The 195,180-nt window shown below is 61.0% G+C and carries 179 protein-coding genes, 1 tRNA gene, 1 rRNA gene and 2 pseudogenes (1 of these 183 only partly in view); 102 read left to right on the top strand and 81 right to left on the bottom strand.

Annotated elements, in window-relative coordinates:
* Positions 1-79: ribosomal RNA gene (gene rrf / locus AC19YS_RS21420) — 5S ribosomal RNA — on the top strand; the annotation flags it as partial.
* Between the two features lie 129 nt (positions 80-208).
* Here the strand turns inward: rrf and AC19YS_RS21415 are convergent.
* On the bottom strand, positions 209-1,099 hold the full coding sequence (locus AC19YS_RS21415; protein WP_119739321.1) for a LysR family transcriptional regulator: 891 nt from the start codon (positions 1,097-1,099) through the stop codon (positions 209-211).
* Positions 1,100-1,202: 103 nt separating this feature from the next.
* On the opposite strand from AC19YS_RS21415, the gene AC19YS_RS21410 reads away from it, so the two are divergent.
* Positions 1,203-2,618, top strand: a complete 1,416-nt coding sequence (locus AC19YS_RS21410; RefSeq protein ID WP_500602592.1) for an aldehyde dehydrogenase family protein — start codon at positions 1,203-1,205, stop codon at positions 2,616-2,618.
* 133 nt (positions 2,619-2,751) lie between these two features.
* Entirely contained in the window at positions 2,752-4,644 is a 1,893-nt protein-coding gene (mrdA, locus tag AC19YS_RS21405) for a penicillin-binding protein 2 (protein WP_106580023.1), read from the top strand.
* A 1-nt stretch (position 4,645) separates the two neighbouring features.
* Here the strand turns inward: mrdA and AC19YS_RS21400 are convergent, their stop codons facing one another.
* Positions 4,646-5,047, bottom strand: a complete 402-nt coding sequence (locus AC19YS_RS21400) for a GFA family protein (RefSeq protein ID WP_200624861.1) — start codon at positions 5,045-5,047, stop codon at positions 4,646-4,648.
* Between the two features lie 100 nt (positions 5,048-5,147).
* Here AC19YS_RS21400 and AC19YS_RS21395 point away from each other — a divergent pair, with 100 nt between their 5' ends.
* Positions 5,148-5,615 carry an SRPBCC family protein gene (locus AC19YS_RS21395; protein ID WP_119739328.1) on the top strand — a complete coding sequence of 156 codons (468 nt, stop codon included), beginning with the start codon at positions 5,148-5,150 and terminating at the stop codon, positions 5,613-5,615.
* A gap of 39 nt (positions 5,616-5,654) precedes the next feature.
* On the opposite strand, the gene AC19YS_RS21390 is transcribed toward AC19YS_RS21395, so the two are convergent.
* Positions 5,655-6,242, bottom strand: a complete 588-nt coding sequence (locus AC19YS_RS21390) for a hypothetical protein (protein WP_200624862.1) — start codon at positions 6,240-6,242, stop codon at positions 5,655-5,657.
* A gap of 85 nt (positions 6,243-6,327) precedes the next feature.
* The gene (locus AC19YS_RS21385) at positions 6,328-8,565 is read right to left on the bottom strand and encodes a TonB-dependent receptor (RefSeq protein WP_200624863.1); all 2,238 of its coding nucleotides are present in this window, start codon (positions 8,563-8,565) and stop codon (positions 6,328-6,330) included.
* Between the two features lie 217 nt (positions 8,566-8,782).
* On the opposite strand from AC19YS_RS21385, the gene AC19YS_RS21380 reads away from it, so the two are divergent.
* The 4 genes from AC19YS_RS21380 to AC19YS_RS21365 all read left to right on the top strand — a co-directional run bounded on the left by AC19YS_RS21380 (position 8,783) and on the right by AC19YS_RS21365 (position 13,181).
* Positions 8,783-11,140, top strand: coding sequence for a DNA polymerase II (locus AC19YS_RS21380; protein WP_500602590.1), 2,358 nt, complete (start codon positions 8,783-8,785; stop codon positions 11,138-11,140).
* Between the two features lie 73 nt (positions 11,141-11,213).
* Positions 11,214-11,792: a GNAT family N-acetyltransferase gene (locus tag AC19YS_RS21375; RefSeq protein WP_106580029.1), complete on the top strand. Its 579-nt coding sequence runs from the start codon at positions 11,214-11,216 to the stop codon at positions 11,790-11,792.
* Positions 11,793-11,805: 13 nt separating this feature from the next.
* A complete protein-coding gene (locus tag AC19YS_RS21370) occupies positions 11,806-12,438 on the top strand; it encodes a glutathione S-transferase N-terminal domain-containing protein (protein ID WP_500602589.1) in 633 nt (210 codons plus the stop codon).
* A gap of 164 nt (positions 12,439-12,602) precedes the next feature.
* Entirely contained in the window at positions 12,603-13,181 is a 579-nt protein-coding gene (locus AC19YS_RS21365) for a DUF4174 domain-containing protein (RefSeq protein ID WP_106580031.1), read from the top strand.
* Between the two features lie 108 nt (positions 13,182-13,289).
* On the opposite strand, the gene AC19YS_RS21360 is transcribed toward AC19YS_RS21365, so the two are convergent.
* The 15 genes from AC19YS_RS21360 to AC19YS_RS21290 form a co-directional block, all read right to left on the bottom strand.
* Positions 13,290-14,345 carry an acyltransferase family protein gene (locus tag AC19YS_RS21360; protein WP_500602588.1) on the bottom strand — a complete coding sequence of 352 codons (1,056 nt, stop codon included), beginning with the start codon at positions 14,343-14,345 and terminating at the stop codon, positions 13,290-13,292.
* Between the two features lie 22 nt (positions 14,346-14,367).
* The gene (murJ, locus tag AC19YS_RS21355) at positions 14,368-15,777 is read right to left on the bottom strand and encodes a murein biosynthesis integral membrane protein MurJ (RefSeq protein WP_500602587.1); all 1,410 of its coding nucleotides are present in this window, start codon (positions 15,775-15,777) and stop codon (positions 14,368-14,370) included.
* A gap of 2 nt (positions 15,778-15,779) precedes the next feature.
* Complete coding sequence (locus AC19YS_RS21350) at positions 15,780-17,213, bottom strand: O-antigen ligase family protein (protein WP_500602586.1); 1,434 nt, start codon at positions 17,211-17,213, stop codon at positions 15,780-15,782.
* Entirely contained in the window at positions 17,210-18,313 is a 1,104-nt protein-coding gene (locus AC19YS_RS21345) for a glycosyltransferase family 4 protein (RefSeq protein ID WP_200624867.1), read from the bottom strand. Before AC19YS_RS21345 ends, AC19YS_RS21350 begins: the two co-directional genes overlap by 4 nt.
* On the bottom strand, positions 18,304-19,521 hold the full coding sequence (locus AC19YS_RS21340; protein WP_106580036.1) for a glycosyltransferase family 4 protein: 1,218 nt from the start codon (positions 19,519-19,521) through the stop codon (positions 18,304-18,306). Before AC19YS_RS21340 ends, AC19YS_RS21345 begins: the two co-directional genes overlap by 10 nt.
* An 8-nt stretch (positions 19,522-19,529) precedes the next feature.
* Entirely contained in the window at positions 19,530-20,858 is a 1,329-nt protein-coding gene (locus AC19YS_RS21335; RefSeq protein ID WP_179607150.1) for a cellulase family glycosylhydrolase, read from the bottom strand.
* Positions 20,848-22,038, bottom strand: coding sequence for a glycosyltransferase (locus tag AC19YS_RS21330; RefSeq protein WP_200624868.1), 1,191 nt, complete (start codon positions 22,036-22,038; stop codon positions 20,848-20,850). Before AC19YS_RS21330 ends, AC19YS_RS21335 begins: the two co-directional genes overlap by 11 nt.
* On the bottom strand, positions 22,038-24,029 hold the full coding sequence (locus AC19YS_RS21325; protein ID WP_106580039.1) for a GumC family protein: 1,992 nt from the start codon (positions 24,027-24,029) through the stop codon (positions 22,038-22,040). The genes AC19YS_RS21330 and AC19YS_RS21325 overlap by 1 nt, the downstream gene beginning before the upstream one ends.
* 14 nt (positions 24,030-24,043) lie before the next feature.
* Complete coding sequence (locus AC19YS_RS21320) at positions 24,044-24,820, bottom strand: polysaccharide biosynthesis/export family protein (protein WP_500602585.1); 777 nt, start codon at positions 24,818-24,820, stop codon at positions 24,044-24,046.
* A 29-nt stretch (positions 24,821-24,849) separates the two neighbouring features.
* On the bottom strand, positions 24,850-25,761 hold the full coding sequence (locus tag AC19YS_RS21315; RefSeq protein WP_500602584.1) for a glycosyltransferase family 2 protein: 912 nt from the start codon (positions 25,759-25,761) through the stop codon (positions 24,850-24,852).
* A gap of 1 nt (position 25,762) precedes the next feature.
* Positions 25,763-27,223 carry a mannose-1-phosphate guanylyltransferase/mannose-6-phosphate isomerase gene (locus tag AC19YS_RS21310; RefSeq protein WP_500602583.1) on the bottom strand — a complete coding sequence of 487 codons (1,461 nt, stop codon included), beginning with the start codon at positions 27,221-27,223 and terminating at the stop codon, positions 25,763-25,765.
* The gene (locus tag AC19YS_RS21305) at positions 27,223-28,662 is read right to left on the bottom strand and encodes an undecaprenyl-phosphate glucose phosphotransferase (RefSeq protein ID WP_200624873.1); all 1,440 of its coding nucleotides are present in this window, start codon (positions 28,660-28,662) and stop codon (positions 27,223-27,225) included. The genes AC19YS_RS21310 and AC19YS_RS21305 overlap by 1 nt, the downstream gene beginning before the upstream one ends.
* Positions 28,663-29,097: 435 nt before the next feature.
* Positions 29,098-31,584 (bottom strand): TonB-dependent siderophore receptor, encoded by a 2,487-nt coding sequence (locus AC19YS_RS21300; protein WP_500602582.1) that lies wholly within the window; start codon positions 31,582-31,584, stop codon positions 29,098-29,100.
* A gap of 105 nt (positions 31,585-31,689) precedes the next feature.
* Entirely contained in the window at positions 31,690-32,640 is a 951-nt protein-coding gene (locus AC19YS_RS21295) for a FecR domain-containing protein (protein WP_200624875.1), read from the bottom strand.
* Entirely contained in the window at positions 32,627-33,142 is a 516-nt protein-coding gene (locus tag AC19YS_RS21290) for a sigma-70 family RNA polymerase sigma factor (RefSeq protein ID WP_124416936.1), read from the bottom strand. Before AC19YS_RS21290 ends, AC19YS_RS21295 begins: the two co-directional genes overlap by 14 nt.
* Before the next feature lie 171 nt (positions 33,143-33,313).
* Between AC19YS_RS21290 and AC19YS_RS21285 the strand changes: the two genes are divergently transcribed.
* On the top strand, positions 33,314-33,943 hold the full coding sequence (locus AC19YS_RS21285; RefSeq protein WP_200624876.1) for a LysE family translocator: 630 nt from the start codon (positions 33,314-33,316) through the stop codon (positions 33,941-33,943).
* A gap of 9 nt (positions 33,944-33,952) precedes the next feature.
* Here AC19YS_RS21285 and inhA read toward each other — a convergent pair whose 3' ends face one another.
* Positions 33,953-34,633 carry an isonitrile hydratase gene (inhA, locus tag AC19YS_RS21280; protein WP_500602581.1) on the bottom strand — a complete coding sequence of 227 codons (681 nt, stop codon included), beginning with the start codon at positions 34,631-34,633 and terminating at the stop codon, positions 33,953-33,955.
* A gap of 88 nt (positions 34,634-34,721) precedes the next feature.
* Between inhA and AC19YS_RS21275 the strand changes: the two genes are divergently transcribed.
* Entirely contained in the window at positions 34,722-35,690 is a 969-nt protein-coding gene (locus AC19YS_RS21275; RefSeq protein ID WP_500602580.1) for a GlxA family transcriptional regulator, read from the top strand.
* A gap of 110 nt (positions 35,691-35,800) precedes the next feature.
* Positions 35,801-38,011, top strand: a complete 2,211-nt coding sequence (locus tag AC19YS_RS21270; RefSeq protein WP_500602579.1) for an ATP-binding protein — start codon at positions 35,801-35,803, stop codon at positions 38,009-38,011.
* Between the two features lie 3 nt (positions 38,012-38,014).
* Here AC19YS_RS21270 and AC19YS_RS21265 read toward each other — a convergent pair whose 3' ends face one another.
* The 5 genes from AC19YS_RS21265 to AC19YS_RS21245 all read right to left on the bottom strand — a co-directional run bounded on the left by AC19YS_RS21265 (position 38,015) and on the right by AC19YS_RS21245 (position 43,130).
* On the bottom strand, positions 38,015-38,920 hold the full coding sequence (locus tag AC19YS_RS21265) for an alpha/beta fold hydrolase (RefSeq protein ID WP_169366277.1): 906 nt from the start codon (positions 38,918-38,920) through the stop codon (positions 38,015-38,017).
* Between the two features lie 308 nt (positions 38,921-39,228).
* The gene (locus tag AC19YS_RS21260; RefSeq protein ID WP_500602578.1) at positions 39,229-39,789 is read right to left on the bottom strand and encodes a GNAT family N-acetyltransferase; all 561 of its coding nucleotides are present in this window, start codon (positions 39,787-39,789) and stop codon (positions 39,229-39,231) included.
* Complete coding sequence (locus AC19YS_RS21255; protein WP_106580055.1) at positions 39,786-40,265, bottom strand: cysteine hydrolase family protein; 480 nt, start codon at positions 40,263-40,265, stop codon at positions 39,786-39,788. Before AC19YS_RS21255 ends, AC19YS_RS21260 begins: the two co-directional genes overlap by 4 nt.
* 245 nt (positions 40,266-40,510) lie before the next feature.
* Complete coding sequence (locus AC19YS_RS21250) at positions 40,511-42,337, bottom strand: glycoside hydrolase family 15 protein (RefSeq protein WP_500602577.1); 1,827 nt, start codon at positions 42,335-42,337, stop codon at positions 40,511-40,513.
* Positions 42,330-43,130: a glucose 1-dehydrogenase gene (locus AC19YS_RS21245; RefSeq protein ID WP_106580057.1), complete on the bottom strand. Its 801-nt coding sequence runs from the start codon at positions 43,128-43,130 to the stop codon at positions 42,330-42,332. Before AC19YS_RS21245 ends, AC19YS_RS21250 begins: the two co-directional genes overlap by 8 nt.
* A gap of 157 nt (positions 43,131-43,287) precedes the next feature.
* Here AC19YS_RS21245 and AC19YS_RS21240 point away from each other — a divergent pair, with 157 nt between their 5' ends.
* From AC19YS_RS21240 to AC19YS_RS21195, 10 genes are all read left to right on the top strand, one after another.
* Positions 43,288-44,037, top strand: a complete 750-nt coding sequence (locus tag AC19YS_RS21240; protein WP_500602576.1) for an AraC family transcriptional regulator — start codon at positions 43,288-43,290, stop codon at positions 44,035-44,037.
* Positions 44,038-44,145: 108 nt separating this feature from the next.
* Positions 44,146-45,597, top strand: coding sequence for an efflux transporter outer membrane subunit (locus AC19YS_RS21235; RefSeq protein WP_500602575.1), 1,452 nt, complete (start codon positions 44,146-44,148; stop codon positions 45,595-45,597).
* On the top strand, positions 45,594-46,721 hold the full coding sequence (locus tag AC19YS_RS21230; RefSeq protein ID WP_500602574.1) for an HlyD family secretion protein: 1,128 nt from the start codon (positions 45,594-45,596) through the stop codon (positions 46,719-46,721). Before AC19YS_RS21235 ends, AC19YS_RS21230 begins: the two co-directional genes overlap by 4 nt.
* On the top strand, positions 46,711-48,231 hold the full coding sequence (locus tag AC19YS_RS21225; protein ID WP_500602573.1) for a DHA2 family efflux MFS transporter permease subunit: 1,521 nt from the start codon (positions 46,711-46,713) through the stop codon (positions 48,229-48,231). The genes AC19YS_RS21230 and AC19YS_RS21225 overlap by 11 nt, the downstream gene beginning before the upstream one ends.
* A gap of 92 nt (positions 48,232-48,323) precedes the next feature.
* Positions 48,324-48,824, top strand: coding sequence for a sigma-70 family RNA polymerase sigma factor (locus AC19YS_RS21220; protein WP_119739385.1), 501 nt, complete (start codon positions 48,324-48,326; stop codon positions 48,822-48,824).
* 23 nt (positions 48,825-48,847) lie between these two features.
* Positions 48,848-49,801 (top strand): FecR family protein, encoded by a 954-nt coding sequence (locus AC19YS_RS21215; RefSeq protein ID WP_179607172.1) that lies wholly within the window; start codon positions 48,848-48,850, stop codon positions 49,799-49,801.
* Between the two features lie 97 nt (positions 49,802-49,898).
* The gene (locus AC19YS_RS21210) at positions 49,899-52,304 is read left to right on the top strand and encodes a TonB-dependent siderophore receptor (RefSeq protein ID WP_200624884.1); all 2,406 of its coding nucleotides are present in this window, start codon (positions 49,899-49,901) and stop codon (positions 52,302-52,304) included.
* Positions 52,305-52,498: 194 nt separating this feature from the next.
* Positions 52,499-53,407, top strand: a complete 909-nt coding sequence (locus AC19YS_RS21205) for a hypothetical protein (RefSeq protein WP_500602572.1) — start codon at positions 52,499-52,501, stop codon at positions 53,405-53,407.
* A 651-nt stretch (positions 53,408-54,058) separates the two neighbouring features.
* Positions 54,059-54,394, top strand: coding sequence for a hypothetical protein (locus tag AC19YS_RS21200; protein WP_106580067.1), 336 nt, complete (start codon positions 54,059-54,061; stop codon positions 54,392-54,394).
* A gap of 1 nt (position 54,395) precedes the next feature.
* Complete coding sequence (locus AC19YS_RS21195) at positions 54,396-54,941, top strand: type III secretion effector protein (protein WP_119739397.1); 546 nt, start codon at positions 54,396-54,398, stop codon at positions 54,939-54,941.
* Positions 54,942-54,967: 26 nt separating this feature from the next.
* On the opposite strand, the gene AC19YS_RS21190 is transcribed toward AC19YS_RS21195, so the two are convergent.
* Complete coding sequence (locus AC19YS_RS21190; RefSeq protein WP_500602571.1) at positions 54,968-56,119, bottom strand: MFS transporter; 1,152 nt, start codon at positions 56,117-56,119, stop codon at positions 54,968-54,970.
* A gap of 182 nt (positions 56,120-56,301) precedes the next feature.
* On the opposite strand from AC19YS_RS21190, the gene AC19YS_RS21185 reads away from it, so the two are divergent.
* The 5 genes from AC19YS_RS21185 to AC19YS_RS21165 all read left to right on the top strand — a co-directional run bounded on the left by AC19YS_RS21185 (position 56,302) and on the right by AC19YS_RS21165 (position 63,390).
* The gene (locus tag AC19YS_RS21185) at positions 56,302-57,288 is read left to right on the top strand and encodes a diaminopimelate epimerase (protein ID WP_500602570.1); all 987 of its coding nucleotides are present in this window, start codon (positions 56,302-56,304) and stop codon (positions 57,286-57,288) included.
* A 301-nt stretch (positions 57,289-57,589) separates the two neighbouring features.
* Positions 57,590-59,608, top strand: coding sequence for a type VI secretion system Vgr family protein (locus tag AC19YS_RS21180; RefSeq protein WP_500602569.1), 2,019 nt, complete (start codon positions 57,590-57,592; stop codon positions 59,606-59,608).
* Positions 59,608-60,444 carry a DUF4123 domain-containing protein gene (locus AC19YS_RS21175; protein WP_500602568.1) on the top strand — a complete coding sequence of 279 codons (837 nt, stop codon included), beginning with the start codon at positions 59,608-59,610 and terminating at the stop codon, positions 60,442-60,444. The genes AC19YS_RS21180 and AC19YS_RS21175 overlap by 1 nt, the downstream gene beginning before the upstream one ends.
* Positions 60,437-61,219, top strand: coding sequence for a hypothetical protein (locus tag AC19YS_RS21170; RefSeq protein ID WP_500602567.1), 783 nt, complete (start codon positions 60,437-60,439; stop codon positions 61,217-61,219). The genes AC19YS_RS21175 and AC19YS_RS21170 overlap by 8 nt, the downstream gene beginning before the upstream one ends.
* Before the next feature lie 14 nt (positions 61,220-61,233).
* Positions 61,234-63,390: a lipase family protein gene (locus AC19YS_RS21165; RefSeq protein WP_200624889.1), complete on the top strand. Its 2,157-nt coding sequence runs from the start codon at positions 61,234-61,236 to the stop codon at positions 63,388-63,390.
* 9 nt (positions 63,391-63,399) lie between these two features.
* Here AC19YS_RS21165 and codA read toward each other — a convergent pair whose 3' ends face one another.
* The 8 genes from codA to AC19YS_RS21125 all read right to left on the bottom strand — a co-directional run bounded on the left by codA (position 63,400) and on the right by AC19YS_RS21125 (position 70,021).
* Positions 63,400-64,635, bottom strand: a complete 1,236-nt coding sequence (gene codA / locus AC19YS_RS21160; protein ID WP_106580074.1) for a cytosine deaminase — start codon at positions 64,633-64,635, stop codon at positions 63,400-63,402.
* A 27-nt stretch (positions 64,636-64,662) separates the two neighbouring features.
* Positions 64,663-65,880: a PucR family transcriptional regulator gene (locus AC19YS_RS21155; protein ID WP_500602566.1), complete on the bottom strand. Its 1,218-nt coding sequence runs from the start codon at positions 65,878-65,880 to the stop codon at positions 64,663-64,665.
* Entirely contained in the window at positions 65,877-67,145 is a 1,269-nt protein-coding gene (gene codB, locus AC19YS_RS21150; protein ID WP_500602565.1) for a cytosine permease, read from the bottom strand. Before codB ends, AC19YS_RS21155 begins: the two co-directional genes overlap by 4 nt.
* A gap of 200 nt (positions 67,146-67,345) precedes the next feature.
* The gene (locus AC19YS_RS21145; protein WP_500602563.1) at positions 67,346-67,786 is read right to left on the bottom strand and encodes a GNAT family N-acetyltransferase; all 441 of its coding nucleotides are present in this window, start codon (positions 67,784-67,786) and stop codon (positions 67,346-67,348) included.
* A 26-nt stretch (positions 67,787-67,812) separates the two neighbouring features.
* On the bottom strand, positions 67,813-68,010 hold the full coding sequence (locus tag AC19YS_RS21140) for a helix-turn-helix transcriptional regulator (RefSeq protein ID WP_106580078.1): 198 nt from the start codon (positions 68,008-68,010) through the stop codon (positions 67,813-67,815).
* Complete coding sequence (locus tag AC19YS_RS21135; RefSeq protein ID WP_106580079.1) at positions 68,007-68,381, bottom strand: hypothetical protein; 375 nt, start codon at positions 68,379-68,381, stop codon at positions 68,007-68,009. The genes AC19YS_RS21140 and AC19YS_RS21135 overlap by 4 nt, the downstream gene beginning before the upstream one ends.
* Before the next feature lie 127 nt (positions 68,382-68,508).
* A complete protein-coding gene (gene queD, locus AC19YS_RS21130; protein WP_017736453.1) occupies positions 68,509-68,865 on the bottom strand; it encodes a 6-carboxytetrahydropterin synthase QueD in 357 nt (118 codons plus the stop codon).
* A gap of 76 nt (positions 68,866-68,941) precedes the next feature.
* On the bottom strand, positions 68,942-70,021 hold the full coding sequence (locus tag AC19YS_RS21125) for a patatin-like phospholipase domain-containing protein (RefSeq protein WP_124416960.1): 1,080 nt from the start codon (positions 70,019-70,021) through the stop codon (positions 68,942-68,944).
* 160 nt (positions 70,022-70,181) lie between these two features.
* On the opposite strand from AC19YS_RS21125, the gene AC19YS_RS21120 reads away from it, so the two are divergent.
* Genes AC19YS_RS21120 through AC19YS_RS21105 form a run of 4 tightly spaced genes read left to right on the top strand, consistent with a single transcriptional unit; the run spans position 70,182 to position 72,782 of the window.
* The gene (locus AC19YS_RS21120) at positions 70,182-70,484 is read left to right on the top strand and encodes a PepSY domain-containing protein (protein WP_124416961.1); all 303 of its coding nucleotides are present in this window, start codon (positions 70,182-70,184) and stop codon (positions 70,482-70,484) included.
* Positions 70,484-70,798, top strand: coding sequence for a PepSY domain-containing protein (locus tag AC19YS_RS21115; protein WP_106580082.1), 315 nt, complete (start codon positions 70,484-70,486; stop codon positions 70,796-70,798). Before AC19YS_RS21120 ends, AC19YS_RS21115 begins: the two co-directional genes overlap by 1 nt.
* Positions 70,798-71,466 (top strand): response regulator transcription factor, encoded by a 669-nt coding sequence (locus tag AC19YS_RS21110; RefSeq protein WP_106580083.1) that lies wholly within the window; start codon positions 70,798-70,800, stop codon positions 71,464-71,466. The genes AC19YS_RS21115 and AC19YS_RS21110 overlap by 1 nt, the downstream gene beginning before the upstream one ends.
* A complete protein-coding gene (locus AC19YS_RS21105) occupies positions 71,463-72,782 on the top strand; it encodes a sensor histidine kinase (RefSeq protein ID WP_500602562.1) in 1,320 nt (439 codons plus the stop codon). Before AC19YS_RS21110 ends, AC19YS_RS21105 begins: the two co-directional genes overlap by 4 nt.
* A gap of 147 nt (positions 72,783-72,929) precedes the next feature.
* Here AC19YS_RS21105 and AC19YS_RS21100 read toward each other — a convergent pair whose 3' ends face one another.
* On the bottom strand, positions 72,930-73,685 hold the full coding sequence (locus AC19YS_RS21100; RefSeq protein WP_370004744.1) for a methyl-accepting chemotaxis protein: 756 nt from the start codon (positions 73,683-73,685) through the stop codon (positions 72,930-72,932).
* 102 nt (positions 73,686-73,787) lie between these two features.
* Positions 73,788-73,934 (bottom strand): annotated as a pseudogene (locus AC19YS_RS21095) (HAMP domain-containing protein); the annotation flags it as partial.
* A 1,388-nt stretch (positions 73,935-75,322) separates the two neighbouring features.
* On the opposite strand from AC19YS_RS21095, the gene AC19YS_RS21090 reads away from it, so the two are divergent.
* The 5 genes from AC19YS_RS21090 to AC19YS_RS21070 all read left to right on the top strand — a co-directional run bounded on the left by AC19YS_RS21090 (position 75,323) and on the right by AC19YS_RS21070 (position 81,057).
* Entirely contained in the window at positions 75,323-76,642 is a 1,320-nt protein-coding gene (locus AC19YS_RS21090; RefSeq protein ID WP_500602599.1) for a Na+/H+ antiporter family protein, read from the top strand.
* A gap of 102 nt (positions 76,643-76,744) precedes the next feature.
* Positions 76,745-78,424, top strand: a complete 1,680-nt coding sequence (gene ctpM / locus AC19YS_RS21085) for a methyl-accepting chemotaxis protein CtpM (protein ID WP_106580087.1) — start codon at positions 76,745-76,747, stop codon at positions 78,422-78,424.
* A gap of 103 nt (positions 78,425-78,527) precedes the next feature.
* On the top strand, positions 78,528-79,196 hold the full coding sequence (locus AC19YS_RS21080; protein WP_500602560.1) for an RraA family protein: 669 nt from the start codon (positions 78,528-78,530) through the stop codon (positions 79,194-79,196).
* Complete coding sequence (locus tag AC19YS_RS21075; protein WP_500602559.1) at positions 79,193-79,852, top strand: RraA family protein; 660 nt, start codon at positions 79,193-79,195, stop codon at positions 79,850-79,852. Before AC19YS_RS21080 ends, AC19YS_RS21075 begins: the two co-directional genes overlap by 4 nt.
* On the top strand, positions 79,849-81,057 hold the full coding sequence (locus AC19YS_RS21070) for a pyridoxal phosphate-dependent aminotransferase (protein ID WP_500602558.1): 1,209 nt from the start codon (positions 79,849-79,851) through the stop codon (positions 81,055-81,057). Before AC19YS_RS21075 ends, AC19YS_RS21070 begins: the two co-directional genes overlap by 4 nt.
* On the opposite strand, the gene trhP is transcribed toward AC19YS_RS21070, so the two are convergent.
* Positions 81,054-82,367, bottom strand: a complete 1,314-nt coding sequence (gene trhP, locus AC19YS_RS21065; protein WP_500602557.1) for a prephenate-dependent tRNA uridine(34) hydroxylase TrhP — start codon at positions 82,365-82,367, stop codon at positions 81,054-81,056. The two genes, AC19YS_RS21070 and trhP, sit on opposite strands and share 4 nt — an antisense overlap.
* Positions 82,368-82,629: 262 nt before the next feature.
* Here trhP and AC19YS_RS21060 point away from each other — a divergent pair.
* Positions 82,630-83,088: pseudogene (locus AC19YS_RS21060) on the top strand (thioredoxin family protein); the annotation flags it as partial.
* A gap of 107 nt (positions 83,089-83,195) precedes the next feature.
* Entirely contained in the window at positions 83,196-84,263 is a 1,068-nt protein-coding gene (locus AC19YS_RS21055) for an AI-2E family transporter (RefSeq protein WP_106580092.1), read from the top strand.
* Positions 84,264-84,282: 19 nt separating this feature from the next.
* On the opposite strand, the gene AC19YS_RS21050 is transcribed toward AC19YS_RS21055, so the two are convergent.
* From AC19YS_RS21050 to AC19YS_RS21040, 3 genes are all read right to left on the bottom strand, one after another.
* On the bottom strand, positions 84,283-84,465 hold the full coding sequence (locus tag AC19YS_RS21050) for a hypothetical protein (RefSeq protein ID WP_106580093.1): 183 nt from the start codon (positions 84,463-84,465) through the stop codon (positions 84,283-84,285).
* A 91-nt stretch (positions 84,466-84,556) separates the two neighbouring features.
* Positions 84,557-84,751, bottom strand: a complete 195-nt coding sequence (locus AC19YS_RS21045; protein ID WP_106580094.1) for a hypothetical protein — start codon at positions 84,749-84,751, stop codon at positions 84,557-84,559.
* 234 nt (positions 84,752-84,985) lie between these two features.
* Positions 84,986-85,339, bottom strand: coding sequence for a hypothetical protein (locus AC19YS_RS21040; RefSeq protein WP_053255424.1), 354 nt, complete (start codon positions 85,337-85,339; stop codon positions 84,986-84,988).
* A gap of 156 nt (positions 85,340-85,495) precedes the next feature.
* On the opposite strand from AC19YS_RS21040, the gene AC19YS_RS21035 reads away from it, so the two are divergent.
* Positions 85,496-86,314 carry a shikimate 5-dehydrogenase gene (locus tag AC19YS_RS21035; protein ID WP_200624898.1) on the top strand — a complete coding sequence of 273 codons (819 nt, stop codon included), beginning with the start codon at positions 85,496-85,498 and terminating at the stop codon, positions 86,312-86,314.
* Positions 86,315-86,434: 120 nt separating this feature from the next.
* Here the strand turns inward: AC19YS_RS21035 and AC19YS_RS21030 are convergent, their stop codons facing one another.
* Positions 86,435-87,085, bottom strand: coding sequence for a YceH family protein (locus AC19YS_RS21030; protein WP_106580096.1), 651 nt, complete (start codon positions 87,083-87,085; stop codon positions 86,435-86,437).
* A gap of 125 nt (positions 87,086-87,210) precedes the next feature.
* Here AC19YS_RS21030 and AC19YS_RS21025 point away from each other — a divergent pair, with 125 nt between their 5' ends.
* Positions 87,211-87,720, top strand: coding sequence for a DUF1993 domain-containing protein (locus AC19YS_RS21025; RefSeq protein ID WP_053255427.1), 510 nt, complete (start codon positions 87,211-87,213; stop codon positions 87,718-87,720).
* 63 nt (positions 87,721-87,783) lie between these two features.
* Here the strand turns inward: AC19YS_RS21025 and sstT are convergent, their stop codons facing one another.
* Positions 87,784-89,004, bottom strand: a complete 1,221-nt coding sequence (sstT, locus tag AC19YS_RS21020) for a serine/threonine transporter SstT (RefSeq protein ID WP_200624900.1) — start codon at positions 89,002-89,004, stop codon at positions 87,784-87,786.
* Positions 89,005-89,243: 239 nt separating this feature from the next.
* Here sstT and AC19YS_RS21015 point away from each other — a divergent pair, with 239 nt between their 5' ends.
* A complete protein-coding gene (locus AC19YS_RS21015) occupies positions 89,244-90,401 on the top strand; it encodes an MFS transporter (RefSeq protein ID WP_124416970.1) in 1,158 nt (385 codons plus the stop codon).
* A gap of 4 nt (positions 90,402-90,405) precedes the next feature.
* On the opposite strand, the gene nhaR is transcribed toward AC19YS_RS21015, so the two are convergent.
* The gene (gene nhaR / locus AC19YS_RS21010) at positions 90,406-91,308 is read right to left on the bottom strand and encodes a transcriptional activator NhaR (protein WP_106580099.1); all 903 of its coding nucleotides are present in this window, start codon (positions 91,306-91,308) and stop codon (positions 90,406-90,408) included.
* A 134-nt stretch (positions 91,309-91,442) separates the two neighbouring features.
* Between nhaR and AC19YS_RS21005 the strand changes: the two genes are divergently transcribed.
* The 4 genes from AC19YS_RS21005 to mnmH all read left to right on the top strand — a co-directional run bounded on the left by AC19YS_RS21005 (position 91,443) and on the right by mnmH (position 94,705).
* Positions 91,443-91,694, top strand: a complete 252-nt coding sequence (locus AC19YS_RS21005; protein WP_124416972.1) for a hypothetical protein — start codon at positions 91,443-91,445, stop codon at positions 91,692-91,694.
* Between the two features lie 28 nt (positions 91,695-91,722).
* Positions 91,723-92,472: a TerC family protein gene (locus AC19YS_RS21000; RefSeq protein ID WP_106580101.1), complete on the top strand. Its 750-nt coding sequence runs from the start codon at positions 91,723-91,725 to the stop codon at positions 92,470-92,472.
* A gap of 95 nt (positions 92,473-92,567) precedes the next feature.
* Complete coding sequence (gene selD / locus AC19YS_RS20995) at positions 92,568-93,602, top strand: selenide, water dikinase SelD (RefSeq protein ID WP_169366304.1); 1,035 nt, start codon at positions 92,568-92,570, stop codon at positions 93,600-93,602.
* Positions 93,602-94,705 (top strand): tRNA 2-selenouridine(34) synthase MnmH, encoded by a 1,104-nt coding sequence (gene mnmH, locus AC19YS_RS20990; RefSeq protein ID WP_500602556.1) that lies wholly within the window; start codon positions 93,602-93,604, stop codon positions 94,703-94,705. The genes selD and mnmH overlap by 1 nt, the downstream gene beginning before the upstream one ends.
* A 129-nt stretch (positions 94,706-94,834) precedes the next feature.
* Here mnmH and AC19YS_RS20985 read toward each other — a convergent pair whose 3' ends face one another.
* Together AC19YS_RS20985 and AC19YS_RS20980 are read right to left on the bottom strand one after the other, a co-directional pair.
* A complete protein-coding gene (locus AC19YS_RS20985; protein ID WP_500602555.1) occupies positions 94,835-95,890 on the bottom strand; it encodes a permease in 1,056 nt (351 codons plus the stop codon).
* Positions 95,891-95,948: 58 nt separating this feature from the next.
* Positions 95,949-96,650 carry a histidine phosphatase family protein gene (locus tag AC19YS_RS20980; RefSeq protein ID WP_200624903.1) on the bottom strand — a complete coding sequence of 234 codons (702 nt, stop codon included), beginning with the start codon at positions 96,648-96,650 and terminating at the stop codon, positions 95,949-95,951.
* Positions 96,651-96,901: 251 nt separating this feature from the next.
* Between AC19YS_RS20980 and AC19YS_RS20975 the strand changes: the two genes are divergently transcribed.
* The 3 genes from AC19YS_RS20975 to hemB all read left to right on the top strand — a co-directional run bounded on the left by AC19YS_RS20975 (position 96,902) and on the right by hemB (position 99,551).
* The gene (locus tag AC19YS_RS20975; protein ID WP_119739452.1) at positions 96,902-97,600 is read left to right on the top strand and encodes a glutathione S-transferase N-terminal domain-containing protein; all 699 of its coding nucleotides are present in this window, start codon (positions 96,902-96,904) and stop codon (positions 97,598-97,600) included.
* 17 nt (positions 97,601-97,617) lie between these two features.
* A complete protein-coding gene (locus tag AC19YS_RS20970; protein WP_200624904.1) occupies positions 97,618-98,460 on the top strand; it encodes a PhzF family phenazine biosynthesis protein in 843 nt (280 codons plus the stop codon).
* A 116-nt stretch (positions 98,461-98,576) separates the two neighbouring features.
* Complete coding sequence (hemB, locus tag AC19YS_RS20965; protein ID WP_124416977.1) at positions 98,577-99,551, top strand: porphobilinogen synthase; 975 nt, start codon at positions 98,577-98,579, stop codon at positions 99,549-99,551.
* 127 nt (positions 99,552-99,678) lie between these two features.
* Here the strand turns inward: hemB and AC19YS_RS20960 are convergent, their stop codons facing one another.
* The 3 genes from AC19YS_RS20960 to AC19YS_RS20950 all read right to left on the bottom strand — a co-directional run bounded on the left by AC19YS_RS20960 (position 99,679) and on the right by AC19YS_RS20950 (position 105,644).
* The gene (locus tag AC19YS_RS20960) at positions 99,679-100,026 is read right to left on the bottom strand and encodes a hypothetical protein (RefSeq protein WP_179678463.1); all 348 of its coding nucleotides are present in this window, start codon (positions 100,024-100,026) and stop codon (positions 99,679-99,681) included.
* Positions 100,027-100,042: 16 nt separating this feature from the next.
* Positions 100,043-104,833 (bottom strand): RHS repeat-associated core domain-containing protein, encoded by a 4,791-nt coding sequence (locus tag AC19YS_RS20955; RefSeq protein ID WP_500602596.1) that lies wholly within the window; start codon positions 104,831-104,833, stop codon positions 100,043-100,045.
* 196 nt (positions 104,834-105,029) lie between these two features.
* The gene (locus tag AC19YS_RS20950) at positions 105,030-105,644 is read right to left on the bottom strand and encodes a LysE family translocator (RefSeq protein WP_200624905.1); all 615 of its coding nucleotides are present in this window, start codon (positions 105,642-105,644) and stop codon (positions 105,030-105,032) included.
* Positions 105,645-105,790: 146 nt separating this feature from the next.
* Here AC19YS_RS20950 and AC19YS_RS20945 point away from each other — a divergent pair, with 146 nt between their 5' ends.
* Positions 105,791-106,876 carry a DUF1615 domain-containing protein gene (locus tag AC19YS_RS20945; RefSeq protein ID WP_200624906.1) on the top strand — a complete coding sequence of 362 codons (1,086 nt, stop codon included), beginning with the start codon at positions 105,791-105,793 and terminating at the stop codon, positions 106,874-106,876.
* A gap of 102 nt (positions 106,877-106,978) precedes the next feature.
* On the opposite strand, the gene AC19YS_RS20940 is transcribed toward AC19YS_RS20945, so the two are convergent.
* On the bottom strand, positions 106,979-107,854 hold the full coding sequence (locus tag AC19YS_RS20940; protein WP_200624907.1) for a DUF4349 domain-containing protein: 876 nt from the start codon (positions 107,852-107,854) through the stop codon (positions 106,979-106,981).
* 156 nt (positions 107,855-108,010) lie between these two features.
* Between AC19YS_RS20940 and AC19YS_RS20935 the strand changes: the two genes are divergently transcribed.
* On the top strand, positions 108,011-108,427 hold the full coding sequence (locus tag AC19YS_RS20935; protein ID WP_200624908.1) for a PaaI family thioesterase: 417 nt from the start codon (positions 108,011-108,013) through the stop codon (positions 108,425-108,427).
* A gap of 192 nt (positions 108,428-108,619) precedes the next feature.
* Here AC19YS_RS20935 and AC19YS_RS20930 read toward each other — a convergent pair whose 3' ends face one another.
* The 3 genes from AC19YS_RS20930 to AC19YS_RS20920 are packed head-to-tail and all read right to left on the bottom strand — an operon-like array spanning position 108,620 to position 111,202.
* Positions 108,620-109,801, bottom strand: a complete 1,182-nt coding sequence (locus AC19YS_RS20930) for an acetyl-CoA C-acetyltransferase (RefSeq protein ID WP_200624909.1) — start codon at positions 109,799-109,801, stop codon at positions 108,620-108,622.
* Positions 109,802-109,812: 11 nt separating this feature from the next.
* Entirely contained in the window at positions 109,813-110,472 is a 660-nt protein-coding gene (locus tag AC19YS_RS20925; protein WP_017135011.1) for a CoA transferase subunit B, read from the bottom strand.
* A 31-nt stretch (positions 110,473-110,503) separates the two neighbouring features.
* Positions 110,504-111,202, bottom strand: coding sequence for a CoA transferase subunit A (locus AC19YS_RS20920; protein WP_010211319.1), 699 nt, complete (start codon positions 111,200-111,202; stop codon positions 110,504-110,506).
* A gap of 187 nt (positions 111,203-111,389) precedes the next feature.
* Between AC19YS_RS20920 and AC19YS_RS20915 the strand changes: the two genes are divergently transcribed.
* A complete protein-coding gene (locus AC19YS_RS20915) occupies positions 111,390-112,292 on the top strand; it encodes a LysR family transcriptional regulator (protein WP_106579930.1) in 903 nt (300 codons plus the stop codon).
* 123 nt (positions 112,293-112,415) lie between these two features.
* Here AC19YS_RS20915 and AC19YS_RS20910 read toward each other — a convergent pair whose 3' ends face one another.
* The 6 genes from AC19YS_RS20910 to AC19YS_RS20885 form a co-directional block, all read right to left on the bottom strand.
* Positions 112,416-112,745 carry a hypothetical protein gene (locus AC19YS_RS20910; RefSeq protein ID WP_106579931.1) on the bottom strand — a complete coding sequence of 110 codons (330 nt, stop codon included), beginning with the start codon at positions 112,743-112,745 and terminating at the stop codon, positions 112,416-112,418.
* 616 nt (positions 112,746-113,361) lie between these two features.
* Positions 113,362-114,210, bottom strand: a complete 849-nt coding sequence (locus AC19YS_RS20905; RefSeq protein ID WP_500602554.1) for an NAD-dependent protein deacetylase — start codon at positions 114,208-114,210, stop codon at positions 113,362-113,364.
* 8 nt (positions 114,211-114,218) lie between these two features.
* Positions 114,219-114,659: a CBS domain-containing protein gene (locus AC19YS_RS20900; RefSeq protein ID WP_106579933.1), complete on the bottom strand. Its 441-nt coding sequence runs from the start codon at positions 114,657-114,659 to the stop codon at positions 114,219-114,221.
* A 132-nt stretch (positions 114,660-114,791) separates the two neighbouring features.
* Entirely contained in the window at positions 114,792-116,741 is a 1,950-nt protein-coding gene (locus AC19YS_RS20895; RefSeq protein WP_500602552.1) for a DNA topoisomerase III, read from the bottom strand.
* Positions 116,742-116,965: 224 nt separating this feature from the next.
* Positions 116,966-118,588 (bottom strand): MFS transporter, encoded by a 1,623-nt coding sequence (locus tag AC19YS_RS20890; protein WP_500602551.1) that lies wholly within the window; start codon positions 118,586-118,588, stop codon positions 116,966-116,968.
* Between the two features lie 102 nt (positions 118,589-118,690).
* Positions 118,691-120,337, bottom strand: coding sequence for a GMC family oxidoreductase (locus AC19YS_RS20885; protein WP_500602550.1), 1,647 nt, complete (start codon positions 120,335-120,337; stop codon positions 118,691-118,693).
* A gap of 155 nt (positions 120,338-120,492) precedes the next feature.
* Here AC19YS_RS20885 and AC19YS_RS20880 point away from each other — a divergent pair, with 155 nt between their 5' ends.
* Positions 120,493-121,386 (top strand): LysR family transcriptional regulator, encoded by an 894-nt coding sequence (locus AC19YS_RS20880; RefSeq protein WP_106579936.1) that lies wholly within the window; start codon positions 120,493-120,495, stop codon positions 121,384-121,386.
* A 184-nt stretch (positions 121,387-121,570) separates the two neighbouring features.
* Here AC19YS_RS20880 and AC19YS_RS20875 read toward each other — a convergent pair whose 3' ends face one another.
* The 4 genes from AC19YS_RS20875 to AC19YS_RS20860 all read right to left on the bottom strand — a co-directional run bounded on the left by AC19YS_RS20875 (position 121,571) and on the right by AC19YS_RS20860 (position 126,619).
* Positions 121,571-123,430: a DUF3857 domain-containing transglutaminase family protein gene (locus AC19YS_RS20875; protein ID WP_500602595.1), complete on the bottom strand. Its 1,860-nt coding sequence runs from the start codon at positions 123,428-123,430 to the stop codon at positions 121,571-121,573.
* A gap of 156 nt (positions 123,431-123,586) precedes the next feature.
* Complete coding sequence (locus tag AC19YS_RS20870; protein ID WP_500602549.1) at positions 123,587-124,687, bottom strand: DNA alkylation repair protein; 1,101 nt, start codon at positions 124,685-124,687, stop codon at positions 123,587-123,589.
* A gap of 16 nt (positions 124,688-124,703) precedes the next feature.
* Positions 124,704-126,050 (bottom strand): glutamine synthetase family protein, encoded by a 1,347-nt coding sequence (locus AC19YS_RS20865; RefSeq protein WP_119735508.1) that lies wholly within the window; start codon positions 126,048-126,050, stop codon positions 124,704-124,706.
* Positions 126,051-126,061: 11 nt separating this feature from the next.
* Positions 126,062-126,619, bottom strand: a complete 558-nt coding sequence (locus AC19YS_RS20860) for a helix-turn-helix domain-containing protein (RefSeq protein WP_106580015.1) — start codon at positions 126,617-126,619, stop codon at positions 126,062-126,064.
* On the opposite strand from AC19YS_RS20860, the gene AC19YS_RS20855 reads away from it, so the two are divergent.
* From AC19YS_RS20855 to AC19YS_RS20845, 3 genes are all read left to right on the top strand, one after another.
* Positions 126,618-127,025 carry a nuclear transport factor 2 family protein gene (locus AC19YS_RS20855; protein ID WP_500602548.1) on the top strand — a complete coding sequence of 136 codons (408 nt, stop codon included), beginning with the start codon at positions 126,618-126,620 and terminating at the stop codon, positions 127,023-127,025. The two genes, AC19YS_RS20860 and AC19YS_RS20855, sit on opposite strands and share 2 nt — an antisense overlap.
* A 90-nt stretch (positions 127,026-127,115) precedes the next feature.
* Positions 127,116-127,424: an RcnB family protein gene (locus AC19YS_RS20850; protein WP_106579940.1), complete on the top strand. Its 309-nt coding sequence runs from the start codon at positions 127,116-127,118 to the stop codon at positions 127,422-127,424.
* Between the two features lie 77 nt (positions 127,425-127,501).
* Positions 127,502-128,695 (top strand): MFS transporter, encoded by a 1,194-nt coding sequence (locus AC19YS_RS20845; RefSeq protein WP_500602547.1) that lies wholly within the window; start codon positions 127,502-127,504, stop codon positions 128,693-128,695.
* Here the strand turns inward: AC19YS_RS20845 and AC19YS_RS20840 are convergent.
* The 3 genes from AC19YS_RS20840 to AC19YS_RS20830 form a co-directional block, all read right to left on the bottom strand.
* On the bottom strand, positions 128,658-128,930 hold the full coding sequence (locus AC19YS_RS20840; RefSeq protein WP_106579942.1) for a DUF1652 domain-containing protein: 273 nt from the start codon (positions 128,928-128,930) through the stop codon (positions 128,658-128,660). The two genes, AC19YS_RS20845 and AC19YS_RS20840, sit on opposite strands and share 38 nt — an antisense overlap.
* A 14-nt stretch (positions 128,931-128,944) precedes the next feature.
* Positions 128,945-129,196, bottom strand: coding sequence for a CsbD family protein (locus AC19YS_RS20835; RefSeq protein WP_106579943.1), 252 nt, complete (start codon positions 129,194-129,196; stop codon positions 128,945-128,947).
* Positions 129,197-129,327: 131 nt separating this feature from the next.
* Positions 129,328-130,824: a PAS domain S-box protein gene (locus AC19YS_RS20830; RefSeq protein WP_200624916.1), complete on the bottom strand. Its 1,497-nt coding sequence runs from the start codon at positions 130,822-130,824 to the stop codon at positions 129,328-129,330.
* Positions 130,825-130,996: 172 nt separating this feature from the next.
* Here AC19YS_RS20830 and AC19YS_RS20825 point away from each other — a divergent pair, with 172 nt between their 5' ends.
* The 12 genes from AC19YS_RS20825 (at position 130,997) to AC19YS_RS20770 (ending at position 148,277) form a co-directional block, all read left to right on the top strand.
* Positions 130,997-131,965, top strand: coding sequence for a hypothetical protein (locus AC19YS_RS20825; protein ID WP_500602546.1), 969 nt, complete (start codon positions 130,997-130,999; stop codon positions 131,963-131,965).
* Positions 131,966-132,047: 82 nt separating this feature from the next.
* Entirely contained in the window at positions 132,048-132,851 is an 804-nt protein-coding gene (locus AC19YS_RS20820; protein WP_200624918.1) for an AraC family transcriptional regulator, read from the top strand.
* Between the two features lie 221 nt (positions 132,852-133,072).
* Complete coding sequence (locus tag AC19YS_RS20815) at positions 133,073-133,957, top strand: PhzF family phenazine biosynthesis protein (protein ID WP_200624919.1); 885 nt, start codon at positions 133,073-133,075, stop codon at positions 133,955-133,957.
* A gap of 135 nt (positions 133,958-134,092) precedes the next feature.
* A complete protein-coding gene (locus tag AC19YS_RS20810; protein WP_119735503.1) occupies positions 134,093-134,713 on the top strand; it encodes a transglycosylase SLT domain-containing protein in 621 nt (206 codons plus the stop codon).
* 146 nt (positions 134,714-134,859) lie between these two features.
* A complete protein-coding gene (locus tag AC19YS_RS20805; RefSeq protein ID WP_500602545.1) occupies positions 134,860-140,559 on the top strand; it encodes a membrane-targeted effector domain-containing toxin in 5,700 nt (1,899 codons plus the stop codon).
* 119 nt (positions 140,560-140,678) lie between these two features.
* Positions 140,679-141,023 (top strand): FKBP-type peptidyl-prolyl cis-trans isomerase, encoded by a 345-nt coding sequence (locus AC19YS_RS20800; protein WP_119735500.1) that lies wholly within the window; start codon positions 140,679-140,681, stop codon positions 141,021-141,023.
* A gap of 12 nt (positions 141,024-141,035) precedes the next feature.
* Positions 141,036-141,638 (top strand): GNAT family N-acetyltransferase, encoded by a 603-nt coding sequence (locus AC19YS_RS20795; protein WP_214247613.1) that lies wholly within the window; start codon positions 141,036-141,038, stop codon positions 141,636-141,638.
* A 594-nt stretch (positions 141,639-142,232) separates the two neighbouring features.
* Positions 142,233-142,433 carry a hypothetical protein gene (locus tag AC19YS_RS20790; protein WP_500602544.1) on the top strand — a complete coding sequence of 67 codons (201 nt, stop codon included), beginning with the start codon at positions 142,233-142,235 and terminating at the stop codon, positions 142,431-142,433.
* 16 nt (positions 142,434-142,449) lie between these two features.
* A complete protein-coding gene (locus AC19YS_RS20785) occupies positions 142,450-143,166 on the top strand; it encodes an MgtC/SapB family protein (RefSeq protein ID WP_119735498.1) in 717 nt (238 codons plus the stop codon).
* Between the two features lie 301 nt (positions 143,167-143,467).
* A complete protein-coding gene (locus AC19YS_RS20780; RefSeq protein ID WP_106579958.1) occupies positions 143,468-144,094 on the top strand; it encodes a response regulator transcription factor in 627 nt (208 codons plus the stop codon).
* A 6-nt stretch (positions 144,095-144,100) separates the two neighbouring features.
* Positions 144,101-147,730 (top strand): transporter substrate-binding domain-containing protein, encoded by a 3,630-nt coding sequence (locus AC19YS_RS20775; RefSeq protein WP_500602542.1) that lies wholly within the window; start codon positions 144,101-144,103, stop codon positions 147,728-147,730.
* A 124-nt stretch (positions 147,731-147,854) separates the two neighbouring features.
* Positions 147,855-148,277 (top strand): ANTAR domain-containing protein, encoded by a 423-nt coding sequence (locus tag AC19YS_RS20770; RefSeq protein ID WP_106579960.1) that lies wholly within the window; start codon positions 147,855-147,857, stop codon positions 148,275-148,277.
* Here AC19YS_RS20770 and dkgB read toward each other — a convergent pair.
* The 3 genes from dkgB to AC19YS_RS20755 form a co-directional block, all read right to left on the bottom strand.
* The gene (dkgB, locus tag AC19YS_RS20765; RefSeq protein WP_119735496.1) at positions 148,274-149,092 is read right to left on the bottom strand and encodes a 2,5-didehydrogluconate reductase DkgB; all 819 of its coding nucleotides are present in this window, start codon (positions 149,090-149,092) and stop codon (positions 148,274-148,276) included. The two genes, AC19YS_RS20770 and dkgB, sit on opposite strands and share 4 nt — an antisense overlap.
* A gap of 205 nt (positions 149,093-149,297) precedes the next feature.
* Positions 149,298-149,876 (bottom strand): cupin domain-containing protein, encoded by a 579-nt coding sequence (locus AC19YS_RS20760; protein ID WP_200624924.1) that lies wholly within the window; start codon positions 149,874-149,876, stop codon positions 149,298-149,300.
* The gene (locus AC19YS_RS20755) at positions 149,864-151,819 is read right to left on the bottom strand and encodes an oxidoreductase (RefSeq protein ID WP_500602541.1); all 1,956 of its coding nucleotides are present in this window, start codon (positions 151,817-151,819) and stop codon (positions 149,864-149,866) included. The genes AC19YS_RS20760 and AC19YS_RS20755 overlap by 13 nt, the downstream gene beginning before the upstream one ends.
* A 131-nt stretch (positions 151,820-151,950) precedes the next feature.
* On the opposite strand from AC19YS_RS20755, the gene AC19YS_RS20750 reads away from it, so the two are divergent.
* From AC19YS_RS20750 to AC19YS_RS20700, 11 genes are all read left to right on the top strand, one after another.
* Positions 151,951-152,709, top strand: coding sequence for a class II aldolase/adducin family protein (locus tag AC19YS_RS20750; protein ID WP_500602540.1), 759 nt, complete (start codon positions 151,951-151,953; stop codon positions 152,707-152,709).
* 41 nt (positions 152,710-152,750) lie between these two features.
* Positions 152,751-153,389: a TetR family transcriptional regulator C-terminal domain-containing protein gene (locus AC19YS_RS20745; RefSeq protein WP_106579972.1), complete on the top strand. Its 639-nt coding sequence runs from the start codon at positions 152,751-152,753 to the stop codon at positions 153,387-153,389.
* A 148-nt stretch (positions 153,390-153,537) separates the two neighbouring features.
* Positions 153,538-154,329, top strand: coding sequence for an enoyl-CoA hydratase/isomerase family protein (locus tag AC19YS_RS20740; protein ID WP_500602539.1), 792 nt, complete (start codon positions 153,538-153,540; stop codon positions 154,327-154,329).
* A 26-nt stretch (positions 154,330-154,355) separates the two neighbouring features.
* Positions 154,356-155,516: an acyl-CoA dehydrogenase family protein gene (locus AC19YS_RS20735; protein ID WP_500602538.1), complete on the top strand. Its 1,161-nt coding sequence runs from the start codon at positions 154,356-154,358 to the stop codon at positions 155,514-155,516.
* Positions 155,517-155,534: 18 nt separating this feature from the next.
* A complete protein-coding gene (locus tag AC19YS_RS20730) occupies positions 155,535-157,643 on the top strand; it encodes an acetate--CoA ligase family protein (RefSeq protein WP_500602537.1) in 2,109 nt (702 codons plus the stop codon).
* Positions 157,633-159,240, top strand: a complete 1,608-nt coding sequence (locus AC19YS_RS20725) for a 5-guanidino-2-oxopentanoate decarboxylase (protein ID WP_500602536.1) — start codon at positions 157,633-157,635, stop codon at positions 159,238-159,240. Before AC19YS_RS20730 ends, AC19YS_RS20725 begins: the two co-directional genes overlap by 11 nt.
* A gap of 19 nt (positions 159,241-159,259) precedes the next feature.
* Positions 159,260-160,846, top strand: coding sequence for an ABC transporter substrate-binding protein (locus tag AC19YS_RS20720; RefSeq protein ID WP_500602535.1), 1,587 nt, complete (start codon positions 159,260-159,262; stop codon positions 160,844-160,846).
* Positions 160,847-160,995: 149 nt separating this feature from the next.
* Positions 160,996-161,955 carry an ABC transporter permease gene (locus AC19YS_RS20715; protein WP_500602534.1) on the top strand — a complete coding sequence of 320 codons (960 nt, stop codon included), beginning with the start codon at positions 160,996-160,998 and terminating at the stop codon, positions 161,953-161,955.
* 3 nt (positions 161,956-161,958) lie between these two features.
* On the top strand, positions 161,959-162,786 hold the full coding sequence (locus tag AC19YS_RS20710; protein ID WP_106579980.1) for an ABC transporter permease: 828 nt from the start codon (positions 161,959-161,961) through the stop codon (positions 162,784-162,786).
* A 2-nt stretch (positions 162,787-162,788) separates the two neighbouring features.
* On the top strand, positions 162,789-164,408 hold the full coding sequence (locus AC19YS_RS20705) for an ABC transporter ATP-binding protein (protein WP_169366337.1): 1,620 nt from the start codon (positions 162,789-162,791) through the stop codon (positions 164,406-164,408).
* A gap of 9 nt (positions 164,409-164,417) precedes the next feature.
* Positions 164,418-165,119, top strand: coding sequence for an NAD(P)H-dependent oxidoreductase (locus tag AC19YS_RS20700; protein ID WP_119735481.1), 702 nt, complete (start codon positions 164,418-164,420; stop codon positions 165,117-165,119).
* A gap of 123 nt (positions 165,120-165,242) precedes the next feature.
* Here the strand turns inward: AC19YS_RS20700 and AC19YS_RS20695 are convergent, their stop codons facing one another.
* On the bottom strand, positions 165,243-166,322 hold the full coding sequence (locus AC19YS_RS20695; protein ID WP_500602533.1) for a 3-deoxy-7-phosphoheptulonate synthase: 1,080 nt from the start codon (positions 166,320-166,322) through the stop codon (positions 165,243-165,245).
* 619 nt (positions 166,323-166,941) lie between these two features.
* On the opposite strand from AC19YS_RS20695, the gene AC19YS_RS20690 reads away from it, so the two are divergent.
* Positions 166,942-167,691 carry a carbon-nitrogen hydrolase family protein gene (locus AC19YS_RS20690; RefSeq protein WP_367242695.1) on the top strand — a complete coding sequence of 250 codons (750 nt, stop codon included), beginning with the start codon at positions 166,942-166,944 and terminating at the stop codon, positions 167,689-167,691.
* Positions 167,692-168,138: a GNAT family N-acetyltransferase gene (locus tag AC19YS_RS20685; protein ID WP_179607268.1), complete on the top strand. Its 447-nt coding sequence runs from the start codon at positions 167,692-167,694 to the stop codon at positions 168,136-168,138. It begins immediately after the preceding gene.
* A gap of 35 nt (positions 168,139-168,173) precedes the next feature.
* On the opposite strand, the gene AC19YS_RS20680 is transcribed toward AC19YS_RS20685, so the two are convergent.
* On the bottom strand, positions 168,174-168,413 hold the full coding sequence (locus AC19YS_RS20680) for a DNA-binding protein (protein ID WP_106579986.1): 240 nt from the start codon (positions 168,411-168,413) through the stop codon (positions 168,174-168,176).
* A gap of 81 nt (positions 168,414-168,494) precedes the next feature.
* Between AC19YS_RS20680 and AC19YS_RS20675 the strand changes: the two genes are divergently transcribed.
* The 8 genes from AC19YS_RS20675 (at position 168,495) to AC19YS_RS20640 (ending at position 174,431) form a co-directional block, all read left to right on the top strand.
* On the top strand, positions 168,495-168,860 hold the full coding sequence (locus AC19YS_RS20675; RefSeq protein ID WP_200624936.1) for a helix-turn-helix domain-containing protein: 366 nt from the start codon (positions 168,495-168,497) through the stop codon (positions 168,858-168,860).
* 151 nt (positions 168,861-169,011) lie between these two features.
* Positions 169,012-169,653, top strand: coding sequence for a response regulator transcription factor GacA (gene gacA, locus AC19YS_RS20670; RefSeq protein ID WP_003190387.1), 642 nt, complete (start codon positions 169,012-169,014; stop codon positions 169,651-169,653).
* Position 169,654: 1 nt separating this feature from the next.
* Positions 169,655-171,478: an excinuclease ABC subunit UvrC gene (uvrC, locus tag AC19YS_RS20665; RefSeq protein ID WP_119735477.1), complete on the top strand. Its 1,824-nt coding sequence runs from the start codon at positions 169,655-169,657 to the stop codon at positions 171,476-171,478.
* Positions 171,479-171,510: 32 nt separating this feature from the next.
* Positions 171,511-172,071, top strand: coding sequence for a CDP-diacylglycerol--glycerol-3-phosphate 3-phosphatidyltransferase (gene pgsA / locus AC19YS_RS20660; protein WP_003232771.1), 561 nt, complete (start codon positions 171,511-171,513; stop codon positions 172,069-172,071).
* 63 nt (positions 172,072-172,134) lie between these two features.
* Positions 172,135-172,210, top strand: a tRNA-Gly gene (locus AC19YS_RS20655).
* A 189-nt stretch (positions 172,211-172,399) separates the two neighbouring features.
* Positions 172,400-172,699 (top strand): hypothetical protein, encoded by a 300-nt coding sequence (locus AC19YS_RS20650; protein ID WP_106579989.1) that lies wholly within the window; start codon positions 172,400-172,402, stop codon positions 172,697-172,699.
* Positions 172,700-173,084: 385 nt separating this feature from the next.
* Complete coding sequence (locus AC19YS_RS20645) at positions 173,085-173,909, top strand: DUF4113 domain-containing protein (protein WP_500602531.1); 825 nt, start codon at positions 173,085-173,087, stop codon at positions 173,907-173,909.
* Between the two features lie 156 nt (positions 173,910-174,065).
* Entirely contained in the window at positions 174,066-174,431 is a 366-nt protein-coding gene (locus tag AC19YS_RS20640; RefSeq protein WP_106579992.1) for a histone-like nucleoid-structuring protein, MvaT/MvaU family, read from the top strand.
* Between the two features lie 41 nt (positions 174,432-174,472).
* On the opposite strand, the gene AC19YS_RS20635 is transcribed toward AC19YS_RS20640, so the two are convergent.
* A complete protein-coding gene (locus tag AC19YS_RS20635; protein WP_500602530.1) occupies positions 174,473-174,616 on the bottom strand; it encodes a DUF2256 domain-containing protein in 144 nt (47 codons plus the stop codon).
* A gap of 305 nt (positions 174,617-174,921) precedes the next feature.
* On the opposite strand from AC19YS_RS20635, the gene AC19YS_RS20630 reads away from it, so the two are divergent.
* Together AC19YS_RS20630 and AC19YS_RS20625 are read left to right on the top strand one after the other, a co-directional pair.
* Positions 174,922-175,332, top strand: coding sequence for a phosphate-starvation-inducible PsiE family protein (locus AC19YS_RS20630; RefSeq protein WP_106580017.1), 411 nt, complete (start codon positions 174,922-174,924; stop codon positions 175,330-175,332).
* Positions 175,333-175,577: 245 nt separating this feature from the next.
* On the top strand, positions 175,578-176,036 hold the full coding sequence (locus AC19YS_RS20625) for an Hsp20 family protein (protein ID WP_106579994.1): 459 nt from the start codon (positions 175,578-175,580) through the stop codon (positions 176,034-176,036).
* A gap of 60 nt (positions 176,037-176,096) precedes the next feature.
* On the opposite strand, the gene AC19YS_RS20620 is transcribed toward AC19YS_RS20625, so the two are convergent.
* Together AC19YS_RS20620 and AC19YS_RS20615 are read right to left on the bottom strand one after the other, a co-directional pair.
* Positions 176,097-176,861 carry an OBAP family protein gene (locus tag AC19YS_RS20620; RefSeq protein WP_500602529.1) on the bottom strand — a complete coding sequence of 255 codons (765 nt, stop codon included), beginning with the start codon at positions 176,859-176,861 and terminating at the stop codon, positions 176,097-176,099.
* A 231-nt stretch (positions 176,862-177,092) separates the two neighbouring features.
* Positions 177,093-177,767 carry an HAD family hydrolase gene (locus AC19YS_RS20615; RefSeq protein ID WP_179607270.1) on the bottom strand — a complete coding sequence of 225 codons (675 nt, stop codon included), beginning with the start codon at positions 177,765-177,767 and terminating at the stop codon, positions 177,093-177,095.
* Between the two features lie 391 nt (positions 177,768-178,158).
* Between AC19YS_RS20615 and AC19YS_RS20610 the strand changes: the two genes are divergently transcribed.
* The 4 genes from AC19YS_RS20610 to AC19YS_RS20595 all read left to right on the top strand — a co-directional run bounded on the left by AC19YS_RS20610 (position 178,159) and on the right by AC19YS_RS20595 (position 180,862).
* A complete protein-coding gene (locus AC19YS_RS20610; RefSeq protein WP_500602594.1) occupies positions 178,159-178,440 on the top strand; it encodes a hypothetical protein in 282 nt (93 codons plus the stop codon).
* A 189-nt stretch (positions 178,441-178,629) separates the two neighbouring features.
* Positions 178,630-178,815, top strand: a complete 186-nt coding sequence (locus tag AC19YS_RS20605; RefSeq protein WP_500602528.1) for a hypothetical protein — start codon at positions 178,630-178,632, stop codon at positions 178,813-178,815.
* A gap of 118 nt (positions 178,816-178,933) precedes the next feature.
* A complete protein-coding gene (locus tag AC19YS_RS20600) occupies positions 178,934-179,779 on the top strand; it encodes a DNA/RNA non-specific endonuclease (protein ID WP_124417022.1) in 846 nt (281 codons plus the stop codon).
* 156 nt (positions 179,780-179,935) lie between these two features.
* Positions 179,936-180,862 carry an NADP-dependent oxidoreductase gene (locus tag AC19YS_RS20595; RefSeq protein WP_500602527.1) on the top strand — a complete coding sequence of 309 codons (927 nt, stop codon included), beginning with the start codon at positions 179,936-179,938 and terminating at the stop codon, positions 180,860-180,862.
* A gap of 234 nt (positions 180,863-181,096) precedes the next feature.
* Here the strand turns inward: AC19YS_RS20595 and AC19YS_RS20590 are convergent, their stop codons facing one another.
* The 4 genes from AC19YS_RS20590 to AC19YS_RS20575 all read right to left on the bottom strand — a co-directional run bounded on the left by AC19YS_RS20590 (position 181,097) and on the right by AC19YS_RS20575 (position 182,574).
* Positions 181,097-181,336 carry a hypothetical protein gene (locus AC19YS_RS20590; protein WP_119735472.1) on the bottom strand — a complete coding sequence of 80 codons (240 nt, stop codon included), beginning with the start codon at positions 181,334-181,336 and terminating at the stop codon, positions 181,097-181,099.
* Positions 181,333-181,590, bottom strand: coding sequence for a DUF6555 family protein (locus tag AC19YS_RS20585; RefSeq protein WP_106580000.1), 258 nt, complete (start codon positions 181,588-181,590; stop codon positions 181,333-181,335). Before AC19YS_RS20585 ends, AC19YS_RS20590 begins: the two co-directional genes overlap by 4 nt.
* A gap of 100 nt (positions 181,591-181,690) precedes the next feature.
* Entirely contained in the window at positions 181,691-181,972 is a 282-nt protein-coding gene (locus AC19YS_RS20580; RefSeq protein WP_106580001.1) for a hypothetical protein, read from the bottom strand.
* 59 nt (positions 181,973-182,031) lie between these two features.
* Positions 182,032-182,574 (bottom strand): cupin, encoded by a 543-nt coding sequence (locus AC19YS_RS20575; RefSeq protein WP_500602526.1) that lies wholly within the window; start codon positions 182,572-182,574, stop codon positions 182,032-182,034.
* Positions 182,575-182,744: 170 nt separating this feature from the next.
* Between AC19YS_RS20575 and AC19YS_RS20570 the strand changes: the two genes are divergently transcribed.
* Both AC19YS_RS20570 and AC19YS_RS20565 read left to right on the top strand, forming a co-directional pair.
* Positions 182,745-183,455: a glycosyltransferase family 2 protein gene (locus AC19YS_RS20570; protein ID WP_500602525.1), complete on the top strand. Its 711-nt coding sequence runs from the start codon at positions 182,745-182,747 to the stop codon at positions 183,453-183,455.
* Between the two features lie 6 nt (positions 183,456-183,461).
* Positions 183,462-183,707 carry a hypothetical protein gene (locus AC19YS_RS20565; protein WP_500602523.1) on the top strand — a complete coding sequence of 82 codons (246 nt, stop codon included), beginning with the start codon at positions 183,462-183,464 and terminating at the stop codon, positions 183,705-183,707.
* A 6-nt stretch (positions 183,708-183,713) separates the two neighbouring features.
* On the opposite strand, the gene AC19YS_RS20560 is transcribed toward AC19YS_RS20565, so the two are convergent.
* Positions 183,714-183,950 (bottom strand): hypothetical protein, encoded by a 237-nt coding sequence (locus tag AC19YS_RS20560; RefSeq protein WP_106580003.1) that lies wholly within the window; start codon positions 183,948-183,950, stop codon positions 183,714-183,716.
* 213 nt (positions 183,951-184,163) lie between these two features.
* Here AC19YS_RS20560 and AC19YS_RS20555 point away from each other — a divergent pair, with 213 nt between their 5' ends.
* The 5 genes from AC19YS_RS20555 (at position 184,164) to AC19YS_RS20535 (ending at position 186,762) form a co-directional block, all read left to right on the top strand.
* Positions 184,164-185,003 carry an SDR family oxidoreductase gene (locus AC19YS_RS20555; RefSeq protein WP_234452670.1) on the top strand — a complete coding sequence of 280 codons (840 nt, stop codon included), beginning with the start codon at positions 184,164-184,166 and terminating at the stop codon, positions 185,001-185,003.
* Positions 185,004-185,054: 51 nt separating this feature from the next.
* Positions 185,055-185,204: a hypothetical protein gene (locus tag AC19YS_RS20550; RefSeq protein WP_177410134.1), complete on the top strand. Its 150-nt coding sequence runs from the start codon at positions 185,055-185,057 to the stop codon at positions 185,202-185,204.
* A gap of 72 nt (positions 185,205-185,276) precedes the next feature.
* Entirely contained in the window at positions 185,277-185,510 is a 234-nt protein-coding gene (locus AC19YS_RS20545; protein WP_119735468.1) for a hypothetical protein, read from the top strand.
* Between the two features lie 130 nt (positions 185,511-185,640).
* Positions 185,641-185,874 carry a hypothetical protein gene (locus tag AC19YS_RS20540; RefSeq protein WP_500602522.1) on the top strand — a complete coding sequence of 78 codons (234 nt, stop codon included), beginning with the start codon at positions 185,641-185,643 and terminating at the stop codon, positions 185,872-185,874.
* 111 nt (positions 185,875-185,985) lie between these two features.
* Positions 185,986-186,762, top strand: coding sequence for an ABC transporter substrate-binding protein (locus AC19YS_RS20535; RefSeq protein ID WP_106580007.1), 777 nt, complete (start codon positions 185,986-185,988; stop codon positions 186,760-186,762).
* A gap of 59 nt (positions 186,763-186,821) precedes the next feature.
* Here the strand turns inward: AC19YS_RS20535 and AC19YS_RS20530 are convergent, their stop codons facing one another.
* The 3 genes from AC19YS_RS20530 to AC19YS_RS20520 are packed head-to-tail and all read right to left on the bottom strand — an operon-like array spanning position 186,822 to position 189,550.
* A complete protein-coding gene (locus AC19YS_RS20530) occupies positions 186,822-187,448 on the bottom strand; it encodes a helix-turn-helix transcriptional regulator (protein WP_119735466.1) in 627 nt (208 codons plus the stop codon).
* Positions 187,448-188,581, bottom strand: coding sequence for an NAD(P)/FAD-dependent oxidoreductase (locus tag AC19YS_RS20525; protein WP_500602520.1), 1,134 nt, complete (start codon positions 188,579-188,581; stop codon positions 187,448-187,450). The genes AC19YS_RS20530 and AC19YS_RS20525 overlap by 1 nt, the downstream gene beginning before the upstream one ends.
* Before the next feature lie 21 nt (positions 188,582-188,602).
* Positions 188,603-189,550: an ornithine cyclodeaminase family protein gene (locus tag AC19YS_RS20520; protein ID WP_500602519.1), complete on the bottom strand. Its 948-nt coding sequence runs from the start codon at positions 189,548-189,550 to the stop codon at positions 188,603-188,605.
* Positions 189,551-189,774: 224 nt separating this feature from the next.
* Here AC19YS_RS20520 and AC19YS_RS20515 point away from each other — a divergent pair, with 224 nt between their 5' ends.
* Together AC19YS_RS20515 and AC19YS_RS20510 are read left to right on the top strand one after the other, a co-directional pair.
* The gene (locus AC19YS_RS20515) at positions 189,775-191,496 is read left to right on the top strand and encodes a ShlB/FhaC/HecB family hemolysin secretion/activation protein (protein ID WP_124417029.1); all 1,722 of its coding nucleotides are present in this window, start codon (positions 189,775-189,777) and stop codon (positions 191,494-191,496) included.
* A gap of 33 nt (positions 191,497-191,529) precedes the next feature.
* Positions 191,530-195,180: the start of a hemagglutinin repeat-containing protein gene (locus AC19YS_RS20510; protein WP_500602518.1), read on the top strand. It continues 13,779 nt past the right edge of the window; the window shows 3,651 of its 17,430 coding nt (coding positions 1-3,651); the start codon lies at positions 191,530-191,532; its stop codon lies beyond the right edge, outside the window.

Here is a 195,180-nt window from a genome sequence, read left to right as displayed (position 1 = left end):
TCCCGAACTCAGCAGTGAAACGATGCATCGCCGATGGTAGTGTGGGGTTTCCCCATGTGAGAGTAGGTCATCGTCAAGATTAAATTCCAGAGCCCCTGTTTGCTAACGCAAACAGGGGCTTTGTTTTGGGCGGTCGAAAAGAACAAGTGCAAGCGTGCTGCCAATGGGCGTGGATCATACGCGTGCTAGCTGATACAGAACTTGTGTATCAGAACCCTCGCTCCTTGATCAGCTCAATCAGCGCCCTCAACCCGGCCGGTACATGCCGCCTACCAGGGTAGTAGAGACGCAACGAGTCAAACGTTGGTGTCCACTCTTCAAGCACGCGTATCAGCGCCCCCGCAGCCAGGTCTGCAGCAGCATTCCACTCTGTCAAATAGGTCAATCCCATCCCCGCTCTGGCTGCTTGAAGCATTAATGTCGGATTGTCCAGCGTCAACGCACCGTTTACATCTACGGCAATGGACTCGCCGTGACGCTCAAACTCCCAGCGATAGATCGAGCCGCTCGGCATGCGGCTGCGAATGCATTCATGGGCGCTCAAGTCCAGCGGGCTTAAAGGGGTAGGGTGGCTGGCAAAATAGGCTGGGCTGCCCAGTACGGCAAATCGCTGAGGTGGGCTGATATCGACGGCGATCATGTCTTGTGGAACGCTGTCGCCAAGACGGATACCTGCATCGAACCCTTGAGCCACAATGTCGACCAGTCGACCTTCAGTGACGATATCCAGCTTCATCTGCGGATAGCGCCGCATGTACTCCAGTAATAACGGCATCACCTGCTTGGCGGCGCCTGCTGAGGTATTAAGCCGCAAGGTCCCACTCGGTGCCGACTGGCTATTTCCCGCTTGTTCAAGCGCCACGCGAATAGTCGAAAGGGCTGGCGTAATGGTGCTGACAAACTCCGCACCGATTTCCGACAGTGACACGCTGCGTGTCGTACGGTTGAACAAGCGAACGCCCATCCGTGCCTCAAGTGCAGCGATTGAATGGCTCAGCGCTGATGTCGAGACATTCAGCTCCGTCGCCGCTGCGCGAAAGCTGCGATGCCGGGCGACTGCCAGCACCGCCTCCAATTCGTTCAATCCTGAGGTGTTCATTGTCCTGAGTTGCTCATCAAGTCGTGCCGATTTATACGGATTATCAGGTCAATGATAGTGGCTTACCGTGAGGCATACCAATTCGGTGACTTCGGAGGTTCCCATGCATCAGATCCACCAGATCTATATCAATGGCCAATTTGTAACGCCTCACGGTGAAGAGCTTTTTGACCTGTTCAACCCCGCCAATGCCCAACGCATTGGTCAGGTTCGCCTGGCAGACGAACGCGACGCTATGAATGCCGTCAGCGCGGCAAAGCAGGCGTTCACCGAGTTTTCGCGCACCACAAAAGCCGTGCGTGTCGACTATCTCAAGCGCATGCACGCCGCCATTGTTTGCGTAGAAGCAGAGCTGACCGAGGCAATCATCGAAGAATATGGCGCCCCGGTATCCCGTGCATCGTGGATGGCCAAGCATGCCGCCAGCGTCTTGCTTGACGCCGCGACCGTGCTGGAGGACTACGATTTCACCCAGCATCTGGGTATCGCAGAGGTGACGATGCAGCCCCTCGGTGTGGCCGCACTGATAACGCCCTGGAACAGCAACGCCGGCTTCATCTGCGGCAAACTCGCTGCTGCATTGGCCGCTGGCTGCACTGCCGTGATCAAACCGAGTGAAATGAGCGCCACCCAGACCTCAATCGTTACACGCGCCCTTCATGAGGTGGGCCTGCCGCCTGGAGTGTTCAACATTGTTACCGGCCGTGGTGAAACCGTCGGTGCTGTATTGAGTACACATCCGGATATAGCCAAAGTCTCATTCACCGGCTCTACCGCTGTAGGCAAACAGATCCTGCGCGCAGGCGCTGAAACGCTCAAGCGCATCACGCTAGAATTAGGCGGGAAGTCGCCGGTATTGATCCTCGAAGATGCGGACCTGAAAACGGCTATACCGATGGCGCTTCAGGCCGCGTTCATGAACAGCGGCCAGGCGTGCATTGCCGGCACCCGCATGCTTGTGCCCGCCCAGCGCTTGGCTGAAGTAGAAGCGCTGGTAACCGAGCAGGTCGCCGGTATCCGGGCCGGCAACCCTAATGATCCTGCCACCCGCATCGGTCCTATGGTCAGCTTCAAGCAGTGGCAGCGGGTGCAGCGATACATTCAGATCGGCATCGAGGAGGGCGCTTACCTATTGGCGGGTGGCCCCGGCTTGCCTGATGGCATCGACGCCGGCTGGTTCATCAGGCCCACCGTCTTCAGTCGCGTTACCAACCAGATGACCATCGCTCGTGAGGAGATCTTCGGGCCTGTTCTGTCGATCATCCCCTACGATGATGAGGAGCAAGCGCTGATAATCGCCAACGATACGCCCTACGGCCTCCAGGCTTACATTCTGTCCTCAGACCTGCAAAGGGCGCACGCACTGGCCTCCCGTATCGACGCCGGTCGCGTGTTGATCAATACCCTGGCCCACGAGCCGCGTGCACCCTTTGGCGGCTTCAAACAATCAGGCATAGGTCGCGAGTACGGCACCTTCGGATTGGAGGCCTTTCTGGAGCCTAAATCCGTGCTCTCCTGACAAAACAGCATGCCGTTGGGGAAATCGATGCAAAGTGTTTCTGCATTTTTGGTATGGTGCAGCACATTTTACAAAGATTGATTTTTCATCCGCAGGACGCGGCGTAGACCTTCTTCAACGAGATGCTGTAGAAATGCCTGAACCGATACCGATCAAGGATCACGAAAAAGAAAACCGTCTGGTCAACAAGCGCCTGCTTGCCTGTGCGTTATTGGTCATCGGCATCACCTGCGCCCTGGTGGGCCGCATGTATTTCCTGCAAGTGGTGCAGTACGACTACCACTCCACGATTTCCGAAAACAACCGGGTCCATGTACTGCCGATTACGCCCACGCGCGGGTTGATCTATGACCGCAACGGCGTGGTTTTGGCCGACAACCGTCCCAGCTACAACCTGACGATTACCCGTGAACGCACAACCGACCTCAAGGGTGAGCTGGATGCCATCGTCAACCTGCTGCACCTGCCCGCCGAAGACCGCGCGGTGTTCGACAAGGCGCTGAAGCAGGCTCGTCATCCTTTTGTGCCCGTGACGCTGTTTTACGAATTGACTGAAGAACAGATCGCCGTACTGGCCGTTAACGAATTCCGTTTGCCTGGCGTGGACGTCGAGCCGCAATTTGTCCGTCATTACCCGCTGGGCGCGCATTTTGCCCACTCGATTGGTTACGTTGGCCGAATCAATGAAAAAGAATCCAAGGCCCTTGATTCGGTGGAGTACCGAGGTACGCAGTCCATCGGCAAGACCGGTATCGAGCGGTTCTACGAGTCCGAATTGCACGGCCATGTCGGCTATGAAGAGGTCGAAACCAATGCGCAGGGCCGCGTATTGCGCGTGCTCAAGCACACCGACCCGATCCCCGGCAAAAACATCGTTCTGAGCCTCGACGTCAAACTTCAGGAAGCGGCAGAAGAAGCCTTGGGCGATCGCCGTGGTTCGGTTGTCGCCCTCGATCCGCAAACGGGCGAAGTACTGGCGATGGTCAGCAAGCCGAGCTTTGACCCTAATCTGTTCGTGACCGGTATCAGCTTCAAGGAATACGCGGCGTTGCACGACTCCATTGATCGGCCGCTGTTCAACCGTGTGCTGCGCGGGCTTTATGCGCCCGGTTCGACCATCAAACCGGAAGTGGCCATCGCCGGTCTCGACAGTGGCGTGGTTACCGCACAAACCCGCGTGTTCGACCCCGGTTACTACCAGTTGCCCGACTTTGACCACAAATACCGCAACTGGAACCACAGCGGCGACGGCTGGGTGGACATGGACGCGGCGATCATGCGCTCTAACGACACCTACTTTTACGACCTTGCCCACAAGCTGGGCATCGACCGTCTGCACGATTATTTGGCCGAATTCGGGCTGGGACAGAAAGTCTCTCTCGACATGTTCGAAGAGTCAGCCGGCCTGATGCCTTCCCAGGCCTGGAAACGTGCGACACGACGCCAGCCGTGGTTCCCGGGAGAAACGGTGATTCTCGGCATCGGCCAGGGCTATATGCAAGTCACGCCATTGCAGCTGGCCCAGGCCACTGCCTTGATTGCCAACAAAGGCGTATGGAACCGGCCGCATCTGGCCAAGACCATCAATGGCGTGCCGCCGGTGGATGAGAACCCGATGCCCAACGTGGTCCTCAAGGACCCGCGTGATTGGGAACAGGTCAACCATGGCATGCAACTGGTGATGCACGACCCGCGCGGTATCGCCCGGGCTGCGGCAGTCGGCGCCCAGTATCGCATTGCCGGCAAGAGTGGTACCGCGCAAGTGGTCGCGATTAAACAGGGCGAGCGTTACAACCGCAACAAGACCCTGGAACGCCATCGCGATAACGCTTTGTTTGTCGGCTTCGCGCCGGCCGAACACCCGAAAATCGTGATCTCGGTAATGATCGAAAACGGTGAAGCCGGCGGTCGTGTGGCGGGCCCTGTGGTGCGTCAAATCATGGATGCCTGGCTGCTCGACCAGGAAGGCCACCTCAAGCCGCAATACGCGACGCCGGCCAAAGCCCCGGGTGACCCGCACGTCTGACTCAGACCTTCCACTCGTCCCAGTGCTCTACACCTTGATAGACGAGCCAAGGCACATCATGGGCCGTCCAGATGTGCGAGGTGGGCCGCACGCCCGGATCATCATCCAGCGTCGCCACTCGCACAATCACGTGGGGCTGATGCTTACGCTCCGCCATCAGATGTGAGCCACATCGCGAGCAGAAATGCCTGAATTTGCCCGGCGACGATTCAAGCGATGACAGCAGCGCTTCGCCCTGCGTCCAACGGAAATGTTCGCGCATCACCCCGGCCGTGGCCACGAACGCTGCTGCATGCACCTTGCGGCAGCTGTCGCAGTGGCAGTGGCTGATGGGCATGTCCAGGCTGTCCACTTGGTAGCACACGGCTTTGCAGAAGCAACTTCCATTCAACGGGTCAGTCATAACGTATTACCTGATCAAGGATGGGGTCATCGTCATCGCGCGCGCACGCCAAGGTTGCGCATTGGTCGATGTCGCCTACTGTCAATGGAGGAGGTGACTTATGCACGTATTAGATCGCATCGAACGAAAAGTCCTGCTCAACGCTCCACGTAAACAGGTGTGGGAAGCCCTCACAGATGCCGAGCAATTCGGCAATTGGTTCGGTATTGCCCTGAAGGGCAAAACCTTTGCTGCCGGGGAAACCCTCGAAGCCCCGATTACCTACCCAGGCTATGAGCATGTGGTATGGAAGGCCAAAATCGAAAGGGTCTTGCCACAAACCCTGTTTTCCTTCTGGTGGCATCCTTATGCGGTCGAGGAGGGTGTCGACTACGACAGTGAAACGCCCACCTTGGTGGAGTTCACCATCGAAGACCGTGCGCCAGGCATTTTACTGCGGGTGGTTGAGTCCGGGTTTGATGCGGTGCCCGAGGCCCGACGCCAGAAGGCCTTCAAGATGAATTCACGTGGCTGGGATGAGCAAATGAACAACATCGAAACCTATCTGGCTCAGGCGCGTCGCGCCTGACTTAACCGGGCATCTTGATGATGCCCGTGTTCATCGCTGTCAGCCTTCGTGAGTTGTGGTGATTTCCAGGGTGTCGGTGAAGGTCACCAGCACACTTTGCCCGACCTTGAGGTCCTTGAGGCCGGCGCGGATCTCCGGTTTTTCAACGTTTAGCACTTTCGTGGCACCGGTGGGGTTTTCCAGGGTCACTTGGTTTTTGTTCAGGTCGATATGGGTAATCTTCAGCTGTACCTGGATCTGACGGAAAGCCGCACCGCCAGGGTGCGGGTTACTGGCCGTGGCACGCACCACGCCGGTACTTTCGCTTGAGTCCGGGGCACTTTTATCTACGTCGGTGTCGAGTACCGCAGCCACCGAATGGGTGGTCAGCACTTTTACTTGATCGCCAACCTTGAGATTGGCCAAGTCTTTGGCGTCATCACTGAGTTGCACATGCACCGGGTTACCCTCGGCACCTTCCAACACCACCTGATGGGTGGCGGCATCGACCGACAGCACCTTGGTGGTCACTTCATCGGCTTCAAGGGATTTGGACAGCGGGATGTCGGCGGCGTAAGCGGCAAGGTTGCCGGCGCACACCAGGGTGACCAGAGCAAGGGCCCGGCGCACGGAGCGAGGTACATTCATTGAAGGGACTTCCATGTGTGAGAAGCCCTTGAGTCTAGTGACGAGTCAGCGATGCGCAAATTCGCTGACCCGCCACGTTGTAACTTTAGAAATCCACCGTCGCCGACAGCTTCGCCACCCGCGGATCGCCCTGGGTCAAATAGCCACCCAGCGCAGATTCCCAGTACTTGGTATTGGCCACGTTCTCCACGGTCGCGCCCAACGTCACTTCGCGCTGAGCCACTTTGAAGTTGTAGCGCGCACCCACATCGAAGCGATTCCAGGCCGGCAGGCTCAGGTTGTTTGCTGCATCGGCGTACTGGCCGCCGGTGCGCAGCATCCGGCCGTTGACGCTTACGCCTTGCAGGCCCGGCACATCCCACTCCACCCCGGCGTTGAGCTGGAACGACGGCACACCAATGGCGCGGTTGCCGTCGTTGGCGCCGTTTGCCGTGCCGTTGACCTCGGTGTGAATAATCGTTGCGCCGCCCAGCAGGCGCAGGCCGCTGACCGGTTCACCGAAGACGTTCAGCTCAACGCCCTTGTTGACTTGCTCGCCCTGGAAGACATAGGTGGCGGTGCCGTCCGCATTCAGCTGGGAGTAACCTTGAGTCGGCTGTTCAATGCGGTACACGCCCAGTGTCGCTCCGTAGGTGCCCATATCAACCTTGACGCCCGCTTCGGTCTGTTTCGAGCGGGCCGGTGCGAAGGTCTGGTTGGCGTTGGTCACGCTGGTGGCGCTGCCAAACGTGCTCGGAGCGGTCGGCCCCGAAGCCAGGCCTTCAATGTGGTTGGCATACAGCGACACATGGTCCCAAGGCTTGAACACCAAGCCATACACCGGTGTGGTGATGCCCTTGGCGTAATTGGCAGTGCGCGTGCCGGTGCCGTACGCATAGCCTTGAACCACCAGTTCCTGGCGGCGCAGACCTGCCGTGAACAGCAGGCGGTCATCCATAAAGCCGAAGGTGTCCGACACCGCTGCGCTGCGGGCGAAGGTCTTGGCGGTGATGCCTGGGTCGTTCAGGTCGCTGCCGGAAGTGAACCCGCCTTTGGCCGGTGCAGACACGTCGGCCGGATTGTAGATATTGGTTGGCTGGCTGCCGGCGGCAAAGTCGAAGGCGTTGCGGGTCTGGGTCCAGATGCCGGTCAGGCCCAGGTTCAACTTGTGGCTGACAGCGCCGGTCTGGAACCTGCCGTTCAGGCCGGCCATCAGGCTGGTGTTGTCTTCCTGGTGCGCGATGTTCGAGCCGCTGACCGTGGCATTCCCCAGCGCGTCGTTCAGGGTGACCGACGAGTAACGCCCCAGTTCGTTGGTGTGCTTGGCACCGCCGGCAATGTAGGCGGTCCAGTTGTCGTTGAGGTCGTACTCGCCCCGCAACATGCCGAACGTGTCTTCGAGGCTGGTGGTGCCCCAGTTCGGCGCGTAGTTGGTGTCGGCAGACGGGGCGTTGGGGATGTGGGTCAGGCCACTGCCGAGCAACACCGTATTGCGCCCGCCGTTCACTTGCTGCTTCTGATAAACAAAGTCACCCGACAGGCGCAACGCATCACCGCGGTAGTCCAGGCCGACCGAGAACAGCTTCGAGCGCTGGTTTTCGTCGTCAACGGCCGTATCGCCTTCACGCTGGGACAGGTTTACCCGCGCACCAAAGCGGTTGTCCTCGCCAAAGCGCTGGCCGATGTCGAGGTGTTCACCCACTCGGCCATCACTGCTGATGTCGGTGCTGAAACGGCGCAACGGCACATCGTCGGCGCGCTTGGGCTGCAGGTTCACGCCACCGCCAATGCCGGAGCCGCCGGGCGTTACACCGTTGATGAACGCGTTGGGCCCCTTGAACACTTCAACCCGTTCCAGGGCGTCGGTGGACATGATCTGGCGCGGCAGGATGCCGTACAAACCGTTGAAGGAAATGTCGTCGCCATTGAGCGGCAGGCCGCGAATCACAAAGGCCTGGGCCTGGTTCGCATAGCCCGATGCCTGACGCACCGACGAGTCGTTGAGCAGCACATCGCCGACGGTTTGCGCCTGCTGGTCGCGAATCAATTTCTCGGTGTAGGAGGACATGCTGAATGGCACGTCCATGATGTCCTGGTTGCCCAGCACACCCAGTTGCCCGCCGCGTGCAACCTGGCCACCGGCGTAAACCGGCGGTAACGCGTTTGGCGCGGGCGCGTCGGCGTTGATGTTGGTGGCACCCAGTTCCAGTGTGTTGCCGTCCTGATGGTTATTCGCATCCTGCGGGGTGACTGGGGTTGCAGCATGAGCAGCAAGGCTCGCGGAGCAGCAAAGGGCGAGCAGGGTAGGGCGAAACGGCACACGAAGTCGGGTACGGGAGGGCATGGTCGATCCTGACGGCGAACCGTCAATGTGAGGAAAAGGGCAACAACGTTGCGCGTCCTCGCTGCGCGGATACGACTCCGGTGCGAATGATAGTGATTGTTATTAATGTTCTGCAACAAATTTATGAGATTGCGGTCTGCGTGCGCGTTAACGTGCCGCGTTTACGCGGATGCCGAGTAGAATCACGCCCTGAAAGCGATTCCTGAGGTGTGGCACGGTGGATTTACAGCAGGGTTTTGTCCTGACCCGGCATTGGCGCGACACGTCGGCGGGTACGGAGGTCAGTTTCTGGCTGGCCACCGACCAAGGCCCTCGGTGCGTGCGGCTACCCGTGCAAACCTCGGTGATGTTTATCCCCGAGGCCTATCGCAAACAGCTCGACTGGTTGCTCAAGGGCGAGCGCGATATCGAACTGCGCCCGCTGCAGCTGTGTGATTTCCATCACCGCCCGGTGTTGGGCCTCTACACGCGCCAACACCGCCAGCTGATGGACCTGGAAAAACGCCTGCGCGCCGCCGGTGTCGATGTCTACGAAGGCGACGTTCGCCCGCCCGAGCGCTACATGATGGAGCGCTTCATCACCGCTCCCGTGTGGTTCGGCGGCGCACCAGACGCCAACGACGTGCTGATCGACGCGCAGATGAAACCCGACCCCGACTACCGCCCGCCGCTGAAACTGGTGTCCCTGGACATCGAGACCACTGCCCAGGGCGATCTTTATTCCATCGCCCTCCAAGGCTGCGGCGAGCGCCAGGTGTACATGCTCGGCCCGCCGAATAAAACCGACGCGGTGGACTTCAAGCTCGACTATTGCGACACCCGCGCGCAACTGCTCGAGCGCCTCAACCAATGGCTCGCCACCCACGACCCCGATGCGATCATCGGCTGGAACGTGGTGCAGTTCGACCTGCGCGTGCTCCACGAACATGCCCAGCGCCTCAATGTGCCGCTGCTGCTTGGCCGTGGCGGTGAAGCCATGGCCTGGCGCGAACACGGCAGCCGCAATCACTACTTCGCGGCGGCAGCGGGGCGGTTGATTATCGACGGCATTGAAGCCCTGCGTTCGGCCACCTGGAGCTTTGAATCCTTCAGCCTGGAAAACGTCGCGCAAACCCTGCTCGGCGAAGGCAAGGACATCTCCACGCCGTACCAGCGCATGGACGAAATCAACCGCATGTTCGCCGAGGACAAGCCTGCGCTTGCGCGCTACAACCTCAAGGACTGCGAGCTGGTCACGCGCATTTTCGAGAAGACCGAGTTGCTCAAGTTCCTGCTGGAGCGGGCCAGCGTCACCGGACTGCCGGCCGACCGCAACGGCGGTTCGGTCGCCGCGTTTACCCACCTGTACATGCCGCTGATGCACCGCCAGGGCTTCGTCGCGCCGAACCTGGGCGACAAGCCACCACAGGCCAGCCCCGGCGGTTTTGTCATGGACTCGCGTCCCGGCCTGTATGAATCGGTGTTGGTGCTCGACTACAAAAGCCTTTACCCGTCGATCATCCGCAGCTTTCTCATTGACCCGGTGGGCCTGATCGAAGGCCTCAAGCACCCCGAAGCGAGCGAGTCGGTGGAAGGCTTTCGCGGCGCGCGGTTCTCGCGAACCCGGCACTGCCTGCCCGCCATCGTCACGCGTGTCTCCGAAGGCCGTGAAGCGGCCAAACGCGAGCACAACGCGCCGCTGTCCCAGGCGCTGAAAATCATCATGAACGCCTTCTACGGTGTGCTCGGCTCCAGCGGTTGCCGCTTCTTCGACACGCGCCTGGCGTCCTCGATCACGATGCGCGGGCACCAGATCATGCGCCAGACCCGCGAATTGGTTGAGGCCAAGGGCTATGAAGTGATCTACGGCGACACCGACTCCACCTTTGTCTGGCTCGGCAGCGCGCATTCTGCGGACGACGCCAGCCGCATCGGTCGGCAATTGGTGCAGCACGTCAACGACTGGTGGCGTGCGCATTTGCACAGCGAATACGGCCTGCAAAGCGTCTTGGAACTGCAATACGAAACCCACTTCAGCCGCTTCCTCATGCCGACCATCCGCGGCGCAGAAGAGGGCAGTAAAAAGCGTTACGCCGGCCTGGTCGTGCACGCCGATGGCCGCGAAGACATGGTCTACAAAGGCCTCGAAACCGTGCGCAGCGACTGGTCACCGCTGGCCCGGCAATTTCAGCAGGAGCTTTACCAGCGCATCTTCCACCGCCAGCCCCATCAGGACTACGTGCGTGAGTACGTGCGCCGTACCCTGAGTGGCGAACTCGACGACCTGCTGATCTACCGCAAACGGCTGCGCCGCCAGTTGGACGACTACGAGCGCAACGTCCCCCCGCATGTGCGCGCCGCCCGCCTGGCAGATGAATACAACGACCGCCTGGGACGCCCGCGCCAGTACCAGCGCGGCGGTTGGATCAGCTACGTGATCAGCGTCAACGGCCCGGAACCGCTCGAAGTGCGGCAGGCGCCAATCGACTACGACCACTACGTCACGCGGCAATTGCAGCCGGTGGCCGACGCGATTCTGCCGTTCGTGAACGATGATTTTGGCACTCTGGTCGGCGGGCAGATGGGCCTGTTCTAAAACGCTTGCCTGGATGAGATCAGAGCCTGCACTCTTGGCCTCTGACGACCACCCGCAGACGGCGCAGCTTTTCATGACCCAGATCACCTTGACCGGCACTCACGTCGAACTCCAACCCTTGCAGCGAGAGCACGCGAGTGCCTTGCTCGACGCCGCCGCCGACGGCGAGCTGTGGAACCTGAAAGTCACTAACGTGCCCGGCCCGGACACCGTCGAGACGTACATCGACACCGCCTTGGCCGGGCGCAATGCGGGCAGTGTGATTCCTTTCACCATCGTGCGCAAAAGCACGGGTGAAGTGGTCGGCAGCACACGATTCTGGAAGGTCGACCGGGCCAATCGCAAACTGGAGATCGGCCACACCTGGTTGGCGCAATCGACGCAAAAATCTGCGATCAACACCGAAGCCAAACTGTTGCTGCTGACCTACGCCTTCGAAGTCCTCGACTGCGTGCGAGTGCAATTCACCACCGACGAACTCAACGAAAAATCCCGTGCCGCGATCCTGCGCCTCGGCGCCGTACAAGAAGGCATCGTGCGCCACGAACGCATCATGCCCGACGGGCGCAAGCGCAACTCGGTGCGCTTTAGCATCATCGATTCGGAATGGCCGCAGGTGAAGGCCAACTTGCAGGCCAAATTGCTGCGCTAAGGAGGAAACGCCCATGTACACGCTTTACGGCATTGATGAATCCGGCTCCTGCATGATCGAAATCGCCCTGCAACGTTGCGCGGTGCCGTGGCGTCGCATCGACGCCAGTTCCTGGGCAGATGGCGAGGGCAGTGAAGCCCTCGCGCGCATCAACCCGCTCAAACAAATCCCCACGCTGGTCACGCCCGATGGCCAGGTGCTGACCGAAAGCGCCGCCCTCCTGATCCACCTGGGCCTGGAATTTCCCGCCTCGGACCTGCTTGCCGGCAACCGCGCACAGATCCTGCGCGGCCTGGTGTACATCGCTGCCAATTGCTACTCGGCCATCGGCATCATTGACTACCCGCAACGCTGGCTGGGCAACGCGGATGAAGCGGCGCAGACGCAATTGACCACCGGCACGCGGCGCTATCTGCACCATGCGTGGGTGGTGTTCGCCCAGCAGTTCGCCGACCAGCTGTTCGCCCCCAATCAGGTGCCGAATGCACTGGGCATCATGGCCGCAGCCGTGTCGCGTTGGGACGCGGCGCGCGAGGTGTTGAGCAACCTGGCGCCCAGCTTTGCCCAGACGTTGGCGCAGGTGGATGCCGACCCTGTCGTGGCGCCCGTGTTTGCGCGGCATTGGCCGGAATGGGGCGTCTCTTGATGTTTCCGCAATCAGAAGAAACAATCACCGTGGCGCGCGCCCAACCCCTTGCGTAGCAGGCTTCCTGACCTACGCTTCTTAACGAGGTGTAGGAATCATCCTTGAAATTGACTGTCGCAGACATGAAACTCAAGAACCCTGCATGGAATTCAAAGGAGGTGCGCATGCTCATCCGGTCGCTGACCCTGGCTACCTTGATGGCTTTTACGGGGCCGCTGTTGGCCGCGGATGATATCAACCCGCTCAAGCAGGACTTGGGCAAGTCGCGTCCGCTGGTGGTGGTGGAACTTGACTCCGGTAACGAAGCATTGGCGAACCTGAAAAAACAGCTGGATGAGCCTGCCAACAAGCAGTCCTTTGAAGAGCGCAGCATGGTGTTCTACACCGTGAAGTTCGGCAGCATCGGTGCCGAAGGCGAGAAATTCGCCAAGGACGCCAAGGACAACAAAAAGCTCACGCCGCCTGAAACCAACGCGCTGATCCGTGCCCTCAAGCTAGGCGCCGGCAGTGGCACCAAAGTGATTTTGGTCGGCAAGGACGGCGAGAAGAAACTCGAAAAAACCGTGCCACCGGATACCCTCGACCTGAAGGAATTCTTCAGCGCCATCGACCAGATGCCCATGGCTGAAAAAGAACTCGCCGCGCCTGCCGAGCCAGAACCCGCCGCGCCCGCCAAAGGCGCAAAAGCGGCCAAGCCCGCAAAAGCCGGCAGCAAGGCCGCCGCACCACAGCTTGATGATTGAACCTACATAACCCCTGTGGGAGCGGGCTTGCCCGCGATGACGGAATGTCAGTCAAAACACCTTTGAATGACCCACCGCTATCGCGAGCAAACCCCCTCCCACAGGGGGTTAATGGTTTTCTGAAGGTTTGACGGCTTTGCGCACCGGAAACGGAAAGTAGAAAAACCGCAGGAACGCCACCCGCTTGATTACTTCCCCGATCATCAACGGCACCACCACCGCCACCACCAGGCCCACACACGCCGCCAGAAACGAATGCAGGCCCAGGCGTTCGAGCAGGTCGACAGTCTTGTGCTGGATTTCGCCATGGAAGATCAACAGGATCAGGGTCGACTGGCCGATGTAGGTCATCGCCCGGGTCAGCGGTGCCGACACCATCATTACCCGCGCCAGTGCCCAGCATGCGTACACGCCGATCACCGCCAGCACGCTGGTCCACAGCCAGCTGTCGTAGCGACGTTGCGCCAGGTCCATGGTGTCCCACGTAGCAATGAACACCGCGGCAAATAACAGGATCGAGACCAGGCATGTCAGCCACGATCCCGAATGTGTACGCAACCAATCGCGTGCCAGGTAGCCGGCGATGAAGTAGGTGCTGCTGATCAAGGTGATATCCAGGCTGAACGGCAGCCCCGGCAGCACCCAGTTGTGACCGCCGAGCGTCACCGGCATTTGCCAGAACACTGGCAACAGCCAAATTCCGAGAAGCAGCTGCGCCGTGATCAGCACGCAGGTCACCCACAACGACAGCTTCAGGCGCTGGATCAACCGCAGCATCACCCAACTGAACAGAATCGCCACCCAGAAGTGCGGCAGAAACCACATCGCCTGCCACGGAATGGTGTCCACCGAGGCATACAGCACGCCGCCAATATCCGGCAGCAGCGGTTTGCCGCGCAGCAGGGCGCGCACGATGACATACACCAGCATGGTGAAGAAAAACGGCTTGAGCAGCCCGTCAGCCTTGCGCACCGCCATCTCCACGAACGGTTGCTCGGGTTTGAAGAACACGCCGGACAGGAAAAAGAACAACGGCAGGATGAACGAAGCGAGGATCGGATACAGCAGGTCCGACGAGGTGGCGACGAACCAACTGTGGCCAAACACGATCACCAGGATGCCGATGCCCTTGGCGATATCCATCTGAATCCAACGATGCTTCATCTGACTATTCCCGATCGGTCATTCACGCCTTGCGCCACGGCTTCAGCCACAGCCCCATGCCCAGCAACATCACCATGCCCGCCAGGGTACTGAGCCCCAACTGCAGCCATACGCCTTGAATTGGAAACAACACCCACGCCGCCACGCCCATCGCCACCGCACAGAGCAGCCAATGCCGCGCCCACGCCAGGGCGTCGAGCAAACCCTGGCGCTGCATCAGCAGCAAGGCCGTGCAGATCACTCCGGCCAGCGCGGCCAGCGGTATACCCGCCAGGCCAAACACAAAGGGCAGGGCGCCCAGCAGCAGCACATTGACCAGGCTGCCGAGCAATTCACAACGCAGCGGCTGGCGCGTGTCGCCGGCCGCGTAGGCATAGCGTGCGAGCAGGGCGTTCCAGGCACCGAACACCAGCGGCACGGCAAACCACGCCAGCAGCAACGGCAGTGGCGAATCCGCCGATTGCTTGGGCAGCAGCAACGCCACCAGGCTGGGGGCCGCGGCCACCAGGCCGACGCCTGCCGGCAGTGTCAGCACGCTGGCGGTCTCCAGGCCGCGCTTGAGCAGCGCCAGGCGCTCATCGCCCTGGCGCCGGCTCATCATGCCCAGTAGCACCTGGTTGAGGCTCATCAGCGCAATCAACGGCAGGTTCATCAGCTTGCGGGCGAGGTTGACCCAGGTCACCGCCCCTTCGCCGAGCAGCGACGCCACCAGGCGCTCGATCAGCGCCAAGCCCTGGCTGGCGCCATTGCTCAACAGCAGTGGGCCGATGCGCTGGCCCAGTTCGCGCAGCGGCGTAAAGCTCAGTTGCCAGCGCCACGGTCGCCAGCCCTGTCGCCAGATCGAGGGCAGCAACGCCAACGGCATCAACAGGCTGCCGGCCAGGCAGGCGAGCGCCAGAGAATGGGGTTGGGTGGCCGTGCCCGCCACGGCGAGGTAGGTCACCGGCGGCAGGTTGAACAGCAGCGAACCCAGCCCCGCCAGCACAAAACGTTCGCTGGCCTGCAACGGAATACTGAACAGCGCATGCAACATCAAACCCGGCACGCACCAGGCAACGATCTGCAGGTTGCTGGCCGCCAGTGCCGTGGCGCTGGCCGCCAGCCCTGGGCCGAGCAACTGCACCAGCCACGGCGCCAGCAGCGTCAGCAGCAGGCTGGTGACCAACGCAATCAGCATCAGGGCCGGAAACAGCACCGCCAGCCAATCCAGGCGCTCGTCGTCCTTGCGTTGCAGGTACAGCGGCAGCGCGGCGGCGCTCAATACGCCACCGGCCAACGACATGCGCAACGCCTCCGGCAAAAACAGCGCGATCAGGAACGCATCACTGCGCTCGCCCGCGCCCCAGGCGGCCACCAGCAGCCACTCGCGGGCGAACCCCAGGCACAGGCCCAGCAGGGTCGCAAGCGTCAGCCAGACGGCGGAGCCGAGCATGATTAAAGCCGCGCGCCGTCAAGGGCCGGCTTGCGGAAAGCCACTGTCTTGACCTGCGGCAGACGCGCCGGGAACAGCCGGCGTGCCTCCAGTACATTGAGGCCGACCATCAGCCAGAACAGCGCCACCATCACCACGGCAAAGCTGAAGTAGTGGTCAAACAACCCGCTGACCAGTGCCGACAGAATCCCGGCAGTGCTGCCCAGCCACAGCGCGTTGTCTTTGGTCAGACGAATCGGGCCTTTCTGCGGGCGTGCTTCACGCCACCAGCGCACGGTCACGGCGACAAACAACAGCATGCCGACAATGCCGGTCTTGTAGATGAAGTTCAGCCACAGGTTGGAGATGCCCAGCAAATGCGTGCCTGGCACTGGCGGGTCGACCTTGAAGCCGATGCCGAACGGGTACGAAGCCACCGCCTGCGGGAACATGCGGTATTCGTCGAAACGTATTTCGGTACTGGCGTTGTCCGACGAAAAAATCGTCGCCAGGCGGTCCTGCAACGGCGGATAGGCCATCACCAGCGCGACCGTCAGCGCCGCACCGATCATCAACAGCCTGCCGGTGTAGGGCACACGCCGCGTCGCCATCCAGATCAGCACCAGCGCCAGGCTGACCATCGCGCCACGGCTACTGGCCAACAGCAATGCGGCGGCGCCCAGGCACGCCACGCCCAGGCCCAGTCCACGCTTCCAGCCTTGTTCGGTCATGCCGTAGCAGAACGCCAACGGCAGCAGCAACGCCATGATCCCGCCGATGGCATTCGGGTGCATCCACGGCGAGCCCATGCGCGATGACATCGCCTCCAGGCCGAATTTCAACATGTCGAAGTTGCCGTAGTTGAACAGCGCCAGGATCGGCGCAATTCCCGCCCCCGACCGGGTGCGCACAAACACCGAAATCGACAACACCAGCATCGCCAGCGTGCCCAGCAGCAGGGCGATCACCACTGATTCGCGGTGTTTGTAGTCGGTCAGCAACTTGGCGCAGAGGTACACCGCCGACAGGCTCAGCAACCAGCGCAGCCAGTTGGCCACGCCGCTGGTGTCGGCGTGGATCGTGACCTGGCCGACGATAAACGGAAACACACTGAACAGCATCAGCCACAGCAGCATCTGGTCGGTGGGGCGACGTGACAGGCTCGGCGTGTCGGCCACGCGCGACAGAAAGCTGTGCCACAGCACCGCGCCCCAGGTCAGCGCCAGGATCGCCTCGCTCACTGTGCTGCGAATGCCCAGGTTGACGGTCGAGTACGGCATGAAGGTCGCGACACCGGCGAACAGCAGCAAGCCCCAGAACGGGAAGCGCAGGATGGTCACCGCCGCGGCCAGGCCGATCACGGCGAGAAACGCCTTGGCCGGTGAGAGCATCAGGGCCAGCGCGCCGAACAACAGGCCGAACAGGATCGCGACGAGGCTTGCCAGGGAGAGTCTCATTTCAATTCCTCGATCAGTTCAGCCAGGCGCCGGCGATAGGCCTGATGGTTGAAGCGTTGCGCCCATTGCCGGCGTTGTTCAGACGATTCTTCAGCCGCGCGATCCGCCAGCGCCAGCATCAATTGCACCAGCGCCGGGCCGTCGGTGGGCGAGAAGCGAGGTGCAGACGGCGGGGTGATTTCATCCAGCGAGGTGCCGCTGGCCACGGCCACTGGGGTGCCGACGCTCAGGGCTTCGATGACGGGTAGACCAAAACCTTCCGCATACGACGGTTGCCACAGGCGCGAGGCCTGGCGGTACAGCGCGTGCAGCTCGGCATCCGAGACGCCGCTCAGGGCGCGAATGCCCGGCAGGTTGCGCTGGGTTTCGGGCAAATGCTCAAGGCTGCCCACCAGCACCAACGCCGGCACGGCGGGTGACAGGCTGCGGGCCTGCTGCCAGGCGTCGACCAGAAACGGCACGTTCTTGCGCAACTCACGCGTGCCCACCAGCAGCCAGTAATGCTCGGGCAGGTTACGCGCCGTCAGGTCTGCCGCCAGCTCGACAAAACTGTCGACTTGATTGGGCAGCACCCGAATCTTGCCCGCCGCCTTGGGAAACAGCCGCGCAGTTTCATCGGCGCTGTACTGTGACGGCGTCCACACGCGGTCGGCGCTGTGCACCGCGTACGCAATCGAAAGCCGATCGCTGGTCTTGTAGATCAGCGCTTTGAGGCGGTTGGCGTGATAGTTGTTCAACGTGATCTGGAACAGGTCATGCAGCAGCACGACGGTGCGCAAACCTTTGGGCTTGGGCGGCAACGGCAGGCCCATGTTGAACGTGCTGATGTACAGGTCGATCTGCTGCTCGCGCAAGGCTGCCGGCAAAAAGCCGGCCTCAAAGCGCAGACGATTGTGTGGCTGGTGCATCGCGGTTTTCGCGCAGCCCCAGGCCGGGCAGTGCGCCTGCAAGCGGGTTTCATCGCCCAGCGGTGCCACGGTAAACCGCGCCAGTTCCACACCCGGCAGCGTGCGCAGGGCATTTTCCAGGGCGTACACCTGGCGGCTGATCCCCGATTGCGGCGAGGTGCCGACGGTGCGGTAATCCAGGCCTATACGCATGCGGGCTCCTTTTGATTGAGCGGCGCGAGGGTCGCGTACACCTGTTCCAGCTGGCTGGCGGCCACGCTCCAGTCATGCGCGCGGCGTACATAGGCGCGGCCCGCTTCGCCCATGGGCGCGGCGGCGTCGGGAAACTGCAGCAGGCGTACCACGGCGTCCGCCAGGCTGTCGGCGGTTTGCCCACCGAGGTAATCCAGTCCTTCAATCAGGTCCAGGCCCGACACGCCTTGTTCGGTACTCGCCAAGGGCAACCCGGCAGCCAGGGCTTCGAGCACCTTGAGCTTGGAACCGCCGCCGTGGCGCAACGGCGCCAGAAACACCGAACAACTTGATTGCAGGTTCAACAGGTTCGGTACAAACCCTTGCCACTCGATACGCGGGTCCTTCCAACGCTCACGCCAACTGCCGGGCATGCCAAACCCGCACACGCTCATGCGCGCATCCGGGCAGCGCGCCCAGACCTTGGGCAGGATTTCATCCAGGGCCCACTCGATGGCGTCCACGTTGGGCGCGTATTCATAGTTGCCCAGAAACAGCACGCGGCGCGTCGAGGGGTCAGGCCGGGCGGCGGCGAAGTGATCGCAGTCCACACCGTTGACCACCACCGGCACCGGTTTGCCGGCGATCCTGGCCAGCACCTGCGCGTCGCTGTCGGTCACCGCCACCACCTGCGCGGCCTGGCGCATCACGCGGTGTTCCCACCGGCTGTAGCGCCATTGGTCGTAGCGAATAAATGGCAGCGCCCAGCGCGGCAGGCGGTCGTAGGTGGCCGCACCCAGCGCCGACTCAACGTTATGCTCGGTCAGCACGAACGGCTGCGATTGGCGCGCCAGGGCATCTTCATAAGGTTGGAACGTGTAGGTGTGCTCGATCTGCACCACATCCCAATGCTCTTTGAGCAACTGATTGAACGTGTCCTGCAGCGCGCCCGACAGGCCGTTGACGCTGGCCAGCAGCGGGTACGGTGCAAACAGGCCGGCCACCAGGGTTTTGACGCTGCGCAGTGGGCGGCGCGGCAGCACGATCACCTGCTCGAGGAAGGCCTCCAGCACTTGGCGATCGGTCAGCGACACCGGGTTTTTATCATGCAGCAGCAAGGTGATTCGGTGGCCACGCGCGGCCAGGCTGCGCAGCAGATGGAACTGGCGCGTCTTGCCGCCGCTGGTGGCGGGCCAGGGCGAGTAAGGCAGGATCCATAAAATGCGCATGGCGGGCTTCAATCCCATAGCAGAATTTGCAGGTTCGACTTGACCGGGACGGTCAGCCCATTGGTGCCGCTTACCGGGGTTTGCGTCCCGCGCAGCGGGTCGTACAGGGTGGCGCTGGTGAGGCCAGGCAAGTGTGCGTTGCCGCCTTCGGCCGACCAGAAGAACCACAGTTTGTGGCCGTCGGCGCGGGTCCAGCCAATGCTGAACAAGCCGTCGGGCAATTGGTCGGCGGCGGGCGGATCGCCGGGCGTGAGCTGCGGCCCGCTCACATCGAGGAAGTTTTTCAAGGCGGTATAGACCGGCTTGGGGTTGGCGTCGATGTCGAGCAGGCCGTAGAACTGGTCACGCACACTGGCACGCTGGTCGAGGTCGCTCAAGGTGAACAGAAAGATCCGGTCGTAATCCATCGCGCTCATCAGTGCTACCCGGCGTACCACATAGTCAGCCTGGCCCTGCAAGGTGATCAGGTCCTGGGCGTCTTTTGGCCCGGGGTAGGTTGACCAGCCCCACTCGGTGCTCCACAGCGTTTGCACGCCGCTATTGCGCAGCGCCTGGTTGAGCGCGGTGGTTTTGGCGATGAAGTCCAGGTTGGACGGATCGTTGCCCTCGGGCAATTGCGTATAGGGATGGTAGGAAATCACCGTGTTCAGGTTGGCCACCCCCAGGGCGCCGAGGGCGTCAAGCATGGTCTGGCCGTTGGGCATTTCGCTGAAAAACGCCATGCCGGCAGCCACCACCGGTTTGTTCGCGTCCACCGCGCGCAAAGCGGATGCGGTGGCTGTCAGCAAGGCGGCGTAGCCCGCGGGGTCGGCCACCGGGCGCCAGAAACCGAGCAAATTAGGCTCGTTCCACACCTGCCACGCGTTGACACTGGGGTAGCGTTGCGACAACAGCGCCATGCGGTTGGCAAACACGTTCGGATCTTTGGGCGGGTACTGGTCCTGATAGGGCGCACCGGCTGGCGCGGTGGTCGCGAAGGGCGCCGAACCGACGAGGTAGAACACCGACTTGAGCTGATTGGCCTGCAGGTTGCCGACCAGTTGATCCAGGGTTGCGACCTGATACTGGCCCTCGACCGGCTCCAACTGGTCCCAGTGCAAATCCAGGCGTACCCACTCCAGGCCCAGTGCCTTGAGGCGGTCGATCTGCTGTTGATACAGCGTGGGGCTGAACCACAGGAACTGCGCGTTCACGCCCAGAAAATCCTTCCACACCACCACCTTGTTGCCCTTGAGCACATGGTTTTCGGCGTCGGCCTGGCGGCCCCACAGGAAGGCCGTCAGACCCAGTGCGGCAATGACCGCAAGGGTCGCAAGGTAGGTCCGTTTACGCGGCATAAGGGGCTCCCGCAATCGCCTGCTCAAAAAGGTGCTTGAACTTCTGCGCGGTCAACGGCCACAGGCGTTCGCGGCCAATTTCACCGGCACGTTCGGCCCAGTCGCGGGCCAGCGACGGCGTGCGCGCCAGGCGCAGCAATTGTTGGCTCAACGCCGCCACATCGCCCTGGGGATAGATCGCGCCGTTGCCGCTGGCGACTTCTTCGGCAAACGCACGCGCATCCGAGGTGATCGCCCCGCGGCCGCACGCAGCGGCCCAGGACAGCGCGCCGCTGGTGCCGCGCTGGCGCCCCAGCAGGCCGAGTTTTTTTGATTCGCGATACGGCAGCACCATCACGTGGTGCGCCTGGATCGTCTGTGCAATCTCGCTGGCCGGCAAGTTCAGCCGCCAGTCGATGGCGCCCGCCAGGCCGAGTTCGGCGATCTGGCTGTTGAGCTGCTCAAGGTAGTTGCCGCCCGCGCCAAACGCCATTTCGGCGGCAGTGCCACCGGCCAGGGTCAGGCGCACACGGTCACGCAATTCGGGGGCTTGCTTGAAGACGTCCGCCAGCGCTTGCAGCAGGTCTTCAATGCCTTTGCCACGGTAGATAAAACCGAAGTACAGCAGGTGCAGGGTGTCCAGCGCCGGTAACGGCGCGGGAGCGATAGCCAGGTTGGCGTGGTTGATCACCGCCACTTTGCCGGCCGGCAGTTGCATGCGCTGGCTCAGGCAATCGGCGCCCAGGCGCGTGAGGGTAATCAGCCGCGTCAGGCCTTGGGCGACATGGCGCTCTTCGCGCAAGGTCAGTGGGTCGGCCAGCACCACCGCCGCTTGCGGCAATGGGCTGGGCAAACGTTCCAGCAGGTTCAGCGGGAAAGGCAGTTGCTCGCGTCGCCAGACGATACGTTCAGGGTCATGCACCGTCGCCGTCAGCGGCAATTCGGGGTAAGCCTTGCGCAGCTCGCGCAGGGCCAGGAACTCCCCCAGCCGGCCGCCGCCCAGTTCGGCGTGGACCAGGTCCACACTGCGCCAGTCGAAGGCGGCGATGGCCTGCCGGATGGCTTCGCTGTTGCCTTCCACGCCGCTCAACGGTGTCGCCACCGTCACGCCCAGCTGCTCCAGGGCCGTCTTGAAGTGGTTCGCGTAGTCGGCGATCCCGTTTTTCTCCGGCGGCAAAGGGGCGAGCAGGGCGATGCGCATCAGAACGCCCCCCGGTATTTGGCGATGGTTTTAAGCACCCTGGCCGGCACTTCGAATTTGCGCCGGTTGATGATGATGCCGTCCACCTTGCCAAACGCGGTGTTGAGGATCGACAGCGCGTGCTCCACCACCGGCACTGTGCTTTTCTGCGCTTCCACCACCAGGGCAATCAGGTCGGCGCGGCGCAGGTTGATAAAGGCATCGCGGTTGTCCAGCAGCGCAGACGCATCCAGCAGCACCACTTCGCCCGGAGCGGCCGGTTCGACGCCGCCAACCCGCACCGAAATGCCGTTCTCCTGCAGCAAGTGGCGCAGTTGCTCCACCACAAAGGTCACCCCTTCGCCGTGGCGCGCCGAGGTCAACCCCAATGTCAGGCCTTGCTCGGCCACGCGGTCCAATTGCAGCAAGCCGTACAGGCGGTAAATGCTCGCATTGAACGCGTTGGTGCTCTGCGCGGTGCTGGTGTCCAGTTCCGGCAAGGTCGTCCACAGGGGCAGGCCGAACTTGCGTTCCACCAGCCCGCCATCGTGAATGCGCTGGTCCAACAGGTAGCACAGGTAGATCACCAGCAAACCGACGACGATGGCAAACGGGATCGCCAACAGCAGCATCAGCAGGGTTTTCGGGAAGATGCGGCCGGGGTTGAGGGTGGCTTCTTCGATCACCGCAATGTTGCTGATCTGGCTGTTGTCCAGCTCACGGTCAATGCGCGATTTTTCCAGGTTGTCCACATACAGCGCGTAATTGCGCTCGGTGGCGCTCAGCTCGCGCGAAAGACGCGCCAGCTCCGGTTCAATCTCCAGGGCCTGCTTGCGCTGGGCTTCGAGGTTCACCAGCTGTTTCTGCTGTTGCACAAGCTGAGTGCGCAGGGCCAGGTTGTTGCTCGACTCGTCCAGCAGCACCCGCTGCAAGTGAATCTCCAAGGTGTTCGGCGCGCGGTTTTCCGAGGCCTGCACCGTGTTGCTTTCATTCGCAACCTGGGCCTGCATCGCCCGAATCGACGCGTCCAGGGCTTTGACGGGCGGCGCGTTGTCGGTGTAGGTGCGCATCATGTCGGCCTTTTCCAGCAACTTCTGGTTAAGCAGGCGACGCAAATCCTGCTGCTGCGGGTTCAGTGCGATCTGGCGCACCGTGGTGACTTCCTTGGGCTGCCCCTTGAGCTGGTCGCGGGTGCTCTGGATGGCGCTGTCGGAAGACGCAATCAGGCGCGTGGTATTGAAGGTCTCGCCGCGCAACACGTTGATGCGCTCAGACAAGTCTTCCAGGCGATCGGTGATGCTTGCCGCGCCGATTTCGTTCAAGTGCTTGAGGATTTGCTCCTTGTAGCTCTTGATCTCGGTGGCGCTGGTGTTCACCTGACCTTCATAGAAGGCGTAGAGGCTCTTGCGCCCCAGGGCCTGGGTACGTTCGGTGATGTACGTGTCGACCCAATCCTTGACCACTTGCTGGGCGATTTGCGGGTCGCCCCAGGTAAAGCTGATGTCCATCACCGTGGAGCCCACGGCGTGGCTGACCTCGAAGTTTTTCTCCAGGCTCGCTGCCAGGCGTTCCACCGGCGTGGTTTTTTCGAGGATGCCGACAGTTTCCAGCACCACGCGAATACCGTCGAACACCGCGCCCACGCCTTCCTTGACGTAATACTTGCTGCGCTTCCAGAAGCCTTCCGGCGGCGGCGCGTTGGCGATGACTTCCAGGTAGTGCTCGGCCACCGTGCGCACGATCGGGCGGCCGGTCAGCAAGCGCTCTTCATCGACAATCGGGTCACGCTGGGTGCTGGGCATGACCAGCGCCTGACGGTTGCTGATCTCGATGGGCAAGGTCGAATCGCGCCCCGGCTTGACCAAAAGGCGCGCGGTGGATTCGTACTTGGCCGGCAGCAAAAAGGCCCCCAGCAAGATGATCACCAGCGCCGCGATGGCTGCCAGTTTGAACTCATGCCGGAAGATGAAAAACAGGCGCAGAAGATCACGAAAAGAACGGATCTCGATCATGGGATGTCGCTCCTTCAGTTATTGCCGCCGATGGTTTTGGTGTAGTTGTAGCCAACCCCAATGGACTTGGTGAACGGGATCAGTTGGTTCAAGTAGGTATCCACCCCTTGGATGCGCTCGCCGACGTTGGATTTGGGCACGAACACCACATCCCCGCGTTGCAGGTGCACCGGTTTACGCCCGTTCGGGCCGGGCTTGAGGTATTGGCTGAAGTCCAGGAAGTAGGCGTGGTAGGCGCCCTGGGCATCTTCGCGCAGCAGCGCGACCATGCTGGCATTGCCCGAAGGGTTCACCCCGCCGGCGCCGACAATCGCTTGCTCCAGGGTGTTGGCCGTGCCGAGTTGCACCGCGGTCGGGTTATTCACCGCGCCGCCGACGATCACCGAATTGCCCGGCGCCTGGTTGATGTTCACCGTCACCCGCGGCTCGCGGTACACCGGTGCGAGCTTGTTGCTCAGCTCCGCAGCCAGTTCCGATGGCTGACGCCCGGCGACCTGAATCGGCCCCAGGAACGGGTAGTTGATCTTGCCGTCGGTCTGCACCGTGTACAGCGTCAGCTCATAGATGGTGCTGACGTTGAACGCCGACAGCGTCGGCATCTCGCCGGCATCGCGCACGATCCGCAACTGATCGCCGATGCGGATGCGTTCCACGGCCGGCGGCAGCTGCGCCAGCTGGTCGAGGGCGCGCTTGCCGTCCTCAACGGTCTTGTCATCCGGCGGGACAATGCGTGCCGGCGTATTGCAGGCGGCCAAGGCCATCATGGCCAGGAGGAGCACGGTTTTTTTCATAAGGGCGGACTTCCTGTTAGTCATGCTGCTCACCTCCAATAACCGGGGAACATGCTGATGCGCCGCTTGAGGGCGAGGGGGAGCCGGCGTTCCTGTTGGCCCAGCCGATAGCCGAGCAACTTGAACGCGCTGCGCACCAGTACTTCGGGTACGCGGTGCAATGCACCGGCTGCGCGCAATGCCGCGAGCTCAGCCAGTACATAGCGTTTACCTTCACCGCCGGCATCGCCAAACGCCTGGCGAATCCACGGCTCGCGACCGTAGAACACGCCAATGTCGAAGTAGCGGTGAAACTCATCCATGAGTCGGTAATCGTGGGAGTGGTACACCCGCGCCGTGGCGGCGTAGCGCACCGTGTAGCCTTCAAGCAGCATGCGCGCAGCGACGTAGGCGTCTTCGCTGCCGATCACATCGGCGGGAAAACCGCCGACCGCATGCAGGACGCTGCGCCGATAAACGCAAAACGAGTCGGAGCTGAAGCAGGTCTTGATCCCCAGCTGCGGCGCATCGGCCAGGCGCTTGCTGCGGCTGTGTTGCGGGTAGTTGAAGTGCCGCGACTGCGCGCCCAGCACGCCGGCGCCGGGGTGCGGCAATTGGCGGCCGTAGGCAACGCCGTTGAGCGGGTCTTGCTGCAGCTCATCGAGCAAATTGGCGAAGGTCTCCGGGTCTGCGGGAATCGCGTCCTGGGTCATCACGATCAGTGCCTCGCCGCTCACTTGTTCACTGGCCCAGCGCCGTGTGCCGCCGTGGTTGAAGTCGCGGGCGTCGATCACCTCGACCCGGGCGCCGAACTCGCGAAAGCGCGCCACGGTGTCATCGCTGGAGGCACTGTCGACCACCAGCATTTCGTCCGGTTGCAGCGTCTGCATTTTCAGCGCAGGCAGCAGCCGCGCCAGGTGACTGGACGCGTTGCGGGTCGGGATGATCAACGAGGTGCGCATGTCACTTTTTCACTTCTGCGGGGGCACGCCCGTAAATGTCGTCAAAGCGCACAATGTCGTCTTCGCCGAGGTACTCGCCGCTCTGCACCTCGATCATCACCAGGTCGATGATGCCGGGGTTGGTCAGGCGGTGTTTGTGCCCGGCCGGAATGTACGTGGACTCGTTGGCGTTGATCAGGAATTCGCGCTCGCCATTGGTGATCTGCGCCGCGCCGCTGACCACCACCCAGTGTTCGCTGCGGTGGTGGTGCATCTGCAACGACAGTGACGCCTGGGGTTTGACCACGATGCGCTTGATCTTGAAGCGGCTGCTTTCCTCCAGCACCGTGTAGGTGCCCCACGGCCGGGTGACGGTGCGGTGCAGGCTGTATGCCGGATGATTCTGGCGCTTGAGTTCGGCGACGATGTAACGCACATCCTGGCTGCGGTTGGCGTCAGCGATCAGCAGCGCGTCCGGGGTGTCGACGATGATCAGGTCGTGTACGCCAACGGCGCCGAGCACGCGCTTGGGCGAGTCGATGTAGCAGTTGTGCACGTCATGCAAAATCGCTTCGCCATTGACCTGGTTGCCGTGGGCGTCGCTGGGCGTGAGCTGGCGCAGCGCTTCCCAGGAACCGATGTCGCTCCAGCCGATGTCGCAGGGCACCACGGCGACCTTTTGGGACTTTTCCATCAGGGCCACGTCGATGGAAATGTCCGGGGCGCTGCCGAAGGCGTCCGAGTCCAGTTCGCGCTGGCGCGAGGTTTTGTTTTGCAGGCTCTGGCTGTGGTCCAGTGCGGCTTTGGCCGCCGTCAGCACGTCGGGGGCATGGGCGGCGAGTTCCTCCACCAGGGTGCTGGCCTTGAAGCAGAACATGCCGGCGTTCCACAGGTGTTTGCCGCCGTCGAGGTAGGCTTGGGCGGTGGCCAGGTCGGGTTTTTCGACAAAGCGTTTGACCCGGTTGCCGGTGCCCAGCGCGTCGCCTGTTTCGATGTAGCCAAAGCCGGTTTCCGGATGATCGGGCTGGATGCCGAAGGTCACCAGATAACCGGCCTCGGCCAGGTCGCGGGCCTGGGTGACGGCCTCGGCAAACGCGACTTCATTGAGGATCAAATGGTCGGCGGGCATCACCAACAGTTGCGCCTCATCACCGAAATGTTCCTGCACATGCAGCGCCGCCACCGCAATGGCCGCCGCTGTATTGCGCCCGAACGGCTCCAGCAGAAGGTCCAGAGGCAAATGGGCCTTGTTGACCACGCGGTAGTCATCCAGGGTGCGAAACAGCAGGTCGCGGTTGGTCACCGTCAGCACGCTTTCCACGCCGGGCAGTTTGGCGGCGCGCTGAAAGGTTTTTTGCAGCAGGCTCTGACCGTCACGCATGCGCATGAAAGGTTTGGGCATGTTCTGGCGCGACACCGGCCACAGCCGCGTGCCCGAACCACCGGAAATAATGCAGGGGATTAATCCGTTGAGGGTATTCATCAATAGACTTCCTTGGTGGAGAGGACGGCTGGGACCGTCATGAAGACGATGTACAAGTCAAACCACACCGACCACTTGGAGATGTACTCCAGGTCGTACTCGACACGTTTCTGGATCTTGTACAGGGTGTCGGTTTCACCCCGGTAGCCGTTGATCTGCGCCCACCCGGTGATGCCCGGCTTGACCCGATGCCGCGAACTGTACTCGCTCACCGCCACCTCGAACGGAATGCCGGCAGCCTTGGTCGCGGTGGCGTGTGGGCGCGGGCCCACCATCGACATGTTGCCCAGCAGCACGTTGAACAACTGCGGCAGTTCGTCGATGCTGGTCTTGCGAATGATGCGGCCCACGCGCGTGATGCGCGGGTCCTTGCGGGTGGTCTGTTGTTCGGCGGTGAAGTCGCTCTGGTCGGTGAACATCGAGCGGAACTTGAACACGCGAATCTCGTTGTCGTTGTAGCCATAACGGTTCTGGCGAAACAGCACCGGCCCTTTGGAGTCGAGCTTGATCGCAATCGCCGTCGCCAGCATCACCGGTGACAGCGCCACCAGGGCCATGCTCGCCAGCAGCAAATCTTCACAGCGCTTGATCACCGGCGACCAACCGCGCAATGGCAGCTGCGAGGTGTTGAACATCAGGATGCCGCCCACGTCCGTGATGCGGCTATGGCCGTAGCGCAGCGCGGCCATGTCCGGCACCAGCATGACGTTCACCGACATCTGGCGCAGGCGATTGACCAGTCCGTGGATACGCTGCTCGGCAGCCCAGGGCAGGCAGATCATCACTTGGTTGACCTGCTCGGCGCGGATCAGTTTTTCCAGGTCGCGGGTGTTGCCCAGCAAGGGCAGGCTGCTCAATTCCTTGGGGATGCGCTCGGTGCGGTCGTCGATAAAACCGATCAGGCCGGAACGGATATCGCCATTGCGTTGCAGGTGATCGGCGACGTGCACGGCGGTGTCGGTGAAGCCCAGGATCACTGTGCGCTGCAGGTATTTACCCTTGCGCATCAGGTTGCGGTAAAGGCGCAGCATCACCAGGCGTTCAATGCAGAACAGCCCCAGGCTGGCGAAGTACCACGCCACCAGGTTGCGTGGCGTCAATTGCGGGAAGAACTGCAGGAACTGGTACATGAACAGCAAGATGCAGAACGCCGCCGACCAGGCGACTATCTTGGCTCTCAGGCGCAGGCGATTGCTGAACAGCTCTTCGGAATAGATACCTAAAGCCTGGAACAGAATGATGGTCATGATCGCAAAAAACAGCAGCAGACCGAGGAAGTGGGAACGCAGCTCGGGAGCCAGTGGGTCGAGGAACAATACCAACACCAATGGCGGCAAGATTGCAGTCAGGCCATGGATCAACTTGACGAAAACAACAAAGAATTCAACAAAACCAGCGCGGGTCAGAAACAGGCTAACGACTGACGACTTTTCTCGCATAAAAACATCCCTCATTGCACTCCAGACTTACTGTTCGCCTGTTGGTCCGTCCGCAGCAGGCTGCGCGAAGGAGGCAAGTCGAACGACGGCTACTCTGGGTAAAACGCAACTATTTCTTCATCCAAGTGAAGCCATCCAAATGGAGGAAACTTGCGGGGTAGTGGCTTAAGGAGTGTTCCTTTTTAGTTGCTTAGTCAACTTGTTGACTGTGGTGCGGAGGTTGCGTGCTAGACGCTTTAAGCTGGAATTTTCGTGGCATTTTATTGACTTTCCTTGTTCGAGCACGCGGTGAAGGGGTGTGATTTTGAGTGTAGGAACAAATGTGAGAATTTTCCTGCCAGATGGGCAAACCTTTTTCGAATAGAGGTAGAAAAAGGGGACAAGGAGGCGGTGGCAGGGCGCACTAAATACCCTGCCACCGGGGACATCGCGGGATTAGAAGTTGCCTTTCACACTCACGGTAAAATTGCGCGGTTCGCCATAAAAGTTGCCCCAGGCGGCGGTGCCCACGGTTTGATAATAGTGTTTGTCGAAAACATTGTTGCCGTTTAGCGCCACGGTCCAGGTGTCGTCCAAGCGATACGCCAGTCGCGCATTCCACACCGCGTAACCGGCCTGTTCGAGCTTGATGCCCTGCACGCGGTAGTTGCTGCTCTGGGCGTTGACGCCGGTGCCCACGCTCCATTTCGACAGCGCGCCATCCAGTTGGTAGTCACCCCACATGCGCAGCATATGCCGCGGCACGTAGCTGTTGGACACGCCACCTTCCACGGCGCTGTCGATGTTCTTCAGGGTTTTGGTCTGGGTATAGGTGTAGCCGCCAAACACCTGCAAGCGCTCGAGCAATTCACCGCTGACTTCGGCTTCTACACCCTGGGCGCGGGTCTTGCCGGTGTCGCTGTAGCAATAGCCGTCGGAGGACGTCGGGCAGACGCTGAGGTAATCGGTTTCAGCCGTGTTTTTCTGCACCGCGCGAAACAGCGCAAGGGAGCTGTTGAGGCGCCCCTCGAACCATTCGCCCTTGATCCCCAGCTCGTAGTTGTCACCGATCTGCGGCTTGAGTGCGGCGCCGTCGACCGTGGCGTAGGAGCTTTGTGGCTGGAAGATATCGGCGTAGCTGGCGTACACCGAGAGGTTTTCGTCGAGGTCATAAATCAGTGCGGCAAACGGTGTGACTTCGCCGGTTTCCCGGGTGCGCGCATCCTGCACGGCCCATTCGCCCCAGGCCAGGTTGTTGGACTGGCGGCGGTTCTCATACCAGCTCACGCGGCTGCCGACGATAAACAGCAACGGTTCGGCCAGGCGCAGGCGCAACGTGGCGTAGGTGCCGTATTGGGTGGCGGTTTCCTTGACCGTGCCGCCACGGTACATGTTGGGCCAGAACGTATCGTTGGCGGGTTCCGGCAGGTGGTGATCAGGCTGGTAGATGTTCACGCGCGTCGGCAGGTTCTGGATTGCATACACATCATCCTGGGTGCCCCGGCTGCCGTTGGCGCCGATGATCAGTTCGTGTTCGAGGCCGAAGGCTTCGAACTTGCCGTCCAGGTAGGCGTCGACGCCGAAGTCCCGGTGGTCGTAATCCATCAAGGCCGCGTAGGAGTTGGCCGTCGGTGCCGGGTTGCCATAGGCGATGGTGCCTTCGCTGGCGGCGTATTTGATGTCTTGCAGGTTGCGGCTGTGCACGGCCGCCACGTTGAGTTTCCAGTCATCGCTGAAGTGGTGGGTGAGGTCGGCGAAGAACGTGGCGCGCTGGCTTTGCCAGTCGTTCCAGGATTGGCCCAGGCAGGTGGAGCGGCTGAGCTTGGCGCTTTTGCCGTCGCTGTAGCGCGGCAAGCCGCCCCAGCAGGGCGAGGCATCAACGTCTTCATAGCTGGCGCCGACGCCCAGGGTGGTGTCGGCGTCGAGGTCGAAATCCAGTGCCGCGTAGGCCGCCTGGTCCTGGCGCTTGGCGATATCCATATACGACCCGCGCGTTTGCTGGCTGACGGCCGCGCGGCCGCGCACGGTGCCGCTGTCATTCAGCGGGCCGCCGGTGTCGAGGTCGGCGCGGTAGTTGTCCCAGGTTCCGGCAGACAGCGACAGGCTGGTGGTGGGTTTGGCTTGGGGCCGCTTGCGTACAAAATTCACTGCGCCGCTGGCGGTGCCGGCGCCCTTGAGCATGCCGGCTGCACCCTTGAGCACTTCCACCCGATCGTAAATCGCCATGTTGGCGGTAAAACTGTCGGCCTGTACGTAGTCCTTGCCCATGTCCAGAGGCACGCCGTCGTACTGGTACTGGCCGAGCATCTTGAAACCCCGGGAGTAGAAATACTTGCCGCCCATGGGTGACTCATAGGTGGTGATGCCCGGTGTGCGCTCCATGACGTCATCGATGGTGGTGACGTTCTGATCGTCCATCAATTGTCGGGTCATCACGCTGACCGATTGCGGGGTTTCCCGCAGGCTGTGTTCACCTTTGCCGATCGTCACCGCGCCGGTGGTGTAGGCGCCGGTGCCGTCGGTGGTGGCCCCTGCACGGGCGCCGGTGACGGTGGTGGCGCTCAAATTGAGCGCGCCGGATTCGGCCATTTGCGGCAGCAACAGCCAGGTGCTTGCACCCTGACGCTGGGCTTGCAGGCGTTGCCCGCGCAGCAGCTGGTTCAACGCTTGCTCGCGGTCAAGGTTGCCGGTCAGGCCCTGGCTGGACTTGCCGGCGACACTGGTGGCGTCGTACGACAGGCTGATGCCGGCCTGGCGGGCGAACTGGTCCAACGCGTTGGCCAGGGCGCCTGGCGCGATGTGCCAATCGCGCACCTGATTATCGACGGCAGCTGTGTCGGCCAGCACGGCCGAGGGCAGGCCGCCCCCGCTGAGGCAGGCGCCGAGCGCGGCGGCCTGCACCACGCGCTTGAGGGAAGAACGTTGGGAAGGAAACGCTTGCATGACCGCGAAATGCTCCTGAAGGAAGTGGACAGAACCGGCCTGTTGATCGGCCTTTCCTTACAGGTCGAGCGGCAATGAGCATTCACCTCATTTATTTTTCAGCACTTACACGCGAGGGGTAACGGTGACCCAGTAGCGGCTGCGGTAATGAATGCTCACCGGCAACGATTGCGCCACCAGGCTCAACACCTGATCGGTGTCGTCCAGTTGGTACGTGCCCGACACGCGCAGGCTGGCCACCGCTTCGCTGCAACGCACCAGCCCGTTGCGGTAGCGGTTCAGTTCGGTGAGGAAGTCGTCCAGACGCATGTTGTGGGCGCTGATCACACCTTCGCTCCAGGCCCAGGGATCCAGGCCGTTGGCAATCGATGGGCGAATGCCGTGGCGGTCGAACAGTATGTGTTCACCTGCCTTGACGATGTGTCGGGCGTTGGATGAATGCTTGTCGGCATACACCGCCACGGCGCCTTGCTGCACATCGAGCAAAGTGCCTTGAGAGGCTTCGCGCAGCAGAAACCGCGTGTCGAGGGCGCGCAAAAAACCATCGCGAGTCTGCACCCACAACGGTCGGCTGTCGGCACTGCTATTGACCCGGATCTCGCCCTGAAGCAACTGCACCTGGCGCAGCTCGGTAGTGAAGGCGGTGTCAATCGCGCTGGCGCTGTTGAGCTGCACCTGGCTGCCGTCGCTCAACGTTACCCAGCGCCGTTCGCCAGTGGCCGTGCGGTAGTCGGCCAGCAAGGCGGGCAGGGGCGTGTAGTCGCGACCGAGCCAGGTCAGCCCGGCGGCGCCGGCCAGCAGCCCCAACACCTTCAAACCTTCACGCCGGCTGATGCGCCGGCGCGCGCCATCCAGGGCATGGTGGCCGATGCGAGCGGGAACCTGGGCAAACTCATCATGCATGCGCGCTACGCGTTGCCACACCCGCTGATGCTCGGCGCTGGTCTGCAACCACTGCTCGAACGCGGCGGTGCTGGCGTCATCGGCGACGTTGAAACGCAGCTTTATCATCCACTGGATAGCCTGGTCGAGCAGGCGCGGGTCAACGTTCGGCATACCGCAACCGGTAGCAGGCGTGCAGCGCCTTGGACAGGTCTCGCTCGACGGTGGCTTTGGACACGCCCAGGCGCAAGGCGATTTGCGCACACGTCAGGCCATCCAGTTGCGCGAGCAAAAAGGCTTCGCGTACGCGTGGTTTGAGCTGGTCGAGCAAGCGATCGATGCGCTCCAGGCTGTCGAGGATCAGCAGCCGGGTCTCCTCCGACGGCACTTGCAGTTGCGGGAAGTGCGCGAGGCTTTCAAGGTAGGCGCGTTCCAGTTCGCGGCGCCGATACTGGTCGATCATCAGACTGCGCGCGATGCTGCTCAGGTAAGCGCGCGGCTGCTGCAAGGTTTGCTGTTTGCGCGCGATGAGCAGGCGCATGAAGGTTTCCTGCGCCAGGTCGGCAGCGTGTTCACGGCAGCCGGTGCGCCGGCTTAACCAGCCGCGCAGCCACGAGTGATGAGCCTGGTAGAGCTGGCCGAGGGTGGCAGGGTCCAGAGGTGGGTCGCTCGACATGGGCATCCTGCGCAGCGGTCTTAATTGATAATGTTTCGCATTCTAGACGCTGGTTGTGGTCACGAGCAATCGCCCGGTGCCGTCATGCGCAAAGAATGTATCCAGCACAATTCTTTGTGCGCACACGGCCGGCCGATTAGCCTGCAGGCTTTTACGGCGCAGGGCTTGAGCATGATCGATCTTTCAACCTTGTTGGTTTTTTCAGGGGCGGTGGTGTTGCTGCTGCTATCGCCAGGGCCGAACATGGCCTTTGTTATCAGCCATGGCGTGAGTTATGGCTGGCGCGGTGGCGTGGCCTCCAGCCTGGGGATCTGCGTCGCGGACCTGCTGCTGACCGCGTTGACCGCCACCGGTGTCACGGCACTGGTCGCCAGTTGGCCGCCGTCGTTTGATGTGATTCGTTATGCCGGCGTCATTTACCTGCTGTGGCTGGTGTTCAAGACCTTGCAGAAAAGCCCGCGCCTGGAGGCTGCCCAGGTGAAGCGCGTGCGCCTGGGCCGTGTGTTTGCGCAGGCGATGCTCAATAGCCTGCTCAACCCTAAGGCACTGTTGTTTTTCATGGTGTTTTTGCCTCAGTTCGTCAATCCGCAGGCCGGCTCCATCACGCTGCAATTGCTGATGCTGGGCGGCGTTCTGACCCTGATTGCCGGTGTATTTCACGCGTTGCTGGGAATGTTTGGCGGCGCGCTCAGCCGTTTTTTTGCCGGCCGCGCACAAAGCGCCAAGCTCCAGAAATGGGGCCTGGCGACGGTGCTCATGCTGCTGGCCGCGCGGCTGGCGCTGATGTCTCGGCCAGCGTGACGGGGCAGCTCAACCCAACCGGGCTGCTGCCCGGGCCACGATCTCGCCGCGCACGCGACGCGATTCGGCCGTACGCGTTCTGGCTTCTTCCAGTACGTGCGCGGGCGCGGTCTGCGGGCTGCCCGAATCGAACGGCGGGGCGGGCGCGTATTCGATCTGCAACTGCACCAGTTGCGCCGCGGCCTCGCTGTAGAGCTCGGCGGCCAGGGTCAGGGCAAAGTCGATTCCTGCCGTAATTCCGCCGCCGGTCAGCAGGTTGCCATCACGCACCACGCGCGCTTGCACCGCAATGGCGCCGAGTGGGGCGAGCAGGTCGTGATAGGCCCAGTGCGTGGTGGCCCTGCGGCCGCGCAGTAAACCCGCCGCGCCGAGAACCAACGAACCGGTGCACACCGAGGTCACGTAGCGTGCGGTCTGTGCCTGGGCCTTGAGAAACTCCAGGGTGTGCGGGTCTTCCATCAAGGCACCCACGCCGGCACCGCCGGGCACGCAAATCACGTCCAGGCGCGGGCAGTCGGCGTACGTCATGGTCGGCGTAAACACCATGCCGGTGCTGGAGGTGACCGGTACCAGGTCTTTCCACACCAGATGCAGTTGCACATCCGGCAGTGAACCCAGCACGTCGTAGGGGCCGGTGAGGTCCAATTGCTGGATACCGGGGAACAACACAAAGCCAATCTGCAAGGTCATCGATGAAGCTCCGATAAAGGGTAGACGGCCTCACTCTAGAGGCCTAGGCTTTGGCGCATACGCCATTGAGCCCACACATTACGCCAACATGACCCGGACCATTCACGTACTCGCCTTCAATAACGCCCAAGTGCTCGACGTGACCGGGCCGTTACAGGTGTTCGCCACCACTAATGACCTGGCGCGCCAGCGCGGCCAGCCGTTGCCTTACGCGGTGTCGGTGGTTGCCGCCCAGGCGGAACCGGTGATGACCTCCGCAGGGTTGGCCTTGGTGGCCGAGCCGCTGCCTGCGGCCGACGCGCCGTGCGACACGCTGGTGATCGCTGGCGGCTGGGGCGTGTATGGCGCCGCCGAAGATGGCGCGCTGGTCGATTGGGTCACGCAAAAAGCCCGGCACACTCGACGCATGACCTCGGTGTGCACCGGCGCGTTTCTGCTCGCCGCCAGCGGTTTGCTCGATGGTTGCCGCGTGGCCACCCACTGGACACGCTGCGAGGAACTGGCGCGCAAATTTCCGTCGCTGACGGTTGAGGCCAATCCAATTTTCATCCAGCAAGGCTCGGTATGGACGTCCGCTGGCGTAACGGCGGGCATCGACCTGTGCCTGGCGCTGGTGGAAGAAGACCTGGGCCGCGCCGTGGCCCTGGAAGCGGCGCGGCACTTGGTAGTGTTTCTTAAACGCCCCGGTGGGCAAGCGCAATACAGCGTGGCGTTGTCCCTGCAAAAGGGCGACGGGCGCTTTGCCGATTTGCATGCCTGGATGGCCGAAAACCTCACCCTCGATCTGAATATTCCCACCTTGGCCGCCCAGGCCGGCATGAGCGAACGCAGCTTCGTGCGGCACTACCGCGCCGAAACCGGCCAGACCCCGGCGCGCGCAGTCGAGCTGATCCGCGTTGAAACCGCGCGTCGGCAGTTGGCCGACAGCACGGCGTCGATCAAACGTATCGCCGTGCAGTGCGGTTTTGGCTGCGAGGAAACCCTGCGGCGCAGTTTCCTGCGGGCGCTGGAGGTCACGCCCCAGGCTTACCGCGAGCGCTTCTGCGCACCGACTTGAACGAAAACGTACACATTTGTATCAAGGTGCTATGTTGACGCGATTACCTTCCGCAGTGGGCGCCTGCCTCTGCGCCGTTACTCCCTCCGCCCCCCGGCGTGACGTCTCTCATGAAACCAGTGTCTGCGATCAGCGCCAGTCCCTCGCCGGATGATTGCGCGAGCGAGCCGATTCATATTCCCGGGACAATCCAGCCCCACGGCGTGCTGTTGACCTTGAGCGAGCCGACGCTGGTGGTGCTGCAAGCCAGCGCCAACCTGAATGCCGAGCTGGGCCTGGGGCCGGGCCCGTTGTCCGGGCAGGCCTTGGGCAGCCTGATCGGCGATGACGCGCTGGCCCGGGTTCATCATGCGCTCGCCGACCTGGACGTCGATGAGGACGAGCTGCATCAGGTCACGCTCAATGGCAGCCTGTTTGACGCGTTGCTGCACCGCCACCAGGGCTTGTTGTTTCTGGAGCTGGAGCGCTCTGTAATGCCCGGGCATTGCGCCGCGCTGCACGTGGCTCGCACCCTGCGGCGCCTGCAGTCGGCAAAGACCCTCGAGGGGCTGTACCAAACCTGCGTCACCGAGATTCGTGCCTTGACCGGCTACGACCGCGTCACCCTGTACCGCTTCGAGCAGGAAGGCCACGGCAAAGTCATCGACGAATCCCTCAGCGACGGCATGCAACCTTATCTGGGGCTGTGCTTTCCGGCTTCGGATATCCCGCCGCAAGCCCGCGAACTCTACCGCCTGAACTGGATCCGGGTGATCCCCGACGCGACGTACACGCCGGTGCCGATCCTGCCGGCCCTGCGTCCCGACACGGGTCAAGCGCTGGACCTCAGTTTTGCGGTGTTGCGCAGCGTCTCGCCGGTGCACTGCCATTATCTGAAAAACATGGGCGTGCGCTCGTCGATGAGCATCTCTTTGCTCAAGGATGATCAGCTCTGGGGGCTGATCACCTGCGGCCATCGCGAACCCCTGCGCGTGCCCCATGAGTTGCGCACCGCGTGTACCAGCATCGGTCAGTTATTGTCGATGCAGATCAACGCATTGCAAGACCAGGACGCGCGCCGCCAACAACAGGAAAAAGCCAGCATGATCGACGCGCTGGTCACCGCCATGGCGGCGGACACGGGCGACGTCATGGAGAGCCTGTTGCCCTATGCGCAAACCCTGTTGAACCTGGCTGCCGCCGATGGCTTGGCGATTCTGGTGGAGAAGCGCCTGCATCGCTTTGGCGTTTGCCCCAATGAAACCCAGATACGCGCGTTGTACCCCTGGATCGAGCAGCAGGGCAAAGGCGTGGTGGCCACTCACCAGGTGTCTGCGCAGTTTGCGCCAGCGGCTGCCTATCAAACCTATGCCAGCGGCCTGTTGGCCTTTCGCCTGCCCAAGCCGGTGGACAACGCGGTGATATGGTTTCGTCCCGAGGTCCAGACGTCGGTGCACTGGAGCGGCGAACCGGTCAAACACCGCGACGCGCAAACGGCCGGGTTGAGCCCGAGGCTGTCATTCGAGCGCTGGAAACAGCAGGTCGACGGCAAGGCGCTGCAGTGGTCCGCCTCGGAGCTGCAAGCCGTAGAGGCCTTGCGCCGTCACGCTCTTGAGCATGACCTGGGCCGGCAGGTGCAGCGCGAGCATGCCGCCGTGCGTGCGCGGGACGAACTGGTCGCAGTGGTCTCCCACGACTTGCGCAGCCCGCTGACCATCCTGCTGATGCAATGCGGCATGATGCGTAAAATGGTGCCGGTTGACGACACTCGCGCAACCCTGCGGCTGAACACGGCCATTCAAACCATGCAAACCGCGACGGCGCGCATGAACACCTTGCTGGAAGACTTGATCGACATTTCACGCATAGAAGCCGGGCGTTACCGGGTAACCCTGCAACCGCTGGAGGTGAGTGCGAGCCTGGAACAGCTGGGGTTGATGTGGCATCCGCTGGCGGCGGCCAAAGGCGTCAACCTGACGTGGCATGCTCAGCCTGGGTTGTCGATCCAGGCCGACTCGGAGCGTTTGTTCCAGGTGTTTTCCAACCTGCTTGGCAATGCCTTGAAGTTCACCGACGTCGGCGGGACGATCGAGGTGATTGCCCAGGCGGCCGGCGATGAAGTGCTGTTTCGCGTGTGCGACAACGGCGCAGGGATCGGCGCGGCGCAATTGCCCTTCATCTTTGAGCGCTACTGGACGTCGCGCGAGGGTAACCCCACAGGCAGCGGGCTGGGCCTGTACATTTCCCACGGCATCATCGAAGCCCACGGCGGCACGATCTGGGCAGAAAGCGTGGAGGGGCAGGGCAGCGTGTTCAGTTTCAGGATCAAAGCTGCCCGGTAACGTTCAGGCCCGATCCAGCAATTCGCAGATCGCCCTGAGCGTGGACTGTGGTGCTTCCTGAGGAATGTTGTGACCCACACCGGGCAAGACTTCGCGTCGGTAAAAACCGCTGAAATGTTCCTCGTCGTCATCCACCGCCGGGGCCGGGCCTACGCCGTCATCAGCGCCGCACAGCGAAATGGTCGGCACCGGAATCGGCGGCTGCGCGGCCAGTGCCTGCTCGATCGCCTCCAGCGCCGGGTCGCCCGGCGCGTACATGAACCGGTGGCGATAGGAGTGAATCACCACGTCGACAAAGTCCGGGTTATCAAATGACGGCGCCGTGCGGCCATACAGCCCCGGTCCCTCAGCCCAGGTCGGCGACCATAGCCGCCACAACAACTGGCAGAACTCACGGCGATTGGCGCTCAGACCGTCGACGCCACGCTGGGTGTGAAAGTAAAACTGATACCACAACCGATGCTCCTTTTCCGGCGCGCGCGGTTCAAGCGACCTGGCAATGTCCTGGATGTTGTAGCCATCCCCGGTCACCAACCCGCGCACCCGTTGCGGCCATAGAGCGGCGACGATACACGCGGCGCGTCCGCCCCAGTCGTAACCGGCGAGCGTGGCCTGCGCGATGCCAAGGGCATCCATGAAATCCAGCAGGTCCTTGGCCAACGCCGCCTGTTGGCCGGAGCGCATCACTTGCGCGTTGATAAACCGTGTTGGGCCATAGCCACGCAGGTAGGGCACCAACACCCGGCAACCGCGATCGGCCAGGGCCGGCGCGATCTCATCGTAGCCACGCGGGTCGTAGGGGAAACCATGCAGCAGGATCACCGGTTCGCCGTCTTCGGGGCCGTGGGCTTCGTAGGCGATTTCCAGCATCGGCGTACGGACGTATAGCAGCGGGGCGAGCGTAGTCATGAGGGGCGCTTATCGACTGGCCAAAGTAGCTGCAACTCTAGCTCAAACCCGTGACGGCACGAGGCGTAAATCAAGTCAGTCGTTTGACTTGTCTAGCCCGACCTGACGCAACCCGATGCAATTGCCTCACGGATCGCGCACCTGAGCCATCCACTGCCCGCCCTCAATCGCCAAAGGCCCGCGATACAGTCTTGCGCCCGATGCCTCCAGCCGGCGCATGAGGCGCAGACGATGGGGTTCAAACGAGCCACGCCTTCTGCGCGAGGGTTTCACGGATGATTGCCATGAGGTTTGGGCTGTTTCGCAATTCAGCGGTTTTTCAGTGAATGCTCGGGCCAAGCCTGCGTCAATAACCCCAACACCATCAGATCATGCCGCTGGCCATTCCAGAACCCGGCTTCTCGCAACGTGCCTTCGGCGATGAAGCCCAGGCGTTCCAACAATGCCAGTGACGCGGTGTTTTGCGGATGCACCAAGGCTTCAACCCGATGCAAGTGCATGTGCGCGATGCCCCAATCGAGCATCGCCCGCAACGCTTCGCTCATCAAGCCTTGGCCACGGGCGGCGGGCGCCAGTTCACAGGACAGGGCGCAGCTGTGCCAGGCGCGATTCCATTTGAACAGGCCGCAGCTGCCGATCAGTTCGCCGTCCCGTTCAATCCCCCAGCGTGTGCCGGGGTTGGGCTGGGTGCGCCATTGGGCGAAGGTGTCGATCAGCGCGTGGGCCTGGGCGAGGTCGGTCATCGGGTCGGCGCCAAACCAGCGCATGTTGGCAGTGTCGCGGTGGATGGCGAACAGGGCCGGGGCGTCCGTCGCGCGCAATTCGCGCAGGCGCAGGCGCTGGGTGGCAAGCGTCGGGAATGGGTTCATGAGGCGGTCGTCGCCATCACCTGAGCCCGATCAATCACGCATCCAAAATGGTGCCGCCACAAATCCACGCCCAGTGTTCCCGACCGGTCCAGCGACGAGCCCACGGTCAAATCGCTGATCAGCGTCGGCTGCAAGCCGGCGTCAAATAACGCGAACCCGGCCGCCAGCACGCACGTATCGGTTTGAATGCCACACACCAGCACCCGATCCGGCGCCAGGCTTTTCAGGTAGTCCAGGGTTTCGGGTGTCGGCGCATAGCCGTGTTTGATGAAGACGCGCTCGGCTGCGATCAGGCTGTCGTCATCCGGCGCGGGTTGCCAGCCCAGTTGGCGGGTGAAGGGGGTGATGCTTTCGTCATGGCGCTCCACGGTGGCCACCGATGGCAGGCGCCCGAGCAGGGCGTTGATGCCATCGACCAGCCACGCAGGTGGGTTGAAAGAAGGTTGCACGTCGATGATCAACAATACCTGGCGCATGAGGTTCCTGATGGCAGCTCGGGGGCTGCCCATTGTGCACGCTGCGGGGGGCAGCGGGGCGCCTCAGGTCAAAATCAACAGCAGGAAGCTGAACCCGATCACCTGTGGGAGCGGGCTTGCTCGCGAATGCGATGTGTCAGCCTCTGCATGCAGTCACTGACACTGCCGCTTCGCGAGCAAACCTGCTCCCACAGGCGGCCCTCAGTATTTGAGGTGGAAATGCCGCGGCTGTGCGTCGGGCCTGCTCAAGGTTGCCAGGTGGTCTTTTCGCCGCTGAGCTTGCGGTCCAGAAAGGTCGCCGCGCTGATCAGCGCCAAATGGCTCAACGCCTGCGGCGTATTGCCCAAGTGATGTGCCTGGCTGTCGAACTCTTCGGCGTACAAGCCCAACGGGTTGGCGTAGCGCAGCAGTTGTTCGAATTCCAGGTGGGCCTTCTCCACTTGCCCGGCGCGCGCCAGGCATTCGACGTACCAGAACGAACACGCGGCGAATGCGCCTTCGGTGCCTTGCAGCCCGTCGATCTGGCTGTCGTCGTTGCGGTAGCGGTAGACCATGCCGTCACGCACCAGGCTTTTCTGGATTGCTTCGAGCGTCGACAGCCAGCGTGGGTCGGTCGCCGCGACAAAGCGCACCAGCGGCATCAGCAGCATCGAACCATCCAGCGCAGTACTGCCGATGTGCTGCACGAAGTGCCCGCGCTCTTCATTCCAGAAGTTGCTCCAGATATCCGCGTAGATCGCCTGGCGTGTCTGGTCCCAGCGCGCAAACGGGGCGGGCAGCGAGCGCTTGGAGGCCAACCGGATTGCGCGGTCCAGCGCCACCCAGCACATCAGGCGCGAATGCAGGAAGTGATGCTCCTCCCCGCGCATTTCCCAGATGCCCACGTCTTGCTGGTTCCAGATTTCGCACACCTGATCTGCCACTTCCACGGTGTGTTTCCAGCCTTCATGGGAAATTGCTTCGCCGTATTTGTTGACCAGATACACCGCGTCCATCAGCTCGCCGTAGATATCCAGCTGGACCTGGTCAAACGCTTCATTGCCGATGCGCACCGGTTTGGCGCCGCCGTGGCCGCTGAGGTGATCAAGCGTGGCTTCCGGCAGTTCCTGGCGCCCATCGATACCGTAAAGAATATTGATTTTGGTCGCCTGACCGCAGCAGTCGCTGACGCGGCCTTTAAGCCAGCGCATGTAAGCGTTGGCCTCTTCGATGAACCCCAGACGCATGAAGGCGTAGACGGTGAACGAGGCGTCGCGGATCCACGTGTAGCGGTAGTCCCAGTTGCGTTCGCCGCCGGGGGTTTCCGGCAGGCCAAATGTCGCGGCGGCGATGATTGCGCCGTGCTTGCGCGAGGTCAGCAGCTTCAAGGCGAGTGCCGAGCGGTTGACCATTTCGCGCCAGCGCCCGCGGTAATTCGACTGCGCGATCCAGCCGCGCCAGAATTTCAAGGTGTGCGCCAGCGCCAGGTCGGTGCAGCCGTTGTTGACGCGGGGGTCTTCCTGGCCGCCGAGCACGAACTCAGCGCCTTCTTCCTGGCCCAGGGTGAAGCTGGCCACGGCGGCATCGTCTTCGATCTGCATCGCGTGGCTGCCCGCCAGCCGCAGGCCAGGCAGGCCGTCGGCGGTGAACGACACGATACCGTCGGCGAGGCTGGCGTGGGTCGGTGTGCGCGCATAGTCGTGGCGCACGGCGCAGCGCAGCTGGATTTTTGCGCTGCCGCTGACCACGCGCACGCGGCGAATCAGCAGCGGCAGGTCGTCGATTTCTTCACTGATGACCAGCAGGTCGGTGATTTCCACCACGGCTTCATCGCTCAGCCAGCGGGTTTGCAGCACGTTGGTATCGGGCAGGTAGATTTGCTCACGCCGTGCGTTTGTCAGTTCGGGAGAGAGTTGAAAAACACCAGCCTCAGGCGTGTCGAGCAGCGAACAGAAGATCGACGGGCTGTCGAATTCCGGCCAGCAGAAAAAGTCGATGCTGCCGCGGTCATTCACCAAGGCCGCGCTGCGCATATCGCCAATAATGCCGTGGGCATCGATGGCGCTTTGGGGTTCGTTCTTGAAATCAACCATTGCCACGAAACTCCGGATAAAGGCTCATGCCACCGTCAATGAACAGGGTGCTGCCGACCACGTAGTCGGACGCGTCGCTGGCCAGCCACACCACCGCGTTGGCCACGTCTTCGACGTCGCCGACGCGGCCATAGGGAATCAACTTCAACAGCTCTTTTTCCGCCGCGCCTTCTGTGGCGGCGCGGTTGATCGCCGTACGAATGGCGCCCGGCGCAATGCCATTGATGCGGATGCGTTGTTCGCTGACTTCCTGGGCGAGGGTGCGCATCAGCATCTCCACACCGCCCTTGGAGGCGGCGTAATTCACATGCCCGGCCCAGGGAATGATCTGGTGCACCGAACTCATGTGGATGATTTTGCCGGCGGCACGCGACACGCCCTCGCGCACGCCCTGTCGATTGAAAATCCGCACGGCGGCGCGGGCACACAGGAACTGGCCGGTAAGGTTGACGCCGATCACGGTGTTCCAGTCCTCGAGGGTCATGTCGACCAGGTTGGCGTCTTTTTGCAGGCCGGAATTGGCCACCAGAATGTCCAGGTGGCCGAAGGCATCGAGGGTCTGGGCGAATAAACGTTCTACGTCGGCTTCTTTGGACACATCGCCACCGATGGCAATCGCCTGGCCGCCGTTGGCGTTGATCTGCGCGGCAAGGGCTTCGGCCGGCGCCGCCTGCGAGTTGTAATTGAGCACCACGGCCGCACCGGCCTCGGCCAATGCCTTGGCGGCGCCTGCACCAATGCCGGAACTGGCGCCGGTGACCAGGGCCACTTGTTGCTGCAACGAGATCTGCATAGCCCACCCACCGTTTTAAGAGAGTCTTTGCAGCTGACTGGCAGCGCGGGGCGGAAGTTCACCGGTTGTCTCAAATGCGACGATGGCTGTCTGTTTCGCTCGTTTTTGCCAGTGCGCTTTTCGCTAGACTCAAGGCCCGTTGATGCGAGCACCGCCTATGACTGCCCAATCGCCGCCCAGGCCGTGGCTTGAAGCCTATGCCGACAATTACCGTAACGATGAGGTGGTGCTCCCGCATTGCCATGCCCAGGCGCAACTGATTCATGGCGTGGCGGGGGTGATGGTGGTCAGTACCGCGCAGGGCAGTTGGCTGGTGCCGTCCGGGCATGCGCTGTGGGTGCCGGCCGGTACGTCCCATGAAATCCGCATGGCCGGTGACGTGCACATGCGCACGCTATTCCTGGCGCCGGATGCGGAGCCCGGATTGGGCCGGGTGTGCCAGGTGATTGAAGTGTCTGCGCTGCTGCGCGAATTGATCGTCGCGGCGGCCTTGATCGCAGGGCAGAACACCCCGCGCATGCTCGCGTTGATCGAGCTGATTCGCATGGAGTTGCTCAGCGCGCCCGTGGTGGCCATGCATGTGCCGGTGCCGGCGGAGGCGCGCCTGGCCAAGCTGTGCACGCATTTTATCCGCCACCCAGCCGATGACAGCAGCCTGGAGTCGTGGGCCGACCTGCTGAACATGAGCGCGCGTACGCTGAGTCGGATTTTCCAGCGTGAACTGGGCATGAGCTTTGGCGAGTGGCGCCAGCGTGCGCGGCTCACCCTGAGCCTCAAACTGTTGGCCCAGGGCGTGCCCATTCTGGAGGTGGCGCTGGAGCACGGTTACCAGAGCCCGAGCGCGTTCAGCGCGATGTTTCGCCGTGCCATGGGTTACCCGCCGAGCCATTTTCGGCCAGGGCCTTGAGCCACGCTGCGCAGTTGTCCGTTCAGCGACGATAGATGGCCTGGGCGCGCGCGAATCCCCAAGGTGAGACCTTTACGCTGCAAGGCCCTTTCCTGAACGAGCCTTGTGATGCCCAGCTCTGTTTTTGACCGCTTCCACCGCTTGGCCATTGTGGGTGTGATCAGCGCGCTGGCCGGGTGCAGCAACGCGCCTACGACGCGGGTTACGGCGCAGCCTGCAGCAATCTTATCCCTGGAAACCGCCGAACCGCTGCCGGCGCGTTGGTGGCAGTTGTACCGTGACCCGCAACTGGATGCCTTGGTGGAACGGGCACTGCGCGAGAACAAACACCTTGAGGCTGCTGGCGCGCATGTCGATGCGATGCTGGCGCTGTTGCAGCAGGTCGAAGGTCAGCGCCGCCCGTCCACTGAGTTGTCTTATGGCCTGGGGTATGGACGCAGTCGCGATGACCAGACCTTGGCCCAGGCGACGGGCCAGTCGGCGGGCGGGCAGTGGAGCCACACCCCTGAGTTTGCCTTGAGCTATACGCTGGACCTGTGGGGCGCCGTGCGCTACCGCATTGCTGCGGCCCATGCCGATGCGCAAGCCGCACGCGCCGTGGAGGATGAATTGCGGGTGACCGTGGCGGCGCAGACCGCACGGGCCTATGCGCAGGCCTGCGTCTACGCGCATCAGGCCCAGGTGCAGCGTGATTCGGTGCGCCTGTTGGCGCGCAGCCTCGACGTCACTCAGCGTTTGCAAAAGGCCGGCGCCGCCAATGAACTGGAGGTGGCACGCCTGCAAGGCCTGCTGGAGGAAACCCGCGCGCCGTTGGCACTGTTCGCTGCGCGGCGCCAGAGCGCGCTGTATGAACTGGCGGTGCTCAGTGGTCAGCCGCCGGAACAAGTCAGCGCTCACAGCTGTCAGCAAGGCCCGCGATTGCAGGCGCCATTGCCGGTCGGCGAAGGCTGGGCGCTGGTGCAACGCCGTCCCGATATCCGCCGCGCCCAGGCACAGGTGCGTGCGTCCACCGCGGCCATCGGCTTGGCCCGCGCGCAGGTGTATCCACAGATTACCTTCGGCGCGATGCTCGGCTCGTCGGCCGCCAGCCTGGGCAAACTGGGGGACGCCAACGCCGTGGTGTATGGCATCGGCCCCTTGCTGTCCTGGCAGTTTCCCAACCGGCAGATCGCCCTTGCGCAGGTCACCCAGCGGCGGGCCGAAGCGCATCAGGCGCTGGCGCAATTCGACGCCACCGTGCTCGACGCGCTCAAGCAGGTGGAGCAAGCGTTGGTGCTTTACCAAGGCGAACAGCAGCGCCGCCAAGCCCTGGTCGCCGCCCTGGCGCATAGCCGCCGAGCGTTCGACCTGGCCAACCGCAGCTTCCTGGCCGGTGGCCTGGATGCGCTGGCGCTGCTGGACAGCGAGCGCAACCGCGTCAGCCTCGAAACACGCCTGGCTCAGGCCGACCTGCACCTGATCAACCGCCAGATCGACCTGTTCCAGGCGCTGGGCGGCGGTTGGCAGCGCCCTGATCCATCACCTTCCTTACCCGTAGCCACCCTTGGAGCCCGCCGATGAATCAGGCCGTTGAAGTCATTGCACCCACGTTGATGCAACGTCACCGCCGCACGTTGGTGGTGACGGCGTCGGTGGCTGCGTTACTGGGCATCGCCATATTTGGCAGCTATTGGTGGACAACGGGGCAGTTCCTGGAAGAGACCGACGATGCCTATGTGCGTGCCGATTGGGTCGCCGTCAGCCCCCGGGTTGCCGGCTACATAAGCCAGGTGCTGGTGGACGACAACCAGTGGGTCAAGGCCGGAGACGTGTTGGTGCGTATCGATGAGCGCGATTTTATCGAGCGTCTCAACAGTGCCCAGGCGCAGCTGCAGCAAGCTGAAGCGGCGGTCACCGCGCAACAGGCCAACCTGCAGACCCTCGACGCGCAATCCGGCGAGCAACAACAACGTATTGTTCAGGCCCAGGCCGCGCTGGCCAGCGGTGAGGCTGAAGCACAACGCGCGCGCCTTGATTACCAGCGCTATCGCGACCTGGTGGCGCAGCAGGTCGCCAGTGCGCAACACCTGGAAACGGTGAGTGCCAGCCAGGCCCAGGCGCAGGCGACAGTGGCCCAGGCACGTGCGCAGGTGCTGCGTCAGCAGGCGCAGTTGCAGGTGCTGAAGGCGCGCCGCCAACAGGCCCAGGCCCAACTGCAAGAACGTCAGGCCCATGTCGGCGAAGTTCGGGCCGCCGTGGGCTTGGCGCGTAACGCGCTGGAGGACACGGCGATTCGTGCGCCGTTTGACGGCGTGGTGGGCCAGCGCAAAGCGCGCCGCCAGCAATACGCACTGCCTGGTCTGCCGCTGCTGGCCGTGGTGCCGGTCGCGCAGGCGTATGTGAGCGCCAACTTTAAGGAAACCCAGTTGCAGCGCATGGCGCCTGGGCAGTCGGTGGACATTGCGGTGGACAGCTTCGCCGGCCGGCACTGGCGGGGCGAGGTGGAAAGCATCGCCCCAGGCTCCGGCGCAGTGTTTGCGTTATTGCCGCCCGACAATGCCACGGGCAACTTCACCAAGATCGTCCAGCGTTTTCCCGTACGGATCCGCCTGCTGGCGCAGGAAGGTGACGGCCCACGCATCCTGCCGGGCATGTCGGTGATTGCCACGGTCGACACGCGTGGGGCGCCTGCTCATGGCGGTTGATGCGCGGTCACCCCAGGTGTCGTTGCGCGCGTGGGTGGCGGTGATCGGCGGGCTCTTCGGCTGCTTCATGGCCGGGATGAACGTGCACGTCACCAGCGCCGCGCTGCCGGAAATCGAAGGCGCTTTGGGCGCCACGTTCGAGGAGGGTTCCTGGATCTCCACCGCGTACCTGGTGGCGGAAATCATCATGATCCCGCTCACCGCGTGGCTGGTGCAGGTGTTTTCATTGCGCCGCGTGATGCTTTTAGGCTCGGGCGTGTTTTTGCTGGCCTCGGTGGCGTGCTCGCTGGCGCCGAACCTGCAAGCCATGATCATCATTCGGGTGATACAGGGCGCGGCCGGCGCGGTGCTGATCCCATTGTCTTTCCAACTGATCATTACCGAGCTGCCGCCCAGCAAAGTGCCACTGGGCATGGCCCTGTTCAGCCTGGCCAATAGCGTGGCCCAGGCTGCGGGCCCGTCGATGGGCGGTTGGCTGACGGACGCGTACTCGTGGCGCTGGATCTTCTACCTGCAATTGTTCCCCGGCATTGCGTTGCTCGCCGCGGTGGCCTGGTCGATTGATCGCCAGCCCATGCACCTCAAGCTGTTGCGCCAGGGCGACTGGTGGGGCATCGCCTGCATGGTGATGGGTCTGGGTGCGCTGCAAATCGTGCTGGAGGAGGGCGGGCGCAAGGACTGGTTCGGTTCTCCGTTTATTGTGTGGATGAGTGTATTGGCCGTGGTCGGGCTGCTCGGGTTTATCGCGCGCCAACTGTGGGGCGCCCATGCCTTTATCAACCTGCGCCTGTTGGGGCATTACAACTTTGGCGTGGCCAGTGTGGCGATGTGTGTGTTCGGCGCGAGCACATTCGGCCTGGTGTTTCTGGTGCCCAATTACCTGTCGCAATTGCAGGGCTACAACGCACGGGAGATTGGGCTGAGCCTGATCCTCTACGGGCTGGTGCAACTGGTGATGGCGCCGTTTTTGCCGCGATTGATGAGGGGGTTGAGCGCCAAGCTGCTGGTAGCGTCGGGCTTCGCGATCATGGCGCTGGGGTGCTGGATGGGCGCGCACTTGTCCGCCGACAGCGCGAGCAATGTGATCGTGCCGTCGATTGTGGTGCGCGGGGTCGGTCAGCCGCTGATCATGGTGGCTTTGTCGGTGCTGGCCGTGCAGGGGCTGGCGAAGGCCGAGGCGGGGTCGGCCTCGGCGGTGTTTTCGATGCTGCGCAACCTGGGCGGCGCCGTCGGCACGGCGTTGTTGGCGCAACTGGTGGTGGTGCGCGAGCGTGTGCATTCAGCGCGGATCAATGAGTCGGTGACGCTGTTCGACTCGGCCCTGCAACAACGCCTGCCGGACGCGGGCGTGTTGCAGGCGCAGTTGCCGGACCATCAAGCGACGTTGCAACTGCTCGACCAGAGCATCCATCACCAGGCGTTTCTGATGGCCTACAGCGATGCGTTTTATCTGGCCTGTGTGGCATTGGCGTTGTGTGCGCTTGCGGCGCTGATGCTGCGGCGCGGGTGACGTGCCGAGAACGGCGCGGGACGACGGGAAGCAATTGCTCCACTTAATAGGAAGCATTACTATTCACGCCCCGCCTCCCCAGTGCTCACTCGATGACTCCTCAGCCGCCCCGCAGAACAGGCTTTTTCGAGCACTACGAAGAGTTGATCGGAACCTGGACACGCCGTCTGAGAAACCGTCAGCAGGCCGAGGACCTGGCCCACGACACCTTCGTGCGGGTGCTTGAGTCGCGTGCCAGTGAGGTTGAGCAACCGCGCGCCTATTTGCATCAAACCGCGCGCAACATCGCCGTTGACGCCTATCGCCGCGAAGACCGGCGTGAGGCGCTGGCGCTGGAAGCATTTGACCAGCGCTCGCCCCACGGCGGCGACCCGGAGCATTTCATGCACGCCATCCAGTTGGCGGACTCCATCGAGCGGGCCCTGGCCGAGTTGCCGCTCAACTGCCGCAAGGTATTTATCTGGCAGAAAATCGAGGGCCTGACCCAGCAGGAAATCGCCGTGCGCCTGGGCCTGTCTAAAAACATGGTGGAAAAGTATATGATCCGCACCTTGCGGCATCTGCGTGACCGCCTGGATGCGATGGCCCCATGACCCGCTTTGAAACAGGACCTTCCATGATGGATAGCCGCGCTCGCGACGAAGCCGCGCAATGGTTTGTACGCCTGCAAGAGGCCGACTTGAGCAGCGCAGAACGCCAGCGCTTCGACGCCTGGCGCAATGAGCGTCCCGAGCACCAATACGAATTCGATGTGCTGCAAGGAATGTGGAGCGCCGCAGACCTGCTGCCCAAGGCGCGTTTGCAGGCGTTGTGTGAGCCGCCGGTCGAGCGCCTTCGACGCCGTGCCGTTGTGCGTTACGCCGTCGCCGCCAGTGTGGTGGCGATTGCCCTGGGCCTTGGGCTGTTCAGCGGGCTGGATCAGCCCAAGCCTTACAGTGCGCAATTCAGTACGCGCGTGGGTGAGCATCGCCAAGTGGCCTTGCCGGACGGCTCGGTCATGGACCTGAACAGCCGCAGCGTGGTCGCGGTGCACTACGAAAAGGGCCGGCGCGGAGTCGAGATCAAGCAAGGCGAAGCGATGTTCAGCGTCGAGCATGACACCAGCCGCCCGTTCATCGTGGTCGCTGGGGCAGGGCAGGTGACGGTCACCGGCACACGGTTCGATGTGCGCCGTGACGACGACCAGACCCGCGTGGTGGTCGAGGCCGGCACCGTCAAGGTACAGGGGCGCTCGACGGATCAGAGGGTCACGCTCACGGCAGGCCGCGGCACGCATGTCGATTCCCAGGGACAGGTCGCAGCGGCTTATGCGGTGAATGCCGATGAACTGACCGCCTGGCGCAGCGGGAAACTGGTGTTCAACAACGCCACCCTCGGCGAAGTGGCCCGTGAAGTATCGCGCTATCGTGAGCAGCCCTTGCGGGTCAGCACGGCGGCGGTGAGCAACCTGCGCTTGACCAGTGTGTTCAACGCCCGCGACACCGACGCCTTGCTCAAAGCCTTGCCGCACATACTGCCGGTCGCTCTGCGCAGCTTGCCCGATGGCAGCCAGGAAATTATTTCTCGCTGAAATTCAGGTTTTTTCCGAGTTCTTCGTCTTCTCCTGCAACTGCAACTGGTTTGCATTAACAGCCGCACACTCTTGCGATCACAGGACTAGGTTCGACGTGAAAAAACTTACCGTCTACAACAATAAAATTTCCCGCTGGGCGCCCTTGGCGCTGGCGCTCGCCGTCAGTGCCGCGCTGCCTGCGGCCTATGCTGGCGACGGCATCCACATCCGCGCTCAGCCTTTGGGCGCAGCGTTGAGCCAGTTGGGCCAGCAGACTTCCCTGCAAGTGTTTTTCAACCCGGTCATGGTCGCCGGCAAGCAAGCGCCTGCGGTGGACGGTAACCTCTCGCCCGAACAAGCCCTGCGCCAGCTGCTGCAAGGCAGTGGCCTGGATTACCAGATCGACGCCGGTTCTGTGACCCTGCGCCCGCAAAGCACCGGCACCGGTGAAGCCGGTTCGCCGCTGGAGCTGGGCGTCACCGACATCAAGGTGGTCGGCGACTGGTTGGGTGATGCGAACGCTGCCGTCGTGCAGAACCACCCTGGCGCGCGCACGGTGGTGCGCCGTGAAGCCATGGTGGAGCAGGGCGCAATGAACGTCGGTGACGTGCTGCGCCGTATCCCTGGCGTGCAGGTGCAGGAATCCAACGGCACCGGTGGCAGTGATATTTCCCTGAACGTCGGCGTTCGTGGCCTCACATCGCGCCTGTCGCCACGCTCCACCGTGCTGATCGACGGCGTGCCGGCGGCGTTCGCCCCGTATGGCCAGCCTCAACTGTCGATGGCGCCGATTTCAGCCGGCAACCTGGACAGCATCGACGTGGTGCGCGGCGCCGGTTCCGTGCGGTATGGGCCACAGAACGTCGGCGGTGTGATCAACTTCGTGACCCGCGCCATTCCCGAGACATTCTCCGGTGAAGTCGGCACCACCTTGCAGACGGCTGAACACGGTGGCTGGAAACACGTCGACAACGCCTTTGTGGGTGGCACCGCCGACAACGGTATTGGCGTTGCGTTGCTCTATACCGGCGTCAACGGCAATGGTTACCGCGACAGCAACAACTCCAATGACATCGACGACGTAATTCTCAAGACTCACTGGGCGCCGACCGATCAAGACGATTTCTCGCTTAATTTCCACTACTACGACGCCAGCGCCGACATGCCCGGTGGCTTGACCCAGAAGCAGTTTGACGCCAATCCGTACCAGTCGGTGCGCGACTACGACAACTTCAGCGGTCGCCGCAAGGACGTGTCGTTCAAGTACATCCGGCAGATCGATGACCGTACCCAGGCCGAAGTGCTGACCTACTACACCGACAGTTTCCGGGGCAGCAACATCGCCAACCGTGACCTGAAGACCATCGGTTCCTACCCGCGCACCTACTACACCTTTGGCATCGAGCCACGTGTGTCGCATGTGTTCGACGTGGGCCCCAGCACTCAGGAAGTCAGTCTCGGTTACCGCTACCTGAAAGAAGGCATGCATGAGCAAGCCAGCAGCCTGAACCTGGTCGACAATGTACCGACGCCGGGTGGCCAAAACGATGGACATGTTTACCAGGACCGCACCGGCGGCACCGTCGCCAATGCGTTCTATCTTGATAACAAAATCGATATCGGCAAATGGACCGTCACCCCGGGTATCCGCTTCGAAAACATCGAAACCCGCTGGCATGATCGCCCGGTGGTCGCCCTGAACGGCGTGCGCACCGTGGAGAAAAATCGCAAGATCGAGAGCAACGAGCCCTTGCCGGCGTTGAGCGTGATGTACCACATCTCTGATGCCTGGAAGCTGTTCGCCAACTACGAAACTTCGTTCGGCAGCCTGCAGTATGCGCAGATCGGGCAGGGTGGCCGGGTCAACCAGACGGCCGATGGCCTGAACCCGGAAAAGGCCAAGACCTACGAGGTCGGCACGCGCTACAACGACAGCGTGTGGGGCGGCGAAGTGACATTGTTCTACATCGACTTTTCGGACGAGTTGCAATACGTCAGCAACGACGTGGGCTGGACCAACCTGGGCGCCACCAAGCACCAGGGCGTCGAAGCCTCGGCCCACTACGACCTGTCGAACCTCGACCCGCGCCTGGACGGCCTGACCGCCAGCGCCGGTTTCACGTACACCAAGGCCACTTCAGAAGGCGATGTACCGTTCAAGGGCCGCGACTTGCCGCTGTATTCGCGTGAAGTGGCAACGGCGGGCCTGCGTTACGACATCAATCACTGGACCCATAACCTGGACGTCTATGCCCAGTCCGGGCAACGCGCGCCGGGCACTGGCACCACTTACATCACCCAGGGCACTGCCGATGGCCAGTACGGCGATATTCCTGGTTATGTCTCGGTCAACGTGCGCAGCGGCTATGACTTTGGTGCGCAACTGTCGAACCTGAAACTGGGCGTGGGCGTGAAAAACGTCTTCGACCAACAACATTACACGCGCTCGAGCGACAACAACGCGGGTTTGTACCTTGGCGAGCCACGTACCTTCTTCGTACAGGCAAGCGTCGGGTTCTGACCTGCCGCTGACACGAAAAATCGCAGCCCTGGGGCTGCGATTTTTTTTGCGCCTTTCCTACAGGTTTTTAAGCGACCTGCTGCCGGATCAGGAACCTATTCCGACAGATGCGCCACACAGGGGAAACCTGAACGACTTCGACGTCACGCTGGCGTGGCAGGTTGGTAATCGATCCCCTTGCACTGGAGGCACTTATGTCGGTATCGGCTCTCGATACGTCTGTTTCTGTTTCATCAACCGCTGACACGGCGCTGGCTGATTCAAAGCCCGAAGCCAAGGCCAGCCGTGCGTTTTCTGTCGCGCCGTCCTACGACAGCCACAGCGCCGGGAACGTGAGTTATAACCTGTCGGTCAACGTCTCCGGGCCGGTGTTTGGCGCTCATCAGCAAACAGCCCAGGGTCACAGTGATCATCATCATTGGGCGCCGGCGATGAATCACTCGGCCTCGCAACAGGGTTTCATGCAGCAGTTTCAACACGCAATGGGCCATTGGTTTGGTAGTCAGCGACCCCACGCGCATGCTCATCACAACGGTGTACCGCCAACGCCGGTGCCGGTTGGGTCGGGTAAACCAGACCTCGTCTACTCCCACAAAAGTAATGACCAACTGGCGCAGTTGCTGTTGAACAACTTCGCTGCGTTCACCGGATCAAGTCACTCCAAGACCCTGAGTGCTCGCACCCTTAGAGGCATGGCGGCAAAACAGCTGGGCAGTGATCCCTACGTGAATGAAAACATTCGCACCGCCCGAGAGGTATTGCGGCGTACCGGCATGATGGACGCCCTGGGCAGTCGAACCGACCTGCACGCCCTGGCTAAACTCATTCGTGACGACAACCCCTTCAAATACAAGGATGACAAACAAATAGCCCAGGAAATGCTCAACCATTTCAATCAATTGAAAGATTACGTTGGGCACGAAATCAACGTCAGAGACCTTCAGGCGCTGGGCAAAACACCCATGACGGGCATTCCGTCGATCGACCATTTAATCCAGCTGAGTAAAGCGTTTACCGGCCGCGGCGATTCGCTGAAGAAAATGGACGCAGACGCGGATGGCCGGATCAACGTGTTTGAAATCCTGGTCGCACTGACCCGCTGATTGAGTACGCGCGATGCAATCGGCGCGGCGAACGCTTCGTGGCGCTTGCTGCGCTGGATGGGGCCAACGGCTTAGCGCACTCGGTAGTCTTTTCAGAACGTGAATCAGGGCCTGGATATGACTTCAACTTCGTTTCAACCCTGCCCAAGGGGAGGCCTCGACACCTTCGCCCATGGCGTCGACGTTGAGCGCTCAACAGCGGTGACAGGGCAAGAGCTGCCGAATGACCTTCTGCCTGCGGCCCCGCCGAATGGGTACGCGGCAGAAGTGCAGCGCATGAAAGCGCTCGCGGGGCAGTGCAAGTTCCGGGCACCGGTCGCCGATGATTTCGCCCGCGGCATGCTTGCGCCTGGGGAGGCGAGCCGCAACGAAAGCAAAGGGTCGGGCGCCTGGGCTGTGTTGATCCATGGCCTGAAAACTGTCTGGCGTGGGGGAAAGTCGGATTGACCCAGGGCCTCATGGTTTTTACATGCTGTTATTGGTATTCAGCCACTGCCCGGAACTATCGTGCCCAACTCGCCACACATCGGTTGCTTGCTCCTACGCAATCAACCCACTGATCCGGAGCACCTCGGTGTTGAATTTCAGGCAAGCACAGATCAGCAAAATGTCGGGAGATGACGTATGACAATTGAGGGTGCATTACCGCGCATGTTGCCAACGGCCATGGGCGGCCCGCAGGTTCGCTGGCCTTCGCCGCCGCCTGTGGCACAGCCATTTTGCGAGGATCAATCTGTTGCGCAAGACCTGCCGCCGCCGCGGCGGCATGGCTTGCGCGCTACCGTGCCGTCGTTGCGGCACCAGGCGCTGCAGAACGCGCCAGCGGCTCGCGCAGACACCACGCTTCCGGGCCCGAGCTTCACCGATAGGCAACTGGCGCTCGAGTTGCGAAAGAACTTTGACGTGTTTGAAAACTACAGCGAGGGGGGCTGTGTGACGCCGTCCTCGCTGCGCCAATTTGCAGCCGAAAAGCGTGAGGGTGAATAACGTGCGCGACCGCATGATCCTGGTGGTCAGGGAAATTCTCAAGCGCCCGCTGCTGAGCGACGCAATCATCGATTGCGACGGCTATATCACCCGCGACAGCCTGGAAGCCGCTTGCGCATTGCGCGGCAACAGTTCACCCAACGCCTTCAGCCAGGACCCTTTCCATGGCCAGGGCAATGCCAGCGTCGTGCAGGCGTTGCAAGGTCACTTCAAACAGCTGAGGGATACGCTCAAGGACCGCACCGTGTTCTTTGAAACCTTTGAGTACGTGGATATTTCGCTGCTCAAAGTGGTGATGAATGACCCCGATGACAGCGACTCACTGGGCAGGCCGATTCTTGAACCCACCACCGGATTGCCCAGGAAGAAATACAGTGAGCACTGTGTGTACACGGCAAAAAACATCATCGAGCGCCCAGGATTATTGCGCTCGCTGGAGCGCGCCAATACCCAGCGCTTGTTTGGCCGCTCCAGGCACGAGGGCTGGCTGTGCAACAAAAGCCTGGAGCGCTGGCTGGAACAGCACCAGATGCACAAGGCCCGGTAGCGTCCAGGCCGTGTGCGGCAGGCAATTTACACCTTGAGGATTTTGCCGCTGATGGCCACCCCGGCCAGCAGCATCGCGACCAGCACGAAGGCGATGCTCAAGCTGCTGCCGTGGGCGATAAAGCCGATCATGGCCGGGCCGGCAAGAATTCCGGCATAGCCCAGGGTCGTAATGGCCGGTACCGCAATGTGCTCCGGCATGACTTTTTGCTTGCCGACGGCGGTGTACAGCACCGGCACGATGTTCGAGCAACCAGCGCCCACCAATGCATACCCCAGCAGCGCGGTTTCCCAGGCCGGGAACAGCGTGGCGAGCAGCATGCCGGCGGTGGCCAGCGAGCCGCCGATAACAATCACACGGGTGGCGCCCAGCCGTCGCACAATGGCATCGCCGGTCAGGCGTCCTGCAGTCATGGTCAAGGCAAATGCCGCATAGCCGAGGCCGGCGTAAGCCTCATCCAGGCCACGCTCGGCGCTGAGGAATACGGCACTCCAATCCAGCACCGCACCCTCAGCCAAAAATACGATGAAACACAGGCAGCCAATAAACAGCACCACACCGTGAGGCACTGCAAACGCAGGGCCCGAGCTTTCACTGCCGTAGGGCAACAGATGTGGCCCGGCCTTGAGCAGCGCGACCGCCACGATCACGATCACCACCAGGGTCGCCTGCAACGGCGACAGGCCCAGGCCGAGCAACCCGGAGACTCCCGCCGCACCGACAATGCCGCCGAGGCTGAACAAGCCGTGAAAGCCCGACATCATGGTTTTACCGCTGGCACGCTCAACGATGACGGCTTGCAGGTTGACCGTCGAATCCACGGTGCCCAGGCCTGCGCCGAACAGAAACAGCCCGGCCATCAGCAGTGGGATCGAGCTGACCGTCGCGAGCATCGGCAGGGCCAGGCAGATCAGGATCGTGCCGCCCGTCAGCACGCGTCGGCAGCCGAAACGTGAGGCCAGCGCACCGGCCACCGGCATGGCGATGATCGAACCCACTCCCAGGCACAACAGCAGCAGACCCAGCGTGCCCTCGTTGAGTTGCGCGCGTGCCTTGGCATACGGCACCAGCGGCGCCCAGGCGGCGATGCCGAAGCCGGCGATGAAAAAAGCGATACGGGTCGACATTTGTTCCAGTCGCCCGGGAACCACGGGCGCTGGAGTGGGAATGGCAGTCATGAAAAATCCTTGGTTTTGCGTTCAGCGAACGATGTCCGGCGCGACATCCTTGCATATCAGGCGTTCTCGAGCGAGCCGGGTTCCCTTCGGATGACCCGATCGACAGTTCTGTAATACGCTGCCGTCCCGTGTGCAGGCAATTGGACGGACACGCTGATGAAGATTTTCAAGCGGGTGGCAATATGACCCAGTTCTATGACGCGCGGGGCAATATCTACGCGGTGGTCAGCCCGGCCTATCTGCGCAGCCGCGGTGTCGATGTGCCCGAGCGCGCTGACTTGGCGGCGCGCACACGCAAGGACTGGGCAGCATCGGCAATCTCCTCCGAGTGCGGCTGGGGCGCGTTGCCTCGACCCGCCAATGCGAAGGCGCACCGTTGCGATGGTTTGCTGGTCGGGCCGTTTCAATCCGCGCCGCCGTTCGACCTGCTGATCGTCAATACGGATGGCTCTCTCGCCGAACGCAGCGGCAACGGTCTGACTATCTTTGCGCAGGCGTTGACCGATCAGGGCTTGATGGTTCAGACGTGTGAATTGCGCGTGCACCATGACCAGCCGGTCACGGCGTCGCCTGTTGCCACCCGCGTGGAGCCGGCGTTGTACGAACAGGTGGCAGGTTTCTGGCTGGCATTGGGGCTACCGATGTTCGGCCCCAGCGCAGTGGCCGCTGCGGGTGTCAATGCGGTTGCGGTCAGGGAGCGTGAGTTCAGTCACGTGGCCGCGTTGGCGGCAATCAACCCGCACTGGGCTTGCAGTGAGTTTGTACGCGTGGGCAACCCTCATTGCGTGACGCTCGTCGAGCACGCCAGCGCGTTACCCGACAATCGGTCGATGCAACAGCCTGAACTGTTCGGGTTGTTGCAGGCGATTGCCTTCGCACCGCCGCTCGGGCGTGGTCAACCTTGTAGTGCCGGAATCAATCTGCAATGGGCTACCCGATCTTCGGACAATCACCTGATCGCGCGGGTGTTTGAGCGGGGAGAGGGTCCCACCGCGTCCTCGGGGACCAGCGCCAGTGCAGTGGCGTGCGCGGCATGGCGAGCAGGTTGGGTCACGGACGGCGTGGTAACCGTGGTCATGCCAGGTGGCACGGCGCCCGTACGGTTGCAAAGCCAGGGTGAAACACTGCTGAACGTCAGCCTGTTCGGGACTGCCAGGGCTCAAGCCTGATCGTGACAGAGCAGCTGATGGCGTGGGTTAGTGTCAGCTGTTTCTTTATTGGTTAGTTAGGTTTGTGAAGTTAGTGTGGGAAATTTCTTGTTGTTCTTAGTTGCTTTATTAACGCGCTGTAATGTTTCGTAAAAGACACTTCCGACCCCAATGTACGAAACTTCTTTTTTGTTTTTGAAGAGCCGAATTTCGCCTGAAATCGCTAAGCTTCACTGCGTTAAGGCGCTTTTTCCCAGCTGTTCGATCAACATCCGACGGGAGAAAGCCTTTCAGTCAACTATGTGATGATGGGTAACTACGGATGGTGAGTGCGTTAATGTCAACACGTTTCAAATTGATACTTCCAGAAGTTGCCAGCGACTTTCAAGTGCTCGCTTTTGAAGGCAATGAAGTCATTGATCAGCCTTATTTCATTCAACTGCAGGTAGTCAGTGAAAACGCCTCGCTGGACCTTGAGGCACTGCTCCATCAGCCTGCCTATCTTGACTTCGGCGCGGCGGACGCAGGGCTGCATGGGCAAATCCACGCCATCGGCCGTGATGATCCGGGCGCGCGGCTGACCCGTTATCACCTCACCCTGGCCCCCCGGCTGGCGTGCCTGGCCCACCGGCGTGACCAGCGGATTTTCCAGCAGCGCAGTGTGCCGCAGATCATCGCTGCGGTGCTTGAGCATCACGGTATCCTTGCCGACGCCTATTGCTTCGAACTCGGCCCGGTGGTCTATCCGCCACGCACGTTCTGCGTGCAGTACGCTGAAACCGACCTGCACTTCATCCAGCGCCTGTGCGAAGAGGAGGGCATTCACTACCATTTCCGCCACAGCACGAACAATCACGTGCTGGTGTTTGGTGACGACCAGACGGTGTTTCGGCGCTTGCCTGCGCAGCGCTACTGTCCGGTGCATGACTATGTCGACGAATCGGGGGTGATCCAGGGTTTCGAGGTGCGCCTGGAAACCCGCACTCGGCATACGGCTCGCCGCGATCATGATTTCGAGCACCCGTTGTTGCGCTTGCACGACACGGCAGGCACTGCCTGGGCGCAACCTTTGGAGGATTATCGCTACCCTGGTGGCTTCTTTGACCCTGCACGGGGCAAACAATTGGCGCGCCGAAGCCTGGAGCGCCATCAGAGCGACCGTCATCACGCGCTGGGTAGCAGTGATCAAGCTGCGTTGAGCAGCGGCCATTTCCTCGAACTGCGCGATCACCCCGATCCGGCCTGCAACGACCTTTGGTTGATCACATCAGTGCGTCATGAGGGTTATCAACCGCAGGTACTTGAGGAAGCGGTGGTTGAGACGGACGCATTCCAGGGCTACCGCAACCGGTTCATCGCCACACCCTGGCGCGCGCCTTATCGGCCTCGTCTGAAGCACCCGAAGCCGACCATCAATGGCAGTCAAACCGCCACGGTGACAGGGCCTGCGGGCGAGGAGGTGTATTGCGATGCTTATGGCCGGGTGAAGGTACGGTTTCATTGGGATCGCCTGGAAAACGCCGATGACAAAAGCAGCTGCTGGGTACGGGTAGCGTCCGGTTGGGCGGGGGATGGCTTTGGCGCAATGATGATTCCGCGCGTGGGCATGGAGGTGCTGGTGACCTTCCTGGAGGGCGACCCCGACCGGCCATTGATCAACGGCTGCCTGCCCAATGCGCTGCACATGCCGACCTATCCTTTGCCGCAGCACGCTACCCGCAGTGTCTTGCGCAGCCGCAGTTCGCCGGGCGGCGGGGGAGCCAACGAACTGCACCTTGAAGATCGCCGTGGCGAGGAACTCATCTACTTGCGCGCTCAGCGTGATCTGGAGCAGAAAGTGGGGCACGACAGTCGCTTGGAGGTCGTCGGAGAGCGCCACGAAATCATCCGGGGACTGAGCACGGCTCACCTGCAAAGCGGCGAGCGTCGTCATATCGGGGGTGATCGCAATGTCGAACTCAAAGCGCATGATCACCTGGACGTGCAGGGCGACAGTCAGACACGGGTAGGGCGTTTGCTGGTCATAGAAGCCGGGCAACAAATCCATCTCAAGGCAGGTGCCAGCCTGGTCATCGATGCGGGCGCGCAACTGAGCCTCAGGGCTGGGGGTGAGTATGTGCTGGTTCAGGCCGGCGGTATTTTCACCAGCAAACCCATTACCGTCGGCGGCCTGCCACCCCCGAATTCATCAGCGAGCCCCTTTTCAGCAACAACAGGCCCGAAAATGGCGGTCGCACAAGGCCTCGTCATGGCGTTGGCCCGGCAATTGGGGGCTGATTTTTGTCCTGTGTGCGAGCAATGCCGCGAAGGCCAGTGCGATATCAAACGGAGGGCTGCTTGATGCAGAGCACGCCTGGCCGCTGGATGGCCCAACAGCAACAAGCGGGCCGCCGACTGTGTCTGATCCTTGACGGCAACCATGAGGCACGCCAGCCGCTGCTGGCAGCCCGTAATCTGTCGCAATATTGCAGTCTCTACGGTGAGAGCGCTGTGGCCGAACTGGCAGCGGTTGGTCCGGTGATCCTGCTATTGGAGCAGGCAAGTGAGCCTGCGCTGTTCGACCTGCTGCAGCACCCGCAGTCTGACTGGGGTTGGTTGGCAAGCCTGCCCGACGACGACCTGGCCGGTGCGGCCCGACATTGGCGCGAGCGCATGCTGGTAGGGCTCGAGGGCAGCCAGGCGTTGTATCGCTTTCATGACAATCGAACCCTGGCTCGCGTGTTGGCTCATCTGCCGAGTGAGCACTGGCCGGTGTTCCTCGGCCCGTTGATCAGCGTGTGCTACTGGCACGAGGGCCATTGGCACCACGGCGATAATCCGGCCCCCGGTGAGTATCCGGTGCCAGTTCCGGCACCCTGGCTCAACACCCCCAACCCCCATACGGCGGCCATCCTGCACGCCAATGTCCTGCGTTACCTGCTGACCGAGCACAGCGAAGACCTCGCCGCGCTGATTGAATTCCAGGACCCTCGAATCTGGTTATCTCAGGTATTGGAACAGGCTCGTGCGTGGCAATGGCGTGCGCCGCAACAGCTTGAGTTCCTGGTGGTGCGCAGGTTGGAAGAGGCAACGCGTACCTGCGTCATTCAGTGGCAGCCAATGCAAGGAGAAACGCCTGGGGACCACTTCGAACGAGTATCGGCGCAGTGGCGCAGGCTGGGAGGCAAGCATGGATAATCGGCTGCGTGGTGCATTGGTCGCGCTGGGTGCGGGATGGCTTTCGGGATGTGCGGTGGGGCCGGTCAATCACTTCACGCTGGAGGTGGATTTGCCTGCGGAGTTTCGGTTTACAGGGGCGGCTAACTACGGTCCTGCAAGGGACCAGTTGTGTACCTTGCCGCGACGTCGAGGCAAGAGGCCAGAGCGGAAGATCTTTATTGCTGATTACAAACCGGTGGCCGAACGAGTGAGCTATGACCTGCCGCTGACTGAAACCATCGAGGGATGCCCATCGGTGTTGAAGAGCGTGGAGTTCGACATTTATGCGAAATGGGGCGAGCGCGACGCAGATGTCGGTGGAGATTCAGCCGCTATCTATTTCGCAGATCCTGTCGAATCTGAGCGCGTAGCAGGGATGCCCGGCTCAGGTGTGCAGGAGCTGGCCGGTCAATGCAGGTGGTTTTTTCGCACGGTGGGGCCCTTGCATGCAATCAGAAAAATTCTGGAGTGCAGAGCGTTGGACGCAGGAGGGCAGCGGCAGAAAGTTCGAGCGGGCGGTGTCGTGCAGCGAGAGCTGTTACCTGGAAAAAAAGTCAGGCTGGAACTGGCGCTTTCAGATCAGGAAGAACCGGCTTTTGACCGGCGGTGGATAGCTGTACCGGGAGGTTGGAAACGCTGCAGGGGTAAAAGCTTTGAGGATCAGCAGGGAGCTTGCGAGCCCGATAACAAGGACTTCAAACCTATAAAGATGCCGGATGGACGCACTTGTGATGTCTATCCCACCTGTAATTGACAAGGAGTCGAGTCATGAATCAAGAAGCGCGCAAGCAAGCTTTTTTCAGCAGCAACATGCCTGCATGTGCATTGAAAGGGCATTGGGCAAGCTTTTGTCTGGTTGATGAAACGGGCAGTGGGAAGGCCTACGGCGGGCTTGGTTACACTGTCTATGACAGTACGGGCCACTCGTACAATGGCAGGCTGACTGGGGAGGGGTTTGCCAAGCTACAAGGATTTTACTGCGGTCCTGTCGTGCTTATTCTGGAGGGGCTATACGCTGGAAATGAGCAGCCGTATTTTGAATTGAGTACGCGCAAGACTTACAAATTGCCCATCACCGAACTCCAGGCCCGGGCCGAACAAACCCGCTTTTGCACTGCTGACGGCCAGCGTATCGAGGGAAATCCTGCACAGCGCAAAGCGGACCGGTTTTATCAGGTAGAAGTGCGCGACCTGGTCCGGCATGTTGCTCACTTACCGCCGTTGGCGCCCCGCACTTACCCACCTCAACGCCATGCGTTAAAAATGATGGCTGAGTTGGGCTTCGGTCCGCCTCAGCCGACTTTGTCAGGTGTGGTGTTGTTCCCCAACCTGCATACCGTGCTGGAGGTACGACCTTTGCGAGCCCTGCGCCCGATGCTATCCACAGAGGATCGTTTCTGCGCCTTGAACCTCTACCAATTGGCGCTGATGGCTACCTTGAGTTACTGCGATTTTGGCCAGCAGCCTCCAACGAATCCGGTGGATCAAGTCAGCTTTGCTCTGGATCCCGGCATAGGGAATCTGTTCGTCGAAAAGCTTTCGGCCTATCAAGAAGCCTGGAATGTTGATCGCGAGCAGGTGCAGCGCTTTTACCCGCTCTATGAGGAAGTCCCATACTCCCAGCGTTTTGAGATCGTGCCCTTCGACCCTGACGTGTACCCACAGAACCGCTCTGAGCTTGGCGCAAAACAGGAGCATCCTGCTCTGGTGCATTTTTTCAACGATGAGCAGTTCGGAACGGACACTCAGGCGTTCATCACTCATCACGCTGAAATCATCCTGATCGCTGTGCGAGGCACCGCCAGCGGCGCCGATGCACTGCGAGACGCCGACGCCCACCAAGTGCCGTTTTCTGACGGCGTGGGCAAAGCCCATAAGGGCTTCTATCAGGCGTACCTAGCGATGCGCGATTTTATTCTGCGATACCTCGAGCAGTTTCACAGCGGCCAGCGCATTGTAATCTGCGGCCACAGCCTCGGCGGCGCCATCGCCTTGCTCCTGGCAGAAGGATTGCGACGAATCCCCGACACTCAGTACAACATTCTCCTCTACACCTATGGCGCGCCTCGCGCCGCCGACGCCGAGTTTACCGAAGGCGCCTCAGCGCTGGTCCACCATCGCATCGTCAACCACAACGACCCGGTGCCCAGCGTTCCGGCCACGTGGATGAACACCACCGCAAAACTCTGGGTTCCGGGTGTAGTGGCGTTGTTCAGCGCACCCGGTCCGGGTGGGCTTCTGTTTGCCGCCGGCCTGGTGCGTGTGGGTGGCAGTCCCTACCAGCATCACGGCGAACAGCAGCACTTCATGCCGATCAAACTGGCCGATGGCACGCATTCCTCGGTGTTATGGACGCCCGGTTGTGAGTCTATTCTGCAGGCCGGTTGTAACCGTGCCTTGCAACTTCAAGGTGACATGCCCAACCGCGCCAACGTGCTGAAACAACTGTTTCAGGCCAGCCAGCACTTCATGACGGCCAGTTACATCCCGGCGGCCTGGGCCACGTTGCGTCGCTGGCAACAAACCGTTGATAGCCAAGGGCCTCTGGTCACGCAGAGAGAATTTGAGCTGCTGGACCGTGCCCTTGAGAGCATGACTGCGCAGTTGCGCGACAAGAACCGCGAGCTGGACCGTCGCCGCCCCTCAAACCAGCGTGGCTATGGGCACGAACATAGCCAGGCGTTGAACACAGAAATTGACCGGTTGCGCACCAGTCGCCAACGCTTGGAGTCCCTGCGCTGGCGGCGCCTGGACGCCCGCGACGTGTATGGCAGTCACGCCGATCGCGCGCACCTGCAACCCAGCTTGAAGCGTTGGTTCAGCCACCCTGAAAACCGTGAGTTGGCGCAAGTTGCCAGTATTCCTGCGCCGATTCATGACGGTTCAGGCAAGGTGCATCCGCTCGACCTCGACGCCATTGTGTAGTCAGGCCGGTTACAAAAACTCCACCTGCGCCGGTTGCCGTTTCATCAGCACTTTGCCATTGCGGATTGAGTACAGCGGCAGGCCCTGGCTGCGAATAACTTCGTAGTCGCTGTTTGCCGACAAGATCAGCAAGTTGGCCGGGCGCCCCGGCTCCAGGCCATAACGCTCGCCCAGGGCCATGGCCTTGGCGCTGTTGTCGGTGACCAGGTCCAGAGCACTTTGCAGATTGCGATAGCCGAGCATATGGCAAATGTGCAAACCGGCTTCCAGGACCCGCAGGATGTTACCGTTGCCCAGGGGGTACCAAGGGTCGACGATCGAATCCTGGCCAAAGCATACGTTCATGCCGGCTTCGAGCAGTTCGTTGACGCGGGTCACGCCGCGGCGTTTCGGGAAGCTGTCGAAGCGGCCTTGCAGGTGAATGCTTTCGGTGGGGCAGGAGACGAAGCTGATTCCTGAGTGCCCCAGCAGGCGAAACAGTTTGGCGCAATACGCATTGTCGTAGGAGCCCATGGCCGTGGTGTGGCTGGCGGTGACGCGTGCGCCCATGTCGCGGCTGCGGGCTTCTTCGGCCAGCACTTCGAGAAAGCGCGAGTGAGGGTCATCGGTTTCGTCGCAGTGCACGTCCACCAGGCAACCCGTGCGTTCGGCCAGGTCCATGAGGAACTTCACCGAGCTGACGCCTTGGTCACGGGTGTACTCAAAGTGGGGAATGCCGCCGACGACGTCGGCGCCCAGGCGAATGGCCTCGGCCATCAACTCGCGGCCATTGCGGTAGGACTCGATGCCTTCCTGGGGGAAGGCGACGATTTGCAAGTCGATCAGGTGCGAGCTGTCTTCGCGTACCTCAAGCATGGCTTTGAGTGCCGTGAGCTCGGGGTCAGTGACGTCGACGTGGGTGCGGACATGCTGAATGCCGTGGGCTGCCAGGGTTTGGATGGTTTTTTTGGCGCGAGTCTTGGTGTCTTCCTGGGTGATCGTGGCTTTACGCTCGCCCCAGCATTCGATGCCTTCGAACAACGTGCCGCTCATGTTCCAGCGCGGTTCGCCAGCCGTAAGGGTGGCGTCGAGGTGAATGTGGGGTTCAACAAAAGGCGGTATGACCAGGTTGCCAGCGGCGTCCAAATCACCGGCCCTTAAAGCAGGTACCTCGGTTTGCGAAGTGATGCTGGCGATCCGGCCGTGTTCCAGGTGCAGATCATGCAGGCCTTCACGGTTGCGCAGGCGGGCGTTGATGATATGCATGGGCAAGTTCCTCTTGGCTAAAGACAATCAGGCAGTCAGCCGCCAGATCATCAGGGCTATTCCGATGTCCAGGCGGTCATATGAATTGCCCAGCGTTAGCCCGCTCAGGGCTTCGATACGCTGGACGCGGTGCGTCACCGTGTTGCGGTGCAGGGCCAGGCGCTGCGCGGCGGCCACAAGGTTACCATTCTCGTGAAACCAGGCTTCCAGGGTCGGCATCAGGCAGGGGCCATGGTGGCGGTCGTGGCGCAACAACGGGCCCAGGCGCTCATTGAGAAACTGGTCGAGCAGGGCGCGATCACGCACGCCACTGAGCAGCTTCAATACGCCGAGTTCGTCATACACGCAAAGCCCGGCGCGGTCGCTGAAACGTCGCGCCGCCGCCAAGGCCTGGCGTGCCTCATCCTGCGCCTGAGCCAGGCTCGCGGGTGGGTGGGCAGCGGCGCTCAGGCCGATAAACAGTTTCAAAGGGGCCAGCCGCAGGTTCAAGGGGTTAAGCCAGGCAACCCATTGTTGGCGATTGGCCAACGCTTGCACGGCATCGGTGGCCGGCAGCAACAATGTCCAGTGCCCAGCCCTGCCCACAATCGGCAATGCTGCATGATGCCGCGCCGAAAACTGGCGCAATCGACGCGCGATACTGTCGTGCTGCCGGGCCAATTGCGCCTCCGTCTGCGCAGTATCACCCTGGGCAAATAATGCCTCGCCACCCTCCAGTTGCAACTGGACAACCTGCCAATGCCCGGCCAGCGACATGCCCAGCTGCGCTGCCCGATTCAGTAACACCTCAAGGGACTGATAATCACCGGCGAGCAAGCGTTCCAGCACGTCGTGTCGCGAACGGCCCAGTTGCTCGGAATGGATCAGCGCCGAACCAATCGCCTGTGTCACCAGCACCATTTTCAGCGAGTAAGGCTGCTCGATCAGCGGCATGCCGGCCGCTTCGGCGGCGCTCAACAGGCGCTGGGGGATTGTCTGGATATAGGCCGGCCCGGTGAGGATCACCAGACCGGCAACCTGACGCTGGCACGCTTCTTCAAGCAAACGCAGGAGGTTGGGTTCATCGCGTGGGTGATTGATGCCGGTGACGAACACCAACTCGCCGCCCAGTACCCACTCGGCAATCCCGCTGTTTTCCGCGACATACGGCCAGCGCACGGCGTTATCCAGGCCGCTGTCACCTGCGCGCAGGCGCATCGATTCAAGGCCGGGCAGGGCCAGTACATCGGCGACGGTGAGGCTCATGCCGGGGCATCAGCCAGCGGCGCACGCACACGCAGCACGGCGGTCAGCACGACGTAGGTCAGCGACGCGGCAACAATCCCCACCAGTGGCGCCACCCAGGGCGAGTGGAACGCCAGCACCGTGCCCACCGCGTACGCCACCAGCCCAGGCCAATTGAATGCCGGCAGGCGCGTCTCGGCCAGGCGCGGGTACTGGCCGCGATACCGGTAGAAGAAGTCTGCCATTATCACGCCGCCAATCGGTGGGATCACTGTGCCCAGCAAAATCAGGTAGGGCACCAGCATGTCGTACATTCCGAGCAGCGCGAGCAGGGTGCCGATAACCGCACCGGCCAGGGTCACGGTCTTGCGGCGGCGGGTCCGCAGCAAGTTGCAGCCGGCGACGGCAAAGTTATAAATGGTGTTGTCCTGGGTGCTCCAGATATTGAGCAACAACATGGCCATGGCCGCCATCGCGAAGCCTTGCAGCAACAACACTTCCACCACGTCTGGCTGCTGGTAGACGATGGCGCCATAGGCCCCGATCAGTACCATCAAACCATTGCCGATAAAAAATCCGATCAGGCTGGCCAGCACCGCGACCTTGGCCGAACGGGAAAACCGCGTCCAGTTGGTGGCCTGGGTGGCACCGCTGACAAAAGTGCCAAACACCAGTGTGATCGCGGTGGACAAATCCAGCTCGCCTGTCGGCACGACTGCCAGCAGGCCGTCCAGCCCGCCGACTTTTACCTTGGCGACCCACATCGACAGAAACAGCAGGATACCCATGGCCGGCACCGCGATGTAGGACAGCACCTCCAGCCCGCGATATCCCACATACGCCGTGGCGCAGAACACCATGCCGAACAGCACCATCAGGCCCAACACGCTGCCCTGGCTCAGCTCGAAATACTTGCCCAGCACCACGGCGGCGGTGGCCGTGCCCCAGGCGTACCAGCCGATCTGGGTAAAACCGAGGATCAAGTCGCTGAGCTTGCTGCCGACCTCGCCAAAGCAGAAGCGGCCCATCAACACTGAATTCAAGCCACTCTTGAACGCGATGTAACCCAGGCCCGCGGCGTAAATGCCCAGCAACAGGTTACCCAGGGCCACAACGCCGAGCATGTCGGTAAAACTGAACGCTACGCCCAGTTTGCCGCCGGCAAACATGGTCGCGGTGAAAAACGTGAACCCCAGCAGCACCATGGCGGTGGATGCCAGGCCCTTGCGCGCATGCATCGGCACTTCGCTGAGGGGGTAATCGTTGCCCGGTTCTTGCTGAGTCATGGCCCTGCTCCCTGAATGAGTGACGCAGGCCTGTTGCACCGCGCGTGCCAGATCGGCAGAAGTGACAGGCGCACGCAGGATGCTGTGCACCGTGCACAGTATTTATAGCCGCATTGGGGAGAGTCGCAGGGAACAGTGGTCTTTGTGCCCAGTCGGGCACGAAAGCAGTGCAGCGGTGATACAAATTGGATCAGCTGCTGCTAAAGGCGCTTGGTCATGTACACACGGCGCAGACCCTGTTCCACGGCGCGATGGGTTTGCACGTAGCCACGGCGTGTGTACAACGCGATGTTCTCGGTCATGGTTTCATGGGTGTACAGGTAAATCAATGCGTAGCCGGCGTCGATGGCGCGTCGTTCGGCAAAATCCATCAGCAGTCTTCCGAATCCCAAGCCCTGGGCGTCAGGCGCTACAGCGAGGTTGTCCAGCAGCAAAGCGCCTTCGCCCTTGAGCAGGACAATGAACCCCTGAACCTTCCGGGCGTTGTCCAGCACGTAAACGCCGCCAGCCTCGACCAACAGCTGATAGTCCTCAAGCATCGGCCCGGACTTGCGGCCGATCCGCTCGATGTAGGGCGAGTAGGCGGCTTCGACAATGGCCTCGATGGCAGCAACGTCATCAGGGGTGGCGGGGCGCATCATTGCAGTGTGCTCCTGTAACAAATGACTCAGTCTGCTGGTGCTTCGAAGATCGCCTCGATACTGCGCTCGAACACCTTGGCGATCTTGAATGCCAACGGCAAGCTCGGATCATAGCGGCCGGTTTCGATGGCATTGACGGTCTGGCGCGAAACCTCCAGGCGCTGTGCAAGGTCGGCCTGGGACCAACCCCGTTCGGCGCGCAACTGGCGCAGCTGATTATTCACTGGTAGCGCCTTGTGCCGACGATCGTGGCCACGCACCAGACGCCGCCCATGATCGGCCACACCATGAAGGCCGACAGGCGTGGAAAACCGGCGGTTTCCAGAAAGCCGTAGCTGAACGTCGTGAGTGCGGTGCAGACAAACGCCACAGCGAGAGCATCCAGTTGGATCTTGCGGCCCATTTCATCCATGGCGTTCACGCGGCGGACGATCGAAACCGCCATCGCGATCATGGGAATCACCGGCAGCAACGCCAGGGCGATTTTGGCGACCCCGTCAGGCATGGATCGAACGAGCGAGCTGGAAACCACGACGCACAAAATGTACACCACCATGACGACTGCGAATTCCATCAGAAAGCGTTTGGGCGACATGACTCTCTCCATAAGTAAAGTGTGCTTTACGTTAGGTATGATCAATTACCATGTCAAGGCTGCTTTACATCGAGGCTCTCCGGGCATAAAAAAACCACCCGCAGGTGGTTCTTCAACGTGCCATCGCTTACTCGCCGCGATAGATGCAGCCGCTGGTGCAGGTCTCGTGGATGCGAATCGCACTGAGTTCCGGCAGCAGCGGTTTGAGCTCAGTCCAGATCCATTTGGCCAGCACCTCGCTGGTCGGGTTTTCCAGGCCTGGGATGTCATTGAGGTAGTTGTGGTCGAGGCGCTCGTAGAGCGGCTTGAAAATCGCCTTGATCTCCGAGAAGTCGCGAATCCAGCCGGTATGCGGATCGAGGTCGCCGCTCAGGTGGATCGCCACCTTGAACGAATGCCCATGCAGGCGCCCGCATTTATGGCCGTCCGGCACGTGGGGCAGGCGGTGGGCGGACTCGAAGGTAAATTCTTTGAAGATTTCCACAGTATTTTCAGCTCGGTCAGGTATCTGGCAGGCGGCGAGTTTAACAGCTTGATCCTTCGCCGCGCATACCGCTGGGTCATAGCGCCAGCAAGTGCTCGCCCAATGTGCCGTTATCTGCCAGTTCCAGGAACTCATCGCCTAACCGTCGGCTCTCGCTCATTGCGGTTTGCCAGTACTTGTTGCGGCTCGGGTCATCGCCCATGAAGCGCTTGAAGTCGCTGCGGTCCGGCAGCTTGCCGTGGGGCAGGCGGGCCAAGTAGTCCTTGGATGGGGCCAGCAACAATACGTCCTGCAAGCCCTGTTGATTACTGCGCCGCCACGGCAGGCCCTTGTCGAACCAGCCGGGGATGACCCGGTCGGTGAAGTGCGGGTACAGCACGATGTCATCGCCGTGGTAGGGCAGGTCGAGGTGATAGTCGAGCAGGCCGCCGTCGCGGTAAGTGCCGGCGCCCGCGCCGGGCAGGTCGCGTACCCCTTGCATCACCATGGGGATCGAGCCGGACGCCAGCAGTGCCTGGCGCAAGTTGCGCAGGTCCAGGTCGAGGAAGCGCGAAGGGAAGTCCTTCAGCGGATGCACCGGCGGCGCCTGGCGCGGGTCGTGGATGATCAGCCGTTCGAAGTGCCGCGCCAGCCGCGCACGGCCGCGCAGGTTGTCGGCAATGACCGACGACAAGCCCAGACCGAGCCGACCGCGATGGTCATCGGCGAGCAGGCCGTGGCTTTTGACCACCATGATGTTCAGGCGATAGTCGGGGTTGTCCAGCACCCGCGCATCACGGCCTGCGAGCAAGTCGTCGAGCATGCGCTGGCAGCTGCGGCTGACCTCGGCCATGGTCACGCCCTTGGCAAAGCGTTGTTCGTTGTACAGGCGGCCGAGGTCGAGCAGGCCTTGCACCGGGTCGGGCAGGCAGGCGCTGGCAAACCGCCAGGAGCCGATGGAGGCGCCGATCAGCGCACGCTCGCGGGGGGCGCGCGGCAACCAGTCGCCGAACAAGGCCAGGTCCAGCCCCTGGATGCCCAATGCCTTGGGGCCGCCGGCCGCGCCGGGCAGGATACCGACATCCGCAGGTTTGAGGCCCTGTTCGCGAATGCGCGCAAAGGCGCGTTTACCGGCCTTGAGCGTCAACGCGGGAAATTTGATGTGGATGGCTGTCATACCAGTCTCTGTTCAAGCGAGCGGGGCAGTATAGGAAAACTCGCGAGTGATGGGTAAAAGAGGGCGATTGAAAAATGCCATGGTGGCAATTCAGTTTCAGTTAAGTTGCAGCGGGTACGTTGGCCTGCGTAGGAAAAACATCCTGAAACGGAGATTTGCCATGAAGCGCCTCACAGCGCTGGTCGCCGCCGGTATCATCGCCTGCACCTCGGCACAGGCCTGGGCAGTGGACCCTGACAAACCACTGACATTGCCTGGCACTGTTACAATCGTCGCCTTTGATCAGCTGGAAGCCACGGCCCTGGCACTTCACCCAGGTTCGACCCTGCTGGACACCGACCTCGACGAGGCCTACGGCAAGTACTTGTACCAAGTAGAACTGGAAGATGCCGACGGCATCGAGTGGGAAGTCGAATTGGACGCGCTCAGCGGGCACGTGCTCAAGAATCATCAGGAAACGTAATGAAGGTATATCGACGCGCCAGTGGTTTGATGGTGCTGGTGCTCCTGGCTTTTTGTTCCAGCCTGGCGGCCCGCGACCTCAACCAGGATGAAGCTTTGGCACTGCGCCAGCAGGGCGTGATCCTGCCGCTCGAGCAACTGTTGCAACAGGCCATGGCGCGCTACCCCGGCTCTCGGTTGCTGGAAGCCGAGCTTGAAAAAAAACACGGCCAATATGCTTATGAGGTGGAGCTGGTGACCACCGAAGGCGTGGTGCGCGAGATCAAGCTGGATGCGACCACCGGCGTGCTGCTCAAAGATAAGGAAGACGACTGATGCGCCTGCTTCTGGTGGAAGACAACGTTCCCTTGGCCGATGAACTGCTGGCCGGCCTGCAGCGCCAGGGCTATGCCGTCGACTGGCTGGCCGATGGGCGCGATGCCGCCTATCAGGGCCGCAGCGAACCCTATGACCTGATCATTCTCGACCTCGGTTTGCCCGGCCTGCCGGGGTTGGACGTGTTGGCGCAATGGCGCGCAGCCGCCCTGGCCACGCCAGTGCTGGTTCTCACCGCGCGCGACTCCTGGGCCGAGCGCATCGAAGGGCTCAAGGCAGGTGCCGACGATTACCTGAGCAAACCCTTTCACCCCGAAGAACTGCACTTGCGTGTTCAGGCGTTGTTGCGCCGCTCCCATGGCCACGCCAACCAGCCCACCTTGCAAGCTGCCGGGTTGCACCTGGATGAAGGCCGCCAGTGTGTACTGCGCGACGGCGAAGAGATCCAGCTGACCGCCGCCGAATTCCGCCTGTTGCGCTACTTCATGCTGCACCCGGAACAGATCCTGTCGAAAAGCCACTTGGCCGAGCATCTTTATGACGGCGAGACCGAGCGCGACTCCAACGTGCTGGAAGTTCACGTCAACCACCTGCGTCGCAAGCTGGGCCGCAGCGTGATTGAGACTCGGCGCGGCCAGGGTTACCGCTTTGGCGCCAGCCCTGCATGAGGTCGATTCAGCGGCGCCTGAGCCTGGGGCTGATCAGCGTGATGGTGATCGTCGGCGTGGTATTGGCGCAAACCAGCCTGTGGTTGTTCGAGGCCGGTTTGCAGCGCTACCTGGAAGCGGGCTTGCGCAACGACAGTGAAAACCTGCTGGTGGCGCTGGTGCGCGGCCCGAACGGTGTGCAACTGGATGAACAACGTTTGTCGCCGGCCTATCAGCGGCCGTTTTCCGGGCATTATTTCCGTATTGATTTTGCCGACATTCATTGGCGTTCCCGTTCGTTGTGGGACCAGGAATTGCCCCGGCTGCCGGAAGCCGGGCTCAAGGGCAACCTGCAACTGGGCCCGGAAGGCCAGCAACTGCTGGTGTTGCGCTCGGACTACAAGCGTTTTGGCCAGTCGATTTCCATCAGCGTGGCCCAGGACTACACGCCGGTGCGGGAAAGTTTCCGTCTGATGCGTCAGATCGGCCTGGTGATGGGCCTTGCGGCATTGCTGCTGGTGCTGATCCTGCAACGGGTCACGGTGCGCCGCGCCTTGCGCCCGCTGGAAACCGCCCGCGAACAGATCGCTCAACTGCAACAAGGCCAGCGCTCACAACTCGACACTCAAGTGCCGCTGGAACTGGAACCCCTGGTGGCGCAGATCAACCACCTGCTGGCTCACACCGAAGACAGCCTCAAGCGCTCGCGCAATGCGTTGGGCAACTTGGGGCATGCGCTGAAAACGCCGTTGGCCGTGCTTTTGAGCGTGGCCTCCAGTGAGCAGCTCAAGGCCCATCCCGAACTGGGCAAGCTTTTGCGCGACCAGCTGGAGCAAGTGCAGCAACGCCTGAATCGCGAACTCAACCGCGCGCGCCTTGCCGGCGAAACCCTGCCAGGTGCCTTGTTTGATTGCGAAAAAGAGCTGCCCGGCCTGCTGGCCACGCTGAACATGATCCACGGTGAACACCTGGATTTGAGTTACCACCTCACGCCCGGCCTGCAATTGCCCTGGGACCGTGAAGACTTGCTGGAGCTGTTGGGCAACCTGCTGGACAACGCCTGCAAATGGGCGGATGCGGAAATACGCTTGAGCATCAGCGAAACGCCGCACAGCTATTTGCTGGCCGTTGAAGATGACGGGCCGGGCATTCCGCAGAGTCAGCGCGACCAGGTGTTCAGCCGGGGTACGCGTCTGGATGAACAGATCGACGGCCATGGTTTGGGGCTGGGGATTGTGCGCGATATCGTCGAGGTGTGGGGCGGAGTGTTGCAGTTGCAGGAGAGTGTATTGGGTGGCCTGAAAGTGCTGATCGAATTACCCAAGCGCCAGGCCTGATACACCACAAAATATAAAAATGTGGGAGCGGGCTTGCTCGCGAAGACGGAGTGTCAGCCAGCAAATTCGGCAACTAACACACTGCATTCGCGAGCAAGCCCGCTCCCACATTGGACCTGCTCAAGGGTCAGAGTCTGTGCAACTCACTCACACGCGAAACTGATCCATCAACCCCTGCTGCTGATTCGCCAGGCTGTTCAGCGCTTGGCTCACCCGCGCCGATTCATTCGCCTGCTCCGACAGCGACTCGGTCACATCGCGGATCGTCGCCACGTTGCTGTTGATCTCTTCGGCCACTGCGCTTTGCTCTTCGGCGGCGCTGGCGATTTGCAGGTTCATGTCGCTGATCACCGTGACCGCCTCGCCAATCTGGCGCAGGGCGGTGACCGCCTGGCCGACCTGCTCGACACTGCCCTGGGCCTGGCGATAGCTGTTGCCCATGGAGCCGACCACATCGGTGGTGCCGTTTTGCAGCAGTTCGATCACCACGCGGGTTTCTTCCACCGATTCCTGGGTGCGCCGTGCCAAGTTGCGTACTTCGTCGGCGACCACGGCAAATCCACGGCCGGCCTCACCCGCGCGGGCGGCTTCGATGGCGGCGTTGAGTGCCAGCAGGTTGGTTTGCTCGGCAATGCCTCGAATTACTTCCAGCACCGAACCGATTTTCTCGCTATTGGCCGCCAGGCCTTCGACCTGAGCCATGGCGGTGCTCATGTCCGCCGCCAAGTGCCCGATGTTGGTGGTGGTGCGGTCGATCACGGTCAAGCCCTCGCGGGTGGCCTGGTCGGCGTCGCGCGCGGCTTGTGCGGCTTGGGCGGCGCTGCGGGCTACGTCCTGGGCGGTGGCGCTCATTTCGTGGGAGGCGGTGGCCACCTGATCCACCTGGCGGTACTGCTGCTCCATGCCGGCGCTGGTCTCAGTGGCAATTGCGGCGGATTGGTCGGCCGTGCCGCGGGCGTCCTGCACTGAGCGTTTGACCTGGGCAATGATCGGTTGCAGTTTGTCGAGGAAGCGGTTGAACCAACCGGCCAGTTGGCCCAGTTCGTCCTGCTTGTCGTAGGCCAGGCGACGGGTCAGGTCGCCTTCGCCGCTGGCGATGTCTTCCAGCATGCGAGCCACGCCAAGGATGGGCCGGGTCACGCTGCGAGCCATCAGCCACACCAGTACCAGGCCGACCACGGCCGCGAGCAGGCCCAGGCTCAGTTCCAGCAGGGTGCCGCGCGTGTTATCGGCATCCAGTTGCGCCTTGAGCGCCTCGGCGGGGCCCACCAGGACTTTTTCCGGCACATCCAGCAACACACCCCACGGCTTGCCGCCGGGAATCGGTGCGAACGGCGCCAGTACCTTGAGTTGATGGTCGGTGCGCACGCTGCGGATCTGCGTGCTGGCCGCCAGTGCGTTGATCAATTGCGCGCCGCTGGCCGTGTCGACTTTATCCAGGCGCTGGCTGAGTTTGCTCGCATCCGGGCTGTAGCCGGCGAGCAAACCGGTGGGGCTGAGGATGCTGACTTGCGTCTGGCCGTCGTACAGCTTCTTGCTGGCCTGCTGGCTCACGGCCTGCAAGCTGTTGAGGTTGATGTCCACCGACAGCGAGGCGATGACTTTGCCGTTGACCATCAGCGGAAACACGATGCTGGTCATCAGCACGTTTTGCCCGTCGATCACATAAAAGTACGGCTCGATCACGCAGGGTTTCAAGGTTATGCGCGGGCAGGTGAACCAGGCGTTGGCTTTCTCGCCGCTGGGCCCAATGCGGGTGTCGGACATGTCGCTTTCGGGCAGTGACATGGAGGTCAATTTGCCGGGCGTCGGTTGCGACCAGTACAGGGCAAAACGGCCTTTGTCGTTGCTGCCCAGTTCCGCCTGATTGGCGAACAGCTCATCCTTGCCGTCCAGCGCATTGGCTTCAAACACCAGCGACAACCCGAGCAGGTCCGGGTTGGCCTGGAGTGCGGCCTTGACCTGGCGGGTCAGGTCTTCGCGGGTGTCGAAGGCGTCGAGGAAGCGTTTTTCCGCCTGTTCGCGCAAAAACAGTACCTGACGGGCAAAACCATGGCCGTACTGGTAGGCGTCCATGAACTGCTGGCGAATGCCCAGCGCCTGCACTTCACCCTGGGCCTCGATGCGTGCCTGGGCGGACTCGTCGAGCATCTGCATGCTCGAGGCTTTGACCTGCTGCGAGCTGTGCTCCATGCGATACAGCGACAGACCCACCAGCAGGGTCACGATCCCCAGCAGGCACAGGCCGGCGAGCAGGGTGATTTTCCATTGAATGGAGAGCTGTCTGAGGAACATCGAGGAGCATCCTTAACCTGAAAACACAGAGAGTCAGGCTATCGGCCGCGTTTTGCCGTTCTTTATTATTTAAACGTTCAATTGAACGCTGAAAACGACGCCGTTTTTTGACATGCGCGCCCGCCTGCTGCAAAGTGCGCGCCCTCTAATAAGACCTCCTAAAGCCTGCACGCCGGCAGCCAACCCCATGGCCGCCCGGGCGCGGGCATGCCTGTTTTTTATGTTTCTGTCTTGAGGTAACCATGATTAACGCAGTCATCGCCGCGGTCGGCACCATGCTGGTGCTCAGCTTGTCCCGCGTGCATGTGGTCATCGCCATCATTGTCGGCGCCCTAGTGGGTGGCTTAACCGGTGGCCTGGGCATCGAGGCCACGCTCAAAGCCTTCAACGGCGGCTTGGGCGGCGGGGCGACCGTGGCGTTGTCCTACGCCTTACTCGGCGCTTTCGCGGTGGCGATTGCCAAGTCCGGTCTGGCCCATGCCCTGGCAGATAAGGCGCTGATGCTGGTCGATCGCCAGGAAGCCACGGGCGGCAGCCACGTCAAATGGTTGCTGATCGGTCTGCTGTGGGTCGTGGCAATTGCCTCGCAGAACATCCTGCCGATCCACATCGCGTTTATTCCGCTGCTGGTGCCGCCGCTTTTGTATGTGCTGACCAAGCTGCAATTGGACCGTCGCCTGATCGCCTGTGTGATGACCTTCGGCCTGATCACGCCGTACATGTTCCTGCCGGTGGGTTTCGGCAACATCTTCCTCAACCAGATTTTGCTGGCCAACGTGGCCAAGAGCGGCGTCGACGTCAGCCAGGTCAACGTCACCCACGCCATGGGCTTGCCGGCGCTGGGCATGGTGGTTGGCCTGCTGGTGGCAGTGTTTGTCAGTTATCGCAAAAAGCGCGTGTACGACCTGGAAAAAATCGAGCGCGTCGAGCAAGTGGCCGTGCAGTACAACCCGCTGACCCTGCTGGTGGCCGGGCTGGCGATTGCCTCGGCGTTCATCATTCAACTGTGGCTGGACTCGATGATCATTGGCGCCCTGGCCGGGTTCCTGATCTTTTCGGTGTCGGGCATCGTGCGCTGGCGCGAAACCGACGACCTGTTCACCGAAGGCATGAAGATGATGGCGATGATCGGCTTCATCATGATCGCTTCCTCGGGGTTTGCCGAAGTGCTCAAGGCCACGGGTGACGTGCGTTCGCTGGTAGAAACCTCGGCGGCATTCATCGGCCATAGCCGTGGCGTGGGCGCGCTGCTGATGTTGCTGGTGGGGCTGCTGGTGACCATGGGCATTGGCTCGTCGTTTTCCACGGTGCCGATCCTCGCCGCGATTTTTGTGCCGCTGTGTGTGCAACTGGGTTTCAGCCCGTTGGCGATTGTGTGCATCGTCGGCACCGCAGGCGCCCTGGGCGACGCCGGCTCACCGGCGTCGGACTCGACCCTCGGCCCGACCTCCGGTCTGAACATCGACGGCCAGCACCACCATATCTGGGACACCGTGGTGCCGACGTTCCTGCACTACAACATCCCGTTGCTGGCATTCGGCTGGCTCGCTGCGATGACCCTTTAATGATGTGAAACACCTTCCGCGCCACGGGTAACGAGTGGCCTACAGATCCGTTGCAGTTGGCCGATAGCCTCTCCAAGTCGCCACTAATAAGAGAGAAAAGCCATGCGTCTGAGTCTGAAGGCCAAAGTCCTGTCCCTCGCCGTAGTGCCGGTATTGCTGTTTGCCGTGGTCATCAGCCTGACCACCGTGTGGATCCTCCAGGGCCAGGCGCGCAACGAAGTGGATGAAACCCGCCAGCGCCTGCTCAACGACGCCAAGGCCACCCTGCAAAGTTACGTCGAGGTGGCCATGACCACCATCAAACCGCTCTACGACGCCGCCGCCCCTGGCGACACCGCCGCGCGGGCCGAGGTGGTCAAGTTGCTGTCGAACACCAACTACGGCAAGGACGGCTACTTCTTCGGCTACGACTCCGAGACCATCCGCCTGTTCAAGGGCAACAGCCCCGACGGCGTGGGCAAGAGCTTCAAGGACAACCGCGACCCCAACGGCGTCTACGTCAACCGCGACCTGGTCAAGGTCGGCAAGGACGGCACCCACTACCTGCAATACAGCTCGACCCAACCGGGGCAGACCGAGTTGGTGCCCAAGCTTGGCTACACCGAATACCTGCCCAAGTGGGACATGGTGATTGGCACCTCGGTCAACCTCGACGGCATCGAAGCCCAGGTGGCGGTGGTTGAGGCCAAGGTCGAGAAACGCATGGAAGGCGTGCTGCTGAGCATCCTCGGTGTGGCCGTGGTGGTGTTGCTGGTGATTGCCGCCGTGGGCATGGTGACCGCCAATACCATCCTGCGGCCGTTGAACTTGATGAAAGCCAACCTCGACGATATCGCGGCGGGCGAGGGCGACTTGACCCGCCGCCTGGCCATCACCAGCCAGGATGAACTGGGCGATCTGGCGGGTGCGTTCAACCGCTTTGTCGACAAGATCCACGGCCTGGTGCGGCAGATCACCGAGATGACCTCGCAACTCACCGGGTTGGTCGGGCAGGTGTCCGAGCAAGCCCAGCGCTCGGAAACCGCGATGGAGCGCCAACGTCACGAAACGGACCAAGTGGCCACCGCCATTAATCAGATGTCCTCCGCCGCCCATGAAGTCGCGCGCAGCGCCCAGGGCGCCGCCGTCGCCGCGCAACAGACCGACGCCGAGGGCCAGGCCGCCAAGCGCGTGGTGGACGGCAGCATTGCGCAGATTCATGCGCTGGTGAATGACATCCGCAGCAGTGGCGTGTCCCTCGACAGCCTGCAACAGGACGTGTCGTCGATTGTCAGCGTGCTGGGGGTGATCCGTTCGATCGCCGAACAGACCAACCTGCTGGCGCTCAACGCCGCCATCGAAGCCGCGCGAGCAGGCGAGGCCGGCCGTGGTTTTGCGGTGGTGGCCGATGAAGTGCGAGCGTTGGCCAGCCGCACTCAAACCAGCACCCAGGAAATCCAGGGCATGATCGACCGCCTGCAAAAAGGCACCGAAGCCGCCGTGGACGCGATGCGCCGTTCCAGTGATGCCGGCGACGGCACCTCGGCCCAGGCCAACCAGGCCGGCGCCTCACTGGACACCATGGCGCAACTGATCGGCACCATCAACTCGATGAACGCGCAGATTGCCAGCGCCGCCGAAGAGCAAACTGCCGTGGCCGAAGAGATCAACCGCAGCGTGCATCAGATCGCCGTGGCGGTGGACAGTGTGGCCGATGAAACCCAGCTGGGCGCCCAGACCTCTCGCAGCCTGGCGGATTTGGGCCAGCGCCTGGGGCAGTTGGTGGGTCAGTTCAGGATCTGATCTTTCATAGGTTTAACCTATGTTTAACTAACGTACATACGAATATACCGCTCACCGCCCCTCGGTAAGACTTGAGCCCCAACCACAACAGGGGCTCACCTCAATGCGGCATCCCGACCCGCTTCAACGCTTGGCTGAACTCGACACCAACACGGTTTCCGACGCACTGGATGTCCTGCAACTGCCCGGCGCCGTGGTGGGCATCCGGCCGTTGTGGGATTGCCCCACGGTGGTCGGCCGCGCCAGCACGGTCAAGCTGGCGCCCAAGACCGACGCCGCTCCCGGCGTGCACCTGATTTTCCCGGTGATCGACGCCATTACCGGCGATGACCGCGTGCTGGTCATCGCCGGAGGCATCGACGGCGTTTCGTGCTGGGGCGACATCATTGCCAATGCCGCCGTGGCCAAGAATATTCGCGGTGCGGCGATCGACGGGTTCAGCCGGGATATCGACGGCAGCGCGTCCGTTGGATTCCCGGTGTACGGCCGTGGCGTGACCATGGTCAGTGCGCGAAACCGCGTGGTGCAGGTGGGCGCTGGCGTGACGATCAGCGTCGGTGGCGTCGATGTGTCGGAAAACGACTTCGTCATCGCCGACCGCTGCGGCAGCGTTTTCGTCCCCGCCGCAGTGATTGAACAGGTACTGGATTTGGGCGAGCGCATCGCCGCCCGTGAAGCCGGCATGGTCGACGCAGTACGCAGCGGCCGTTCGGTGGCCGATGTGATGCACGACAGCCAATTCGACGCCATCCGTGTGGAGCCCGCCCAATGAATGACCAACAGCTGGTCGCGCTTTTTGAAGGGCTCGACACGCCCGGCGTCTCGGATGCCATGGATAAACTCGGCATTTGCGGCCAATGCCTGGGCATCGCACCGCTGGATAACTACCGTGGCACTATCGTCGGTCCAGCCTTTACCGTGCAGTACGTGCCAGCCGCCACACCGCCGGGTTCGGTAGGTGACTTCATCGAAGACGTGCGGCCAGGAGACGTGGTGGTGCTGGCCAACGCCGGTCGCACCGACTGCACCGTGTGGGGCGACATCATGACCCAATACGCCGGCAGTCGCGGGGTTGCCGCCACGGTGATCGATGGCGTGTGCAGGGACGTCAGCAAAGCGTTGGGCGATGGTTATCCGATGTTCACCAGAGGCCGCTACATGCGTACCGGCAAGGACCGAGTGCAAGTGGCGTCGGTAAACCAGCCGGTGGCCATCGGCGGTGCCCGTGTGTGTGCCCGGGACATCGTGGTGGCCGATGCGAATGGCGTGCTGGTGGTGCCCCGCGACCGTGCCGAAGCCGTGGCGCGCACCGCGCGGCAGATTGAACACGCGGAGTCGCAGATTCGGGCGCAGCTCGAGGCCGGCAAGACCCTCAAGCAAGCGCGCGAAGCCCTGGGGTATCACCAGTTGCAGAGGAAAGACTCGTGACCCTCGAACGTCTGAACACGCGCCTGGCTCACGCCCAGCCGTCTGCCACCTACCGCATCATCGACCGCGTCGCCGCCCGCCGCGCCGAAGGGGCGCAGATCATTTCGCTGTGCGCCGGCGAGCCGGATTTCGACACCCCGGAACACATCCGCCAGGCCGGTATCGACGCGATCCGCAATGGCCACACGCGCTACACCCAAGTGGCCGGTGTGCGTGCCTTGCGTGAAGCGGTCGCGCAAAAATTCCGCCGTGAAAATGGCCTGGCTGTCACCTGGCAGGACACGATCGTCAGCAGTGGCGGCAAGCACGTGATCTACAACGCGCTCGCCGCCACGTTGAACGACGGGGATGAAGTGATCGTGCCCGCGCCTTACTGGGTCAGCTACCCGGAAATGGTCGAGCTATGCGGCGGCACTGCCAGGATTGTGCCGTGCAGCGGCGAGGATGGGTTCAAGTTGACGCCAGCGACGCTGGACGCGGCGATCAACCCCGCGACGCGCTGGCTGATCCTCAACTCGCCCTCCAACCCCACCGGCGCGGTGTACAGCCAGCAGGAGCTGCGCGCCCTGGCCGACGTGCTGTTGGCGCATCCGCATGTGCTGGTGCTGGCGGACGATATCTACGAACACTTGCTGTTCGACGGGCAAACCTTCCACACCCTGGCTGAGGTTGAACCCGAGTTGGCGCCGCGGGTTTTGACCATGAACGGCGTGTCCAAGGCATACGCCATGACCGGTTGGCGCATTGGTTTCGCCACTGGGCCGCGTTGGTTGTTGGCGGCGATGGAAAAGCTTCAGGGCCAACAGACCTCAGGCGCCAGCGCGATTTCACAGCACGCGGCGATTGCTGCCTTGAACGGGCCGCAGGCGTTTATCCAGCAGTCGCGGGCCGTGTTTGAGCGTCGGCGGGACTTGGTTGTGTCCTTTCTAAACAACACGCCGGGCCTGGAATGCGCGCGCCCGTGCGGCGCGTTTTACGCGTTTGCCTCCTGCGCCGGTTTGCTGGGGCGCACCACGCCTGCCGGCAAGCGGCTGCAAAACGACGAAGACGTGGCGCATGCCTTGCTCGATGAGGCCAACGTGGCCGTCGTGCACGGTAGCGCATTCGGCCTGGCGCCGTACCTGCGCATTGCTTACGCCCTGGACGATGACGCGTTGCTGCAGGCGTGCGAGGCCATCCGCCGGTTCTGCGCGGCGACGCGTTAGAGGTCGCGCATCAGCAGGCCGAAGCGCAGGTCCATTGCGGCCGGGAGCGGCACATACACGGTGTGCCCGTCGCCCGGCGCGACCTCAATGGCGTCACCCTTGGCGTTGTGCAGCACGGCCAGGTCGAAGTGAAAATTCCCGGCGGGCGTCATCAATTCCAGATGATTGCCCACGGCAAAGCGGTTCTTCACCTTGACCTCGGCCAGCTCCCCACGGCGCTCGCCGGTCAACTCCCCGACAAACTGCTGACGTTGCGACACCGAGCTGCCGTGCTGGTAATTCTGGTACTCGTCATGCACGTGGCGGCGCAGGAAACCTTCGGTGTAGCCGCGCTGGGCGAGTGATTCCAAATCGCTCATCAGCCTGCGGTCGAAAGCGCGCCCGGTCACCGCATCGTCGATGGCCTGGCGATACACCTGGGTGGTGCGTGCGCAGTAGAAGTGCGATTTGGTGCGGCCTTCAATCTTCAGCGAATGCACGCCCATGTAGGTCAGGCGCTCGACGTGCTGCACCGCGCGCAGGTCTTTGGCGTTCATGATGTACGTGCCGTGTTCATCCTCGAACGCGGGCATTGGCTCATCCGGGCGATTGGCTTCCTGCAGCAGGAACACTTGATCGGTCGGCGCGCCGATGCCCAGGGTTGGCTGACACGTTTGGACGATGTCGCCGGCGGCGTTTTCCACCGCCGGCGTGGCCTGATACTTCCAGCGACACGCGTTGGTGCAGGTGCCTTGGTTGGCATCGCGCTTGTTCAGGTAGCCCGACAGCAGGCAGCGTCCGGAATAAGCCATGCACAGGGCGCCGTGCACGAACACTTCCAGTTCCATGGTCGGCACGTGTTGGCGGATTTCCTCGATCTCTTCCAGTGACAGCTCGCGCGACAGAATCACCCGGTTGATGCCTTGTTGCTGCCAGAACTCGACGCTGGCCCAGTTCACCGTGTTGGCCTGCACCGACAGATGGATGGGCATCTGCGGAAAATGGCGGCGCACCAGTATGATCAGCCCCGGATCGGACATGATCAGCGCATCCGGGCCCATGTCGATCACTGGCGCCAGGTCCTTTAGGAAGGTTTTCAGCTTGGCGTTGTGCGGCGCGATGTTCACCACCACGTAGAAACGTTTGCCCTGCGCGTGGGCTTCCTGGATACCGAGCGCCAGGTTGGCGTGGTCAAATTCATTGTTGCGTACACGCAGGCTGTAACGCGGCTGGCCGGCGTAGACTGCATCGGCGCCGTAGGCGAAGGCGTAGCGCATGTTTTTCAGGGTGCCGGCGGGGGCGAGCAGTTCGGGGGCGATGACAGATGGCATGGGTTTGCGTCGCAAAAGGTCGCGAGGGTAGTGGAGCTTGATCTCGGATTTATTGATCCAGATCGCCCTTTGTTGATTTTGTATCGTGGTGTATCGGCAGGCGGGTTTCGACATAGGCGCGATACGTCGGCGGTTTCCAATGGGGCATCCCCCTCGCCACAAGGTAATTGCCATGCGACTTATCTCGGTGCTGTTCGCCGGCCTGCTGTTAGCCTTTGCCCTGGTGTCCAACCAGGTGGCCAGCCGAGAGACCCAAACCACCCAGGGTGCGATGCCCTCACTGGCGGGCGCGGTCGAGTGGCTCAACTCGCCACCGCTGAGCACCGACGCGCTCAAAGGCAAAGTGGTGCTGGTTGATTTCTGGACCTACGATTGCGTCAATTGCCGCCGCGCACTTCCCTATGTGCAAGCCTGGGCCAGGCGGTACGAACAAGACGGGCTGGTGGTTATCGGCGTGCACACCCCGGAATACGTCTACGAGCACATCATCGGCAATGTCAGGGACCAGGTGCGCAAACTCGGTATCACTTACCCGGTGGCCGTCGACAACAACTACGCGATCTGGCGCAGTTTCGATAACCAGTACTGGCCCGCCCATTACCTGATCGACGCCAAGGGGCAGGTGCGTTACAGCCACTTCGGCGAAGGCCGCTATGACGCTCAGGAGCAGATGATTCAGACGCTGTTGAGCGAGGCAAAGGCGCAGGCTTCCGGGCAATAAGTGATGCGGTCTATGCTTGTGCGATAAACGATGGCACTCCCAGCATTCGCAGCGGACTAAGCATCAGGGCCTGCACAGGGCCTTGGCTTTTCTGACATGGACCGGACATGAATCAAACCAACCTGCAATTCAAAACCCTGTTGTTGCTGCTGGCCCTGGTGACCATCGCCTTTATCTGGATATTGCTGCCGTTTTACGGCGCGGTGTTCTGGGCGGTGATCCTCGGCATTATCTTTGCCCCGATGCAGCGGCGCCTGCAACAGCGGTTCGGCTGGAACCGCAACCTCACGTCCCTGGCGACGCTGACGGTGTGCCTGATCATTGCGATTTTGCCGGTGATCATTACCAGTGTGCTGCTGGTGCAAGAGGGCGCGACCCTGTACAAAAATATTGAAAGCGGCAAGTTGGACGTGGCGGGGTATATCGAGCAATTCAAGAATGTCCTGCCGCCATACTTCCAGCACCTGCTGGACCGCTTTGGCATGGGCAACCTGGAAGGCCTGCGGGAAAAGATCGTCAAGAGTGCAATGCAGGGCAGCCAATTCTTTGCGACCCAGGCGTTCAGCTTTGGCCAGGGCACGTTTGATTTCCTGGTGAGCTTTTTCATCATGCTGTATCTGCTGTTTTTTCTGCTGCGCGACGGTCCGGAACTGGTGCGCAAAGTGCGCACGGCGGTGCCGTTGGCCGAGCCGCAAAAGCGCCGTTTGCAGCTCAAGTTCAATCGCGTGGTGCGGGCCACGGTCAAAGGCAACGTGCTGGTGGCCGTCACTCAAGGCGCGCTGGGCGGTTTGATTTTCTGGTTTCTGGATATCCCCAGCGCGTTGCTCTGGGCGGTGTTGATGGCGTTTCTGTCGCTGCTGCCTGCCGTGGGCGCGGGGATTGTGTGGGGCCCGGTGGCCATCTATTTCCTGTTGAGCGGTTCGATCTGGCAGGGCGTGGTGCTGGCGGTGTTCGGCGTATTCGTGATCGGCTTGGTGGACAACGTACTGCGCCCGATCCTGGTGGGCAAGGACACCAAGATGCCGGATTACCTGATCCTGATCTCGACCCTGGGCGGGCTGTCGGTGTTTGGCCTGAACGGGTTTGTGATCGGGCCGCTGGTGGCGGCGTTGTTTATGTCGAGCTGGGCGCTGTTTGTCGAAAGCAAACCGCGGGTCAAGCTGCCGCTGCCTTAGCGGTTACAGAAGGCGAGCTTCAGGCGTGCAGTCTGAAGCTCGACGCTTGTTGAAGCTGCTTTTCGGCGGCCGATAACGACGTAAGTGGGCCGCTGATGGGCTCGCCATCGCGTACCAAATACCAGCAAGCCAGCAGCCCCAGCTTGCGAAGAGGGGCGGGAACGGCGCTGCCGATAACGGACATGATCTGAACAGTGGGCATAGAGGCCTCCAATTGCTATGGAGGCCACCTTACGGCGCTGCGGGCCGAAGGAAAAATCAACCGGCTCGATAGTCGTCATCAACACAAGACGTCAATCCACCACTTGATCAAGCATGATCACCACTTCCTGCTCACTGAGCAGCCCCTTGTGCACCAGGTTTTGCGCCAATAACGCCAGGAACTTCGCGCTGCGATGGCCTTCAAGGTGCTTGAGCTCTGTGAGTGCACTGTAGACCTTACTGGACGTGCACAGGCCGGCGGTGCGGTGCGGGTTTTGCGTGGGCATGGTCAGTCGTCCTTAATTGTTATTGGCTGGACAGAATCAATAGTGAGAGGGTTTCGTGACACAAACATGACAGCGCAAGCCTCGTTCGAGCAAGTAGACATTAGCCATAATCATGTGCGATTACGCCTCGAGCATTGTCCTCACAGCGACCTTTGCAGGGTAAATCCGGACCTTTGAGGCAAAAAAAAGGCCCCGCGGGTAAGCGGGGCCTGATCCTGTGATGTCAATTGCGTGTTACCAGCCGCGGCCGTAATAGCCATGGGGAGGGCCGTAGTAACCACGTGGTGGGCCGTAGTAAACCGGCGCCGGGCGATAATAAACCTGCTGTTGCACATACACCGGTGGTGGCGGCGCGTAGTAGACCGGAGGAGGCGCGGCATATACCGGTTGCGGCTGAACGTAGACCGGTTGCTGCACGTAAACCGGCTGGGATTGGCTGGCAACCACCGAGCCGACAACGGCTGCGCCGACTAAAGCACCCAACACGGCCGGGCCACCCCAACCACCACCGTGGGCGGAGGCTTGGCCTGCCATAGCGAGTGCGCCGATAAGCAAGGCGATTTTGGGGATTTTACGAATCATGGTCATTCCTCGGTTAGCCCCTGCGCTTGTGGTCTGCAATCAATAGACTCAAGGATTGTCGCGGGGATACTTTTAAGACAACGTATTTCTGAAAAACAGCACAGCCGATAGGTAAAGGTTGTGTAAGGTCTGTACCCAATTGCTTACTCAAAGGAGTTTTCCATGCAGATGCACCCCAACAAGGACACCCAGCTGTGTATGTCATTGTCGGCGCGCCCCGGGAATTTTGGCTTGCGTTTCCATAACCATCTGTATGAACAGTTGGGTCTGAACTTCTACTATAAAGCCTTCAGCAGCCAGGATTTACCCAGCGCGATCGGCGGTATACGCGCACTGGGCGTTCGCGGTTGCGGCGTTTCCATGCCATTCAAGGAAGCCAGCATTGCCTTGGTCGATGAGCTGGACGACTCGGTCAAGGCCATTGCCTCCCTCAACACCATCGTCAACACCAACGGCCATCTCAAGGCCTACAACACCGACTACATCGCCGTCGAGCAACTGCTGAAAAAGCACGCGGTACCGAAGCAATCCACCTTTGCCCTGCGCGGCAGCGGCGGAATGGCCAAGGCCGTGGCCAGTGCCTTGCGCGACGGTGGTTACGCCCATGGCGTGATTGTGGCGCGTAACGAAGCGGCCGGTCGGGCCTTGGCGCACAGCCTGGGCTACGAATGGCAGGCAGAGCTGGGGGACTTGCGCCCGCAGATGTTGGTCAACGTGACACCGATCGGCATGACCGGTGGGGCAGAGGCGGATCAACTGGCGTTTGAAGCAGAAGCTGTGGATGCCGCCGATACCGTCTTCGATGTCGTGGCGATTCCCGCCGAAACGCCGCTGATCGTGCGCGGGCGGGCCAAAGGCAAGCGAGTGATTACCGGGCTCGAAGTGATCGCGATCCAGGCGTTGGAGCAATTTGTGCTGTACACCGGCGTTCGGCCAACGGATGAACAGTTTCAGGCCGCAGTGGCCTTCGCCCGAAATTAACGCCTGCGCAGATCCAAATGTGGGAGCGGGCTTGCTCGCGAATACGGTGTGTCAGTCGACGAATGTGCCTACTGAACCACCGACTTCGCGAGCAAGCCCGCTCCCACATTGTTGATCGAGTTATGCCTGTTCCAGGTGTGCCAGGCGTTCTTCAAGCGCTGCGATTCGGGACTCAAGCTCTTCGATACGATCCAGAGAAACCGCCCCCGTCGACCGCTCCACCGGATTCCCCCGTGCCGCCAGAATCACCTCGATATCCGCCGGGTCCCCCAGCGCATGGGTATAACGGTCTTCGCGCTGCCCGGCCTGACGCGGCACCAGCACCGCCAGCCCGCGCGCGATCAAACGCTCCAGCTGGTGTACGACTTGCTCGGCGTCTTCAAAATCATGCATGCGCCCGCTGCGAGTCAGCAGTTCATTGACCGTCTGTGGCCCGCGCAGAAACAGCAGCCCGATCAGGATCACCTGGGCCGGCACCAGCTCCAGCGCCTTGTCCACGCGATGTTCCCAGCGGTCGGCGCGGCTCCCCATCACCAGGCGGGTAAAACCCTGGCCTTCCAGCGCGCGCAGGCTTTGGCCGACCTGGCCCTGGCTGAGGTTCGTCACCGGTTCGCGGCTGGTCTTCTGGTTGCACGCCAGCACCAGGGCGTTAAGGGTCAGCGGGTAGGTTTCCGGATTGGTCGCCTGTTTCTCGATCAGGCAGCCCAGGATGCGGATTTCCGTGCTGTTCAGGCGCGGCTCAGGGGTCTCGGTGTCGTGCTCGGCGGTCATCGCGCTTTCCCTATGCAGTGAATCCACTAGCCTAATCCTGAAAAAATAAAAGACAAGCGGCACGCGCGGCTGGCATGTCTATAATCGCCGCTGGTTCCAAACCCTGCCATTACCGTGAGACTCTCATGACTATTTCCCTGTACGCCGCCTCCATCCCGGTCTTCAAGCAAATGCTCAACGCCCTGAGCGATGTGCTGAACAAAGCCGAAGCCCACGCCACCGCCAAGAACATCGAGCCAAACGCCTTGCTGCAGGCGCGTCTGTTTCCGGACATGTTCCAGCTGGTGCGCCAGGTCCAGATCGCTGTCGACTTCGCCAAAGGCGTTTCCGCGCGCCTGGCCGAGATCGAAGTGCCGAAGTACGAAGACAGCGAAGTGACCTTCGCCGACCTGCAAGCACTGATCGCCAAGGTGCTGGCATTTGTCGACACCATCAAGCCTGAGCAAATCGACGGCAAGGAAGGCATCGAGATCATCACCCGCCCAGGCACGCCGAAAGAAAAGCGCTTCAGCGGCCAGTCCTACCTGCTGACCTACGGCCTGCCGCAGTTCTTCTTCCACGTCACTACCGCTTACGCTCTGCTGCGTCACAACGGTGTGGAAGTGGGCAAGCGTGATTACATGGGCGCTTTCTAAGCCCATAAAAAAAGCCCGGGGTTGTTCTTGATCGAACGCCCCGGGCTTTTTCATGCCTGACGGTTAAGCCAATTGCTCATCCTTGCCCAGGCACGCCGCAGCAGTAAACAGCACATCGGTGGACGAGTTGAGCGCGGTTTCCGCCGAATCCTGCAGCACGCCGATGATGAAACCGACGGCCACCACCTGCATGGCGACTTCGCTGGGAATACCAAACAGGCTGCACGCCAGTGGAATCAACAGCAGCGAGCCACCGGCCACACCCGACGCCCCACACGCACAGATCGCCGCGACTACGCTGAGCAGCACGGCGGTCGGCAGGTCGACGGCAATGCCGAGGGTATGAACCGCTGCGAGTGTCAGCACGGTGATGGTGATGGCCGCACCGGCCATATTGATGGTGGCGCCCAGCGGAATTGACACCGAGTAGGTGTCTTCATGCAGGCCCAGGCGTTTGCTCAGCGCCAGGTTCACCGGAATATTCGCCGCCGAACTGCGGGTGAAGAAAGCGGTGATGCCGCTCTCACGCAGGCACATCAGCACCAGCGGGTACGGGTTGCGGCGCAGTTTCCAGAACACGATGGCCGGGTTGACCACCAGCGCCACGAACAGCATGCAGCCGACCAGCACCATCAGCAGGTGAACGTAGCCGAGCAGGGCGCCGAAGCCGGAAGTGGCCAGGGTTGAGGCCACCAGGCCAAAGATGCCAAGCGGTGCGAAGCGAATCACCATGCGCACGATCAGTGTCACGCCGTTGGACAAATCCTCCAGCACGGTGCGGGTGGTTTCACCCGCGTGACGAATCGCGATGCCCATGCCGATGGCCCAGGCCAAAATGCCGATGAAGTTGGCGTTCATCAGTGCGCTGACCGGGTTATCCACCACACTGAGCAACAGGCTTTGCAGCACCTCGCCGATGCCGCCGGGCGCACTGACGCTGGCATCGTGGGTGGCGAGCACCAGCATCGAGGGGAACAACGTGCTGGCAATCACTGCGACCACGGCGGCAGCGAACGTGCCCAGCAGGTACAGAAACAGGATCGGCTTGATATGGGTTTCCTGGCCGTGTTTATGACTGGCAATCGATGCCATCACCAACACGAAGACCAGAATCGGCGCCACGGCCTTGAGCGCGGCGACAAACACCTTGCCGATAAAACCGGTGGCCTTGGCCGCCTCTGGCGCGAACAACGCGAGAAGGATGCCGGCGACCAGGCCGAGGATGATTTGCGTGACCAGGCTGACGCGAGCCAGTCGTTGCAGGAGGGAAGGGGCAGCAGTCATAAACACATGTCTCTATTTTTTTGAAGGCACAGCGGCGCACGCATAACGGGCTGTAGGGCGCGGGGCGCGGAGTCTAGCACGCTGTACAAAGTGTTCCGTGCGATGCGGCATTCGGTCACCCGCGCCTGCGGGCCTTGGCCAAATCCCGACATACTCTGTTAACATTCTCGCCTCTCACCTTTCCTATCCGTCAGCGAGCCCCTCGGGCTGTCGTTGATGTCGTCGTTTCTGGAGTTTTCATGCTGTTTCCCATCCTGCTGCTGTCGGCCGCCGGCTTCACCGTGCTGACCACAGAATTCATTATCGTCGGCCTGTTGCCGTCCATTGCCCGGGACTTGGATGTCACCGTGTCCCAGGCCGGGCTGCTGGTGACCTTGTTTGCCTTTACCGTGGCGGCGTTTGGCCCATTTCTCACGGCGTACTTCGCGCGCTTTGGGCGCAAGCGTTTGTTCATCAGCATTCTGATTATGTTTGGCGTGGCCAATACGGTGGCCGCGCTGGCGCCGAATATTTGGGTGATGGCAGTGGCACGGTTGATCCCCGCGTTGGGGCTGCCGGTGTTCTGGGCCTTGGCCAGTGAAACCGCAGTGGATATCGTTGGCCCTGAATACGCCGGGCGCGCCATCGAAAAGATTGGCTTTGGCATCGTCTGCGCCACCGTGTTCGGCATTCCAGTGGGCACATTGATTTCGGACATGTTCGGCTGGCGCACCGCGTTCGCGATCCTCGCCGTGGTGGCGTTGGCCAAGGCGTTGCTGCTGTTTATCTACCTGCCGGTGACTAAGCCGAAGAACGATCAAGTCACCCTGCGCTCGCAGTTCAAGATCCTGCGCAACCCGGTGATGCAAGGCCATATTCTGCTGTCGATCCTGGTGTTCAGCGGCATGTTCACCGCTTACACCTACCTGGCCGACATCCTCGAGCGCCTGGCCGGGTTCGACGGCACCCTGGTGGGCTGGTGCCTGATGGGCTTTGGCGCGGTCGGCCTACTCGGCAACTCCCTGGGCGGGCGCGCAGTGGATCGCCACCCCTTGATCGCCTCCATGGTGTTCTGCGGGTTCATGATCGCAGGCATGGTGGCCTTGGTTCCGGCAATTCACTCAACGATTGGCCTGGCGGCGGCGATGGCCGTGTGGGGCGTGACCCAGGCGGCGATGTTCCTGGTCAGCCATGTGCGGTTGATGAAGGCCGCGCCCCATGCCCCGGCGTTTGCCGCGTCGTTGAATATTGCTGGCGCCAACCTTGGGATCGGCTTGGGCGCAATGGTCGGCGGGCATGTGATCGACACCCTCGGCCTTGGCAGCCTGGGTTTTGCGGCGTCCGGTTTTATCCTGGTGTCGATCTTGCTGGCGCTGTGGCTGATGACCGCCAGGCAACCGGTCGCATCCCACGCCTGAACCCTCAGGGCAGGGCGGTAAACAGCTCGCGCCTTGCCCCTTCGGTAATCGCCACAATGCCGGGGTGCTTGATTTTGCGTTCCACCGAGATCGCGTAAAACGACTCGGTGACCGCATCGGTCTGGCCCATCAGTGCCACGCCATACTGGCGCACCACCTCATCGGCAATCACGCTGGGGGCAATAAAAATGCCGCTGCCGGATTGCCCGAATGCCTGCATCAAGGCGCTGTCGTCGAACTCGCCGATGATCTTCGGTTGGATCTTCTGCTCGGCAAACCAGCGCTGCAAGCGGCTGCGCACCACCGTCTCGGCTCCCGGAATCAACAGCGGTGCGCCCTGCAAGCATTGTGGGAAATCGCCGCCATACCTGTCAGCCAATGCCTGGGTGGCGAAAAAACTGATACCGCATTCACCCAGCTTCTGGCTGTAGCCCTTGATGTCCAGGTGTGTGGGCATGGGGCTGTCGGAAATCACCAAGTCCAGGCGCTGGATCGCCAGGTCGGCCAGCAGGCGGTCGAGTTTATCTTCGCGGCAGGTGATGCGGATCGGTTCGCTCAGCTCCATGGTCGGCGCGATCAGCCGGTACACGATGGATTTAGGCACCACGTCCGCGACGCCGACCCGGAACAGGATCTGCTGTTCGTTTGGCTCTGCGCGCAGCAACGCCTCCAGCTCATTACCGGTCTGGAACATCTGCTCGGCGTAGGGCAGGGCGCGGCGCCCGGCCTCAGTCAGTTCCAACTGGCGCCCGACGCGTTGAAACAGCGCGATACCAAAGGTTTGCTCAAGCAGACTGATCTGACCGCTGATGGTCTGCGGCGTGAGGTTCAATTGCTCACAGGCGCGCACGATGCTGCCGGTCTTGGCCACTACCCAGAAGTAATGCAGTTGTCGGTAATTGAGCATCACGGTCTACACTTCGTAAAAAACGAAGTATACGTCAGAAAAATACGAATTTTCCTGAACTGTTCGCCTGCATAGAATGCCTCGCTATCGAGGGGCCACTATTTGGACCCGCTGGTTCTAACGAGGAATACATCATGAAACTCAATTCCCTGGGCGCCGCGTCTTTGCTTGCGCTTTCATTGATAGTGGTCAGCGGCTGTGATCAGGTGGAAAAAAGCGCCCAGCAAGTGCTCGGCAAGGCCACTGATTCCGCCAAGCAAGCCATCGATGACACCCATAAGGCCGCCGAGCAGGCATTGAGTGAAGCGACACAAGGCTTGATCAGCCCGCAAAAAAAGGATGATCAGGAAGAAAAAGAACCCGAATCGAACAGCAAAGAAGCCTAACTTCCCAGCACAACGTCAGGACTGACCTATGGATTACCTTTTACAACTGGCCGCCAGCCCCACCGCCTGGATCGCACTGGCCACCTTGATCGTGATGGAAATCGTGCTGGGCATCGACAACCTGATCTTTATCTCGATTCTCACCAACAAATTACCCGAGAAGCATCGGGCCAAGGCACGCCGCATTGGTATCAGCATGGCGTTGGTATTGCGCCTGGGCCTGTTGAGCACTATCGCGTTTATCGTGCAGTTGACGGCGCCGGTGTTCGAAATCTTCGGCCAGGCGTTTTCGTGGAAGGACATGATCCTGATCGCCGGCGGCCTGTTCCTGGTGTGGAAGGCGACCACCGAAATCCATCACAGCATGGACCCCGAGCCAGAGGCGAAAGAAACCGTCAGCAATGCCGTGACCATTGGCTTCGCCGCGGCCATCGGCCAGATCCTGCTGCTCGACCTGGTGTTCTCCATCGACAGCATCATCACCGCCGTGGGCATGACCGAGCACTTGCCGATCATGATCATTGCTGTGGTGGTTTCGGTGATCGTGATGCTGGTGGCGGCTGAACCGCTGGCCAAGTTCATCAACGACAACCCGACCGTGGTCATGCTGGCCCTGGGCTTTTTGATCATGATCGGCATGACGCTGATCGCCGAAGGCTTCGGCGCCCATGTGCCAAAAGGCTACGTGTATGCGGCCATGGCGTTCTCGGCAGCGATTGAGTGCTTGAACATCGCACGACGTAATCGCCACCAGCGTTTGCTCGCCGCGAGGCAGTAACGCCAGAAACACAAAAAGCCGGCTGAGCTCACAAGCGCCCAGCCGGCTTTTTGCTGTCTGATAGAATCTGCGCACTTGTTACCTTGAGGTCCACCATGAACGAGCCGATTCGCCTCACCCAGTACAGCCACGGCGCGGGTTGCGGCTGCAAGATTTCACCGCAAGTGCTGGAAGTGATTCTTGCCGGCAGCGGCGCACAGAACCTCGACCCCAACCTGTGGGTCGGCAACGCCTCACGCGACGACGCGGCGGTGTACGCCATCGATGACGAGCGCGGCGTGGTCTCCACCACCGATTTTTTCATGCCGATTGTCGATGATCCCTTCGACTTCGGCCGTATTGCCGCCACCAACGCAATCAGCGACATCTACGCCATGGGCGGCGACCCGTTGATGGCCATCGCCATTCTGGGCTGGCCAGTGAATGTACTGGCGCCGGAAGTTGCCCGCGAAGTCATCCGTGGCGGCCGTTCGGTGTGCGACGCCGCCGGCATTCCGTTGGCCGGTGGGCACTCCATTGATGCGCCAGAGCCGATCTTTGGTCTGGCCGTCACCGGCATCGTGCAAAAACGCCACATGAAGCGTAACGACACCGCCACTGCCGGCTGCAAACTGTACCTGACCAAGCCTCTGGGCATCGGTATCCTCACCACTGCCGAGAAGAAGGGCAAACTGCGCGAAGCGGATATCGGCCTGGCCCGAGACTGGATGTGCACGCTCAACAAACCTGGTAGTCGTTTCGGCAAGTTGGCCGGCGTAACCGCCATGACCGATGTCACTGGTTTCGGTCTGTTGGGTCACCTGGTGGAAATGGCTGACGGCAGTGGTCTCACGGCGCGCATCGAATACCAAAAGGTCCCACGCCTGGCCGGGATCGAGGACTACCTCGATCAGGGCTGCATGCCCGGTGGCACCTTGCGCAACTTCGACAGTTATTCGAGCAAGCTCGGGCGCCTGCAAGAACTGCACAAGCGCGTGCTTTGTGACCCGCAAACCAGCGGCGGCCTGCTGATCGCCGTTACCCCCGAAGGCGACGCCGAATTCCACACCGTGGCCGCCGAACTGGGCCTGAGCCTTGAGCCCATCGGCGAACTGGTTGAGCGACAGACCCACGCGGTAGAGGTGTTTTGATGGCAACTGACATCACCGACTACCGCGACATCTTCCTCAATGACCGGCCGATGATGGATACCCGCGCGCCGATCGAGTTCACCAAAGGCGCATTCCCCGGTGTGGTCAACCTGCCGCTGATGACCGACGACGAGCGCCAGCGGGTCGGTACCTGTTACAAACAGCAAGGCCAGCAAGCCGCTATCGTGCTGGGGCATGAACTGGTGTCCGGCGCGATCAAGGCCGAACGTATTGAACAGTGGGCGCAGTTTGCCGAGGCCAACCCTGAGGGCTACTTGTACTGCTTCCGCGGTGGGCTGCGTTCGCAGATCGTGCAGCAATGGTTGAAGACCGAAGCCGGTATCGAGTACCCGCGAGTCGGCGGTGGCTACAAAGCCATGCGTACTTTCCTGCTGGAAACGCTGGAGCAGGCCACTGCGCATTGTGATTTTGTGCTGCTTGGCGGCATGACCGGCACCGGCAAGACCGAAGTGCTCGGCCAATTGCGCAACGCATTGGACCTGGAAGGCCACGCCAACCATCGCGGCTCCAGCTTTGGCAAGCGCGCCACCGCGCAGCCGTCCAACATCGACTTCGAAAACCGTTTGGCTGTGGACCTGCTGAAAAAACGCGCGGGTGGTATCGAGCAATTCGTGGTCGAGGACGAAAGCCGCATGATCGGCAGCTGTGCGCTGCCGTTACCCTTGCACCAGAGCATGCAGACGTTTTCGATGGTGTGGTTGGAAGACAGCGTTGAAGGCCGCGTAGAACGAATCCTGCGGGATTATGTGGTCGACCTCTGCGCCGAGTTCATTCAGGTGTTTGGCGAAAACGGTCAGGCACTGTTCGCCGAGCGCTTGACGCAGAGCCTGGCCAATATCCATAAACGCCTGGGTGGCGAGCGCTTCCAGCGGCTGCAGGCGATCTTGCAAGATGCCCTGGCGGAACAGGCCCGCAGTGGTGCCGTGGACCTGCACCGGGTGTGGATCGAAGGTTTGCTGCGTGAGTATTACGACCCGATGTATGCCTTTCAGCGAGAACGCAAAGGTGCGCGGATCGAGTTTGCGGGCGAGCAGGGCGCCGTGGTGGAGTACTTGCGCGAGCGCAGTGGTAAGTCAGAATAATCAGCGGTGGTTACGAGCCTCTTTGCGAGCAAGCCCGTCCCGGCATTTCGACCACGTTCCTACAGGGTAAACGCGGTCAAATGTGGGAGCGGGCTTGCTCGCGAAAGCGCCTTGAACCTCACCCGAAATCTACAGGATGACCGCCCCGATCAACCCGCACGCCACGCCCACCACCATGGTCAGCACGGCCACCGTCACCAGCACTCGCGCATCGAAATCCTTGCGCAGCATCAACAGTGACGGCAGGCTCACGCTCGGTAGGGTCATCAGTAAGGCCACGGCCGGGCCGGTGCCCATGCCCAGGGTCATCATGGTTTGTACGATAGGGATTTCGGCGGCTGTAGGAATCACAAACAGCGTGCCGACGATTGCCAGTGGCACCAGCCACATCAGGCTGTTGGTCATGGCCCCATCGACATGGGGAAACAGCCAGACCCGCGCGGCGCCCAGTACCAGCACGGCAATGATGTAGATCGGGATCGTGCTCCAGAACAGCTGCCACAAGGTGCGCAACCAGCGGCTCAGGAACGGTTGCGATTCGCTCAGGCTGGCGTCGGCGACCGCGTTCAATGCGGCTTCGGGCACCTGATCGGGCCGGGCAATGCGCTGTGCCACCAATGACACCCCGACCACCAGCACAATCCCCGCCACCAGCCGCAATGCGGTAAAGCCCCAGCCCAATACAAAGCCCATGAACACCAGCGTCGCCGGATTCAACACCGGGTTAGCGATCCAGAACGCCAACGCCGCACCCACCGACACGTTTTGACGGCGCATGCCCGCCGCCACAGGTGCCGCGCAGCAACTGCACATCATCCCCGGCAGGGCGAACAGCCCACCGCGCAGGGTCGAACCCAGCCCGGCACGGCCAAACAGGCGCAGCAGCCAGTCGCGGGGAATCAACACTTGCAGCAGCGAACCCAGAATCACCGCCAGCACGGCAGCTTTCCAGATCGCCAGGAAATACACCTGGGCGTAGGCCAGCGCGGCGGTCAGGGGCGCGGTTTGCTGGTCATTGAGAATCGAGGCACCGATGCTGTGGTTATCCGCCGCGACGAATGCCTTCAGATAGTAGGGCGACCATTTCACGTAGTAGAGGCCGATGCAGGCCACCAGCAGGAACAGCGCTGGTTTCCACCAGAACGACCAGCCCCGGTTGGGCTGGGTGGAGAGGAGGTTGGGCATGGTGCTGATCCGCAGATGATTCAATAGCGACGCATCATACGCTTGTGCCGCGCCGGCTTCAGATTTCTGCGCTGACCTGAGTTGCATCCGGGCATGTCTGCTGGCCGTTATCCAGGCCTTGCTTGTAGTTGCGGCTCAGCAGCGACGCCTTGCCGTTGTGCCAGGTCAGCGTCAGCACATACAGCGTGTCGAAGTCACTGCCCGACCAATCGTCGGTGATGGTGTGTTTTTCACCCGAAGCCTCACTGGCGACTTTGTTGATCAATTCCGGCAGGTAGCCGTGGGACCAGGCGGTGTAGATGATCGCGTTGTGATACTTGTCTTCCACCAGTTCGTCGGCGAGGGCGCTGGTGTCGTTGGCCGAGAATTTGATGTTCACCGGCAGGCCCAGCTTGATCGCGCTGGGGCTGATGGTCATCAGTGGTCGAATGTAGCTGTAGGAATTATCGTGCTCGCCTTCCTCGACATTCCGCGTCGGGTTGGGCGCAAACACGAAATTGGCTTTGCCGAATTTCTCCGGCAGCACGGTGGCCAGGTTCATTGCGCGGTTCAGACCCTGGCAATTGAGCTGGCCGAGGCCGCCGACGGGTTTTTCGCCGTGGCGCAGAAATACCAGGGTTTGCACGCCATCCACCGGGCCAGCGCTGCTGATGCGCGACTCCAGGCTCAGGCCGATGGCGCCGCCTGCCAAAAGCAGCGGCAACATGATGTATGAATAACGTTTGAGGCGTTGCGCAAGGCACAGAGGCTTGATTGTCATTAGGTTCGAGTCTTCAGTGCATCGGATTAAGGCGGACAAGCCGGGACCCAGCGACGCATCCGGCGTCCTGCGGTTTTTCCGTGTCGATGTAACAGGGTGTCTCCTTTCACCGTAATGGCGCACTTAAGAGTGCATATCGGCATTTTGGTTCGCCTGCGCGCACGATAGCGTGGTTATGTTGCGCAATGATGACCCATGCAGGACGGCGGTGGGGTGGCTATCATGGGGACTTTCCGCCTGGGGATTTCCCGATGAATGCACTCGCCGCTTTCCCGATCAACAGCAAATGGCCCGCCCAGCATCCGGAGCGTTTGCAGCTCTATTCGCTGCCCACGCCCAACGGCGTCAAAGTGTCGATCATGCTTGAAGAACTGGGCCTGCCCTACGAAGCGCACAAGGTCAGTTTCGAGACCCAGGACCAGTTGTCCCCGGAATTTCTGTCGCTGAACCCCAATAACAAGATTCCCGCGATCATCGACCCCAACGGCCCGAGCGGTCAGCCGCTGGCGTTGTTCGAATCCGGTGCGATCCTGATTTACCTGGCGGAAAAAACCAGCCAGCTGCTTTCCGAAGACCCGGCCACCCGCTATGAAACCCTTCAATGGCTGATGTTCCAGATGGCCGGTATCGGCCCGATGTTCGGCCAGGTCGGGTTCTTCAACAAATTTGCCGGCAAGGCGTACGAAGATAAACGACCGCGTGATCGCTATGTCGCCGAGTCCCGGCGATTACTGGAAGTGCTGGAAAAACGCTTGCTGGGCCGCACCTGGATCATGGGTGACGAGTACAGCATCGCCGACATCGCCACCTTTCCGTGGATTCGCAACCTGATCGGCTTTTATGAGTCCGGCGATCTGGTTGGCATCGCCGACTTTCCCAATGTGCTGCGCGCGCTGGACGGCTTTGTCGCACGTCCGGCGGTAATTCGTGGCTTGAACATACCTGCGTGACCCTAGAGCGTTGAAGCATGCCGACTTTTGATTTCAAGCAACTGGATGTATTCAGCAGCGTTTCGCTCAAGGGCAACCCACTGGCAGTGGTGCTGGGCGCTGACAGCCTCACTGACCAGCAGATGGCCGATTTTGCTAACTGGACCAACCTGAGCGAGACCACGTTTTTGCTGACGCCGCGTGATCCTCGGGCTGACTATCGGGTAAGAATTTTTACCACGCTCACAGAGCTGCCGTTCGCCGGGCACCCGACGCTGGGCAGTTGCCATGCCTGGTTGCAGGCGGGCGGCGTGCCGAAGGGCGATGAGATTATCCAGGAGTGCGAAATCGGCCTGGTGCGTGTCCGTCGTGAAGGCGGCGAGTTGGCGTTCATTGCGCCGCCGTTGTTGCGCACCGGCCCGCTGGATGCACCGCTGCTTGAGCGCGTGCGCCTGGGTTTGGGCCTGGCGCCCGAAGCCATCGTGAGCAGTCGATGGGTCGACAATGGCGCGGGCTGGCTGGCGGTGATGTTGGCCGATCGTGACCAAGTGCTTGCTTTGCGCCCGGACTACTCGCAACTGCACGGTCTGGCGATTGGCGTCATTGCAGCTTGTGACCCGGCGCGCGACGCCGTGGACACGCACTTCGAAGTCCGCGGCTTTATCGCCGGCGACGGCGCTCAGGAAGACCCCGCCACTGGCAGCCTGAATGCCGGTATCGCCCAATGGCTGTTGAGCGAGGGGCTGGCGCCCGACTATTACGTGGTCAGCCAAGGCACGGCCATGGGGCGCGCCGGGCGTATACGCGTGGAGCGCCATGGCGATGAAATCTGGGTCGGTGGTGCGGTTGCGGTGTGCATCGAAGGGCGAGTACAGCTCTAGATCAATGAATTGTTACGAGCTGCGCAATACACTGTTGGCCCCTTGGCGTTTGTGCTGCCGGGGCCAAGGGGCATAAGCTTTCGCCCCAACTATTTCTGCCGCTATTCAGGACAGCCATGACCAGCCAGTTCCCCCAAGCCCGTCCACGCCGCCTGCGCCGCTCTCCGGAGCTGCGTGGCTTGTTCCAGGAAACCGAATTCACCCTCAACGATTTGGTACTGCCGATTTTCGTCGAAGAAGAAATCGACGACTTTGTGCCGATCACCAGCATGCCGGGTGTGCAGCGTATTCCTGAAAAGAAATTGGCCGCTGAGATCGAGCGCTATGCCCGCGCCGGGATCAAGTCAGTAATGACGTTCGGCGTGTCCCACCACCTGGACGCCAACGGCAGCGACACCTGGAAAGAACGCGGCCTGGTCTCGCGCATGTCCTCGATCATCAAGGACGCCGTGCCGGAAATGATCGTGATGTCCGACACCTGCTTCTGCGAATACACCGACCACGGCCATTGCGGCGTGATGCACGGCGCCCACGTCGACAACGACGCGACCCTGGTCAACCTCGGCAAGCAAGCCGTGGCCGCCGCCCGCGCCGGTGCTGATGTGATCGCACCGTCCGCCGCCATGGACGGTCAAGTCCAAGCGATCCGCCGCGCCCTGGACGATGCCGGCTTCACGCATATTCCGATCATGGCCTACTCCACCAAATTCGCTTCGGCCCTCTACGGCCCGTTCCGCGAAGCCGGCGGCAGCGCGCTCAAAGGCGACCGCAAAAGCTACCAGATGAACCCCATGAACCGCCGCGAAGCCGTGCGCGAATCGCTGCTCGATGAGCAGGAAGGCGCAGACGCGCTGATGGTCAAGCCAGCCGGTGCCTACCTCGACATCATCCGCGACATCCGTGAAGCCTCGCGTTTGCCGGTGGCGGCGTATCAGGTGAGTGGTGAGTACGCGATGATCAAGTTTGGTGCCCAGGCAGGGGCGATTGATGAGGCGCGGGTGGTGCGCGAAACGTTGGGGTCGATCAAGCGTGCGGGTGCGGATTTGATTTTTACTTACTTTGCGATGGATTTGGCGTTGGCGGGGATTTAATTCCGATCGGTGACCCTGTGGCGAGCGGGCTTGTTCGTCACGGGGCTGGGATCGCTGTAAAGCACTGCGCTGGCAAACAATGAACGTTGCGAGATGACGTTGAGGTTATAAAAAACAATCGAGGCTTTCAATGTGTGCTTCTGTAGTCCGTAAGACGGTTCAAGAGTATCTGCATGAACGCTCTTTGATCGTATACAGGTGTGCTGAAGTAAGTTGCCATCGTTTTAAATACAGAATCGAAGCTGTCGTTGATAGATAAATAGTGGTCGATCGAATCGATAAACCACTCCTGTTCAATATTTGTATATGACAAAAACTCAGGTTTGGTCAACTCATCAAAAAGCTCTGAAAGCTCCTTTTCATTATTTATATCTTTTGATGCAATCAGCTTTTCTCTTTCTAGATCGTCAGTATTTTCAATATCATAGGTGAATAATAAACCGCGAATTATTGACATGCTGGGTTCTTTTTTCATACTTTTCATGGTTTTCTCACTCCGTATATGCTGTTTTAGGGTTGCCTTGGCTGTTGAGTATTACTCGGGCGTTGCGCTTTTGGCCGTACTGCATGCCATCGGCGGAATATCCATCGCCAATTACCCTCTCCATGTTCATGGGTCTCAATGATGCGGCATGACCGTTTCTTCTGAAAATGAGCTGTGCTCTAAATATAGCGTTCAATTGATCCTTATGACTGAGGTATCTAGTCGCGGCAGGTGGGTATTTAGGCTGACCGCTATTCGGACCTGATGTATAGACTTCGATAATTCCTGTTGTCGGGTTCCTTGCTGTTTGGAGTCTTTCCAGTTGAGATTCGAGTGTTGTCTGGGCGCCGTGTTTTTCCAAGAAATGCGCGCCTGGTGTCAATTTTTCTAGCTCATCCAATCGCCTGTACGCGTTTGCCTCTGTAAGTTCATCAATCCTCGCCTGTCGCTCTGCACGCGACATTTGTGGTGTAGCTGGCTCTGCGTGGTTAACGCCTACCGGCGGCTCTTTGTCGATGATACTTGGCGCGCAGCCATTACCGCCGGGGCATGTGTTCAATCCCAGCGGATCGACCCACCCCGTAGGATTGGGCGCGTACCGGTACGCGTTGATCCCACCGGCCAGCTTCACCGGGTCGGGTGTCAGGTAACGACCAATATCTGGATTGTAGTAGCGATGGCGGTTGTAGTGCAGGCCGCTTTCTTCGTCGAAGTATTGGCCTTGGAAGCGCAGCGGGTTGTCGACTTTGTTTATGTCGAGGCGGCTGATCTGGCCATAGGCACGGGAGTGCGCGGACCAGACGATTTCGCCGTCGGGGGCGGTGAGTTCTTGCGGGGTGCCGAGGTGGTCGAGTTGGTAGTGGAACGGCTGGGTATTTTTTGGACCAAAGCCCTCCAGCAGGACCAGCGGGCGGAAACTGTCCGGCTCGTAGATATAACTGCGATGCCGATCCGCGTGATGTTCCGCAACCAGCTTGTCGCCTTGCCAGAAAAACTCAGTGGTTATCCCATCGACGGTTTTACTGATCCGCCGACCAAACGGGTCATAGCGATAACTAGCGATTTGCCCGTTGGGCTGGGTGATGCCGATCAACCGATGCTGGCAGTCGTAGCGATACTCGGTGACGAGTTGATGGCCCTTGCCGCGTCTTTGGCGGATCAGGTTACCGAAGGCGTCATAGTCATAATGATGATCGCCCTGAATCACCAACCGATTCCCCGCCACGATGTCCGGACCGGGTCGGTCTTGCATCAGCAGGTTGCCGGCCGGGTCGTGGCCAAAGCGCTCTTGCACGTCTTGCGAGTGATCCGCTCGAGTCAGGCGGGCGAGGGGGTCGTAGTGGTAGTGATGCTCGCCTTTACGGGTGTCGAGCAGGCGGGTGAGGTTGCCGGATTTGTCGTAGTCGTAGTGACGGCGGTAGAGCTTGTGTTCCTCTTGCGTCACCGCGTGGGCGTGCAGGCGGTTTTGGTCGTCGTAGTCGTAATGGCTGAGCAGTTGGCCTTGTTGGCGTTGGCGTTCTTTTCCGGTTTTGAACAGGTGAGAGGTGAGGGTTTTGCCATTCAGTTCGACGGTGGCGAGGTGGCCGCCTTTGTCGTGGTTGAAGGTGAGGCGGTTGTTGTCCGGCAGGCGCAGGTTTTTCAGTTGGCCACAGGCGTCGTAGCCGTAGCGTAAGGTGCCCCAGCCTTGGTGGTCGGTGGTGAGGCGGTTTTGGGCATCGTATTCGTAGGCTAACGCCCAATGGCCGTCGTCGACGCTGAGGAGGTTGCCCTGGCGGTCGTAGGCGTAATCGACCACTCCACCGTCTGGAAGAGTTTTTCGTACGAGGCGGCCGGAAAAGTCTCGCTCGTAGCGGGTGACTAGCTGACTGCCGTCATCGCCGTGTTCGGTTTTCTCCAGTAAGTTGCCGTTGAGGTCGTAGACGTAGGCCGTACGCTGGCCGTCAAAACCGGTTTCCTGCTGGATCAGGCCGTTGGGATGGTAATCCAGCCGGTAGGTTTCGCCGACTTCGTTTTCGATCTCGGTCAGCAGTAACCGCACGTTGTCGTAGCGGTAGTTGACCTGGGTACCATCAGCATTTATGCGACGGCTGATCAGGTGCAGGCCGTCGGCGTATTCGTAGCGGGTGACGTGGCCCAGTTCATTACGTTCAGAGGTGATTTTTCCGTACGGGTTGTAGCTGAATTCCCGCGTGGCACCGCCTGGAAGTACGACACGAACCAACCGACCCACACCGTCCCATTGATACTGCGTCAGCGCGCCATGCTCATCCTCACGCGCAACTTGTCGTCCAACATCGTCATAGCGATAACGCTTAACCCCACCATTCGGCAGTTGTTCCTCAACGAGCTGTCCACGCTCATTCCAGACCAGCCGATGAGACCCGTTATCCGGATACCAAACCCCAATCAGCTGCCCGTATTTGTCGTAGATGTAGTCCGTAATGTGGCCGTCAGGATCTGTCTGACGCATAACGTCGCCTTGTTCGTTACGCTCATATTTCCAAACCGCTTCACCCCGCCTTACGACCCGTACGAACCCGTTGTCATGCTCGTAGGAAGTCGGCTCATCCTCCCCCGGAAACAACGCCACCAAACGTCCGGCGTCGTCATACTGATACGCCGTCACCGCCCCCAGCGGATCTTGCTCGACCGTCAGCCGACCCTTGTCGTCGTAGGAGTTGAAATGCTCCGCACCGTCCGGATCAATCCGCTGTACCAGCCGCGCCCGCTGATCGTGGACATACACTTCCTGGCTACCATCAGCGTTGTGAACCGTGACCCTGCCGCCGTCTTCCCACGCATACCGCGTGTCCATCTGCGAAAAACTGGCCCAGTGCCGAACACAGCGCGCCGCCTTGCCAGCCCGTTCCCACGCCCAAAAGAAACTCGCCCCACCGGCCAACTGCCGCTCAAGAATGACGTGCTGTTCGTCGTACCGATAAACCTCGCTTTCACCTACAGCATTGGTCGCCGAAACCAATCGGCCAGCGTCGTCATAGGCGTAGGAAACGACGTTCTGCTCCGTTACCCAGACGTAGGGCTCACGGCTTTTGGCGCGATGAACCTGATAGTCAACCGCCACAATGCGACCGAGTTCATAGCGCAAAAACAGCGACCGACCCGCGCCGTTATCCAGCCGCTCAATCCGCCCCAAACGATCACGAATAACCCGCAGCCGGTTGTCATACGCATCACTGATCGCCGTCAGTACACCATCGCGAAAGTGGTAAAACCGTGATGCCTGGGCCAGCACCAACTCATCGGGCAGGGCACCCAAATAGATCGCCGCTTCGGCCAGGCTATTGGTAATCGCCGGTCGCGCCACAGTCGGCAGGGGCAGGGCAGTCGATCGATTCTCATGATCCGTCCAAACCACCGAATCACCCGAAACCACCAACCGCTGTGCCAGCGCATGACTCCAGCCAAACCCCAACCCGCAATCCACTTCCACCGCACTGGTGCGGTACAGCCGCGTCCACTCAAACGGCAATATCCCGTCCAGCGCGCCATCAGTGAGGGTGAGCAATTCTTCGCCGGTGACCATCGACACCGGGCAGCCATGGGTGGCTGTTTTATCCGCAGGCGCCGCCGCATCTCCCTGCGGATTTTTCGCAGCAACAGGCACATCATCGACATACTCTTGCCGCACGAGCACCGTCTTCTGCGTCTTGCTGCGAACCATCGACACCGCGTTCGTAATCAGGTTGTCTCCAGCTTTTAACGGCGCAACTGGCACCGTCTGAATCTGGATTGCCGGGCTACCGAGCAATATCGGCTTGGCCGCCTCAACATGCTCACCCAACTGAGATTTTCCGAACTGCTTGGCCATGTGCTCCAGCCACCGGCGCGCACGATGAGACTTGATGCTGCCCAGCACCTTGCTGCCAAGGCGTATCACCAGGCCCATCCCGGCAGTGGCAAGGCACAGCAACACGTTGATCAGCACTTCAAGGCTGATCGAGCCCAGCAACTCATTCATGAGTGGCGGCGGCATCATCCGCATCCAACTGACCATTGCCGCCAGGTAGATGAACAGCAGAGGCTCATCACTGAGTACCAGCAAACCTTTCGCAAGCATTTCGGCGCTGACATTCAGCAGCTTTCCGAACTCGGCCTGGGTCAGGTAGTGCAGCAGCTGTTCGGCATATGTCAGTGGGTGGGTAAGCCACTCAAACAGCAGTTTGAGCGTGTCCCAGAGTGAGCCAAGTGCATCGCCAAACCCTTTGGCGTAGGCCTGGTGCAGTAAGAGGTAGCGTTTGAGGAAGTTTGCTTCGGAGTATTTATTCCACAGTGGCCCGAACGTGGCGCGCCACTCCGTGCGCAGCCAGTGCTCCAGCGAGGTGATGACCGACTGATAGGAGGCATATAAGGCCTTGAAGTGTTCTTTAGAAACGTTGGGGTAAAAATTGACTCGGTACTTCTGGTTCCGATCGCACTCGGTGATTTTCAGAATGCCACTGGGGCCGATAAATTTTTTGATGGGGTCGCCCAGGGGGCCACCGTTGGGGTCGATGGTTTGCAACACCACTGGCGTGTTGCCGATGGGTACAAATTGAGAACTCTGGAACATGTGCACCAGGGTCAGGGTGCCGTCCTGCTTGCAGGCCGCAACGGCCGAGCTGGGCAGGATGGAGCGGTTGATCGGCGCGACGAGTGCCACCTCATCCCCGACCTTGAATACCTGATCGACATCCAGTGCCGAAAAGCTGATGTAGCTTTCGGCCCAGAGCTCGTAGGTATTGAGGCAGCGTTTGAAATCGCTGAGAACGGATTCGACGTCTCGCGTCTCTGAATCCATCACGGCCAGTACCAGAAGGCCAATGTGTTGGTTGGTGGCGATGATCAAAAGACAGCCCCCATAACTGGGGCTTTAACGAAAAAAACCATCTGCAATCCCTCGCACTGTGTGATCAGGCGAAGGACTTTGCCGAGGTTTTCAGGTGGTATCTGTAGAGGTTATCCGGGTGTTGCGTGGGACGTTTCGGTAGTCCTTGTCAGCGCTGCGCAAATGCCAGGTTCAAACCCAACCCTGCAAAGACTGCCGCAAAACTGCGGCGCAACCAGTTCTGCACGCGCGGCGATTCGATCACGGCGCGGCGAAAGCCATTGGCCAACAAGCCATAGATGACGAAAACCGCAAACGTCATCGCCATGAATACTGCGCTCAGTACCAGCATTTGCACGGCGGGCGAGATGCTGCCTGGGGTAACAAACTGGGGCAGAAAGGCCAGGAAGAAAATCGTCAGCTTGGGGTTGAGGATGTTCAACAGGAAACCACGGATCATCAGGCCGCGCGCTGTGGTTGCAGTCGGTGAGTCATTCATCGCGAAGGCCGAGCGATCACGCCAGGTGGCATAGGCCAGGTAGAGCAAGTAAGCAACGCCCGCGTACCTGAGCACTTCAAACGCCAACGCGCTGGTGTGCAGCAGGGCAGAGAGGCCGAGCACCGATGCCAGCAAGTGGGGCAGGATGCCTGCGGTACAACCCAGCGCAGCAAATACGCTGGCGCGCTTGCCGGCGGTGAGGCCGGTGGAGACGGTAAAGATCACACCGGTGCCGGGGATCAGCACGACGATCAGGCAGGTGACGAGGAAGTTCACACTGAGCATGGCATTCAAACTCCTTGTAGGAATGGTCGATGACAGATCCTGTCACGTTAGTTTGGGATTGGCGAGTGCGGCAGGTCGGCGAACCCCGGTTAGACTTACCTGTCGATATCCGCAATGTCCGGCCCGTCGTTACCCAAGGAAGCCCCATGTATTCAAGCCGCCTGATCCTGTGCCTCACCACGTTGCTGGTGCTGGCCGGTTGCTCCACTTCACGCAGTCCGCAACAGCCGGAGCGTAGCGAGGCCGAGGTGAAAGCGCAGATCGTGCGCCTGCTGCCGGCGACGGTGCCGGACCGCGGTGGCTGGGCACAAGACATCTACACCGCCTTCGACACTCAGAAAATCTACCCCAGCACCGAAAATATCTGTGCTGTGCTGGCAGTCACCGAGCAAGAGTCCACCTACCAGGTCGACCCGCCGGTGCCAAACATGGGCAAGATCGCCCAGGATGAAATCCTGCGCCGTGCCGGCAAGGTCCATGTGCCGGCCTTTGTGGTGCGCAGCGCACTGCAATTGCGCTCGCCTACCGGTAAGTCCTACGCCGAGCGTTTGAGTGCTGCACGCACGGAGAAGGACCTGAGCGCAATCTTTGACGATTTCATCAGCGTGGTGCCTCTGGGTAATACCTTATTTGGCGGTTTCAACCCGGTGCATACCGCAGGCCCGATGCAAGTCAGCATCGACTTTGCACAGAAACAGGCGCGGGGTTATCCCTACACGGTGGACGGCACGATTCGCCGTGAAGTCTTCACGCGGCGCGGCGGCATGTATTTCGGCATCGCCCACTTGCTGGGCTACCCGGTCAGTTATGACCAGCCGCTGTACCGCTTTGCTGACTTCAACGCCGGTTGGTACGCCAGCCGCAACGCTGCGTTCCAGGCTGCCGTCAGCCGCATTGCTGGCACCGAGCTGGCGTTGGATGGCGACTTGATTCGCTATGGCTCATTGTTGCCGGGCACCACTGAGTTGGCGGTGCGCTCCCTGGGGGCCAAGTTGGACATGCGCAATCCGACCATCCGGAGCCAGTTGGAGAAGGGTGAGCAATTGGACTTTGAGGAGACCACCCTCTACAAACGCGTGTACGCGCTGGCTGATAAAGCGGCCGGCAAGCCAATACCACGGGCGATACTGCCGGGCATCGTGTTGAAGAGCCCGAAGATCACTCGCAACCTGACCACCGCGTGGTTCGCCAAGCGCGTGGATGATCGGTATCAGCGCTGCATGAAGCGCTGATTATCGCTGGCGGGCGTGTCGTGGCGAGCGGCTTGCTGTGGCGAGCGGGCTTGCCCCGCGTTGGGCTGCGAAGCAGCCCCCTGTCAAGTAGAACGCAGTGTGTCAGTCATCACTCGGTGCCTGGTTCTGGGGCTGCTTGGCAGCCGAATGCGGGGCAAGCCCGCTCGCCACAGAAAGCTCGTTTGCAGCAGTACGCCTGCCAGCCACCACAAACCGGCGCCATAACCAGACCCACAACCACATCACCGGAAATGCCAGGATCACGAACGGCAGTACATAGCTGGCGCGTTCCAGTGCATCTGCCGTGCCGTCCACCAGGTTGTCGCCCAGGTTGCGGAAGATCCGGCTGAAGCGTGACTGCTGGTTCGCGCCATCGGAGGAACGGAAATTCAGGGTCACGCGGTTAGTATCAAGGCGGCGTTGTTGGCCGGCGGCGACCTGGGCGAGTGCCTGCAGTTCGTTTTCAACGCCCGCCTGCTCCTTGGTTAAAGCGATCAGGTCGCTGACGCTGATGTCCTTGCGCTTGGCCAGCTCATCGAGGCGCTGTTGCTGGGCTTGCAGGCGATCCTGGCGACGGCGCACATCGGCGACCGCGTCAGCAAGGTCTTCGGCGGTGGTGATGCGCTGGCCGAGTGTTCCACCTTCTGCGGCCAGCGCGACCATCGGCTCCACGCCGGTGGGTGCAATGCGCAGGATGATCTCGCCACCGTTGCCATCTTCGGTGATGCCCAGAATATTGCAGGCGCCAAAGCGTGCCGACTCACAGGCCTCGCGGGTGGCCTGCATGCGCGGTGCAAGCAGGGCGCCGGGCAGCGCCAGGGTCAGCTTGTGCTCATAAGCCAATTGCGCGCCGGCTCGGCCTTGTTCGCCGTTGATGACAGTGGCACGGGAGTGCTCCTTGGGCGAACAGCCGGCCAAGGCCAGTGCGGCCAGCAAGATCAAAAGAAGCGGTTGTGTTGTGCCGTCCAGGTGGCGCATTGCTGTTCCTTGGATATGCAGGGGAAATTGCCCGCGATTAAAGCGGGTCTGGCGGATTTACGCAAAGCATCGCGCAGGATTTGCGTGACTGATGATGATGGCCTCCGCAGAGGGCGGGGCGTACACCTCAGACCTTACGCCAAGGATGAATTTGCCATGACTGCCTACGCCGTGCCCGAAGGGTTTGTTTCGCTGCCGCGCAGTAGCCCGCTGCTCGACTTGCTGGGCCCAGCTTATTGCCGGGGCGAAGGCCTGGATCTGGAAATAGGCCTGCGCTCCGATAACCGCCACGCGAATGGGCGCGGCACGGTGCATGGCGGGGTGTTGGCGACCCTGGCGGATGTCGGCATGGGTTATGCGATGGCGTTTTCCAGTGAGCCGCCGTTGCCGTTGATTACCGCGAGCATGACGTTGGATTACCTGGGGCCGGTGCAGGTGGGCGACTGGATTGTGGTGCGGTTGGAACATCACAAACGCGGGCGGCAGATGGCGTTTGCCACGGTGAGCTTGCAGGTGGGGGAGAATGTCGTGGCGCGAGCGACTGCCGTGTTTGCGGTGCCACGCACGGACTAATAATAGAGATCATTGTGGGCGCTGGCTTGCCTGCGAAAGCGCAGGGTCAGCCAGCACATTTGCCAACGGTCGACCCGCTATCGCAGGCAAGCCAGGTCCCACAGTTGGACGGTGGTTTTTCATGGGGACGGCTTAAAAAAGAAAAGGCCCGGTTTTCGTGGAACCGAGCCTTTGCTTCTGTTGCTCTTTGGATCAGCTGCGTTCGAGGGCGAGGGCTACACCTTGACCGCCACCGATGCACAGCGTCGCCAGGCCTTTCTTGGCGTCGCGCTTGATCATTTCATGCAGCAATGTCACCAGCACGCGGCAACCCGAGGCACCGATCGGGTGGCCGATGGCGATGGCACCGCCATTGACATTGACCTTCTCAGCGTCCCACTCCAGCTCTTTGCCCACCGCCAAAGATTGCGCGGCAAAGGCTTCGTTGGCTTCGATCAGGTCCAGGTCGCCCAGGCTCCAGCCGGCCTTGTCCAGGCAGCGGCGAGTGGCCGACACCGGGCCGATGCCCATGATCGCCGGGTCGACGCCGGCGTTGGCGTAGCTGGCGATACGCGCCAGTACAGGCAGGCCGAGGGCTTTGGCCTTATCGGCGCTCATCAATAACACTGCAGCGGCGCCGTCGTTGAGGCTGGAAGCGTTGCCGGCGGTGACACTGCCGTCTTTCTTGAATGCGGGTTTGAGCTTGGCCAGGGATTCGGCGGTGGTGCCGGCGCGTGGTTGTTCATCGACCGCGAAGGCCACTGGGTCGCCTTTGCGCTGGGGGATCAGGACCGGGGTGATCTCATCAACAAACCGACCTGCTTCAATAGCCGCAGCGGCTTTTTGCTGGGAGGCAGCGGCGAAAGCATCCTGGGCTTCACGGCTGATGCCGTACTTGTCTACCAGGTTCTCGGCAGTGATGCCCATGTGGTAGTCGTTAAACGCATCCCACAGGCCGTCGGTGATCATGCTGTCGAGCATTTTGGCATGGCCCATGCGCAGTCCGGTGCGTGCAGCGGGCAATACGTACGGCGCCAGGCTCATGTTCTCCATGCCGCCGGCGATGATCACCTCGGCGTCGCCGCAACGGATGGCCTGGGCGCCCAAGTGCAGGGCTTTGAGGCCCGAGCCGCAGACTTTATTCAGGGTCAGGGCCGGCACGGCGTGGGGCAGACCGGCGAGTATCGAGGCCTGGCGCGCAGGGTTCTGGCCGCTGCCTGCGGTGAGTACCTGGCCGAGGATGACTTCATCCACTTGAGCCGGGTCCAGGCCGGTCTGCTCCAGCAGGCGACGGATCACGGCCGCGCCCAGTTCCGGTGCCGGGATACTGGCCAGCGAACCTTGAAAGCTGCCCACGGCGGTGCGGGTGGCAGCAACAATCACGACGTCTTGCATGGAATCTGTCCTCACTGGAAGTGCATTTCTGGAACGTGGTCCGGGACGATCAGTTTACCGGCGGTCTTGCTCACAATCTCTTCAACGCTGACGCCAGGTGCGCGTTCCTTGAGGACAAAAGCGCCATTTTCGATCTCGAGGTAAGCCAGGTCCGTCAATACACGCTTGATGCACTTGGCGCCGGTCAGCGGCAGGCTGCACTGGCTGAGCAACTTGGACTCACCGTCCTTGGACGCATGGGTCATGATCACGATGATGTTTTCTGCACCGGCCACCAGGTCCATGGCGCCGCCCATGCCCTTGACCAGTTTGCCGGGAATCATCCACGAGGCGATGTTGCCTTGTACGTCCACTTCAAACGCGCCGAGCACGGTGAGGTCGACGTGGCCCCCGCGAATCATCGCGAAGGACTCGGCGGAGGAGAAGATCGAGGCGCCAATGCGCGCAGTCACGGTCTGCTTGCCGGCGTTGATCATGTCGGCATCGATGGTTTCTTCGGTAGGAAACGGGCCCATGCCGAGCAGGCCGTTTTCCGACTGCAGCATCACTTCCATGCCTTCGGGAATGTAGTTGGCCACCAGGGTCGGAATGCCGATGCCGAGGTTGACGTAGAAACCGTCCTGCATTTCACGTGCGACGCGTTGAGCCATTTGTTCGCGGGTAAGGGCCATTGTTTGTCTCCTTATTATTTGGGCTGGCGGATTATTTGCGGACAGTGCGCTGTTCGATGCGCTTCTCGAAGGTGCCGCAGATGATCCGGTCGACGTAGATGCCTGGAGTGTGGATCTGCGCCGGGTCCAGCTCGCCCGGTTCGACAATTTCTTCAACTTCGACCACGGTGATCTTGCCGGCGGTGGCAGCCAGCGGGTTGAAGTTCTGGGCGGTGTGGCGATAGATGACGTTGCCGAAATGGTCGGCTTTCCAGCCTTTGACGATGGCGAAGTCGCCGGTGATGGACTCTTCCATCAGGTAGGGGCGGCCATTGAATTCGCGGGTTTCCTTGCCTTCGGCGACAGGGGTGCCGACGCCGGTGGCCGTGAAGAAGGCCGGGATGCCAGCACCGCCTGCGCGCATTTTTTCTGCCAGGGTGCCTTGGGGCGTCAATACCACTTCGATTTCGCCGCTGAGCAGTTGCTTCTCGAACAGGGCGTTTTCACCGACGTAGGACGCGATCACTTTGCTGATCTGTTTTTCTTCCAGCAGCACGCCGAGGCCAAACCCATCGACGCCGCAGTTGTTGGAAACCACCGTCAAGTCGCGGGTGCCTTTGCGCTTGATCTCGGCAATGAGGTTTTCCGGAATGCCGCACAGGCCAAAACCACCGGAGAGCACGGTCATCCCGTCTTCCAGGCCTGCCAGTGCTTCTTCATAGGACGCCACGCGTTTATCGAAACCTGCCATATGCACCTCTTTTATTGTGTGTGGGCCAGCCATGACACGAGTGTTGCGCCGACGGATTGATTTGTTAAGTTGTTTTTTAAGGTTGATTGGTTTGAAAAACAGCATAATCGGTTTTAGGCCGCAAGCTTCAAGCATAGACATGCGGCAACCTTACTTGCAGCATCCGACTGGCAGCGTGGAGCTTCCTATGACCGTTAAACAGATGCGGGCCTTTCTCGCCGTGGCCCAGAGCCTGAGTTTCGCCGCTGCTTGCGAACGCCTGCACCTCTCTCAATCGGCGCTGAGCCTGACCATCAAAGGGCTGGAGGAGGGGTTAGGCGGGCGCTTGTTCAGCCGCAATACGCGCAATGTCGCGCTGACGCCTGAAGGTGAGTCGTTGTTGCCTCTGGCGCGTCGCTTGATCGCCGATTGGGACAACGCCGAGGACGAGCTGCGCCAGCGTTTCACCCTCCAGCGTGGCCGGGTCACCGTGGCGGCGATGCCGTCGTTTGCAGGCAACTTGCTGCCACCGATCCTGAAGATATTCCGCGCCCGTTACCCGCAAGTGAACGTGACGGTGCATGACCTGATCAACGAGCAGGTGCTGGAGATGGTGCGTGACCGTCAGGTGGAACTGGGCGTGGCGTTCGAGCCGTCCGAGGGTTCGTCTCTGGCGTTCACCCCGTTGTATCTGGACCGGTTTATTGCGGTAGTGCCGGGAGATTCACCGTTGGCCCAGCGAAGCGAAATCGACTGGCAAACCTTGCTGGAGCAGCCGTTCATTACCCTGCAGCGGCCTTCCACGGTACGGGTGATGCTTGAGGAGCACCTGGGCGCGTTGCAGATGAAATTGCCGGTGGCGCTGGAGAGCCATCAATTGGCGACGGTGGGCAAGATGGTTGCCAATGGCCTTGGCGTCAGCGCCGTACCCGCGTTGTGCGCGAAACAGATGGAAGAGGCGGGCGCCTATTGCATCACGTTGAGCGATCCGGTGATCGAGCGACCGATTGGTGTGTTGACCAAGCCGGGCCATGAATTGTCGGCAGCTGCGCAGGTCTTGTTCGATATTTTTCGCGATGAGGCCGCCAAAGGCCGATTCCCATCGTTTTGATCACGACGCAAAACAAATGTGGGCGCTGGCTCGTCGGCGATGGCTATTTAAAACTCAACATCAGTGTTGAATATTAAACCGCCATCGCCGACGAGCCAGCGCCCATTAGTTGTCGAATATCACTTAGTAATAGCGGTCGATTACCTTAACGTTCGAGCTGTCTTTGAAAGATGCCCAGGCATTGTTAAGTGTGTCGAATACCTGCTCGATAAAGTTTTGATCGGCAGCCGCTTTCTTGCCAACATAACCCTGGCCGCGGCGATACATTTTCAGGCGCGCCGCCAGGTTGCGGTTGTTTTTATCGAACTCTTCCTCAAGGGTATGGGGCGCCACGCAGTCGATATGGACTTGACCCGATTTTTCGACCCACAGGATATGGTCGTCGAGTGTGTCTTTCTGCGCTGCGAACATCTCAGCCAATTCATCGATAGTTGGTTGGTTGTTCAGATTCATAATGTAAGCCCCTTGACCAGTTGGCGATCTATCAGTTGATTCCGTTAAAACTGCTTAGTTGTCTCCGGCTTGAAAGCCGGGCGTCGGTGACTGTCTGCCGAATACGGGCAGGGTCTTGAACCTGATGCATGTAGTCTTGCTGATGAACGGCTACGCAATGGTTTCATCGCGAAGACAAGCAGCGTTTTAGCTTCTTGTACCGATCCTTGCGGGCCGGTCAGTTTCATCAATCTGCCTTGTGGGCAGTGCACATCCGGAAAAACAGCTCGGCGGTCAGACGAGCTTGTTCAAAACACGTGTTACCAACGCTCCCGATCCGGGAGACGTCTCGATAATGCAAGGGTAAAAAGGTTACGTCAACGATTATGTAGTGATTTTTTTTGAGTACTACATAAATTGTTGTGGGGGCGGGGGAATGCGGAAAAACGTGACTTGGGCGTCATTTTTTGTGCGGTTGGTCGAAGGGGCGATGTCATCAATTCAGTATGGAAACCTGTGGGAGCGGGCTTGCTCGCGAAGGCAGTGGGTCAGCCGGAGCGCTTTTGACTGACGCACCGCCTTCGCGAGCAAGCCCGCTCCCACATACAGCCCTGTTCATTGTTGGTTTGTGGCGGTGTTACTGGCTCAATCGCTTGACCAGCAACGGCAACAACCGCTCACAGGACGCCTCGATCTTGACCTGCAACAGCTCATCCCCGCGTGTCTTGCCCAGGTTGATGGCAATCACCGGCTTGCCTTGCTCCACCGTCGCCTTGCACAGGCGAAATGCCGAATAGGCCATCAGCGATGAGCCCACCACCAGCAGCCCTTCAGCCTGCTGCACCGCCGCCATTGCTTTGGCCGCTGTGGCCTGGGCGACGTTCTCACCGAAAAACACTACATCGGGCTTCAACCGTTGGCCATTGCAGTGCGGGCAGTGGGGGACTTGGAAGCGTTCTTCAAAGGCAGGGTCGAGCAGCGTATCGCCATCGGGCGCTTGCACGGCATCGACGCCGGCCAGGTAGGGGTTCTGATCTTCCATCACCCGCTGGATCACATCGCGCTCGCTGCGCTGTTGGCAATCCAGGCACAGCACTCGATGCAGACTTCCATGCAGCTCGATCACATCCTGGCTACCGGCCTGGTCATGCAAGGTATCGACGTTCTGCGTGATCAGCCCGCTAATGCGCTCGCGTTGTTGCAGCGTGGCCAGCGCCAGGTGAGCCTTGTTCGGCTGCGCCACGCGCACCCGTGGCCAACCCAGCATTGCCCGCGCCCAGTAGCGGCGCCGCGCTTGCGGCGTGGCCAGGAATTCCTGGTACATCATCGGCGCCTTGCCCCGACGCACACCTTCGCTGTCGCGATAATCAGGAATGCCCGACGACGTGCTGATGCCCGCACCGGTCAGCACCACAAAGCGCCGCTCAGCCATCGCCCGGTGCAGGGTATCGAGGTGGTCTTCTTGATGTTCCAGCGTGTCGAGCATGGGGTCCCCTATTCGCCGCGGATGTACTGCTCCAGTTGTTTGATCAAGTCAGCCTGCTCGGCAATGGCTTCCTTGACCAGGTCACCGATGGACAACAAGCCGATCAGCTTGCCATCTTCGACCACGGGCAGGTGGCGCAGGTGACCGTCCGTCATGATGTTCATGCACTTTTCGACGCTCTGGTGAGTATCGACGGTAATCACTGGCGAACTCATGATTTCACTCACAGCAGTGGTCGCGGAAGAACGCCCCTTGAGGATCAACTTGCGCGCGTAATCGCGCTCACTGATCACTCCCACGACTTTGCCTTCGTCCACAACCGGCAAGGCCCCGACGTTTTTGGCAGCCATCTGGATCAATGCCTCCATCACCGTCTGGTGCGACTTGATGGTGTGGACCTCCTGATTCTTCTGGTCCTTGGCTTTGAGCACTTGTGCGACGGTTTTCATGGCGGCCACTCCGGTGTTGTTGTTAGGAAGTCAGCAGGTCCCTTACAGAATCCTAGACGGGCTACGGGGCTGCAAGGTCCAAAGCGGCGTTAAACCCGTCGAAAAACGTCATTCACTGGATTTTTTCGTCTTTCAGCCGGCATTTGTCGGCTTTTTCCCCCGCTTGGTACCGGCCGTTGTCTTGCGTGGCGCCGTCTTGCGTTTCTTTTTCCATGGCGTGGCGCCTCGACCTGCCGGGCTGGCTGGGCCGGTGATGGTCATGCGCATACCATTGCAGCGCGCCACTTGCTTGCTCATCCACGCCGCCTGCTTGGCGACGAATTCTTCCAGGCTCATTTCACCGCTTTGCACCATGTCCAGCGCCTGTTCCCAGATCGCAGTGGTGCCTGGGTCGGCAATGGCTCGAGGTACGGCGTCGATCAGGCTGAATGCGGCCGCAGTGGCCGAGAGTGACTTACCGTTTTTGATCAGGTAACCACGGTCCAACAGCCCCTGGATAATTCCGGCGCGGGTGGCCTCGGTGCCGATGCCGGTGGTGTCCTTGAGTTTTTGCTTGAGCAGCGGGTCTTCCACCAGCTTGGCGACGTTTTTCATCGCCTTGATCAGGTCGCCTTCGGTGAATGGTTTGGGCGGTTGGGTCCACAGGTCTTTGAGATTGACCTTGGCCACCGCGTAGTCCTGGCCCTGCGCCAACGCCGGCAAGGCTTGCGGCGCGGGTGCCTCGCGCCCCTTTGCCGGGGCCAGCGCTTCGGGCAGCGCGCGCTTCCAGCCCGGCTCGATGACCACCTTGCCGACCGCGCGCAGCGCTTGGCCTGCGCAGTCGAAATCCGCCTGGGTGCGATCGTATTCATGATTAGGCAGAAACTGGGCCAGGTAACGTGCGCGGATCAGGGTGTAGACCGCACGGTATTTACCGGTGAGCTGCCCCACATCCTTACCGGCCCCGGTGGGAATGATGCCATGGTGCGCGCTGACCTTGGCGTCGTTCCAGGCCCGTGAACGACGTTGGGGATCGATATGCGGCGTCAGTTCATTCACTGCCGGGTCCGCGCGCCCCAGCGCAGCTAAAATTTTCGGCGCGTCGCTGTGCTGGCTCAACGGCAGGTAGCCGCAATCACTGCGCGGGTAGGTGATGAGCTTGTGGGTTTCGTAGAGTGACTGGGCGATATCCAGGGTTTCCTGGGCACCGAGCCCCAATTTTTTGGAGCAGATTTCCTGCAGGGTGCCAAGATCGAAGGGCAGGGGCGCCACCTCGCGCATGCGCTCGGTGCGCAACTTCACCAGCCGCGCAGTGGCGGCGTTGCGCATGGCATCGGCAGCGTCGCGGGCCACCTGCGGGTTGAGGCAGCGGCCCTGGTCGTCACACGCATCATCCGTGGCGCGCCATTGGGCGGTGAAGGTCATGCGCTCATGGCGCAGATCGACATCGATGGCCCAATAAGCCACCGGCACAAAGTCGGCGATGCTGCGGTCGCGGTCCACCACCAGGCGCAAGGTTGGCGTTTGCACCCGGCCCACCGGCAACACGCCTTGATAGCCGGATTGGCGTCCAAGCAAAGTAAACAGACGGCTCATGTTCATGCCGATCAGCCAGTCGGCGCGCGAGCGACCCAGCGCCGAGTGGTACAGGCTGAAGGTTTCGGTGCCCGGCTTGAGCGCGGCCAGGGCTTTGCGAATGGAGGCGTCATCCAGCGCCGACAGCCATAGCCGCTGGATCGGGCCGCGATAACGGCAATGCTCGACCAACTCCCGGGCGATCATCTCGCCCTCACGGTCGGCGTCGGTGGCGATCACCAGGTCCTGGGCTTCTCCCAGCAAACGCTTGACCGCCTTGTACTGGCTGGCAGTCTTGGGCTTGACCTGCATCTTCCATTTTTCCGGGACGATCGGCAGATCGGCCAGCACCCAGCGCTTGTATTTGGCGTCGTAGGCGTCGGGCGGGGCGGTTTCCAGCAGGTGGCCGATGCACCAGGTGACTGTGACCCCATTGCCCAGCCAGCAACCGTCGCCGCGCCGGCTGGCGCCGAGCACGGCCGCGATATCCTTGGCCTGGGAGGGTTTTTCACAGAGGTACAGCCGCATGGTTATCACATCAGATCGGGTTGATGCCTTGCAGGATGCTGAGTCAGAGGGATTTGAGCAACCATTATCTGTATGGATGTACAGCAAAGTGTGTGAGTGCCACAAAACAAAAGTGGGAGCGGGCTTGCTCGCAAAAGCGGTGGATCAGTCAACGAATGTGTCGACTGGCACACCGCCTTTGCGGGCAAGCCCGCTCCCACAAGGGGTCTCAGGCGTCTTGAAGATCAGTTGTTATTGATGTCCACATGTCGGGTTTCCTTAAGGCAGAACAACCCCACAATCAGACTTACGCCGGTGACCACCACCGGGTACCACAGGCCATAGAAAATGTCGCCGGTGTACACCACCAGGGCAAATGACACAGTCGGCAGGAAACCGCCAAACCAGCCGTTACCGATGTGATAGGGCAGCGACATCGAGGTGTAGCGGATACGCGTCGGGAACAGTTCCACCATCAACGCTGCCAGTGGGCCGTAGCACATGGCGGCGATCAGGATCAGCACCACGATCAGCACCACCACCATGACCTTGTTGACCTGTGCCACATCCGCCGAAGTCGGGTAGCCGGCGAGTGTCACCGCACCGCGCAGGGCCGCTTCGTCGTAACCGTCGATGCGCACGTCACCCACGCTTACCTGCACCGGGCTGCCGGCCGGCGCCGCAGAACTGCTGTACGGCAGGCCTTGCTTGACCAGGAAGGTCTTGACCTTGTCGCACGGGCTGTCAAAACGCGCCTTGCCCACCGGGTCGAACTGGAAGGTGCACGTGGCCGGGTCGGCCAGCACGGTAATCGGCGCCTGATGGCTGGCCTGGTCCATCGCCGGGTTGGTGTAATGCGCCAGGCCCTTGAAGATCGGGAAGTACAGGGCGGTCGCCAGCAGCAGACCGAGCATCAGCACCGGTTTGCGCCCGATTTTGTCCGACAGCCAGCCAAACAGGATAAAAAACGGCGCGCCGATCACTACGCTGATAATCAGCAGCATATTGGCCAGCGCCGGGTCCATTTTCAGGAATTGGGTGAGGAAGAACAGCACATAGAACTGCGCCGCGTAGAACGTCACCGCTTGCCCACCGTTGATGCTGAACAGCGCGATCAGCACCACCTTGAGGTTTTCCCATTTGCCGAACGACTCGCGGATCGGCGACTTGCTGGCCTTGCCTTCCTCTTTCATTTTCAGGAACGCCGGCGACTCGTGCAGGCTCATGCGGATCCAGGTGGAAATGCCCAGCAGCACGATGGAAAACAGGAACGGAATCCGCCAGCCCCAGACTTCAAACTGGTCGCCGGTGAAGTAACGGCAAGCCAGCACCACCAGCAGCGACAGCAGCAGGCCGAGGGTGGCGGTGGATTGAATCCAGCTGGTGTGCAGGCCGCGTTTGCCGGCCGGCGCGTGCTCGGCCACATACGTGGCTGCGCCGCCGTACTCACCGCCCAACGCCAGGCCTTGCAACATGCGCAGCACGATCAGGATGACCGGCGCGGCAATGCCAATGCTGGCGTAGGTCGGCAGCAGCCCGACACAAAACGTCGCCACGCCCATCAGGATGATGGTGACGAGAAAGGTGTACTTGCGCCCGATCATGTCACCCAGGCGACCAAACACCAGCGCGCCGAACGGCCGCACCACAAAGCCTGCCGCGAAGGCCATCAAGGCAAAGATAAACGCCGTGGTGTCGTTGACCCCGGCAAAGAACTGTTTGCTGATCACGGCCGCCAGAGCGCCGTAGAGGAAAAAGTCATACCACTCGAACACCGTCCCCAGAGACGAGGCGAAGATGACTTTTCTTGATTCGCTGCCGGTGCTCGCACGAGCGGCCGAGCCCAGGGGTTGAGCATGTTCTGACATCGGGTAACCCTCACAGTGATTATTTATTGTTGTTCCACTGTCGGCGCCAACCTCGGCGCCGGTTGTCTCTCTGTAGGCGCCGGCCAGCCGGACACCTGCAGGTCACGCGGGTGTGGTTATTTCTCTTTCCGGGGCAAGATTCCTTGTGTTCGGCGAAAGGATCAACTGCGCAGCTTTCTCCGCAATCATCAGTGTAGGTGAGCAGGTGTTACCCGACGTGATGCGTGGCATCACCGAAGCATCGGCGATGCGCAAACCCGGCACGCCATGTACGCGCAGTTGGGCATCGACCACAGCGTCTTTGTCGCTGCCCATGCGGCAGGTGCCCACCGGATGGAAAATCGTCGTGCCGATGCGCGCGGCGGCTTCGTGCAGTTGCGCTTCGGTCTGCAATGAATCGCCCGGCAGGTATTCCACCGGCTTGAACTGGCTCAAGGCGGGTGCGGCGACGATGCGGCGCGTCAGGCGAATCGCGTCGGCGGCCACGCGCAAATCTTGCGGATGGCTGAGGTAGTTGGGCCGAATCAACGGCGCATCTGCCGGGTTGGCCGAGCGAATGTCGATACGGCCGCGACTTTGCGGGCGCAGGTCGCAGACCGAGGCGGTAAACGCCGGGAACGCATGCAACGGCTCGCCAAAACGCTCCAGTGACAGCGGCTGCACATGGTATTCAAGGTTGGCCGAGGTCTGTTCGGGGCCGGAGCGGGCAAACGCGCCGAGCTGGCTGGGCGCCATCGACAGCGGGCCGCTGCGGTCATACAGGTAGCGCAGGCCCATGCCCATTTTGCCCCACAGGGTGCCCGCGATCTGGTTCAGGGTGCGCGCGTTTTCCAGTTTGTAGATCAGGCGCAGTTGCAGATGGTCCTGCAGGTTGCCGCCCACGCCGGGCAGCTCATGCACCACGTCGATGCCCAATGGTTTGAGCACATTGGCAGGGCCGATCCCCGAGCGTTGCAGGATGCCCGGCGAGCCCACGGAACCGGCGCACAGCACGATTTCCTTGCGCGCTTTCCAGCTCATCTGCTGGCCGTTCTGACGCCCGAGCACCTGGGAGGCTCGGCCGTTTTCCAGCACCACGCGGTCCACTTCGACCTCGGTCAGCACGTTGAGGTTGGGCCGCTGGCGGATCGGCTTGAGAAACGCCTTGGCCGCATTCCAGCGCACGCCGGCCTTCTGATTGACCTGGAAATAGCCGCAGCCCTCGTTATCGCCGGTGTTGAAGTCGCTGATCGGCGCGATGCCGCTTTGCGCCGCTGCATCGCGAAAGGCATCCAGGATCGGCCAGTGCAGGCGCTGTTGCTCCACGCGCCACTCGCCGCCGTCGCTGTGAAATTGCGAACCGCCGGCGAAGTGGTTTTCGCTTTGTTTGAACAGTGGCAGCACGTCTTTCCAGGCCCAGCCCGGGTTGCCCTCGGCCGCCCAGCCGTCGTAATCCTGGGCCTGGCCGCGCATGTAGATCATGCCGTTGATCGATGAGCAGCCACCCAGCACCTTGCCGCGTGGGTAACTCAACGCACGGCCTTGCAGGCCTTCCTGGGCTTCGGTCTTGAAGCACCAGTCGGTGCGTGGGTTACCGATGCAGAACAGGTAGCCGACGGGAATATGGATCCAGGGGTAATTGTCGCGGCCGCCAGCTTCAAGCAGCAGCACGCGGTGGGCGGGGTTGGCGGACAGTCGATTGGCCAGCAGACAGCCTGCGGGGCCGGCGCCTACTACCACGTAATCGTATTCAGCAGCTGCAATGGGCATCTGAGGCCTCGCTTGTTTTTCTTATTGGCTCCATCCTAGTTGTTAGTTTTCGTCTTAAAAATGTTAGTTTTTACCCAGCTGCTGTGCGTTTTTAAACAGTGCCTGTAACCACTGACATGAGCGCAACTACTGACTGTCCACGCAAGGGAGGCGATATGTTCGACTGGAACGACCTGCGGTTCTTTCTCGAATTGCAACGCAGCGGCCGCTTGCTCACCGCTGCCCAGCGCCTGAAAACCACGCACGCCACCGTCGCCCGGCATATCGAGGCCATCGAAAAGAGCCTGGGGACTGCGCTGTTTGTGCAGCACGCACAGGGTTACGAGCTGACACCGTCCGGCGAAGCCCTGCTCAAACACGCTGAGGCCATGGAAAACGTCGCGTTGCTGGCCGAAGACGAACTCACCCATTGCGCCGCGCCCCTGGGCAAGATCCGCCTCGGCGTGGCCGAAGGGTTGGGCGTGATGTTTCTTGCCAGCCGCATGGGCGGGCTGTTTGAGCGTTACCCAGGCTTGGAAGTCGAACTGGTGGCCGTGCCGCGCTTTGTCAGCATTCTGAACCGGGAAGCGGAAATCAGCATTCACCTCGAACGGCCCAGCGTCGACCAGCTTGTCACGCGCAAACTCACCGACTACCGCCTCGCGCTGTATGCCAGCCGCGCGTATCTGGACCGCAACCCGCCGATTGAAAAGCGCGAAGACCTGGCCGTGCATGCGTGGATCGACTACGTGGATGACCTGCTGTTCAGCCAGGAACTCAAATTCCTCAGCAGCTTCTGCCGCAACCCCAAAGTGGTGTTCCACAGCACCAGCGTGATCGCCCAGCACCAGGCGGCGCGCTCGGGGTTGGGCATCGCTGTGTTGCCGTGCTTTATGGCGGCGGGTGATCCGGACCTGGTGGCGTTGCTGCCGACGGAGGGCATTCAGCGCAGCTACTGGATCAGCTCACGCCGGGAGCTGCACAAATCGGTACGGCTGCGGGTGTTGTGGGATTACGTGGTGGAGTTGTGCGCAAGGGAGCAGGGGTTGCTGCTCGGCGAATCCAGCTGAAGAAACCGGATCACACCTGTGGGGAGCGGCGCTTGCCTGCAACACGGCATCCCTCTGATGGCATGAGATCCACGTGTGAGAGCTGGCTTGCCTGCGATGCAAACACCTCGGTCGATCAGGCATGACCAGTGGATGCCATCACAGGCAAGCCAGCGCCCATATTGGATTTGCGTTTACGCTGCCGTCAGAGCTTTACCACCTGATGCACCTGTTCGGCACACGTGCGCGCCTCGTCAATCATTTTGCCAAACGCTTCGCTGGCGACCTCGGCGTGAGTCAGCCAACGCGTTTTCTGGCTCAGGCGATAGTGATAACGCAGCCCGTTGTCCGTGCGCGTGCCGTCCAGGTCCAGGTCGTACCAGGGCGAGCGCACCTGGCAGCCGGGGATGGCTTTTTCCATCTTCGCGCCAGTCAGCGTGAAGCTGTAGTCGTAGGTCTGCGGGTTGCCCAGGTACAGGTCGGCCTGTTGATTGTGACGGCGGTAGTTGATGAAACCATCCCAGCGCCCGTTGAGTGACTCATCGGTATAGACGTAGTCGTTCGCGAGTTTTTCCAGGGCACGCTGGTCGTTCAGGGTGGCGTGAACAGCGTAGCCGTCGTGCACCACAAAGGCTGTGGGTTGGCGGGTGATCTGGCAGTCGCTGATCTCGTTGCCAAAGTGCGCGCAGAGGTTCTGGTCGGTGGCAGTGGTGCCTTGTTGGCGGTCATCCACGCTCATTTGCATCAGCGGCAGGCGGCTGAAGGTGATGGTCGCCTGGGTGGCACCATTGCCCTGTTTGTCGAAGTGCACCTGTTTGTCCAGACGCAGGGCGGTTTCGGGGCGTTCCAGCGGGATCTGTTCTTCGCGCACTTGGCCCTGAGCATTGTTGACCAGCACCCAGCGGTCCTGGATGTCGGGCAAGGTCTGGCCTGGGGCGAACACCGGGTTGGTCGGGTCGAGCCACCAGACCTGGCCGTCCACTTCGGCGCGCACGATCGCATGGTTCGGTGCATTGGTGCCGGGGATCAACAAGGCATATGCCACGTCGCCGCGGCTGACCCAGGCGGTTTCAGCCTTGATGCCGCTGGCCTTGAGCATCGCCGTCAGCAGGATCGCGAGGTCCTTGCAATCGCCATAACCGTGCTGCTCGATTTCCGCCAGGTTGAACGGCACGTAGCCGCGCTCTGTAGCGCGCCAGTCGCCCAGGTAGCGGTAGTGATCGTTGATGTGCTGCATCAGCGCGGCCACCTGTTCTGCCGGCGCCAGGCCGCCGACTGCAGCCACTGCCGCGGCGGCTTGCGCAGGCAGCCTGGCGGCAAGTATCTGGTTGTAACGCTGGGCAAAATCACCGAAATACGCCTGGCGATCCACGGTGCTGCCCACTTCCAGGCGCGGAATGCGCTGTAGCGCAGCGCTGGACGATTCGTTGATGTAGTTGAGGTAGGTCGGGGCTTTTTGCTCCACGTCCAGCGTCTTGCCGTTGGCCGACGGGGTTACGGTGAAACCGTCGAACAGCTCACTGCGCCACTGGATCGGCCGTTCGGCGGTAAAGCGCGCCTTGACGTGGTCGCGACGGAACGCGCTGGGGCCGAAGGTGAGGGCATAGTGAAACTGACTCACCAGCGGTTTGGCCGCGCGATGTTCGCGCACGGTGAAGCGAATCTGTGTGCCCACGCGCAGGTTCGGGAAGGCCAGGGAGGTCTGCTTGTCACGGCTGAAACCCTGGTCCGGGTTGGGCGCGGTGCGGGTGTCGATTTGCGTGGCGTCCAGCGCCACCGGCTTGGCACCTGGCTGGGTGGAGTGCGCGCTGATCACCTCAAAGGTGTCGCCTTCGGAGTAATCGAAGTCAATGCGCGAGAGCATTTCGCGGCCGTTGGGTTTGAGGATCGTGTAGTGCTGGGTGGTGGTGCAGTCGGTGCTGGCGTCGCGGTTGAAGTGGCAATGCAGCTCGGTGTCACTGGCCAGCGGCGCTTCGGCCATGGGTTGGAGTGCGGCGTTAACAGGATGGGTAACCAGCCCCAGGCTGATGACAATCAAACAGCGGTGAAACGAAAAACGGTGCAAACGGTACATTGGCGCCTCGGGTGAAACATTGAAACAACTACCCAACGGGCAGTGAGAAGGCGCCGGATGATAATGGATCGCAACAACAAAGGCCAGGATTGTTCGACAATTTATCTGGCTGAAAGGCCCGTGCTAGAGCCTTTTGCTTGATTTGGGTCAGGGTTTTAGCAGTTCAAACTCCGCGCTGCCGAGCTGCTCGCCGTTGACCAGCACATGCACCCGATGCGTGCCCGCGTAGTGCTTGCGCGTGGTCAGCTCACGAATAGGGTGTTCGCGCCGAATGCTGTGGTTTTCGCCCGCGCCCAAGGTGAATGCCTTGAGCTTGAACACCTTGGCCGCACTGTGGCCGGCGCTTTTCACATAGTCGATGGCGTAATCCACCACCAGTTTTTGGGGCGCGGCAGCGGTGGATTCGAGGCTCAATGACAGCGTGATCCGTTCGCCCAGGTTGATCACGGCTGGCGTGACGGCCAGGTGATGAATCTTCACCTCGGCCTTGGCCCCGGCGCCGATGATCGTCAGTGCGCGGGTGTTGCCTTGCTTGATCAGGTTGCGTAAGGCGTGGCGGGCGATCCAGGCGGTGTGCGGGTTGTCCAGGTTCCAGCCTTCGATCAGGCCGAGTACCCATTCCGGATGATCCTTGGTGATGTCGTTGAGGTGGTTGGCCACCGACTTGCGCACGTACAGGCTGCTGTCGGCGTTGAGGTTGTCGAGAATCGACGCGCACAGCGCGGGGTTGGTCTGTACCTCGGCCAGGCGAAAAGACCACGGCAGGCGAGGGCGCGAGCCTTCGCTGGCCAGGCGGCGCACGTGTTCGTTGGCATCCAGCGACCATTGCTGCATGACCGCCAGGGTGCGCTGGAAGTCGTTCAGCAAGAAAGGGCGGATGGCAAATTCGGCAGAGCCAAAAGTGGTGAAGTACTTGAGCGCGGCCATGGACCGCCTGAAGTCACCCTGGCCGTAAGTTGCCACGTAGTGCGGCAGGCACAGGCACACAAACGCGCTGTTCAGGCGCGGCGCAAGGGCGTAAAGCAGCTTGAGTGTTTGCGCGTAATCCAGCGCTATCACGGCGTGCAGGGTGTCGCTGACCCGCGCCACGCGCTGCATCACCGACAACTCGGCAAGCCCGGCCTTGGCGTGCTTGAGAAAACCCTTGGCGTCGAACGCCGGGTACACCGCCGACATCTCTTGGGCGATGTGCTGCAGGCGTTCGGCGTTGAAGATTTCCTTGAGGGCTGGCGCGCTTTGCTCGGGCATCGGTGCTTCCTGAGTGTTAGAGAAACCAGCGGTATTCCCGCGCGTTGATCTCTTGTTGAAAAGCCAGATGGTCCTGGCGTTTGTTCTCGCAATACACGTCGACAAATTCTGCGCCCAGCTTATCGCGCACAACCGGCTGATGTTGCATGGCGCGCACGGCGTCGAGCATCTCAAGAGGAAAGTCGGTGCCGCTGAGGCGGTCTTCGTTCAAGGGCGCGATGGGTTCTTGCCTGGCTTCAAGGCCATGCTCAAGCCCTGCCAGGATCGCCGCCAGAACCAGATACGGGTTGGCATCCGCACTGGCCAGGCGGTGCTCGATACGCAGGTTGCGCGGGTCTGATTCGGGAATGCGCACGCACGCATCGCGGTCTTCAAAGCCCCAGCTGGCGCGGGTCGCCGCGTTGACCGTGCCACCCAGGCGGCGGAAGGCGTTGTGGTTGGGCGAGAAAATCGGCATGCAGTGCGGCAGCAATTCCAGGCACCCGGCCACGGCATGGCGCAGCGGTTGCTGCTGGTGCGCGGCGAGCAGGTTATTGCCCGCCGCGTCATAGAGGCTGACATGCACATGCATGCCGCTGCCGGGAAATTGCAGGTAAGGCTTGGCCATGAAGCTGGCACGGTAACCGTGCTTGAGCGCCACGCCACGCGTGCTGCGGCAGAACAGGGCGGCCCAGTCGGCGGCGCGCAGGCCGTCATCGAGGTGGCCGAAATTGATTTCGAACTGGCCCGGGCCGATTTCGGCGGTGATCACCGTGATATCGATGCCTTGGTCCTTGGCGGTTTGCGCCATGTCGTCGAGCACCTCGCTGAAGCGCGACAGCCGTTCGATATGCAAGTTGGGCTGGTCATCGGCGTCCTCGCTCAGCGGGTCGCGGGCGAATTGCGGCAGGCCGTTGTCGAGTTTTTTGTCGAACAGGTAGAACTCCAATTCGAAGGCCACCACCGGATGAATGCCCTTGTGCTGCAGGCGTTCGAGCACCTTGGCCAGCACTTCGCGCGGTTCGAACTCGATGGGCGCCTCGGTGCCGTCCGAGGTGATCAGCATCTGCCCCAGCGGCTGCGACTCCCAACTCACCGGCTTGAGCGTGCCTGGTACCAGACGGCGGTTGGCGTCCGGATCGCCGTCGTGGAAGCAATAATCACCAATCTTGAACAGCCCGCCCTGTGCGCCGAGCAGCACGGCGTTTTGGGGCAGCTTCAGCGGGCTGCCTGCGGCGACCTTTTCCAGCATGTCCACCGGGTAGCGCTTGCCGTAGAAATGCCCCGGAATGTCCAGGGCGATCAGGTCGACGTAACGCACCTCGGGGTGGTTCTGGCGAAAGGTCCGTACTTCGGCCAGCAATGTGGAAGACTGGTTTTTCACGGGTGTTGCTCCTAGTTGTAAACCCACAGCACGCGGGCGGGCAGGTCAGTCAGGTTGGCGTAACGGCAATGGGCGAAACTGGCCAGGTGGAAGCTGTCGCCAGGGCCAAGGGTGACCGAGTCCGGCTGGCCTTCCACCCACAGCGTCAACTCGCCCTCCAGCACAAACCCGGCCTGCTCGGCGCGGTCGCTCATGGTTTGTTCACCGCTGTTGGCGCCAGGTGCGAGCAGGCTGTCGAGCATCGAAAAGGCGCCGTTCATGCTGGGCGAGACCAGGATGTCGGTGATGCCGTTGGCGTAGTACACCGTGCGTCGCTCGTTGGGGCGCGTGACCCAGTCCACCGCCTTGGGTTTGGGCAGGCTGTAGAAGTACGTGGTGGGCACGTCGAGGGCATGGCTGATGGCGGTCAAGTCGGCCACGGTCGGGCGCGACAGGCCACGTTCGACCTGAGACAGGAAACCCACCGAGCGCTCGATTTTTTGCGCAAGTTGCGCCAGGGTGAGTTTCTTGTGTTTGCGCAGGTCGTGGATCAGCGCGGCCAGGGTGGCGAGTTCTTGTTGTTGGTTCATGAAATTTATGTCGAGAAATTTCATGAAAAATTACAGGATTAATTTCATGGGGGCAAGGCTGATGGATCTTGAAGCGCATCTGTTTTCGTTAGAGCAGGCGCTGCAGCAGAGCACTACACGCAGCGATGCCGCGCAGCTTGAACGTTTGCTGGCGGATGACTTTGTCGAATTTGGCGCCAGTGGCAATGTCTGGAGCAGTAAGGCCCAAGTGATTGCCGGGTTGCAGGATGAGGCTTTCAGTGCGCGCCGCATGACGGAGTTTGCGGTGAAAGCACTCAGTGACGGGGTGGCGCTGGTGACTTATCGCGGTTACCGCGAAGGCGTCGGGGAATCGTTGCGCAGTTCAGTGTGGCGGCAGGAAGAAGGGCAGTGGCGGATGGTGTTCCATCAAGGCACGCCGGTGTAACCCCTCGCCACAAGGATTGAAGGCGGGCTGAATGATTCCGTGCGCTCGCGGTCCGAACCTGGGTACGCATCATTCATTAAAGGAGCACCCATGAAGTCCAAAACCCTAGCTGCTTGCCTGTTGCTTACTGCGGGCCTGTCCACCGCCAGCTTTGTCGTGCAGGCCGGTGATACCCCGCAGGAAACGGTGAAGCCTTCGAGCATCAACGCGCGCGATTTGAAAGAAGGCGACCGCGCCCCGGACATGCTGATGCGCAAGGAGTCGGCCGTCAGCGACTGGAAGAAACGCGGCCTCAAGCAACCCGAAGAAGACAGCCAATGGGCCCGCGTGGGTGACAAGTTCGTGCTGCTCAAAACCACCAATGGCACGATTCTCGAGATCACGCCCGTCAAGAAATGACCGGTCTTTTTTGCCTGGTCTTGCGTTAAGGTAACCGACCCCCACAGGTCGCGTTACCTCAAACGGATGAGAGCAGGATGCTTGCCACCATCAGAAACTACCCGCGCACCGTTAACCTGTTGCTGTCCGCCACGTTACTGCTGACGTTGGCCAAGGCCATTACCTTTCCCTACCTGGTGATTTACCTCACCCGTCACTTCGGCCTCGACATTACTCAGGTCGGCTTGGTGATCGGCAGTTCGCTGATTGTCGGCTCATTGCTCAGCGTGTATGGCGGTTTTCTGGTGGACCGCGTGAACAGCTACAGGCTGTTGTTGGGCTTGAGCGCGCTGTTTGTGCTGGGGTTTATCGGCACCGTCGTGGCCCAGGGCATCTGGCTGTTCTACGGCTGCCTGATCCTGATCAACCTGGCCTATGCGGTCATCGACATCGCCATCAAGGCCGGCTTCGCCAGCTTGCTGCCCGAAGACGCGCGCAGCGAAGTGTTTTCCATCAAATACACCCTGACCAATATCGGCTATGCCGTCGGCCCGTTCTTTGGCGCAATGGTGGCCAAGGCGGATATCAGCTTACCTTTCGTCCTCTCGGCGCTCCTGGGCCTGGGGTTTTTCCTGCTGTACTGGCGCTGGGGTGATCGCAGCCTGGCCAGCGTCGATGCCACGCACAAACCGCTGGCGTTCCTCGCCGTCGGTCGTGTGCTGCTGAGCGACCATCGCCTGGTGTGTTTCACCTTCGGTGGCGTGCTCAGTGCAGTGGTGTTCGGTCAGTTCACGGCGTATCTGTCGCAGTACCTGGTGACAACCACCACCGCGCAATATACCTACACCGTGATCAGCGCCGTGCTCACCACCAATGCTGCACTGGTGATTGCCTTGCAGTATGTGATTGGCCGGCGCATCTCGCACCGCCACCTGAGCCAGTGGCTGATCGCTGGCCTGGGCATGTTTATGCTGGGGGTGATCGGCTTTGCCCTGGCCACCAGCGTGCTGTGGTGGGTGCTGGCAATGGCGGTATTTACCGTGGGGGAGATTATCGTGTTTCCGGCCGAGTACATGTTTATCGACCGAATCGCCCCTGACCACCTGCGCGGCATGTATTACGGGGCACAGAACCTGTCCAACCTGGGCGCCGCGCTGGGGCCGGTGTTGTGCGGGCTGGTGTTGGCCAGCCTGCCGGCCCACTACATGTTTTACATGCTGGGGGCGTTTACCGTCGGTGGTGGGGTGTTCTATTTCATGGGTGCGTCGTTGAAGGCAAATCATCCAACGTGAGCTTGCCGACGTTGTTGCTTTGCAATTCGTAGCGCAGCTCTTCCACCATTTTTTCCACTTCCTGCGGGGTCTGCAGCCGGTTGGTGCTGATCCCGGTCACCACCAGGTCGACCCGACCGGTCTGGGCGTCGAACACCTTGAGGGTCAGTGAAGCGTCCCGGCACAAGGTGAACTCGCAGGTCAGCGGCGACAGGCCTTCTTCGATGCAATTGCGCAGTTGAGAAAGGGTGAACATCTTGCTCAGCCTCCTCAACGACGGCGCAGCAACAGGCCCACCAGCAGGCCTACACCGGCGACGACAGCGACGGTAGCCAGCGGTTTGTTGCGGGTGAAATCACTGACGGTATCCAGCGCGTCGCCATAGGTCTGCTGCAGTTGCCCGGCGGCCTGGCGCGCAACGCCTTCGGCTTGCAAATGCTCATCACCGGTCAGGTCGCCAAGAAAACCCTGGGCCTTGCCTGCAACTTTCTCGACGGCGCCTTTGACTTGTTCGCTTTTCATAGTGCATTCCTTCAAGAGATCAAACCAATACGGCACGGGACTCAAAGCCCTGTGCCCACCCTTCAAGGTTAAGCACCTCGATCTACGCAAATAAGGCGAATTTGCACCGGTCCTACTAGTGCATTTGCACTTTATTTCTTGCTTTTTACGCGTAGTTCCCCGGCGAACAGCCCGCGTTCACGGGCCCAGACAATCGCCGCACTGCGGCTGTGCACCCCCAGTTTGGAGTACACCGTGGCCACGTGGTTACGCACGGTGTTGGGCGCCAGTTTCAGGCGCGAGGCGATCTCCTTGTCGGCCAGGCCTTCGCAGATCAAACCCAGCACATCGCGCTCACGGGCCGTCAGGTCGGTGAAGGCCACGTTCGGCAAATTGGGGCTGTTGACACTCTTGGCGTTGGCCAGTTTTTCGATCAGCGTCTGGCTGAACCAGGAGGCGTCCTGCATCACTTCTTCGATGGCCGCCACCAGCTCTAGCTCCGAGCGTTTGCGTTCGGTGATGTTCATCATTACCAGCAAATAGCACGGCACATCCTGGATCAGCACCGTGTCGGCGGAGACCACGCAATCGATCACCTCGCTGCCTTTTTTGCGCACCTTGAGGTCGAGGCCGTCGAGGTTGCCGGCTTTTTCCAGCGTCGCAAACAGCTGCGCGCCTGCCTGGGGATTGTCGATGAAGTGAATGTCTTCGATGGTCTTGCCGATCAGCTCTTCACTGGTGTAGCCCGTGATGTTCATGAACGCTTCGTTGATATCCACCACCTGCCGGTTGGCGGCGCTGCACACCAGGGTCGGCACCGGCGTCAGGCGGAACGATTTGGCAAAGCGTTCCTCGCTCTGGCGCAGGGCAATTTCCGCCTTGCGCCTTGGCTCCAGGTCGGTGAAGGAAAACAGCATGCAGTCTTCCTCGTTCATGTCCAGCGGCTGGCCCGCGACGATCACCAGTTTGCTGCCGCCTTCGGGCAGGCGCAGCTCGGCCTGCATCTGCGGGATGGTTGCACCTTCACCCAGGCGCTGGATGGCCAGGTCCTTGCGCTCGGCCTGTTCCAGCACGTCCAGTTCATACACCGAGCGCCCGATGACCTGATCGCGGCTGTAGCCGGTCATTTCCAGAAAACCCTGGTTAACCTTGATATAGCGCAGGTCGCTCAAGCGGCAGATCACGGCGGGCGCCGGGTTGGCGTTGAAGGTTTTCTCGAAGCGCTGCTCGGCGCTGGCCCACTCGGTGGCATCGCTGAGGATCAGCACCAGCAGCTCCGGCTCACCCTGAGTGTCGGTCAGCACCAGGCTGCGCAAGCGGTGCACCCAGCTACGGTTTTCGTCGGCGGCGGGGGTGACTTCCACCACCACATCGCTGAAATCTTCACCGGCTGCCACGCGGCTGAGCGGGTAGCTGTCCAGCGGCAACGGATGGTTGTTGCGATAGCGCAGCGCGAACCGCTTGGCATATTGCGCAGTATTGACCCCCAGCGCCTCGATCTCGCTGACCCCGTGCATGGTCAACGCCGCTTCGTTGGCCCAGAGGATGGTCTGGTCAACCTCGGCCAGGATCACGCCGTCGGACAATCCGGAGATGATCTGCTGCAATTGGCGGCGGTTGGTTTCTTTGGCAAGAACGTCCTGGGTCATGGTCTCTCCGGAGTATGGGCGCATGGCAGTTACGACACTCGGGCTTGAGGATAGTGCAGAGAAGTTGCCCGGCGCGGGGTGCGAATGCACCAGACGCCCTGGTGCATTTGCGCGAGGACGGCCGTCCCTGCGCTCGCCAGACTAAAACGGTCAATCACTCAAAGGATTAATCATGACCACTGTCTATGAAACCAATCGTTCACCGTTTCGCGTGTCCTGGAGCTCTGTGCTGGCCGGTAGTGCAATTGCCCTGGTGACCTACCTGGTGCTCAGCGTGCTGGGCACGGCCATCGGCGCGAGCGCGGTCGACCCGATGCAAGCCGGTAACCCGTTGCGTGGCTTCGGCACGGGCGCCGGGATCTGGCTGTTTGTGTCGACGCTGGTCGCCATTGCAGTCGGTGCATTTGTAGCGGGGCGTACCGCGCCGGATCGCGGCGGCCTGCATGGTGTGCTGACCTGGACACTGACCACGCTCTTCACCACCTGGCTGCTCGCGGCGCTAGCGTCAAGCGTGGTGGGCACGGCGGGCAATGTCGTCGGCAAAGGCCTGTCGGCTGCCGGCAGCGGCATCGCCGCCGCAGCGCCAGGCATCAGCGACAGCGTCAAGCAGCAGCTGGACGAGCAGGGCATCCACCTGGATTGGAACAGCCTGCAAGGCCAACTCGACACCTTGCTCAAGCAAAGTGGCAAGCCTGAACTGGACCCGGCCAACGTCGAGCAGAAAACCGACCAGGCTGCCGCCGACGGCAAGCAGACGGCCACGGATGCCGCGACCAACCCGGCCCAGGCCGGTGATCAGCTCAAGCAGTGGTTCGAGCGCGTGAAAGCCTCCGGTGAACCTGCGTTGAATGCGGCGGATAAAGACGCGCTGATCAACATCGTTGCGGCCCGTACCGGCAAGAGCAAAGAGCAAGCCACGCAAATCGTCGACAACTATGCGCAGGCTTATCAGCAAGCCATGCAAAAGGTCGATGAGCTCAAGCAACAGGCCGAGCAGAAGGCCCGTGAAGCAGGCGAAGTCGCCGCCAAACAGCTCTCGCGTGCAGCCTGGAGCACCCTGGCCATGCTGCTGTTGGGTGCGGCCCTGAGCTTCTTCGTCGGCCGCACGGCGTTGACCACACGCCGCGTACCGTTGGCTTAACCGTGTCAGCGGCAGGGACGCCGCTTTCCACTGATCCCAAACATGCTAGTGTCAGCGCTCCATTCCCGTGCAGTGCCTGGCGATGCGTGATATCTACAGCGTCTTCAACGCCAACGACACCTATGAAACGTCGGCCCACGCCCATGACGCGTTCATGCTGATGGTGCCCGAGCGTGGCGTGTTGCGCTTCAAGGATGAAGACAGCGGGCGCAGCGCGTCGGTGCTCAACCGCCAGTTCGTGTGCGTGCCGCCGCAGCGCAGCCATTCCTCCTCGTCACTCACTGCCCGCCAGGGCCACCTGGCGTTGTACGTCGACCCTGACTACATGCATTACGCGCTGCGCGATCTGGCCGGGGACGCCAACCGCCTGCCGCGTGCGCCCACCCTGGGCATCTGGCAAACCTCTGCGCCGCTGCACGCTCTGTTGCTGGCGAAGAAAGCCTTGAGCCAACCCGACCCCTTCGTTGATCGCCGCCGCCAACTGGCCCAGGTCGATCACTTGTTACTGCTCGAATGCCTGACGATTAGCCTCAGCCAGCCAAGCCTGCAACGCTCCTGCACAGAGCGCCATGGCGCCATGCTGGTACGTGACGTGAAAGCGTACGTCGAGGGCAATCTTGAGCAGGCGCCGGGGCTGGACGAATTGGCTGCGGTGTTTCATCTGTCGCGTCGGCACCTGACCCGCTTGTTTGCCTTGCACACTGGCGAGACGGTGCTGGCGTTCGTGCAGCGCTTGCGTGTGGAGCGCGCACAAACCCTGCTGCGGCATACGCGCATGTCGGTGCTGGAGATCGCCCACAGCGTCGGCTACGAATCACCGTCGCACCTGGCCCACGTGTTTCGGCGGGTGCTGGGCAGGTCGCCGGATGAGTGGCGGCGCGGCTGACATGCCTGGGTCACACTCGCCCCCTGTGGGAGCTGGCTTGCCTGCGATAGCATCACCGCGGTCTGACTGAACAACCGAGCTGCCACAGTTGGTTCGGTTCCTTCAAATCGATTGCCAATTTTTCATGGCCCGATCCCGCGCATGATTCGGCCCGATCCCGTGCGCTACACGGCAGTCATCGGTTCATCCTGTGTTCTTCACCCACTCAAGGGAGAGGCGAAATGACGCCCGAGGTTCACCTGGTCAATGTATTTTGCGCCGCCCCGCGCGGCGGCAACCCGGCGCCCACGGTGGTGCTGGCAGATGGCATGAGCGATGCGGACATGCAGCAGGTCGCCCGCGCCTATGGGCATGAATGTGGTTTTGTATTCGCCGCCCCCGTGGGCAGCGACTTCGATTTTGCACTGCAGTTCTGGGTGCCCAACCACGAAATGCAGATGTGCGGCCACGCCACGGTTGGCGCCATCTGGTTGCTGGACCGGCTCGGCCTGTTGCACAAGCAGCAACTGGCGCTCTGGACCTTGAGTGGGCGGGTCGATGCGCGCGTGATTGACGCAGGTACGCCACAGGTTCAGGTCGAAATCAGTCAGCCCAAGGGCCAGGTCGCCACCCTGGGCGATGCCGATGTCGAAGCCGACATTCTCTCGGTGCTGGGCATCACCGCCAACGAACTGGCGCCGTTGCCGATTCAGAACGCCTGCACCAGCCGTGTGAAAACCCTGATCGCGCTCAAAAGCGTGGCGGTGCTGGACAGCCTCAAGCCCGACTATCGCCGTATTGAGCAACTGTGCGAGCGCATCGGCTCCACCGGCCTGTACCCCTACGCGGCGTCCGACCTTGAAGGCCGACAGTTCGATGCACGGCAATTTCCCAAGTCTTCTGGCTACCCCGAAGACGCTGCTACCGGCATCGCCGCCGCCGCGCTGGCGTTTGGCCTGCTGGAAAATCAGCTGGTCAGCGCCGATGAGCGCCCGGTGCACATTCGCCAGGGCAGGGCGATGGGGCGGCCGTCGCAGATTTCCCTGCGGTTTCGCCGGGATGCGGCGGGGCAGGTTCAAGGGTGCTGGCTGGGAGGGCCGGTGGAATTTGCCGAGGCGCATTCATGAGCCTTCGGGGCTGCATCACTGCCTTGGGCCAGGTGCTGCCCGCTCCCACAGGTTATAGCGCCAAGCCGATAACCTATGTGCCTGAATGAATGCGTAAAATAGCGGCCTTTTACGCGAATCACGCAAAGGTGCCCCTTGAGCGCAGGCAAAGCCGTCGGACTGTTACTCCTCACCTCAATGCTGGCGGCGTGCGGCACCTCGCCGCCACGCACGCCGAATGATCTGTGCGGCATCTTCCGTGAAAAGGACGATTGGTACGACGCCGCCAAAGTCACGCAAAAGCGCTGGGGTGTGCCGATCCAGGTGCCATTCGCGATCATGTACCAGGAGTCCGGTTTCCATCAGGACGCCCTGGCTCCGCGCAAATATTTGCTGTGGATCATCCCCTGGGGCCGCGTCTCTACCGCCGCCGGCTATGCCCAGGCCAAGGATGAAGTGTGGAACGACTACCGCAAAAGCACGGGCCGCAGCGGTGCCAGTCGCCAGGACTTCGACGACGCCATCGACTTTATCGGCTGGTACATGGACAAGACCTACACCATCAACGGCGTGTACAAATACGACGCCTACGGCCAGTACCTGAACTACCACGAAGGCTGGGGCGGTTACCGCCAGCGCACTTACGCCGCCAAAGCCTGGCTGCCGCCGGTGGCCAGCAAAGTGCAGGCGCGCTCGCAGATGTACGCGGCGCAATATGCAGGCTGCAAGAATGATTTGGGGCGAGGGTTCTGGAGCCGGTTCTGGCATTGGTTGTAAACAACGGCGCGACCCGGCCACTCGTTGAAGGCTCAACGATGTAGCCGTGGCGCGGGAACAAGCACGCTCGCCACTATCTATCTAACACCGCGCGTACCGGCCGCTCTCCATGCTGATGCCTCTTTCATCGCATGGAGCCACGACCAATGAGCACCGCCGTTTCTGCCACATCCGTTCCTTCTTTCAGCGAGATCAAGGGTTACCTCAACCAGATCGGCCATCACGTGTTTGAGCACCCGGCGCCGCTGTTGCCCGAGCACCCTGTCGGCGCCGAGCAGGCGTATTTGCAGCGTTTGCACCGCACGCTAAGAAGCCACTGCGCGGCGCTCGCCACCACGCTGCGTGCGTTGTATCAGCCCCTGGCAACCGCCGACCTGCAGCATGCCGACGGCAAGGCATTGCTGGCGCGTCTGCGGCGCGAGTTGAACGCTCAAGTGCACGCGGCGCAAGCGCGCAGCGTGATCAGTGGCAAAGGGCTGCGCAGTTTCCTCAGCAACGAAGCGGGCATTACCGCGTTGGAGCAGGAGGCACAGCGTGACCTCAACGACCGGCTGCTGCACCCGCAGTTGGCGCGCCAGATCACGCAGATTTCACTGGGCCCGGCGTTTCGTCCCGGGCTGTATGCGCTGACTTTTACCTACCAGGCGCGGCGCATTGAGTTCGCCGGGGCGTTTGTGCTGACCACGCTCAATCATCCAGGCGTGAATTCGCTGACCGGCGGCGAATCGGTCGGCAACGTGCTGATGTTCAACCCGCTGCGCGGGATCGAATCCTTCAACTCGCTGGAAGAACTCGACCGTTACCTGCTGAACGCCATGGACAACGCGGCGTGGCGCAGCGAATTCATGGCGTTGCTGCCCAGACGCTACCAGTCCCTGGGCCCGGCCGGCATCTGGCCGCTGGCGCTGGAACCGATCGACGCGGAGCCGCTGTTCGAGCACACGGTTGACGCGTTGACGGCCAAGCGTGAGCAGGATATCGACTGGGCGCTCGACCTGGTGGAGAACCCGGGGCGCACGGCACGCGAGGTGGTCGCTGACCTCGATCAGGCCATCCAGGCGACGCTGCCCGACCTCGGCCCGCGCCTGGCGTTGCACGCCCAGCGCCTGCTTGACCGCTGCTTGCGCTACAGCGCCCCGGATTGGTACCGCAGCGCCAATACTGCGCAACGAACCCTTCTGGCCCAGTTGTTGGCTCGCTATAACCAGGCGCGCGCGACGATGCTCGACCTGCTGGGCCCGGCCGCCACGCCGCCGGCCCTGGCGCGTTATCAAGTGGTCGAGCACTTGGCCGACGAACTGGATATCCACGACCTGGACCCGGATCTGCTGCAGGTCAGCACAGGGCGTAGCGTGGCGGGTGTGGGCGACTATGAGCAGCAGCTAAGCCTGACCCTGTTGGCCTTGCGCGGGTTGCACGAGGGCGATGATGCGCCGGGGTCGGACTTCCTCACCAGAACCACGTTGACCTATGACCAGACGCCGCTGGGCGCTGAGTATCAGGACCTGACGCCGGCTTACCTGGCGAGTTTGCTGGGCCGCCTGCAACCGCGCCTGGCGTTTGCCGCCGTGCAGAAAGAAAGTCACACCAGCCCGGTGGTCAAGCAGGCGATCGAATCGATGTTCGACCACCGGCTCAACGCCCTGGCGTACACGGCATTGTTGCAAAACCATGTGAGCGAGGCCGACTACGCATTGATCCAGGCGCTGCGCGAGGGCTCCGGCGAAAACCTCAGTGCCGCTACCGTGTCGCTGCATGAGGCACAGCTCAATGGGGTGTGGCTGCTGCGCCAGACGGACGCGAAGGGTGCGGTCAAACGCTTGTTGCTGTGCACGCCCGAAGCCCCCAGCGCGACGCAGTTCCAGGCATTTGACTGCGAGGCCAGCTGCAAGGCGCACCTGCTTGGCTGGTGCACCCAGCCCGCCATGAAGGGGTATGTCATCCGTACACTGGCGTTGCGTTTTCGCCCGTCCATGCAACGGATTCTCACGGGCCTGAGCCTCAAGCCGCATGCGCAGGAGTACCACGAGGTCAGGTTCACCTTTGTTGCCGATTACGCCAGCGGTCTCAACGCCATGGCGCAACACATGCTGGCTACGCTGGACGACGACCGCACATTCGCCACGCCGCTGTGGTTCAGTTCCGCCAGCCAGGCGCAGCGCCAGACCCTCACCGGCCTGGCGCACGACGCCGAGGGCGCCTTGCGCACTTACACTGCCGATCCGCACGGCCAGGCGTTGTTCCCGACCTTTGCGACCTTTGTGCATGAGCAGGCCAAACTTCGCTTGAACGCGCTGCTCGGGCGTGCCGCGCAAGACGTCGACCCCAATACGGTCCACGTCCATTACCCGCAGGCGTTTCCCGGGCTTACGACGCCGGACTCCGTCACGTACACCCGATTGTTGCGCGACGGTTATCACGACAGCGTGGGGTTTCTGGACCCCAAGTTTGAAACCTCGGCGACCTTTACCGGCCCAGCCGGCGTCGACCTCAGGCGCTTGACGCCTGAAGCGGTGTCGCGCTCGGTGCGGGGCGTGTGGATCGGCCAGCGCTATGTCGACCTGGTGCGCAACACCCTGCAAAGTCCCAGCAGCCCCGGCTATGTATTCCGACGTAACGCAACGCTGGCCATCAGCCAATTGCAGATGCGCAACGCTGCGCTCGAATCACGCCTGCAAGGCCACCTCTCCCAGGCTGACCTGGACTGGCTCAACACCTGCCTGCAGAGCCTGGGCAATACCTCGGCCCAGGTGCGCGAAAGTTACCAGGTGCACCGGCTGTTCGTGGACGGCGAATGGGTGATCGACACCTTCCTGTTCAAGCTCGGGCATGACCCGGTGCTGCTGTACACCCCGAATGCGCCGGATGGCGTTACCTTTCGCCATGCACGCCTGTTCAACCATGTGTTGAAACACGTGGATGGCATGGTCGGTTACCTCGCCGAGCGGGTGGGCACACAGGCACAGGCCCGCGTGCGTGGGTTTCTGGAGAACGCCAAAAAACAACTGCCGCAAACCCTGGATCGCAGCCATCCCAGCCCTGGCCGGTATGATCCGATCAGTCGTGAGACGGTGGTGATCAACCTGCGTCAGGCGCTGTACGACGCCAAGTTGCAGCGCAAGATAGACGACGTCGAGGCAACCTCCGTCAACCGTGCGCACATGATCATGGACCTGGTGTGGAGCGTTATCGAACCCCTCGTTGCCGTTGCCACCGCGCCTTACCCGGTGCTGAGCCTGAGCCTGGGCATGCTGCTGGCTTTCAAGGATGGGATGCTCGCCCTGCACGCGTATAACCAAGGGCAGATGGGTGAAGCCTTCGGGCACTACCTTGGCTACCTGCTCAACAGCGCCGGCGCGGTATTCACCGATTTGCGCCCGGCGCTGATCAGCCCGCTGGGCAAGCCGATACGTCCGCTGCGGCATACCGCGCCGCAGGAACAGGCGTTGTCGTTGATCAAGCAATTGGAGGCACCAACGCCGGCCCTCGATGATCTGCAAGCGGTGATGTTCCAAGGCCAGGCGTTATGGACCCGCAAAACGCCCGACGCTCTGGGGCGTTTCCTGCTGCTCAGGCAGGATGCTGCAACCGGGCATTTGCAGTCCACTGGCAGGCTGGTCCAGCGTAATACTCAAGGCCAGTGGAGGCGTGCCGGTGTTGCGGGCGGCGCGCCCAAATATGAAAAACTGCCCGTCGCCGCCAGCCCGCTGGAGCGTTACGAAACCCCGCAGGCGCTGTTGAAAGACCTTGAGCATGTGGTGACCCCTGGCGCCGTGGAGGCGGCCTTCGCGCGCATCGCCGACCCGTATGGCGAACAGGTCGCCAGGGATATCATGGGCAAGCAGCTGTTCCACCTGCGCGCGCCGTATGGCACGGCAGTGGACAACCTGACCCGTGACGCCAACGCTTACTTTGATGCCTTGGCCCCGATTGTGCCCCGGGCCGATGTACTGAGTGTTGAGCCTGATGCCCTGCATGAAGTCATCCTGCAAAAGCTGCTCAGTGAAAGCAAAGGGCTGGTAATTGGCGCGAGTGTGGATTCGATTGCCAGCAAGCAGTTCCTGATCGACACCCTGCAAACCTTGCATGAGCGTGGCGTGCGGCGTCTGTACATCGAGTACCTGCCCGCCGATGTGTTTCGGGTCAAGCTGCAAACACGCCACAGCGCCAAGGCGTCGAAGAGCATCGACACGCACCTCAAGGGCGTCGATAAAGCGTTGGGCATGCCCAAGGACAGCGCCTATTCCTATCAGACGCTGGTGCAGGCGGCGTCTGACAACGGCATCGAGGTAAGGGCGCTGGATGCGTCCACTTCCTACTATCTGGACGATGCGTTGGCGGGAGGCACCACCTCGGTGCTCACGCCTCGGGAGAACCGGCTGCGCAACTTCTATTCACACAAGGTGATCGCCGCCGACGTGGCGGCCCACCCTGACGACGGTTGGGTGGCGCTGGTGGATCACCGGCGCATGAGTACCCACGGGCAAGTCCCTGGCCTGGCCGATCTGCACAGCGCCGTGAGCCTGCGTGTCGAGGATGTCAGCGTTGGCACGCCGGTCGGGGTGTGGAAGGACACACCCGGCTCGATTCCCGACGATGCGTTGGCCAAGGCTGATTTCAGGATCACCCTGCAGACCGCTTACACCCAACCCCAGGCGCAGGCGTTGGCGCCCCCGGCGCAGCACGGTTACAGCGTGTTCGAAATGCCCTGCGCGCTGCGTGAAGCGTTGCGCACGCTGAAAGACTCGCCAAAGGGTCTGGATTCGCGGTACTTCCCCGGCAACCCAGCGCTTCGACCGGCCTACGCGGCCTTCCAGCGGACTCGCGAACGTCTCGACGCGGCGGCCGGCGCGCACTTCAAAACCTATGTGCCGCCCGCCAGCGCGCCGCAGCCACAGCTGTCGCCGGGCCTCACCGTGCGGGAGTTCTTCGAGCGCGCCTATGCCCATTCAAACGGGGTAGTGATCGGCGAGGCGCACAGCCTGCAATCGAGCAAGGCGCTGTTGATCAAGGAATTGAAGACCATGAAGGTCAAGACGCTCTATGTTGAGCACCTGCTGACGGACCTGCATCAGGCGGACCTTGATGCCTTGTACCAAGGCAGTCCGATGTCCAAGGCGCTCAAGGACTATCTGCGGATACAGGACCGGGGGCACATGCTGGGCTATAAAGGGCCGCACACTTACACCGCGGTGATCGAAACGGCCGCCAAGTACAAGATTCGCGTGCGTGCGCTGGATTGCTTCGCCAGTTACTGCGTCGACGGCATGCCGGATAAAGCGACGTCGCGCACGGCGATGTTCAGCTATTTTGCCAATGAGGTTATTACTCAGGATCAAGTTGCCCATGGCCCGCATCGCTGGGTGGCGTTGATGGGCAACACCCACACCGACACGTTCCTGGGCGTGCCTGGCCTGGCAAGGTTGCAGGGCGCCATCAGCCTGCATGTCAACGAAGTGGCGCCCAGCCAGCCTGTCGGCTTGCGGGTGGGAAAATGGGAGGCGGCCAACAAGCCCCTGCGCCCCGATGAATGGGTAGCCATGCGCAGTGACTTTGCCCTTGATGTCGCGGTGGCCGGCCGCACGCCCCCGGAGGCGTTCAAGCCCGCCGACCGCTCACGTCTCAGGCACACCGGGCATTTTTTGATCGAGCGTCCGACGCCCGACCAGACGCTGCTGGTGCATCGGTCGCGCAGCGGCGACATCGTCACCACGCCGATTCAGGTGGATGAGCGCGGGCACTTCTTTATTGATCGGTGGGCGCCGCTCCAACACGAGCGCTATCTTTATCAATTCCATTTGATCGAGGCGCTGCAACTCCACATGGGCTTGCGCCCGGCGCCTTGAGTGGCTGCGAGCGGGCAGGGGGCATTGCTGCCCGCACTTCGTTGGGCCGTGCGCAGGTGCTTGCCAAACGCCGGTGATTCTGGGAAAACGCCCACCTTCTGGTATTTAACGAGCACCCCATGAGCAACCAAGACCTTCAGATCACTGACATCCGCCTGGGCGACGGTAAAACCGTGGTCAAGGGCGCACTGATTACCACCCAATACACCGGCACCCTGGAAGACGGCACGGTGTTCGATTCGTCCTGGGAACGCGGCAAGCCATTTCAGTGTGTGATCGGCACCGGACGCGTGATCAAAGGCTGGGACCAAGGCTTGATGGGCATGCGCGTTGGCGGTGTACGCACATTGTATGTACCGGCGCACCTGGCGTATGGCGAGCGTTCGATGGGCGCGCACATCAAACCCAACAGCAATCTGCGTTTTGAAATCGAGTTGCTGGAAGTGCTGACGCGCGATGACTGAGGGAAAATGAACATGGACGTTGATGTTGAGGCGCTGCCGGGCTGCTGCGTCGCGGGCATCCGGGTGGTCGAATTGCTGGGCAGCGATGCGGCTGAGCTGCAGCATTTTTTCGAACAGGCGCCGGCCTATTTCATCGCGGTCAATGGCGAGCCGGCCACGCCGACTGAAGCGCGCGAAGAACTGCAGGGTTATTTGCCGGCAGGGTGGCGCTGCAGCCGGATGTACTGGCTGGGTTACCGCGATGCGCAGGATCAGTTGGTCGCCGTGGTGAACATTGCGGCGGACTTGCTCGCTGCCGGGGTCTGGCATATCGGATTGCTGCTGGTGCATACGCGTTTGCACGGCACCGGGCTTGCGCGACAGTTGCATGCCGATCTCGAATCCTGGGCGGCGAGCAAAGGCGCCCAATGGCTGCGGCTGACGGTGGTGGTCGGCAACACCAGGGCCGAGCGGTTCTGGCCCAAGCTTGGGTATGTGCCGGTGCGCACCCGCGAAGGCATTACGATGGGGCGACAGGTGAATACGGTGTCGATTCAGGTCAAGGCAGTGGCGGGTGGCCGGATGGATGAATACCTGGAGAAGGTCGAGCGCGATCGGCCGGGTACGCCGTCATAACCGGTGTACATAAACCCGGTGCACAGGGGCCATTTCACTCTCATCTTTGATCGGGGTGACGTCCGGAGAAGGGTTCCTGAACTCACCCTGAAGAAGCGGCCTGTTCGTCATCGGTAAACTTTCCTACGGTTTACTCACGCGAAAACGCGGCGTAAACTCCGCGCGTTTTCATCAATAGCGGAGACCCTCAGTGGGTACTTGTTCGAGTGACAGTTGTCGGCCGGTTTCAGTAACCGGCACATCCTTGGCAAGATAACGCGCATTCTTCCTGTGCCGTTGTCTCGCCTGAAAAAAGCGAGAAGCGGCATTCCGGCAGCGGCCAGTCCTGGCACCTGCCTGCATCCCTCTCATCGACGCTGACCAGCACCTGAAAGCATTCAGGCTGCTACGGACGCGCCTGCCTTTTACGGTGGGCGGGCCAAGCTGACTGTGCCGGTCAAACCGGCGCGGCGCAGACGGTCGTACCTGCACGAAGGTTTCCTCGCGCAGGAGTTACACCATGCATCTCATACGGCTCAGGGCGTTCTTCGCCGGCTTGCTGCGGACCGGGCCTGTCGCTCGTGCGAGGGTGTCAGCACCCGTAATGCCACTGCCTTGCGCGTGCAGTACGGTCTCAATGAGGTCGAGCACGAGCAGGCCGCTGGTGTGGCGAGTGCCCGCGTGGCACCCATTCAACCGGCTGCCGACCCGGACGCTGATCGTGCGCATGATCCGCACCTCGAACATCCCGTTTCTGCACCGTCGCTGACCCAGGCGGGGAAGGGTTTCTATATCTGTAAGTTTGGCTGGCAATAAACAGGGAGGATTTCCTATGCAAGCAATCAACAACATCAACCTCAATTCCTTGGTCGATACGGTCGTCAGCCTCAGCGCGGCGTTTATCCTCGGTGGCTTGATCGGCTTCGAGCGTCAGTACCGCCAACGCACGGCGGGTTTGCGCACCAATGTGCTGGTGGCCGTGGGCGCGGCGATTTTTGTCGACATGGCCAACCGGCTGGGCGGCGCGGAAGGCGCGGTTCGGGTGGTCGCGTATGTGGTCTCGGGCATCGGCTTTCTGGGCGCTGGCGTGATCATGCGCGAAGAAGGCAACGTGCGCGGTCTCAACACTGCCGCCACCCTCTGGGCCTCGGCAGCCGTGGGTGCTTGTGCGGGCGCCGACCTGATCCTCGAAGCGCTGCTGGGCACGCTGTTTGTGCTGGCGGCCAACACGCTGCTGCGCCCGATCGTCAACAACATCAACCGTCAGCCTTTGGACGTGGTGTCGGCAGAGGTGACCAACATCCTCTATGTCATCGCGCGGCGCAGCCAGCAACAGGCGGTGATGGTGTTGCTCGAAGCCGAGCTGGCGCGCTGCAACTACCCGGCGAGCGACGTTGACGTTCGGCCATTTGGCAGTGAGGAAGTGGAGATCGAGGCCACCCTGGTCGCGACCTCGGTAGACGGCGACGAACTGGATGCGCTGGTAGCGCGTATTTCCACATCGACCCTGGTGGTGCAGGCCTTCTGGAGCCCGAGTACCACTGATTGACCGGCGCGCCTCACGCATGACCAGGCGCTGGCTTGGTCATGTTTCGTGAGGAAAAGTCCTACATACGCTTGGGACTATCCCTTCCGATGAAACGTCATTTCGTTGCTAAGGTTGCGCGCTTGCAGCTAGCCGGCGGCATCGGTTTGGCTGTACGTGTTCGGCCAGTTTCAATCGAAGGGACCAGGAACAGCCTGGTTATTGTCCTGAGTAGGTGCAGCACCGCTGGTCGGCACTGTCATTTCTCACAGGTACCTGTGTCCCGTGTCATGTGTAAGGGTACTTATCCTCTCAGGGGAGTTTTATGACTAAAGCGCTAATAGTTGATGATCATCCGTTTATCCGTAAAACCGTCCGGCACCTGCTGACACTGGAAGGTTTCACCGAAATCGATGAAGCGGGCAACGGTGCTGATGCTGTGCAGAAGGCCAGAGAGGGGCGTCCGGCATTGATCATTCTTGATTTGGCCATCCCGAAGCTGGGGGGGCTTGAGGTGATCAGCCGGGTCAAGGCGTTGGGGCTGCCGTGCAAGATTCTGGTACTGACTTCGTACCTTCCGGAGTTTTTTTCGGCGCGTTGCATGCGTGCCGGGGCCATGGGGTTCGTGGCCAAGACCGGTGAGCTCGATGAGCTGCAAAAGGCTATCAAAGCGGTGATGTCCAACTACAGTTGCTTCCCCAGCTTGCCGAGCAGTTCGGTGCGCCGTGACGATCTGCAGTCCACGGAACAGGAACTGGTGCAAGCCCTGTCCGATCGCGAGTTGGCGGTGTTGCAGATGCTGGCCCTGGGCTTGGGCAATAACGAAATTGCCAATCAGATGTTACTCAGCCACAAGACCATCAGCACCTATAAAACGCGACTCAAGGAGAAGCTGCGCATGTCGTCTGTGGTCCACATGGCCAAGTTTGCACAGCGTAATCATCTGATCTGATTCGACATGATCCTTGCGCCGATGCGACGGTTCATCATTGCGCTGTTGATGGGCGTGCTGCCGATGATGGCCAGTGCTCTTGATCAGCCGCAAAACCTGCGCCTGCTGGGGCACTCCAGCCTCAATGGCCACTCCGTAACGCTGGGCGAAGCCGACTGGCAGTGGTTGCGGGGGCGGCGTGTGTTGCTGATGGGCGTTTCCGCGCCCGACTACGGGCCCTTCGAACTGACCAACAACAACGACGAAATCGAAGGCATCACGGCGGACTATGCCGGGTTGCTCGCCCAGGCGCTGAATATCAGCGTTGAAGTGCGGCGCTACGACACTCGCGATGAGGTGCTCGAAGCCCTCAAGCAAGGCGCCATTGACCTGCTTGGGACGTCCAATGGTTTTGAGGCGGGCGACCCGCAACTGGTGCTTTCGCGTTCTTACGCCAATGACCAGCCGGTGCTGGTTACCCGCACCGGCGACAGCCAATCCCTGAGTGTCGGCCTCGCAGGCAAGCGCATCGCCATGCTCTATCACTACATGCCGCCCGACGTGGTTGAGGCTTTTTACCCCAAGGCCCACGTGGAGCTGTTTCCGTCTATTTTCGAAGCCATTGGCGCCGTCGCGTTCGGTCGCGCCGATGTCTACCTGGGCGACGCCATCTCTGCCAATTACCAGATCAACCGCAACCACTTGAACAATGTGCAAATGGCGGATTTTTCCACGCTGGAATCCAACTCCTTCGCCTTTGCCGTGCTCCGGGACAACACCCGCTTGCTGCGCATCGTCAACACTGCGCTGAGGGCCATCCCGGCGAACGAACAGATGGAAATATTGCGTCGCTGGAACGGTGACAACCTGGGCCTGCTCGGTGCCGAGCGGTTGCACTTGAGCACCAGTGAGCAGCGTTGGCTGGAGAAACACCCGCGGGTCAGGGTAGTGGCGTCCGAACAGATGCTGCCGTTGGCGTCCTTTACCGCACAAGGGCGACTGGAGGGTTTGAGTGCCGATGTACTGTCGCGGATCAGCCTGCGTACCGGCTTGAAGTTCGATGTCGTGTCCGGCGGCTCGATGCCTCAGCAGATTGACGCGGTCAGCACAGGCCGCGCCGACATGATGGCGGTGGTAACGCCCAGTATCGAAGGCTCTGATCAGGTGCGCTTTACCCGACCCTACCTGACCAACCCGGTGGTGCTGGTCACCCGCAATGACGACCCTGGCACGATGACCCTGGAGGACATGGTCGGCAAGCGTCTCGCGATCAGCAGTGGCAATGCCGTGCGCGACGTCATCAACCGCGATTACCCGGGGATTAACTTTGTGGCGGCGCGAAACCCCACCGAAGCCATGGCGCTGGTGGCCAGCGGCGCTGCCGAAGGGGCAGTCAACTCATTGATCAATGCGCGTTACCTGATTGCCCAGCAGTACCGCGACCGCTTGCGCGTGACCAGTACCGTCGGCGCCGAGCCGGCACGCATGACGTTCGGCGTCAATCGCGGCCAGCTGGAGCTGTACTCGATACTCGACAAAGCGTTGCTGAGTATCCCTCCGCAGGAGATGGATGAGCTGGTCAGCCAATGGCGCACGGATGTGATCATTGAAGACCATTGGTTGCGTCACCGCAGCGCGATCATTCAAGGCTTTGGCCTGGCGGCGTTGTTGCTGCTGATCACCTCCGGCTGGGCCATTTACCTGCGCAGCCTGATCCGCAAGCGCGCGCAGGCGGAACGGGCGTTGAGCGACCAGATGCGTTTTATGGGCGTATTGATCGACGGCACGCCCTATCCCATTTATGTGCGCGACCGCCAGGGCCGGCTGATGGCGTGCAACAGCGCTTACCTGGACGTGTTCGGCTTCAAGGCCGAGGCAGTGATCGGCAAGACCGTGATAGAAGCCGACAGCGGCAACCCTGCGCAGTCGCGGTCCTTCCATGAGGATTACCTGCGGTTGATGGCGCGCGGCGAGCCGCAGATCAATGACCGGCTACTCACGTTGCCGAGTGGCAAGGTGCTGACCATTTACCACTGGATGCTGCCGTACCGTGATGGGGACGAAAACGTGGTGGGCATGATTGCCGGCTGGGTGGATGTGAGCGAACGCCAACGGCTATTGGGCCAGTTGCAGGAGGCCAAGGAAGACGCCGATGCCGCCAACCGCGCCAAGACCACGTTTCTGGCAACCATGAGCCATGAGATTCGCACGCCGATGAACGCGGTGATCGGCATGATTGAACTGGCGCTCGCCAACGCCGAACAGGGGCGCGTCGACCGCGATGCCCTGGAGGTCGCCTCGGTTGCGTCGCGCGGCATGCTGGAGCTGATTGGCGATATTCTGGACATTTCCCGGATCGAATCCGGTCACTTGTCCCTGACCCTGGCGCCGGCCAATCTGCATGAATTGCTCACCTCGGTGGCTCGGGTGTTCGAGGGGCTGGCGCGAACCAAAGGCCTGGCGTTGCAGGTGGAACTCGACCCGCTGATTGATTATCCGGTGCTGATCGACTCCTTGCGGTTCAAGCAGGTGGTGTCCAACCTGCTGAGCAATGCGATCAAGTTCACGGCCCAGGGCCAGGTACGTCTGGGCGGGCGCAGTGCATCGGGGTCTGACACTGGCCATCTGGACCTCGTGTTATGGGTGGAAGACACCGGCATTGGCATCAGCAGTGAAGACCAGCAGCGTCTGTTCAACCCGTTTTTCCAGGGCAGCAACACCGAACAATCAGCGCGCAGCGGCTCGGGGCTTGGGCTGGTGATCAGCCGCAGCCTGTGTGAAATGCTGGGCGGCACGCTGCAGTTGAGCAGTGTGCCCGGGCAGGGCACGCGCGTGGACATGACGTTGACGTTGACCAGGGCCACCGCAGCGCCGGTCGAGCGTGCCGGGCCGGCGCCAGTGGCCCGACCGGGCCGTGTACTGAGCATTTTGGTGGTCGACGACTACCCGGCCAATCGCTTGCTGCTGGCGCGCCAATTGCGCTTTCTGGGGCATCGCATCACCCTGGCCGAAGACGGTGTGCAAGGGCTTGAATGCTGGCAAGCCGAGCACCCGGATGTGGTGATCACCGATTGCAACATGCCCCTCAAGAATGGCTACACCTTGGCGCGTGATATCCGCGCGCAGGAGCGTGCGCAAGGCTTGGTGCCGTGCTTGCTGCTGGGCTTTACCGCTAACGCGCAACCGGAGGAAACCGAGCGCTGCCGACAGGCAGGCATGGATACGTGCTTGTTCAAACCCGCAGGTCTTGAGGACTTGCGCTCGGCACTGGCTGCGCTTGCGACCAGCCCAGGGGTATCAGACGTTGAGCAGGCATTTGATTTGAGCGCCCTGATCACGCTGACGGGGGACGATGACGCGGCGCTCCATGAACTGTTGATACCCTTGCTCTCAAGCCTTGAGGCAGACCGCACGCTACTGCCGGTGCTGCACCGCCAATTGAATTTTCACGAACTGCATGACCTCGCCCACCGCGCCAAGGGCGGCGCACGGCTGGTCAGGGCGCACACGCTGATAACCCGTTGCGAAACGCTCGAGGAGGTATGTCAACGCCAGGAGGGCGACGCGTTGGGCATGGCGGTTGAAGCGGTAGGCGAAGCCCTCGACGATCTGCATCGGCGGCTGAGCAGTTTTACGCTCGGCGCTGAGCGCGGTTGATGGCCGTTCAGTGGATTTGGGAGAACTCCTACATCAAGGGGGAACATACCTGATTTTGTCTTCGGGATATGTCTGGAAAATGGGCCACGCTCACTGACGAGCACAGCCTGCCCAGGGGTTTGCCATGCCGAACAAAGCACTGACCATCCTGATTGCCGATGAACAGCACCTGCAACGGCTGTACATCGAAAAAATGCTCAACCAACTGGGGTACCACCGGATTGTTCCGGTGCAAACCCTTGAAGAAGTTGAGGTTCTTACCGCCATCCCGGCCGAGCCATTCGACGTACTGATCATTAATGCGGGGTTGGCGGCCCAGGCCGGCGAGCCGCAGCCCCAGGTGCGCCATGTACTGGTCTATGACCATCAGGACCTGGATATTCCAGGCGGGGTACCGCCGACGCTGCTGGTCCGGCTGCCCGGCATGCCGGACACCGTCAACCTCGAGCACTTCATGGACATCATCGACCCGCCCGAGGCCCACCGGGGCCTGCGGGTATTGCCGTGGCTGCGGGAGCTATCCCGCACGCCGGCGGCCGGGGTTTAGTCCCACTTCGGGGCGATGCCTTTAGGGCTGGTCAGGCGATGGCCGCGCTCCAGGCCGGCGATCTGCGCCATGTCGGCGGCGCTCAAGGTCAATTGCAGGGCCTTGAGGTTGCTGTCCAGATTGGCGCGCTTGGTTGACGACGGAATCACCGCATAGCCCAATTGCATGGCCCACGCGAGGGTCACTTGCGCCGCAGTGGCTTGGTGGCGTTCGGCGATCTGCTGGATTACCGGGTCTTTGAGCACTTCGCCGTAGGCCAGGGTCATGTACGACGTAATCTGGATACCGTGGGCGGTGGCGAAATCCACCACCTTCTGGTTTTGCAGGTAGGGGTGCAGTTCGACTTGGTTGGTGGCGATGTTTTCGGCGCCCACCGCAGCAATCGCCTGCTTCATCAGGTCGATGGTGAAGTTGGAAATACCGATCTGGCGCGTCAGGCCCAGGCGCTTGGCTTCCAGCAACTGGCCCATGAATTGGGCGACAGGCACCTGGTCTTCCGGCGACGGCCAGTGGATCAGGGTCAGGTCCAGGTAGTCGGTCTTCAGTTTGCGCAGGCTTTCACGCAGGCTGGGAATCAACTGGCCTTCGGCGAAATTGGCGATCCAGATCTTGCTGGTGATGAACAGTTCATCACGTGGCACGCCGCTGGCTGCAATGGCTTGGCCGACATCCGCTTCGTTCTCGTAGATCTGCGCGGTATCGATGACCCGGTAGCCCAGTTCCAGGCCCGTGCTCACAGAGTCGATTACCACTTGGCCTTGCAGGCGGAAGGTGCCAAGGCCGAAGGCGGGAACGTTTTGCGTAGGGATAGACATCTGTAACTCCTGAAGGGGGGTGAACAATGGAGTCGAGTATCCACCCGACGTTCCTTTGGAAAAACCGCCGATCCCGAAAAGGACTCTTTACCAGAAGTCACGAGTGTCGCCGCGATAAAAAATGCGGCTTCACTTGCCACAGGTGGGCGCCGCACGGTATTCCAGAACACCCATTCACACCGCGCCGTTTATCAACGCAAGCGGCTCAAAACGTTGGCGGCGTAATCACCCAGATGACTCGCGTCTCTACCTTGCCCGGGTTGCCATAGCGATGCGGTTCGCTGCTGGCAAAGCTGAAGCTGTCACCGGCATCCAGCACAAAATGCCGATCGCCCACCCACAGCTCAAACTGCCCGCTCAACACATAGCCCGCTTCCTCGCCTTCATGGCTGTAGCTCTGCTGGCTGTAGGCGCCGGGCGGAAAGCTCGATTGCAGCATTTCCAGTTGATGGTTGGGCAACGGTGTCAGCAATTGGTCGACGATGCCATCTTCATAGCGAATGCTCTGGCGATTGTTCTGGCGCACCACATAGCCTTCATCCGCCTCGGCGGGCATGCTCTGACTGGCGAAAAACCATTGGGTCGTCACCCCGAGGCTGCGGGCGATGTTGAACAGCGCCGGGATCGACGGGTACGCAAGATTTCGCTCCAACTGGCTGAGATAGCCGGCGGTCAACGCGCTGCTGCGAGCCAGTTCGGTCAGTGTCATGCCACGCGCCTTGCGCAAACCACGGATGCGCGTGCCGAGAAACAGTTGCTGCGGTTCGTCGTTCAAAGGTTCCATGCGATCTTGAGTCCTTCGTAAATCGCCTCTTCGGCGGTGCGCGGTGCGAGGCAGTCGCCGATGCGCTCAAAGGGCACCCGCCCCGCCAGTTCTGCGCCCAGAGTGTCCACTGGCTGATGCCCCTGGCACAACACCAGGCTGTCGATATTTTCCAGCAGCATCGGCTCGCCACTGGCGGTGTGTTGCAGGTAGACGGTGTTGTCGTCGCAGCCGTACAGACGCGCATAGGGGATGATCGGGATGCCCAGTCGATGCAGCTCTCCCGCGAGTTGATCGCGGACGTACAGCGGCAGGTTTTCCCCGCAGTGGGTGCCGTTCACCGCCAATTGCACGTGATGGCCAGCGCGTACCAGGCGCTCGGCAATACCGGGCCCGATCCAGTCGCAACGCCAGTCGACTACCACCACCGAACGCCCCAGCGTGACTTGATCGCGCAACACCTGCCAGGCGTCCACCACCTGCAACGCTCCATCTTGCTCGAAGGCCGGCCAATAGGGCTCGGCGCCGGTGGCGATGATGACGTAATCGGGCTGCGCCTGTTCCACCAGCGCACGGTCGACGCGGGTATTGCGCACCACGCGAACACCCGCCAGCGCCATCTCGCGTTGCAGGTTGGTGCTGGCGCCACCGAATTCACTGCGTCGTGGCAGCAACTGCGCCAACAGGACCTGCCCGCCCAATTGCGCACTGGCCTCATACAACGTTACGTCATGGCCGCGTTGCGCGGCCACGGCCGCCGCTTTCATACCGGCCGGGCCACCGCCGACCACCATGACGCGTTTGCGCGTCAACGCCGGCTGCAGGCGACTGAAGCTCAGCTCGCGCCCGGTTTCAGGATGCTGGATACAGGAAATCGGCAAACCCTTGTGAAAGTGCCCGATGCACGCCTGGTTGCAGGCGATGCATGCGCGCACATCTTCGACGCGGCCTTCGAGGGTTTTGGCGGGCATCAGCGGGTCGCAAATCAAGGCGCGGGTCATGCCGCACACATCGGCCTGGCCGCGCGCCAGGATCAACTCGGCCTCCTGAGGCTGATTGATCCGCCCGGTGACAAACAACGCAATCGACAGGCTGGCCTTGAACCTGGCGGCTTCGTCCGCGAGGTACGCGGCAGCAATGGCCATGGGCGGCACGATATGGATCGCACCGCCCGTTGACGCCGACGTGCCGGCGACGATGTGCACATAGTCCAGTTGAGTTTGCAGGCATAGCACGGCTTCCAGGGATTCGCTTTCGGTGAGCCCTTCGGCATCGCGCTCGTCCGCGCAAATACGCAGGCCGATGATGAAATGCTCATCGGTCGCTGCTCGTACCGCCGCAAGCACTTCCCTCAAAAACCTCAGACGTTGCTCAAGCGCGCCGTTGTATTGATCGGTACGCCGGTTAACCCGTGGGTTGAGAAACTGCGCCGGCAGGTAGCCATGGCTGGCAACCACTTCCACCCCGTCAATCCCCGCCTGATGCAAGCGCCTGGCTGCTGCTGCGTAGCCGGTGACGATCTCATCGATCATCGCGTGATCCAGCGCCCGAGGCATCACCCGAAACCGCTCGTTGGGCACCCCCGACGCGGAGTACGCCACTGCCAGCAAACCGTCTGCCGACTCCATGATTTCGCGGCCAGGATGAAAGATCTGCGACAGCACCACAGTGCCGTGGGCATGGCAGGTCTGGGCCAATTCGCGGTAGCCCTCGATGCAGGCGTCGTCGGTGGCCATCAGCACATGCGAGGTGTACCGCGCGCTGTCATGCACCCCGGCCACCTGCAGCACAATCAGCCCCACGCCGCCTTCGGCTCGCGCACGGTGATAGGCGATCAACTGCGCGTTGACTCGGTTGTCGGTGGGCATCGAGGTGTCATGCCCGCTGGACATGATGCGGTTTTTCAGGCGTTTTCCGCGCAGCTGCAACGGCGCGAACAGGTGAGCAAAGGCGGGGTGCGACATGGTGCGGGTACTCCAGGCGCTGTTATTGTTATTTTTCTATAGGAGGCGAGCGCCAGTAAAAAATCAACTTGTTTTTTTACTGGCGCCTGGCTTAGCGTCGCCTTCACCAACCGCGTGCCTGGAGAATAAAAATGACTGACTCCGTCGAGAAGCAACTGCGCGAAGAACTCGCCGCCTGCTATCGCCTGATCGCGCACTACCGCATGAGCGACTTGATCTTCACCCACATCTCGGTGCGCATTCCCGGGCCTGAGCATCACTTCCTGATCAACCCATACGGGTTGATGTTCGATGAAATCACTGCCTCCAGTCTGGTCAAGATCGGCCTGGATGGCCGCGCGGTGGAGCCGTCGGCCTATGCGGTGAACCCGGCTGGTTTTGTCATCCACAGCGCCATCCACGGTGCGCGCGAAGACGCCCAGTGCGTGCTGCACACCCACACCCGTGCGGGCTGCGCCGTGGCGGCGCTGGCGTGCGGGTTATTGCCGGTCAACCAGATCTCGATGGAGTTCTACGGCAAGGTCGCCTACCACGATTATGAAGGCGTCGCCCTGGACATGGCCGAGCAGCGCCGGCTGGTGCACGACCTGGGCGACAAGCCGGTGCTGATGCTGCGCAACCATGGTTTGCTGACGGTGGGCGAGACGGTCAGCCAAGCGTTCCTGCGCATGTACTACCTGGAAAAGGCCTGCGATATCCAGATTGCTGCCCAGGCTTGCGGCGCATTGATCCTGCCGCCCGCCGAGGTCTGCGCCCACACCGAACAGCAATTCAACAACCCCGGTCGCGCGCTGCAGGAAGGCGAATTGACCGATCCGGACGCCACGCAGTTGGCATGGGCGGCGTTGCTGCGGAGGCTCGATCGCGTGTCGCCCGGTTACAGGGACTGATGTAGAGTCGTGCAGCCGACTCAACCGAAGGACATCGCCCCATGACCCAGGAATCCCGTTTTTCCAGGATGGAACCGCAATTGCGCAAGGCCAATCTGGTCCAGGCAACGCTGACGTGCCTCAAGCGCGACGGTTTCCAGGGGGCATCGATCCGTAAGATCAGCGCCGAGGCCGGGGTGTCGGTCGGGCTGATCAGCCACCACTATTCGGGCAAGGATGAGCTGGTGGCCGAGGCTTACCGCACGATCACCGGCCAAGTCATGAGCCTGCTGCGCGAGACCATGGCCAAGGCGCCGCCCGAGCCTCGCGAGCGCCTGTCGGCGTTGTTCCGGGGGTCGTTTTCGCCTGAATTGCTCGACCCGCAACTGCTCGATGCGTGGCTGGTGTTCTGGGGCGCAGTGAAAACGGCGCCCGCGATCAACCAGGCCCACGAACACTCCTACGGCGAGTACCGCACCATCATGCGCTGCGCCCTGACCGACATGGCCAGGGAAGAGGGCTGGCAGCAGTTCGACGCCGACCTTGCCGCCATCGCCCTCAGCGCCTTGCTCGACGGTTTGTGGCTGGAGTCGGGGCTCAACCCCGGCACCTTCACACCGGAGCAGGGCATCCAGATTTGCGAGGCGTGGGTCGATGGCCTGCAAAGCGGCGGTCGCCAGCGTTACCTGCTCAAACCCTGAGCCTCTCTCGCCGCCTGAACGCAAGGTTCAGGCGGCTATTTCCCGTCTGAAAATATTTGCAGTTTGCCGATTGCCTCCTTGCTGAACACTCGTTTAGTATCTCGCCATGTCGCACCCCTCACGCCAATTAAAATAATTCGAGGAAGCCATGACTACCGATTCGCCCGTGCTCACCGATGTGCAAGCAGGCGTTGCCTGGATCACCCTCAACCGTGGTCCCCAGCGCAATGCTCTGGATATCCCAACCCTCAAGCACCTGCATGCCTTGCTCGACACCTTCAACCGCGACCCCGGCGTGCGCGTGGTGGTGTTGACCGGCAGCGGCCGCAGCTTCTGCGCCGGCGCCGACCTGGCGGAGTGGGCCGAAGCCGAATCGCGTGGCGCCCTGGAAACCTACGGCTGGACCGAAACCGCCCACGCCCTGATGACCCGCCTGCACACCCTCGACAAACCCACGATTGCTGCGATCAACGGCACGGCGGTCGGCGCCGGCATGGACCTGACCTTGTGCTGCGACTTGCGCATCGCCGCCCAATCGGCGCGCTTCAAGGCCGGCTACACCAGCATGGCTTACTCGCCGGATGCCGGTGCCAGCTGGCACCTGCCGCGCTTGATCGGCAGCGAACAAGCCAAGCGCCTGCTGTTTCTCGATGAGCTGTGGAGTGCCGACCGCGCACTGGCAGCCGGCCTGGTCGGTGAGGTGGTCGCCGACGAGCAACTGCACGCCCACGCTATGGCGCTGGCCTGCCGCCTGGCCAATGGCCCGACCTTCGCGTTCGCCCAAACCAAGACGCTGATCCGCGAAGGCGCCGCCCGCAGCCTGCCCGAGCAATTGCACGCCGAACTGGCGGCTGGCCTGTTGTGCGGGCGCAGTGTCGATGGCGCCGAAGCCCTGCGCGCGTCCATGCAAAAGCGTTCACCGAATTTCTGCGGCCAATAACAACAACACCCCGAGCAGGTAGCGCCATGAATTTCCAATTCAGCCAAGAACAAGACATGTTGGTGGACGCCGTACGCAGCTTTGTCGCCAAGGAGTTGCTGCCGCACGAAGAGGCGGTGGACCGTGCCGATGAGGTGTCGCCCGAGCTTGCCGCGCAGATCCGTGACAAGGCGATTGCCGCCGGTTTCTATGCCTTCAACATGCCCGAAGAGGTGGGCGGTGGCGGCCTGGACTACCTGTCTCAGGCACTGATCGAGCGGGAGCTGTCCAAGGTCTCGTGGGCACTGCATGTGTTCGTTGCGCGGCCTTCGAAAATTCTCATGGCGTGCACCGGCGCGCAGATTGAGGACTACCTGTTGCCGTGCGTGCAGGGCAAGAAAATCGACTGCTTCGCGCTGACCGAGCCGGGTGCCGGTTCTGACGCCAACGCCATCAAGACCCGCGCCGTGCGCAGCGGCGATGACTTCGTCATCAACGGCAGCAAGCACTTCATCAGTCATGCCGGCCACGCCGATTTCGCCATCGTCTTTGCGGTGACCGACACCTATGAACACAACGGCCGTCAGCGCAATGCGGTGACCTCGTTTCTGGTCGATCGCGGCACGCCCGGCATGACCATCCGCCGTGGCCCCAAGTGCGTGAGCAACCGTGGTTATCACACCTATGAAATGTTCTTCGACGACTGCCGCGTGCCCGCGTCCAAGGTGCTTGGCGAGGTCGGCAAAGGCTGGGACGTGGCCAATGCCTGGCTCACCGCCGGGCGCGTGATGGTCGCCGCCAACTGCGTCGGCCAGGCTCAGCGCGCGCTGGATGTGTCGCTGCAATGGGCCGCCGACCGCAAGCAGTTCGGCCAGCCCATCGGCACCTACCAGGGCGTGAGTTTCAAACTCGCTGACATGGCCACGCAGATTCGCGCCGCCGAGCTGCTGACCCTGCACACCGCCTGGAAGATGGACCAGGGCAGCATGACCGACGGCGAGGCCGGCATGGCCAAGCTGTTTGCCAGCGAAACCCTGGGCAACGTCGCTGATGAAGCCGTGCAGATTTTCGGTGGCATGGGCTTGATGGACGAAGGGCCGGTGGAGCGCATCTGGCGCAACGCACGCATCGAACGGATCTGGGAAGGTACCTCGGAAATCCAGCGCCATATCATCGCCCGTGAACTGCTGCGGCCGCTGTTGCGCTGATCGGCGCGGAGAACGCTTATGTCCCAGGCTATTCGCGACAACCTCAAGCGCCTACTGGCGCCCCGGCACCTGGCCTTCGTCGGTGGGCGCAGCATGGCGCGCGCGCTCAAGCGCTGCGCCGACGGCGGTTTTACCGGGCCCATGTGGCTGGTCAACCCGCAGCACGACAGCCTCGACGGTATCCCGTGTGTGCGCCGCATCGCCGATTTACCCTGCGGCCCGGATGCGGTGTTTATCGCCACCAACCGTGAACTGACGCTGACCTGCGTGGCGGAACTCGCCGCCATCGGCACCGGCGGCGCGATTTGCTACGCCTCGGGTTTTGCCGAAACCGGGGCCACCGGCCTAGCCCTGCAACAGCAGTTGCTGAAGGCCGCGGGCGACATGGCATTGCTCGGTCCCAACTGCTACGGCCTGCTCGATTACCTGCACAGCTCGGCCCTGTGGCCGGTGGCCCATGGCGGCAAAGCGGTGCACAAGGGCGTGGCGGTGCTGACCCAGAGCGGCAACTTCGCCTACAACCTGTCGATGAGCGACCGCTCGCTGCCGGTGGCCTACATGGCGTCGGTGGGTAACCAGGCGCAACTGGGGGTGGCCGAACTGATGGACGTGTTGCTCGATGAGCCGCGCGTCACCGCCATCGGCCTGCACCTGGAAGGCTTGAAGAATGTGCCGGCGTTTGCTCGCGCGGCGCACAAGGCCCTGGAAAAAGGCATCCCGATCATCGCGCTGAAAACCGGCGTGTCGCAGATTGGCGCCGAGCTGGCGTTGAGTCATACCAGCTCGCTATCCGGTTCGGACGCGCTGTACGACAGCCTGTTTGCACGGCTGGGCGTGATTCGCGTCAGCGGCCCGGTGAGTTTTGTCGAAACCCTGAAAGCCGCCGCGTGCGGCCATCTGCCGGCGGGCAATCGCCTCATCGCGCTGGCTTGTTCCGGCGGCGATGCAGGGCTGATTGCCGACTATGCCGAGCGCAACCACCTGGCCCTGCCAGAACTGGACGAAGGCCAGCGCGGCGAGCTGGCGCAGGTGTTGCCCAGCTACGCCAACCTGGTCAACCCGCTGGATTTCACCACCGCCATCTGGGGCGACCGCGACGCACTCGGCAGCATGCTCGACACGGCCCTGCGTACCGACGCGGATGCGGCCATGCTGGTGCTGGATTACCCGGCTGAATTCACCGGCGAGCGCAAGGAATGTGACGTGCTGTTGGCGCTGTTCTGCGACGCGCTCGCGCGGCATGGCAAGACCGGCTTCGTCACCTCGGCCTTTCCCGAATTGCTGCCGGCCCATGCACGCGAGCGTCTGCATGCCCAAGGCATCGCCGCGCTGCAAGGCGTGGAGGACGCGTTCGCCGCGTGGGGCCGCATCGCCGACTACCAAAATAATCGTCGCGTGTTGCTCGAGCGCGGCGAATCGATCCTTGCGCCGCTGTGCCCGCAACCCCTTGAAAGCCAGGGTTTGGCGCTGGATGAGTGGGCGTCCAAACAAGCCTTGCGCGCCTTCGGCCTGAATACGCCGGCTGCTGTATTGAGCACGCCGGGGCGGGCGATCGTGGACGCCAAGCTGTTGGGCTACCCGTTGGTGCTCAAGGCCGTCAGCGCTGATTTGCCGCATAAAACCGAAGCGGGTGCCGTGGCACTCAACCTCGAAGACGACGTGGCGCTGGCGACCGCACTCGAGCGCATGCGCGGGCAAATCGCCGCGTACGCACCGGGTGTCGCCTTCGATCAATTACTGCTGGAGTCGATGGCAACCCAGCCGTTGGCGGAGCTGATCGTGGGCATCAAGCGTGAAAACGACTTCGGCCTGGCCTTGGTGATTGGCGCTGGCGGCATCCTCGTGGAGTTGCTCAAGGACAGCCGCAGCCTGTTGTTGCCGACCACCGACGGCGCGATTCGCAACGCGTTGCTCAGCCTGCGCAGCGCGGCGTTGCTGCAAGGCTTTCGTGGCCGTGAGGTGGCGGATATGGACGCGCTGGTCGCGGCCATCCGCGCGGTGGCCGACTACGCCTGCGCGAATGCCGGGCGGTTACTGGAACTGGATGTGAACCCATTGCTGGTCAATGCCCACGGCGCCACGGCGGTCGATGCATTGATTCGCCTAGGAGATGGTCATGCACGCTAAAACAATCACCGGCGGCCAAGCGCTGGTGCGGTTGCTCGCCAACTATGGCGTCGACACGGTATTCGGCATTCCCGGCGTGCACACGCTGGAGCTGTATCGCGGCTTGCCCGGCAGCGGCATTCGGCATGTGCTCACGCGCCATGAACAAGGCGCAGGTTTCATGGCCGACGGCTATGCGCGGGTCAGCGGCAAGCCGGGCGTGTGCTTTGTGATCACCGGCCCTGGGGTCACCAATGCGGCAACCGCAATCGGCCAGGCTTACGCCGACTCGATCCCGATGCTGGTGATTTCCAGCGTCAACCACACCGCCAGCCTTGGCAAGGGGTGGGGCAGCCTGCATGAAACCCAGGACCAGCGCGCAATCACCGCGCCAATCACGGCGTTTTCGGCGGTGGCGTCAAGCGCCGAGGATTTGCCCGAGCTGGTCGCGCGTGCCTACGCGGTGTTCGACAGCGAGCGGCCACGGCCGGTGCATATCTCGGTGCCGCTGGATGTGTTGGCGGCGCCGATTCAAAGGGACTGGAGCAATGAGGTAGTACGCGGTTCAGGGCGTGGCGTGCCAATGGCCGAGGTGCTGGATCAGGCGGTGGCCAAGCTCGCTTCGGCCAAACGGCCAATGATCATTGCCGGCGGCGGCGCGCTGGCGGCGGGGGAGGCTTTGCAGCGCTTGAGCACGCAACTGGCGGCGCCGTTTTTTACCAGTGTCGCGGGCAAGGGTTTGGTGCCGGTCAATGACCCGCTGAATGCCGGTTCAACCCTGTGCGTCGAACCCGGCTGGCAACTGATCAGCGAGGCCGATGTGGTGCTGGCGGTCGGCACGGAAATGGCCGACACCGATTACTGGCGTGAGCGCTTGCCCATCACTGGTGAGCTGTTGCGCGTGGACATCGACCCACGCAAATTCAATGATTTTTACCCGTGCACGCTGGCGCTGCACGGCGATGCCAACAGCACTGTGCTGGCGTTGCTGGAGCGCTTGCCGACGGCGCCGCGAGACGCTGAAGCGGCAATCAAAAAAGTCGCCACATTGCTCCAGGCCGTTGAGCTGGGACACGGGCCCTTGCAGTCGATCCACCAAGCCATCCTCGACCGCGTCGAGGCCGAACTGCCCGCCAATGCTTTTATCAGCACTGACATGACTCAACTCGCCTACACCGGCAACTATGCCTACCGCAGCCGCACCCCGCGCAGCTGGCTGCACCCCACCGGCTACGGCACCTTGGGCTATGGCTTGCCGGCGGGCATCGGCGCCACGTTCGGCGCGCCTCTGCGGCCAGGGCTGGTGCTGGTGGGCGACGGCGGCTTCCTCTACACCGCCCAGGAATTGGCCACTGCCGTTGAAGAGCTGGACAGCCCGCTGGTGGTGCTGCTGTGGAACAACGATGCCCTCGGGCAAATTCGCGATGACATGCTCAGCCTCGACATCGAGCCCATCGGCGTACTGCCGCGCAACCCGGATTTCGCGCTGTTCGCCCAGGCGTTCGGGTGCACCGTGAACCAGCCAAAGAACCTGGATGAATTGCAAACGGACTTGCGCAACGGCTTCAAACGCAATGGCGTGACCTTGATCGAGTTGAAACATGCCTATGCCTGTTGACCTTTAGAGGAGCAAGACCATGAGCGAAAACAACAACAAAATGACTCAAGCGATGCACCGACGGGACTTCCTCAAACACAGCGCCGTGGCCGGCGCGGTGGCGGCGGCGTTTTCCATGGGCCTGCCCTTGCACGCCTTCGGCGAAGACGCAGCGCCCAAGCCGGGCGGCGTGCTGCGCCTGGGCCTGGCCGGCGGCAGCACCACCGATTCGCGCGACCCCGGCTCCTGGGTCGACACGTTTACCTTCGTCGGCTTCTCGGCGGTGTACAACACCCTGACTGAAATCGCCGTGGACGGCAGCGCAATCCCCGAACTGGCCGAGCGCTTTGAGTCCACCGCGGACGCGCGCGTGTGGACCTTTCACTTGCGCCAGGGCGTGACCTTCCACAATGGCAAAACCCTGACCGCCGAAGACGTGGTGGTGTCGATCAATCATCACTTGAGCAAGGACTCCACGTCGGCGGCCAAGACGGTGCTCGGTGATGTCGCCAGCGTCAGCGCCAACGGCAACGACGCGGTGGTGTTCGAGCTGCATTCGGGCAACGCGGATTTTGCCTATGTGGTGGCCGATTACCATTTGGTGATCATGCCCGCCAAGGACGGCGCCGCCGATTGGCAGGCCGGTGTAGGCACCAGTGGCTATCGCCTGAAAAGCTTCGAACCCGGCGTGCGCATGGACCTGGAGCGCAACCCCGATTACTGGAAACCCGGTCGCGCACACTTCGCCAGTGCCGAGTTGCTCGCCATCGCCGACGGCGCCGCGCGGGTCAATGCGCTGGTCACCGGGCAAGTCGATGTGATCAACAAAGTCGACCTGAAAACCGTGGCATTGCTCAAGCGCAACCCAGGCTTGGTGATTGAAGAAACCAAAGGCGCCCAGCACTACACCTTCCCGATGCTGTGCGACAGCAACGAGTTCAAGAACAACGACATTCGCATGGCCATGAAGCACGCGATCAACCGCGAAACCCTGCTGGCGTCGGTGCTGCATGGTTATGGCCTGGTGGGCAACGACCACCCGATCCAGCCGGGCAGCCGCTTTATCAACGCCGCGCTGGAGCAGCGCGCCTACGACCCGGACAAGTCGCGCTTCTACTTGCGCAAGGCCGGGGTGGAGTCGCTCAAGGTGCGCCTGCAAGCTTCCGACGCGGCTTACACCGGCGCGGTGGACGCCTCGGTGCTGTTCAAGGAACAGGCGCGCCAGGCCGGTATCGACATTGACGTGGTGCGCGAGCCGGCCGACGGCTACTTCTCCAATGTGTGGATGAAGCAGCCGTTCACCACCTCGTTCTGGTACAGCAGCCTGACCGCCGACCGCATGTTCAGCATCGGCTACGCCAAAGGCGCGGCGTGGAACGAAACCCACTGGGACAACGCGCGCTTCAACCAACTGCTCACGGCCGCGCGTGGCGAGATGAACGCGCCACTGCGCCAGGATATGTACAACGAAATGCAGGCCCTGTGCCGGGACGATGGCGGCGCGATTGTGCCGCTGTTCGCCAGCTCTGTGGCGGCGCGTTCGAACCGCGTCAGCCATGGGCCGCTGACCGCGCCTTATGGTGAGTTGGATGGGCTGCGGCTGATTGAGCGCTGGTGGCAAGCCTAGAGCCCTACTAACAATGAAGATCAAATTGTGGGAGCGGGCTTGCTCGCGAAAGCGCTCTGTCAGTTGACACATGTAGTGGCTGGCACACCGCTTTCGCGAGCAAGCCCGCTCCCACATAGGGTTTGTGGTGTTTCAGGAGCAATGCACCCATGAATAGTTTGTTGAAGCTCATCCTCCAACGTCTCGCCCTCGGCGTGCTGTCGTTGTTCGCGGTCTCGGTGATCATCTTTCTCGCCGTGGGCATGCTGCCGGGCGATATTGCCCAGGCCATGCTCGGCCAGTCGGCCACGCCGGAAACCGTGGCGGCGTTTCGCGCGCAGTTGGGCCTGGATTTGCCGCCGTTCACGCGCTTTGCGCAATGGCTGTTGCGCCTGCTGCACGGCGATCTGGGCGCTTCACTGGCCAACCAGCGGCCTATCGCCGAGCTGATCGGCGCGCGGTTGGGCAACACGCTGAGCCTGGCCGCCCTGGCGGCGTTGGTCTCGGTGCCCACCGCGCTGGTGCTGGGCATGTTGGCGGCGCTGTACCGCAACAGCTGGTTTGATCGCCTGCTCAACACCACGGCGTTGAGTGCCGTGTCGTTCCCGGAGTTCTTTGTCGCCTACCTGCTGATCCTGGTGTTTTCGGTGAAGCTCGGCTGGTTTCCCAGCCTGTCCAACCTGGCACCGGATGCGTCGTTCGCCACGATCCTTGAGCGCTCGGTGTTGCCGGTTGCAACACTGAGCCTGGTGGTGATCGCGCAGATGATGCGCATGACCCGTGCCTCTTTGATCAACCTGCTGGCCAGCCCCTACATCGAAATGGCCCGGCTCAAGGGCATTCGCCCGTCGCGGATTATCTGGCGGCACGCGTTGCCCAATGCACTGGCACCCATCGTCAACGTGGTGGCGCTCAACCTGGCGTACCTGGTGGTGGGCGTGGTGGTGGTCGAAGTGGTGTTTGTCTATCCGGGGCTGGGGCAATTGCTGGTGGACTCGGTGTCCAAGCGCGACATCCCGGTGGTGCAGGCGTGCAGCCTGATCTTTGCCGCCACCTACATCCTGTTCAATACCTCGGCGGATGTGCTGTCCATCGCCAGCAACCCACGTCTGATGCACCCAAAGGGGTAGACCATGAGCCTGTTGAGCCACGTGGCCAGGGCGCCGTTGAGCGCCAAGTTCGGCCTGCTGATCATTGTGTTGTACATCGCGGTGGCGCTGTTTGCGCCGCTGCTGGCGCCGTATGGCGAAACCCAGGTGGTGGGCGAGGGGTTCGCGCCCTGGAGCGGTCAGTTTTTGCTGGGCACCGATAACCTCGGGCGCGATATGTTCAGCCGCCTTGTCTACGGCGCGCGCAATACCCTGGGCATCGCCTTCCTGACTACCACGCTGGCGTTCCTGCTGGGCGGTTTGAGCGGCTTGGTCGCCGCCATCAAGGGCGGCTGGATTGACCAGGGGCTGTCGCGGGTGGTGGATATTCTGATGGCAATCCCGCAGCTGATTTTTGCCTTGCTGATCCTCAGCGTGGTGGGCACCAACGCGACGTCGCTGGTGGTGGTGATTGCGCTGCTGGATTCGACGCGGGTGTTCCGCTTGTCGCGCGCGGTGGCGATGACCGTGGTGGTGCAGGATTTTGTCGAAGCCGCACGCCTGCGTGGCGAAGGCTTGTGGTGGCTGGTCAGCCGCGAAGTACTGCCCAACGCTGCCGCGCCGTTGATTGCCGAATTCGGCCTGCGCTTTTGCTTTGTGTTCCTGTTTATCAGCGCGTTGTCGTTCCTGGGCCTGGGCATTCAACCGCCCACCGCCGACTGGGGCAGTATGGTGCGCGATAACGCGGTGTTGATCACCTTCGGCGACATCAGCCCGTTGCTGCCGGCGCTGGCGGTGGCCTTGATTACGGTCAGCGTGAATTTTGTCGTCGACTGGATGCTGCATACATCCAGCGGCCTGAAGGAGTGTTGAGGATGGACAGGCCATTGCTGGAAATCCGCAACCTGCAGGTTGAAGGGCATTACGAAGACGCCTGGCACCCGCTGATCCAGGGCATCGACCTGACCTTGCAACGCGGCGAAGTGCTGGGGCTGATCGGCGAGTCGGGCGCGGGTAAATCCACCCTTGGCCTGGCGGCGATGGGGTATGCGCGCGACGGTTGCCGCATTGTCGGCGGCTCGGTGTGTTTTGACGGCATCGCGTTGCTGCAGGCCAAGCCTGAGGCCTTGCGCAAGCTGCGTGGTTTGCGCATCGCGTATGTGGCGCAAAGCGCGGCGGCGTCCTTCAACCCGGCGCACCGCCTGATCGATCAGCACGTGGAAACCGCGGTGATCAACGGCGGTATCAGCCGCGCCCAGGCCGAGCGCGAAGCGGTGGAGTTGTACCGCGTGCTGCGCTTGCCCAACCCCGAAACCATTGGCCAACGCTATCCGCATCAAGTGTCAGGTGGGCAGTTGCAGCGGGTGATGACGGCGATGGCGATGGCCTGCCACCCGGACTTGATCATCTTCGACGAACCCACCACCGCCCTCGACGTCACCACCCAGATCGAAGTGCTGGCAGCCATTCGCGACGCGGTGAAAACCTTCGGCAGCGCCGCGCTGTATATCAGCCACGATTTGGCGGTGGTGGCGCAGATGGCCGATCGCATCATGGTGCTGCGCCACGGCAAGCTGGTCGAGGAAGCCGACACTCGCAGCATGCTCAGCCAGCCGCAGCAGGCGTACACCCAATCGCTGTGGGCGGTGCGCAGCTTTCGCACCGAGCCCAAGGCGCGCCCGGCCCAGGACGTGCCGCTGCTGGAGGTGCGCCAGGTGTGTGCCAGCTACGGGCATCAACCGGTGCTGCATGAGGTGTCGCTGCAGCTGCATCGCGGCCAGACCCTGGCGGTGATCGGCGAATCCGGCAGTGGCAAAAGCTCTACCGCGCGGCTGATCACCGGCCTGCTGCCCGCCACGGCGGGGCAGGTGTTGTACGACGGCGAGGCGCTGCCGGTGGATTTTCGGCGGCGCAGCAAGGAGCAGTTGCGGCGTATCCAGATGATCTACCAGATCCCCGACACGGCGCTGAACCCGCGCCAGCGCATCGTCGACATCATCGGCCGGCCACTGACGTTTTACCTGGGCCTCAAGGGCAAGGCGATGCGCGCGCGGGTGGCCGAGCTGCTGGAGATGATCGAACTGGACCCGGAGGTGTTCATGGAGCGCCAACCGCGCGAGCTGTCCGGCGGGCAGAAGCAGCGCATCTGCATCGCCCGTGCACTGGCGGCCGACCCGCAATTGATCATCTGCGACGAAGTCACCTCAGCCCTCGATCAACTGGTGGCCGAAGGCGTGCTGAAGTTGCTCAACCGCCTCCAGCAGCAACTGGGTGTGGCTTACCTGTTTATCACCCACGACGTCGCCACCGTGCGCGCGATTGCCGATGAGGTGGTGGTGATGCAGCGGGGCAGGGTGGTTGACCAGGGCAGCCGCAGCGCGATTTTTACCCCGCCTTACCAGGACTACACCGGCCTGCTGTTTTCGTCGGAACCGGAAATGGACCCGGACTGGCTCGATCATTTGCTGGCCCAACGGGCGGCGCCCACCGTTTGAGGAATTCACATGAAGGTTTTGATTGTTCACGCCCATCCTGAACCGCAGTCCTTTACCGCCGCCTTGCGCGACCAGGCGGTCAGCACGCTGCAAGAGCAGGGGCATGCGGTGCAGGTCAGCGACTTGTACGCCATGCAGTGGAACCCCGTAGCGTCGGCGGCGGATTTTTCGACACGGGAGAATCCTGACTATTTGGTGTACGCCCTGGAGCAACGGCTGGGGGTGAAGAAGCAGTCGATCGCGGCGGATATCCAGGGCGAGTTGGACAAGCTGCTGTGGGCTGACCTGCTGATTCTCAACTTCCCGATCTTCTGGTTCTCGGCGCCGGCGATGCTCAAGGGCTGGATCGACCGGGTGCTGGTGTCGGGCGTGTGTTACGGCGGCAAGCGTTTTTACGATCAGGGCGGGCTGGCGGGCAAGCGGGCGCTGGTCACGGTGACCCTGGGCGGGCGTGAGCATATGTTTGGCGAAGGCGCTATTCACGGGCCGCTGGAGGAGATGTTGAAGCCGATTCTGCGCGGCACGCTGGCGTATGTGGGGTATGAAGTGCTGGCGCCGTTTGTGGCGTGGCATGTGCCGTATATCAGCGACGAGGCGCGGCGGGAGTTTCTGTTGGGGTACGCGCGGCGGTTGCAAGGTCTGGCGCAAGAGCAGCCTTTGATATTCCCGAAATTGGAACAATTCGATGAGGCGCTATACCCACTTTCCTGAGTCCAGCGCTGTTCAAGTGTGGGAGCTGGCTTGCCGGCGATTACGGTACATCAGCTAAAGATCTGTAGCCTGATACACCGCTATCGCAGGCAAGCCAGCTCCCACATTTAGGAGCCGCTTCTGTCAGTTGGCGTTGTGTTGTTCCCGCAACCGCTCTGCCGCTGTGCGCAACAACTGTTCGGTGCCGTCCCAGCCCAGGCAACCATCGGTCACCGACACGCCGTATTTCATCGATGCGCTCAACGGCTGGCAACCTTCGAACAGATGGCTTTCGAGCATCATGCCGATCAGCGAGGTGTCGCCTTGCAGGCGTTGTTCCAGCACGTCGTTGAACACGGCCGGCTGACGCAGCGGGTCTTTGCCGCTGTTGGCGTGGCTGCAATCGACCATGATCCGCGCCGCGACCTTGGACTTGGCCAAATCGTGTTTTACCTGCGCCACACTTTGCGCATCGTAGTTTGGCCCACCGTGCCCGCCGCGCAGCACCAGGTGCGTGTCGGGGTTGCCCGGGGTCTGGATGATTGCCGGATGGCCCTGGCTGTCGACGCCGAAGTGGCGGTGCGGGTGTGACGCCGAGCGCATCGCGTCACAGGCAATCGCGACGCCGCCGTCGGTGCCGTTCTTGAAGCCGACCGGCATGCCCAGGCCGCTGGCCATTTCGCGGTGGATCTGCGACTCGGTGGTGCGTGCGCCAATGGCGACCCAACTGAGCAGGTCATCGAAGTAGCCGGCGGCCATGGGTTGCAGCAGCTCGGTGGCGACCGGCAGGCCCAGGCGCAGCATTTCACGCATCAGTTGGCGCGACAGGGTCAGGCCTGCGGCCATGTCATCGCTGCCGTCCAGGTGCGGGTCGTAGGCCAGGCCTTTCCAGCCGATGGTGGTGCGCGGTTTTTCCACGTAGGCGCGGATCACCAGCAGCATCTGGTCGCTGACTTCAAGCGCCAGTTTCTTCAGATTGCGCGCGTATTCCATGGCCGATTCGGGGTCGTGGATCGAACACGGGCCGACAATCACCAGCAAACGGGCATCTTCACCGTTAAGGATGGCGCGCACGGCTTGGCGATGGGCGTGGATCTGTTCGTTGAGGAAGGGGCTCAGGGGCAACTGGTGCTTGAGTTCAAGCGAGCTGGGCAGGCGCTGGGTCAGGGCTTCATTGGCGCTGGACAGGTTGGCAACAGGCAAGGCGGCGGTGGCAGAGTTCATATTCAAGGCTTCCTGGGCAAGCGGCGGGCGATTCCCGCGCGCTCTGCCCTACTGGGGTGTTCGACAATTGGCCGTATTGGCTACGTGTGTTGGCTTGCCACCAATAGGTGACCGATCGGAGGCGGCAGGCTGTCCCGAACGGAGCTTGCTAAATCGCCATGCAGTGCAGGTGTCGTAGCGGTAATAGGTGGCGTAGTTCATGTCGTGAGTCCTTTTAGTGTTCGGTGTGAAGCAAAATAAGTAGGGGCTGAAAAAACAAAACCCCCGGTCGGGGAGCCGACCGGGGGTTAGATTTCTCTGGTAGGCGACCCCTTGAGTAGTGGGCGCCGATTTCAGGTATCAGGCGCGCCAGTGGCTAAACCAATACCCAAAATAAAAGCTGACCAGTGCGCTCGAACCGTTCACGCGGGTAGCCGATACCGAGCGCGGGGCGCTGGCAGCAGGGCAAACCTGAGTGTGGGTGAGTTGCAACATGGTGTGTCTCCAGATGATGGGGGGAGCTTACTAGAGGCACGCGGGTGGATTCAATCAGTAATTTCTATCGCCTGAGGTACTTACGGCTATGGGGTGAGTGTCGATATGCTGCTGACACTTAGATATTGATGGCTTGGACGCGACCATGACTGCCTTGACCCTTGCTGCTGCTCAGACCACTTCAATCGCAGGCGATGTGCCGGCCAATATCCAGCGGCACTTGGCGTTTATGCAGGTGGCGGCGGAGCACGGTGTGCAGTTACTGGTGTTTCCAGAGCTGTCGTTGACCGGCTACGAGCCGGCGCTGGCCGCTGAACTGGCGATGGCGCCAGAGGATGCACGGCTTGCGCCATTGCGTGAGAAGGCGCAGGCGCTGCAATTGACGGCGGTGGTGGGGATGCCGATCCGTTTGGCGCCCGGGGCGGGCGTGTTGATCGGCGCGCTGGTGTTGGCGGCGGACGGGGCGCTGGCGGTCTACACCAAGCAGCATTTGCATGCGGGTGAAGACGTGGCGTTCGTCGCAGGGCAGGGCGGTGCCGCCCTCGAATGGGCGGATGATCGTATTGCGCTGGCGGTTTGCGCAGACTTTTCCCACGCCAGCCACCCACGTGAGGCCGCGCAGGCCGGCGCCAATGTGTACGCCGCCGGCGTGTTGATCAGCGAGGGTGGCTACGCCGCAGACAGCGCGCTGCTCCAGGAGTATGCCGCCGAACATCGCATGCTGGTGTTGATGGCCAACCATGGCGGACCTTCAGGCGGCTGGGCCTGCGCAGGGCGCAGCGCCATCTGGGCCGCGGACGGCAGCGTGCTGGCCGCCGCACCGGGCACTGGCGACGCGTTGGTGCTTGCCCGCCGCGATGGCGGCCACTGGTCTGGCCACGTGGTTGCCCTGTAAATGACGTTTCACCTGCGCGCCGCGACTGGCGATGACTTGCCATTCGCACGGAGGCTGACCTACCAAGCCATGGGCGGCTACTACCTGCAATACGGTCTTGTGTGGTCTGACTATGGCTTTGATGTGGGCTGGGGAAGCCGCGAGAACTGGATGATCTGCAAGGACGACGCAGTGCTGGGGTTTATCAGCCTGAGCCGTGACAACAATGCTCTGTACATTCGCGAATTGCACTTGTCCGAAAACCACCGCAAGCAGGGCGCAGGCAGCTGGGTACTCGAGCAGATGGCGCTCAAGGCGCGTGAACAGGGACTGGGTCTTTTACGCTTGACGGTGTTCAAAACCAATCCGGCGCGCAGGTTGTATCAGCGCCTGGGGTTGAGCATCGTAGGGGAAGAGGGTTGCTTCTGGCGCATGGAGCGCGAGTGTCAGGCAGGTCCATCGGACTAAAACAGGCACGTCTTGCCAATAGGCGCATACTGCGGTTAGGAAACGATTTCCGGGTCGCGGTTCAGGGCCACGGGCTCATCCACGATAATCCCTTCTTTCATGCCCAACAGGACCGCCACCTTGTGGGCTTCCCCACGCCGTCCTTTTTTACGCCCAGCGAGCACTTGATAGGTCGTGGCCGGATCAACGCCGTGCTCACGGGCAAACGCTTGAACTGACTTTCCTTGATGTTCCAGCCAGGCCTTGGCTTGTGCAGCAGTGCGAATACCGGGCATAGTTCAAAACCGTTCAAGTTTGTTTAAAACGAGATGAGTGTGTCACCTCTTGGGGTGTGCCAGACAGGATCATACATCCAAATGAGTGGAATCGGTTCGCGTTTAAGACAGGAAAGAGAACGTCTTGGCCTGTCACAGAAAGTTTTTGGTGAAATCGGCGGCGTTGAAGCAAATGCCCAGGGCAAATACGAGAGCGGTGGCCGCGCACCCAAGGCGGACTACCTGTCACGCGTGGCTCAGCGTGGTGTAGATGTTTTATATGTGCTGACGGGAAGCCCGACGCCTATCCAGCTGAAAAACCTCAGTCAGCTGGAAGAAAAAATCCTGGAAAACTACCGGGTGATGCTCAAGGAAGATCAGGACGCTATCCGCCGACTGACCTCCACACTGGCGGAACACTCCGTGTCGCAGAACGGAAAACACAAGTCGGCTCTCACGCAAAGCTGACCTTTTGCTCAGTAAAATCGGCTGTCTGGCGCAAGTCGGGCACCGATGGCGTGCGTAAACTCTATATATATGACGCTTGCAGCTAGGTCTGCGCCCTGGTTTTTTGCTAAGGTGTTCAGCAACCTATAAGACCATATCGCGAGGTGTCTGCTTGATTAGGGTGCTAGTAGTCGATGACCATGATCTCGTTCGTACAGGCATTACACGAATGCTGGCTGACATCGATGGCCTGCAAGTAGTCGGTCAGGCCGAGTCAGGGGAGGAGTCCCTGATCAAGGCCCGGGAGTTGAAACCCGATGTGGTTTTGATGGACGTCAAGATGCCTGGGATCGGCGGTCTTGGCGCCACTACCAAATTGTTGCGCAGCCATCCGGACATTAAAGTCGTGGTGGTGACCGTGTGTGAGGAAGACCCTTTTCCTACACGTCTGCTGCAGGCAGGCGCGGCCGGTTACCTGACCAAAGGTGCGGGCCTGGCGGAGATGGTGCAAGCCATTCGCCTGGTATTTGCCGGCCAGCGTTATATCAGCCCGCAGATTGCCCAACAGTTGGCTATCAAATCTTTCCAGCCCACCAGCGACTCGCCGTTTGATGCGCTGTCGGAGCGGGAAATCCAGATTGCCTTGATGATCGTCGGCTGCCAGAAAGTGCAGACGATTTCCGACAAGCTTTGCCTGTCGCCCAAAACCGTTAACACCTACCGCTATCGCATTTTCGAGAAGCTCGCCATCAGCAGTGATGTTGAATTGACCCTGCTCGCGGTGCGCCACGGCATGGTGGACGCCAGCGCCTGACATGACCACACCGTTTGATCCAAGTGCCTTTCTCTCAACCTGCAGTGGCCGCCCCGGCGTGTACCGCATGTTCGACAGCGAGGCACGCCTGCTTTACGTGGGCAAAGCCAAGAACCTGAAAAACCGTCTGGCGAGCTACTTTCGCAAGACCGGCCTGGCGACGAAAACCGCTGCCTTGGTGGCGCGTATCGCCCAGGTTGAAACCACCATCACCGCCAATGAAACCGAAGCGCTGTTGCTTGAGCAGACGCTGATCAAGGAATGGCGGCCGCCCTACAACATTCTGCTGCGTGACGATAAATCCTACCCCTACGTGTTTTTATCCGACGGCAATTTCCCGCGGCTGAGCATTCACCGCGGCGCGAAGAAGCAGAAGGGCAAGTATTTCGGGCCGTACCCCAGCGCGGGTGCAATCCGCGAAAGCCTGAGCCTGCTGCAAAAGACCTTTTTTGTGCGCCAGTGCGAAGACAGTTTCTACAAGAACCGCACGCGGCCTTGCCTGCAGTACCAGATCAAGCGCTGCAAGGCGCCTTGTGTCGGCCTGGTTGATCCGGCGGAGTACGCCGAGGATGTGCGCCATTCGGTGATGTTCCTTGAAGGGCGCAGCAATGCGCTCACCGATGAACTCTCCGGCGCCATGGAACAAGCTGCCAGTACGCTGGATTTCGAGCGGGCCGCCGAGTTGCGCGACCAGATCTCTCTGTTGCGCCGTGTCCAGGACCAGCAAAGCATGGAGGGCGGCAACGGCGACGTCGATGTCATCGCCGCCTTCGTCAACCCGGGCGGCGCCTGTGTGCATTTGATCAGCGTGCGTGGCGGGCGAGTGCTGGGCAGCAAGAACTTCTTCCCGCAAACCGGGATCGACGAGGAAGTGGCTGAAGTCATGGCCGCCTTCCTCGGTCAGTACTACGTCAGCAGCCCCGAGCGCGATCTGCCCTCGGAGTTGATCGTCAACGTGGTGCATGAAGACTTCCCCACACTGATCGAGGCCATCCATGAGTTGCGCGGCCGTGAGCTGGACATCAGCCATCGCGTGCGCGGTACCCGCGCCCGTTGGCAGCAACTGGCGGTCACAAACGCCGAGCAGGCCCTGAGTGCGCGTCTGGCCAATCGGCAGCATGTGGCCGCACGCTTTGACGCCTTGGCTGAAGTCCTTAACCTGGACGAGCCGCCGCAACGGCTGGAGTGTTACGACATCAGCCACTCCAGCGGCGAAGCCACCGTGGCGTCCTGTGTGGTGTTCGGGCCGGAAGGGCCGATCAAATCCGATTACCGGCGCTACAACATCGAAGGCGTTACCGCCGGCGATGACTACGCCGCGATGCACCAGGCCCTGACGCGACGCTTCAGCAAGTTGAAGGACGGAGAGGGCAAACTGCCGGATATCCTCCTGGTGGACGGCGGCAAGGGCCAGCTGTCCATGGCCCGTGACGTGCTCAACGAACTGGCCGTGCCCGACCTGATCCTGCTCGGCGTGGCCAAGGGCGCCACGCGCAAGGCCGGTTTCGAGACGTTGTACTTGAATGATGCCGCCCATGAGTTCACCTTGAAGGGCGACTCACCCGCGCTGCACCTGATTCAACAGATCCGTGACGAGGCCCACCGTTTTGCCATTACTGGCCACCGTGCCCGTCGCGGCAAAACCCGTCGAACCTCAACCCTGGAAGGGGTGGCGGGCGTTGGCCCGACACGCCGCCGCGACCTGCTAAAACATTTTGGTGGCTTGCAGGAGCTGTCCCGTGCCAGCATTGACGAAATAGCCAAAGCACCCGGTATCAGTAAAAAGCTCGCTGAGTTGATTTATGCAAACCTGCACAGCGAATAGAATGCCTTCTCACCTCGTAGCCAGTTGTGCCGATGAATATCCCTAATCTGATTACCGTTCTACGCGTCCTGCTCATTCCGATTTTCATTTTGTTGTTCTATTTGCCGTACGAATGGAGCTATGCCGCCTCCAGTTCAGTGTTTGCCTTTGCAGCCGCAACCGACTGGCTTGACGGCTACCTAGCACGTCGCCTGGAACAGAGCACGCCCTTTGGCGCGTTCCTTGATCCGGTGGCCGACAAGCTGATGGTGGCTGTCGCCCTGGTCCTGTTGGTGCAGGAGCACGGCAACCTGTGGCTGACGCTGCCGGCCGCGGTGATCATCGGCCGCGAAATCGTCGTCTCGGCCCTGCGCGAATGGATGGCCGAAATCGGCGCGCGCGCCCACGTGGCGGTCTCCAACATGGGCAAATGGAAAACCGCTGCGCAAATGCTCGCATTGGTGATCCTGCTGGCCAATCCATCGGACTTCTCCTTCTGGGTGCTCACGGGCTACGCCTTGCTGCTGATCGCCGCGGGCCTGACGTTGTGGTCCATGCTTCAGTATTTGCGTGCCGCCTGGCCACATCTGCGCACCACCGTTGAAAAGAAATAAAACTTTTTTGAATCAAGGGGTTGACGGGCGTTCTGGATTCTATAGAATGCACACCACCAAGACGCGGGAATAGCTCAGTTGGTAGAGCACGACCTTGCCAAGGTCGGGGTCGCGAGTTCGAGTCTCGTTTCCCGCTCCAAATACAAAGAAAAAGCCACTCAATAGAGTGGCTTTTTTTTGCCTGGGATTTACGCAATAGACGCTTCGGCGTCTTTTTTCGTTTGGCGCGTGGTCTGCCACCCTGGGTGCGGTTGAACTGCTGACGCCGGGAACGACCCACTGCGCCTGCAAGTCTATCTGTATCTACTCATCGGTAAGGTACAGCGCAATGGACAACACAATCACCGTGGATCAACTGGCGACCGCCGATCTTGGATCAATCAACGAGATATGGCTGGGCGAGACGCATACCCAGCTGTGCCTATGGCGTGGCGAACAAGTCTTCTCTCACGAAATGATGAGCGAGGGCACGCACGACCAGAATGTCCGACGCCTATGCGTGCAGTTGGTCAATCCTGACGATCAGGCTGCAGTGGCCAGCGTTGAGTCAATTGTGCGCGAACGGTTGAAAAAGATGGGGAAGGAGGGCGAGTTTTATCCGGCTGAAGAGGCGGACACTCACCAGTAGTCAGTTTGAAGCCCAGAAGTGTCGGCCAGTCATGATGGGCCTCAGACGTTAGATGAGCACCCATGGCTGGATAGGCTTGGCGATGTCCGTTAATTGGCCGCTGACGGCTGCGAAAATTGCGAAAGCAGTCACTTCACCCATGAGCAACATGCTGAACTTGTCATCCGGTGGCACAAGCAGTACACGAGCGCCAGGGCGCAGTATTAGGGTAATTAACCCTTACGCCGAAATCATGCATCTGCGAACGTCAACTTCGCATCGATAACGATTAATCGTGAGTCAAACCAGATCCTGTCGTGGCGTGGAAATGGATCTTCCTCTGACAATCCTGAAAGTTTAGGGTTGCTCACTCAATCGAGTAACACCCTGGAGCAGGCCAAGGACTATGGATATCGAATTTCGCGGTAATGGCATGCGTGAGAACCCGTCTGTAGGTACGTGCGATGAGTGCGGTGTGAGTGGGCTGACCAGCGTTGAGGACCTGACCGAAGCGCGTCGCTGGATTGCTGAGCTACACCCAGGCTTTAAACCTCTGTTCTCGCTCGATGATCTGCACCAAGCCCGCTACACCTCGGGCCATGTGCGCAATAACCTGGGGATGGATGATGCAACGGAGCGGGACATCGCTGGCCTGCCTCCTGAGTGCTTCGAGCAGGGTCTATACCTAGGCTATCCGACGACGAAAGCGGAGTTCGCAATCTGCCTGCGCAATTTCACACGCCTGGTTGCGGGCACGTCTTTCGAAGATGCGTGCGCTCATGGTTTGACGCTGGATGAGCAGGCCCTGCAGGCGTGGATCGGTTACCAGAACAACCCGGTTGCTCTTCTAGAGCAACCCCTATCAGCGCTGCTGGTGCCCGTTGAGCAGTCTTGCCAGGCACTCGCGGCTTTTCCGAATGGCTATTTCACTTGCGATCTGGACCCTGCGAAAAACTGTGCAGTTGCGCGCCATTTCTCTGAAGCGCATGGCTATGAGTTGATGGGCGTGGGGGCGTCATACCTGGGCTTCATTTGTGCGGCGCCGCTTGATATGTCGCGCGCTGACGCCGTTGCCAAAGACTTCTGTGCGCTCTACAACGGCCGGTGGGGCAGGGGGACGATGCGCTTGGCCGGCGTGCCTATCGATCCAGATTGGGGCATGCGAAGAGAGATGATGAGCCAAAGCTTCACGACCCGTGTCGATCAGCTTTGGACTGTTTACTGTCGGTAAGTACGGTTTAGGCACGGGAGTCTATTCTCTCAGTAGCTGAACTCACTCTTTCTATGGGATTGAGTTCATGACCCCGGACGTGTGTCGACAGGTTTACCCGTTCATGCAGGTGTCTTTTTTGGTGTAACGTAACAACACATCTAGAAGAGGTTTCCAATGTCTAAACTCGCAGAATTTCGTCAACTCGAAAAACACCTTGCTGAGCAACTCCAGGCGCTCGAAGCGCTGAAAGGCGACGCCGGCCTCAAGAAAGAAATTGAATTCGAAACCAAACTTCGCGATTTGCTCGCAAAGTATGGCTATAGCCTCAAAGACGTGATCAACCTGCTTGATCCACAATCCAAGGGCCGCGCTACTGCACCGGCGCCAAAAACGGGCACTCGCAAAGCTCGTCAGGTGAAGGTTTATAAAAACCCGCACACTGGAGAAACCATTGAAACCAAAGGTGGTAATCACAAAGGCTTGAAAGAGTGGAAGAGCAAGCACGGCGCTGACACAGTTGAGTCTTGGCTGACCAAGTAAACTCCGCGTGAACACAAAAAGGGCTTAAAGAGCCCTTTTTTTTATTCAGTTTTTGGTGATTTGCTGCGTCTGCAGCGCTCCGAGCAATAGCGAACTTCGTCCCAGCAACGGGCCCATTTCTTTCGCCATGTGAAAGGAAACCCACAGGTAGCGCAGGTTTTGACGGGAAGCTCTGACTTTTTCAAGAGGCGTCCTTGATATTAAGTTTGTGTGCCCCTACTTGGTCAAACCGTGCAACGGTGGGCATCTTAACCCGCCGGTGTTTGTCTACCCAGCAGGTAAATTGGATTCGGCTCATTGCACCCAGAGGCATATCAAGTGCAGACCAACAGGCTTGAAACTCAAGGCAATCGCTATCTTTTCACAAACTGACTTCGAGCGTCTTACATAAGTCCTCCAAGACAAGAGGAGAGAGGTCGTGTCTAAGCTTCATCCAGAAAATCGTGAGAATAATTCGACATTCAAAAACTTTAAAATCCAGTGGGCTTTGATGAGCGCCTATGAACGCTTCGAGCAACTGGTGGTGCTGGCGCTGAGTCTGATCATTGCGCTGGTAATCGTTATCGCCGTGTTGCAGCTTTGCAGGAATGTAGTACCCCTTCTGATAGGGGGAGCCATTGATCCGCTGGATCACAACGCATTCCAAGCACTATTCGGCTCCATTTTCACGGTACTGATCGCCTTGGAGTTCAAGCATTCGATAGTACGGCCCGCCCTCAGGCGAAACAGCGTCGTGCAGGTGAGAACGGTGCTGATGATTGCATTGCTGGCCCTGAGCCGAAAATTTGTCATCCTGGATTCGGCCGTCACTCCGGCTTCGACCATCGCGGCGCTAGGTTTCGCGACGTTGGTACTGGGCCTGCTTTGCTGGCTTTTGCGGCACCGCGACCTGTCTGAGTAGCAAGCTACTGTCCCTGAGCCGCTGACGAATTCGCTCGCTGCAGGCGCGTTCTGCCGAGAGGAAATCGGTTCAGACCTGCGCCTGCCTGGGGCGGTGTGCACAGGGCTTAACCCGAGAATTTGAGTTGGAAAATTTTTTCCGGGATGCCCTTGAAAATGTTTTGGACGTACCTATTTTCGGTTTTACGCGATGCCGCAAACGGGTCGCGTCTTAAATCACTTGGAGAAAACTCAGGAGATTTTACTATGGCTACTACTCTTTCTTTGGCCCCTCTGTTTCGTCAGTCTGTGGGTTTTGATCGCTTCAACGACCTGTTTGAATCGGCGCTTCGTAGCGAGGCTGGTAATACCTATCCACCTCATAACGTCGAGAAACACGGTGATGATCAATACCGCATCGTGATTGCAGTGGCGGGTCTTACTGAGGAGGACATAGACATTCAGGTTGAAAACGGCGTACTGAACGTTTCTGGTGGAAAACGTGAAAGCGACGAGAAGGTGACTTACCTTCACCAGGGCATCGCGCAACGGGCCTTCCGCTTGTCCTTCCGGCTGGCTGACCATATCGAAGTGCAAGGCGCATCGCTCACCCATGGTCTGCTGGCAATCGAGCTGCTTCGCGTGATTCCCGAAGAAGCCAAGCCAAAACGCATCCAGATCGGTACGGCCAGCAAGCCAGAACAGCGTCAAGTAAGCCTGCAATAATTCCATTTGAGGCGCTCTTCGGAGCGCCTTTTTCTTATCAGCATTTAATGGGCGATGACGTCAGTGCTGATGCGGCGTGTTTGTCGGATCCGCTATCTGGAACACCTTGCCCTGACGCCACGCATCTGCGCCTGGCGCAACGGCGGGGGCCGGTATGTCCGCTCGCGCTGTGTGCTTTTGCGCGCTATCGACGCCGAATCGACGATCCCGATCTGCAACCATCTGAGGATCTGCCTGCCCATCTGCGGTGAAACCCATCATGAGCTGAGGCACGCCCAGAGGCAGGTCTTTATTGAGGTCGGTATGCCAGGTATGCCACGTCTTGCCGTAGGTATGGACGAGCTTTTCCATCAATGCATGCTCAGCTACTTCAGGAATCCCGGGCGCTATCAGCTGACCTGATTTCACCTCGTGAACATGACTGTGCCAAAGCGCTTGCTCGGCTTTGGGCAAACCGGCAAATAAGTGTTCGCTGATGATGTACTCGACACCCATCAGCTTGGCGTCCTTGCGATTGCCATCGTAGATCACACACTGGATGACTTCCTCGTTGAGGATGGCGCAGTAATGGTGGGCCTCCATCTGTGCATTCATGTGGCCGTTATAAAAATGAAAGCCATCCAGGTACGCGTTCAATGCGTCTATCGGCGGGCGTGATTGAAGCAGTGCCGCGCCGGCGTCCAGGGACTGGGTAGTGGGCGATTTGGTCTCCCCCGGCGCGACGACGTTAGAGGGCGAGTTATTGCTCGCACAGGCGGCGAGCAATGGCGCCAACACCGCCGCGCACAGCGTGTTGATCCTATAGGGTTTGCAGATTGCGCTCATTGGAGAGTCCCTTCAGTCGATTTGATTAAGTGCCTGCCGTGCGGCTTGAACAGCTGTTCGGCACACCATTCGATTACAGCGATTTGGATATCCACCGAGCAGCGAAAACTCTATTTGCGCAGACAGTGCCGAGGTAGGCGGTGGCCGGTGACGGTGCATCAGCGACGCATCAGCGCTCAAGGGCGAAAGAGCGTCAGGCCGCTGTTAAAAACCTGGATGGATTGTGGGAAATCAAGGCCTGGATGCGACTTCCTCTAAATGCTGCAAAAGATCTTGCGGGTCCTCGTACACCCTCAGCGCTCCCGCTCTTTCAAGCTCGCTGATGTCGTAGCCGCCTGAAAGCAAGCCGACGCCTGTCGCTTTGCAACGCCTTGCCGCAAGCATGTCCCATATGGCATCGCCCACTACGACACAATCCTCAATCGGTACATCGAGCTTGCGCGCCGCGGCAAGGAAAAGATCTGGATCCGGCTTGCCGTATTTAACATCGTCGCGGGTGATTATATTGATCGCGTTAATATCCAAGCCAAGCGCTTCTAAATTGATCCTGGCAGTAGACAAACCGCCGCTGGTAGCGATACACCACTTTATATTGTCTTCAGTCAGGGTTTTTAATAACTCGACTGACCCTGGAAGTGCCGTTATCTGGCCTTTGAGCGCCTCGTACGCAGCAGCATGTTTGTTACTTAATGCCGCGCCTTGCGCTTCAGTAATGGTTACACCGGTTTCACGCGACAGGGTCTTTAACATGAGCCCTCCGCTCATACCGATCTTGCGGTGAATGCGCCACATAGCCAGCGGAATGCCCTCGGAATCAAGTGCCTCTTTCCACGCCGCTACGTTTTGGTAAACGCTGTCGGTGAGCGTGCCATCGAGGTCGAATATAAATGATGTCTGAGGTCGCATGGAAAGTCTCCAGGTTGATAACTGTAATGTTCGTGACGGGTATTTCATTATCAGCCGGGCCCGGTGTAACGCGGTGCCCATTGGCTGTTTCCCTTCATTCAAATCTTGGCGCATACCGTTCTGAAACGTGAGGCCGCCACGCGTTCATTATTTCGTCTACAGCGGGGTGTGTTCACACCACACCTGCTGCCAACCAGCAGAGATTGCTCGCCGTTGTACTGTGCGGTCCCGATACGAGGCTGCTGAAAACCTGGATGAGAAAGACGAAACCAAAATCGGTCAGTCGATTTCGACGCAGCAAAAATTTGAACCGTCGCTGAACACGCTTACCTAACGATTAGCTTGTGACGAATTGCACAGGCGATTTGCCAATATCGGCATACTCCGAGAGGTGGGCAACGTGGCTAAAGACGAGAAGAAAAGCAAAGGTGACGCTTCGAAAGCCAGCAAGGAATTGAAAGACAAAAAGTCCTCACCCGCAAAGAAATCCGCAGCAGCATCGGCTCTTTCAAAGTCTTCCGAGAAGAAAGGCAAGAAAAAAGAGGCCGAACCAAAGAAGTCTGTAAAAGCCGAACCGAAGAAATCTGTAAAAAAAGCGGACAGCAAGCCAGAAAAGGCGAAGACGTCAGAAAAATCTGAGAAGTCAGAGAAGTCGTCGAAAAAGAAGAAGTGAGACCTGCTAGGGCTTTATGCCCTAGCTTCTTCACACGGGTTTGTCTTCGATAAAGGCTTGGGCGCTAGCGCTTTGGGCCGCGAGGCTGCACGGCGGCGGCTCAAAAAGCCGCTCGCCAACACCGAGTTGCCATCCCATCACGCAGGGCTCCCTGCAAATAAACGGCCTGCGGTTGCAGCGTCGGTTTCCATGAACGCCATCAACCTATCCACGGCAGTCGGTAACGTGATGACGAGCCTACAGTTCCCGCCTGCAGCGCTATTCACCGCTGAGCCTATTGCCTCGATGACTACCTGGTTTTTTTGCTTGGCAGCGCTGAATGACGTCAACGCCTGGTACGGCGCAATGTCGAATCCGTTTTTGCTGGAAACCTGAAAGCCTTCCTCATATTGAAATGTTTAAAGTGGTTTAATGTTTATGTCGACCCGCGATGGAATCGCAATGGTCGGCTTTCCATTGACCTCTGTTATTGATTCACCCAAGGAGCTACACCATGCAAGGAAGTATGAAGTTCAAGCACCTCGCGTTTCTGTTGATCCCGCTCGTTGCCGCCTGTACCACACCGGATAGAAACCGCGAATCGGCAGCCATTGCCCAGCCGCAACCACAGCAGGCATTGCCGTTCGACAATTGCGCGGTGGGCTGTCCGGCCGGCGGAAGCCCTCTGACGTTGAACCGTCAGGCCTACACGCTGAACAACAACGGCTCGACCAAGTTTGCCAACTGGGTCTCGTACAAAATCACCAAGGACACCCCGGCGAGCGGACGCCCGCGCGACTGGAAGACGGATCCGGACATTCCGGCCGGGGAAACGCTCGACCCGGTGGATTACAACGGCGCGAACGTCGCGCTTAAAGTCGACCGTGGCCATCAGGCCAACCTCGCCTCCATGGCGGGCGTGCCTGACTGGCAGACGCTCAATTATTTGTCCAACATCACCCCGCAGAAGTCCGACCTTAACCAGGGGCCCTGGGCGCATCTTGAAGATCAGGAGCGCAACCTCAGCAAACAGGCGGGCGTCGACCAGGTGTATGTCAGCACCGGGCCGCTGTATGAGCATTTTGTCGGCACGCTGCCGGGCACAAACAAGGTGCACACCATTCCCAGTGGCTACTGGAAAATCATCTTTGTCGGCAGCTCGCCCGAAAACGGTGTGTACGCATCGTTTGTGATGAACCAGGAGACGCCCAAAGGCGCCAACTTCTGTGACTACCAGGTGACCGTAAACCAAATCGAAGAGCGTTCAGGGCTGACCTTCTGGAGTAATTTGCCGCAGTCGGTGCAGGCTGCGCTGAAAGCGAAGCAGGGCCAGTTGCCGGGCCGTATCGGTTGTAAATAACCCCCACACGAAGCGCCTATGCGGAGCAAACCGCGTAGGCGCTTTCGCAGGGCAGCCCGAACCGTTGGTCTGCATAACCCAACACCCACTGAACCCCAGGTTGCCGACAGTCCTCCACACCCCTGTATGTTCTGAAAAGACAATGAGGTGTTTGGCATGAAAGCAATCAGGATTGAGCAGTTCGGCGGCCCCGAGGTCATGCAGCTACGCGATGTCGACGTGCCAGAACCGAAAACGGGCGAAGTGCTCGTAAAGAATTTTTTTGTGGGTATCAACCCGGTGGACTACAAGATTCGCCAGGGCCAATACCCCGAGGTCAAGCAGGACAAACTGCCGTTGACCCTGGGCCGTGAAGTGGCCGGTGTGGTCGAGAAGGTCGGGCAGGGTGTCAGTGATTTCAAACCGGGCGACCGGGTCTTTGCAATGATCGGCGTCGATGGCGGCTACGCCGAATACGCCCGCGTGCCTGCCGCGCATCTGGCGCGCATTCCGGCCGCGCTCGATTGGCCGGTCGCCGCCGGTGTGCCGCTGGCAGGCCATACCGCCTGGCAGGCGTTGGTGGAGCATGGTCACATCGAGCAGGGGCAAAAGGTCTTGATCCACGGTGGCACCGGCGGTGTGGGGCACTTCGCCGTTCAATTTGCCAAGGTCAAGGGCGCCCAGGTCTACGCCACGGCCTCCACCGAAAGCCTGGCGTTTTTGCGTGAGCTGGGCGTGGACCGTGCGATTGACTACAAGACCGAGCGTTTCGAAGACATCTGCAAGGACTTTGACCTGGTCATCGACTTGATTGGCGGCGATACGCAAGCGCGCTCATGGCAGGTGCTGGGCGAGGGCGGGCGGCTGGTGTCGACCCTGACCCAGCCCGATGCCCATCATCCGCAGGCCACGGGCAAGACCGGTACGCGGTTTACGGCTGCGCCACGTGGCGAAGAGTTGACCGAAATTGCCGGGTTGATCGAGGCCGGCAATGTGCAGGTCTATATCGCCAGGCAGTTCGAGCTGGCGGCGGCAGTAGAGGCATTGGACTTTTTGGCCAACGGGCATGTGCACGGCAAGGTTGTCCTGCACGTGAGCGATTGAGGCGGCTGCATGAGCGATCATTTGAAGCCACCTGAAGGCGCCCCTGCCGGGCAGAAAGTACGCCCCGAGACGGCGAAACGAAGTGACACGTCTGAAGATCCGAATGTCGTCCGGCCCTGGAAGCCTGATGTCAATCAGGGCGCGGTTGCCCCCGGCGGACCGTCGAAGGATCCAGAGTCGGGTGCATGAGGCCAGCAAGCCAGCCAGCCCTGCCGTGACAGGGCTGGCGACTGACTAGTTGCGCATCGCCTGCTGTATTCGCATCCATTCTTGATGCGCGGCGGCGCGTTGTCTGTCGGCGGTCTGCTTGGCCTGACTGAAGCGTGCCCAGGTCGCCGTGTCACCGCTGTAGGACTCGATGATGTTGTAGGCCGCCGCTTCGAGTCGATCGGCCTCGAAAAACATCTCGGTGGTGTGCGCGATTTGGTCATCCCACGCCTGTCTCGTGGAATATTGAAGGGTTTGACTAGTCATTGCGTAAGTTCCTCCATCCATTGAATCTCTGCGGCGCTGTTCCAGCGCACGTGAGTAATTCCATATTGCTCCGCCATCGGCCTGGAAACGCGCTTGAGCGTGTTCTGGCCAAATTTGGGTATCACTGCGACGCCGGCGTCGCAGCTGGCCCAGTGCCAGGCCTGGGCGTTGTCCATCTGCGGCGCGCGAACGATGAAAGACTTCGGCACGCCGTGCAGCTGATACTCGATGGTAAATAGATCGCTCGCTTTCATGAGGCCTCCTGTTGCTCATGAAGTACAGATATTTGGCGTCAAAAAAAATTCAAAAAATTGTCCGACAATTCGATGACCGTGCCGGCGACCCTCGCGCGTGTCAGTCGTCCACGGTAAACGTCACCCAACCTGGGCCGTCATTCGCTCTTTCGATTTCCATAATGACGCCGCCAATCGAGGCGCCGTCCGGCAGGTTGACCGCGACAAAGTTGGGGTGACCGGGCCATTGCAGGGGCTTGTCGAAGCTCAGGCGCGCAATCGTCGGCTTGCCGCTGCTGGTCAATTGGATGTTCACCGACTCATTCAGGTGTTCGTCTGAGCGGGTGCCCAGGTGACGTGATGCAGTAATGACGCTGGCAATACCTTGATAATCGTAGGACATGACGGGCTACCTTCTGTAGTGACTGCGAATTCAACAGTGTCGATTTTCGACCCTCTTGTTCATTCGATAGTTGCGCGCTGGGCAGACCAATGTGTGCAGACCGCGCCTGCGTCACCCTGAACCGGGTCTTGCTGTGGAAACGCCAGGCCAGCAATGCGCTGCAGTTGCGCGTCGCTCGGTGCCTCGCGGCCTATATCTGCGTGCTGACCGGGCGGGTAGGCGCCAACCACCAGAAAGTCTTCACTGCAACCGAGATTGCAGTGACCGGTACCGGCGGGAAGCAACAGCACGTCGCCTTGCTTCACCGACACCACGTGGCCATTGGGTCCGCCGAGTATCAAGCGCGCATGACCACAAGCGATGCCCAACACCTCATGCCCTTCGCAATGGTAGTGGTGGTAGTCGTAGACCCCGTCCCGCCATTGGGGCGGCCAGCCGTGTGCCAAAAACGTCTGCTCAAACAGCGCAGCCGGATCACTTCCGGTTACGCGGATGGCGTTCGGGTAAATGATCACCGGCAAGCGCGGGTTGTTCGGCACCCAGCCGTTGCGGTCGAGCAGCAAGGTCTTGAACGTACCTGCCGATGGATGCGCGTTCTTCATGCCGTGTTCTCCTGCGCTTAATAACGATGCAAAGCCCCCAGAGCGCCAGTGTGGCGCGCCGATAAACAATCTGAGCGGCCAGGTCTAAGGGACGTTCCAGAAACTTTAAACCTTCGCGATAAGCGAGGTGTCGATAGCTGGAGACACTTCGCCAGGTAGAGGGAACGTCAATGATAGGGATTGTGATACCTGCCCATAACGAGCAAAGGCAAATCAGTGATTGCCTGGCTTCCGTGCTGCTTGCCATAGCGCACCCGGCGTTGCAAAACCAGCGCGTCGAGGTCCTCGTAGTGCTGGACGACTGCTCGGACCAAACGGGTGAGCGGGCAACCGCAATGGGCGTGGCAACGCTTGATGTCTGCTTTAGAAACGTCGGCCAGGCCAGGGCTGTCGGCGCAGAGCAGCTACTGGAGGCCGGTGCCCAATGGCTGGCCTTCACCGATGCCGATACCCTCGTGCCGCAGGATTGGCTGGTGCGTCAGCTCGCGTTCGGCGCCGACGCGGTGTGTGGCACCGTCGAAGTGGACAGCTGGAGCGAGTACGACGAAGTCGCACGTTCTCGATACCTTGCCCTCTACCAGTTTGTCGAAAACCATCGGCATATCCATGGCGCCAACCTGGGCCTGAGTGCAGACGCCTATCGCAACGCCGGTGGGTTTCAGCATTTGGTTGCTCACGAGGACGTGCGCCTGGTGGCTGACCTGGAAAGGACCGGTGCGCGGATTGCGTGGACGGCCACCAACCCGGTGATCACCAGTGCGCGCCGTGATTACAAATGTCGGGGCGGGTTCGGCGAATACCTGGCTTCGCTCATGCCTGGCACGGGCCACGCGGTCAGCGAGCCCAGTGCGAGTGCAAACGTCACGCTCGGGGCCGGGTGACCTCGAATGTTTATCGACTGGGTGCAATGGCCCGCGATGGTCGTGACGGTGATCTCGGCCTGGTTCATCGGGTCTCAACGGCCTGGCCGGCGCATGTTCGCGTTCTGGGGCTTCATCCTCAGCAACGCCTTATGGGTGGCCTGGGGATGGCACGCGAATGCCTACGCGCTGATCGTGCTCGAATGCACGCTGCTGGGCATGAACGCGCGTGGTTTCCGGAAAAATCTGCGCACCCACCGGGCTTCTGAATGACCCACCTTACTGATTCTGAAAGTTCTTTTTAAACCCGCGCAGGTTCATCAAGCCCAGGCAGATCTGCAGCACGATCAGCGCATAGGCGTCAGCGTAAGCGCCCCAGACAACCCACAGAACATTGCTCAAACAAAAGCACACGAACCCCGCCATTCTGCGCGAGGGGCGCTGAGAGCCGATCAGCCACGCCGCCAGAACCGTGACCAGCATTGCTGGCCACTGCACCCAATCCAGATCACTCAAATCCGCTTCCTTAATTGCCAGACCTTTAAATAGGAAGAGGGCGGTTGGGGTGAATGATTCAGTTTTTTTAACTCGCGTAGCGTCCTAACCACTCGTCAGCTATTGAGCCTAATAGTTGAACGAGCGCGGCTGCGCTCCGGCCAGATAAATCATGTGTGGACGAACAGCAGGCTTCGTCCGGCCACCGCTACCCATCATTCCCAGGAGCAAATCATGACAATTCTAGTGACCGGCGCAGGTACGGGTTTCGGCTATGAAGTAGCCCTCAGGCTGGCCAAAAAAGGCCTCGACGTGATTGCCGGCGTCGAGATCGTGGCCCAGGTGCATGCGCTGGAACAGGAAGCCCGCCGCCGGGGTGTCAACCTGCGTATCGAGAAGCTCGATGTCACGCACGAGGGCGACCGCTTAAGGGCTGCTGAATGGGACGTCGACGTGCTGCTCAACAACGCCGGTATTTCAGAAGGCGGCGCGACCGTGGACATTCCTGCTGAGCATTTGCGCCGTCAGTATGAGGTCAACGTGATTGGCCCATTGATGCTGACTCAGCTGATTGTGAAAAAAATGGTCTTGAAGAAAAAGGGCAAGGTCGTCTTCATGTCATCCGTTGCCGGCCTGACCGCCGACCCTTTCGCCGGCGCCTACGCGTCGTCCAAGCACGCCGTGGAGGCCATCGCCGAGTCGATGAGCCTTGAGCTCAAAGAGTTTGGCATCGAGGTGGCGACCGTCAACCCGGGGCCGTTTCTCACAGGCTTCAATGACCGCATGTTCGAAACCTGGAAAACCTGGCAAGACGAACCTTCCGAGCGCCTTTTCGACTACAGCAAATTGGCCTTTCCCCATGAGCAATACGACCCGGAGCCGGTCTTCGAGACCACTATCGGGGTGATTACCGGGGCTATCGACACCTATCGAAACGTTGAGCCCAAGGCAATCATTGACCAGCAGCGCAAGCAGATGGACTCGGCCTGGACGCGCAAGAGCAACGAAGGCCTGGGCAAGCGCGCGCAGCTGGTGCAGAAAGCCTATGACATCAAGCCAGGTACGCCGGTCTGACGCCTGGCAAGGCCTTGCGCTTTCACCCACCTCACTAACAGGTAGACGAAGATGAAGACGTTATACAGATGCTTGGGGCTGTGCAGTGTGTTGATGCTTCACGGCTGTTTTGACAGCGCCAATAACACCACCAAGGACAACACCAGCGGTAGCAAATCCTCGGTGCAGATGCAGGAAGGCAAGTCACAGGAAAGCCAGTAGATCCTGGGAGGGTCCGGGCTGTCGCGAGCAGCCTGGACTGCACCGCTTACAACGATAAAAACGGTGATTGCGATGAATTGCCTCATTTGTGTGGGGGCGGCCGAACGGGTTTCCTGCGACGGCCCCTGGGAAGAACGCGACTGCCCGGACTGCGGACGTTACCGGGTGGCAGACGAACTGATCCTGGCATTGATGGACAACGGCCAGATCTTCGATATCGCCAAAACGCGCGGCTGGTTGGACAGCCGGCGTTGCGAGGGCGCTACACCGTGCATTCAACTGCATGAGGCGCTGCTTGTGGTGTGAGGGGGACGGGCTTGAGACGCTGGGGTCTCGCCCTGTGTCACCGTCTGGTTGCAGACAGCTTTGCCGTGCCTCGCGGAGCAGTTCGTGCGTGTGATCCACACGCAACAGCAGGGTCATAAACCTCTGGTTGATGATGATTTGCGCCACGATCAGCCCGCTGATCAGCGGTGCGTTCACCAGCCAGTACCTGCCAGCCATCCACGTGCCGCATCAGCACATCCAGCAGCGACAGGTCGGACTTGAGAGCCAGATGCAGTGGCAGCGCGCCGCGTTATTGTGCGCGACCCAGGTGCATTTTCATGGGAGGTCTTGTTTAGGAAAGATGGAGGCGAGCGGTTTATTGCCTGAAGGGAAGGCGGATTGACGAGTCATACTTAAAAGTCCAGTATGGAATTATAAGTACAAAAAACGTGCGTCAACGCTGGCTTTATTTCTTCACGCTTGCCAAACCAACAATAACTCGCGAGACCCAATCATGAAGAAACACACACTTATCACCGCCCTGGCCTTCAGCCTGCTCGCTTCCAGCCATGTGCTGGCGGCCGAAAAAACCTTGCGCATCGGCATTGAGGCGGCGTACCCACCGTTCGCTTCCAAGACCCAGGATGGCAAGATCGTCGGGTTCGACTACGACATCGGTAACGCCCTGTGCGCGCAGATGAACGTCAAATGCGTGTGGGTAGAGGGTGAATTCGATGGCCTGATTCCTTCCCTCAAAGTGAAGAAAATCGACATGGCCCTGTCGTCCATGACCATCAATGAAGACCGCAAAAAGTCGGTGGACTTCACCCACAAGTACTATTTCACCTCCTCACGCCTGGTGATGAAGGACGGCGCAACCGTGGATGACCAGTACGCCAGCCTCAAGGGCAAGACCGTCGGGGTGCAGCGCGCCACGACCACCGACCGTTATGCCACCGAGGTCTTCGAGCCCAAGGGCATCAACGTCAAGCGTTACAGCAACAACGAAGAAATCTACATGGACCTGGCGTCGGGGCGCCTCGATGCGATCTTCGCCGACACCATCCCGCTGAGCGACTTTCTGTCGATGCCACGTGGCAAGGGCTATGCCTTTGTCGGCCCTGAACTCAAGGACCCGAAATACGTGGGCGAGGGCGCCGGGATTGCGGTACGCAAAGGCAATACCGAGCTGGTCGGCGAGTTGAACGCGGCCATCGACGGTATCCGCGCCAATGGCGAGTACCAGAAGATTTCACAGCAGTATTTCAAGTCCGACATCTACGGCGACTGACGCCTCAAGCCGGCGTGCCGACTCCTCGCAGGGGCCGGCACGCCGGCTCGTGCGCCGGGTCAGCCCTTCAATTCCTTGAGATGTTTGTAAACCGTCGCCCGTCCCATTCCCAGCACATTCGCCACATAGTTCGACGCGCTCTTGCCCTTGAACGCGCCTTCGGCGTGCAGCGCCAACACCAGCTCGCGCTTGTGGTCGCGTGTCAGCAGATTCAGGCTCAACTGGCGTTCGCGCATCCACGCATGCAGGAAGGTGTTGATCCGTTCCTGCCAGTCATCGCGAAACAGCGAGTCCGGCTGCGGGATCAGCTTGCTCGGCGACAGAAACAGGTCCAGCGCCGCCTTCGCGTTTTCGAACAGCGAGATATTCAGGTTGATGCACAGCACGGCAAGCCGGCGCCCTGTGTGGTCGTGCAGCACGGTGCTCAGGCTGCGGATTTTCTGGCCGTCCCAGTTGAGCTTTTCGTACGGGCCGATGTTCACTTCGCTGACGTCATCGCTGAGCATGTCCTCCAGCGACGAGTCGTCACCGATAGCGCGTTTGGACAGGTTGTTGGCGATGTAATCGACCTTTTGCGTGCGCAAGTCATGCAGCACCACTTCGGCATGAGGGAAGAACAGCGTGGCGATCGCATCGGCGATCGCGCGAAAATTCTGCATGACTTTTTCTTGCTCGGCGGTGTTCATCAATGCGGCTCCAGGCGGACGGGCGAGAGCATACCAGCGTCCAGGCCGAACCGCGTCAGTGCCTCCGGCAACGGGTTGCCGCGCACCAGGGCCGCGCTCGCCTGGCCCATGGCCGGTGACGTCTGGATACCATAGCCACCTTGCGCCGCCACCCAGAACAACCCCGGAACCTGCGGATCGAACCCCGAGAGCAAATCACCGTCGTGGACAAAGCTGCGCAGCCCGGCCCAGGTGCGGGTCGGGCGGCGGATGGTCAGGGTGGTGGCTTCTTCGATCTGGTAAATGCCCATGGCGATGTCCAGCTCCTCAGGCTGCACATCCTGTGGCTCGACCGGGTCGGCGTTGGCCGGTGAACCCAGGAACATCCCGGCGTCGGGTTTCATGTAGAAGGCTTCGTCCAGCGCCACCAGCATCGGCCAGTGGTGGGTGTCCACACCCTCGGGCCCGGCGAAGATAAACGCCGAGCGGCGCTTGGGTTGCAGGCCGATGGACGCCGCGCCGGCCAGCCCGCCGATATGATCAGCCCAGGCGCCGGCGGCGTTGATGATGACTGGGGCGGTGTAGGTCGCGTCCTGGGTGCGCACATGCCACAGGCTGTCGGCGTCACGGCTCAAGCCCAGTACGTGGCTGTCGGTGCGCACGTCGCCGTGGTGGCGACGGATGCCGCGCAAATAGCCTTGGTGCAGGGCGTCGGTGTCGATGTCGCTGGCGGTAGGGTCAAAGATCGCGCCGTGGACTTTTTCCCGCCGCAGGATTGGCAAGCGTGCGCAAGCCTCGTCGGCACTCAGCTGCTCGACTTGCGGCACGGTGGCCTTGGCGCTCAGGTATTGGCTGTTGAGTTCCACCGGGTCGCCATTGAAATCCACGGTCATTTCTCCGCGGGGCGTCAGCAATGGATGTTCGCAAAAGCCAGGCGGCGGGTTGTCGAAAAATTCACGGCTCGCCAGGGTCAGCGCGCGCACTTGCGGGGTGCCATAGGCGGCGGTGTAGAGGGCTGCCGAGCGCCCGGTGGAGTGATAGGCCGGGTGGTTTTCGCGCTCCAGTACCAGCACTTTGCCGTGCTGCGACAGCCAGAAACCGGTAGAGGCGCCAGCAATGCCGCCGCCGATAATGATGAAGTCTGCAGAGTTCATGAACGTCTCCTCAAAAGGCGGTTAGCGCTGGATCTGATACAGGGCATTGGCCAGTGCAATGTCTTCCAGGCCCAGGCCGATGGAGCGGAAAAACACAGGGCGGTCGTAGTCCGGGCGCTGCGCCATGTCGCTGAGCAACTCAGGCAAGTCGCCGACGATGGTGCGCTTGTCCCAACCGTGCCGTTCGCCGGCGATCAGCATTTCGCCGGCCGCGCCTGGGGTGGTCTGGCGATAGTCGCAGAACACGTGCATGTGCTCGAGGCATTCGGGCGGCACTTCATGGGCGCGCGGCGCGTTGGTGCTGATGGAGGTGATCAGCGCAGGTTTGCTCAAGCGTGTCGGGTCGATCACAGGTGTTGCCGAGGAGGTGCAGAGCAGGATGACGTCGGCGTCTTCCAGGGCGGCGTCACAGCTCGTGGCGAGGGTCAGGCGCGGGTCCAGGCCCTTGAGGTGGGCGAGGGTCTCGGCATTCGCGCGGCCAAGGCGTGGCGAATACAAGCTGATGTGCTGCCAGTCGCGCAGGTTCTGCACATAGCGCACGTGCGCCTGCGCGACCTTGCCGCTGCCGATAATCGCCAGGCGCCGCGCGGTTGCCGGTGCCAGCGCGTCCACCGCTAGCGCAGTGGTAGCCGCGGTGCGCGCAGTGGTCAGTTCGGCGGCATCGCAAAGCAACAGAGGCTGGCCGGTGCGCATCGACATCAACAGCGTCCATGCGCTCACCAGCGGCCCTTGCTCGCGCACGATGTAGGGCGAGGTCTTGACCCCGTACACCCCGTCTTCGGCCAGCACGCCCAGGTAGTTGATAAAGTCGCCGGCACCCTGAGGGAACTCCACCAACTGTTGCGCCGGCTGTACCGCAAGCCCTGCGGCCAGGTCGCGGAACAACTTGCGCAGGATGTGAGGCACATCGATTTGCGCAAGTAATTCGTGGGCCTGGGCCTGGTTGATCACGTGAGGCGTGCTGGGCATGGCTATCTCCGCGGATAAACTGATTTGTCCATTATGGACTTATAATTCTGTTGAGCAATATCCGTGTCAAAAAAGCTACAGCGCTGCCTCCCGGTAAGTTGTGATACGCACTGAATCAATGCATCAGGACTGATACAAATGGGTACATTTAATTGACGCCATCATTTCGCCACCCTATTATCGCCGCCGATTAGTGGCTCAGTGCCATATAGAGGGATCTAGACATGTGGCGTTTGGAGCGTCGGACAAGGCTTGGCCTGCTGTCCGCTTTTTTTTGCCTGGGCGTTGCCGGATTAGCACAAGCTGCCCCCCCGCAGGCGACCCCGGGCATCACCGACCTGATTCGCGACCGCCAGGACCGGCTGCTCGAAGACCAGCAGCGGCGCCTCGAAGAACTCAAAGACCTGCCCGGCAAATCCGCCGCGCCTGCAACGCCGACCACGCCCGTGGATACCCGTTGCTTCCCGATCAAAATCATCGAACTCGCCGGCGCCGATGCGCTGTCCGAAGGTGAGCGTGACGCGCTGATCAAGCCCTATATCGGCCAATGCCTGGGCGTGCCGCAGCTTAATGAAGTGCTCAAGGTCATCACCGACCGTTACTTGGCCAGAGGCTTGGTGACCAGCCGTGCCTACCTGCCACAGCAGGACCTTTCCAGCGGCAACCTCAGGATCCAGGTAGTCGAAGGCAAGCTCGAAAGTTTGAAGGGCGTCGAAGGCAGCGGCATCACCGACCGCCAGTTGGCGATGAGCTTCCCAGGCAAGTCCGGCGAGTTACTCAACCTGCGCGAAATCGAGCAGATGGTCGACCAGCTCAACCGCCTGCCGTCGAACCAGGCGCAGATGGAACTGGCGCCGGGCAGGGCCGTGGGTGGTAGCGACGTTCTGGTCAAAAACACTCCGCAGAAACCGTGGCGTGTCGGCTTGTCGCGCCATAACGGCGGCCAGCGCAGCACTGGCGAGCAACAGTGGGGTGCGAGCCTGGATTGGGACAACCCGCTGGGGTTGGCCGACCAACTTTCGCTGCGCGGCGGCCACGATGCGGTGAGCGACCACCAGAAAACTTCACGCAATTCGATGCTCAATTACAGCCTGCCGTTTGGCTGGTGGAACCTCACCTACAGCTACACCGAAAGCGAGTACCGCTCCCAGGCCCAGGCGAATAACTTCACGTTCAAGCAAACCGGCGACAGCCAAAACCACCAACTGCGCCTGGAGCGTGTGATTCATCGTGACGCGCTGAGCAAAACCTCCCTGAGCACTGGCGTGGCCTACCTGCGCACTAACAACTTCATCGAAGACAGCAAGCTGGCGCTGAGCAGCAATCGCCTCAGCGAAGCCCAGTTCGGTATCAACCATGGCCGCCGCATCGGCGGCTCATTCCTGAACATCGACCTGGGCATGCAAGACGGCATCGGCGCCTTCGATGCCCAAGCCAATCATCACCCCAAGCCCGGTCAGGCCGATGCGCGCTACCGCAAATACACCGCCACGGTGAGCTACTTGTACCCATTCCAGCTGTGGGGCGAGTCGCTGAGCTTCAGCAGCTTGATGACCGGCCAGCACAGTGAAGACGTGTTGTTCAGCCCACAACGCATGAGCCTCGGCGGGCAATCGTCGATTCGCGGCTACAAAGACCAGATGCTCGCTGGCGACAGCGGCGGCTACTGGCGCAACGACCTGCGCTGGAGCCGCCCAGTGACCTGGGCCTGGCTGCAGCCGGTGCTCAACGAATACGGCACCAGCCTTGGTTATGACCAGGGCGTGATCAGCCACGGCCGCTACAACGCCGAACAGCATGGGCGCATGAGCAGCAACTCGCTGGAGCTGTTTGCCCGCGGCAAGAACGTCGCGGCGACGGTGACCTTCGCCCACTCTTTGGAACGACCGGCTGCGATCACAGAACGTGAAGCGCCGATCTATTTCCGCCTGGATTTTTTCCTTTAAATTTTTTACCGCCCTCGGGCATCGAGACATGACATGGACGTTCGCCAGTTCGCCTTCCTCGCGCGCCAGCCTTCTGCTGCCGTAAAAAGCCGCTCCCACTTTCTGGGGCTGCCTAAACGTGGGTTAGCGTTGATCCTGGCCAACGCGATGTTCTGGCAGCCGCTGCTGGCCCAGGCCGACGGCATCGTGGTCAGCGCACCGGGCACCACGCTCGGGCAAGCGGGCAATGGCGTGCCCATCGTCAACATCGCCGCGCCAAACGGGAGCGGCCTGTCGCACAACCAATTCCATGACTACAACGTCGGCGCCAACGGTGTCATTCTCAACAACGCCACCGATCGCACCCAGTCCACCCAACTGGGCGGCATCATCGTCGGCAACCCGAACCTGCGCGGCACCGCCGCCAACATCATCCTCAACGAAGTCAACGGCGGCAGCCCCAGCCAACTGCGTGGCTACACCGAAGTGGCGGGGCAGTCGGCCCATGTCATCGTTGCCAACCCGTACGGCATCAGCTGCAACGGTTGCGGCTTTATCAACACCCCACAAGCCACGCTGACCACTGGTAAAGCGGTGATCGAAAACGGCCAGATCAGTCGCTATCAGGTTGACCAAGGCAACGTCGCCATCGAAGGCGCCGGCTTGAACGCCAGCAACGTCGACCAGTTCGAAATCATCACCCGCGCCACCACGATCAACGCGCAGATTCAGGCGAAAAAACTCACCATCGTCGCCGGTCGCAACGACGTCGACGCACGCACCCTCAACGCCACTGCGCGGGCGGCAGATGGCAGCCAGGCGCCAGACCTGGCGATTGACTCCTCGGCGCTCGGCGGCATGTACGTGGGCGCGGTCAAGCTGATCGGCACCGAGGCCGGTGTGGGCGTGCGGCTGTCGGGTGACATGGTTGCCGGCGGCGATATTCAGATTGATGCCGCAGGCAATGTGGTGATGGGCCAGACCTCGGCCGCCGGCGCCGTAAATGTGAAGGCCGCAAGCGTGGCGGCACAGGGATCGGTCTTGGCGGGCAGTGCTTTGAATGTGCAGACCCAAGGCGCACTGATTAACCAAAAAAGTCTGGTTGCGCGTGATCGCGTGCAGTTGCAAAGCGGCGGGGCGTTGACCAATAACGGCATCATCGAAGCTGGCGTTAACGCCGACCAGACACGCAACGCGCAGGGCGACATCCAAATCAGCGCTGGGCAGTTGAATAACAACGGCAAGACCCTCATTGCCAGTCGCGACCTTTCACTGAATGTCGACGGAACGCTGAGCAACCAGGGCGGCACCCTGAGTGCGAAAAACCAGCTCAAGGTCAGCGCCGCAACGTTGGATAACCAGCAACAAGGCCGCGTGCTGAGTGCTGCAAGCATTGAGCTGAATGCCGCTCGACTGCTCAACTCTGAGGTCGGGCTGGTCGCCGGCGACCGCGGGCTGCGCGCTAACGTCGGGCAATTGATCAACCGCAAGGGCGAACTCTCCAGCCAGGCCGACGTCACCTTGCATGTCGATGATCTGGACAACGTCGCTGGCCTGATCTCCTCGGGCCAAGCGCTGCGCTTGAGCGCCGGCGCGACCCTGAATAACCAGGCCGGTCGCCTGGCCGCTGGGCAGCACCTGCAGATCGACGCCGGGCAACTGAACAACAGTCAGTCAGCCGTCGTCAGCAGCCAGGGCAGCCTGGGGCTGAACATTGCCGGCACGCTGGATAACCAGCAGCAGGGCCGCATCGAATCCGGCACTGGCGCACAGATCAATGCCGGCACCTTCAATAACCAACAGAGCGGCGTACTCATCAGTGGTGACGCGCTTGATCTGGTTGCAGGGCCGGTCAATAACAGCCAAGGCGGCTCGATCAGCAGCGCCAAGGCTCTCAATGCCCGCGTCACCAGCCTCGACCAGCATGATCATGGGCGCCTTTACAGTAACAACGACGTCAACCTGGACCTGGGCAATGGCCACCTCGACAACCGCGACAGCGGCTTGATTAACGCGGGCGGCCAGCTGTCGTTCAACAATCTCAATAGCGTCGATAACCGCAGCGGTGAGATTTCCAATACGCATGGTTTTCAACTGACCGCAAACAGCCTGGATAACCGCAGCGGCAAATTGCTCAGTGACCGAGCGCTGGGCCTGCGCATCGCGCAAACCCTGAACAACGGCGCCGGCGTTATTACCGCCAATGGCCTGGAGATTGACGTCGCCAGTTTGATCAACGACCAGGGTGGTCTTTTGCATAGCCGTGATCGGCTGAACGCTCGGGTGAGCGGCGCACTCGTCAACCAAGATGCACGTTTGAGCGCTGACGCTGGCGCGCAGTTGACCGTGGGGAGCCTAGACAACAGCAACGGCGGTCAGCTCTTCAGCCAGGGCGACCTGAGCCTGAACCTCAATCGTGGTCATCTGAACAACCAGGGAGGCTTGATCTACTCGCCGGGGCGGTTGCTGCTGACGCAACTGAGCAGTGTCGATAACCAAGGCGGTGAAATTTCTAGCGTGCAGGCGTTCGTCCTGAGCGCCGATCAACTTAACAACGGCGCCGGCAAGTTGCTCAGCGAGCAAGCGTTGAGTGTGCGCATCGCCCGGGCTCTGGACAACGCCAAAGGCCTGGTAACGGCCAAGACTCTGGAGGTTCAGGCCGGCACGCTGAACAACCAATCCGGCCGTTTCGCTGCGGTAGACGACCTCAACCTGCACGTCGATGCCGAACTGGATAACCGCGCGGGCAAGTTGCTCGGCAAGCAACTCGTATTAGGGCTTGGCGCGCTGAATAACGATCAGGGCCAGGTGCAGGCTGGATCGACGCTTGCGCTTCACACGCAGGGTGCAATCAGCAATCAGGCCGGTACGTTGGCCGCCGGGCAAAGCGTGACCCTCGACAGCGCCAGTCTGGATAACCGTCGCGGCAACTTGAACAGCGACGCGTCACTGACCGCGCGTATTGCCGGGAACATGCTCAACCAGGCGGGGCTCTTCAGCGCCGGTGCTGACCTGCAATTGACTGTCGCCAACCTGGACAACTCCCTCAAAGGTCGGATTTCCGCCCAGCAACTGCACATTTCGGGTCAGACAGTGGACAACAGTGCGGGGGGCAACCTGGCTGCCAAAAGCCAGCTGGGTTTGGCGCTTGGCGGTCAGTTGAATAACACGCAAGGCTCGATCGTCAGTGATGGGCGCCTGGTTATTGATGCCTCTGCTGTGGCCAATGATGCCGCCGCGCTGTCCAGCATCGATACCCTGCAGATCACCAGTAGCACGTTGAGTAACCAGGGCGGGCGCGTAAGCAGCGGCACGCAGTTGGGGATGACGCTGACGGCGCTGGATAACAGCCGCGCGGGGCATATCTCCAGCCAGGCCGATGTGAGCCTGAACCTGCAAGGCGGTCACCTCAATAACCAGGGTGGCTTGATCAGCGCGCCTGGGCAGTTGCTGCTCAAGCAACTCGGTACCGTGGATAACCAGGGCGGCGAAATCTCCAGTGCGCACGCTTTTGAGCTGGCGGCAACGGCCCTGAACACCACGGGCGGCAAGCTGCTCAGCGAGCAAGCCCTGGTCTTGCGTATCGCCCAGGCGCTAGACAACACCCGCGGCCTGATTGCCGCCGCCGCCGTGCACGTCAACAGCGCCAGCCTGGACAACCAGGACGGCAAATTGAGCGCTGCCACTGACTTGAACCTCAGCATC

Source organism: Pseudomonas sp. MF08831 (assembly GCF_059862645.1).
This window is presented reverse-complemented; position numbering and strand designations above follow the sequence as displayed.

Coding starts and splice junctions, on each gene's coding strand:
- AC19YS_RS21185 (WP_500602570.1), top strand. CDS start 56,302: ATGACCCAGTTCTATGACGCGCGGGGCAATATCTACGCGGTGGTCAGC.
- AC19YS_RS20680 (WP_106579986.1), bottom strand. CDS start 168,413: ATGCCCGGTATTCGCACTGCTGCACAAGCCAAGGCCTGGCTGGAACAT.
- AC19YS_RS20640 (WP_106579992.1), top strand. CDS start 174,066: ATGTCTAAACTCGCAGAATTTCGTCAACTCGAAAAACACCTTGCTGAG.
- AC19YS_RS20600 (WP_124417022.1), top strand. CDS start 178,934: ATGCAAGGAAGTATGAAGTTCAAGCACCTCGCGTTTCTGTTGATCCCG.
- AC19YS_RS20720 (WP_500602535.1), top strand. CDS start 159,260: ATGAGCGAAAACAACAACAAAATGACTCAAGCGATGCACCGACGGGAC.
- AC19YS_RS20940 (WP_200624907.1), bottom strand. CDS start 107,854: ATGCGCCACCTGGACGGCACAACACAACCGCTTCTTTTGATCTTGCTG.
- AC19YS_RS20835 (WP_106579943.1), bottom strand. CDS start 129,196: ATGAAAAGCGAACAAGTCAAAGGCGCCGTCGAGAAAGTTGCAGGCAAG.
- AC19YS_RS20985 (WP_500602555.1), bottom strand. CDS start 95,890: ATGCCCAACCTCCTCTCCACCCAGCCCAACCGGGGCTGGTCGTTCTGG.
- mnmH (WP_500602556.1), top strand. CDS start 93,602: ATGGCAACTGACATCACCGACTACCGCGACATCTTCCTCAATGACCGG.
- AC19YS_RS21145 (WP_500602563.1), bottom strand. CDS start 67,786: ATGATGCGCCCCGCCACCCCTGATGACGTTGCTGCCATCGAGGCCATT.
- AC19YS_RS20775 (WP_500602542.1), top strand. CDS start 144,101: ATGATCCTTGCGCCGATGCGACGGTTCATCATTGCGCTGTTGATGGGC.
- nhaR (WP_106580099.1), bottom strand. CDS start 91,308: ATGCTCAATTACCGACAACTGCATTACTTCTGGGTAGTGGCCAAGACC.
- ctpM (WP_106580087.1), top strand. CDS start 76,745: ATGCGTCTGAGTCTGAAGGCCAAAGTCCTGTCCCTCGCCGTAGTGCCG.
- AC19YS_RS21035 (WP_200624898.1), top strand. CDS start 85,496: ATGCAGATGCACCCCAACAAGGACACCCAGCTGTGTATGTCATTGTCG.
- AC19YS_RS20745 (WP_106579972.1), top strand. CDS start 152,751: ATGACCCAGGAATCCCGTTTTTCCAGGATGGAACCGCAATTGCGCAAG.
- AC19YS_RS20980 (WP_200624903.1), bottom strand. CDS start 96,650: ATGACAATCAAGCCTCTGTGCCTTGCGCAACGCCTCAAACGTTATTCA.
- AC19YS_RS21220 (WP_119739385.1), top strand. CDS start 48,324: ATGACTCCTCAGCCGCCCCGCAGAACAGGCTTTTTCGAGCACTACGAA.
- AC19YS_RS20565 (WP_500602523.1), top strand. CDS start 183,462: ATGTTTATCGACTGGGTGCAATGGCCCGCGATGGTCGTGACGGTGATC.
- AC19YS_RS20735 (WP_500602538.1), top strand. CDS start 154,356: ATGAATTTCCAATTCAGCCAAGAACAAGACATGTTGGTGGACGCCGTA.
- AC19YS_RS20545 (WP_119735468.1), top strand. CDS start 185,277: ATGAATTGCCTCATTTGTGTGGGGGCGGCCGAACGGGTTTCCTGCGAC.
- AC19YS_RS20555 (WP_234452670.1), top strand. CDS start 184,164: ATGACAATTCTAGTGACCGGCGCAGGTACGGGTTTCGGCTATGAAGTA.
- AC19YS_RS21115 (WP_106580082.1), top strand. CDS start 70,484: ATGAAGGTATATCGACGCGCCAGTGGTTTGATGGTGCTGGTGCTCCTG.
- AC19YS_RS20955 (WP_500602596.1), bottom strand. CDS start 104,833: ATGGATTCAGAGACGCGAGACGTCGAATCCGTTCTCAGCGATTTCAAA.
- AC19YS_RS21340 (WP_106580036.1), bottom strand. CDS start 19,521: ATGCGCATTTTATGGATCCTGCCTTACTCGCCCTGGCCCGCCACCAGC.
- AC19YS_RS20915 (WP_106579930.1), top strand. CDS start 111,390: ATGACCGTTAAACAGATGCGGGCCTTTCTCGCCGTGGCCCAGAGCCTG.
- sstT (WP_200624900.1), bottom strand. CDS start 89,004: ATGACTGCTGCCCCTTCCCTCCTGCAACGACTGGCTCGCGTCAGCCTG.
- AC19YS_RS21395 (WP_119739328.1), top strand. CDS start 5,148: ATGCACGTATTAGATCGCATCGAACGAAAAGTCCTGCTCAACGCTCCA.
- AC19YS_RS20695 (WP_500602533.1), bottom strand. CDS start 166,322: ATGAACTCTGCCACCGCCGCCTTGCCTGTTGCCAACCTGTCCAGCGCC.
- AC19YS_RS21075 (WP_500602559.1), top strand. CDS start 79,193: ATGAATGACCAACAGCTGGTCGCGCTTTTTGAAGGGCTCGACACGCCC.
- AC19YS_RS20780 (WP_106579958.1), top strand. CDS start 143,468: ATGACTAAAGCGCTAATAGTTGATGATCATCCGTTTATCCGTAAAACC.
- AC19YS_RS21345 (WP_200624867.1), bottom strand. CDS start 18,313: ATGCGTATAGGCCTGGATTACCGCACCGTCGGCACCTCGCCGCAATCG.
- AC19YS_RS20605 (WP_500602528.1), top strand. CDS start 178,630: ATGAACGCCATCAACCTATCCACGGCAGTCGGTAACGTGATGACGAGC.
- AC19YS_RS20855 (WP_500602548.1), top strand. CDS start 126,618: ATGAAATTTATGTCGAGAAATTTCATGAAAAATTACAGGATTAATTTC.
- AC19YS_RS20585 (WP_106580000.1), bottom strand. CDS start 181,590: ATGAAAGCGAGCGATCTATTTACCATCGAGTATCAGCTGCACGGCGTG.
- AC19YS_RS20850 (WP_106579940.1), top strand. CDS start 127,116: ATGAAGTCCAAAACCCTAGCTGCTTGCCTGTTGCTTACTGCGGGCCTG.
- AC19YS_RS21005 (WP_124416972.1), top strand. CDS start 91,443: ATGAAACTCAATTCCCTGGGCGCCGCGTCTTTGCTTGCGCTTTCATTG.
- selD (WP_169366304.1), top strand. CDS start 92,568: ATGAACGAGCCGATTCGCCTCACCCAGTACAGCCACGGCGCGGGTTGC.
- AC19YS_RS20845 (WP_500602547.1), top strand. CDS start 127,502: ATGCTTGCCACCATCAGAAACTACCCGCGCACCGTTAACCTGTTGCTG.
- AC19YS_RS20650 (WP_106579989.1), top strand. CDS start 172,400: ATGGACAACACAATCACCGTGGATCAACTGGCGACCGCCGATCTTGGA.
- AC19YS_RS20520 (WP_500602519.1), bottom strand. CDS start 189,550: ATGCCCAGCACGCCTCACGTGATCAACCAGGCCCAGGCCCACGAATTA.
- AC19YS_RS21415 (WP_119739321.1), bottom strand. CDS start 1,099: ATGAACACCTCAGGATTGAACGAATTGGAGGCGGTGCTGGCAGTCGCC.
- AC19YS_RS21310 (WP_500602583.1), bottom strand. CDS start 27,223: ATGAATACCCTCAACGGATTAATCCCCTGCATTATTTCCGGTGGTTCG.
- AC19YS_RS20890 (WP_500602551.1), bottom strand. CDS start 118,588: ATGTCAGAACATGCTCAACCCCTGGGCTCGGCCGCTCGTGCGAGCACC.
- AC19YS_RS21190 (WP_500602571.1), bottom strand. CDS start 56,119: ATGACTGCCATTCCCACTCCAGCGCCCGTGGTTCCCGGGCGACTGGAA.
- AC19YS_RS21245 (WP_106580057.1), bottom strand. CDS start 43,130: ATGCAGATCTCGTTGCAGCAACAAGTGGCCCTGGTCACCGGCGCCAGT.
- AC19YS_RS20910 (WP_106579931.1), bottom strand. CDS start 112,745: ATGAATCTGAACAACCAACCAACTATCGATGAATTGGCTGAGATGTTC.
- AC19YS_RS20800 (WP_119735500.1), top strand. CDS start 140,679: ATGAGCAACCAAGACCTTCAGATCACTGACATCCGCCTGGGCGACGGT.
- mrdA (WP_106580023.1), top strand. CDS start 2,752: ATGCCTGAACCGATACCGATCAAGGATCACGAAAAAGAAAACCGTCTG.
- AC19YS_RS20925 (WP_017135011.1), bottom strand. CDS start 110,472: ATGGCCCTTACCCGCGAACAAATGGCTCAACGCGTCGCACGTGAAATG.
- AC19YS_RS20620 (WP_500602529.1), bottom strand. CDS start 176,861: ATGAGCGCAATCTGCAAACCCTATAGGATCAACACGCTGTGCGCGGCG.
- AC19YS_RS21025 (WP_053255427.1), top strand. CDS start 87,211: ATGACTATTTCCCTGTACGCCGCCTCCATCCCGGTCTTCAAGCAAATG.
- AC19YS_RS21230 (WP_500602574.1), top strand. CDS start 45,594: ATGAATCAGGCCGTTGAAGTCATTGCACCCACGTTGATGCAACGTCAC.
- pgsA (WP_003232771.1), top strand. CDS start 171,511: ATGAATATCCCTAATCTGATTACCGTTCTACGCGTCCTGCTCATTCCG.
- AC19YS_RS21200 (WP_106580067.1), top strand. CDS start 54,059: ATGTTGCCAACGGCCATGGGCGGCCCGCAGGTTCGCTGGCCTTCGCCG.
- AC19YS_RS21285 (WP_200624876.1), top strand. CDS start 33,314: ATGATCGATCTTTCAACCTTGTTGGTTTTTTCAGGGGCGGTGGTGTTG.
- AC19YS_RS20710 (WP_106579980.1), top strand. CDS start 161,959: ATGAGCCTGTTGAGCCACGTGGCCAGGGCGCCGTTGAGCGCCAAGTTC.
- AC19YS_RS21205 (WP_500602572.1), top strand. CDS start 52,499: ATGTCGGTATCGGCTCTCGATACGTCTGTTTCTGTTTCATCAACCGCT.
- AC19YS_RS20700 (WP_119735481.1), top strand. CDS start 164,418: ATGAAGGTTTTGATTGTTCACGCCCATCCTGAACCGCAGTCCTTTACC.
- AC19YS_RS21165 (WP_200624889.1), top strand. CDS start 61,234: ATGAATCAAGAAGCGCGCAAGCAAGCTTTTTTCAGCAGCAACATGCCT.
- AC19YS_RS21045 (WP_106580094.1), bottom strand. CDS start 84,751: ATGCCCACGCAAAACCCGCACCGCACCGCCGGCCTGTGCACGTCCAGT.
- codA (WP_106580074.1), bottom strand. CDS start 64,635: ATGCATATCATCAACGCCCGCCTGCGCAACCGTGAAGGCCTGCATGAT.
- AC19YS_RS20515 (WP_124417029.1), top strand. CDS start 189,775: ATGTGGCGTTTGGAGCGTCGGACAAGGCTTGGCCTGCTGTCCGCTTTT.
- AC19YS_RS20625 (WP_106579994.1), top strand. CDS start 175,578: ATGGCTACTACTCTTTCTTTGGCCCCTCTGTTTCGTCAGTCTGTGGGT.
- AC19YS_RS20950 (WP_200624905.1), bottom strand. CDS start 105,644: ATGCTCAGTGTGAACTTCCTCGTCACCTGCCTGATCGTCGTGCTGATC.
- AC19YS_RS21290 (WP_124416936.1), bottom strand. CDS start 33,142: ATGTCGAGCGACCCACCTCTGGACCCTGCCACCCTCGGCCAGCTCTAC.
- AC19YS_RS20685 (WP_179607268.1), top strand. CDS start 167,692: ATGACGTTTCACCTGCGCGCCGCGACTGGCGATGACTTGCCATTCGCA.
- AC19YS_RS21270 (WP_500602579.1), top strand. CDS start 35,801: ATGAAACCAGTGTCTGCGATCAGCGCCAGTCCCTCGCCGGATGATTGC.
- AC19YS_RS20590 (WP_119735472.1), bottom strand. CDS start 181,336: ATGACTAGTCAAACCCTTCAATATTCCACGAGACAGGCGTGGGATGAC.
- AC19YS_RS21300 (WP_500602582.1), bottom strand. CDS start 31,584: ATGCAAGCGTTTCCTTCCCAACGTTCTTCCCTCAAGCGCGTGGTGCAG.
- AC19YS_RS21250 (WP_500602577.1), bottom strand. CDS start 42,337: ATGGTTGATTTCAAGAACGAACCCCAAAGCGCCATCGATGCCCACGGC.
- AC19YS_RS21385 (WP_200624863.1), bottom strand. CDS start 8,565: ATGCCCTCCCGTACCCGACTTCGTGTGCCGTTTCGCCCTACCCTGCTC.
- AC19YS_RS20615 (WP_179607270.1), bottom strand. CDS start 177,767: ATGCGACCTCAGACATCATTTATATTCGACCTCGATGGCACGCTCACC.
- AC19YS_RS21320 (WP_500602585.1), bottom strand. CDS start 24,820: ATGAAAAAAACCGTGCTCCTCCTGGCCATGATGGCCTTGGCCGCCTGC.
- AC19YS_RS20895 (WP_500602552.1), bottom strand. CDS start 116,741: ATGCGGCTGTACCTCTGTGAAAAACCCTCCCAGGCCAAGGATATCGCG.
- trhP (WP_500602557.1), bottom strand. CDS start 82,367: ATGCCATCTGTCATCGCCCCCGAACTGCTCGCCCCCGCCGGCACCCTG.
- AC19YS_RS20705 (WP_169366337.1), top strand. CDS start 162,789: ATGGACAGGCCATTGCTGGAAATCCGCAACCTGCAGGTTGAAGGGCAT.
- uvrC (WP_119735477.1), top strand. CDS start 169,655: ATGACCACACCGTTTGATCCAAGTGCCTTTCTCTCAACCTGCAGTGGC.
- AC19YS_RS20880 (WP_106579936.1), top strand. CDS start 120,493: ATGTTCGACTGGAACGACCTGCGGTTCTTTCTCGAATTGCAACGCAGC.
- AC19YS_RS21370 (WP_500602589.1), top strand. CDS start 11,806: ATGTACACGCTTTACGGCATTGATGAATCCGGCTCCTGCATGATCGAA.
- AC19YS_RS21360 (WP_500602588.1), bottom strand. CDS start 14,345: ATGAAGCATCGTTGGATTCAGATGGATATCGCCAAGGGCATCGGCATC.
- AC19YS_RS21170 (WP_500602567.1), top strand. CDS start 60,437: ATGGATAATCGGCTGCGTGGTGCATTGGTCGCGCTGGGTGCGGGATGG.
- AC19YS_RS21100 (WP_370004744.1), bottom strand. CDS start 73,685: ATGGAGCAGCAGTACCGCCAGGTGGATCAGGTGGCCACCGCCTCCCAC.
- AC19YS_RS20760 (WP_200624924.1), bottom strand. CDS start 149,876: ATGGAACCTTTGAACGACGAACCGCAGCAACTGTTTCTCGGCACGCGC.
- AC19YS_RS20690 (WP_367242695.1), top strand. CDS start 166,942: ATGACTGCCTTGACCCTTGCTGCTGCTCAGACCACTTCAATCGCAGGC.
- AC19YS_RS20900 (WP_106579933.1), bottom strand. CDS start 114,659: ATGAAAACCGTCGCACAAGTGCTCAAAGCCAAGGACCAGAAGAATCAG.
- AC19YS_RS21050 (WP_106580093.1), bottom strand. CDS start 84,465: ATGCCCACTGTTCAGATCATGTCCGTTATCGGCAGCGCCGTTCCCGCC.
- AC19YS_RS20825 (WP_500602546.1), top strand. CDS start 130,997: ATGACCACTGTCTATGAAACCAATCGTTCACCGTTTCGCGTGTCCTGG.
- AC19YS_RS20750 (WP_500602540.1), top strand. CDS start 151,951: ATGACTGACTCCGTCGAGAAGCAACTGCGCGAAGAACTCGCCGCCTGC.
- AC19YS_RS20840 (WP_106579942.1), bottom strand. CDS start 128,930: ATGTTCACCCTTTCTCAACTGCGCAATTGCATCGAAGAAGGCCTGTCG.
- AC19YS_RS21315 (WP_500602584.1), bottom strand. CDS start 25,761: ATGCGCACCTCGTTGATCATCCCGACCCGCAACGCGTCCAGTCACCTG.
- AC19YS_RS20945 (WP_200624906.1), top strand. CDS start 105,791: ATGTATTCAAGCCGCCTGATCCTGTGCCTCACCACGTTGCTGGTGCTG.
- AC19YS_RS21400 (WP_200624861.1), bottom strand. CDS start 5,047: ATGACTGACCCGTTGAATGGAAGTTGCTTCTGCAAAGCCGTGTGCTAC.
- AC19YS_RS21215 (WP_179607172.1), top strand. CDS start 48,848: ATGATGGATAGCCGCGCTCGCGACGAAGCCGCGCAATGGTTTGTACGC.
- AC19YS_RS21325 (WP_106580039.1), bottom strand. CDS start 24,029: ATGATCGAGATCCGTTCTTTTCGTGATCTTCTGCGCCTGTTTTTCATC.
- AC19YS_RS20820 (WP_200624918.1), top strand. CDS start 132,048: ATGCGTGATATCTACAGCGTCTTCAACGCCAACGACACCTATGAAACG.
- AC19YS_RS20885 (WP_500602550.1), bottom strand. CDS start 120,337: ATGCCCATTGCAGCTGCTGAATACGATTACGTGGTAGTAGGCGCCGGC.
- AC19YS_RS20860 (WP_106580015.1), bottom strand. CDS start 126,619: ATGAACCAACAACAAGAACTCGCCACCCTGGCCGCGCTGATCCACGAC.
- AC19YS_RS21105 (WP_500602562.1), top strand. CDS start 71,463: ATGAGGTCGATTCAGCGGCGCCTGAGCCTGGGGCTGATCAGCGTGATG.
- AC19YS_RS20785 (WP_119735498.1), top strand. CDS start 142,450: ATGCAAGCAATCAACAACATCAACCTCAATTCCTTGGTCGATACGGTC.
- AC19YS_RS20570 (WP_500602525.1), top strand. CDS start 182,745: ATGATAGGGATTGTGATACCTGCCCATAACGAGCAAAGGCAAATCAGT.
- AC19YS_RS21055 (WP_106580092.1), top strand. CDS start 83,196: ATGAATCAAACCAACCTGCAATTCAAAACCCTGTTGTTGCTGCTGGCC.
- AC19YS_RS20535 (WP_106580007.1), top strand. CDS start 185,986: ATGAAGAAACACACACTTATCACCGCCCTGGCCTTCAGCCTGCTCGCT.
- AC19YS_RS21295 (WP_200624875.1), bottom strand. CDS start 32,640: ATGCCGAACGTTGACCCGCGCCTGCTCGACCAGGCTATCCAGTGGATG.
- AC19YS_RS21040 (WP_053255424.1), bottom strand. CDS start 85,339: ATGACCATGATTCGTAAAATCCCCAAAATCGCCTTGCTTATCGGCGCA.
- AC19YS_RS20975 (WP_119739452.1), top strand. CDS start 96,902: ATGAATGCACTCGCCGCTTTCCCGATCAACAGCAAATGGCCCGCCCAG.
- AC19YS_RS20725 (WP_500602536.1), top strand. CDS start 157,633: ATGCACGCTAAAACAATCACCGGCGGCCAAGCGCTGGTGCGGTTGCTC.
- AC19YS_RS20675 (WP_200624936.1), top strand. CDS start 168,495: ATGAGTGGAATCGGTTCGCGTTTAAGACAGGAAAGAGAACGTCTTGGC.
- codB (WP_500602565.1), bottom strand. CDS start 67,145: ATGACTCAGCAAGAACCGGGCAACGATTACCCCCTCAGCGAAGTGCCG.
- AC19YS_RS21265 (WP_169366277.1), bottom strand. CDS start 38,920: ATGACTACGCTCGCCCCGCTGCTATACGTCCGTACGCCGATGCTGGAA.
- AC19YS_RS20770 (WP_106579960.1), top strand. CDS start 147,855: ATGCCGAACAAAGCACTGACCATCCTGATTGCCGATGAACAGCACCTG.
- AC19YS_RS20540 (WP_500602522.1), top strand. CDS start 185,641: ATGATGATTTGCGCCACGATCAGCCCGCTGATCAGCGGTGCGTTCACC.
- AC19YS_RS21275 (WP_500602580.1), top strand. CDS start 34,722: ATGACCCGGACCATTCACGTACTCGCCTTCAATAACGCCCAAGTGCTC.
- AC19YS_RS21235 (WP_500602575.1), top strand. CDS start 44,146: ATGCCCAGCTCTGTTTTTGACCGCTTCCACCGCTTGGCCATTGTGGGT.
- AC19YS_RS20630 (WP_106580017.1), top strand. CDS start 174,922: ATGAGCGCCTATGAACGCTTCGAGCAACTGGTGGTGCTGGCGCTGAGT.
- AC19YS_RS21155 (WP_500602566.1), bottom strand. CDS start 65,880: ATGAGCCTCACCGTCGCCGATGTACTGGCCCTGCCCGGCCTTGAATCG.
- AC19YS_RS20715 (WP_500602534.1), top strand. CDS start 160,996: ATGAATAGTTTGTTGAAGCTCATCCTCCAACGTCTCGCCCTCGGCGTG.
- AC19YS_RS20830 (WP_200624916.1), bottom strand. CDS start 130,824: ATGACCCAGGACGTTCTTGCCAAAGAAACCAACCGCCGCCAATTGCAG.
- AC19YS_RS20595 (WP_500602527.1), top strand. CDS start 179,936: ATGAAAGCAATCAGGATTGAGCAGTTCGGCGGCCCCGAGGTCATGCAG.
- AC19YS_RS21365 (WP_106580031.1), top strand. CDS start 12,603: ATGCTCATCCGGTCGCTGACCCTGGCTACCTTGATGGCTTTTACGGGG.
- AC19YS_RS21030 (WP_106580096.1), bottom strand. CDS start 87,085: ATGACCGCCGAGCACGACACCGAGACCCCTGAGCCGCGCCTGAACAGC.
- AC19YS_RS20870 (WP_500602549.1), bottom strand. CDS start 124,687: ATGCCCGAGCAAAGCGCGCCAGCCCTCAAGGAAATCTTCAACGCCGAA.
- AC19YS_RS21375 (WP_106580029.1), top strand. CDS start 11,214: ATGACCCAGATCACCTTGACCGGCACTCACGTCGAACTCCAACCCTTG.
- AC19YS_RS20575 (WP_500602526.1), bottom strand. CDS start 182,574: ATGAAGAACGCGCATCCATCGGCAGGTACGTTCAAGACCTTGCTGCTC.
- AC19YS_RS20550 (WP_177410134.1), top strand. CDS start 185,055: ATGAAGACGTTATACAGATGCTTGGGGCTGTGCAGTGTGTTGATGCTT.
- AC19YS_RS21390 (WP_200624862.1), bottom strand. CDS start 6,242: ATGAATGTACCTCGCTCCGTGCGCCGGGCCCTTGCTCTGGTCACCCTG.
- AC19YS_RS20730 (WP_500602537.1), top strand. CDS start 155,535: ATGTCCCAGGCTATTCGCGACAACCTCAAGCGCCTACTGGCGCCCCGG.
- murJ (WP_500602587.1), bottom strand. CDS start 15,777: ATGCTCGGCTCCGCCGTCTGGCTGACGCTTGCGACCCTGCTGGGCCTG.
- AC19YS_RS21135 (WP_106580079.1), bottom strand. CDS start 68,381: ATGTCGCCCAAACGCTTTCTGATGGAATTCGCAGTCGTCATGGTGGTG.
- AC19YS_RS21110 (WP_106580083.1), top strand. CDS start 70,798: ATGCGCCTGCTTCTGGTGGAAGACAACGTTCCCTTGGCCGATGAACTG.
- AC19YS_RS21175 (WP_500602568.1), top strand. CDS start 59,608: ATGCAGAGCACGCCTGGCCGCTGGATGGCCCAACAGCAACAAGCGGGC.
- AC19YS_RS21335 (WP_179607150.1), bottom strand. CDS start 20,858: ATGCCGCGTAAACGGACCTACCTTGCGACCCTTGCGGTCATTGCCGCA.
- AC19YS_RS20525 (WP_500602520.1), bottom strand. CDS start 188,581: ATGAACTCTGCAGACTTCATCATTATCGGCGGCGGCATTGCTGGCGCC.
- AC19YS_RS21305 (WP_200624873.1), bottom strand. CDS start 28,662: ATGCGAGAAAAGTCGTCAGTCGTTAGCCTGTTTCTGACCCGCGCTGGT.
- AC19YS_RS20960 (WP_179678463.1), bottom strand. CDS start 100,026: ATGAAAAAAGAACCCAGCATGTCAATAATTCGCGGTTTATTATTCACC.
- inhA (WP_500602581.1), bottom strand. CDS start 34,633: ATGACCTTGCAGATTGGCTTTGTGTTGTTCCCCGGTATCCAGCAATTG.
- AC19YS_RS21350 (WP_500602586.1), bottom strand. CDS start 17,213: ATGAGACTCTCCCTGGCAAGCCTCGTCGCGATCCTGTTCGGCCTGTTG.
- AC19YS_RS20970 (WP_200624904.1), top strand. CDS start 97,618: ATGCCGACTTTTGATTTCAAGCAACTGGATGTATTCAGCAGCGTTTCG.
- hemB (WP_124416977.1), top strand. CDS start 98,577: ATGACCAGCCAGTTCCCCCAAGCCCGTCCACGCCGCCTGCGCCGCTCT.
- AC19YS_RS20935 (WP_200624908.1), top strand. CDS start 108,011: ATGACTGCCTACGCCGTGCCCGAAGGGTTTGTTTCGCTGCCGCGCAGT.
- AC19YS_RS20740 (WP_500602539.1), top strand. CDS start 153,538: ATGACTACCGATTCGCCCGTGCTCACCGATGTGCAAGCAGGCGTTGCC.
- AC19YS_RS21240 (WP_500602576.1), top strand. CDS start 43,288: ATGACTGCCCAATCGCCGCCCAGGCCGTGGCTTGAAGCCTATGCCGAC.
- AC19YS_RS21330 (WP_200624868.1), bottom strand. CDS start 22,038: ATGCGCATCGCCCTGCTCGCCCCTTTGCCGCCGGAGAAAAACGGGATC.
- AC19YS_RS20805 (WP_500602545.1), top strand. CDS start 134,860: ATGAGCACCGCCGTTTCTGCCACATCCGTTCCTTCTTTCAGCGAGATC.
- AC19YS_RS20815 (WP_200624919.1), top strand. CDS start 133,073: ATGACGCCCGAGGTTCACCTGGTCAATGTATTTTGCGCCGCCCCGCGC.
- AC19YS_RS21180 (WP_500602569.1), top strand. CDS start 57,590: ATGGTGAGTGCGTTAATGTCAACACGTTTCAAATTGATACTTCCAGAA.
- AC19YS_RS21410 (WP_500602592.1), top strand. CDS start 1,203: ATGCATCAGATCCACCAGATCTATATCAATGGCCAATTTGTAACGCCT.
- AC19YS_RS20645 (WP_500602531.1), top strand. CDS start 173,085: ATGGATATCGAATTTCGCGGTAATGGCATGCGTGAGAACCCGTCTGTA.
- AC19YS_RS21000 (WP_106580101.1), top strand. CDS start 91,723: ATGGATTACCTTTTACAACTGGCCGCCAGCCCCACCGCCTGGATCGCA.
- AC19YS_RS20930 (WP_200624909.1), bottom strand. CDS start 109,801: ATGCAAGACGTCGTGATTGTTGCTGCCACCCGCACCGCCGTGGGCAGC.
- AC19YS_RS20530 (WP_119735466.1), bottom strand. CDS start 187,448: ATGAACACCGCCGAGCAAGAAAAAGTCATGCAGAATTTTCGCGCGATC.
- AC19YS_RS20755 (WP_500602541.1), bottom strand. CDS start 151,819: ATGTCGCACCCCGCCTTTGCTCACCTGTTCGCGCCGTTGCAGCTGCGC.
- AC19YS_RS21255 (WP_106580055.1), bottom strand. CDS start 40,265: ATGCGCCAGGTATTGTTGATCATCGACGTGCAACCTTCTTTCAACCCA.
- dkgB (WP_119735496.1), bottom strand. CDS start 149,092: ATGTCTATCCCTACGCAAAACGTTCCCGCCTTCGGCCTTGGCACCTTC.
- AC19YS_RS20580 (WP_106580001.1), bottom strand. CDS start 181,972: ATGTCCTACGATTATCAAGGTATTGCCAGCGTCATTACTGCATCACGT.
- AC19YS_RS20920 (WP_010211319.1), bottom strand. CDS start 111,202: ATGGCAGGTTTCGATAAACGCGTGGCGTCCTATGAAGAAGCACTGGCA.
- AC19YS_RS20795 (WP_214247613.1), top strand. CDS start 141,036: ATGGACGTTGATGTTGAGGCGCTGCCGGGCTGCTGCGTCGCGGGCATC.
- AC19YS_RS21120 (WP_124416961.1), top strand. CDS start 70,182: ATGAAGCGCCTCACAGCGCTGGTCGCCGCCGGTATCATCGCCTGCACC.
- AC19YS_RS21125 (WP_124416960.1), bottom strand. CDS start 70,021: ATGACAGCCATCCACATCAAATTTCCCGCGTTGACGCTCAAGGCCGGT.
- AC19YS_RS21080 (WP_500602560.1), top strand. CDS start 78,528: ATGCGGCATCCCGACCCGCTTCAACGCTTGGCTGAACTCGACACCAAC.
- AC19YS_RS21260 (WP_500602578.1), bottom strand. CDS start 39,789: ATGAACCCATTCCCGACGCTTGCCACCCAGCGCCTGCGCCTGCGCGAA.
- AC19YS_RS21015 (WP_124416970.1), top strand. CDS start 89,244: ATGCTGTTTCCCATCCTGCTGCTGTCGGCCGCCGGCTTCACCGTGCTG.
- AC19YS_RS21225 (WP_500602573.1), top strand. CDS start 46,711: ATGGCGGTTGATGCGCGGTCACCCCAGGTGTCGTTGCGCGCGTGGGTG.
- AC19YS_RS20905 (WP_500602554.1), bottom strand. CDS start 114,210: ATGCTCGACACGCTGGAACATCAAGAAGACCACCTCGATACCCTGCAC.